This is a genomic window from Tritonibacter scottomollicae, assembly GCF_003003215.1.
GTDB classification, from domain to species: Bacteria; Pseudomonadota; Alphaproteobacteria; order Rhodobacterales; family Rhodobacteraceae; genus Epibacterium; species Epibacterium scottomollicae.
On the sequence record NZ_PVUF01000001.1, the window covers coordinates 166,985 to 390,715 of the forward strand.

The 223,731-nt window shown below is 63.0% G+C and carries 223 protein-coding genes, 1 pseudogene and 1 riboswitch (2 of these 225 only partly in view); of the genes and pseudogenes, 119 read left to right on the top strand and 105 right to left on the bottom strand.

The annotated features are described in order from the left end of the window. Both CLV89_RS00835 and ubiA read right to left on the bottom strand, forming a co-directional pair. Nucleotides 1-1,514, bottom strand: partial view of an OmpA family protein gene (locus tag CLV89_RS00835; RefSeq protein ID WP_106161583.1) — the 5' portion only. 409 nt of this gene lie to the left of the window's left edge; the window shows 1,514 of its 1,923 coding nt (coding positions 1-1,514); the start codon lies at nt 1,512-1,514; its stop codon lies off the left edge, out of view. Nucleotides 1,515-1,595: 81 nt separating this feature from the next. Continuing rightward, nucleotides 1,596-2,558 (bottom strand): 4-hydroxybenzoate octaprenyltransferase, encoded by a 963-nt coding sequence (gene ubiA, locus CLV89_RS00840; RefSeq protein ID WP_106161585.1) that lies wholly within the window; start codon nt 2,556-2,558, stop codon nt 1,596-1,598. 12 nt (nt 2,559-2,570) lie between these two features. On the opposite strand from ubiA, the gene CLV89_RS00845 reads away from it, so the two are divergent. The 5 genes from CLV89_RS00845 (at nt 2,571) to CLV89_RS00865 (ending at nt 6,653) form a co-directional block, all read left to right on the top strand. Then, complete coding sequence (locus CLV89_RS00845) at nt 2,571-3,296, top strand: 16S rRNA (uracil(1498)-N(3))-methyltransferase (RefSeq protein WP_106161587.1); 726 nt, start codon at nt 2,571-2,573, stop codon at nt 3,294-3,296. Between the two features lies 1 nt (nt 3,297). Beyond that, nucleotides 3,298-4,164: a GNAT family N-acetyltransferase gene (locus CLV89_RS00850; RefSeq protein WP_106161589.1), complete on the top strand. Its 867-nt coding sequence runs from the start codon at nt 3,298-3,300 to the stop codon at nt 4,162-4,164. Next, nucleotides 4,161-4,688: a hypothetical protein gene (locus CLV89_RS00855; protein ID WP_106161590.1), complete on the top strand. Its 528-nt coding sequence runs from the start codon at nt 4,161-4,163 to the stop codon at nt 4,686-4,688. Before CLV89_RS00850 ends, CLV89_RS00855 begins: the two co-directional genes overlap by 4 nt. A gap of 102 nt (nt 4,689-4,790) precedes the next feature. Beyond that, nucleotides 4,791-6,161 carry a glutamate--cysteine ligase gene (locus CLV89_RS00860; protein WP_106161592.1) on the top strand — a complete coding sequence of 457 codons (1,371 nt, stop codon included), beginning with the start codon at nt 4,791-4,793 and terminating at the stop codon, nt 6,159-6,161. A 237-nt stretch (nt 6,162-6,398) separates the two neighbouring features. Continuing rightward, entirely contained in the window at nt 6,399-6,653 is a 255-nt protein-coding gene (locus tag CLV89_RS00865) for a hypothetical protein (RefSeq protein WP_106161594.1), read from the top strand. Nucleotides 6,654-6,756: 103 nt separating this feature from the next. Here CLV89_RS00865 and CLV89_RS00870 read toward each other — a convergent pair whose 3' ends face one another. From CLV89_RS00870 to CLV89_RS00895, 6 genes are all read right to left on the bottom strand, one after another. Further along, nucleotides 6,757-7,230: a YHS domain-containing (seleno)protein gene (locus CLV89_RS00870; RefSeq protein ID WP_106161596.1), complete on the bottom strand. Its 474-nt coding sequence runs from the start codon at nt 7,228-7,230 to the stop codon at nt 6,757-6,759. Nucleotides 7,231-7,513: 283 nt separating this feature from the next. Further along, entirely contained in the window at nt 7,514-8,134 is a 621-nt protein-coding gene (gene plsY, locus CLV89_RS00875) for a glycerol-3-phosphate 1-O-acyltransferase PlsY (protein ID WP_423837288.1), read from the bottom strand. Then, complete coding sequence (gene pyrC, locus CLV89_RS00880; RefSeq protein WP_106161598.1) at nt 8,134-9,447, bottom strand: dihydroorotase; 1,314 nt, start codon at nt 9,445-9,447, stop codon at nt 8,134-8,136. The genes plsY and pyrC overlap by 1 nt, the downstream gene beginning before the upstream one ends. Next, nucleotides 9,448-9,999 carry an aspartate carbamoyltransferase catalytic subunit gene (locus tag CLV89_RS00885; RefSeq protein ID WP_106161600.1) on the bottom strand — a complete coding sequence of 184 codons (552 nt, stop codon included), beginning with the start codon at nt 9,997-9,999 and terminating at the stop codon, nt 9,448-9,450. A gap of 168 nt (nt 10,000-10,167) precedes the next feature. Further along, nucleotides 10,168-10,704 (bottom strand): hypothetical protein, encoded by a 537-nt coding sequence (locus CLV89_RS00890; RefSeq protein ID WP_106161602.1) that lies wholly within the window; start codon nt 10,702-10,704, stop codon nt 10,168-10,170. Nucleotides 10,705-10,707: 3 nt separating this feature from the next. Further along, on the bottom strand, nt 10,708-11,667 hold the full coding sequence (locus tag CLV89_RS00895; RefSeq protein WP_106161604.1) for an aspartate carbamoyltransferase catalytic subunit: 960 nt from the start codon (nt 11,665-11,667) through the stop codon (nt 10,708-10,710). Nucleotides 11,668-11,843: 176 nt separating this feature from the next. Here CLV89_RS00895 and CLV89_RS00900 point away from each other — a divergent pair, with 176 nt between their 5' ends. The 6 genes from CLV89_RS00900 to CLV89_RS00925 all read left to right on the top strand — a co-directional run bounded on the left by CLV89_RS00900 (nt 11,844) and on the right by CLV89_RS00925 (nt 19,464). Next, on the top strand, nt 11,844-12,611 hold the full coding sequence (locus CLV89_RS00900; RefSeq protein ID WP_106161606.1) for a uracil-DNA glycosylase: 768 nt from the start codon (nt 11,844-11,846) through the stop codon (nt 12,609-12,611). A 37-nt stretch (nt 12,612-12,648) separates the two neighbouring features. Continuing rightward, on the top strand, nt 12,649-13,248 hold the full coding sequence (locus CLV89_RS00905; protein WP_106161608.1) for a metallophosphoesterase family protein: 600 nt from the start codon (nt 12,649-12,651) through the stop codon (nt 13,246-13,248). Next, a complete protein-coding gene (locus CLV89_RS00910) occupies nt 13,245-13,868 on the top strand; it encodes a LysE family translocator (RefSeq protein WP_106161609.1) in 624 nt (207 codons plus the stop codon). The genes CLV89_RS00905 and CLV89_RS00910 overlap by 4 nt, the downstream gene beginning before the upstream one ends. 5 nt (nt 13,869-13,873) lie before the next feature. After that, a complete protein-coding gene (gene moaB, locus CLV89_RS00915) occupies nt 13,874-14,416 on the top strand; it encodes a molybdenum cofactor biosynthesis protein B (RefSeq protein ID WP_106161611.1) in 543 nt (180 codons plus the stop codon). 97 nt (nt 14,417-14,513) lie between these two features. Next, nucleotides 14,514-15,974 carry an efflux RND transporter periplasmic adaptor subunit gene (locus tag CLV89_RS00920; protein ID WP_106161613.1) on the top strand — a complete coding sequence of 487 codons (1,461 nt, stop codon included), beginning with the start codon at nt 14,514-14,516 and terminating at the stop codon, nt 15,972-15,974. A gap of 76 nt (nt 15,975-16,050) precedes the next feature. Beyond that, the gene (locus tag CLV89_RS00925; RefSeq protein ID WP_106161615.1) at nt 16,051-19,464 is read left to right on the top strand and encodes an efflux RND transporter permease subunit; all 3,414 of its coding nucleotides are present in this window, start codon (nt 16,051-16,053) and stop codon (nt 19,462-19,464) included. Here the strand turns inward: CLV89_RS00925 and CLV89_RS00930 are convergent. Beyond that, complete coding sequence (locus CLV89_RS00930) at nt 19,410-19,901, bottom strand: NUDIX hydrolase (RefSeq protein WP_106161617.1); 492 nt, start codon at nt 19,899-19,901, stop codon at nt 19,410-19,412. The two genes, CLV89_RS00925 and CLV89_RS00930, sit on opposite strands and share 55 nt — an antisense overlap. A gap of 76 nt (nt 19,902-19,977) precedes the next feature. Continuing rightward, on the bottom strand, nt 19,978-20,805 hold the full coding sequence (locus CLV89_RS00935; RefSeq protein ID WP_106161619.1) for a protein-disulfide reductase DsbD domain-containing protein: 828 nt from the start codon (nt 20,803-20,805) through the stop codon (nt 19,978-19,980). 178 nt (nt 20,806-20,983) lie between these two features. On the opposite strand from CLV89_RS00935, the gene CLV89_RS00940 reads away from it, so the two are divergent. Further along, a complete protein-coding gene (locus tag CLV89_RS00940) occupies nt 20,984-21,538 on the top strand; it encodes a YqgE/AlgH family protein (protein ID WP_165798070.1) in 555 nt (184 codons plus the stop codon). A gap of 204 nt (nt 21,539-21,742) precedes the next feature. Here CLV89_RS00940 and CLV89_RS00945 read toward each other — a convergent pair whose 3' ends face one another. After that, nucleotides 21,743-22,696 (bottom strand): L-threonylcarbamoyladenylate synthase, encoded by a 954-nt coding sequence (locus CLV89_RS00945; RefSeq protein ID WP_106162296.1) that lies wholly within the window; start codon nt 22,694-22,696, stop codon nt 21,743-21,745. A 207-nt stretch (nt 22,697-22,903) separates the two neighbouring features. Between CLV89_RS00945 and CLV89_RS00950 the strand changes: the two genes are divergently transcribed. From CLV89_RS00950 to CLV89_RS00970, 5 genes are all read left to right on the top strand, one after another. Further along, a complete protein-coding gene (locus tag CLV89_RS00950) occupies nt 22,904-24,616 on the top strand; it encodes an acyl-CoA dehydrogenase (RefSeq protein ID WP_106161621.1) in 1,713 nt (570 codons plus the stop codon). Nucleotides 24,617-24,620: 4 nt separating this feature from the next. Then, nucleotides 24,621-25,664: an MBL fold metallo-hydrolase gene (locus CLV89_RS00955; RefSeq protein WP_106161623.1), complete on the top strand. Its 1,044-nt coding sequence runs from the start codon at nt 24,621-24,623 to the stop codon at nt 25,662-25,664. A 44-nt stretch (nt 25,665-25,708) separates the two neighbouring features. After that, nucleotides 25,709-26,170 carry a DUF6173 family protein gene (locus CLV89_RS00960; RefSeq protein WP_106161626.1) on the top strand — a complete coding sequence of 154 codons (462 nt, stop codon included), beginning with the start codon at nt 25,709-25,711 and terminating at the stop codon, nt 26,168-26,170. Between the two features lie 250 nt (nt 26,171-26,420). Then, nucleotides 26,421-26,555, top strand: a complete 135-nt coding sequence (locus CLV89_RS00965; protein WP_106161627.1) for an aa3-type cytochrome c oxidase subunit IV — start codon at nt 26,421-26,423, stop codon at nt 26,553-26,555. Nucleotides 26,556-26,584: 29 nt separating this feature from the next. Further along, nucleotides 26,585-27,208, top strand: a complete 624-nt coding sequence (locus tag CLV89_RS00970) for a hypothetical protein (RefSeq protein WP_106161629.1) — start codon at nt 26,585-26,587, stop codon at nt 27,206-27,208. 155 nt (nt 27,209-27,363) lie between these two features. Here the strand turns inward: CLV89_RS00970 and CLV89_RS00975 are convergent, their stop codons facing one another. Both CLV89_RS00975 and CLV89_RS00980 read right to left on the bottom strand, forming a co-directional pair. Next, nucleotides 27,364-27,708: an AzlD domain-containing protein gene (locus tag CLV89_RS00975; RefSeq protein ID WP_106161631.1), complete on the bottom strand. Its 345-nt coding sequence runs from the start codon at nt 27,706-27,708 to the stop codon at nt 27,364-27,366. After that, nucleotides 27,705-28,436, bottom strand: a complete 732-nt coding sequence (locus CLV89_RS00980) for an AzlC family ABC transporter permease (RefSeq protein ID WP_106161633.1) — start codon at nt 28,434-28,436, stop codon at nt 27,705-27,707. The genes CLV89_RS00975 and CLV89_RS00980 overlap by 4 nt, the downstream gene beginning before the upstream one ends. A gap of 25 nt (nt 28,437-28,461) precedes the next feature. On the opposite strand from CLV89_RS00980, the gene CLV89_RS00985 reads away from it, so the two are divergent. The 6 genes from CLV89_RS00985 (at nt 28,462) to CLV89_RS01010 (ending at nt 33,266) form a co-directional block, all read left to right on the top strand. Then, entirely contained in the window at nt 28,462-29,373 is a 912-nt protein-coding gene (locus CLV89_RS00985; protein ID WP_207796863.1) for a formate dehydrogenase accessory sulfurtransferase FdhD, read from the top strand. Between the two features lie 105 nt (nt 29,374-29,478). After that, nucleotides 29,479-30,048, top strand: coding sequence for a YcxB family protein (locus CLV89_RS00990; RefSeq protein ID WP_106161636.1), 570 nt, complete (start codon nt 29,479-29,481; stop codon nt 30,046-30,048). Then, nucleotides 30,045-30,698, top strand: a complete 654-nt coding sequence (gene mobA / locus CLV89_RS00995; RefSeq protein WP_106161638.1) for a molybdenum cofactor guanylyltransferase MobA — start codon at nt 30,045-30,047, stop codon at nt 30,696-30,698. The genes CLV89_RS00990 and mobA overlap by 4 nt, the downstream gene beginning before the upstream one ends. Further along, a complete protein-coding gene (gene mobB, locus CLV89_RS01000) occupies nt 30,698-31,189 on the top strand; it encodes a molybdopterin-guanine dinucleotide biosynthesis protein B (RefSeq protein WP_106161640.1) in 492 nt (163 codons plus the stop codon). The genes mobA and mobB overlap by 1 nt, the downstream gene beginning before the upstream one ends. Before the next feature lie 20 nt (nt 31,190-31,209). Beyond that, nucleotides 31,210-32,010, top strand: coding sequence for a molybdopterin guanine dinucleotide synthesis (locus CLV89_RS01005; protein ID WP_207796864.1), 801 nt, complete (start codon nt 31,210-31,212; stop codon nt 32,008-32,010). After that, nucleotides 32,007-33,266: a molybdopterin-binding protein gene (locus CLV89_RS01010; protein WP_106161644.1), complete on the top strand. Its 1,260-nt coding sequence runs from the start codon at nt 32,007-32,009 to the stop codon at nt 33,264-33,266. Before CLV89_RS01005 ends, CLV89_RS01010 begins: the two co-directional genes overlap by 4 nt. A gap of 259 nt (nt 33,267-33,525) precedes the next feature. Here the strand turns inward: CLV89_RS01010 and CLV89_RS01015 are convergent, their stop codons facing one another. The 5 genes and pseudogenes from CLV89_RS01015 to CLV89_RS01030 form a co-directional block, all read right to left on the bottom strand. Continuing rightward, a complete protein-coding gene (locus tag CLV89_RS01015; protein ID WP_106161646.1) occupies nt 33,526-34,041 on the bottom strand; it encodes a GNAT family N-acetyltransferase in 516 nt (171 codons plus the stop codon). A 41-nt stretch (nt 34,042-34,082) separates the two neighbouring features. After that, nucleotides 34,083-35,114: a hypothetical protein gene (locus CLV89_RS01020; protein ID WP_106161648.1), complete on the bottom strand. Its 1,032-nt coding sequence runs from the start codon at nt 35,112-35,114 to the stop codon at nt 34,083-34,085. Between the two features lie 40 nt (nt 35,115-35,154). Continuing rightward, the gene (gene greA / locus CLV89_RS01025) at nt 35,155-35,625 is read right to left on the bottom strand and encodes a transcription elongation factor GreA (RefSeq protein ID WP_106161650.1); all 471 of its coding nucleotides are present in this window, start codon (nt 35,623-35,625) and stop codon (nt 35,155-35,157) included. A gap of 179 nt (nt 35,626-35,804) precedes the next feature. After that, nucleotides 35,805-35,960, bottom strand: a complete 156-nt coding sequence (locus tag CLV89_RS22535) for a hypothetical protein (protein ID WP_165798071.1) — start codon at nt 35,958-35,960, stop codon at nt 35,805-35,807. Beyond that, nucleotides 35,938-36,319 (bottom strand): annotated as a pseudogene (locus CLV89_RS01030) (VOC family protein). Before CLV89_RS01030 ends, CLV89_RS22535 begins: the two are co-directional and overlap by 23 nt. A gap of 155 nt (nt 36,320-36,474) precedes the next feature. Here CLV89_RS01030 and soxR point away from each other — a divergent pair. The 4 genes from soxR (at nt 36,475) to CLV89_RS01050 (ending at nt 41,469) form a co-directional block, all read left to right on the top strand. Continuing rightward, entirely contained in the window at nt 36,475-36,930 is a 456-nt protein-coding gene (gene soxR, locus CLV89_RS01035; RefSeq protein ID WP_106161652.1) for a redox-sensitive transcriptional activator SoxR, read from the top strand. Nucleotides 36,931-37,165: 235 nt separating this feature from the next. After that, complete coding sequence (locus tag CLV89_RS01040; RefSeq protein WP_106161654.1) at nt 37,166-38,815, top strand: electron transfer flavoprotein-ubiquinone oxidoreductase; 1,650 nt, start codon at nt 37,166-37,168, stop codon at nt 38,813-38,815. 124 nt (nt 38,816-38,939) lie between these two features. Next, the gene (locus CLV89_RS01045; protein WP_106161656.1) at nt 38,940-40,658 is read left to right on the top strand and encodes a tetratricopeptide repeat protein; all 1,719 of its coding nucleotides are present in this window, start codon (nt 38,940-38,942) and stop codon (nt 40,656-40,658) included. Further along, nucleotides 40,645-41,469 (top strand): 4-(cytidine 5'-diphospho)-2-C-methyl-D-erythritol kinase, encoded by an 825-nt coding sequence (locus CLV89_RS01050; protein ID WP_106161658.1) that lies wholly within the window; start codon nt 40,645-40,647, stop codon nt 41,467-41,469. Before CLV89_RS01045 ends, CLV89_RS01050 begins: the two co-directional genes overlap by 14 nt. Before the next feature lie 61 nt (nt 41,470-41,530). Here CLV89_RS01050 and CLV89_RS01055 read toward each other — a convergent pair whose 3' ends face one another. After that, nucleotides 41,531-42,529, bottom strand: coding sequence for a polyprenyl synthetase family protein (locus tag CLV89_RS01055; protein WP_106161659.1), 999 nt, complete (start codon nt 42,527-42,529; stop codon nt 41,531-41,533). Nucleotides 42,530-42,585: 56 nt separating this feature from the next. Here CLV89_RS01055 and CLV89_RS01060 point away from each other — a divergent pair, with 56 nt between their 5' ends. The 3 genes from CLV89_RS01060 (at nt 42,586) to CLV89_RS01070 (ending at nt 43,981) form a co-directional block, all read left to right on the top strand. Beyond that, a complete protein-coding gene (locus tag CLV89_RS01060) occupies nt 42,586-42,807 on the top strand; it encodes a putative signal transducing protein (protein ID WP_106161661.1) in 222 nt (73 codons plus the stop codon). Next, nucleotides 42,779-43,579 carry a tRNA1(Val) (adenine(37)-N6)-methyltransferase gene (locus CLV89_RS01065; RefSeq protein WP_106161663.1) on the top strand — a complete coding sequence of 267 codons (801 nt, stop codon included), beginning with the start codon at nt 42,779-42,781 and terminating at the stop codon, nt 43,577-43,579. Before CLV89_RS01060 ends, CLV89_RS01065 begins: the two co-directional genes overlap by 29 nt. A 234-nt stretch (nt 43,580-43,813) precedes the next feature. Next, nucleotides 43,814-43,981 carry a YdcH family protein gene (locus CLV89_RS01070; RefSeq protein WP_106161665.1) on the top strand — a complete coding sequence of 56 codons (168 nt, stop codon included), beginning with the start codon at nt 43,814-43,816 and terminating at the stop codon, nt 43,979-43,981. Nucleotides 43,982-44,153: 172 nt separating this feature from the next. On the opposite strand, the gene yddG is transcribed toward CLV89_RS01070, so the two are convergent. The 6 genes from yddG to CLV89_RS01100 all read right to left on the bottom strand — a co-directional run bounded on the left by yddG (nt 44,154) and on the right by CLV89_RS01100 (nt 50,370). Then, nucleotides 44,154-45,050, bottom strand: coding sequence for an aromatic amino acid exporter YddG (gene yddG / locus CLV89_RS01075; RefSeq protein ID WP_106161667.1), 897 nt, complete (start codon nt 45,048-45,050; stop codon nt 44,154-44,156). Between the two features lie 6 nt (nt 45,051-45,056). After that, complete coding sequence (locus CLV89_RS01080) at nt 45,057-45,995, bottom strand: transcriptional regulator GcvA (protein ID WP_106161669.1); 939 nt, start codon at nt 45,993-45,995, stop codon at nt 45,057-45,059. 359 nt (nt 45,996-46,354) lie between these two features. Beyond that, a complete protein-coding gene (gene phbB, locus CLV89_RS01085) occupies nt 46,355-47,077 on the bottom strand; it encodes an acetoacetyl-CoA reductase (protein ID WP_106161671.1) in 723 nt (240 codons plus the stop codon). Between the two features lie 231 nt (nt 47,078-47,308). Continuing rightward, nucleotides 47,309-48,484 carry an acetyl-CoA C-acetyltransferase gene (locus CLV89_RS01090; protein WP_106161673.1) on the bottom strand — a complete coding sequence of 392 codons (1,176 nt, stop codon included), beginning with the start codon at nt 48,482-48,484 and terminating at the stop codon, nt 47,309-47,311. A 326-nt stretch (nt 48,485-48,810) separates the two neighbouring features. Continuing rightward, nucleotides 48,811-49,650 (bottom strand): EAL domain-containing protein, encoded by an 840-nt coding sequence (locus tag CLV89_RS01095; protein WP_106162297.1) that lies wholly within the window; start codon nt 49,648-49,650, stop codon nt 48,811-48,813. 156 nt (nt 49,651-49,806) lie between these two features. Further along, on the bottom strand, nt 49,807-50,370 hold the full coding sequence (locus CLV89_RS01100; protein WP_106161675.1) for a TlpA family protein disulfide reductase: 564 nt from the start codon (nt 50,368-50,370) through the stop codon (nt 49,807-49,809). A 20-nt stretch (nt 50,371-50,390) separates the two neighbouring features. On the opposite strand from CLV89_RS01100, the gene argH reads away from it, so the two are divergent. The 5 genes from argH to CLV89_RS01115 all read left to right on the top strand — a co-directional run bounded on the left by argH (nt 50,391) and on the right by CLV89_RS01115 (nt 56,306). After that, nucleotides 50,391-51,782: an argininosuccinate lyase gene (argH, locus tag CLV89_RS01105; RefSeq protein WP_207796865.1), complete on the top strand. Its 1,392-nt coding sequence runs from the start codon at nt 50,391-50,393 to the stop codon at nt 51,780-51,782. A gap of 22 nt (nt 51,783-51,804) precedes the next feature. Further along, the gene (locus tag CLV89_RS22540; protein WP_165798072.1) at nt 51,805-51,981 is read left to right on the top strand and encodes a hypothetical protein; all 177 of its coding nucleotides are present in this window, start codon (nt 51,805-51,807) and stop codon (nt 51,979-51,981) included. Next, on the top strand, nt 51,978-52,124 hold the full coding sequence (locus tag CLV89_RS22545) for a hypothetical protein (RefSeq protein ID WP_165798073.1): 147 nt from the start codon (nt 51,978-51,980) through the stop codon (nt 52,122-52,124). Before CLV89_RS22540 ends, CLV89_RS22545 begins: the two co-directional genes overlap by 4 nt. A gap of 149 nt (nt 52,125-52,273) precedes the next feature. After that, the gene (gene lysA, locus CLV89_RS01110; protein WP_106161677.1) at nt 52,274-53,539 is read left to right on the top strand and encodes a diaminopimelate decarboxylase; all 1,266 of its coding nucleotides are present in this window, start codon (nt 52,274-52,276) and stop codon (nt 53,537-53,539) included. 118 nt (nt 53,540-53,657) lie between these two features. Further along, the gene (locus CLV89_RS01115) at nt 53,658-56,306 is read left to right on the top strand and encodes a TIGR02302 family protein (RefSeq protein ID WP_106161679.1); all 2,649 of its coding nucleotides are present in this window, start codon (nt 53,658-53,660) and stop codon (nt 56,304-56,306) included. Between the two features lie 73 nt (nt 56,307-56,379). Here CLV89_RS01115 and CLV89_RS01120 read toward each other — a convergent pair whose 3' ends face one another. After that, complete coding sequence (locus CLV89_RS01120) at nt 56,380-57,432, bottom strand: zinc-ribbon domain-containing protein (protein WP_106161681.1); 1,053 nt, start codon at nt 57,430-57,432, stop codon at nt 56,380-56,382. Between the two features lie 213 nt (nt 57,433-57,645). Between CLV89_RS01120 and CLV89_RS01125 the strand changes: the two genes are divergently transcribed. The 4 genes from CLV89_RS01125 to CLV89_RS01140 are packed head-to-tail and all read left to right on the top strand — an operon-like array spanning nt 57,646 to nt 60,542. Continuing rightward, the gene (locus CLV89_RS01125; RefSeq protein ID WP_106161683.1) at nt 57,646-58,323 is read left to right on the top strand and encodes a cell division ATP-binding protein FtsE; all 678 of its coding nucleotides are present in this window, start codon (nt 57,646-57,648) and stop codon (nt 58,321-58,323) included. Then, nucleotides 58,320-59,213 carry a cell division protein FtsX gene (locus tag CLV89_RS01130; protein WP_106161684.1) on the top strand — a complete coding sequence of 298 codons (894 nt, stop codon included), beginning with the start codon at nt 58,320-58,322 and terminating at the stop codon, nt 59,211-59,213. Before CLV89_RS01125 ends, CLV89_RS01130 begins: the two co-directional genes overlap by 4 nt. Next, nucleotides 59,210-59,959: a lysophospholipid acyltransferase family protein gene (locus CLV89_RS01135; protein WP_106161686.1), complete on the top strand. Its 750-nt coding sequence runs from the start codon at nt 59,210-59,212 to the stop codon at nt 59,957-59,959. The genes CLV89_RS01130 and CLV89_RS01135 overlap by 4 nt, the downstream gene beginning before the upstream one ends. Continuing rightward, nucleotides 59,937-60,542, top strand: coding sequence for a pyridoxamine 5'-phosphate oxidase family protein (locus CLV89_RS01140; protein WP_106161688.1), 606 nt, complete (start codon nt 59,937-59,939; stop codon nt 60,540-60,542). The genes CLV89_RS01135 and CLV89_RS01140 overlap by 23 nt, the downstream gene beginning before the upstream one ends. Nucleotides 60,543-60,765: 223 nt before the next feature. Here CLV89_RS01140 and CLV89_RS01145 read toward each other — a convergent pair whose 3' ends face one another. From CLV89_RS01145 to CLV89_RS01210, 14 genes are all read right to left on the bottom strand, one after another. Continuing rightward, nucleotides 60,766-61,080, bottom strand: a complete 315-nt coding sequence (locus CLV89_RS01145) for an EthD family reductase (protein WP_106161690.1) — start codon at nt 61,078-61,080, stop codon at nt 60,766-60,768. 88 nt (nt 61,081-61,168) lie between these two features. Continuing rightward, nucleotides 61,169-62,566, bottom strand: a complete 1,398-nt coding sequence (lpdA, locus tag CLV89_RS01150) for a dihydrolipoyl dehydrogenase (RefSeq protein ID WP_106161692.1) — start codon at nt 62,564-62,566, stop codon at nt 61,169-61,171. A gap of 137 nt (nt 62,567-62,703) precedes the next feature. Further along, on the bottom strand, nt 62,704-63,264 hold the full coding sequence (locus CLV89_RS01155; RefSeq protein ID WP_106161693.1) for a L,D-transpeptidase family protein: 561 nt from the start codon (nt 63,262-63,264) through the stop codon (nt 62,704-62,706). Continuing rightward, on the bottom strand, nt 63,261-63,671 hold the full coding sequence (locus CLV89_RS01160) for an MAPEG family protein (RefSeq protein WP_106161694.1): 411 nt from the start codon (nt 63,669-63,671) through the stop codon (nt 63,261-63,263). The genes CLV89_RS01155 and CLV89_RS01160 overlap by 4 nt, the downstream gene beginning before the upstream one ends. A gap of 151 nt (nt 63,672-63,822) precedes the next feature. Then, the gene (gene odhB, locus CLV89_RS01165) at nt 63,823-65,346 is read right to left on the bottom strand and encodes a 2-oxoglutarate dehydrogenase complex dihydrolipoyllysine-residue succinyltransferase (protein ID WP_106161695.1); all 1,524 of its coding nucleotides are present in this window, start codon (nt 65,344-65,346) and stop codon (nt 63,823-63,825) included. A gap of 14 nt (nt 65,347-65,360) precedes the next feature. After that, nucleotides 65,361-68,312 carry a 2-oxoglutarate dehydrogenase E1 component gene (locus tag CLV89_RS01170; RefSeq protein WP_106161696.1) on the bottom strand — a complete coding sequence of 984 codons (2,952 nt, stop codon included), beginning with the start codon at nt 68,310-68,312 and terminating at the stop codon, nt 65,361-65,363. Continuing rightward, nucleotides 68,309-69,223, bottom strand: a complete 915-nt coding sequence (locus tag CLV89_RS01175) for a hypothetical protein (protein WP_106161697.1) — start codon at nt 69,221-69,223, stop codon at nt 68,309-68,311. The genes CLV89_RS01170 and CLV89_RS01175 overlap by 4 nt, the downstream gene beginning before the upstream one ends. Beyond that, on the bottom strand, nt 69,223-70,110 hold the full coding sequence (gene sucD / locus CLV89_RS01180; protein WP_106161699.1) for a succinate--CoA ligase subunit alpha: 888 nt from the start codon (nt 70,108-70,110) through the stop codon (nt 69,223-69,225). Before sucD ends, CLV89_RS01175 begins: the two co-directional genes overlap by 1 nt. 18 nt (nt 70,111-70,128) lie before the next feature. After that, nucleotides 70,129-70,968, bottom strand: coding sequence for a glycosyltransferase family 25 protein (locus CLV89_RS01185; RefSeq protein WP_106161701.1), 840 nt, complete (start codon nt 70,966-70,968; stop codon nt 70,129-70,131). Nucleotides 70,969-71,097: 129 nt separating this feature from the next. Beyond that, nucleotides 71,098-71,376 (bottom strand): hypothetical protein, encoded by a 279-nt coding sequence (locus CLV89_RS01190; RefSeq protein ID WP_106161703.1) that lies wholly within the window; start codon nt 71,374-71,376, stop codon nt 71,098-71,100. A 1-nt stretch (nt 71,377) separates the two neighbouring features. Beyond that, the gene (sucC, locus tag CLV89_RS01195) at nt 71,378-72,571 is read right to left on the bottom strand and encodes an ADP-forming succinate--CoA ligase subunit beta (RefSeq protein ID WP_106161705.1); all 1,194 of its coding nucleotides are present in this window, start codon (nt 72,569-72,571) and stop codon (nt 71,378-71,380) included. Between the two features lie 381 nt (nt 72,572-72,952). Next, complete coding sequence (locus tag CLV89_RS01200) at nt 72,953-73,480, bottom strand: GNAT family N-acetyltransferase (RefSeq protein WP_106161707.1); 528 nt, start codon at nt 73,478-73,480, stop codon at nt 72,953-72,955. Nucleotides 73,481-73,629: 149 nt separating this feature from the next. After that, entirely contained in the window at nt 73,630-74,592 is a 963-nt protein-coding gene (mdh, locus tag CLV89_RS01205) for a malate dehydrogenase (protein WP_106161709.1), read from the bottom strand. A 415-nt stretch (nt 74,593-75,007) separates the two neighbouring features. Further along, nucleotides 75,008-75,319: a hypothetical protein gene (locus tag CLV89_RS01210; protein ID WP_106161711.1), complete on the bottom strand. Its 312-nt coding sequence runs from the start codon at nt 75,317-75,319 to the stop codon at nt 75,008-75,010. A gap of 355 nt (nt 75,320-75,674) precedes the next feature. Here CLV89_RS01210 and CLV89_RS01215 point away from each other — a divergent pair, with 355 nt between their 5' ends. The 14 genes from CLV89_RS01215 (at nt 75,675) to CLV89_RS01280 (ending at nt 87,452) form a co-directional block, all read left to right on the top strand. Continuing rightward, entirely contained in the window at nt 75,675-76,529 is an 855-nt protein-coding gene (locus CLV89_RS01215; protein ID WP_106161713.1) for an HpcH/HpaI aldolase/citrate lyase family protein, read from the top strand. A 38-nt stretch (nt 76,530-76,567) separates the two neighbouring features. Continuing rightward, nucleotides 76,568-77,116 carry an NnrU family protein gene (locus tag CLV89_RS01220; RefSeq protein ID WP_106161715.1) on the top strand — a complete coding sequence of 183 codons (549 nt, stop codon included), beginning with the start codon at nt 76,568-76,570 and terminating at the stop codon, nt 77,114-77,116. Between the two features lie 3 nt (nt 77,117-77,119). Next, complete coding sequence (locus tag CLV89_RS01225; protein ID WP_011537137.1) at nt 77,120-77,323, top strand: DUF1737 domain-containing protein; 204 nt, start codon at nt 77,120-77,122, stop codon at nt 77,321-77,323. Nucleotide 77,324: 1 nt separating this feature from the next. After that, a complete protein-coding gene (locus CLV89_RS01230) occupies nt 77,325-78,365 on the top strand; it encodes a MaoC family dehydratase (protein ID WP_106161717.1) in 1,041 nt (346 codons plus the stop codon). A gap of 118 nt (nt 78,366-78,483) precedes the next feature. Beyond that, the gene (locus CLV89_RS01235; protein WP_243394902.1) at nt 78,484-79,206 is read left to right on the top strand and encodes a DUF1194 domain-containing protein; all 723 of its coding nucleotides are present in this window, start codon (nt 78,484-78,486) and stop codon (nt 79,204-79,206) included. A 209-nt stretch (nt 79,207-79,415) separates the two neighbouring features. Continuing rightward, nucleotides 79,416-79,799, top strand: a complete 384-nt coding sequence (gene sdhC / locus CLV89_RS01240; RefSeq protein WP_106161721.1) for a succinate dehydrogenase, cytochrome b556 subunit — start codon at nt 79,416-79,418, stop codon at nt 79,797-79,799. Between the two features lie 11 nt (nt 79,800-79,810). Next, a complete protein-coding gene (locus CLV89_RS01245) occupies nt 79,811-80,182 on the top strand; it encodes a succinate dehydrogenase, hydrophobic membrane anchor protein (RefSeq protein ID WP_106161723.1) in 372 nt (123 codons plus the stop codon). 23 nt (nt 80,183-80,205) lie between these two features. Further along, nucleotides 80,206-82,014, top strand: a complete 1,809-nt coding sequence (sdhA, locus tag CLV89_RS01250; protein WP_106161725.1) for a succinate dehydrogenase flavoprotein subunit — start codon at nt 80,206-80,208, stop codon at nt 82,012-82,014. Further along, nucleotides 82,015-82,866 (top strand): hypothetical protein, encoded by an 852-nt coding sequence (locus CLV89_RS01255; protein ID WP_207796866.1) that lies wholly within the window; start codon nt 82,015-82,017, stop codon nt 82,864-82,866. 222 nt (nt 82,867-83,088) lie between these two features. Beyond that, nucleotides 83,089-83,868, top strand: a complete 780-nt coding sequence (locus tag CLV89_RS01260) for a succinate dehydrogenase iron-sulfur subunit (protein ID WP_106161727.1) — start codon at nt 83,089-83,091, stop codon at nt 83,866-83,868. Nucleotides 83,869-84,461: 593 nt separating this feature from the next. Continuing rightward, nucleotides 84,462-84,635: a hypothetical protein gene (locus CLV89_RS22550; protein ID WP_165798074.1), complete on the top strand. Its 174-nt coding sequence runs from the start codon at nt 84,462-84,464 to the stop codon at nt 84,633-84,635. A gap of 67 nt (nt 84,636-84,702) precedes the next feature. Further along, nucleotides 84,703-84,900, top strand: a complete 198-nt coding sequence (locus CLV89_RS01270) for a hypothetical protein (RefSeq protein WP_106162299.1) — start codon at nt 84,703-84,705, stop codon at nt 84,898-84,900. Nucleotides 84,901-85,111: 211 nt separating this feature from the next. Then, on the top strand, nt 85,112-86,329 hold the full coding sequence (locus tag CLV89_RS01275; protein ID WP_106161729.1) for a type III PLP-dependent enzyme: 1,218 nt from the start codon (nt 85,112-85,114) through the stop codon (nt 86,327-86,329). A 265-nt stretch (nt 86,330-86,594) separates the two neighbouring features. Next, nucleotides 86,595-87,452, top strand: a complete 858-nt coding sequence (locus CLV89_RS01280) for an urea carboxylase-associated family protein (RefSeq protein ID WP_106161731.1) — start codon at nt 86,595-86,597, stop codon at nt 87,450-87,452. Between the two features lie 87 nt (nt 87,453-87,539). On the opposite strand, the gene deoD is transcribed toward CLV89_RS01280, so the two are convergent. The 3 genes from deoD to CLV89_RS01295 form a co-directional block, all read right to left on the bottom strand. After that, a complete protein-coding gene (gene deoD, locus CLV89_RS01285; RefSeq protein ID WP_106161733.1) occupies nt 87,540-88,244 on the bottom strand; it encodes a purine-nucleoside phosphorylase in 705 nt (234 codons plus the stop codon). Nucleotides 88,245-88,260: 16 nt separating this feature from the next. Further along, nucleotides 88,261-88,581, bottom strand: a complete 321-nt coding sequence (locus CLV89_RS01290; protein WP_106161735.1) for an H-NS histone family protein — start codon at nt 88,579-88,581, stop codon at nt 88,261-88,263. A 129-nt stretch (nt 88,582-88,710) separates the two neighbouring features. Continuing rightward, nucleotides 88,711-90,696: a protein meaA gene (locus CLV89_RS01295; protein ID WP_106161737.1), complete on the bottom strand. Its 1,986-nt coding sequence runs from the start codon at nt 90,694-90,696 to the stop codon at nt 88,711-88,713. Between the two features lie 176 nt (nt 90,697-90,872). Between CLV89_RS01295 and CLV89_RS01300 the strand changes: the two genes are divergently transcribed. The 5 genes from CLV89_RS01300 to CLV89_RS01320 all read left to right on the top strand — a co-directional run bounded on the left by CLV89_RS01300 (nt 90,873) and on the right by CLV89_RS01320 (nt 97,272). Continuing rightward, on the top strand, nt 90,873-92,303 hold the full coding sequence (locus tag CLV89_RS01300) for a 1-acyl-sn-glycerol-3-phosphate acyltransferase (protein WP_106161739.1): 1,431 nt from the start codon (nt 90,873-90,875) through the stop codon (nt 92,301-92,303). A gap of 126 nt (nt 92,304-92,429) precedes the next feature. After that, nucleotides 92,430-93,710, top strand: a complete 1,281-nt coding sequence (ccrA, locus tag CLV89_RS01305; RefSeq protein ID WP_106161741.1) for a crotonyl-CoA carboxylase/reductase — start codon at nt 92,430-92,432, stop codon at nt 93,708-93,710. A gap of 445 nt (nt 93,711-94,155) precedes the next feature. Then, nucleotides 94,156-94,875: a helix-turn-helix transcriptional regulator gene (locus CLV89_RS01310; RefSeq protein ID WP_106161743.1), complete on the top strand. Its 720-nt coding sequence runs from the start codon at nt 94,156-94,158 to the stop codon at nt 94,873-94,875. A 106-nt stretch (nt 94,876-94,981) separates the two neighbouring features. Next, complete coding sequence (locus CLV89_RS01315; protein ID WP_106161745.1) at nt 94,982-96,538, top strand: ATP-dependent DNA helicase; 1,557 nt, start codon at nt 94,982-94,984, stop codon at nt 96,536-96,538. Next, on the top strand, nt 96,535-97,272 hold the full coding sequence (locus CLV89_RS01320) for an SDR family oxidoreductase (RefSeq protein ID WP_106161747.1): 738 nt from the start codon (nt 96,535-96,537) through the stop codon (nt 97,270-97,272). The genes CLV89_RS01315 and CLV89_RS01320 overlap by 4 nt, the downstream gene beginning before the upstream one ends. Before the next feature lie 68 nt (nt 97,273-97,340). On the opposite strand, the gene CLV89_RS01325 is transcribed toward CLV89_RS01320, so the two are convergent. The 18 genes from CLV89_RS01325 to paaA form a co-directional block, all read right to left on the bottom strand. Next, the gene (locus tag CLV89_RS01325; protein ID WP_106161749.1) at nt 97,341-98,108 is read right to left on the bottom strand and encodes a TIGR02186 family protein; all 768 of its coding nucleotides are present in this window, start codon (nt 98,106-98,108) and stop codon (nt 97,341-97,343) included. Next, nucleotides 98,108-99,025: a sulfite exporter TauE/SafE family protein gene (locus CLV89_RS01330; RefSeq protein WP_106161751.1), complete on the bottom strand. Its 918-nt coding sequence runs from the start codon at nt 99,023-99,025 to the stop codon at nt 98,108-98,110. Before CLV89_RS01330 ends, CLV89_RS01325 begins: the two co-directional genes overlap by 1 nt. A gap of 262 nt (nt 99,026-99,287) precedes the next feature. Next, nucleotides 99,288-100,295: an ABC transporter permease gene (locus CLV89_RS01335; RefSeq protein WP_106161753.1), complete on the bottom strand. Its 1,008-nt coding sequence runs from the start codon at nt 100,293-100,295 to the stop codon at nt 99,288-99,290. Then, nucleotides 100,295-101,389: an ABC transporter permease gene (locus tag CLV89_RS01340; RefSeq protein WP_106161755.1), complete on the bottom strand. Its 1,095-nt coding sequence runs from the start codon at nt 101,387-101,389 to the stop codon at nt 100,295-100,297. The genes CLV89_RS01335 and CLV89_RS01340 overlap by 1 nt, the downstream gene beginning before the upstream one ends. Beyond that, a complete protein-coding gene (locus tag CLV89_RS01345; RefSeq protein ID WP_106161757.1) occupies nt 101,390-102,919 on the bottom strand; it encodes an ABC transporter ATP-binding protein in 1,530 nt (509 codons plus the stop codon). Between the two features lie 199 nt (nt 102,920-103,118). Further along, on the bottom strand, nt 103,119-104,114 hold the full coding sequence (locus CLV89_RS01350; protein WP_106161759.1) for a BMP family lipoprotein: 996 nt from the start codon (nt 104,112-104,114) through the stop codon (nt 103,119-103,121). 4 nt (nt 104,115-104,118) lie between these two features. Next, nucleotides 104,119-104,244, bottom strand: a complete 126-nt coding sequence (locus CLV89_RS23130; RefSeq protein ID WP_279327821.1) for a hypothetical protein — start codon at nt 104,242-104,244, stop codon at nt 104,119-104,121. A 6-nt stretch (nt 104,245-104,250) separates the two neighbouring features. Beyond that, nucleotides 104,251-104,676, bottom strand: coding sequence for a GNAT family N-acetyltransferase (locus CLV89_RS01355; RefSeq protein ID WP_106161761.1), 426 nt, complete (start codon nt 104,674-104,676; stop codon nt 104,251-104,253). After that, on the bottom strand, nt 104,669-105,337 hold the full coding sequence (gene tsaB / locus CLV89_RS01360; RefSeq protein ID WP_106161763.1) for a tRNA (adenosine(37)-N6)-threonylcarbamoyltransferase complex dimerization subunit type 1 TsaB: 669 nt from the start codon (nt 105,335-105,337) through the stop codon (nt 104,669-104,671). The genes CLV89_RS01355 and tsaB overlap by 8 nt, the downstream gene beginning before the upstream one ends. Before the next feature lie 236 nt (nt 105,338-105,573). Further along, nucleotides 105,574-106,137 carry a NifU family protein gene (locus tag CLV89_RS01365; RefSeq protein ID WP_106161765.1) on the bottom strand — a complete coding sequence of 188 codons (564 nt, stop codon included), beginning with the start codon at nt 106,135-106,137 and terminating at the stop codon, nt 105,574-105,576. A gap of 258 nt (nt 106,138-106,395) precedes the next feature. Continuing rightward, on the bottom strand, nt 106,396-106,851 hold the full coding sequence (locus CLV89_RS01370; RefSeq protein WP_106161767.1) for a universal stress protein: 456 nt from the start codon (nt 106,849-106,851) through the stop codon (nt 106,396-106,398). Nucleotides 106,852-106,992: 141 nt separating this feature from the next. Then, complete coding sequence (locus CLV89_RS01375; RefSeq protein WP_106161769.1) at nt 106,993-107,856, bottom strand: branched-chain amino acid aminotransferase; 864 nt, start codon at nt 107,854-107,856, stop codon at nt 106,993-106,995. A 110-nt stretch (nt 107,857-107,966) separates the two neighbouring features. Then, the gene (gene paaE / locus CLV89_RS01380) at nt 107,967-109,049 is read right to left on the bottom strand and encodes a 1,2-phenylacetyl-CoA epoxidase subunit PaaE (RefSeq protein WP_106161771.1); all 1,083 of its coding nucleotides are present in this window, start codon (nt 109,047-109,049) and stop codon (nt 107,967-107,969) included. A gap of 12 nt (nt 109,050-109,061) precedes the next feature. Further along, on the bottom strand, nt 109,062-109,538 hold the full coding sequence (gene paaD / locus CLV89_RS01385) for a 1,2-phenylacetyl-CoA epoxidase subunit PaaD (RefSeq protein WP_106161773.1): 477 nt from the start codon (nt 109,536-109,538) through the stop codon (nt 109,062-109,064). Between the two features lie 151 nt (nt 109,539-109,689). Beyond that, the gene (gene paaC / locus CLV89_RS01390; protein ID WP_207796867.1) at nt 109,690-110,463 is read right to left on the bottom strand and encodes a 1,2-phenylacetyl-CoA epoxidase subunit PaaC; all 774 of its coding nucleotides are present in this window, start codon (nt 110,461-110,463) and stop codon (nt 109,690-109,692) included. Beyond that, a complete protein-coding gene (gene paaB / locus CLV89_RS01395; protein WP_106161775.1) occupies nt 110,463-110,747 on the bottom strand; it encodes a 1,2-phenylacetyl-CoA epoxidase subunit PaaB in 285 nt (94 codons plus the stop codon). Before paaB ends, paaC begins: the two co-directional genes overlap by 1 nt. A 43-nt stretch (nt 110,748-110,790) precedes the next feature. After that, nucleotides 110,791-111,270, bottom strand: a complete 480-nt coding sequence (locus CLV89_RS01400) for a DUF3291 domain-containing protein (protein ID WP_106161777.1) — start codon at nt 111,268-111,270, stop codon at nt 110,791-110,793. Then, nucleotides 111,267-112,259, bottom strand: coding sequence for a 1,2-phenylacetyl-CoA epoxidase subunit PaaA (gene paaA / locus CLV89_RS01405; RefSeq protein WP_106161779.1), 993 nt, complete (start codon nt 112,257-112,259; stop codon nt 111,267-111,269). Before paaA ends, CLV89_RS01400 begins: the two co-directional genes overlap by 4 nt. Before the next feature lie 316 nt (nt 112,260-112,575). On the opposite strand from paaA, the gene CLV89_RS01410 reads away from it, so the two are divergent. Then, a complete protein-coding gene (locus tag CLV89_RS01410) occupies nt 112,576-114,384 on the top strand; it encodes an acyclic terpene utilization AtuA family protein (protein WP_106161781.1) in 1,809 nt (602 codons plus the stop codon). 218 nt (nt 114,385-114,602) lie between these two features. Then, entirely contained in the window at nt 114,603-115,253 is a 651-nt protein-coding gene (locus CLV89_RS01415) for a GntR family transcriptional regulator (RefSeq protein WP_106161783.1), read from the top strand. On the opposite strand, the gene CLV89_RS01420 is transcribed toward CLV89_RS01415, so the two are convergent. Next, on the bottom strand, nt 115,250-115,960 hold the full coding sequence (locus CLV89_RS01420) for a type 1 glutamine amidotransferase (RefSeq protein WP_165798075.1): 711 nt from the start codon (nt 115,958-115,960) through the stop codon (nt 115,250-115,252). The genes CLV89_RS01415 and CLV89_RS01420 overlap by 4 nt on opposite strands. Before the next feature lie 73 nt (nt 115,961-116,033). Between CLV89_RS01420 and CLV89_RS01425 the strand changes: the two genes are divergently transcribed. The 3 genes from CLV89_RS01425 to CLV89_RS01435 all read left to right on the top strand — a co-directional run bounded on the left by CLV89_RS01425 (nt 116,034) and on the right by CLV89_RS01435 (nt 119,621). Continuing rightward, complete coding sequence (locus CLV89_RS01425) at nt 116,034-117,293, top strand: cytochrome P450 (RefSeq protein WP_106161787.1); 1,260 nt, start codon at nt 116,034-116,036, stop codon at nt 117,291-117,293. A gap of 166 nt (nt 117,294-117,459) precedes the next feature. After that, nucleotides 117,460-118,749, top strand: a complete 1,290-nt coding sequence (locus tag CLV89_RS01430) for a type I glutamate--ammonia ligase (RefSeq protein WP_106161788.1) — start codon at nt 117,460-117,462, stop codon at nt 118,747-118,749. A gap of 125 nt (nt 118,750-118,874) precedes the next feature. Further along, entirely contained in the window at nt 118,875-119,621 is a 747-nt protein-coding gene (locus tag CLV89_RS01435) for an FkbM family methyltransferase (RefSeq protein WP_106161790.1), read from the top strand. A 138-nt stretch (nt 119,622-119,759) separates the two neighbouring features. On the opposite strand, the gene CLV89_RS01440 is transcribed toward CLV89_RS01435, so the two are convergent. Continuing rightward, nucleotides 119,760-121,127 carry an aspartate aminotransferase family protein gene (locus CLV89_RS01440; protein ID WP_106161792.1) on the bottom strand — a complete coding sequence of 456 codons (1,368 nt, stop codon included), beginning with the start codon at nt 121,125-121,127 and terminating at the stop codon, nt 119,760-119,762. Between the two features lie 29 nt (nt 121,128-121,156). Next, nucleotides 121,157-121,936, bottom strand: a complete 780-nt coding sequence (locus CLV89_RS01445; protein WP_106161794.1) for an IclR family transcriptional regulator — start codon at nt 121,934-121,936, stop codon at nt 121,157-121,159. 228 nt (nt 121,937-122,164) lie between these two features. On the opposite strand from CLV89_RS01445, the gene CLV89_RS01450 reads away from it, so the two are divergent. The 6 genes from CLV89_RS01450 to CLV89_RS01475 all read left to right on the top strand — a co-directional run bounded on the left by CLV89_RS01450 (nt 122,165) and on the right by CLV89_RS01475 (nt 128,637). Continuing rightward, nucleotides 122,165-123,109 (top strand): tripartite tricarboxylate transporter substrate binding protein, encoded by a 945-nt coding sequence (locus CLV89_RS01450; RefSeq protein ID WP_106161796.1) that lies wholly within the window; start codon nt 122,165-122,167, stop codon nt 123,107-123,109. A gap of 104 nt (nt 123,110-123,213) precedes the next feature. Further along, nucleotides 123,214-123,744, top strand: coding sequence for a tripartite tricarboxylate transporter TctB family protein (locus tag CLV89_RS01455; protein ID WP_106161798.1), 531 nt, complete (start codon nt 123,214-123,216; stop codon nt 123,742-123,744). 27 nt (nt 123,745-123,771) lie between these two features. Beyond that, nucleotides 123,772-125,391, top strand: coding sequence for a tripartite tricarboxylate transporter permease (locus CLV89_RS01460; protein ID WP_106161800.1), 1,620 nt, complete (start codon nt 123,772-123,774; stop codon nt 125,389-125,391). Continuing rightward, nucleotides 125,298-126,740: an aldehyde dehydrogenase family protein gene (locus tag CLV89_RS01465; protein WP_106162301.1), complete on the top strand. Its 1,443-nt coding sequence runs from the start codon at nt 125,298-125,300 to the stop codon at nt 126,738-126,740. The genes CLV89_RS01460 and CLV89_RS01465 overlap by 94 nt, the downstream gene beginning before the upstream one ends. Nucleotides 126,741-126,841: 101 nt before the next feature. After that, complete coding sequence (locus CLV89_RS01470) at nt 126,842-128,074, top strand: Tm-1-like ATP-binding domain-containing protein (RefSeq protein ID WP_106162302.1); 1,233 nt, start codon at nt 126,842-126,844, stop codon at nt 128,072-128,074. A gap of 137 nt (nt 128,075-128,211) precedes the next feature. Then, the gene (locus CLV89_RS01475; RefSeq protein ID WP_106161802.1) at nt 128,212-128,637 is read left to right on the top strand and encodes a PaaI family thioesterase; all 426 of its coding nucleotides are present in this window, start codon (nt 128,212-128,214) and stop codon (nt 128,635-128,637) included. A 149-nt stretch (nt 128,638-128,786) separates the two neighbouring features. On the opposite strand, the gene rpe is transcribed toward CLV89_RS01475, so the two are convergent. Further along, the gene (gene rpe / locus CLV89_RS01480) at nt 128,787-129,470 is read right to left on the bottom strand and encodes a ribulose-phosphate 3-epimerase (RefSeq protein WP_106161804.1); all 684 of its coding nucleotides are present in this window, start codon (nt 129,468-129,470) and stop codon (nt 128,787-128,789) included. Nucleotides 129,471-129,771: 301 nt separating this feature from the next. On the opposite strand from rpe, the gene phnC reads away from it, so the two are divergent. From phnC to CLV89_RS01505, 5 genes are all read left to right on the top strand, one after another. After that, entirely contained in the window at nt 129,772-130,590 is an 819-nt protein-coding gene (gene phnC / locus CLV89_RS01485; protein WP_106162303.1) for a phosphonate ABC transporter ATP-binding protein, read from the top strand. Between the two features lie 68 nt (nt 130,591-130,658). Next, entirely contained in the window at nt 130,659-131,561 is a 903-nt protein-coding gene (gene phnD, locus CLV89_RS01490) for a phosphonate ABC transporter substrate-binding protein (protein ID WP_106161806.1), read from the top strand. A 126-nt stretch (nt 131,562-131,687) separates the two neighbouring features. Continuing rightward, nucleotides 131,688-132,572, top strand: a complete 885-nt coding sequence (phnE, locus tag CLV89_RS01495) for a phosphonate ABC transporter, permease protein PhnE (RefSeq protein WP_106161808.1) — start codon at nt 131,688-131,690, stop codon at nt 132,570-132,572. Continuing rightward, nucleotides 132,569-133,900, top strand: coding sequence for a phosphonate ABC transporter, permease protein PhnE (gene phnE / locus CLV89_RS01500; RefSeq protein WP_106161810.1), 1,332 nt, complete (start codon nt 132,569-132,571; stop codon nt 133,898-133,900). The genes phnE (CLV89_RS01495) and phnE (CLV89_RS01500) overlap by 4 nt, the downstream gene beginning before the upstream one ends. 211 nt (nt 133,901-134,111) lie before the next feature. Further along, entirely contained in the window at nt 134,112-134,726 is a 615-nt protein-coding gene (locus CLV89_RS01505; protein ID WP_106161812.1) for an LbetaH domain-containing protein, read from the top strand. Between the two features lie 191 nt (nt 134,727-134,917). Here CLV89_RS01505 and phnF read toward each other — a convergent pair whose 3' ends face one another. After that, complete coding sequence (gene phnF / locus CLV89_RS01510; RefSeq protein WP_106161814.1) at nt 134,918-135,640, bottom strand: phosphonate metabolism transcriptional regulator PhnF; 723 nt, start codon at nt 135,638-135,640, stop codon at nt 134,918-134,920. Between the two features lie 110 nt (nt 135,641-135,750). Here phnF and phnG point away from each other — a divergent pair, with 110 nt between their 5' ends. The 7 genes from phnG (at nt 135,751) to phnN (ending at nt 141,162) form a co-directional block, all read left to right on the top strand. Next, nucleotides 135,751-136,203: a phosphonate C-P lyase system protein PhnG gene (gene phnG / locus CLV89_RS01515; protein ID WP_106161816.1), complete on the top strand. Its 453-nt coding sequence runs from the start codon at nt 135,751-135,753 to the stop codon at nt 136,201-136,203. Further along, the gene (gene phnH / locus CLV89_RS01520) at nt 136,203-136,778 is read left to right on the top strand and encodes a phosphonate C-P lyase system protein PhnH (RefSeq protein WP_106161818.1); all 576 of its coding nucleotides are present in this window, start codon (nt 136,203-136,205) and stop codon (nt 136,776-136,778) included. The genes phnG and phnH overlap by 1 nt, the downstream gene beginning before the upstream one ends. Nucleotides 136,779-136,782: 4 nt before the next feature. Next, nucleotides 136,783-137,886 (top strand): carbon-phosphorus lyase complex subunit, encoded by a 1,104-nt coding sequence (locus tag CLV89_RS01525; RefSeq protein ID WP_106161820.1) that lies wholly within the window; start codon nt 136,783-136,785, stop codon nt 137,884-137,886. A gap of 276 nt (nt 137,887-138,162) precedes the next feature. Further along, nucleotides 138,163-139,044 (top strand): alpha-D-ribose 1-methylphosphonate 5-phosphate C-P-lyase PhnJ, encoded by an 882-nt coding sequence (locus CLV89_RS01530; RefSeq protein ID WP_106161822.1) that lies wholly within the window; start codon nt 138,163-138,165, stop codon nt 139,042-139,044. After that, nucleotides 139,044-139,814: a phosphonate C-P lyase system protein PhnK gene (phnK, locus tag CLV89_RS01535; RefSeq protein WP_106161824.1), complete on the top strand. Its 771-nt coding sequence runs from the start codon at nt 139,044-139,046 to the stop codon at nt 139,812-139,814. Before CLV89_RS01530 ends, phnK begins: the two co-directional genes overlap by 1 nt. Before the next feature lie 74 nt (nt 139,815-139,888). Further along, complete coding sequence (gene phnL / locus CLV89_RS01540; RefSeq protein WP_394804989.1) at nt 139,889-140,593, top strand: phosphonate C-P lyase system protein PhnL; 705 nt, start codon at nt 139,889-139,891, stop codon at nt 140,591-140,593. Then, entirely contained in the window at nt 140,590-141,162 is a 573-nt protein-coding gene (gene phnN / locus CLV89_RS01545) for a phosphonate metabolism protein/1,5-bisphosphokinase (PRPP-forming) PhnN (protein WP_106161828.1), read from the top strand. Before phnL ends, phnN begins: the two co-directional genes overlap by 4 nt. Here the strand turns inward: phnN and CLV89_RS01550 are convergent. Beyond that, entirely contained in the window at nt 141,144-141,827 is a 684-nt protein-coding gene (locus tag CLV89_RS01550; RefSeq protein ID WP_106161830.1) for a DUF1045 domain-containing protein, read from the bottom strand. The genes phnN and CLV89_RS01550 overlap by 19 nt on opposite strands. 52 nt (nt 141,828-141,879) lie before the next feature. Here CLV89_RS01550 and CLV89_RS01555 point away from each other — a divergent pair, with 52 nt between their 5' ends. Then, on the top strand, nt 141,880-143,022 hold the full coding sequence (locus tag CLV89_RS01555) for an alpha-D-ribose 1-methylphosphonate 5-triphosphate diphosphatase (RefSeq protein ID WP_106161832.1): 1,143 nt from the start codon (nt 141,880-141,882) through the stop codon (nt 143,020-143,022). A gap of 470 nt (nt 143,023-143,492) precedes the next feature. On the opposite strand, the gene CLV89_RS01560 is transcribed toward CLV89_RS01555, so the two are convergent. The 7 genes from CLV89_RS01560 to CLV89_RS01590 are packed head-to-tail and all read right to left on the bottom strand — an operon-like array spanning nt 143,493 to nt 150,031. Beyond that, nucleotides 143,493-143,972, bottom strand: a complete 480-nt coding sequence (locus CLV89_RS01560) for a class I SAM-dependent methyltransferase (protein WP_106161834.1) — start codon at nt 143,970-143,972, stop codon at nt 143,493-143,495. A 1-nt stretch (nt 143,973) separates the two neighbouring features. Next, nucleotides 143,974-144,732 (bottom strand): polysaccharide deacetylase family protein, encoded by a 759-nt coding sequence (locus CLV89_RS01565; RefSeq protein ID WP_106161836.1) that lies wholly within the window; start codon nt 144,730-144,732, stop codon nt 143,974-143,976. Between the two features lie 20 nt (nt 144,733-144,752). Continuing rightward, a complete protein-coding gene (locus CLV89_RS01570; protein ID WP_106161838.1) occupies nt 144,753-145,892 on the bottom strand; it encodes a glycosyltransferase family protein in 1,140 nt (379 codons plus the stop codon). Beyond that, nucleotides 145,889-146,473 carry a histidine phosphatase family protein gene (locus CLV89_RS01575; RefSeq protein ID WP_106161840.1) on the bottom strand — a complete coding sequence of 195 codons (585 nt, stop codon included), beginning with the start codon at nt 146,471-146,473 and terminating at the stop codon, nt 145,889-145,891. Before CLV89_RS01575 ends, CLV89_RS01570 begins: the two co-directional genes overlap by 4 nt. Next, nucleotides 146,470-147,573: a glycosyltransferase family 4 protein gene (locus CLV89_RS01580; RefSeq protein ID WP_106161842.1), complete on the bottom strand. Its 1,104-nt coding sequence runs from the start codon at nt 147,571-147,573 to the stop codon at nt 146,470-146,472. Before CLV89_RS01580 ends, CLV89_RS01575 begins: the two co-directional genes overlap by 4 nt. Beyond that, entirely contained in the window at nt 147,570-148,814 is a 1,245-nt protein-coding gene (locus CLV89_RS01585; protein WP_106161844.1) for a glycosyltransferase, read from the bottom strand. Before CLV89_RS01585 ends, CLV89_RS01580 begins: the two co-directional genes overlap by 4 nt. Further along, on the bottom strand, nt 148,811-150,031 hold the full coding sequence (locus tag CLV89_RS01590; RefSeq protein ID WP_106161846.1) for a glycosyltransferase family protein: 1,221 nt from the start codon (nt 150,029-150,031) through the stop codon (nt 148,811-148,813). Before CLV89_RS01590 ends, CLV89_RS01585 begins: the two co-directional genes overlap by 4 nt. A gap of 415 nt (nt 150,032-150,446) precedes the next feature. Between CLV89_RS01590 and CLV89_RS01595 the strand changes: the two genes are divergently transcribed. Next, nucleotides 150,447-152,783, top strand: a complete 2,337-nt coding sequence (locus CLV89_RS01595; RefSeq protein ID WP_106161848.1) for a mechanosensitive ion channel family protein — start codon at nt 150,447-150,449, stop codon at nt 152,781-152,783. Nucleotides 152,784-152,967: 184 nt separating this feature from the next. Here the strand turns inward: CLV89_RS01595 and CLV89_RS01600 are convergent, their stop codons facing one another. Genes CLV89_RS01600 through CLV89_RS01620 form a run of 5 tightly spaced genes read right to left on the bottom strand, consistent with a single transcriptional unit; the run spans nt 152,968 to nt 160,186 of the window. Then, nucleotides 152,968-154,320 carry a CoA transferase gene (locus tag CLV89_RS01600; RefSeq protein WP_106161850.1) on the bottom strand — a complete coding sequence of 451 codons (1,353 nt, stop codon included), beginning with the start codon at nt 154,318-154,320 and terminating at the stop codon, nt 152,968-152,970. Further along, a complete protein-coding gene (locus CLV89_RS01605) occupies nt 154,317-155,474 on the bottom strand; it encodes an ABC transporter permease (RefSeq protein ID WP_106161852.1) in 1,158 nt (385 codons plus the stop codon). The genes CLV89_RS01600 and CLV89_RS01605 overlap by 4 nt, the downstream gene beginning before the upstream one ends. Continuing rightward, complete coding sequence (locus CLV89_RS01610; RefSeq protein ID WP_106161854.1) at nt 155,471-156,499, bottom strand: ABC transporter permease; 1,029 nt, start codon at nt 156,497-156,499, stop codon at nt 155,471-155,473. Before CLV89_RS01610 ends, CLV89_RS01605 begins: the two co-directional genes overlap by 4 nt. Beyond that, nucleotides 156,499-158,421, bottom strand: a complete 1,923-nt coding sequence (locus CLV89_RS01615) for an ABC transporter substrate-binding protein (RefSeq protein WP_106161856.1) — start codon at nt 158,419-158,421, stop codon at nt 156,499-156,501. The genes CLV89_RS01610 and CLV89_RS01615 overlap by 1 nt, the downstream gene beginning before the upstream one ends. Beyond that, nucleotides 158,414-160,186: an ABC transporter ATP-binding protein gene (locus CLV89_RS01620; RefSeq protein WP_106161858.1), complete on the bottom strand. Its 1,773-nt coding sequence runs from the start codon at nt 160,184-160,186 to the stop codon at nt 158,414-158,416. The genes CLV89_RS01615 and CLV89_RS01620 overlap by 8 nt, the downstream gene beginning before the upstream one ends. A 392-nt stretch (nt 160,187-160,578) precedes the next feature. On the opposite strand from CLV89_RS01620, the gene CLV89_RS01625 reads away from it, so the two are divergent. Both CLV89_RS01625 and CLV89_RS01630 read left to right on the top strand, forming a co-directional pair. Further along, on the top strand, nt 160,579-161,208 hold the full coding sequence (locus tag CLV89_RS01625; protein ID WP_106161860.1) for a glutathione S-transferase family protein: 630 nt from the start codon (nt 160,579-160,581) through the stop codon (nt 161,206-161,208). Between the two features lie 93 nt (nt 161,209-161,301). Further along, a complete protein-coding gene (locus tag CLV89_RS01630; RefSeq protein WP_106161862.1) occupies nt 161,302-161,976 on the top strand; it encodes a TetR/AcrR family transcriptional regulator in 675 nt (224 codons plus the stop codon). A 117-nt stretch (nt 161,977-162,093) separates the two neighbouring features. Here CLV89_RS01630 and CLV89_RS01635 read toward each other — a convergent pair whose 3' ends face one another. Continuing rightward, nucleotides 162,094-165,510 (bottom strand): indolepyruvate ferredoxin oxidoreductase family protein, encoded by a 3,417-nt coding sequence (locus CLV89_RS01635; RefSeq protein WP_106161864.1) that lies wholly within the window; start codon nt 165,508-165,510, stop codon nt 162,094-162,096. A 160-nt stretch (nt 165,511-165,670) separates the two neighbouring features. On the opposite strand from CLV89_RS01635, the gene CLV89_RS01640 reads away from it, so the two are divergent. Together CLV89_RS01640 and CLV89_RS01645 are read left to right on the top strand one after the other, a co-directional pair. Then, on the top strand, nt 165,671-166,129 hold the full coding sequence (locus CLV89_RS01640) for an Lrp/AsnC family transcriptional regulator (protein WP_106162304.1): 459 nt from the start codon (nt 165,671-165,673) through the stop codon (nt 166,127-166,129). A gap of 111 nt (nt 166,130-166,240) precedes the next feature. Then, nucleotides 166,241-166,831 carry a type 1 glutamine amidotransferase family protein gene (locus CLV89_RS01645; RefSeq protein WP_106161866.1) on the top strand — a complete coding sequence of 197 codons (591 nt, stop codon included), beginning with the start codon at nt 166,241-166,243 and terminating at the stop codon, nt 166,829-166,831. A gap of 118 nt (nt 166,832-166,949) precedes the next feature. Here the strand turns inward: CLV89_RS01645 and CLV89_RS01650 are convergent, their stop codons facing one another. Continuing rightward, nucleotides 166,950-167,339 (bottom strand): DUF3307 domain-containing protein, encoded by a 390-nt coding sequence (locus CLV89_RS01650; protein WP_106161868.1) that lies wholly within the window; start codon nt 167,337-167,339, stop codon nt 166,950-166,952. 235 nt (nt 167,340-167,574) lie between these two features. Here CLV89_RS01650 and CLV89_RS01655 point away from each other — a divergent pair, with 235 nt between their 5' ends. Next, complete coding sequence (locus CLV89_RS01655; RefSeq protein ID WP_423837289.1) at nt 167,575-170,628, top strand: ABC transporter transmembrane domain-containing protein; 3,054 nt, start codon at nt 167,575-167,577, stop codon at nt 170,626-170,628. Nucleotides 170,629-170,707: 79 nt separating this feature from the next. Beyond that, nucleotides 170,708-171,556, top strand: coding sequence for a fumarylacetoacetate hydrolase family protein (locus CLV89_RS01660; RefSeq protein ID WP_106161870.1), 849 nt, complete (start codon nt 170,708-170,710; stop codon nt 171,554-171,556). 40 nt (nt 171,557-171,596) lie between these two features. Here CLV89_RS01660 and CLV89_RS01665 read toward each other — a convergent pair whose 3' ends face one another. From CLV89_RS01665 to CLV89_RS01700, 8 genes are all read right to left on the bottom strand, one after another. Continuing rightward, nucleotides 171,597-171,914 carry an ArsR/SmtB family transcription factor gene (locus CLV89_RS01665; protein ID WP_106161872.1) on the bottom strand — a complete coding sequence of 106 codons (318 nt, stop codon included), beginning with the start codon at nt 171,912-171,914 and terminating at the stop codon, nt 171,597-171,599. A 202-nt stretch (nt 171,915-172,116) separates the two neighbouring features. Next, nucleotides 172,117-173,349 carry a mandelate racemase/muconate lactonizing enzyme family protein gene (locus tag CLV89_RS01670; RefSeq protein WP_106161874.1) on the bottom strand — a complete coding sequence of 411 codons (1,233 nt, stop codon included), beginning with the start codon at nt 173,347-173,349 and terminating at the stop codon, nt 172,117-172,119. A 122-nt stretch (nt 173,350-173,471) separates the two neighbouring features. Beyond that, nucleotides 173,472-174,563 (bottom strand): zinc-binding dehydrogenase, encoded by a 1,092-nt coding sequence (locus CLV89_RS01675; protein ID WP_106161876.1) that lies wholly within the window; start codon nt 174,561-174,563, stop codon nt 173,472-173,474. Between the two features lie 193 nt (nt 174,564-174,756). Next, on the bottom strand, nt 174,757-175,467 hold the full coding sequence (locus tag CLV89_RS01680; protein ID WP_106161878.1) for an alpha/beta fold hydrolase: 711 nt from the start codon (nt 175,465-175,467) through the stop codon (nt 174,757-174,759). Next, entirely contained in the window at nt 175,460-176,251 is a 792-nt protein-coding gene (pcaD, locus tag CLV89_RS01685; RefSeq protein WP_106161880.1) for a 3-oxoadipate enol-lactonase, read from the bottom strand. The genes CLV89_RS01680 and pcaD overlap by 8 nt, the downstream gene beginning before the upstream one ends. Before the next feature lie 125 nt (nt 176,252-176,376). Next, nucleotides 176,377-177,354 carry a threonine ammonia-lyase gene (locus CLV89_RS01690; protein WP_106161882.1) on the bottom strand — a complete coding sequence of 326 codons (978 nt, stop codon included), beginning with the start codon at nt 177,352-177,354 and terminating at the stop codon, nt 176,377-176,379. Then, nucleotides 177,354-178,199 (bottom strand): alpha/beta fold hydrolase, encoded by an 846-nt coding sequence (locus tag CLV89_RS01695; RefSeq protein ID WP_106161884.1) that lies wholly within the window; start codon nt 178,197-178,199, stop codon nt 177,354-177,356. Before CLV89_RS01695 ends, CLV89_RS01690 begins: the two co-directional genes overlap by 1 nt. 37 nt (nt 178,200-178,236) lie before the next feature. Continuing rightward, the gene (locus tag CLV89_RS01700) at nt 178,237-178,926 is read right to left on the bottom strand and encodes a haloacid dehalogenase type II (protein WP_106161886.1); all 690 of its coding nucleotides are present in this window, start codon (nt 178,924-178,926) and stop codon (nt 178,237-178,239) included. Between the two features lie 167 nt (nt 178,927-179,093). On the opposite strand from CLV89_RS01700, the gene CLV89_RS01705 reads away from it, so the two are divergent. Both CLV89_RS01705 and CLV89_RS01710 read left to right on the top strand, forming a co-directional pair. After that, nucleotides 179,094-179,522, top strand: a complete 429-nt coding sequence (locus tag CLV89_RS01705; protein ID WP_106161888.1) for an FKBP-type peptidyl-prolyl cis-trans isomerase — start codon at nt 179,094-179,096, stop codon at nt 179,520-179,522. A 326-nt stretch (nt 179,523-179,848) separates the two neighbouring features. Continuing rightward, on the top strand, nt 179,849-180,922 hold the full coding sequence (locus tag CLV89_RS01710) for an ABC transporter substrate-binding protein (RefSeq protein ID WP_106161890.1): 1,074 nt from the start codon (nt 179,849-179,851) through the stop codon (nt 180,920-180,922). Between the two features lie 140 nt (nt 180,923-181,062). Here the strand turns inward: CLV89_RS01710 and CLV89_RS01715 are convergent, their stop codons facing one another. From CLV89_RS01715 to fabA, 5 genes are all read right to left on the bottom strand, one after another. Continuing rightward, nucleotides 181,063-181,683 carry a TetR/AcrR family transcriptional regulator gene (locus CLV89_RS01715; protein ID WP_106161892.1) on the bottom strand — a complete coding sequence of 207 codons (621 nt, stop codon included), beginning with the start codon at nt 181,681-181,683 and terminating at the stop codon, nt 181,063-181,065. Further along, a complete protein-coding gene (locus CLV89_RS01720) occupies nt 181,680-182,312 on the bottom strand; it encodes an HD domain-containing protein (protein ID WP_106161894.1) in 633 nt (210 codons plus the stop codon). The genes CLV89_RS01715 and CLV89_RS01720 overlap by 4 nt, the downstream gene beginning before the upstream one ends. A gap of 140 nt (nt 182,313-182,452) precedes the next feature. Beyond that, nucleotides 182,453-183,247 carry an enoyl-ACP reductase FabI gene (locus CLV89_RS01725; RefSeq protein ID WP_106161896.1) on the bottom strand — a complete coding sequence of 265 codons (795 nt, stop codon included), beginning with the start codon at nt 183,245-183,247 and terminating at the stop codon, nt 182,453-182,455. A gap of 4 nt (nt 183,248-183,251) precedes the next feature. After that, entirely contained in the window at nt 183,252-184,481 is a 1,230-nt protein-coding gene (fabB, locus tag CLV89_RS01730; protein WP_106161898.1) for a beta-ketoacyl-ACP synthase I, read from the bottom strand. Nucleotides 184,482-184,566: 85 nt separating this feature from the next. Continuing rightward, entirely contained in the window at nt 184,567-185,076 is a 510-nt protein-coding gene (fabA, locus tag CLV89_RS01735; protein WP_106161900.1) for a bifunctional 3-hydroxydecanoyl-ACP dehydratase/trans-2-decenoyl-ACP isomerase, read from the bottom strand. Nucleotides 185,077-185,304: 228 nt separating this feature from the next. On the opposite strand from fabA, the gene irrA reads away from it, so the two are divergent. Beyond that, nucleotides 185,305-185,721: an iron response transcriptional regulator IrrA gene (gene irrA / locus CLV89_RS01740; protein WP_106161902.1), complete on the top strand. Its 417-nt coding sequence runs from the start codon at nt 185,305-185,307 to the stop codon at nt 185,719-185,721. A gap of 5 nt (nt 185,722-185,726) precedes the next feature. Here the strand turns inward: irrA and CLV89_RS01745 are convergent, their stop codons facing one another. Beyond that, nucleotides 185,727-186,635, bottom strand: coding sequence for a LysR family transcriptional regulator (locus tag CLV89_RS01745; RefSeq protein ID WP_106161904.1), 909 nt, complete (start codon nt 186,633-186,635; stop codon nt 185,727-185,729). 94 nt (nt 186,636-186,729) lie between these two features. Here CLV89_RS01745 and CLV89_RS01750 point away from each other — a divergent pair, with 94 nt between their 5' ends. Continuing rightward, complete coding sequence (locus tag CLV89_RS01750) at nt 186,730-187,527, top strand: phytanoyl-CoA dioxygenase family protein (protein WP_106161906.1); 798 nt, start codon at nt 186,730-186,732, stop codon at nt 187,525-187,527. 156 nt (nt 187,528-187,683) lie between these two features. Here the strand turns inward: CLV89_RS01750 and CLV89_RS01755 are convergent, their stop codons facing one another. Further along, entirely contained in the window at nt 187,684-188,553 is an 870-nt protein-coding gene (locus CLV89_RS01755) for a hypothetical protein (protein ID WP_106161908.1), read from the bottom strand. A 163-nt stretch (nt 188,554-188,716) separates the two neighbouring features. Between CLV89_RS01755 and miaB the strand changes: the two genes are divergently transcribed. The 14 genes from miaB (at nt 188,717) to CLV89_RS01825 (ending at nt 202,617) form a co-directional block, all read left to right on the top strand. Beyond that, complete coding sequence (gene miaB, locus CLV89_RS01760) at nt 188,717-190,039, top strand: tRNA (N6-isopentenyl adenosine(37)-C2)-methylthiotransferase MiaB (protein ID WP_106161909.1); 1,323 nt, start codon at nt 188,717-188,719, stop codon at nt 190,037-190,039. A gap of 338 nt (nt 190,040-190,377) precedes the next feature. Beyond that, the gene (locus CLV89_RS01765) at nt 190,378-190,965 is read left to right on the top strand and encodes an OmpA family protein (protein ID WP_423837290.1); all 588 of its coding nucleotides are present in this window, start codon (nt 190,378-190,380) and stop codon (nt 190,963-190,965) included. 12 nt (nt 190,966-190,977) lie between these two features. Then, nucleotides 190,978-191,283, top strand: coding sequence for a hypothetical protein (locus tag CLV89_RS01770; RefSeq protein ID WP_106161910.1), 306 nt, complete (start codon nt 190,978-190,980; stop codon nt 191,281-191,283). Between the two features lie 195 nt (nt 191,284-191,478). Beyond that, nucleotides 191,479-192,498 (top strand): PhoH family protein, encoded by a 1,020-nt coding sequence (locus CLV89_RS01775; protein WP_106161911.1) that lies wholly within the window; start codon nt 191,479-191,481, stop codon nt 192,496-192,498. A 376-nt stretch (nt 192,499-192,874) separates the two neighbouring features. Further along, on the top strand, nt 192,875-193,387 hold the full coding sequence (gene ybeY, locus CLV89_RS01780) for an rRNA maturation RNase YbeY (protein ID WP_106161912.1): 513 nt from the start codon (nt 192,875-192,877) through the stop codon (nt 193,385-193,387). Between the two features lie 22 nt (nt 193,388-193,409). Next, nucleotides 193,410-194,312, top strand: coding sequence for a hemolysin family protein (locus tag CLV89_RS01785; RefSeq protein WP_106161913.1), 903 nt, complete (start codon nt 193,410-193,412; stop codon nt 194,310-194,312). Further along, complete coding sequence (gene lnt, locus CLV89_RS01790; protein WP_106161914.1) at nt 194,309-195,835, top strand: apolipoprotein N-acyltransferase; 1,527 nt, start codon at nt 194,309-194,311, stop codon at nt 195,833-195,835. The genes CLV89_RS01785 and lnt overlap by 4 nt, the downstream gene beginning before the upstream one ends. 54 nt (nt 195,836-195,889) lie before the next feature. Next, nucleotides 195,890-195,938, top strand: a riboswitch (SAM-SAH riboswitch). An 8-nt stretch (nt 195,939-195,946) separates the two neighbouring features. Continuing rightward, nucleotides 195,947-197,128 (top strand): methionine adenosyltransferase, encoded by a 1,182-nt coding sequence (gene metK, locus CLV89_RS01795; RefSeq protein ID WP_106161915.1) that lies wholly within the window; start codon nt 195,947-195,949, stop codon nt 197,126-197,128. A gap of 329 nt (nt 197,129-197,457) precedes the next feature. Further along, a complete protein-coding gene (locus tag CLV89_RS01800; RefSeq protein ID WP_243394903.1) occupies nt 197,458-198,129 on the top strand; it encodes a COG3904 family protein in 672 nt (223 codons plus the stop codon). A 62-nt stretch (nt 198,130-198,191) separates the two neighbouring features. Continuing rightward, nucleotides 198,192-198,569: a hypothetical protein gene (locus CLV89_RS01805; RefSeq protein ID WP_106161916.1), complete on the top strand. Its 378-nt coding sequence runs from the start codon at nt 198,192-198,194 to the stop codon at nt 198,567-198,569. 116 nt (nt 198,570-198,685) lie between these two features. Further along, complete coding sequence (gene trmB / locus CLV89_RS01810; protein ID WP_106161917.1) at nt 198,686-199,453, top strand: tRNA (guanine(46)-N(7))-methyltransferase TrmB; 768 nt, start codon at nt 198,686-198,688, stop codon at nt 199,451-199,453. Between the two features lie 275 nt (nt 199,454-199,728). Further along, nucleotides 199,729-201,081: a 3-phosphoshikimate 1-carboxyvinyltransferase gene (gene aroA / locus CLV89_RS01815; protein WP_106161918.1), complete on the top strand. Its 1,353-nt coding sequence runs from the start codon at nt 199,729-199,731 to the stop codon at nt 201,079-201,081. A 96-nt stretch (nt 201,082-201,177) separates the two neighbouring features. After that, complete coding sequence (gene cmk / locus CLV89_RS01820; protein WP_106161919.1) at nt 201,178-201,789, top strand: (d)CMP kinase; 612 nt, start codon at nt 201,178-201,180, stop codon at nt 201,787-201,789. A gap of 198 nt (nt 201,790-201,987) precedes the next feature. Further along, complete coding sequence (locus CLV89_RS01825; protein ID WP_106161920.1) at nt 201,988-202,617, top strand: nitroreductase family protein; 630 nt, start codon at nt 201,988-201,990, stop codon at nt 202,615-202,617. Nucleotides 202,618-202,705: 88 nt separating this feature from the next. Here CLV89_RS01825 and CLV89_RS01830 read toward each other — a convergent pair whose 3' ends face one another. Continuing rightward, nucleotides 202,706-203,326 carry a glutathione S-transferase family protein gene (locus CLV89_RS01830; protein ID WP_106161921.1) on the bottom strand — a complete coding sequence of 207 codons (621 nt, stop codon included), beginning with the start codon at nt 203,324-203,326 and terminating at the stop codon, nt 202,706-202,708. 77 nt (nt 203,327-203,403) lie between these two features. Here CLV89_RS01830 and CLV89_RS01835 point away from each other — a divergent pair, with 77 nt between their 5' ends. Then, nucleotides 203,404-204,114, top strand: a complete 711-nt coding sequence (locus tag CLV89_RS01835) for a helix-turn-helix transcriptional regulator (protein WP_106161922.1) — start codon at nt 203,404-203,406, stop codon at nt 204,112-204,114. 290 nt (nt 204,115-204,404) lie between these two features. After that, entirely contained in the window at nt 204,405-206,081 is a 1,677-nt protein-coding gene (gene rpsA / locus CLV89_RS01840) for a 30S ribosomal protein S1 (protein WP_106161923.1), read from the top strand. A 137-nt stretch (nt 206,082-206,218) separates the two neighbouring features. Here the strand turns inward: rpsA and CLV89_RS01845 are convergent, their stop codons facing one another. Both CLV89_RS01845 and CLV89_RS01850 read right to left on the bottom strand, forming a co-directional pair. Next, the gene (locus CLV89_RS01845) at nt 206,219-206,872 is read right to left on the bottom strand and encodes a metal-binding protein ZinT (RefSeq protein ID WP_106161924.1); all 654 of its coding nucleotides are present in this window, start codon (nt 206,870-206,872) and stop codon (nt 206,219-206,221) included. Nucleotides 206,873-206,971: 99 nt separating this feature from the next. Then, a complete protein-coding gene (locus CLV89_RS01850) occupies nt 206,972-207,883 on the bottom strand; it encodes a glutaminase (RefSeq protein WP_207796868.1) in 912 nt (303 codons plus the stop codon). A 213-nt stretch (nt 207,884-208,096) separates the two neighbouring features. On the opposite strand from CLV89_RS01850, the gene CLV89_RS01855 reads away from it, so the two are divergent. From CLV89_RS01855 to amt, 7 genes are all read left to right on the top strand, one after another. After that, nucleotides 208,097-208,369: a hypothetical protein gene (locus tag CLV89_RS01855; RefSeq protein ID WP_106161926.1), complete on the top strand. Its 273-nt coding sequence runs from the start codon at nt 208,097-208,099 to the stop codon at nt 208,367-208,369. A gap of 244 nt (nt 208,370-208,613) precedes the next feature. Continuing rightward, complete coding sequence (gene ihfB / locus CLV89_RS01860; RefSeq protein ID WP_106161927.1) at nt 208,614-208,901, top strand: integration host factor subunit beta; 288 nt, start codon at nt 208,614-208,616, stop codon at nt 208,899-208,901. Beyond that, nucleotides 208,902-209,252 (top strand): lipopolysaccharide assembly protein LapA domain-containing protein, encoded by a 351-nt coding sequence (locus CLV89_RS01865; protein WP_106161928.1) that lies wholly within the window; start codon nt 208,902-208,904, stop codon nt 209,250-209,252. It abuts the gene before it with no gap. A 1-nt stretch (nt 209,253) separates the two neighbouring features. After that, nucleotides 209,254-209,901: a phosphoribosylanthranilate isomerase gene (locus CLV89_RS01870; RefSeq protein ID WP_106161929.1), complete on the top strand. Its 648-nt coding sequence runs from the start codon at nt 209,254-209,256 to the stop codon at nt 209,899-209,901. A gap of 271 nt (nt 209,902-210,172) precedes the next feature. Next, the gene (locus tag CLV89_RS01875; protein WP_106161930.1) at nt 210,173-211,027 is read left to right on the top strand and encodes a LysR family transcriptional regulator; all 855 of its coding nucleotides are present in this window, start codon (nt 210,173-210,175) and stop codon (nt 211,025-211,027) included. A 277-nt stretch (nt 211,028-211,304) separates the two neighbouring features. After that, nucleotides 211,305-212,564: a tryptophan synthase subunit beta gene (trpB, locus tag CLV89_RS01880; RefSeq protein WP_106161931.1), complete on the top strand. Its 1,260-nt coding sequence runs from the start codon at nt 211,305-211,307 to the stop codon at nt 212,562-212,564. A 189-nt stretch (nt 212,565-212,753) separates the two neighbouring features. Beyond that, the gene (amt, locus tag CLV89_RS01885) at nt 212,754-215,183 is read left to right on the top strand and encodes an ammonium transporter (RefSeq protein ID WP_106161932.1); all 2,430 of its coding nucleotides are present in this window, start codon (nt 212,754-212,756) and stop codon (nt 215,181-215,183) included. A gap of 70 nt (nt 215,184-215,253) precedes the next feature. Here the strand turns inward: amt and hmuQ are convergent, their stop codons facing one another. Both hmuQ and pth read right to left on the bottom strand, forming a co-directional pair. Next, complete coding sequence (gene hmuQ / locus CLV89_RS01890; protein ID WP_106161933.1) at nt 215,254-215,574, bottom strand: heme-degrading protein HmuQ; 321 nt, start codon at nt 215,572-215,574, stop codon at nt 215,254-215,256. A gap of 156 nt (nt 215,575-215,730) precedes the next feature. Further along, entirely contained in the window at nt 215,731-216,474 is a 744-nt protein-coding gene (gene pth, locus CLV89_RS01895) for an aminoacyl-tRNA hydrolase (protein ID WP_106161934.1), read from the bottom strand. A 179-nt stretch (nt 216,475-216,653) separates the two neighbouring features. On the opposite strand from pth, the gene CLV89_RS01900 reads away from it, so the two are divergent. Next, nucleotides 216,654-217,133, top strand: a complete 480-nt coding sequence (locus CLV89_RS01900; protein WP_243394904.1) for a hypothetical protein — start codon at nt 216,654-216,656, stop codon at nt 217,131-217,133. 150 nt (nt 217,134-217,283) lie between these two features. Here the strand turns inward: CLV89_RS01900 and CLV89_RS01905 are convergent, their stop codons facing one another. Both CLV89_RS01905 and CLV89_RS01910 read right to left on the bottom strand, forming a co-directional pair. Continuing rightward, nucleotides 217,284-217,919, bottom strand: a complete 636-nt coding sequence (locus tag CLV89_RS01905; protein WP_106161935.1) for a 50S ribosomal protein L25/general stress protein Ctc — start codon at nt 217,917-217,919, stop codon at nt 217,284-217,286. 92 nt (nt 217,920-218,011) lie between these two features. Continuing rightward, nucleotides 218,012-218,650: a hypothetical protein gene (locus tag CLV89_RS01910; protein WP_243394905.1), complete on the bottom strand. Its 639-nt coding sequence runs from the start codon at nt 218,648-218,650 to the stop codon at nt 218,012-218,014. Between the two features lie 90 nt (nt 218,651-218,740). Here CLV89_RS01910 and CLV89_RS01915 point away from each other — a divergent pair, with 90 nt between their 5' ends. Next, nucleotides 218,741-219,907 carry an MFS transporter gene (locus CLV89_RS01915; protein WP_243394906.1) on the top strand — a complete coding sequence of 389 codons (1,167 nt, stop codon included), beginning with the start codon at nt 218,741-218,743 and terminating at the stop codon, nt 219,905-219,907. Between the two features lie 10 nt (nt 219,908-219,917). On the opposite strand, the gene CLV89_RS01920 is transcribed toward CLV89_RS01915, so the two are convergent. Next, nucleotides 219,918-221,081 (bottom strand): alpha-hydroxy acid oxidase, encoded by a 1,164-nt coding sequence (locus CLV89_RS01920; RefSeq protein WP_106161937.1) that lies wholly within the window; start codon nt 221,079-221,081, stop codon nt 219,918-219,920. Nucleotides 221,082-221,567: 486 nt separating this feature from the next. On the opposite strand from CLV89_RS01920, the gene CLV89_RS01925 reads away from it, so the two are divergent. Then, nucleotides 221,568-222,983, top strand: a complete 1,416-nt coding sequence (locus CLV89_RS01925) for an ATP-binding protein (protein ID WP_106161938.1) — start codon at nt 221,568-221,570, stop codon at nt 222,981-222,983. Between the two features lie 89 nt (nt 222,984-223,072). On the opposite strand, the gene trpA is transcribed toward CLV89_RS01925, so the two are convergent. After that, nucleotides 223,073-223,731: the 3' portion of a tryptophan synthase subunit alpha gene (trpA, locus tag CLV89_RS01930; protein ID WP_106161939.1), read on the bottom strand. 145 nt of this gene lie beyond the right edge of the window; only the last 659 of its 804 coding nucleotides appear in the window; its start codon lies beyond the right edge, outside the window — the gene reads right to left on this strand; it ends in the stop codon at nt 223,073-223,075.

The window sequence follows — 223,731 nt, forward strand, 5'->3', positions numbered from 1 at the left end:
GTGGCAGAGCCCGGTTCAAATGCGATCTTGTCCGCCCGCTGGATTGCGGCCAGTTCGGCCTCGCAGAGGGCGGGTGCCATCAACCGGTCTTCTGGCTCGGGAGGCGCCTCATAGGTGATGTCCAGCTCGTAATCCTCGGCCTCGCCCAGCTTGGCCGACAGCATGCGCGAAATCTCGGCGCTGGCGTTTTCCAGATGGGTCATGCCGCGCACGGTCACCAGATCCGGTGTGACGGTGACTGCGCCACGTTCCAGCTGTGCCAGCGCATCCAGTGCGGCCAGCACGCGGATCGGCCAGGCAGCTGGCAAATCGGGCACGTTGCGGGTGGCCAGATGGATTGCGCCGGTGCCAAACCGGGCCTTCGCGTAGCTGTCAACGGTGCGCCGCTGGGCATCATCGCTCAGTCGCCCGCGCAGCTGTACCTGTCCTTCCGGGCTGAGGGTGGCGGAAAACTCCGGGGTGGCATCGGATGTCTGTTCCTCGGGTTCCGGCAGCACGGCGTGCAGCACGAAGACCTGCGGCAATGCATTCTCCAGCTCGCCCACGACATGGTCGAACCTTGCTTGCGCCGTGCCTTGTGCAGCCACCAGCGTCACCTCGCCGTTGGAGTAGGTGATCGAGCCCTGACCTAGCTCTTTGAGTGCCGAAAGGCCGACCTCAACTGCACGAGACCAACTGGCCGACGGGACGCCAAGGCCAATGGTGCATTCTGTCTCCACCCGCAATTCGGCGTCTTTTGCGGCTTTCAGAATGCGGCGACGGCTGTCTTCGCTCTCGGCCGAACAGGCGTCAAAACGCCCCCCTTGCGGCCCCAGGACATAGCGCAGGGTGAACGGAGAGATGACCGGGCGCGGGGCGGCGATATCAAGTGTGACATGCACATTCGGTGGCAGCATGCGGTTCAGCTCGGTTTCCAGCTGTTTCTTTGCCTCTGGGCTGTCCGCAATGGCGGTGATGCGCACCGCGCCCGCCTCGACCGAGATCTTGGTCCGCGGCAAAAGCGCCAGTGCCTTCAATGCATAGGCCATCGCGTCGGCCCAGCCTTTGGGCATCGGATGGTCGGCTGTTTCGACAAAATCGGTGACCTGCGGCGTGCCGCGAATGGCGCTGAGGCGCTTGATCAGCGCGGCGTGATTGCTGGCGGCAGGGATCAGGCCGATGATTGAAATGCCTGCATCGTTGCGCAGGATTTCGGTCGAAAACCGGGGCGGCGCGATGCCCTTCGATGGGGTGATTTCCATCATGTCGATGATCCGCGTCGCGTCGACCACGGCACCCACACGCGAAATCGCAGTAAATCGCTTGGCCTCGTCCGGGGCCACGCCTGAAAGCTCTACCCGCAACCCATCCGCGACCACTTCGGCCCAGGACAGTCCGGCCTCGTCGAGAGTGCGGCGGACCACGATTTCCGAATTGTCCTCCAGTGCGGTCGCTGCAAACCCCGCCACCACCAGACTAAGACCGGCTGCACCGGCAAAAGCGGCGGTAGAGAGCAGAAGCGAAGATAAGCGCATGAGGTAAGGAATTCCGGCAGTTTTGATGTTAACGGTCTTACAAGGGCACCCGCGAGGGATCAATCAGAAGGCAGCGCGCAGTCAGGCAAACAGAGCCAGACCAAGGAATATGAGCGGAATCAAGCCGGTGTCACGGTTGAGGCGAAACAGGGAAAGCAACCTGTCGTTGTTTTCCGCATCAAAGGCGCGCAACTGCCACGTCATGTGCCAGCCCATCGCCCACGGGGCACAAAGTGCCAGCGCCAGCGCCAGAACCGATCCTGCGGGCTGCACCGCCATGAGGATTGCCAGTCCCATCAGGCTGACGGTGGCCACGATAAAGCGGCGCAGCCAGGTCGGAGAGCGCTCCCCAAACAGCCGCGCGGTGGATTTCACCCCGATCAACGCGTCGTCCTCGGTGTCTTGATGGGCATAAATGGTGTCATAAAACAGCGTCCACGCCATGCCCGCCACATACAGCACCACCGCAGGCCACTCCAGGCGACCACTATGGGCAACCCAAGTCAGCATCGCGCCCCAGTTGAAGGCCAGGCCGAGGAAGATCTGCGGCCACCAGGTAAAGCGCTTGGCAAAGGGGTAAATCGCCACCGGGAACAGCGCGAGGATGCCCATGGCAATGGCGGCCTGATTGAAGGTCAAAAGTATGCCGAAGGCCAGCAGACACTGCAGTGCCATCCAAGTCAGAGCGCCCTTTACGGAGACCTGGCCGGAGGGAATGGGGCGAGAGCGCGTGCGCTCCACCCCGCCATCGATGTCGCGGTCGGTGATGTCATTCCAGGTACAACCCGCACCGCGCATCAGCCACGCACCCAGGCCGCAGCCGACAAAGATCCACAAATCCTCCCAGCGCGGATTCTGTCCAGCGATCATGGCCAGCGCCAGCCCCCACCAACAGGGCAGCAACAACAGCCAGGTGCCGATGGGGCGGTCGGCGCGGCTCAGGCGCAGATAGGGGCGGGTCCACGCTGGGGCATAGATGTCGACCCAATTGTCTTTCACCGCATCCGCGACACGTCCATCTGGTGTTGGCGACTGGCCTTGCATATGTAGGACCTCATGAATGCTAAAGTCAGACTGTATGTAGATCACCCCTTAGGGGCAGGGCAAACGGTTCCTCTGGACCGCGATCAGGCGCATTATCTCTTTGGGGTGATGCGGCTGGCCGTTGGCGCGCGGGTGGCGCTGTTCAACGGGCGTGACGGGGAATGGCAGGCGGAGGTGGCCGAGGCGAGCAAGCGCAGCGGCGTGCTGAGCTGTGTGGAACAGTCCAATCCCTTGCAGATGCCGCCCGACCTCTGGCTGATCTTTGCGCCGATCAAGAAGGCACGCACGGATTTCATCGTCGAGAAGGCCGCCGAGATGGGGGCTGCGCGAATCTTGCCGGTGGGGACGGAGTTCACCAATTCCGAACGAATCCGCCAGGACCGCCTGCAGGCCCACGCGGTGGAGGCCGCGGAGCAATGCGGCGGCACCTATGTACCTGAGGTCGCGGAACTGCAGAAGCTCTCCGGCCTGCTGGATCACTGGCCCGCCGAACGTCAGCTGATGTTCTGTGACGAGGCCGAGGTGGGCCAGCAGTTGTTTCTGGATGTGACACAGGGCGAAGGTCAGGCCTGGGCGATTCTCATCGGCCCGGAGGGCGGGTTCTCGCCCGCAGAACGCAAGCGCCTGCACGGAATGGCACAATCGCATGTGGTCAGTCTCGGCCCGCGCATCCTGCGGGCGGATACCGCCGCAGTGGCCGCGATGACCCTGTGGCAACAGAAACTCGGAGACTGGTAAGATGTGGCGCGCCGCAGAGCCTTCTGACCTCGGTTGGATCGAGGCACTGCTGTTTGCCCATATCGAAGGGTCGATGTTCCTGATCGGCAACCTGCGCACCCACGGGTTTGCGTCGAGCCATCCCAATGGGCTGACCCTCTGGGCGCGGGAGGGGCGGGACGGGGTGTTTGGCATCACCAACGCAGGCTCGGTCCTGATGATGGCGCCGGGCTCTACGCCAGAAGATTGGCATGCTGCGGGCCAGCTATTGTGCGGGCGCGACGTGACGGGGGTGCTGGGCAATGCCGCGCAGGTGCGGGGTTTTCTGGCCGCCAATGGCCTGCAGGATCATCCACGCCAGCTGGACAGCGATGATCCGGGCTTTGTGCTCGACATGGAGGATCTGCAAGTCGAGGTCCGCGCCGGGGAAGACATCATCCCTCTGGGAGATGCGCCGCGCGCCCTGGTCGAGGAGTGGCGCACTGCCTATGAGATCGAGGCGCTGAACATGGCACCGGAGGCCGCCCGCAAAAAGGCCGCGAAAGATATCGCGACCTTCATTGCCAATGACAGCCACCGGGTGCTGCTGGCAGAAGGGCAGCCGGTGGCAATGAGTGGTTACAACACCGCGTTTGACGAGGCGGTGCAGGTGGGCGGGGTTTACACGCCGCCGGCGTTACGCGGAAAAGGCTACGCGCGCCGCGTCGTCGGTCGGCATATGACGCAGGTGCGCGCTCGCGGCGCGAGGCAAGCGGTGCTCTTTGCCGCCAGCGCAGCCGCCGCACGTGCCTATACCGCCGTTGGCTTCTGCCCGGCAGGGACATTTGCATTGGTTCTGTTTTCCAAGCCTGCGCAGATACGCGCAGCCTCTGTGGAGGGACGCACATGAATTTTATCCGACCGGAGGCGCGCGCTGCATTGTGGCGCTGGCGAGAACTTCTGGGAGCTTTGGCTCTGTTGGCGCTGGGGCTGCGCTGGGCGCTTGGTGGGGTTGGTTTTATCCAGATGACCGGCTGGGCCTGTGTCGCGCTAGCGGTGATTCTCGGCGTGGTCGGTGCGCAGAGGATGCGCTTCCGGCTCGGCTCAGGTGGGCCGGGGGTGGTGCAGGTCACCGAAGGCCAGATCAGCTATTTCGGGCCTCTTACTGGCGGTGCGGTCGCCCGTTCAGAGATCGAAACGCTACGGCTCGATCATACCGCACGGCCCTCGCACTGGGTGCTGGAGCAGCCCGGTCAGCCGCCGCTGGCAATCCCGGTCACGGCGACCGGAGCGGAGGCGCTGTTTGATGTCTTTGCCAGCCTGCCGGGGTTGAAAACAGAACGCATGCTGAGTGAACTACATCACAAAGGTCCTCACCAGGTCGTGATATGGCAGAGATCACCGGAGCCGCGCAGCCTGCACCGCCTGCATTGACACCGGGCGCGTTTCGCAGCACCAGTTTAACCTCGGGCTTCGGGCCCTTTGTCAGAAATGCCACGCCTGCCTTTGGCGGCGACCTACGAAGGGGGCCTACCCATGTCCATTCCCCAGTCCGGCGGCGGACCGATCAAAAGCCATGCGCAGCTGGCGGAATATATGGAAGCTGGCTGCAAGCCCAGCGATGACTGGCGCATCGGCACCGAGCACGAGAAATTCGGCTACTGCAAGGACACGCTGGCGCCGCTGCCCTATGCGGGGAAACGCTCCATCCAGGCCGTGCTGGAAGGCCTGCGCGACCGTCATGGCTGGGATCCGGTCACCGAGGGCGACAAGCTGATTGGCCTGACCAAGGGTATGGGCAATGTCAGCCTGGAGCCGGGTGGCGCGCTTGAACTGTCGGGCGCACCGCTGGAGACCATTCACGAGACCTGTGACGAGGTGAACACTCACCTGCGCGAGGTGAAGGACATCGCCGATGAGATCGGTGTCGGCTTCATCGGTCTGGGCGCGGCTCCGATCTGGCAGCATGACGAAATGCCGCTGATGCCCAAGGGGCGCTACAAGCTGATGAACGACTACATGGAGCGCGTCGGCACCATGGGGCGGTCGATGATGCGCCGCACCTGCACGGTGCAGGTGAACCTCGATTTCGCCTCCGAGGCGGACATGGTGCAGAAACTGCGCGTGGCGCTTGCGCTACAGCCGGTGGCCACGGCGCTCTTTGCCAATTCGCCTTTCTTCGAGGGCAAGCCCAACGGCATGAAATCCTGGCGCAGCCACATCTGGCGGCATCTGGATGATGCCCGCACCGGCATGCTGCCGTTTGTCTTTGAGGACGGCATGGGGTTCGAGCGCTACGCCGACTATGCGCTCGATGTGCCGATGTATTTTGTCTATCGCGATGGCAAATACATCGACGCGCTGGGCCAGTCCTTCCGCGATTTCCTGAAAGGCCAGCTGCCGGCGCTGCCGGGTGAAACCCCGACGCTGAGCGATTGGGCCGATCACCTGACCACCGCCTTTCCGGAGGCGCGGATCAAGAAATACATGGAGATGCGCGGCGCCGATGGTGGCCCCTGGCGCAGGCTCTGTGCGCTGCCGGCGTTCTGGGTCGGTCTGATGTATGACCAGAGCGCACTGGATGCGGCCTGGGATCTGGTCAAGGGCTGGGATGCGGAGACCCGCGAGGCGCTGCGCGTGCAGGCCGCCATCGGCGGGCTTCAGGCCGAGGTCGGCGATGTGAAAATGCACGACCTGGCCCGGGAGGTGCTCGCCATCGCAGAGGGCGGCCTCAAGGCGCGGGCCCGTCAGGGGGCCGGTGGACTGGTGCCGGACGAGACCCATTTCCTCAATGCGCTGAAGGAGAGTGTCGAGAGCGGCAAGGTCCCGGCGGACGAGCTGCTCGAGCGTTACAACGGTGACTGGAACGGCGATCTGAGCCGCATCTACGCCGACTACAGCTACTGAGGGACCGCGTCAGCCGGACCGCGCAGTCAGACCGAGAAGGGGGCGCCGCTGAGACGCCCCTTTTTGCTGCGCGCGGCGGATGTGCGGCGCCCGCGAGGCGTGTGGGCGCCGTGAGGCTGGCTGGCGCGCAGGTTGCGATCCTGATGCGCGCGGCGGATCTTTCCCCGCAGCCTGCGCTTGCCCGCTGTTCACCGGCGCCTTAAACGCGCGTCTTCACACGCTCCGAAAGGTACTGTCATGGGCAATTTCTTTATCTCTGCATTTGAAAAACTTGTTGGTCTTGTTGTTGTGCTGCTGCTGCTCGCGGTGGCGGTGGGCGCGGTTTTCGCCCTGTTGGAGCCGATGGGTGGTGGTCTGCTGCCGGCGCTTCTGGTGCTGGTCGGCGGCTCGCTCTACGTCATCCTGATCGGCGGTTCGCTGTATCTGGCGCTGGGGATCTACAACAACACCAAGCGCACGGCCGAAGCGGTCGAGCGTCTGGCCGCAAAGTAAGCCGCATCCCGCGCGGTGCGGCACCTGAGATCCAAACGACAAACCGGCGGCAGAAATCTCTGCCGCCGGTTTTTATTTGTGAGCCGTGAGTGGCGGGCAGCAATTACTGCAGCAGTTCGGCCGGTTCGGCACCTTCGATTTCGTCCCAGTTCACATCGGCCTTCTCGATGTAGCCCGGGATGTCGGTGACCCAGCGTTCCTGAATGTCCTTGGACAGGTTCAGATACAGCACGTCATCGACGATCTTCCACTGGTTCGGGTCGCCATCGAACTTGAAGCCCATCGCGGCACCAAAGGCGCAATAGCCGCCATAGGCCGGGACATAGGCCTCCGGGTTGGCCTCGAACAGCGCCTTGTTCTCTTCGGAGGCAAACCAATATGTGGCCTCGTCATGGGTGGTGGTCAACTTGTAGCTGCCCTTGTTTGCCTCGCCTTCGGTGAAATAGGCCACCGGGTCGTAGCCCTGCATCGCGAGGCCGGTGGAGGAGGCGTTGATCTCGACACCTGCTGCCAGTGCGGAGGTTGCCAGGGCAACGGAGAGGGCGATTCCGCCCAGGAAAGAAGTGGTCTTGGTCATCGGTTTGAACCTTTCAATCAGCCCGGGCGAAAATGCACCCGGTGTGGAGGGGGACTATGAACAGATGTTCGAAATCCGGACTTGGTGTGGTGGGTGAGTGCCGCCACGATGCTGATCTGGGGAGGCCGCGCATCACATGCAAAACAACTCCTTTTGTCTGTGCAGAAATGCGGAATACCCCTGCGCAGGTGCGGTGAAACGATCGCGTGAGCCAAATGTGAAACGCCCCGCCGGATGGGGCGGGGCGTTTGAATTCAACAGGTTGTTCGGGATTCGGGTCGCGCTACTTCTGACCGATCTTTGGCTCGGTGCCAGCGCGCAGCCGGGCGATATTGTCCTTGTGGCGCCACAGGATCACCGCCGCGAGAGCAACGGCGAGCAATATGACAGGCTGGTAGCCGAGCACCAGACACCACAGCGGAGCGCTCACCGCCGCTGTCAGCGCCGCCAGCGAGGACATCCGGCGCAGCAGCGCCATGGCCAGCCATGTCAAACAGCAGGCGATACCGACAGGCCAGGCCAGCGCCAGCATCAGCCCGAGGAAGGTCGCCACGCCCTTGCCGCCTTTGAATCCGAGCCAGACCGGAAAGCAATGGCCAACAAAGGCCAGAAGCCCGGCCAGCTGTGCCGCATCCTCGCCCGCCAGATCTCCGGCCAGCGCGCGCGCCAGCAGGACTGCCACGGCGCCCTTGCCGCCATCGAGGATCAGCGTTGCCGCCGCCGCTGCCTTGCTGCCGGTGCGCAGCACATTGGTGGTGCCAATATTGCCCGATCCGATCTCGCGCAGGTTGCCAAGCCCAAAGGCCTTGGTGACCACCATGCCAAAGGGGATGGAGCCGAGAAGATAGCCGAGGGCGCCCCATAGGAGCAGGAGCGGCAGGGCGGTCTCGATCACGGGCAGCATCAGTTGTCCTTTCGGTAGACGGGTTCACCCGCAACATAGGTCGCCAACACCCGCCCCTGCAGACGCTGGGTGTCAAAGGGCGTGTTCTTGGATTTCGACTGCAACTTGAACCGGTCCAGCACCAGCGGCGCGTCGGGGTCAAACAGCACCAGGTCCGCAGGCGCGCCGTCGCTCAGACGCCCGGAGGCAAGGCCAAGTCGCTTGGCCGGGTTCAGCGACATGGCGCGGAACAGGGTCGGCAGGTCCAAAAGCTCCGCATGATAGAGCCGCAGGGCCGCCGGCAGCAGCGTTTCCAGCGCCACCGCACCGGCGGCGGCTTCTTCAAACGGCAGGCGCTTGCTCTCTTCGTCCTGCGGCGTGTGCATCGAGGAGATCACATCGACCAATCCGGTGCGCACCGCCTCGACCACCGCAAGGCGGTCGTCTTCGGAGCGCAAGGGCGGCTTCACCTTGAAGAAGGTGCGGTAGTCGGCCACGTCCAGCTCGTTCAGGGTCAGATGGTGGATTGAGGTGCCAGCGGTGATGTCGAGCCCGTTGACCTTGGCCCGTTCCAGCGCGGGCAAGGCGCGGGCGGTGGTGATCTGGTCGGCATGGTAGGCGGCGCCGGTCATCTCCAGCAATGCGATGTCGCGGTCCAGCCCCATGCGTTCGGCCATCGGCGACACCGAGGGCAGCCCCCGGAGGGCGGCGAACTTGCCGGAGGTCGCGGCGGCGCCTGCCGACAGGCCCGGCTCCTGCGGGTGGGCCATGACCAGCGCGCCGAGGCTGCGCGCATAGGTCAGCGCGCGCGAGAACACCTTGGTGCTGGTCACCACATGATCGCAGTCGGTAAAGGCCACGGCACCTGCATCCATCAGCAGGCCGATCTCGGTCATCTCGCGCCCGTCGCGGCCCTTGGTCAGGGCGGCCATCGGCAGCACGTTCACCGGCGCGTCGACCTGAGCGCGGCGGGTGACGAACTCCAGCGTCTCGGGGCTGTCGATGCACGGGGTGGTGTCGGGACGGGTCACGATGGTGGTGACGCCGCCTGCCGCCGCCGCAAGCCCTGCGGATTTGTAGCTTTCCTTGTGCCGCTCGCCCGGCTCGCAGACCTTGACGCCAATATCGACGATCCCCGGTGCAAGGCACTTGCCGCCGCAGTCCACGACCTGCACATCAGCCGCCGCGAGGCCATGGGCGGCGAGGATCGTCTCCACACCCTCGTCGCCGTTGGTCCGGGCAACGATCTGGCCGTGCCGTGTGAGAAGGCTGCCAAGATCATCTGTCCCCGCCTCTGGATCGATCAGGCGCGCATTGATGAAGAGAGTGGACATCTATCGGTTTCTCCGTTGTCGCGGGTATTGAGCCTTCGCCTGAATATCGCACAAGAGCCGGTAGACCTTATGGCCGTCGGAAATGCGTTCAAACCCGATTTTAAACGATACCTCTTGACCATCGCGTCTATCGACCCCGGTGGCGAAGTACACTGTTTGCAGAGCGCCATCGACAAGCGCAATCTCGTTTTCCGTTGATATGGGGTACGTGTCCAGCCGTCTGTCCAAAAGCGGAACCGCGGTTGCGATCATGGCGCGTTTCTGGGTCAGCGTGTACCAAGTGTATTTTTGCAGATAGGGCGGCCAAACAGTCGCGCCCGCAATCATACTGAGCCCGGCAGCGAGGAAAGGCAGCCCGAGCATCCACAAAAGCACCTCGTCCATAGATACCATGATCGTGATCAGGAACCAGGCGCTGCCTGAGAAGACCAATCCAAAGACGAACATCGTGATGGTGCGCGCGGTCAGTGTGAAACCGGGCACCGGCTGTCCCTGCCAAAGAACGGTTTCGCCCGGCTCAAGAATGCCGTCCCATCCATCGCGCGCCGTCATCAAAAGCCTCCCCCAAAAGCCGCAAGGCGACCGATCAGGCGGGCCTGGAGCTGGGAGACACCAGTGCCCAGACGCCTCCGGGGGGGCGGCATTAGGTCTGAGAAAAATAACCGGCGATATATGATGGCATGGTCGCAGGAGGCCGAGCTGGTATCAGTCATCTCCGCCTCACCGAAGCAGAAGAAAAAGAACCAGCGCAAGCAACAGTCCCATCACGATTGCAAAAAGCGTACTGCCTATACGCCGGGCCCGGTTGCGGGCCTCACGCGGGGCGACGCGCAGCTTGGGTTGGGCGGCGTCACTTCGCAGCGACGTTCCTGCGCTCCAGTCGGTCCGGGATTCCCCAAGACGCGCCACCAGTGTCAGGCTGTCGGCCGGGGTCAGCCGGGTCTCCGCGCCATCAAACGCGCGAGCGCGCAGCACCAGCACCCAGCCCGTGATCCCGTCCAGGGCCATGCCATGCTCGGACAGATCCGCCTCGGGCACGCCGAGCCCCTCGCGCAGATATCCCAGCAATCCCAGCCCTTCGAGATCCTCAACCGGGAAGATTTCGGCCTGCTCCATGTCGACCTCCGCAAGGCCCAGCACCTGCGCCAGCGCACCGTCTTCTTCGCGCAGGAACCGGGCCTGCTCGGCGGGCATGTCGAGGGCAAAGACCAGCACCTGATCGCGCGCGCCTTTCGGGATTTCGATCACATCCACCATCGCTCAGGAGGCCTCCGCCTGCCGGGCACTGCGCAGGTTGCGGGCCAGCAGGTCCATCGCGGCCATGCGTACGGCGACGCCCATTTCCACCTGCTCTTGAATAACGGAGCGTTTGATGTCGTCGGCGATGGTGCCGTCGATCTCGACACCGCGATTCATCGGGCCGGGGTGCATGACGATAGCGTCGGGTTTGGCCTGTGCCAGCTTGTCGGCATCCAGACCGTAGCGGTAGAAATACTCGCGTTCCGACGGAATGAAGCCGCCGTCCATCCGTTCCTTTTGCAGGCGCAGCATCATGACCACATCGACGTCCTTCAGGCCCTCGTGCATGTCGTCGTAGATCTCCGCGCCGAATTCGGCAAATTGCTGCGGCACCAGCGTCGGCGGGCCGATCAGGCGGATGCGGTTCTCCATCTTGCCCAGCAGGATCAGGTTCGAGCGCGCCACACGGCTGTGCGCAATATCACCGCAGATGGCGATATTGAGCCGGTGCAGCCGCCCCTTGGCGCGCCGGATCGTCAGCGCATCCAGCAGGGCCTGGGTCGGGTGCTCATGGCGGCCATCGCCGGCGTTCAGTACCGCGCAGTTCACCTTCTGCGCCAACAGATCCACCGCGCCGGAATGCGGATGGCGCACCACCAGCAGATCCGGGTGCATCGCATTCAGCGTCATCGCCGTATCGATCAGCGTTTCGCCCTTTTTGATCGAGGAGGCCTGCATCGCCATGTTCATCACATCGGCGCCAAGACGTTTTCCCGCCAGCTCGAAACTGGCCTGCGTGCGGGTGGAGTTCTCGAAGAACATATTGACCTGGGTAAGCCCCGCCAGCGCATCAGAGTGCTTTTCCGTCTGGCGGTTCAGCGTCACGTAATCATCGGCCAGATCCAGAATGGCGGTGATCTCATGCGGGCGAAGCGGCTCTATCCCGAGGAGGTGGGGCTGGTCGAAAGAGGGGGGCTGCATGGGCGAACTCCGCGCTGTTTCGGCCCTTATAGGAGGGCGGCGCTTTTGGGGCAAGCGGTGGGCGCGCTCGCCGACCAGCGCGGAGTGTGGCAGAGGGCGGGATTTGGATATTTGCAGGAAGCTGAAAGCGTTAAAGGGGCGTTTTCCTTTGTGACGCAGGGGGCTACTGTAGCCGGATGGAATCGGAGCTGGATTATTGGGGCGCCAAGGCGCTTTTGGATTGGCAGGTGGAGCTTGGCGCTACCGAGGCCATGCTTGACGCGCCCATTGATCGCTACGGGTTGCAGGATCAAAAACCCAAGCCTGCGCGCGCCAGCGATGCGCCGCCCCCTCCGGTGCGGCCAAAGAAGATCGACCCGATTGCCGAGGCAACCAAGGCCGCGCGCGTCGCAGATGCGCTGCCCAGCCTGCGCGCGGCGATGGAGGCGTTCGAGCATTGCGACCTGAAGCGCGGCGCGCGCAATCTGGTGTTTGCGGACGGTCAGGCAGGCGCGCGGGTGATGATCATCGGCGAGGCGCCGGGGCGGGACGAGGATCTGGAGGGCAAGCCCTTCGTGGGAAGTGCCGGGCAGCTTTTGGACAAGATGCTGGCGGCCATCGACCTCAGCCGTGACAAGAACGTCTATATCACAAATGTGCTGCCCTGGCGGCCGCCGCAGAACCGCGACCCGCTGCCAGCGGAAATCGCCATGCTGGTGCCCTTCGTCGAGCGTCACGTGGCCTTGGCGCAGCCGGATGTGCTCGTTTTGATGGGCAATATCTCCTGTCAGGCAGTGCTGGGCAAACGTGGCATCACCCGTCTGCGCGGCACTTGGGCTGAGGCCTGGGGCAAGCCGGTGTTGCCGATGTTCCACCCCGCCTACCTGCTGCGGCAAGCACCGGCAAAGCGGCAGGCCTGGGCGGATCTGCTGGAGTTGCGCGCCCGTCTCAACAGTCTGAACTGATCCTTGCGGCCCTATCCCTAGAAAAGGACCCACGCCCATGAAAATCCTCGCGTTTTCCGACCTGCATCTGGTGGAGGAGCTGGCCGCCGATCTGGTCTCGGCCAGTGTCGAGGCTGATCTGGTGATCGGCGCCGGGGATTTTTGCAACACGCGGCAGGGGTTGCCACGTGCGATGGAGATGCTGGCTGGCATCGCCGCACCGATGGTGGTGGTGCCCGGCAATGCCGAAAGCGCCGAGGAGCTGCGCGGCTGTGCGCTGGCCTCGATGACCGTTCTGCACGGGCAGGGCGCCGAGTTGGAGGGGCTGCGGATCTTTGGCCTTGGTGGCGGTATTCCGGAAACGCCCTTTGGCGACTGGTCCTTTGATCTGTCGGACCGGGCGGCGGCGCGCGAACTGGCGCAGGCGGGCGAGATCGACCTGTTGGTGACCCACTCGCCGCCCAAAGGGGCGGGCGATACCACCTCTGCGGGGCTTTCGATCGGGTCCGACAGCATTCGCGCGGCCATCGAGACTCTGCAGCCCAAGCTGGCTGTCTATGGCCATGTGCACGACTGCTGGGGGTATCGCGGCCAGATCGGTGCCACGCAATGCGCCAACCTCGGCCCGACGCCGAACTGGTTCGAGGTTGCGCCATGATCGCGCTATCGACGCTGGTGGCTTTCGTCCCGGCGGCCCTCGCGCTCAATATTACCCCCGGCGCGGACATGATGTTCTGCCTGGGTCAGGGGTTGAAATCCGGCCCGCGCCCGGCCGTGGCCGCCAGTCTCGGCGTGGCGGCGGGCGGCATGGTGCATGTGGCGCTGGCGGGTCTTGGGGTGGCCGCCGTGGTCGCGACGCAACCGGGGTTGTTCGACATCATCCGCTGGGTCGGTGTGGCCTATCTTCTTTATCTGGCGTGGGGTGCGATCATGCATCCGGGTGGAGCCGAGACCCCGGGGCAGGCGGTGCCCGCCAGACGTGCATTCCGCGCCGGGTTGATGGTCAGCCTCACCAATCCGAAGGTGATCCTGTTTGTGCTGGCCTTCGTGCCGCAATTTATCCACCCCGAGGCCGGATCGGTTCTGGGGCAGTTTCTGATCTTCGGGGCCATCATCGGATCGGGCGGCGTGCTGATCAACGGCGGCGTGGGTGTCTTTGCCGGCCGCGCCCGCAGCCTGTTTTCTGGCGGTGGCGCTGCCGCGCGCTGGATGAGCCGCATCACCGGCGGCATATTTGCAGGCCTCGCCCTGAGGCTCGCGTTCTTGGAAAGGGCCTGACAGCCATGTCCCGTATCGACGACAGCAAGGACTTCATCCCGGTCCGTATTGCCATTCTCACCGTTTCCGACAGCCGCAGTCTTGACGAGGATCGCTCCGGTCAGGTGTTGGTGGACCGGCTGCAGGCAGCGGGCCACAGCCTTGCAGATCGCCAGATCCTGCCGGACGAGCGGGACGAGATCGCAGGCCAGCTGCGCGCTTGGTGCGCTGACCCGCAGGTTGATGTGGTGATATCCACCGGCGGCACCGGGCTGACAGGGCGCGATGTGACCGTGGAGGCGCACCGCGATGTCTATGAGAAGGAAATCGATGCCTTTGGCACCGTGTTCACCATCGTGTCGATGCAGAAAATCGGCACCTCGGCGGTGCAAAGCCGTGCCACGGGGGGCGTCTCACAGTGCACCTATCTCTTTGCGTTGCCCGGCAGCCCCGGCGCCTGCAAAGACGCCTGGGACGAGATCCTGCTCAAACAGCTCGATTTCCGTCACCGTCCCTGTAATTTCGTCGAAATAATGCCCAGGCTTGGCGAACATTTGCGACGGAAGTGATCCGGTGGCACGTATAAAGACGTAGTATAGACAAACCGTGCTATGGTCGCATGTGGCTCCGTGACCTCAGGCCAAGGCGAACGTAAGAGGATTTTCTATGCGATTTCTGCGACATAGCGTGATGGGATTGTTCCTGCTCGGCCTGGCGGCAGCGCTGGCGCTGTTCGCGGTGCAGATGATCACATCCGCCGTGCAGCAGAGCCTGTCCGAGGAACGCCGCGCACCGCCCGCGCGCGAGCGTGTTTTTGCGGTCAATGTGGTCACTGCGACATTGGGATCAGAACGTCCAGAGTTGGTGGGGTTTGGCCGTGTCGAAAGCCGCCGCACGCTGGAGCTGCGGTCGGCCGTGTCCGGTCGGGTGATCGGGCTGGCGGATGGGTTTCAAGACGGCGGCAGAGTGTCCGCAGGCGATATTCTGGTGGAAATCGACAAGGCGGATGCCCGTGCTGCGCTGGAGCGGGCCGAGGCGGACCGAATGGACGCACAGGCCGAAAGCCGAGATGCCGGGCGGGCCCTGGGCCTTGCGATGGACGAACTGGAAACAGCCCAGATGCAGGCGGAGCTGCAGCAGCGCGCCTATCAGCGTCAGGTAGACCTGAAAACCCGTGGCGTCGGGACCGAAGCGCTGGTGGAGGCGGCGGAGCTGACCGCCACGCAGGCCCGCCAATCCGTGTTGACTCGCCGCCAAGCCGTCAGCCAGGCCGAGGCGCGGGTGGATCAGGCCCAGACGTCGGTCGCACGCGCACAGATTGCGCTCGACGAGGCGCAGCGCGATTTCGAGGACACCACCGTCACCGCGCCGTTCACCGGAACTTTGCAATCTGTGACGCTGGTGGAGGGCCGTCTGGTCTCCGCCAACGAGATCCTGGCGCAGCTGGTGGACCCGGACCGGCTGGAGGTCGCCTTTCGCGTCTCCACCACTCAATACGCGCGGCTGCTGGATGAAGCGGGCGGTCTGATCCCGGCGGAGGTCACGGTAACGCTGGATGCGGCAGGTGCGGGGATCAGTGCAGAAGGCACGCTGGCGCGCGCCAGCGGGGCGGTCGGGGATGGTCAGTCCGGGCGGTTGATCTATGCCCGGATGGACAAGGCCGCCGGTTTCAAACCCGGCGATTTTGTTACCGTCACCGTGCGCGAACCGGCCATTCCCGGTCTTGCACGTCTGCCCGCCTCTGCGATGGATTCACGCCGGACGGTGCTGGCACTTGGCCCGGATGACCGGCTGGAAGAGCTGCAGGTGGAGCTGGTGCGCCGTCAGGGGGATGATGTCCTCGTGCGGGGCGAGGGTCTTGCGGGCAGGCAGGTGGTGACCGGGCGCACGCCGCTCCTGGGCGCGGGCATCAAGGTGCGGCCACTGTCCCAGGGTGCCGACAATGCCGCAATCACCGAGCCGACCCTGATCGAGTTGACCGAGGAACGCCGCGCCCGCCTGAAGGCCATGGTGACCGACAATGGCCGCATGCCTCGCGAAGTGAAAACCCGCATGCTGGCACAGCTCGACCAGTCCCGCGTCCCTGCGACGCTGGTGTCTCGCATCGAACAGAACAAGGGGGGCTGAGGCCCGGCCTTCGCCCCATTACATCGTCCCGCCCGCCGCGCTGAAGCTGCGGCGCGACAGCCACAGGTGATTTCTCATGGCGACGTCTCCGATCCAGAAGGCCAGCGGTATCCTGAGCTACTTCACCCGCCACCGCACGGCGGCGAACCTGCTGCTGATGCTGCTGCTGATCCTCGGCGCGGCGGCAATCCCCAACATGCGGGCACAGTTCTTTCCCGATGTGATCGTCGAATCCGTCGATGTCAGCGTGGTCTGGGAGGGCGCCGGTCCCGAGGATGTGGACAGCGCCATCGTGCAGGTACTGGAACCAGCGCTACTGGCCGTCGACGGGGTTGAGGAGACGCAATCCTCCTCCCGCGAGGGGCGCGCGGTGATCGACATCGACTTCGAGCCGGGCTGGGATATGGCCCGCGCCACCGATGACGTGCAGAACGCGGTCGATGCGGTCACCACCCTGCCCGAGGACGCCGAGGACCCGGAGGTTGAACGCGCAATCTGGCGTGACCGGGTTACCGATATTGTCATCACCGGCCCGGTTGGCGCGCAGCAACTGGGGCTTTTGGCGGACGAGCTGATCCTGCGGCTCTTTGAGGTGGGCGTCACCCGCACCACCATTCGTGGCGTTGCCGCGCCGCGCACCATCGTCGAGGTGCCCTCCAGCCAGCTCATTGCCCATGACATCACCATGGCCGAGATCGCATCAGTGATCGCCGCCGAGGTGGAGATCAATCCGGCGGGCGAGGTTGAGGGCGCCAATGCCCGCGTGCGCACCGGCACCCAGAAACGCACGCCCGAGGAACTGGAGGCGGTGGTGCTGCGCTCGGAGGCGGATGGCTCGGCACTGACCATTGGCGATGTGGCCTCGATCCGGGTTGAAGGCGTGGACCGTCAGCGCAGCTATTTCGTCGGCGAAAACCGCGCCATGTCGATCCGTGTGGACCGCTCAGACAAGGGCGACGCGATCAACATCCAACGCCAGGTCGAAGAGGTGGTGGCCGACATGAACCTGTCGCTACCGCAAGGGGTCGAGGTGTCCCTGATCCGCACCCGCGCCGAGGCAATCACCGGGCGGCTCGACATCCTTGTCGACAACGGGTTGATGGGGCTCGGGCTGGTGCTGATCCTGCTGTTCCTGTTTCTGAATGCGCGCATCGCCTTCTGGGTGGCGGCTGGTATTCCGGCGGCGATGTTTGCCGCCATTGCGCTGATGTATCTCGGCGGGCTGACGATCAACATGATCTCGCTCTTCGGTCTCATCATCACGCTGGGGATCGTGGTGGATGACGCCATCGTGGTGGGCGAACACGCCGATTTCCGCGCCCGCCGATTGGGCGAGCCGCCGATGGTCGCTGCGGAAAATGCCGCCCGGCGCATGGCAATGCCGGTGTTTGCCGCCACGCTGACCACCGTCATCGCGTTTTTTGGGCTGGTGTCGATCGGGGGGCGCTTTGGCGAGCTGATCGCCGACATTCCGTTCACCGTGATCGCGGTGCTGGCCGCGAGCCTGATGGAATGTTTCCTGATCCTGCCCCACCACATGGCCCACGCGCTGACCCACACGCAAGAGCAGCATTGGTACGACGCGCCGAACCGCGTGGTGAACCGGGGCTTTCGCTGGTGCCGCGACCGGCTGTTCCGCCCGCTGATGGTGGGGGTGGTGCGTGCCCGCTACGTGGTGGTTGCCGGGGCATTTGTGCTGCTGGCCAGCCAGATGGCGCTGTTCATCAAGGGCGATGTCACCTGGCGGTTCTTCAACGCGCCGGAACGCGCCTCTGTTTCGGGTAACTTTGCCATGGTCGAAGGGGCCACCCGCGCCGACACGCTGGCGCAAATGCGCGAGTTCCAGCGCGCGGTGGAGGAGCTGGGCGCCGAGTACGAGGAACGCCATGGCCGCAATCCGGTGGATTTTGTGATGGCGGAGGTCGGTGGCAACACCGGTCGCGGTCTTGCAGGCACCGATACCAAGGACCGTGACCTGCTGGGCGGCATTGCGATCGAACTGATCGACGCCGATCTGCGGCCCTATTCCAGCTTTGCCTTTGTGGGCGAGCTGCAGGAACGGGTGGTGCAACTGCCCCTGACCGAGGTGGTCTCCTTCCGCGGTTGGCGCTCCGGTCCCGGCGGCGATGCGCTCGATGTGCAGTTCTACGGCGCCGATGTCACCACGCTGAAGGCGGCGGCCGAGGATCTCAAGACCGCCATGACCCGCTATCCTGAGGTCTCGGCGGTGGAGGACAACCTCGCCTATGACAAGGAGGAGCTGGTGCTCGACCTGACCCCGCAGGGGCAGGCGCTGAACTTCACCATCGAAAGCCTCGGTCAGGCATTGCGTCGCCGGCTCAACGGGATCGAGGCCGCCACCTATCCCGACGGGCCGCGCTCCGCCCAGATCCGGGTGGAGCTGCCGGAGGGAGAGCTGACGGCGGATTTCCTCGGTCGCACGCAGATGCGCGCGCCCTCAGGCATCTATGTGCCGCTGGCCGATATCGTCACCGTCAGCCAGCGCACCGGGTTTTCGACCGTCAGGCGCGAAAACGGCGTGCGGCTGATCTCGGTGACCGGCGACATCTCCGAGGATGATCCGGTGCAGGCCGAGGCCATCATGACTGCTCTGCAAACCGAGATCCTGCCCAAGATCGCCGAGGAGCGGCAGGTCGAAACCCGTCTCTCCGGCCTCAGCGAACAGGAGGACGAGTTCCTCACCGATGCGCGCAACGGTTTCGTGCTTTGCATGGCAGGGATCTACCTGGTGCTGTGCTGGGTTTTCTCCAGCTGGACTCGGCCCGTGGTGGTGATGGCGATTATTCCCTTCGGCCTGGTCGGCACCATCTGGGGGCATCACCTGTGGGAGCTGCCGATGAGTATGTTCACGGTGGTGGGGCTGTTGGGCATGACCGGCATCATCATCAACGACTCGATCGTGCTGGTCTCCACCATCGACGAATACGCCACAGAACGCGGGCTGGTGCCCTCTATCATCGACGGCGCGGCGGACCGGCTGCGTCCCGTGATGCTCACCACCCTGACCACGGTATTGGGGCTGGCTCCCCTGATGTACGAATCCTCGCAACAGGCGCAGTTCCTGAAGCCTACGGTGATCACGCTGGTCTATGGCCTTGGCTTTGGCATGTTCCTGGTGCTGCTGGTGGTGCCGGCGTTGGTGGCGATCCAGGCGGATATCTCCCGCCCGATCCACTCGCTGAAAAGGGCGCTGGCGGCGGGGCAGCACGCGGGCGCGCGTCGTCTGCGGTTGCTGATGGGGCTGAGTGGCGTGGCGCATCTCGGCTGGCTGGCGGTGACGCTGGGCCAGACCATGGCCACCGGCATCCTGCCTGCAGCGTTCCGGCAGATGCTGCCGGACCTGGCCGATATGGAACCGGTCCGCGCGGCGCTCGTGCTCTGTCTGCTTGGTTTTGCGGTGCTGTCGATCTTGACCTATGTGATCGGTGCGATGGGGGCGCTGCGCGGCTCCTGGCGCCAGCGCGCCTGAGCCAGCCGCGCCAGTTCCGCCACCCGGTCCAGAAGGTCAAGACCAAGCGCCTCGATCCGCGCCACTGGCACCCAGCGGGCCTCCAGCGCGTCATCATCGGGCACCGGCTGGCCGGACACATAATGACACAGCGTTGCCACCAGGAAGTACTGCCCGCCAACCACACCATCCGCATCGCGTGGAATCACATCCAAGGTTATCAGCTGCGCGCCTGGCTCTGCGATCACGCCGGTTTCTTCCTGCAACTCCCGCGCCGCGGCCTCGGCGGCAGTCTCGCCCAGCTCCACATGGCCGCCGGGAAAGCCCCATGTACCTGCGTTTGGCGGGTTCCTGCGCTTCACGAGGATCACGCAATCCTCCCCCTCTACATGCGCACAAACCACCCCAAGGGCACCAAGGATCGGGCGACGTGGCGGGGCCGTGGGGGTTTTGGTCATCTGGACGAGGCCTTCTGTCGAGAATCTGTCGGAACAGGGGGCGGCGGCGACATCAATGCTGCATGAATTCAGACGCTTAGCCTGATGTGCAGCCCCGAATGTCCACAGCATGCGATGTTCCCAGCACCGTAAAGCGCAGAGCGGAGCGGTCAACCGCAACCGGGCCGTCACGTGCAGGCAAAAGCTCTGCCTCAGCCACCAATTCAGATCCTTCGCGCCAGGATTTGGTTTCGGTGGCCACCAGGGCTGCGCCCCCGCCCTCGATCACGGCGTATTCTTCCGCGCCGGCGGAGGGCATGGAAATCCGGGCCGATACCTTCATGCCATAGGGGGTCGGCGACAGGTGGCAGGTGACACCGCGCACCCTTGCCTCGGACGCGGAGTATGGTCGGGCCGCCAGCGCAGCGGCAATCGCCGGGTGGCGCCCGGCCGCAAGATCGGCACGGTGATCAAAGCGCAATTCGGAAGGAATGCAGACATCCTTGCACAGGCCCAGTTCCATGCGCCCCTTTAGGCGGATTGGCTTGCCGGGGCTCTTGGGCGTGATCTCGATCGGCAGCACCAACTCGTCGTGATAGCCAATGGTGCGCATGCCCGAGGTCAGGAAAACCTCCGGCGTTGGCCATGTAATGCGGAGATCGGCGACGTTCCGGGAGCCTTGCCAGTGGAATTGGGGCGGAATGCCCGCATCGCCCGGCGCGCGCCAATAGGTCTTCCACCCGTCTTCAAGCCGCAGATGCAACGCACCGAGATAGCGCCCGTCCGCAGTCGGGCCGCCATCCAACACGTTGATCGTCGCCACATTGTCCCAGTTGTTGCCGGCCATCGATGGCACGGCGCCAGAGGTCAAAGACGCCAGCGCCAGCGCGGCAGACGCCAGAAAAGATCGCAGATTTACACTCATGTCAAAGCTATCGCCGGAGGCTCCGTAAAAGCCAAGTCACATCCGGGCGAGGCTACCGTAATGTCACCGAAACGTGACAGGCGGCGACGGTGAAGGGGGGCAGGGCGGAGGGTTGCAACTGCTGTTTCCGCGCGTCATGCTGGGTGCAAAGGCCGCGCGCCGCAACAGAGGCAGTCACATGGAACTGACAGGTAAGTTGCTGATCGCAATGCCGGGAATCGGCGATCCCCGGTTTGACAACTCTGTGGTATTGCTGTGTTCGCACGGGGATGAGGGGGCGATGGGCTTGATCATCAACAAGCTCGCCCCGGGTGTTGTTCTGAAATCGCTGTTTGACCAGTTGGAGATAGAGACGCGGCCCGCCGCAGGAAATACGCCGGTCTATTTCGGCGGCCCGGTGGAAACCCAGCGCGGGTTCGTGCTGCATTCCGATGAATACATTTCCACGGTGAATTCGCTCCCGATTAAACCGGGGGTCTCGATGACCGCCACACTGGATGTGCTGGAGGAAATCGCCGAGGGGCGCGGCCCGGAGCAATATCTGGTGATGCTTGGTTATGCCGGTTGGGGGCCAGGGCAGCTGGAAGACGAGATTGCCCAGAACGGCTGGCTCACCGCAGATGCGCAGCCGGAGATGATCTTTACCGACACCGCCGATGACAAATGGGAGGCAGCCCTGGCCAGTATCGGCGTGACGCCGCTGAACCTGTCGATGGACGCGGGGCACGCCTGAGCAGGCCCTGACGCAAGACGGTAAATCTGAGGCGTGCAAGGCCGGGGCGCTCCCGCCCGTCGCATCTGCATTGAAAATGCAGACACTCCCGTTGGGCCGCGCGCCGCTGGCGCGGCGCGGGAGCCATCCTCCCCTTCATCTTTTCAGAAATATCTCGGAGCGCGAGGCAGAGCCTCGCATCAAAGAGCGGTTCCAGGTGCAACCCTACCGTGGGGCCGCCGCCCGTCGCAGCCGGTCGTTGATCGCAACGCCCAGGCCAACCTCTGGCACCGGCGCCACGGCGATCGGCATGCCCCGCGCATCCAGCGCATGCAGGTGACCAAAGAGGTTTGCCGCCGCCTCCGCAAGATCACCATTTTCAGAGAGGTTGAGATCAAAAATGCCGGGCCCAAAGCCCAAGGAGACCTCGCCCGGGTCGTACTCCGTCGCGTTCAGTCGCACGCTGGCATTTGGGGCATAATGCGACAGCAACTGTCCCGGTGCGGTCAGCGGGTCCATTGCATCGCGATCCGCGACGGGGTGGCCGAGCACCGAGCTGATGTCCTCCGCCGCCAGACCACCGGGGCGCAGCAGCACCGGCATATCGCCCGCCAGCCCAAGGATGGTGGATTCCACGCCGACAGCGCAGGGTCCATCATCCAGGATCGCGGCGATCTTGCCGCCCAGGCCGACCCGCACATGCTCGGCAGTGGTTGGACTGATCCGACCCGACGGATTGGCCGAAGGTGCGGCCACCGGACCATCCACTGCGGCCAGCAAGTCGCGTGCGCAGGCTTTGGCTGGCACCCGCACTGCCAGCGTCTGAAGCCCGGCAGTCACCAGAGGTGACACGTCATGGCCCTCCCGCAGGGGCAGCACCAGCGTCAGCGGACCGGGCCAGAAGGCCGCCGCCATCGCCTCGGCCCAATCATTCCATTGTACCAGCTTCTGCGCCGCCGCCACATCTGCCACATGGGCGATCAGCGGATTGAACGAGGGGCGCCCCTTGGTGGCATAGATCGCCGCCACGGCCGCGCCATTGCGCGCATCGGCGCCGAGCCCGTAGACCGTCTCTGTCGGAAACGCCACCAACTGACCGGCCCGCAGCAGTGCGGCGGCGTGATCAATGCCCGCACGCGAGGGCGTCAGCGCCTCGGTCTCTATTCTGGTCTCGCTCATCGGTGCATGTCCCGGCGTCATATTCCGTTTGGTCGCTCCGTCACATGGCTCCTGACGCGGCGTTCTGATTGCGCGGACACCGGAGCTGTTTACCTAAATGACCAAGGCACAGTAGATAACGGGTAGCGGACCGGATGCCAAGGTACTCCGCACCCCGTCGATGTGCTCCGTTTGAGACGCCCGCCCGATCACAAGAGGTCCCGCCCGATGAGCTACCGCGCCCCCGTTTCCGAATATCAGTTCCTGCTGCAGGATATCCTCGGTTACCAACAGATCACCGCCACCGACCGGTTTGCCGAGGCAGATTCCGATGTGGCCAGCGCCATCCTGACCGAAGCGGGCAAGATGTGTGACGAGGTGCTGGGCCCTTTGCAGCGCAACGGCGATCTGGAACCGGCACGGTTGGAAAACGGGGTGTTGCGGACCTCCTCCGGGTTTGGTGACGGCTACAAGGCCATTGCGAGTGGCGGCTGGGTCGGCATGAGCGCAGACCCCGAGTATGGTGGCATGGGGTTGCCGATGTCGCTGACCACTGCGGTTAACGAGATGATGTCCGGCGCCTGCCTGTCGCTGCAACTGGCGCCCCTGATGAGCCAGGGCCAGATCGAGGCGCTGGAACATCACGCCTCGGACGCGATGAAGGATGTCTATCTGCCGAAGCTGATTTCCGGCGAATGGACCGGAACCATGAACCTCACGGAGCCGCAGGCAGGGTCTGACGTGGGCGCGCTCTCGTCTAAGGCAGAGCCGAATGGTGACGGCACCTATGCGGTCAGCGGTCAGAAGATCTATATCTCCTGGGGTGACAACGACTTTGCCGAAAACGTCTGCCATCTGGTGCTGGCGCGATTGCCGGACGGGGTGGCGGGCACCAAGGGGATCTCGCTGTTCCTGGTGCCCAAGTACATTCCGGACGAGAACGGCAATCCCGGCAAGGCAAATGACCTCAAGGTGGTCAGCCTTGAGCACAAGATGGGCCTGCACGGCTCTCCCACCTGCGTGATGCAATATGATGGCGCCACCGGCTGGCTTGTGGGCAAGGAATACGGTGGCATGGCGGCGATGTTCACCATGATGAACAACGCCCGCCTCGGCGTGGGCGGGCAGGGCGTCGGCGCCGCCGAAGGGGCCTATCAGCACGCGCTGACCTATGCGTTGGACCGTAAACAGGGCAAGACGCCGGTCGAGGGCGGAACAGGTACCATTGTCGACCACGCCGATGTGCGCCGCATGCTGATGGAGATGAAGGCGGATGTTTATGCGTCGCGTGCCATCATGCTGGCCTGCGCCGGTGCCATCGACATGGGCACCGCAACCGGCGAGGCGGAGTGGAAGACCCGCGCCGCGTTCCTGACGCCGATCGCCAAGGCCTTTGGCACGGAAACCGGTATCCGTGTGGCGGAACAGGGGGTGCAGGTGCATGGCGGCATGGGGTTCATCGAGGAAACCGGCGCCGCGCAGTTCTACCGCGACGTCCGCGTGACAGCGATCTACGAGGGCACCAACGGCATTCAGGCCATGGATCTTGTGGCGCGCAAGATGATGGACGGCGGCGAGATGGCGCATCGGCTGATCGACGAGATCGAGGAACAGGCCGAACGGGCCCGCCCCACCCATCCCAATATGGCCGAGGCGGTCTGGCAGGCCTGCGAAACCCTGCGCGAAGCCACCGAATGGCTGGTCGAGGCGGACATGCAGGACCGCTTTGCCGGAGCGGTGCCCTATCTGATGGCCTTCGCGCGGGTTCTGGGCGGCCACTATCACCTGGCCGCAGCCCTCGCCGACAAGGGTGGCGCGCGCGAGAAACTGGCGCGCTTCTACATCAAGCGGATGCTGCCCCAGCACGCGGCCTATCTGGTGCATGCGCAAGAGGGCGCGGCAGGCGCCTTTGCCCTCACCGCCGAAGAACTGGCGGGCTGAGGATATGGCCTCTGTTCCCGAAGTCGCCCCGCGCACGCCCTGGCAAGAACCGCCCGCCAAAGGAGAGGCCATCGAGGTTGCCGAAGGTGTGCTGTGGATGCGGCTGCCGCTGCCGATGAAGCTCGACCACGTCAATGTCTATGCGCTGGATGAGGGCGATCATTGGACCGTGGTGGACACCGGCATGTCGTCAAAAACGACCCGCCGCATTTGGGAACAGCTGATGGCCGGTCCCTTGGGCGGCAAGCCGGTAGGGCGCGTGGTGGTGACCCATCATCACCCCGACCACATCGGCAATGCGGGCTGGTTCCAGTCCGAACATGGCGCGGAACTGGTGACCACCCGGACCGCCTGGCTGTTTGCGCGCATGCTGACGCTCGATGTGCAGGAGGAATGGCCCGAGGAGACTCTGGCCTATTACCGCAGCGCCGGCATGGACCCGGACACCTACGCCACGCGCAAGGCAGAACGACCCTTCAACTTCTCCGACACGGTCTACCCGATGCCGCTGGGCTTCACCCGGGTGCAGCAGGGCGATGTGTTCCGCATGGGTGGGCGTGACTGGGACGTGCATATGGGCAATGGCCACGCGCCCGAGCACGCAACATTCTGGAGCCGGGACGACAATCTGGTGCTGACTGGCGATCAGGTGCTGTCGTCCATCAGCCCCAACATTGGCGTCTATGCGACTGAGCCCGAGGCCGACCCTCTGGCCGAATGGCTGGAAGCCTGCGAGCGGCTGGCGGCGCTGGCGCGTCCCGACCATCTGGCGCTGGGCGGTCACAAGCTGCCCTTCACCCGACTGCCACTGCGGATGCGCCAGCTCATCGACAACCATCATGGTGCGCTGGAACGACTGCTCGACCACCTCGATACCCCCAAAAGCGCCGCGGAGTGTTTCCCGCCCTTGTTCAAACGCAAGATCGGCCCCGGCGAATACGGCCTCGCGCTGGTGGAGGCGGTGGCCCATGTGAATCACCTCTACCGCACCGGCCAGGTCTCGCGCACACGGCGCGATGATGAGGCTTGGGTTTACCAACGGCGTTAAGCCTGCCACCTTGGTTGAAACTTTGACGACCCGGGGATTTTCCAATGGATGACAAGATTTCAACCAGCGCCGAAGTGGCAGAAGCGGCGGCGCTGCCCTGCCATCGCGAGGTTCACACCGATCCGGATGCGCCCGAAGCGCTGAAGGATGTCCCCGCACCTATGCAGAAGGTGCCGTCTCCGGAGCAGAAGAGCCCGGCGCGTTGGGCCTATGAACGCATGATCCTTTATATCCAGAACTTCGAAAAGACGCTGGATGGCGAACACGAGGTCGCCATGGGCTTTGCCGGCGGTGATGCCGGCGTGCTGCGGATCGAAGGCATGGGGTATTTCGACCCGGATATCGTGACTTTCTACGGCAGCGATTCGCGGGGGGCCAAAACGCAGTTGGTGCAGCATGTGAGCCAGCTTAACGTGATCTTGCGGGCAATGCCCAAACCCAAACCGGAAGAGCCAGCCAAACGCATTGGCTTCCGTCTGGTGGCAGAACTGGAAGATGCGGCCTGACAACCGTTCCCAATGAGGTGCCACGAGACAAGGCATGCTCAAACGGCTCTGCTTTGTTGCGCATCGCGCGACGGGGCAGGGTCCGTTGCGGGCGGATGAGCGGCACCTGAACGAGAATTTGCAAAGCCTTGTCGTACCTATGGCCCGTTGCAGCCCCATTGCGTCTGTGGCGCGATAGGGGTGGTGACAGCGGTTTGGAAATCCAGTATCACCAGCTTCAAGTGAACAGATGCGAACAGGATCTCGAGAAATGGCTGAACACAAGCACGGCAGCATGGACTATAGCGTTCAGGAAAAAACCTATGCGGGTTTCATGACCTTTGTGACCCGCGTTACCATCGCTTTGGTGGTCTTCGCCCTGTTCCTGGCAGTTTTCGCCACCTGACCCGATCCATAGCACCGGAGCCTAGCTGCATGCGGACGCCGATCCTGATTCTTGCGCTCTGCGCAGCTCTCGCGGGGTGCGCGGCACCTCAGCGCCCGGATGCCGACCCGGACACAATTGCGCGCGTCGCTTATCGTGACGCGGGCAACCCGTCGATGTCGCTGGTCACGGTGGTCAACAACCGGACCGGGCAGGGCGGGCATACGGCGCTTATGGTCAATGCCTCCGAGCGGGTGATCTTTGATCCGGCCGGATCGTTTTATGCCGATGTGGTGCCGGAGCGTCAGGACGTGCTCTACGGTATCTCGCCGAGTGTCTTTCGGGCCTACCGCAGCGCCCACGCGCGCTCGACCTTCCATGTTGTTACACAGACTGTCGAGCTGACACCGGCGCAGGCCCAGACGGCCTATCAGTTGGTCACCACCAACGGGCGGGTGCCGGGGGCCTTCTGTGCCAATGCAACCTCTTCCATTCTGCGACAAATTCCGGGTTTCGAGGGCATCGACGTGACCTATTATCCGGTCAAGCTGCAGGAACAATTTGCACAGGTGCCCGGCGTGGTGACGGACAAATACTACGAAGATGACAGTGATGATCTGCAATCCGGCCTTGCGGCGGGGAATGTCACTTTGAATGCCGAAGCGGACTCGTGACGCATCTGACCTCACGGGTCTCAGGGTTGGCGTTGATCTGAGAGACCTGATTTTGTGATCCGGGCGCTGGCAACAGCGCCCTTTTCTATTGGCCGCGCGCTGATTTGAATGCCAGTCACTGAAATTGGCGTGACCGCAGAGGTTGGCCCAACCGTTTAGCCAAACAGATACATCAGCGACCAGAGGCTGCAGGCACCGGTGATCATGGCGAGCAGCACGTTCTTGGAAAACACGGCGACTGCAAAGGTCAGGGCCGCAGCGGCAAAGTGGATAAGGCTCGGTTCGCCACCCGTGGGCGCAGGCCAGACCACCAGCGGCGCTACCAGCGCGGGAATGATTGCAACGGCTGTATAGCGCAGGTGGCGCATCAGCCAGTCCGGCATCGCCTTGTTGCCCACCAAGCCGATGAAGGCAAATCGCAGCGCGTAAGAACCAATCGCCAGCCCGACGATCACGATCCAGAGTGTGCTGCGGTCAAATGTCATCTCTGTGCCGTTCATCCTTCGGCCTCCTCCGTGCGTGCCGTGCGACGCTCAAACCACAGCTCGGCCTGCGCACCCGCCATCATGCCTGCCAGCCCTGCGATGATCAGGCCCAGATTGTAGGGCATCAGGGCTGCCGGAAGTGAAACCGCGCAGGCGGTGAAACAGGCCACTACATGAGCTGGCGTGCGCAGCATCGGGCCGATCATCGCAAGGAAGGCGATCGGCAGGACAAAATCCAGTCCCAGGCTGTCGGGGATCGACGCGCCAACCAGCGCGCCGGTGATGGTGGCCGCCATCCAGGCAGGGGCCACCAGCCCGTTGGTGCCGAAGAAATAGGCCATGCGCTCGGATACGCCCCAATCCGCGCGACGCTCGAATTCGATCATCGACAGCGCATAGGCCTGATCCACCGTCAGATAGGCCGCACAAGCGCGTTGCCACAGTGGAGCGCCACCCAGATATGGCGTCAGCGAGGCCGAATACATTGCCACCCGAAGATTGACCGCGAGTGCAGAGACCAGCACGATCAGGGTCGGCGTCTGTTCCTGCATCAGTTGCAATGCGGTAAACTGCGCCGATCCGGCAAACACCGCCAACGAGAAAGACGTGGCCTCAAGCACGTTCAGGCCTGCCTCGGCGGCAAGGACGCCAAACAGCAGTCCAAAAGGCCCGGAGACCAGAACAAAGGGCGCGCTGTCGCGCATGCCCTTCCAGAAGGCGGATTTCACGGTGGAGATTGTCATGGCCGGGCCTTAGGTTACGTGACACATGGCTACGAGGGTTGGAGGAACTTGGCAATTGTCAAAGCTGCAAAAAAAGTCTGGGTACCTGATCGCCCCCGCCCCCGGCAACCCGCGGCTGACCCGTGCGGTGACCGGTACCGATCATCTGGGACAGCAAACCGAGATCGCGGTGGTCGAGGAGCGCCCGCTCACGATCTACCTCAATCGTCAGGAAATCGTCACCGCAATGACGATCGGTGACTACCCGGAGTATCTGGCGCTTGGGTTCCTGAAAAATCAGGGCATGCTGTTGCCTGACGATGTGGTGACCCGCGTCGATTACGACGAAGAAGTCGAAACAGTGGTTGTGCGCACCGAGATCGAAACCTCGCATGAGGAAAAGCTGCAGAAGAAGACCCGCACCTCGGGCTGCGCCGTGGGCACGGTCTTTGGTGACATGATGGCGGGACTTGAGAACGTGAGCCTGCCCGCGACCCCGGTCAAGACCTCCTGGCTTTATGCGCTGGCGCATGAGATCAACCGTACGCCCTCGCTCTATCTCGAGGCGGGGGCCATTCATGGCACGGTGCTGTGCCATCAGGATCGTCCGCTGGTTTATATGGAGGACGTGGGCCGCCACAACGCGGTGGACAAGATCGCCGGCTGGATGCTCTCCGAGCGCGTCGAGGCGGCGGACAAGATCCTCTATACCACCGGGCGGCTAACCTCGGAGATGGTGATCAAGACCGCGATGATGGGCATTCCGGTGCTGGCCTCGCGCTCAGGCTTCACCGCCTGGGGCGTGGAGATCGCGCGGCAGGTTGGATTGACGCTGATCGGCCGGATGCGCGGACAGCGGTTTGTCTGTCTGGCGGGCGAAGAGCGTCTGCTGCGCGACGTGGACCCAAGCGCCATGCCGGAGGAAGACAAAAAACACCGCCGCAAGAGCGCGGATTGACCGCGCGGGGGCAGCGCGCCTCAGGGCCATCGAGGCCCTTCGGCGCGCGTCGCGGCGGTGCCGCTCTGGGCGCAGTGCTGCGAGCGAATTTGAAAAACATGATTGATGAAAGAGAAAGATATTTTGCCCCATACGATTGAAGTCATCGGCCCGCTGGACCCGAAGGTATTGGCCCGTGCGATGCAAAAATGCCGACGCTTTGGTCCCAAAACCTCTACTTATTGGTTGAGTTATGTCGTTTCATTGTTGCTTGGGGGGATGGTCTGCACAGGGGGAATTGTCTTAGCATTTATCGTATTAAGACTTGGGGGCGCATCGCCTCACCAGCAAGGGGTTTGGGAACCTTTTCTCGGGACTGTTTTGGCTATAGCAGTTCTATACAGCGTCAAAATTCTGAGACGGCGTGACATGGCAGAGCAATTCCTGAGTACGCCGATTTTGCGTACTTTGCAGCGGTTTGATCTCTCGGCTAATGGGCTTGAGCTGGCGTCGCAATTGGGGCTGTCTCGCTTTGACTGGAGCGCTGTGGACCGGGTGCTTGAGGACCAAAGCTATCTCTTCTGTTTCCTTGGGCCGAGTGTGATTGTCATACCAACGGGCACTCTTTCTACTGACCAGCGCGCAATGCTTCTGAAGGATATCGCCGTATGGCGAAAACAGGAGGGTACAGCATGACCCAGCCACTCGGAGTGATCCTTGCAGGCGGCCTCGCTACCCGGATGGGCGGTGGTGACAAGGGGCTTTTGTCCCTTGGAGGCCGGAGTCTGCTCAGTCATGTGATTGATCGGCTGGCGCCGCAGGTTGCGGGGCTGGCGCTGAACGCCAATGGCGATGCGGCACGGTTCGAGGGTCTTGGCCTGCCGGTGATTGCCGACAGTATCGACGGTTTTGCCGGACCCTTGGCGGGGGTGCTTGCTGGCCTCGATTGGGCGGCGGAGGAGGGCGCGGATGCGATTGTCACAGCTGCAGCCGACACGCCGTTCTTTCCCACCGATCTGGTGGCGCGGCTGGTTGCGGCCTCAGACGGGCAGGCGCATCCGCTGGTGCTTGCCACCACCCCCAAGAGCGGCGCGGAGGTGTTGAAGTCCGGTGGCAAGGGCCGCGTGAACCGTCACCCCACCTTTGGCCTCTGGCCGGTGGCCTTGCGTGATGATCTGCGTGCGGCGCTGCAGGGCGGCCTGCGCAAGGTGGTTTTGTGGACCGATCAGCACAATGGCCGCGAGGCGTTGTTCGAGGCGGAGCCGTTCGATCCCTTCTTCAACGTCAACACGCCCGAGGATCTGGCTCAGGCCGAAAATCTGGCGCAGACAGGGGCGCGGTTGTGATGAAACTCTACGGTGTCACCGGCTGGAAGAACAACGGCAAGACCGGCTTGATGGAGCGGTTGGTGGCGGAGTTCACGGCGCGCGGCCTGACGGTTTCCACCCTCAAACACGCCCATCACGCCACGGATGTAGACCAGCCTGGCACCGACAGCTTTCGCCATCGCACGGCAGGCGCGGCGGAGGTGGTGCTGGCCTCGCCGAACCGCGTTGCCATCATGCAGGAGCTGCGCGGCGCGGCTGAGCCGTCGCTGACCGAGTTGCTGGCCCGCATGCGCCCGGTCGATCTGATCCTGATCGAAGGCTTCAAGCGCGAGCCCCACCCGAAGATCGAGGCGCATCGCACCGAGGCTGGAAAGCCGCTGATTGCGCCGGATGATCCGACCATCCGCGCGGTGGCCTCCGACACGCCGCTGACGCTGGATCGCCCAGTGTTTGATCTGGACGACACCAAGGGGGTTGCCGACTTCATCGCTGTGGAGCTGGGCCTCTGACTCCCTTTGACACCTTTGCCATGGTGGATTGGTCCGGCGGCAATGACACCGGCGCCCGCCCGCGCAAGGATGCGATCTGGGCCTGTGTGGTGCGGCAGGGCGTAGCAGAGGATCCGATCTATCTGCGCAATCGCGCCCGGGCCGAGGACTGGCTGGCGACGCTGACTGAGGGTGAGCTGACCGCCGGGCGCAGGCTGGCGCTGGGGTTTGATTTTCCCTTCGGGTATCCAGCGGGCTTTGCGGAGGAGTTGACCGGCAGACCGGAGCCGCTCGCCCTGTGGCGCTGGTTTGCAGAGCGTGTCGAGGATGCGCCAACCGGCAACAATCGCTTTGATATTGCAGGCATGCTGAATGAACGCTGGGGTGGCAACGGGCCATTCTGGGGGAACGGGCTGAAGCGCGACATAACCGGGTTGCCGCGTCGCAAGACCTTCTATCATAACCCTTTTCCTGATCGCCGGCAGGTGGAGCATCGCGCCAAGGGCAGTTTTACCTGCTGGCAGATGTCCGGTGCGGGCTCCGTCGGCGGGCAGGTGATGATGGGGCTGCCGGTGCTGCATCGCCTCCGCGCGCGGTTTGCGCCCCATATGGCGGCCTGGCCGTTCGAGCCACTGGACGCACCGGTGGCGCTGTTGGAGATCTGGCCGACACTGGTGGCAGGACCGGCACCGGAGGGCTGGATCAAGGATGCCTGGCAAGTGCACCGCGTCGCACTGGACCTCGCCTCCCGCCCTGTGGCAGACCTGAGGCAGATGTTGACCGTGACCGCCCCTATCGCATTGGAAGAGGGCTGGATTCTCGGCGTGGAGCCTGACCGATGACCCTAACCCCGCCCCCTCTCAGCAACGACTGCTTCGCCCTGCCGCAGGGGGTGGATTGGACGCCGGTCGATGACGCGCTGGCGTTGTTGCGCGACCGGCTGGGTCCGGTGACCGGGGCAGAGCGCGTGGCCTTGGCCGAGGCGCTGGGGCGGGTGCTGGCAGAAGACGCGGTGGCGCTGCGCTCCAACCCGCCGCAGCCGAATACGGCGGTGGATGGCTACGGGTTTGCCGGTGAGCGAGACGAAGGCGCACATATGCTGCCGTTGATCGCGGGACGCGCGGCGGCGGGGGGGCCGTTCGACGGTGTGGTGCCAGAGGGCCAGGCGATCCGTATCTTGACCGGCGCGGCCTTGCCCGAGGGGGTCGATACCGTGATCCTCGAGGAAGATGTGCGCACGGATGGGGAGCAGATCGCCTTCAACGGGCCGCTCAAACGGGGCGCCAATACGCGCAAGGCCGGCGAAGACGTGACGGCGGGCGATGTGATCCTACCCATGGGCCGGGTGGTGACGCCGGCGGATCTGGCGCTGGCCTCGGCCACCGGGCTGTCACAGCTTTTGGTGCGCAAACCCTTGTGTGTGGCCGTGGTGTCCACCGGAGATGAGCTGGTCGAGCCGGGGCAGCAGGCGGGGCTGGGTCAGATCTATGACGCCAACCGACCGATGCTGCTGGCACTGATGCGGCAGTTCGGGTTTGAGGCCGTCGACATGGGCCGCATCGCCGATGACCGCGAGGCCCTGCGCTCGGCGCTGGATGATGCGGCGTTGCGAGCGGATGTCATCCTGACCAGTGGCGGTGCCTCGGCGGGGGATGAGGATCATGTTTCGGCCCTGTTGCGGGATGCAGGCGCGATGCAGGAATGGCGTATCGCGCTCAAGCCGGGCCGTCCGCTGGCACTTGGCATGTGGGATGGCACGCCGGTCTTCGGCCTGCCGGGCAACCCGGTGGCCGCACTGGTCTGCACGCTGGTCTTTGCTCGCCCGGCGATGGGGCTGATGGCAGGTGCGGGCTGGGCTGCGCCGCAGGGCTTTGACGTGCCTGCCGGATTTGCCAAGCGCAAGAAGCCGGGGCGGCGTGAGTATCTGCGGGCGCGGATGCGGGACGGGCAGGCAGAGGTGTTCAAGTCCGAGGGCTCCGGCCGCATTTCAGGCCTCAGCTGGGCCGAGGGGCTGGTGGAATTGCCCGACGGTGCGGCAGAGATTGCTCCGGGTGACCCGGTGCGGTTCATCCCTTACGCAAGCTTTGGCATGGGCTGAGGCTTGGCCGCTGGGGCGGGGAGGCTCCCGCCGAGCGCGGCGGCATCACAGATGCCACCACCCCCGTTTGGGCCCGGCAGCGCGCCTTGCAGGCGCGCTGCGGGTGGTGAGACAGGCGAGGTTATCGATCACCTGTCCTGAGGTGTTTCACGCGCCCGAAGGGCGCGCGGCCCAACGGGAGGGACGGCATTTTCAATGCAGGTCCGACGGGCGGGAGCCCTCCCCCCTATCCGGGGTCCGAGTGCCCTCCACGGTGGGGTCACAAGCCGCGGGCAAACACGTCGTTCTGATAGGCTTGATCGTCGATGCGGAAATCACTTATCCCGATCCGGCTGAACCCTTGCGCCAGATAAAAGGCGATCGCCGGGGTGTTCTCGGAGTTGGTGCTCAGCCAAAGGGAGGAAGCGCCGTCCTCTCGTGCAGCCTCCACACCGGCGTGAAGCAACGCACGGCCAAGACCTCTGCCGTGGTGGCGCGGCTGGACGTAGAGCGTGGCGACCTCGGTCTGGTGATCTCCCGCCACCGGATCAGGACTGTCCCGCAAAAGACGGATGTAGCCGTCGATGCCCTCCCGGTTCTGCGACACGATCAGCGTCTGGCGCTCGTCCTTGATCCGGTCCAGCATGCGTGCAGCTGTGAAGTCCGCCAGCACATGGTCGGCAAAATGGGCCGAGATGCCCTGACGCAGGTAGGTGCCGATCCAGACCTCGAGCGACAGGGCCGCGAGGCTGGAGGCATCCGATGCCTTGGCCCGGCGCAGGCTGGGCTCCGTCACGGCGCATGCCTCTGAAGGGAAACCCCCAGCCACGGCCCGGTTCAGTCGAAGGTGCCCGCCACCCGGCCCAGCAGCATGAAGGCGCGGGCGGTGCGGGTGTCGCTCAGTGCAGAAATTTCCGCATCCGTGGCCTCGGCCTCGAAGCGGGTGAACATCTGGTCGAAGCAGCGCAGGAAGTGATGGGCACTGTCACGAAACAGTGGATCCTGCTTCATCCGCGCCGACGAAAGCGCCAGCGAGGAGCGGTCACGCACGCCTCCAAGGGCGGCGACCGCGCGACCACGGGCGCCATTGGCGAACTGGCGCCAGATATCGGGACGGGCCCGATCCGGGCGCAGGTCATCCATATAGATGCCCTCCTGGCTCAGCAGCGTCAGCACGTCCTGGGCCGCGCGGATTACCTGTGCGGTATTCCGGTCCTTCAGCGCCAGACGCAGCGACACAAACCCTTCTTCATCCTCCGCCGATTCCGGGAAGTTGAGGGCGCGCACAAAGTGCTCATTCGAGAGCGGCGGCGACAGGTCTTCGGCCGAGGTGCCCAATTCGAGCGAGCCCTGTTCCGTCACGGCCTCCATCGCCTTTGACGGGATGGCCAGGCGCGTCGGCGCGCCACGGGTGGACTGAAAGGTGGCCAGCACCGTTTCCGTCTTGCGTGCAGTTTCTGCGATCTCGTCCAGCTTTTTGGTGACCGAGGGTTCTGTCACGACCGCCGCGGCCTGCGTGTGTGCCAGATACATGTGGCGCAGACTTGAGATCGCCCCGTGCAGACGCTCGGTCTCCTCACGCATGCTCCGGGCAGAGCGCAGGGCAATGGCGGCCACCAGCAGCATCAGCACCGGCAACATCACCGCCAGAATGCGCACCAGTGGCGCATTCCACTCGGTCGCGAGAGCCATCTCCGGGGCCATGAGGTAGACGGCCCCGACCACCAGCAGCCACAATACGCCAAGCGCCATCGCAACAACTTCGGCCAGACCCAGCGACATGCGCGGGCTGCTTTCCAGTTCCGGCAATGCCAAACCGGACTGCCCGTTGGCGGCCGGCTGGTCCTTTTGACTGACGTCGCTGGTCATTGTCTGCCCGCTCTGTTGCTTTGGAATGCCTGGCGTTGTCTCAGGCGTAGTCGATCTTGAGGATTTCGTAGGACCGCACTCCGCCGGGCGTGCGCACATCCACACTGTCGCCTTCTTCCTTGCCGATCAAGGCGCGCGCGATGGGGGACTTCACGTTCAGCAGGCCGGCCTCGATGTTGGCTTCATGCTCGCCGACGATCTGCCAGGTCTTTTCCTCGTCGGTATCTTCATCGACCAAGGTGACGCTTGCGCCGAATTTGATCGCGCCGGACAGCTTGGCCGGGTTGATGACATCGGCGAGCGACAGCACGCCTTCAAGTTCCTTGATGCGGCCCTCGATGAAGGACTGCTTTTCGCGCGCGGAGTGATATTCGGCGTTTTCCGACAGATCCCCAAGTTCACGAGCTTCGGCAATGGCTTGGATGATAGCGGGGCGTTCCACGCTCTTGAGGGTTTTCAGCTCCGTTTCGAGGGCCTGAAAGCCCGCAGGCGTCATCGGGATCTTTTCCATGGTCTTGTCCGCTTTCGTGGTTCGTTCTTTTATTGTTTCATGTCTTATGAACGCCGCCGCCCCGCCGCAAGGAGCAGCGGGGCGAACCGTCGTGTTGGCAAATACCTGACCCAATCGCGGACGCAATTGCAAGGGGGGCTGCAATCCTTGTGCAGGGTTTTGCTGGCTGTTGCGGGTGTTTAACGCAGCCATGCCGCGCGCAAGGGCAGCGGGGCGGACAGGCTGGGCTGACGCGGGTGATGTGTACGATGGCGTCGACCGGGGCCGAAATCACGTAGCCCGCGTGGACCCTGGGCGGCCAGAAACAGCAGATCAATCATATTGAACGAGCTCATATTCCACCCCCTCCTCGTCGTGAAAGTAGAACCGCCGTCCCGGTTCGTAGTCGCCATGGTTCATGGGCGCATATCCAGCCTCCTTTACGGCGACCTCTGCGGCATCAAGATCATCGACGATCACGGCCAGATGGTTCAATGCGCCCTTGGTGGAATAGGGTCTTGGGGGGGGGCGTCAGCTCTTCGGCGGGGGAGTAAAGCGCGAGGTAGCTGGACTTTGATCCCACATGCACGGTGTAGCCGCCGTTCAGTGCCGGGCCCTGCCAGCGGATATGCCATCCGAAGATTTTCTCCATCCATGCGGCGGTCTTGTGCGGATCACTCACACAGAGATTCGCGTGTTCGAGCGTTGCGGTCATGGCTGTGGTTCCTTTCGATTTTGCTTGCCTGTGACCTTGGTAATTTCTAAACCTAACTTTAGCTCAAGATATTTTTTTGACCGACGCACAATTTTTTCCGCTCGGGTTTCGCTGCGCGGCGAGGGCGACACGACGCGACAAGACAGGAGGCACATATGCCCGCATCACATGGACTGTCGATCGGATATCTGGCGGAGCGCACCGGCCTCGCGGTCTCGGCGATCCGCTACTACGAGGCGCAGGGCCTGCTGGAACCCTGGCGCAATGCCGGCGGCCAGCGCCGGTTCCACCGCGCCGACATAAGGCGGCTGAGCTTCATCATGATCGCACAGAAATTCGGCTTCACCCTGCCGGAGATCCGCGAGCAGCTGCAGAGCCTGCCCAACAAGCGCACCCCGACCAAGGACGACTGGTCGCGTCTGTCGGCCGGGTTCCGCACCCATCTGGACGCGCGAATCGCAACCCTTGAGAAACTGCGGGATGATCTGGATGGTTGCATCGGCTGCGGTTGCCTGTCGCTGCCCACCTGCGCGCTCTACAATGCGGAGGATAAAGCCGCAAAAAACGGGCAGGGACCGCGTTATCTGATGGGGGATCGGCCCGAAACTTGACACTCCTGTCGATTAACGCCGTTATTTGCGCTTCGGGTGACGAAATCCGGCGCGCCCTATGTCGCATTTCCGGGTCTTTCAGGGATCCTACGTAGGGTATGGATTGACCTCTCCATGCTGCAACCGCTAAGCAACCGCGCAAGAATGTTGCGCCCAACCGCCAGCGCATGCCGCATGCGCCCACCAGCCAAGGACCAGACGCGCGGGTCCGTACGATAGCCAAGGAGCACCTCGAATGGCCGAGATTGAACGCGAAGCAATGGAATACGACGTTGTGATCGTCGGGGCCGGTCCCGCCGGTCTGTCGGCCGCGATCCGTCTAAAGCAACTCGACGCCGATCTGGACGTCGTGGTGCTGGAGAAGGGATCCGAGGTCGGCGCGCATATCCTGTCCGGCGCGGTTCTGGACCCCTGCGGTCTGGACGCGCTGATGCCCGACTGGAAGGAAAAGGGCGCGCCGCTGAATGTCGCCGTCAAGGACGACAATTTCTACATGCTGGGCGAAGCGGGCCAGATCCGCATCCCCAACGCGCCGATGCCGCCGTTGATGAACAACCACGGCAACTACATCGTCTCCATGGGCAATGTCTGCCGCTGGATGGCGGAACAGGCCGAGGAGCTGGGCGTCGAGATTTTCCCCGGCATGGCCTGCTCCGAGCTGGTCTATGGCGACAAGGGCGAAGTCAAAGGCGTGGTCGCCGGGGTCTTTGGCCTTGAGGAAGACGGCTCTTACGGCCCCAACACCGAGCCAGGCATGGAGCTGCACGGCAAATACGTCTTCCTGTCCGAGGGCGTGCGCGGGTCGCTCTCCAAGGAAGTGATCGCCAAATACGGTCTGGCCGATGGCAAGGAAGTGCAGAAATACGGCCTCGGCATGAAGGAAATCTGGGAGATCGATCCCGCCAAGCACAAGGAAGGCTCCGTCACCCACACCATGGGCTGGCCGCTGAATTCCAACGCGGGCGGTGGGTCCTTCATCTATCACCTTGATAACAATCAGGTCTATGTGGGCTTCGTGGTGCACCTCAACTACAAGAACCCGCATCTCTACCCCTACATGGAGTTCCAGCGCTTCAAACATCACCCGATGGTGGCGGAGCTTCTGAAGGGCGGCAAGCGGGTGGCCTACGGCGCCCGCGCCATCACCGAGGGCGGCTATCAGTCGATGCCGAAGCTGACCTTCCCGGGCGGCGCGCTGTTGGGCTGTGCTGCTGGCATGGTCAACGTGCCGCGCATCAAGGGCAATCACAACGCCATGCTCTCGGGCAAGGCGGCTGCGGAGTCCGCTTATGCGGCGATCCAGGCGGGCCGCGCCTCGGACGAGCTGACCGGCTACGAGGACGACGTGCGCGACGGCCCCATCGGCAAGGACCTGAAGATGGTTCGCAACGTCAAGCCGATGTGGTCCAAATGGGGCCTCACCGCCTCGCTGGCGCTGGGTGGCTTCGACATGTGGACCAACAACCTCTTTGGCCTGTCTCTCTTTGGCACCCTGGGTCATGGCAAGAACGATGCCGAGGCGACGGAACCGGCCGAGAAGCACAAGACCATCGACTACCCGAAACCGGATGGCGTGTTGTCCTTTGACCGGCTGACCAACGTGTCCTTCGCGGCGACCAACCACGAAGAAAGCCAGCCCTGCCACCTGCATCTGGGCAACAAGGACACGCCGATCTCCGTGAACCTGCCCAAATACGACGAACCGGCGCAGCGCTACTGCCCGGCGGGTGTCTATGAAGTGGTCGAAAAGGAGGGCAAGGCAGAGTTCGTGATTAACTTCCAGAACTGTGTCCACTGCAAGACCTGCGACATCAAGGATCCGAGCCAGAACATCAACTGGACCACGCCACAGGGTGGCGACGGGCCGAACTACCCGAATATGTGACGGGCAGATTTGCCATGATGATCGTTTTGATGGGGCGGCCTGCGGGTCGCCCCATTGCGCATTGAGAATCCGGGGTCTACGCTCGCCTCCAGTTTTCTTGTGATCATGCTGGGGAGGCCCCTTCGTGCCAGTATCCTATCTTCGTTCCCTGACCTGCGCAGCGGCGCTTCTTCTGACCACGGGCCCGATGGCCGTGGCGGACGGGCTGGCTGGGTCCTATCTGGCCGGGCGGGCGGCGACTTACGATAGCGACTTTGCCGCTTCGGCCAAATATTACACACGTGCGCTGGTCCGCGATCCGCAGAACGTCACGCTGATGGAAAACCTCGTCTACGCACAATTGGCGCTGGGGGATGTGAAATCCGCACTGCCGGTGGCGCAGCGGATGTGGGGCGCAGGCGTGCGCAGCCAGGTGGCCAATATCGTCATGGCGGGCAATCTCGCCCTGCAGGACGACTACGATGGGCTACTGGCCCGCGATTCCGAACAATTTGAAATCAGCCCGCTGGTCGATGGGCTGCTGGACGCATGGGCCTATATGGGCCAAGGGGCGGTTTCGCAGGCGCTGGAGCAGTTCGACGCGGTCGCAAAGCAAGATGGGCTGCGCTTCTTTGCCATGTATCACAAGGCCTTGGCGCTGGCCTCCGTCGGCGATTACGAGGGTGCGGAAGACCTCTTTGCTGCCAACGAGGGCCAACTGGGCCGGTCATCTCGCCGGGCCGCGATCGCGCGCGTGCAGGTGCTGTCGCAGCTGGGGCGCAGCGAACAGGCGCTGGAGGTGCTCGTCGAGAGTTTCGGCGAAGGGTTCGATCCGGCGCTGAGCGATCTGGCCGACCGATTGGCTGCCGGAGAGACTGCAGCGTTCTCCATCGCCCCAACACCGCGCGATGGTATGGCAGAGGTCTTCTTCAGCCTCGGTCAGGCCCTGTCGGGCGAGGCGGCCAATGACTACGTGCTGATGTATGCGCGGATGGCCGCGACCCTTAGCCCGGCGCATGTGGACGCCATTCTGCTCAGCGCCGGTCTGCTGGATCAGATGGGACGCTACGAGCTGTCCATTGCCACCTACAAACAGGTGCCGCGTGATCATCCCGATTTCCACGCCGCCGAACTGGGCCGTGCCGAGGCCCTGCGCCGATCCGCCAACCCGCAGGCCGCGGCCGAAGTGCTGGAGCAGCTGGTGCGCGACTTTCCGCAGCACATCGCGGTGCATATCGACCTCGGCGATCTGATGCGCCAGCAGGAAGATTATGCCGGTGCAGTCAAAGCATATGATCGTGCGCTGGAGCTTAGCCCGGAGGGGGCGAACAATCGCTGGTTCCTGCTCTATGCGCGCGCCATCTGCCACGAACGTCTCAAGAATTGGGATGCGGCAGAAGCCGACTTCCGCGCCGCGCTGGAGATCGACCCGGACCAGCCGCAGGTGCTCAATTACCTCGGCTATTCGCTGGTGGAGCGGCAGGAGAATCTCGACGAGGCGCTGTCGATGATCGAACGCGCCGTCGCCGCACGTCCAGATAGCGGCTACATCGTCGACAGTCTCGGGTGGGTGCTTTACCGGCTTGGCGACTATGAGGCGGCAGTTGGTCACCTGGAGCGCGCGGTGGAGCTGATGCCGGTGGACCCTGTGGTGAATGACCATTTGGGCGATGTCTATTGGGCCGTTGGGCGCAAGCTGGAGGCAGAGTTTCAGTGGAAGCGCGCGCTGTCCTTCGTCGACCCCGATGACGCGGATGCCGAGGCCGATCCAGAGCGCATCCGGCGCAAGCTGGATGTCGGTCTGGACGTGGTGCTGGCCGAAGAGGGGGCCAAGCCCCTGCAGGTCGCCAATGACGACAGCTGAGGTCTTTGCCCCGGCCAAGATCAACCTGACCCTGCATGTGACCGGTCGCCGCGCGGACGGGTATCATCTGCTCGACAGTCTTGTGGCATTTGCCAATGTCGGCGACCGGTTGCGGCTGACCTCCGGCGCGGATTTATCGCTGTCTGTCACCGGACTGTTTGCCAGGGGCGTGCCAGAAGACGGGCGCAATCTGGTCTGGCGTGCGGCTGAAGGGGCGGGTTGGCGCGGCCAGATTGATCTGGAGAAGAACCTGCCGCATGGGGCCGGAATTGGCGGCGGCTCATCCGATGCCGCGGCGCTGCTAACTGCGCTGCAGGAGCAGGGGGTGCCTGTGCCGCCAGACTTGCCGCTGTCTTTAGGCGCGGATGTGCCTGTGTGCATGGCAGCACGTGCTGCGCGCATGCAAGGCATCGGTGAGGAGATCACCCCCGTGCCCCTGCCGAAGCTGCCAGCATTGTTGGTCAATCCTGGTGTCGAGGTGCCGACAGGCGCTGTCTTCTCGGCGCTGGAAAAGCGTGAAAGTACCGCCATGCCCGCCGATATGCCGCTGTTCGACGGTGTCGAGGATTGCGCCGAATGGTTGGCGGCGCAGCGCAACGATCTGGAGCCTGCCGCCCTCATCGTCGCCCCGCTGATTGAGCGGGCCCTGGGGGATTTGCGCAGCTCGCGCGATGCGTTGATGGCGCGGATGTCGGGCTCTGGTGCGACCTGTTTCGCGCTCTACCCAAGCCTGAAGGCCGCGCATTTCGCTGCCTATGAGATCGGCGCAGAGCATCCCGACTGGTGGTGCGTGGCCACGGAGCTCGGATAATTTCCAACGACATCCCCTGCCGCACAGAGCGCGGGGATGTCTGGCTGATCGGCCGCTCGGATCAATGCAGCCGCGACACCACGTAATCGGCCAGATCAATCAGCATCGTGCGGATCGGGTGCTCTGGCAGGGCTGTCAGTGCGGTCTTTGCCTTTTCGGCCCAGGCGACGGCATCCACGCGAGTAGCCTCCAGCGTGGCATATTTCGCCATCAGCTCCAGCGCGTGTTCCAGGTCGCCGTCCTGCTGGCGTCCCTTGGCGATGGTGCGCTCCCAGAAGGCGCGCTCCTCATCCGTGGCCTGCGCGATCGCCTTGATCACCGGAAGGGTCAGCTTGCGCTCGCGGAAATCATCGCCGACATTCTTGCCAGTCTTCGCAGCATCACCCTGATAATCCAGCAGGTCATCGGCAATCTGGAAGGCGATCCCCAGCGCATCACCATAGTCGAACAGCGCCTGCACCTGCGGCTCGGGCGCGCCTGCGATGACACCGCCCACTTCGGTCGCGGCGGAGAACAGCGCCGCCGTCTTCCCACGCACCACCTGCAGATAGATGTCTTCGGTGGTGCCCAGATCGGTGGCCGCCGTCATCTGCAGCACTTCGCCCTCGGCAATCGTGGCCGAGGCATTGGCGAGGATATCCAGCACCCGCAACGATCCGGTATCCACCATCAGCTGGAAGCTGCGGGCAAAGAGGTAATCCCCAACCAGGACCGAGCTTTTGTTGTCCCACAGCAGGTTGGCGGTGGGCCGCCCCCGACGCTGCGCGCTCTCGTCGACCACATCATCATGCAGCAGCGTCGCGGTATGAATGAACTCGACCGTTGCTGCCAGTTTCAGATGGTGATCGCCCTCATAGCCACACATCCGCGCCGCCGCCAACGTCAGCATCGGGCGTAGACGCTTGCCGCCGGCCTCGACCAGATGCGCGGTCACCTCGGGGATGCGGGGCGCATGTTTCGACGCCATCCGCTCGCGGATCAGCAGGTTCACGGCGTCCAGCTCCTCGGCGAGGGTGGCTGCCAGCATTTCATGGGGTTTCTGCGTCATCACCTGGTTCATCACATTCCCGACTGATAGGCTCGACAAGACCCCGGTCTTGCCCTTAGATCCATGATATGAAGGAACTTTTGCGCAGCACAGACCCTACGGTCATCGCCTTTGCCTCCGCTCTTCTCGACGGAGAGGGTATAGACTGCTTTGAAATGGACGTAAATATGAGCGTGCTCGAGGGCGGCATAGGAATTTTCCCCCGCCGCCTGTTGGTGCATCCCGATGATTTGGAGGATGCGCAGGTGGTGATGCGCGACAATGATCTGCCGGTGTCCGACCGTGGCTGATGCGGTTGGGTTTACCGACGCGGAGCTGAGTACGGACGGTTTTCTCGGCGGAAAAATCACGCTTTTACAACCCCGATCCGGGTATCGCGCGGGGGTGGACCCGGTGTTTCTGGCCGCCGCGGTCAATGCCCGGGCAGGGCAGCGGGTTCTGGAGCTTGGCTGTGGCGCTGGTCAGGCGCTGCTGTGTCTGGGCGCGCGGGTGCCCGATCTGGCGCTCTGCGGGGTGGAGCTGCAGGCGCCTTATGCGGATCTTGCGCGTCGAAATGCCGCCGCCAACGCGGCGTCAGCCCGCATCTGGACCGCCGATCTGACTGCGCTTCCGGCAGAGCTGCGCCAGCAGAGCTTTGACCATGTGATTGCCAATCCGCCCTATTATCGCGCCGGGGCTCATAGCCCTGCCCAGGATGCAGGTCGGCGCACGGCACTTGGCGAAGGCACCCCGCTGGATCTCTGGTTCGAGACGGCGGCGCGGCGGCTGGCCCCCCGAGGGTACCTGCATATGATTCAGCGGGCAGATCGCCTGCCCGACATGATCGCGGCCGCGCGCGGGCGGCTTGGCTCCCTCGAGGTCTTGCCCTTGGCCCCGCGTGTCGGGCGCGCGGCTGAGTTGGTGATCCTGCGGGCCCGCAAGGGCGGACGAGGTGACTTCTGCCTCCATCCCCCGCTGATCCTGCATGAGGGTGCGGCGCATGAACGGGACGGCGAGGACTACAGTGCGCCGGTGCGCGCGATTCTACGCTCCGCAGCGGAGCTGCCTTGGCCCGGCAGCTGATACGGTGGCCGTGGAACAAGGTGGTCGTGACAATTTGCGCTGGTGTTGTGGTCGGCATGTGAGAATTCGGACAGGACCTGCCTAATCGCCCGCCGGTATAGGCGGGAACTAGCCAAAAGTTACAAATTGTCCAAAAGAACCATGCCGAATTGTGCGCCTGCAGCGTGACAGGTTGAAAGAAGCATGCTCCAATCCCCATGTAGATTACTCAAGCTTTGTAGAAGGAGGAATGACATGAGCCTCAGCTCGCATCTCAACCAACTGAAGAAGAAGCACGAGCATCTGAGCTTTGAAGTAGAACGAGCAGAGAAATCCCCGGCCACCGACCGAATGCACATCAAATCCCTTAAAAAGGAAAAGCTGCGCCTGAAGGATGAGATCGAACGCCTCCATCACGCCTGATGGCAAAAGCGGCGCGGGGGCGACTGCACGTCCAGCACCGTCCCCGGCGCCAAGTCCCGTAAGCCCTCCGTGGTTTAACGCGATCCAGGGGCAAAATCTGACCCCGAGACAGCCAAGGCCCTGCAATCCGCAGGGCCTTTATTTATTTCAAAAGTTGGAAACTGCTGCCGGCCTACCGCAATGTGCGATTTATCGGTGGCTTCACGCGCGCGGTGCCCGATGCGCGTGCGGCCAGCAATGCACCGCCGGTGATCAGCGCTGTTGCCAGTGCCAACCCCCATGAGGGGGGCGCGATCCCTGCAGCGACCAGAATCAAGGTCGACAAAAGAGGCGCCGCGTAGGAGCTGGTCCCCAACATTTGAATGTCCCCCTGCTTGACCCCGATGTCCCAGACATAAAACGCTAGGCCGACGGGGCCGAGGCCGAGCAACAAAGCAGAGGTCCAGCCAAGCGCGCCAATGGGCCATACGGTGTCTTCCAGCAGCAGGTGCAGCAGTCCGGAGGCGATCGCGCTCAGAAGGCAGAACACCGCGACAGATGCGGTCGGGGCGCTGCCCAGCAAGCGAGAGCCGACAGAATAGCTCGACCAAAACACCGCACAAAGCAAGGCGAGGCCGTAGCCTGGCAGGTGTTGCGCTTGAAAGCCGACGCCGCCGCCCGTGATGATGCAGGCCGCCCCGGCAAACCCCAATAGCGCGCCGACAGAATGCCCCAGGCGCAACCGCTCACCCGGAAGGAGGCCGGAAAACAGCACGATCAGCAGCGGCCAGAGATAGGCGATCAGACCGGCCTCCGCAGCCGGTGCCGCGCGCAGGGCAGAGAAGTAGAGCGCGTGGTACCCGAACACCCCGATGGAGCCAAAGGCATAGACCCGCAGTGGCACCCGGCGCAGCTGCGCCCAGCTGCCGGTCACTTGCACCCAGATCAACCCGATAACACCGCCAATGGTGAAACAGATCGTGTTCAGCAGCAGCGGTGGCGTCGGGCTGGACCCCACAGTCAACAGCGCCAGAAGCGCCCAGAGCAGGACGGCGACAAAGCCGATGGCGGTGGCGCGAGTGCGGGACATTTTAAGTCAGAGATCCTTGGCGGGGATGATGTCGAAATCGTCCCACATATGCGCAGTTTTCTCAATTTCTGCAAAGAACCATTCGCGAAAGGCTTTGATCTGTGGGCGGTCCTTGGTGCTTGGCAAACACAGGAAACGGAAACGCGCATCGGTTTCGATGGCGACCTTGAAGGGCGCCACGAGGCGACCTTCTTGTACGTCCTTGATGATCATCGGGCGTCGTCCCAGCGCCACGCCCAGACCGGCGCAGGCCGCATCAATGGCATGATCGGCGTTGGAAAAATGCGTGCCGGGGCCGGGGGTGAACTCCCATCCAACGGCGCGGAACCACGTCGGCCAATCGCAGGGCGGGGTGAGAAAACTGATGCTGTCATCGTAAATCAGCGGCGCGTTGCGCAGGCTGTCCGGGGTGGGGTATTGCGCAAAAAGCTCTGGCGTCATCACCGGCGTCAGCCATTCGGCGCGGGCCTCCTGCGAGACCAGTCCCTCGTCATCGCCATAGCCGAATCGAATTGCGACATCGACACTGTCACGCCGCAGATCGACCCTCCGCAGGCCGGCTGACAGGCGCAGGTCGATCTCCGGATGGCTTCGGGCAAATTCATAGAGCCGCGGTGCCAGCCATTTTGCCGTCAACGCAGGCCCCGCCGTCACCGTGAGCGAGGTGGTGTCCAGCACACGCCGGGCCTGCTGCCAGGCTGCGCCCAACGCCCGAAACCCCTCATCCGCGCCCGGCGCCAACGCGGTTCCGGCCTCCGTCAGCTCCACCGCGCGATTCAGGCGGCGAAACAAGGGCGCCCCCAAGTGCTCTTCCAGCGACTTGATCTGAAACGACAGGGCGGCCGGTGTGACATTCAATTCGTCCGCCGCCTTGGCAAAGGACATATGTCGCGCCGCAGCATCAAAGGCGCGCAAAGCGGTGAGTGGGGGCAGGTTGCTGGACATGTATCACTCAAGAATAGTTTAACTGAAGGTCTCAAAACTCTCGTTTGTCGTCAATGATGCAAATGCGCATATTGGTGTCACAACAGAGACGCTAAACCGAAAGGTGGCCAGGATGATTGAATATGCTGCAACAACCGAAGTGAAACAGGGCATGGCCCGGGCTCACGAAGCGCGTGCGCAGGTCCTGCGTGACGCGATCTCATGGATCTTTGCTCGCCGCCGGACTTCGGCCCCGGGCATCCGGGTTTCCCGCTGGGCCTGAGCGCGCGCGAGCTCAACGCAGGCACTTACGGGATGAGATAAGGGCCGGCTCGAGGTGAGCCGGCCCTTGTTGTACTTAGTTTCGTCAAAACCCGTCGTCAGGAGAAGAACTGACCGCCGTTCGCCGAGATGGTGGAGCCGTTGATGAACGATGCCTCGTCCGAGGCGAGGAAACCCACGCAGCGGGCGATTTCTTCGGGCTCACCCAGACGCCCGGTGGGGATCTGGCCGATGATCGCGTCGCGCACCTTTTCCGGCACCGCCATCACCATTTCGGTGGCGATATAGCCCGGGCAGACTGCATTGGCGGTGATGCCCTTGGCCGCACCTTCCTGTGCCAGCGATTTCACGATGCCGAGGTCCCCGGCCTTGGTTGCGGCATAGTTCACCTGTGCGAACTGGCCCTTCTGACCGTTGATGGATGAGATCACGATCACCCGGCCAAAGCCGCGCTCTCGCATCCCCGGCCAAACGGGATGTACGGTGTTGAATACCCCGGTCAGGTTGGTGTCGATCACCTGCTGCCATTGCTCGGGCTGCATCTTGTGAAACGGTGCGTCGCGGGTGATGCCTGCGTTGGCGACCACGATATCGATGGGGCCAAGATCGGCCTCGACCTGCTGAATCCCGGCCTTACTCTCCTCATAGCTGGCCACGTTCCACTTGTAGGTCTTGATTCCGGTTTCTTCGGTGAACTGCGCAGCCGCTGCGTCATTGCCGGCATAGGTCGCGGCAACATTGCAGCCCTGTGCCTTGAGCGCTTTGGAAATTGCGGCGCCGATACCGCGTGATCCGCCGGTAACAAGGGCAATACGAGCCATATGAGAGTTCCTCCAACTTCTTTACTTCACTTGTAATCTTATTGCACGCGAGGTGATTGCGCGGCAATAAAATTTCACCACCAACATGCTGCATCATCCTGATGCCGCACGCTGGCCGATGAGGTAACACTAAACCGGAGATTGTAACGTGAGAACGAAAAAGAAAAGGGCGCCCGAAAGCGCCCCAAGTCTTGCTGATATTCTAGTCACTTAATCTGCGTTGTCCCGGGTTCAGGGCCGTTCCACACACATAGCGACGCCCATGCCGCCACCGATGCAGAGCGTGGCAAGACCCTTCTTGGCGCCGCGGCGCTTCATCTCGAACAGCAGCGTGTTCAGTACGCGACACCCGGATGCGCCGATCGGGTGGCCGATGGCGATGGCGCCGCCGTTCACATTGACGATCTCGGGGTTCCAGCCCATGTCCTTGTTGACCGCACAGGCCTGCGCCGCGAAGGCCTCGTTGGCCTCGACCAGATCCAGATCATCCACGGACCAGCCGGCTTTATCCAGCGCCTTGCGGGAGGCGTAGATCGGCCCCACACCCATGATCGACGGGTCCAGGCCGGCGGTGGCATAAGAAGCGATACGGGCCAGCGGCTCGATGCCACGCTTTTCGGCCTCATCAGCGCTCATCAGCAGGGTGGCGGCGGCACCGTCGTTGAGGCCGGAGGCATTGGCTGCGGTCACCGAGCCGTCCTTGGTGAAGGCGGGGCGCAGTTTCTGCATTGCGGCCATGGTGGCGCCGTGGCGGATGTATTCGTCCTGATCCACGGTGATGTCGCCCTTGCGGTGCTTGACGACAAAGGCGGCGATCTCATCGGCGAATTTGCCGGCCTTCTGCGCCGCTTCGGCTTTGTTCTGCGAGGCCACGGCGAATTCATCCTGCATATCGCGGGAGATCTGCCATTTTGCGGCGACGTTCTCGGCGGTCTGGCCCATGTGGTAGCCGTTGAACGCATCCCACAAGCCGTCGCGGATCATCGTGTCGATATACTGCATGTCGCCCATCTTGTGACCGGCGCGCAGGTTGGCGGCATGGGGGCTGAGGGTCATGTTTTCCTGACCACCTGCGGCGACGATTGACGCATCACCAAGCTGGATGTGCTGGGCCCCGAGTGCGACGGCGCGCAGGCCGGAGCCGCAGACCTGGTTGATGCTCCAGGCGGCGCTTTCCTGCGGCAGGCCAGCGTTGATATGGGCCTGGCGGGCAGGGTTCTGCCCTTGGGCGGCAGTCAGCACCTGGCCGAGGATGGTTTCCGAGACCTCGGATTTGTCGATGCCGGCGCGGGCCACCACGGCCTCCAGCACGGCGGCGCCCAGATCGTGGGCGGGCGTGTTGGCGAACGCGCCGCCAAAGCTGCCGACGGCGGTGCGCGCGGCGGATGCGATTACTACGTTGGTCATTCGGTCAGTCCTCTGCATGTTCTGCGGAAACGCCGACGCGGTGGGGTGCTTAAGCGTCACCCGGCTTGTGCGACGTCTCCTCCCTTCCGCCATGGAATAGCCCAACCGTGCACTTGCAGCAACTGTTCCGAGTGCGGCTGCGTAACACCCGCGCAAAAAGGCGGCGTTGCACGGCATGGGCTGTGATGGTGCAGACACCGCCCCCAGACGGCACAGACAGCTGGTCGCATAGGGTGCAGATCAGGGACGCCTTAGACCCATCCTGAAAAACAGAATGGGTCTGACGCGTTCAGGGCAAGCGTCGCGAATCGGTGCTTCGGGTGACCTCAGGCGCGGGCGCGCGCGTCGTTTTCCGCCTGCCACGGTGGGGTGATCGACGGAGCACCATAGAGGAAGCCTTGCAAGCAATCGGCACCCGCCTCGATCAGGAATTCGGCGTCCTCTTGCCGTTCGACGGATTCGGCAACGATGAACATGTCGAACTGCTTGGCGATTGCGATCAGGGCGCGGATCACGGCCTGATTGTCGTGGTTTGCATGAACGCCCCGGACAAACTGCCCGTCGATCTTCACCGCATCGAAGAAGAACTCGCGAAAATGTCCGATTGCCGTGGTGCCGGCGCCAAAATTATCCAGTGCAAAGGCAATGCCGTGTTGCTGCATCTGGTCCATGAAGTCGATCACCAGCTCTGGTGCCGCCATTGCGGAGGCTTCGGAAATCTCCAGCACCAGCCGTTCGCCAAGGAATTCGCTGTTTTCGAGAAAGCGTTCCAGTACCTTGTTCCATTGGCTGTAGCCGATGGAACGGGCGGACATATTGACGGACATGCGCACGTTGGGATTGCGCTGCAGTACCCGGAGGCTCTGCTCCAGTGCCAGACAGTCGAGCTTGCGCCCCAACTCGCGCTCTTCGATCACGCTCATGAATTCCCGTGCCGGGATAATACGGCCCGTGGCGTCCATCACACGGATGTAGCCCTCGTAGAAGGCGATCATGTCTGTCGCGTGGCTTTGTACAATGGGCTGATAGGCCAGAAGGGTCTGGTCGTGTTTGACCGCCTCCGCCACCATGTCCACGACGTTGCGATCCCGGGCCACTACGGCTGCAGAGAGCGGGTTTTCCGCCCCTTCCGGGATGTCGGTTTTCCAGAAATGCCTTTTCTTCACCTTCAAAACCCCATCGGTTTGCGGCGACCGGGCGGTTGTGGACGCCGATCGAGTTGTCCAATGACCCTACAATCTTCCAAAAGAGTTGCATGGGGATTAAGAACGGCATTTTATCTAGCTGCCCTCCCGCAGGACGAGAGGGCAGGTCAGTTGCAGTCAGGAGCCTGCCACCAATGCACCGATCACGGCGCGGGCACTGTCGGAATTCCAGTCCGCTTCGCCCCGCAACCGGGCGATTTCATTCCCTTCTGGGTCCAGAATGACGGTGATCGGCAGGCCCAGCACCGCCATGTCGCGGGCTACGGCGCCCTTGGGGTCCTGATGGCGCGGCAGGTTGGTCACGCCGATCTCGTCAAAGAACTTCTTGATGCCGGCGGGATTGTTCCGACCCGTCGCCAGCGTCAGAACTTCGAAAGTGTCGCCGCCGAATTCGTCCTGCAGGGCCGAGAGCATCGGCATTTCCTTGCGACAGGGCGGGCACCAGGTGGCCCAGAAGTTCACCAGCACATATTTGCCTTCATAGTCAGACAGATGCGCCTGACCGGCATCATCTGCCAGCTCGAAAGCCGCATCAGAGGCCGGTTTGGCCTCACTGTGGAAAACCAATTTCTGCATGTCGCCCTCGCGCAGGGCCTCGACGGTGCTCAGATCGGCGGCGAAGGCGGCATTTGCACCGAGGGCAAGGGCCATATAAAGGGAAAGCTGACGAACAAGACGCATAGTATCTCCAGGGTTGGGCCATGACAGACAAGACCTCGAACCAGATGTGGGGCGGCCGCTTTGCCGCCGGACCGGACGCGATCATGGAGGCGATCAACGCCTCGATCGGGTTCGACCAGCGCATGGCAGCACAGGACATCGCGGGCTCTCGGGCTCATGCGGCGATGCTCGCCGCGGCCGGTGTGATTACGGATAATGATGCCGAGGCGATCCGTGAAGGCCTGCTCACCGTTTTGTCAGAGATTGAAAGCGGTCAGTTCCAGTTCTCCACCGCGCTGGAAGACATCCACATGAACGTGGAATCGCGCCTGAAGGAGATCATCGGCGAACCGGCGGGCCGTCTGCACACGGGCCGCTCGCGCAACGATCAGGTGGCGACTGACTTCAAACTCTGGGTGCGCGACCAGCTGGACGCCGCCGCCAAGGGGCTTGAGGCGCTGATCGCCGCGCTGGTCGACCAGGCCGAGGCGGGTGCCGACTGGGTGATGCCGGGCTTCACCCACCTGCAGGTTGCACAGCCGGTGACCTGGGGCCACCACATGATGGCTTATGTCGAGATGTTTGGCCGTGATCTGTCCCGTGTCCGCGATGCGCGCGCCCGGATGAACGAATCGCCGCTTGGCTCTGCCGCGCTCGCCGGGACCTCCTTTCCGATCGACCGCGACATGACCGCCAACGCCTTGGGCTTTGACCGCCCCACCGCCAACTCGCTGGATGCCGTGTCGGATCGCGATTTCGCGCTGGAGTTCCTGTCCGTCGCCTCGATTTGCGCCATGCACCTCAGCCGTTTTGCCGAGGAGCTGGTGATCTGGTCGTCGGCCCAGTTCCGTTTTGTGACCCTGTCGGACCGCTTCTCCACCGGTTCCTCGATCATGCCGCAGAAGAAGAACCCCGACGCCGCCGAGCTGATCCGCGCCAAGGTGGGCCGGATCTTTGGCGCAAACACCGCGCTGATGATGGTGATGAAGGGGCTGCCGCTGGCCTATTCCAAGGACATGCAGGAAGACAAGGAACAGGTCTTTGATGCCGCCGACAACTGGATGCTGGCGCTGGCGGCGATGCAGGGCATGGTCAAGGACATGAGCGCCAACCGCGACAGCCTCGCGGCGGCGGCTGGTTCCGGCTTCTCCACCGCCACCGATCTGGCGGATTGGATGGTGCGGGTGCTCAAGGTGCCGTTCCGCGATGCCCACCATGTGACCGGCGCGCTGGTGGCGATGGCCGAGTCGCGCGGCGTGGATCTGCCAGATCTCAGCCTTGAGGACATGAAAAGCGTGCATGACGGCATCACCGAGGATATCTTTACCGTGTTGGGTGTGGAGAATTCGGTGAATTCGCGCACGTCCTACGGGGGCACCGCGCCCATTGAAGTGCGCGCGCAGGTCGCCCGCTGGAAAGAGATCCTGGGCTGAGGCCCGCCTTTAGGAGACCCCTATGACCCGTGTTCTGATTGCTCTCGGTCTTGTTCTGTCGCTCACCGCCTGCGGTGTGGACGGCGAACCCGTGCGCCCGAGCCTGAATGCGGGTCTCGGGATCTCTGGCAGCGGCGTCCATCTGGGCGGCGCGGTGGGGGTCAGCAAAGGCCCCGTTTCCGTGAGTATCGGCCTATGACCCGCACTGCATTGATCCTGTGTCTGGCCGTTGTGGCGGGCTGCGATTACTCTGGCGCGCCCCTGAAAGAACGCTCAGAGCCAACAGAGCCGGGCATTCATATCTCGGGCGAAGCCCGCGTGGGCGTTGTTCTGGGCGACTGACATGGCCTGCCTCGCGTCCTGCCGGTAACGGTGAACCACCGCCACGCCTCTCGGTAAAACGGCAGGGACAGCCCGCGGCGGCTGCAAAGACTGTACCCGCACATTGGAATCATTTGCCCAAGGGTCTGTTTTTGCCCTAAACGCGGGCCATGGATCATTTTCTCTATCGCGATGGCGTTTTGCACGCCGAAGATGTCCCCGTAGCCGAGATTGCCGCTACGGTGGGCACGCCGTTCTACGTCTATTCCACCGCGACGTTGCTGCGCCATTTCCGCCTGTTCGATGAGGCATTGGAGGGCACCGACCATCTGGTCTGCTACGCGATGAAGGCGGCCTCCAATCAGGCCATCCTGAAGACGCTGGCCGAGGCGGGCGCGGGCATGGATGTGGTGAGCGAGGGCGAATATCGTCGCGCCAAAGCCGCAGGCGTGCCGGGCGACAAGATCGTCTTTTCCGGCGTTGGCAAGACTGCTGACGAAATCCGCTACGCGCTGAGCGGCGGCATCCGCCAGTTCAACGTCGAATCCGAGCCGGAGATGGAGGTGATCAACGCCGTCGCATTGGAGCTGGGAACGACCGCGCCGATCACCGTGCGGGTGAACCCGGATGTGGATGCCAAGACCCACGCCAAGATTGCGACCGGCAAGTCCGAGAACAAATTCGGCATCCCCATTGCGCGCGCCCGCGAGGTCTACGCCCATGCCGCCAGCCTGCCAGGGCTTGAGGTCATCGGGATCGACGTTCACATCGGCTCTCAGCTCACGGATCTCGACCCGTTCCGCCTTGCTTATCAAAAGGTTGCGGAGCTGACGCAGGCCTTGCGCGAGGATGGCCACGACATCCGCCGCCTCGATCTTGGGGGCGGGCTGGGCATTCCCTACACGCGATCAAATGAGGCCCCGCCGCTGCCGGTCGAATACGGCCAGATGATCAAGGAAGAGCTGGGCCATCTGAACTGCGAGATCGAAATCGAGCCGGGCCGGTTGATTGCCGGCAATGCGGGTTTGATGGTGTCCAAGGTGATCTACGTGAAACACGGCGAAGGTCGCGATTTCCTGATCCTCGACGGTGCGATGAATGACCTGATCCGCCCGGCGATGTACGAGGCCTACCACGATATCGTGCCCGTCACCGAAGCCACGCCCGGCGTTGAGCCGCAGCCCTATGATATCGTCGGTCCGGTCTGCGAAAGCGGCGACACCTTTGCCAAGGCGCGGCTTATGCCTCCATTGGAAGCGGGGGATATGGTCGCCTTTCGCAGTGCCGGGGCCTATGGCGCGGTGATGTCGAGCGAGTATAACTCCCGCCCGCTGATCCCCGAGGTTCTGGTGCATGGCGATCAATTTGCAGTCATTCGGCAACGCCCGACCTTTGACGACATGATAAATCGCGATACCATCCCGGAGTGGCTCTGACCGTCACGGCAGTCCCGACCGCGCATGTGAAGCCACACATGCGGTCGGGCCTCCGGGGGCAGTGGACACACGACAGGCGGCCCCGTCTTTGCCGGGCCGCGCGCGGAGGCAGAGCGGTATGACCGAGCACATCCCCCCCGACACAGCTGTCGAGGAGCACCCGACCCACAGCACGGCGGCGCTGGCACCGCTGCGCCGTGCATTGGCGTTTACGCGTCTGGGTATGGTGGCAGAGCGGATCTGGCGCGCCTTCTGGCCGCTGGCCACGATCCTGTTTCTGGCGCTTGGTCTGGTGCTGCTGGGGATACTCGACTGGATCCTGCTGGAGGCCGTCTGGACACTGGCTGTTCTGGTGGCAACAGGCGCCGTCGCCGCGCTGATCTGGGGAGCATGGCGTTTTCGCTGGCCGACTCGGCACGAGGCGCTGTTGCGACTGGACGAGACCCTTCCGGGCCGCCCGATTGCAGCGATTCTGGACACCCAGGCCTCCGGTGCGCGGGATCCCGCCTCCATCGCGCTGTGGCGCGCCCATCAGGATCGAATGGCAGCCCGCGCCGCGCAGGCCGAGGCGCCGGCGCCCAACCTGCGCATCGCGGATCGTGACCCCTATGCCCTGCGCTACGTGGCGCTTCTGGTGCTGGTGACCGGGGCGCTGTTCGGCACTGCGTGGCGCACCGGGTCGGTCGCGGATCTCATGCCGGGCAGCGGTACCGCGGGCCTCTCGGGGCCGACGTGGGAAGGCTGGGTGGAGCCGCCGCGCTATACCGGTCTGCCAACGCTCTACCTTGGTGACATGACGGACCCGTCGCTGCGCATTCCCGACAACAGCCAGATAACCCTGCGGTTTTATGGCGAGGTTGGCGATCTGACCCTGGCCGAGACCATCTCCGGCCGCACCGGAGAGCTTCCCTCTGCCTCCGAACCCGAGCAGAGCTTTGTGGTGACACAGGCGGGCAATCTGACCATCGACGGCCCCGGCGGGCGCGATTGGCAGATCGAGGTGATCGAGGATGAAGCCCCGCGCGTGTCCATCGCCGGGGAGCCGGACCTCTCCGCAGATGGCACCCTGACGCTGCCATTCAGCGCCTCTGATGATTACGGCGTGGTGGGGGGCAGTATCGTGATCACCCTTGATGAGGACGCGTTGGACCGCCGCCACGGCTTGGCCACCACGCCCGACCCCCGCGCGCCTGTCGAGCTGGCCTTGCCTCTGTCCCTGACAGGGGACCGCCGTCTGTTCAGCGAGGCGCTGGTCGAGGAGTTTTCGGCGCACCCTTGGGCGAATATGCCGGTAACCTACAGCTTCAGATCCGAGGATGCGGCCGCGCAGCAGAGCACGCCTGCAACCCTGTCCGCGCCGCTGACCGCCCGGCGTTTCTTCGACCCCATGGCGGCGGCCCTGATCGAACAGCGCCGCGATCTTCTCTGGGCGCGCGCCAATGGCCCACGCGTGGCGCAGATCCTGCGCACACTCACACATCGGCCCGAGGACGTCTTTCACGACATGGGCAACTATCTGCAACTGCGCACCATTCTGAAGCGGCTGGAAGGCTATACCACCGAGGCAGAGCTGAGCGCCGCGCATCAGGACGAGATTGCAGCGGCTCTCTGGGCTCTGGCGAACCAGCTTGAGGACGGCGATGTCGGCGACGCGCTGGCGCGCATGCAACAGGCTCAGGAACGTCTGAGCCAGGCAATGCGCGATGGCGCCAGTGACGAGGAAATCGCGCGCCTCATGCAGGAGCTGCGCGAGGCAACGCAGGATTACATGCGCCAATTGTCGCGTCAGGCCCAGTCCGAGGCAGAAGGGGAGGACGGGCGCGAGAGCCGGGACAACGCCATTCAGCTCAGCCAGTCGGATCTGCAGGCGATGATGGACCGCATTCAGGACCTCATGGAGCAGGGCCGCATGGCGGAGGCAGAGCAGGCGCTGCGCGAGTTCCAGCAGATGATGGAGAATATGCAGGTCACGCAGGGCGAGGCCGGAGAGGGCAGCAATCCCGGGCAGGAGGCGATGGAAGGGCTCGCGGATACATTGCGCGAACAGCAGGGCCTCTCCGATCAGGCATTCCGCGACCTGCAGGAACAGTTCAACCCCAATGCGCAACGTGGCCAGAGCCAAGGCAACGAAGGGCGCAATGGCGGCCTTGGTCGGGGCGACAGCCATGAGGGCGGCGGCGAAGGGGGCGAGGGCAGCGATGGCCAGTCACCCGGCCAGCAGCAGGGGCAACAGCAGGGCGAGGGTGGACAGGGATCCGCCGGTGGCAACAGCCCCGAGGATCTGGCGCAGCGTCAACAGACCCTGCGCAACGAACTGCAACGCCAACGTGACGGCCTGCCCTTGGGCGGCGCCGAGGGCGAGGCCGCACGCGACAGCCTGGATCAGGCCGGCCGGGCCATGGAGGGCGCCGAGGAGGCCCTGCGCGGGGGCGATTACGCCGAAGCCATCGACCGCCAGTCCGAAGCCATGGAGGCCATGCGCGACGGTATGCGAGCATTGGGCGAGGCCATGGCAGAGCAACAGCAGCAGGGCCAGCAACCCGGCACCCAGCAAGGGCAGGGCAATCGACAGGGCAACGCGCTCGACCCTCTGGGCCGGGATCGTGGGGGGCAGGGCGGTGATACCTTGCGCTCGGATACCATCGGCAACGGGCAGGCCTATCGCCGCGCTTGGGATCTGCTGGAGGAAATTCGTCGCCGCGCTGGCGAACGTGAGCGCAGCGAAGGCGAACGCAACTACCTGCAGCGGCTGCTCGACAAGTTTTGATGCAGAGATGCCGACGCAAAAGCCGCGCAACCCGGAAGGGGATGCGCGGCTTTGCTCTGTGGTCTTGATCGCGTTATTCTGCGGCCAGCGCCTTGGCTTGCGTATCCAGCCACAGCCGCCACTGATCCACCCAGGCCACGTAGCCGCTGATATAGGGATCGGCTTGCGGCAGCCGCTCGGCGATCAGCGGCGCATTCGTGTAGACGAGGATCGCCGCCACCATCAGAAGAATCACCAGCAGGAACCCCCGCGAAAACCCGCTCTTGCGCGGGGCGGGGCGCTCCGCGTCCACGGGCGGTGGCGCAGCTTTCGCCTCTCCGGGGCCGCTGGTGTTGATCTCTTCGATATCTGGCAACAGGCCACGGCGGGATGTGACCTCTGGCGCGGGACGGTCGGGCGGCGGTGACGGTTGTCCCTGCATCCGCGCCACGCGATCCTGTGCTTCACGGGTCCGCCGGGCGGTTTCATCTTCGGCTGGGGTCTCAAGACCCAGCTCCGTCTGGGTTTCAAGCCCCTCTCCACCAGACCGCAGGGCTTCCTCGCGCATCGCCTCTTCGCGCAACACGCGCGAAACCTCCGGATCGAGCCGCCGCCGTGGCGCCGCCTCTGCGGTTGCCGGAGGCGGGACCGCTATATGAGACGGCGCCTCTGCCGCGTCGTCCTCTTCGTCGTCGTCATCCGAACCGTCATCCGCGGCATTGGCGGGGCTGTCCGCAACCACGGAGGGCTCCTCCTCCTTAGGCGCCTCGGAGGGCGCAGTCTGCACCTCCGGCTCCGGCGTGGGCGGCCAGGGGTCTTCTGGTTCCGGCTCGGGCACTTCCTGCGGGGTGGGGGCTGGCTGTGGTTCAGGCTGTGGTTCAGGGATTGGCTGTGGTTCCGGGGCGGGCTGCTGCTCTGGCTCGGCTGGCGGAACAGGGTCCGGTTCACGTTCTGGCGCGGGAGAGGGCGCGGCCTGCACCGGGGCGCTGTCCTCTTCCGGGGCTGCCTCCGCCTGTGCCTGCATCTGAGCGGAGGGTTGGAACCAGGTATCGCCGCAATTGGAGCATTGCACATCGCGCCCGTCGTCCGGGATCACGTCCTCGGGCACCTCATACTGTGCGCCGCAATTGGGGCAAATGAGTCTCATCCGGTCTCCTTGGTGGGCCTTCTGACCGCGAAAAAGTGAATTCACCCGTAATCATAGTAACTTCCTGAAAGGCAAGAAAGAGCCAATCCCCCCGCAGATGGCAGTTTGAGCCCATCTGAGCGACCTGCGCACCATTGAAACTGCCGCAATGCTCGTGCAAAACATCGCGATGGAACGCGGGACGACCGCAATACACCGGGCTGGGATGCAATCGTGATCGAACTCGAAGATGTGGGCTATAACTATGGCGGGGGAGAGCTGTTCAGCAACCTCTCGGTACAGCTGGCGCCCGGCTCGTTCCACTTTCTGACCGGCCCCTCCGGCGCGGGCAAGACCACGTTGCTGAAGCTCTGCTACGGCTCCCTGACCCCCACCGCGGGCCGGGTGCGCGCCTTCAACATGGACGTGAAGGGGCTGGATCGCGACCAGATGGCCTATCTGCGCCGGCGTGTCGGTGTGGTGCATCAGGACTGCCGCTTTCTCGATCACCTGCCGGTGGTGGAAAACATCGCCCTGCCGCTGACGGTCTCGGGACGCGGGCTGACCGAAGAGCAGGCCAACCTGAAAGAGCTGATGAACTGGGTCGGCCTCTCCGAGAGGATGGACGCGCTGCCCCCGGAGCTTTCTGGCGGCGAGCGTCAGCGTGCGGCACTGGCCCGCGCGGTGATCCTCAGCCCCGATGTGATCATTGCCGATGAACCCACCGGCAACGTCGACTGGGAAATGTCGCAGCGCCTGCTGCGCCTGCTCGTCGAGCTCAACCATATGGGCAAGACGATCCTTGTGGCGACCCATGACCTGCCGCTCATTCGCGCCGCCAAGAACCAGGTGCAGGCGCGGGTGCTGCGATTGACGAACCGACAGATCGTCTCGGCGGGAGCGGACCTATGAACGCGCTGCGGGCCCTTATCATCGGCGATGCACAGGCGGACCGTGTGGTGCCGCCTTCGGGCTTTACCGCCCAGCTGACGCTGTTCGTCTCCGGCGCCATGGCGTTTCTCTGTGTTTTTGCGCTGGCCCTGTCGCTGGCCTCTGGCCGGGTGGCCACACGCTGGTCGGACGAGCTGGCCCGCGCCGCGACCCTGCGCATCAATGCCCCTGCCGAACAGCGCGTCGCCCAGACCGAGGCGGCACTGCAGATCCTGCGCCAGACGCCGGGCGTGGCCAAGGCCCGCGCCCTGACAACGGACGAACAGGCCGCGCTGCTGGCGCCCTGGTTCGGGGCTGGGATCCCGCTTGATACCCTGCCGGTGCCGCAGCTGATCGAGGTGACAGAAGACGACCCCGGCTATGATGCCCAAGGTCTGCGCCTGCGCCTGCAGGCCGAGGTGCCCGGCGCGGTGCTGGATGATCATGCCCGCTGGCGGCGCCCTCTGGTGGAGGCCGCGATTGCCCTGCGCCGTCTGGGCGTGGTGTCGATCTTGCTCATCGGGGGGGCCATGGGCGCGATGATCACGCTGGCCGCCAATGCCGCCCTGGCCGCCAATGCGCAGGTCATTGAGGTGCTGCGGCTGGTGGGCGCGCAGGACAGCTACATCGCCCAGGCCTTCGTGCGTCGCTTCACCCTGCGCGCCCTGACCGGGGCCGCCGCGGGGGTGGCTCTTGGCATGATCGGGGTATTCCTGATGCCCGAAGCCTCGGAGGAGGGCGGTTTCCTCACCGGGCTGGGCTTTCAGAGCTGGCGCTGGCTGCTGCCGCTCATCATTCCGCCTGTCGCGGCGACAGTGGCCTTTGTCGCCACCACCCGCGCGGCCCGCAAACGTCTCGGAGAACTCGCGTGACCCTTGGTTTTCAATATCTGCGCTCGCTGCTCTACATCTTTCAGATCTATGTGGCGATGCTGGTGCTGGGCATCGTCTTTGCGCCTTATGCGCTGCTGTCAAAGAACGGCGCGCGCCAAGCCTGCAAGACCTACGCCCGCTGGGCGATCTGGTCGGCGCGCTGGATGGTTGGCATCCGCTCCGAGGTGCGCGGGACCGTGCCCACGGGCGAGGTCATCATCGCCGCCAAGCATCAGAGCTTTCTCGATATCCTGATTATCTTTAACGCCCTGCCGCAGGCCAAGTTCATCATGAAACGAGAGCTGATGTGGACGCCAATCATCGGTGTCTATGCCAAGCGCCTCGGCTGCATCCCTGTTGATCGCGGCAAGCGCGGTGCAGCGATCACCCAGATGGTGCAGGATGTGGCGCGAGAGTTTTCCGAGCCCGGCCAGCTGGTGATCTACCCACAGGGCACCCGTGTCGCGCCGGGCGCACAGAAGTCCTACAAGGTCGGCAGCGGCGTGCTCTACGTCGGACTGAAGCAGCCTTGCGTGCCGGTGGCGACCAATGTGGGTCTGCTGTGGCCGCGCAGCGGCATTCTGCGCAAACCGGGCTTGGGCACGGTGGAGTTTCTCGACCCGATCCCGCCGGGAGAGCCGCGGGACGTCTTTATGACCGAGCTGGAAACACGCATTGAAGCCCGGTCAGATGCATTAATGGCAGAACTGGGATTTGACAAAGATGAACTTCGTCGCATCGATTGAGGACCTTGAGGCGCTCTACGGGACACCGGGAGCGCCTTCTTTACGAAAAGTGGCGCGGCAGATGACGCCGCTCTATCGCAAATGGATCATGGCCTCGCGCTTGTGCATGCTGGCCACGGTCGGCCCCGAGGGCACCGACGACAGCCCGCGCGGTGATGACGGTCCGGTGGTGCTGGAGCTTGACCCCGGCACGCTGGCGCTGCCGGATTGGTACGGCAACAACCGCATCGATTCCTTGCGCAATATCCTGCGCGACGGGCGGGTGTCGCTGATGTTTCTGGTGCCCGGGTCCAACAACGTAGTCCGTGTGAATGGCACTGCCAAAGTGACCGCCGACCCCGACATGCTGCAGCGGTTTGAGAAGGCGGGTAAGCTGCCGCGCACGGTCATCGTGATCTCGATCCGGGAAATCTACAGCCAATGCGCCCGCGCCCTGATGCGGTCTCGGCTCTGGACCTCTGGCGATGAAAGCGGCGATCTGCCTTCGATGGGGGACATCCTCGCCGAGCAGACGGCTGGCGAAGAAGGTGGTCACGCCTATGATGAGGAATGGGCGCCACGTGCGGCAAAGACCATGTGGTGAGGTGTCAATGTGTGGGCGGGCCTGATCGGGGCCCGATCACCTGACAAGCGCCGGACCACCCGCTTCGCGAATGATTTTGAAATTTTCCACCGCTGCGATGGAAACAACGCGCCCCGCGTTTGTTGCAGCAGTAAGCGTCTGAACCCGGCGCTTACTGTCCCACTCTCTTAGCCCGGTGCCTCCGGGCTGGGCCGATGGCTTGTCCCAGCCATCGGCCCGTTTTTCAACTCATCAACAACTCGCCCACAAGGATCTGCGGGCGGATGTTGGTGAAATTGGCCACATCATCAATGATCACGCCGCCCTTGTCCCCCATGGCCGTGTCGAGGGCCTCCTGATCGGGAAAGGTGATCGTGGCGATCAGCAGGTAAGGCGGAGGCACATCCGGGCCACCGGCCAGCCCGCGCGAGGCCTCGACCGTTTCCATCAGATCGCCCCAGTGTTCCTCGATCAGGGGCAGATGGGTCTCGGTGTAATAAACATAGTCAAACGTCGCCTCATCGGAGGCGGGGTAGAGCACTTGCAGGCTGATGGTCATGGCATGTCTCCTGAGTAGGACGCAAACGGCCCGCCAATAGGCGGGCCGCTGGTGATGGACGCGCCGGGGCGCGTTGCCCGAGTTGGGCTTAACTGTGGATCGCGCCGTCGCCGCAGGCAAGGGCGGCTTCGCGTACGGCCTCGGAATAGGTCGGGTGTGCGTGGCAGGTCAGGGCCAGATCCTCGGCGGAGGCGCCGAATTCCATCGCTACGCAGATCTCGTGGATCAGGTCGCCGGCGCCGGGGCCGATGATCGCTGCGCCCAGAATCCGGTCTGTTTCCTTGTCCGCGATCAGTTTGACAAAACCACCCTCGGCCTGATGCACGGCCTTGGCGCGCGCGTTGCCCATGAACATGAACTTGCCGGTCTTGATCTTGCGGCCTTCGGCTTTCAGCGCGTCCTCGGTGGCACCCACGGTGGCGACCTCAGGCGTGGTGTAGACCACACCCGGAATAACGCCATAGTTCACATGGCCATGCTTGCCCGCGATCACCTCGGCGACGGCCATGCCCTCGTCCTCGGCCTTATGCGCCAGCATCGGACCCTCGATGACGTCGCCGATGGCATAGACGCCTTTGATATTGGTGGCCCATTGCGCGTCGGTGGCGATCTGGCCGCGCTCGGTCATCTTCACACCCAGCGCATCAAGGCCGAGGCCCTCGGCATAGGGTTTGCGACCCGTGGCAACCAGCACCACATCAGCGTCGAGGGTCTCTTCCTCGCCGCCTTTTTTCAGCTGGTACTTGACCTTGCCCTTGGTCTTGGTGGTCTCGACGCCCTGGACCGCGGCGCCCATGATGAAGTTGAGACCCTGCTTTTCGAGGATGCGCTTGAAGCCGCGCTGGACGTCCTTGTCCATGCCGGGGCAGACCGCATCCATATATTCGACCACGGTGACCTCGGCGCCGAGGCGCGCGTAAACCGAGCCCAGCTCCAGACCGATGACGCCTGCGCCGATCACGACCATTTTCTTTGGCACCTTGGGCAACTCCAGCGCGCCGGTGCTGTCGACCACGATGCCCTTGGCGTTGTCCACCTCGACGCCCGGCAGGGCGGAAGGAACGGAGCCGGACGCGATCACGATGTTCTTGGCCTCATGGGTGTCGTCGCCGACCTTGACCTTGCCCGCCTCGGTGATCGAGGCCCAGCCTTTCAGCCAGTCGATCTTGTTCTTCTTCATGAGGAACTCAACGCCGCCGGTGTTCTGACCGATGACGTCATCCTTGTAGGATTTCATCTGATCCCAATCGACCGAGGGGCTTTTGCCCTTCAGGCCCATGGCGCCGAAATTGTGCTCCGCCTCATGCAGCATATGGGTCGCGTGCAACAGCGCCTTGGAGGGGATGCAGCCCACGTTGAGGCAGGTGCCGCCAAGGGTTTCGCGGCCTTCGACGATGGCGGTCTTCAGGCCCAGCTGGGCGCAGCGAATGGCGCTGACATAGCCGCCGGGGCCTGCACCGATGATGATGACGTCATAGGATGCCATGGGTCATGTGCTCCTTTGGAGTTGAGCGGGGAGGGGGCTCTGCCCCCGGCCCATATGGGCCTCCCCCGAGATATTTGTGAAAAGATGAAGATGCGCCCGATAATGTCCAGAGCGAATTTGTTCGATCTGAAGGATCATCACAGCGCCTCGACGATGGTGATTGGGGTTCCGTTTGGAACGAGGGACCAGATCTCGCGCATCTCGGTATTCGTGACCGCGATACAGCCGTCGGTCCAGTCCCGCATCAGGTGCAGTGCGCCTAAGGCCCCCCAGCCGTTGGGCAAGCCGTGGATCATGATGTTGCCGCCAGGATCGCGCGCGGCGGCTTTGGCTGCGGCCTGGTCTGCGGCATTGGGGTAGGAGATATGCAGGCTCAGATGCGCGACGGAGTTTGGATTGCGCCAGTCGATTTCATAGCGGCCTTCGGGCGTGCGTTCATCGCCCTCGGACTGTTTGTGACCTGCGGGTGCAGCGCCAAGCGAAATATCGTAGCTGCGGATGGTTTCGCCCGCACGGCGCAAGTGTAGCGCGCGGGCGGATTTGATCACAAGGATCTCATCTGCCTGTTCGTGGGCTTCGGCCATCGTCGGCGGTGTGCCCGAGCCCGCGCGCGCCATCAGCTTGGTATAGCCGAAGGTGGCCACGCCAAGCCCAAGAACGAGCACGGTCGCCCGCAGGATATGCCGGGCGAGTCTCACAGCAGGGCTGCCACCAGCAGGGCGGCTGTCGCCAGATACCCCGCCGCCCAGATGAAGCTGCGCCAGGGCACCCAGCCAAAGGCATAGGCCGGTATGTAGAGCACGCGCGCGCCGAGGTAGGCAAAGGCGCAGACGGCGGTGACCGGCGAGGAGGCTTCGGCCAGAGTGACCACCACGCAGGCAATCGAGAAGAGGATCAGCCCCTCAAAGTGGTTGTTCATCGCGCGATAAAGCCGTGCGGTGCGTTTGGAAACCTGATCCTGCAGATCGCCGCCAAGGCGGTCGCGGTCGCGCGGTGACAGGGTCTTGCCCTGGCCGAGTTCCAGGTTGGCCGGCACTGCCATCAGGGCGATCTGGATGACCTGCAGGAGTGCGGCGAGGGTGAGAGCAGTGAGTTCGGGGGTCATTTTACCTCGACATATCGCGAAATAGCTCTGTCAATTCTTGTGCAGTCACTTGCTGCTTTCCACTTGCCCGGCATCGCCGGGCAGCGCCCGACCCTCCCCACGGGAGGGCGCTTTCGCACCCACCCAGGCTCGGGCGCTGCCCTGATGTTGCTTACAGATCCATCAACAACCGGCGGGGATCTTCCAGCGCTTCTTTGACGCGCACGAGGAAGGTCACAGCGCCTTTGCCGTCGACGATGCGGTGGTCATAGGACAGCGCCAGATACATCATCGGGCGGATTTCCACCTTGCCGTTGATCGCCATCGGGCGGTCCTGGATCTTGTGCATGCCGAGGATGCCGGACTGCGGCGGGTTCAGGATCGGCGAGGACATCAGCGAGCCATAGACACCACCGTTGGAGATGGTGAAGGTGCCGCCCTGCATTTCCGCCATCGACAGCTTGCCGTCACGCGCGCGCGCGCCTTTCTCGGCGATCGCCTTTTCGATACCGGCAAAGGACATCGCATCGACGTCGCGGATCACTGGCACCACAAGGCCGGTTGGCGTGCCGGCGGCAATGCCCATATGCACGAAGTTCTTGTAGATGATGTCAGTGCCGTCAATCTCGGCGTTGACTTCCGGCACTTCCTTCAGGGCGTGCGCGCAGGCCTTGGTGAAGAAGGACATGAAGCCCAGTTTCACGCCGTGCTTCTTCAGGAACAGATCCTTGTACTCGTTGCGCAGTGCCATCACCTCGGTCATGTCGACCTCGTTATAGGTGGTCAGCATCGCGGCGGTGTTCTGGCTGTCCTTCAGGCGACGGGCGATGGTCTGGCGCAGACGGGTCATCTTCACCCGTTCTTCGCGCGAGGCATCATCGGCAGAGACCGGTGCGCGCGGCGCGGCCGGAGTCGAGGTGGTCGCAGCAGGTGCGGATTTGGCTGCGGAAATCGCGCTTGCGACGTCTTCTTTCATGATGCGGCCATCGCGGCCCGAACCCTTGACCTGATCCGCGGAGAGACCGGCTTCGGCCATCGCCTTTTCCGCCGATGGCGCATTTGCGACGTCCTTGGACGCGGCGGCAGGCGCTTCAGCTGCCGCAGGCGCAGCAGCCGGGGCCGTCGCTGCCGTTGCGCCAGCGCCTGCAGAGATCACGCCCAGCTTGGCGGACGCCTGCACGGTTGCGCCTTCTTCGGCGCTGATCTCGGTCAGGGTGCCTGCAGCGGGGGCGGGCACCTCGACAGAGACCTTGTCGGTTTCCAGCTCACACAGCATTTCGTCCTGCGCTACGGTGTCGCCGACCTTCTTGAACCAAGTGGAAACGGTCGCCTCAGAGACGCTTTCGCCCAGGGTGGGCACCATCACGTCAACGGCGGTCTCTTCACCGCCCGATGCGGCGGCAGCGGGAGCCTCCTTGCTCGCAGCCTTGGGTTCCGGTGTTTCCTGCCCGGCCTCGCCAGCGGCGGAGATATTGGCCAGCAGGGCATCAACGCCAACGGTTTCGCCTTCCTTGGCGACGATCTCGGCCAGGGTGCCGGCCGCCGGGGCGGGGACCTCGACCGTGACCTTGTCGGTTTCCAGCTCGCAGAGCATTTCGTCCTGCGCCACGGCATCGCCGGGCTTTTTGAACCAGGTGGCAACCGTTGCTTCGGTCACGGATTCGCCCAGGGTGGGCACGCGCACTTCGGTGGTCATGATTTCAATCTTCCTCAGATGCTCAGCGCTTCGTTCACAAGCGCCGCTTGTTGGGCTTTATGTTCGCTGGCCAGACCCGTTGCGGGCGAGGCCGAGGTGGCACGACCGACATAGGCCGGACGGGTATGTTTTGCTTTGATGCGGGTGAGAACCCATTCGATGTTGGGCTCGATAAAGGTCCAGGGACCCTGGTTCTTGGGTTCTTCCTGACACCAGACCATCTCCGCGTCCTTGAACCGCTCCAGCTCCTTCACCAGGCTGATCGCCGGGAAGGGATAGAACTGCTCGATGCGCATGATGTAGACATCGTCGATGCCGCGGGCGTCGCGCTCTTCCAGCAGATCGAAGTAGACCTTGCCGGAGCACAGCACGACCCGCTTGATCTTCTTGTCCTCGACCAGCTTGGTCTCGGACGCACCGGTTTCGGCGTCATCCCACAACACGCGGTGGAAGGAGGAGCCGGTGGTGAACTCATGCGCCTTGCTGACGGCCAGCTTGTGGCGCAACAGCGATTTCGGCGTCATCAGCACCAGCGGCTTGCGGAAGGTGCGGTGCAGCTGACGGCGCAGGATGTGGAAGTAGTTCGCGGGCGTCGTACAGTTTGCCACGATCCAGTTGTCCTGACCGCACATCTGCAGGAAGCGTTCCAGACGCGCGGAGGAGTGCTCCGGTCCCTGACCCTCAAAGCCATGCGGCAAGAGGCACACAAGCCCTGACATCCGCAGCCATTTGCTCTCGCCCGAGGAGACGAACTGGTCGAACATGATCTGCGCACCGTTGGCGAAATCGCCAAACTGCGCTTCCCAGAGCGTTAGCGCGTTGGGTTCCGCCAGCGAATAGCCATACTCAAAGCCCAGAACCGCATATTCAGACAGCGCCGAGTCGATGACCTCGTATTGCGACTGACCCTCACGGATGTTGTTCAGCGGGTAGTAGCGTTCCTCGGTGTCTTGATTGACGATGCCGGAGTGACGCTGCGAGAAGGTGCCGCGGGTGCTGTCCTGACCGGACAGGCGCACCGGATAGCCCTCGGAGAGCAGCGAGCCAAAGGCCAGCGCTTCACCGGTGGCCCAGTCAAAGCCTTCACCGCTGTCGAACATCTTTTTGCGCGCATCAAGGAAGCGACCGATGGTCTTATGCACCGGGTAGCCCTCGGGCAGGGTGGTCAGACCCTTGCCGACTTCCTCAAGCGTCTCGGGCTTGATGGCGGTTTCGCCACGCTGATAATCCTCGTCCTTGCGATCAAGATGCGACCAGCGCCCATCCAGCCAGTCGGCCTTGTTGGGCTTGTAGGTCTTGCCTGTTTCAAACTCCTCATTGAGGTGCGCCTGAAACGCGGCTTTCATATCCTCGATCTCGCCCTCGGGGATCAGACCGTCCTTCACCAGACGTTCGGTGTACAGGCTCAGGGTCGTCTTGTGGCCCTTGATCTTCTTGTACATCAACGGGTTGGTGAACATCGGCTCATCGCCTTCGTTATGACCAAACCGGCGGTAGCAGAAGATGTCGATGACCACGTCCTTGTGGAACTTCTGGCGGAACTCGGTTGCGACCTTGGCCGCATGCACCACCGCTTCCGGATCGTCGCCGTTGACGTGGAAGATTGGGGCTTCGACCACCAGCGCGTTGTCGGTGGGGTAGGGCGAGGAGCGCGAGAAATGCGGCGCCGTGGTGAAACCGATCTGGTTGTTCACAACGATATGCATGGTGCCGCCCGCGCGGTGTCCGCGCAGACCGGAGAGGGCGAAGCATTCGGCAACTACACCCTGACCCGCAAAGGCCGCATCGCCATGCAACAGGATCGGCATGACTGCCGTGCGGTCCTTGTCGTTGAGCTGGTCCTGCTTGGCGCGAACCTTGCCCAGAACAACCGGGTTCACCGCCTCTAGGTGCGAGGGGTTCGCGGTCAGCGACAGGTGGACCTTGTTGCCGTCGAACTCACGGTCTGAGGAGGCGCCGAGGTGATATTTCACATCGCCGGAGCCATCCACATCTTCAGGTTTGAAGCTGCCGCCCTGGAATTCGTTGAAGATCGCGCGATATGGCTTCTGCATCACATTGGCCAGAACCGACAGGCGGCCCCGGTGGGGCATGCCGATGACGATATCCTTGACGCCCAGACTGCCGCCACGCTTGATGATCTGCTCCATCGCGGGGATCAGGCTCTCACCGCCGTCCAGACCAAACCGCTTGGTGCCCATGTATTTGACGTGCAGGAACTTCTCAAAGCCCTCTGCCTCGACCATCTTGTTCAGGATCGCCTTGCGGCCCTCGCGGGTGAAGCGGATTTCCTTGTCATAGCCTTCGATGCGCTCTTTCAGCCATGCGGACTGCTCCGGGTTGGAGATATGCATGTACTGCAGCGCGAAGGTGCCACAATAGGTCCGCTTCACGATGTCCACGATCTGGCGCATCGGCGCGACCTGCAGGCCCAGCACGTTGTCGATGAAGATCGGGCGATCCATGTCGGCGTCGTTAAAGCCGTAGGTCTTCGGATCCAGCTCCGGATGCGCCGTCGCGGCGCGCATGCCCAGCGGATCCAGATCAGCGGCCAGATGGCCCCGGATGCGATATGCGCGGATCAGCATGATGGCGCGGATCGAGTCCAGCACCGCGCGCTGGATCGCCTCGTCAGAGACCTCAACGCCCTTTTCCTTCGCCTTGTCCGCGATCTTCTTGCCAGCCGCCTTGGCCTCGGCCGGGGCGGGCCATTCACCGGTCAGCGCCCCGGTCAGGTCGTCTTCCGGTGCGGGGGGCCAGTCCTTGCGCGCCCAGCTCGGGCCTGCGGCTTCGGCTTTGACATCCGGTTCAGCGTCGCCCATGGCGCGAAAGAACTCGGCCCATGCAGCATCCACCGCATTGGGGTCATTGGCGTATTGGGCATAAAGCTGCTCCAGATACTCCGCGTTGTGCCCCTGCATGAAGGAGGACGCATGGAAGATGTCGTTGGGGCTCTGTTCGGTCATTTGAGTGCCTCTGAGTTATCCTGGGCATGAACAAAGATCTGCCAGGGGGAAGCCCCCTCTCCAGATCCAAGGGTTTGGTGTTGACGGGCCATAAGGACGCGCACAGTGGCCGTCGCAACCAATTTCGTAATCTCTTGTTTGGTCGGGGCAGGGTGTCCTGCCTCTTTGTGCTGATCGACAATCGCCTTTGTCGCATCCGGTCCCAGCGGGATCAGCGTGGATGTGTATTCAAACAAGACACTCTTGCCGGTCTCATTGATCTCTCCCCGCAGGTTCTCCGCCAGGTCCCGGACCAAGTCATCCGGAACATTGTAGAGGACACAGGTGGGAACGGTCGTTGAAGAAACAAGACTCGCTTGCTGCGTCAGCCCAATCTGCTGCGCCTCTCCAACCCACCAGAACGACCGCTGTCGGCCATCATCGTCCGTGATCGTGGGGGAAAGGGAAAATGACGAGGGGGCAGAACGTGCCTCGCTGCGAACTCTTTCGTTGATCTGCGTCCTGCGCTTTGCGCGCAAAGTCTCATTGCGTACCAGTTCTTCCGTATCCAGACTTTCGTGCCGACCGGGTGACGTGATCATCCGCGTTACAAACTCGGCATTCGTCCAAGTCGGAATGCGATCCGAAAATGTTGCAGCATCGTCGCTCTCGACAGCAACAAGGGGAAGTTGTCGCCGAAGATCCGACCACGTTTTTGCGTCTTGGCTCAGCAGATCAGAAAACGGGGTGGCATTTTGAATGCAGGTCTCAACCACTGAGCGGATCGTCTTGGGTGTGCTGGCGGCATTCGCGGCACCGCCAGCAGCAAAATTCAGACAAGCCAACATCGCAAGGAGAGCCGGAACATGGCCCCCTTGATTTGCGCCCCGGTCAGGGCGCAAAATTTGATTTATGTTGGCCTGAAGTTGCATCAGCCGTTTGCGATCGCTTTCTGAACCGCTTCGCCCAGAGTGGCCGGGCTGTCGGCAACAACGATGCCTGCGGATTTCATTGCTTCGATCTTGTCATCTGCGCCGCCCTTGCCGCCGGCGACGATCGCGCCCGCGTGGCCCATGCGGCGGCCCGGAGGCGCCGTGCGGCCTGCGATGAAGCCTGCGATCGGCTTCCAACGGCCTTTTTTCTTCTGCTCGGCGATGAATTCCGCCGCTTCTTCTTCGGCAGAGCCACCGATCTCACCGATCATGATGATCGATTGGGTCTCAGGATCGTCGAGGAACATGTCCAGCACGTCGATATGCTCGGTGCCCTTGATCGGGTCGCCGCCGATACCCACAGCCGAAGACTGGCCGAGACCGATGTCAGAGGTCTGCTTCACGGCCTCATAAGTCAGGGTGCCGGAACGGGACACAACACCAACCGAGCCACGCTTGTGGATATGGCCGGGCATGATGCCGATCTTGCAGGCGTCGGGGGTGATGACGCCGGGGCAGTTGGGGCCGATCAGGCGCGACTTGGAGGATTCCAGCGCGCGCTTCACTTTCATCATGTCCAGAACCGGGATGCCTTCGGTGATGCAGACAATGAGTTCCATTTCGGCGTCGATCGCCTCAAGGATGGAATCAGCGGCAAACGGCGGCGGCACGTAGATCACGGAGGCATTGGCCTCGGTCACATGCTTGGCTTCATGCACGGAGTTGAAGACCGGCAGGTCGAGGTGGGTCTGACCACCTTTGCCGGGGGTCACGCCGCCAACCATCTTGGTGCCATAGGCGATGGCCTGCTCGGTGTGGAAGGTGCCCTGAGAGCCGGTGAGACCCTGACAGATAACTTTGGTGTTTTCGTCGATGAGGACTGCCATGATGTCCTTTCCTTTCGATTATGCGGTTTGTGCCTCGGCGGCACGCGCCGCGCTGTCGTCGGTGAGCGCCCGATCCGCAAAGGTGACCCGCACAAGCCGTGCGCGTCCCGAGATCAGGCGAAGGAGGTGCAGGGGCAGGGCGCGCAACTCGGCCATGCCCCGCAGGCGTTTTTGTTTACGGTAGAGTGTACCTTGGGGCTTGCGCTGCGCATGGCCCAGAAAAGTGCCCTCTTCAGGAGGGGTGTTGCCCTGTGTGACGAGGGCAGGCGTGATCTGATAAGGCCGAAGTGAATTGGCCAAAGGAGAGATGAGCGGATTGAACAACAGCTGATCGATCGAGACCGCAAATGGACGTGACGCCAGCAGCGCCTCGGCCCCCTTGCGCGTGACCAGATAGCCTGCAGATCCGGGGTTGCGCGACAACATCGGCGCCACCTGTCGTCCCAGATGCTGCGCGATGGATGTGCCCAGCATCACCTTGAGGCTCTCACTGCGCCAGAACTCCAAATTCACCAGCTCGCAGCCTTGCGGCCACCAGCTCAGATCTTCGGTCCATTGGCGCAACTCCGGCGAGATGAAGACGTCATCCTCAAAAATGAGGGCAACATCCGCATCCGACGCCAGAAACTGCTCCCAAACCTTGGCGTGGCTCAGGGTGCAGGCCATGTTGCCATGGGCAAACACCCCCCAGGGGCCAAAGCTCTTGCACTGCTGCAACAGCTCCGCTTCCGAGGTTTCGGCCAGATCCACGGCCTCGACAAACTCAGCCTCTATACCCGCCTCCGCCAGCGTCGCACGCATCTGCGCATGACGCCCTTTGGCACGGGTCAGAGAGATGATATAAGTCGAAAGTTTCATTGAGTTCAGTATCTCTGCTCAGATCACACTATGGCTGCCGGCCGACGACCATGAAATCTGCGGGCGGGTGAGGCCCTGACAGATGACTTTGGTGTTATGGTCGACGGGGACTGCCATCTTGGAAGTTTCCTACAAAGAATTGACTGCACTGGCTGCATGCCAACAAGTGAAGCAAAAGGCGGCGAGGGTGGCAAAGCGAAGCATCCAAACTTGAACCATCAGCATGTGCGGATGTTGTTTGATACGCTCCCAGTCACCCCAACCGTATTTGTCAGCAATATCTCGTTGTCCCTCCAGCAAGGTGCTTTCACCGTGTGTTTTCCTCATGGCTTCTGCTCCAAGCAGAATAAGCACCATGAATATGAACACGGCAAAGCCGACGCTTGCTATGGCAACGTGATTGACCAACTTAGCCCTTCACCGCTTTCACGATTTTCTCGGCGCCATCGCTCAGATCGTCGGCCGCGATCACGTTCAGGCCAGAGGTCGCGATGATCTCTTTGCCTTTCTCGACGTTGGTGCCTTCGAGACGCACAACCAGCGGCACCTCAAGGCCCACTTCCTTCACGGCTGCGATCACGCCTTCTGCGATCACGTCGCAGCGCATGATGCCGCCAAAGATGTTCACTAGGATGCCTTTGACGTTCTTGTCGGAGGTGATGATCTTGAACGCTTCGGTCACTTTCTCTTTGGTGGCGCCGCCGCCCACATCGAGGAAGTTCGCAGGCTCCGCGCCATACAGCTTGATGATGTCCATGGTGGCCATCGCCAGACCCGCGCCGTTCACCATGCAGCCGATCTCACCGTCGAGCGCGATGTAGTTCAGGTCGTACTTGGAGGCTTCGAGTTCCTTGGGGTCTTCTTCGGTCTCGTCGCGCAGGGCGGCGATGTCGGCGTGGCGGTAGATCGCGTTGCCGTCAAAACCGACCTTGGCGTCCAGCACCTTGAGGTCGCCCGCGTCGCTGACGATCAGCGGGTTGATCTCCAGCATCTCCATGTCCTTCTCGATGAAGGCTTGGTACAGCTGACCCATCAGCTTGACGCACTGCTTGACCTGCGCGCCCTCAAGGCCGAGCGAGAATGCAACGCGGCGGCCGTGGTAGGCCTGATAGCCGGTGGCCGGATCAACAGAGAAAGACAGGATCTTATCTGGCGTCTCGGCGGCGACCTCTTCGATGTCCATGCCGCCCTCGGTGGAGCACACGAACGACACGCGCGAGGTCACGCGGTCCACCAGCAGCGCCAGGTAAAGCTCGGTCTGAATGCCGGAGCCCGCCTCGATGTAGATGCGGTTCACTTTTTTGCCGGCCGGGCCGGTCTGGTGGGTCACAAGGGTGCGGCCCAGCATTTTCTTGGCTTCTTCGGCGGCTTCTTCGACCGATTTGGTCAGGCGCACGCCGCCTTTGTCACCGGCGTCGGCCTCGTTGAAAGAGCCCTTGCCGCGACCACCTGCGTGGATCTGGGCTTTCACGACCCAAAGCGGGCCGTCCAGCTCACCGGCTGCGGTTTTGGCTTCGTCGGCTTTCAGCACCACGCGCCCGTCGGAAACCGGAGCGCCGTAGCTGCGAAGGAGGGCCTTGGCCTGATATTCGTGGATGTTCATGAGAAACTGTCCCGTCTGGCTGCAATTGTCCCTTGCTAGTACGCCTATATCAAACAGGAGGTTAAAGGCTTTTCTGTTACGAGAGCGATAAATGATGAAGTTTTTCCGATTTTGTGATCACAGGGTTGAGGCGTGTGATCACATATCGAAAGCGACTAAATTTTAGCGATTCGCGCAATCCTTGGCGGCGCGTTTCGGCTTTGCTGCAGCGCGTCAAGAGCCTTCCAGCGACTGGAGGTCATTCTGTTTCATTCCGCATTCATGACCTTGTCCGAGGCTGAGCGGGCTGTCTTGGAGTGATCGGTAGCGGTGTGGGGGAGGCGCAAGTCTGACTATGGTCCACCGGGTGTGGGGCCGCTCTCACAAGGGGCCGATCCCGCCTTAGGTTTGCGGCAGGCGATAGACGTCGACCTCACGTTCGCAGGTCGGGTCGATTGTGCGGCGGTCAAACACCATGCCAAGCTTTTGCATGATACGTGCCGAGGCGCTGTTCCCGCGCTGAGTGATGCTCACGATATCTGTGAGCCCCAGTCTGTCCGTGCCAAAGGCCAATGCGGCCGCAGCCGCTTCGCTTGCGTAACCTTGCCCCCAGCTTGGTCTTGAGAACCGCCAGCCGATCTCGACGGCGGGCAAGACCTCCGGCAAGAAGTCGGGTCGCGAAAATCCGGTGAACCCGATCAGATCACCAGTTACCTTGGATTGAACAGCGAACAGTCCAAAGCCGCGCTCTGCCCATTGGGTCTGAAAGGATGTGATGTTGGCTGCCGCTTGGTCTGCCGTCCGGGTCGCGCCATTGCCGATGTAGCGCATGACCGCCGGATCACCGCAGATCGCTGCAAAAGGGGCGTGATCTTCGGGCGTCCAGCCTCGGAGCAGCAGGCGCGTTGTGTTGAGTTCGGGCGGTGTCATGGCGTGGTTTAAGCATGTAGAGCGACCGCAGCAAAGCGCGCAGTGCACACATGTCTTCAGGCGGGCGGTCTGGCGGCGCCGACATCTGCCATGAAACGAAAAAAGCGCCCCGTGTGGGACGCTTTTGGTTTTTGAAATATGTGCGGTGTTTACGCCAGCGAGCTGTCGATGCCCTTGCAGGCCTCGACGAGGCCTTTCACGGCTTTGACGGATGCATCGAACATTGTCTGTTCGTCCGCGTTCAGCTTGATGTCCACCACGCGCTCGATACCACCAGCACCGATCACGGTGGGCACGCCGACATACATGCCGTTGAGGCCCAGTGCACCGTCCACATATGCGGCGCAGGGCAGCACGCGCTTCTGGTCTTTCAGGTAGGCTTCGGCCATCTCGACCGCCGAGGTTGCCGGGGCGTAGAAGGCAGAGCCGGTTTTCAGCAGGCCAACGATTTCTGCGCCACCATCACGGGTGCGCTGCACGATGGCGTCCAGCTTGTCTTGTGTGGTCCAGCCCATCTGCACCAGGTCGGGGAGCGGGATGCCGGCGACGGTGGAGTAGCGCACCGACGGCACCATGGTATCGCCGTGACCGCCCAGAACAAATGCGGTGACGTCTTTCATGGAGACTTTGAATTCCTCGGCGAGGAAGTGACGGAAGCGTGCGGAATCCAGCACACCTGCCATGCCGCAGACTTTTTCATGCGGCAGGCCGGAGAATTCGCGCAGCGCCCAGACCATCGCATCGAGCGGGTTGGTGATGCAGATCACAAAGGCGTTCGGCGCGTTGTCGCGGATGCCTTCGCCGACGGATTTCATCACCTTGAGGTTGATGCCCAGCAGGTCGTCGCGGGACATGCCCGGCTTGCGCGGAACACCTGCGGTGACGATGCAAACGTCGGCGTCTGCGATATCTGCGTAGTCCTGCGTGCCCTTCAGGCTGGCGTCAAAGCCCTCGGAAGGACCGGATTCGGCAATGTCCAGCGCTTTGCCTTCAGGGGTACCTTCGGCAATGTCGAACAATACGACGTCGCCAAGTTCCTTGAGGGCTACGAGATGCGCGAGGGTGCCACCGATCTGACCTGCGCCGATAAGGGCGATTTTGGGTCGTGCCATGGGATAATCTCTCCGGTCCGGTTGATTTCTGACCAGATGCCTAAGACGTTCGGTTCCGCTTCGCAAGTGTTCTGCGTTGCAGCATCCGCGCGGTCTGAGCCTGTTTTACGTTCGTTTGCGACAATCCTTGCAGTTTTAGCGAAGGATGCTTTGGATATTGAACAGGCATGCACGTCTCGCACGCCGGTTCGGTATTGCCGTGACCGTGGCCTGCGGAGCGGATGTCAGCAGTCATTTCCTGCGGTTGCCGGTCCGGCAGAGACGTGGACCGGCGAATCAGATTGCGCGAACAGGGTGCGATGCTGTTTGCGGCGCAGGCCGGTGCATTTCGATGCCCGCCTTCAGCCAGCCTGGGCCCCGGATATCCAGGGGCCCGGATATGCGCCGGGTGTCCTGCGGGACGGGACGCGATAGATCAGGCGTCAGTGTCCATCACGGGCAGCGCTTCGGCCAGGATTTCGTAGGACTGTCCGGAGGCCACGAGGCAGGTCATGCCGTTCGGATTGGTGACAGTAATCGTCCAGGACCCCGTCTCGTCAGAGGCAAAGGTCTCCATGACCATGCCCTGTTGCCCCATGCCGATGCTCTGGCGGCTTTCGCCATACTTCTCGGCCAGGCGCTGAACGACCATATCGCGCGGTGCGCAATTCTGGCTTTGAGCGGCCGCCATCTGGGTGGTCAGCACAAGGGCGAGGCCCGCGGAGAGTTTCAACAGCGTCTTCTTCATAGGTTTTACCCCTTTCGGAACGGCGTCCCCAGCAGGGGGCCGAATGGGCACCCCGGTGACCTGGGGTGGACCGGTTTTGGTGACGAAATCATGACGACGAACCCAAGGTTCGCGGGGCGCCAGATGGTAACAGTCTTCGGAAAGAGGGCGCCGGTAGGACTCAGAGTGCCATAGAGGTCCAAAGAACTGGTTAATCGCGCGTTCTCTCGTGAAATCAAAGGTTTGAAAATGTGAATGATGGAGGGTGATGGATGATTTCTGCATTGCGGCGAGATATAGCTTGAAATCAAAAGCATGTGATTGTAGCGATTTGGGTAATATTATGTCCCACTCAATCCTCTTGGAGGCTGCCCCCATGGACCCGCGCTCCCGCCCCTGTCGTTCTGTTCTCTACATCCCCGGCTCCAAGCCGCGCGCGTTGGACAAGGCCCGTACTCTGCCCGTTGATGCGATCATCTTTGATCTCGAGGATGCGGTGTCGGTGGAGGAAAAAGACAATGCGCGTGCCACGCTGGCAGAGGCGCTGACGCAGGGTGGCTATGGGCCGCGGCTGAAGATCGTGCGGATCAACGGGCTCGACACCGCATGGGGGCGTGCGGATGCAGAGGCGGCGGCTCATATGGGATGTGACGCGATCCTCTTGCCGAAGGTGTCTTCGCCGGCTGATCTGGACGCGCTGGCAGAGATCACGGGTGACGTGCCGCTCTGGGCGATGATGGAAACGCCGCGCGGCATGCTGAACGCGGGCGCCATCGCCGCACACCCCAGGCTGCAGGGCATGGTGATGGGCACCAATGATCTGGCCAAGGACATGCAGACCCGGTACCGCGCCGACCGCCTGCCGCTGATGCCGGGCCTCGGGCTGTGCCTCCTGGCGGCCAAGGCCGAGGGCAAGGTGATCGTCGACGGGGTCTACAACGCCTTCAAGGATGACGCGGGGCTGGCGATTGAATGTGAGCAGGGCCGCGACATGGGCTTTGACGGCAAGACATTGATCCACCCGGCGCAGGTGGACGTTGCCAATGCCGCCTTTGCCCCCTCAGAAGCGGAACTGGATCTGGCTCGCCGTCAGATCGCCGCGTTCGAGGCCGCAGAGGCCGCGGGCCAAGGGGTCGCCGTGGTAGAGGGCAAGATCGTCGAGAACCTGCATGTGGTGACCGCACGTGAAATCATCGCGAAAGCGGATGCAATTGCCCGGATCTCCGGCTAGTCGTTGAGGCAAGCACCCGTCTGACGTTGGAGAAAGACATGGCACTTCTGATATTTGGCATCATCCTGTGGTGGGCCGCCCACCTGTTCAAACGCCTCGCCCCGGCGCAGCGCGAACGCCTCGGCACGAAGGGCAAGGGGCTGGTGGCGCTGGCTCTGCTGGCAAGCGTCGTGCTGATGGTGATCGGCTATCGCGGCACGGAGTACATCCACGTCTGGGCACCGCCGTCCTTCCTGGTGCATGTGAACAATTCCCTGATGGTGCTGGCGCTGTTCTTTACCAGCCCCGGACCGCGCAAGGGGCGGCTGTTTCGCAAGATGCGCCACCCGATGCTGTTCGGCTTCTCGCTCTGGGCGGTGGCACACCTGCTGGTCAACGGCGATCTGGCCTCTGTCATCCTGTTCGGCGGTCTGCTGGTCTGGGCCGGGGTCGAGGTTCTGGCGATCAATCGCGCCGAGCCCGAGTGGAAACCGGGCCCCAAGGGCACCACTGGCAAGGGGCTGATGTTCCTGGCGATTTCCATCCTGCTGGTCGGTGTGATCGGCTATATTCACGGGCTCATCGGGCCCTCACCATTTCCGGGGTAAGACATGAAACTTTATCGATTCCTGAGCGAGGATGACACGTCGGCCTTCTGTCACAAGGTGACGGATGCGTTGAACAAGGGCTGGGAGCTATACGGCAGCCCGACCCAGACCTTTGACCCGGTCAAGGGCATCATGCGCTGCGGCCAGTCGGTGGTGAAAGAGGTGGACGGCACCTACACCCCGGACACCAAACTGGGAGCGCACTGACATGGCCAAGACCAACCGCGGGCGTTTCTTCGAGGACTACAGGCTGGGTGAGGTGATCCGCCACGCGGTGCCACGCACCGTCTCGGGCGGCGAACGGGCGCTCTATCATGCGCTCTACCCGGCGCGGCATGCGCTCTATTCCTCGGATGAATTTGCCCGCGCGGTTGGTCTTGGTCACGACAAGGGCGCGCCGCTGGACGATCTGGCGGCGTTCCATATCGTCTTTGGCAAGACGGTACCGGATATCTCGCTCAATGCGGTGGCCAATCTGGGCTACGCCGAGGGGCGCTGGCATCTGCCGGTCTACGCAGGCGATACGCTGCGCGCCGAGAGCAAGGTGATCGGCCTCAAGCAGAACTCCAACGGCAAGACCGGGGTGGTCTGGGTGCGCACGCGGGGGCTCAACCAACACGATGACTGCGTGCTGGAGTATGTGCGCTGGGTCATGGTCCGTAAGGGCAACCCGGAGGCAGAGGCGCCCGAAACCCATGTGCCGGAGTTGCAGCCGGTGTTGACGGCGGATGACCTTGCCCTGCCTGCGGGGTTGGATTTTTCGACTTATGATTTTGAACTGGCGGGCGAGCCGCATCGCTGGGGCGACTATGCCATCGGCGAGCAGATCGACCACGTCGATGGCGTCACGGTAGAGGAGGCCGAGCATATGCTGGCCACCCGCCTGTGGCAGAACACCGCCAAGGTGCATTTCGACAGCACCGCGCGCCCTGATGGCACACGGCTGATCTATGGCGGTCATGTGATCTCCATGGCGCGGGCGCTGTCGTTTAACGGGCTGGCCAATGCGCAGATGATCGTCGGGCTCAATGGCGGCGCGCATGCAAACCCCTGCCTGTCGGGCACCACCATACGGGCCTGGTCCGAGGTGCTGGACAAGGCGCAGACCGCAGCGCCCGGGGTGGGGGCCATCCGGTTGCGGCTGGTGGCGACCTCGGGTGGCGCGCCGTTCCAGCTGAAGGGCGAGGACGGGAAATACCTGCCGGAGGTTCTGCTGGACCTCGATTACTGGGCCTTGATGCCCCTGTAGCCGGCGGGGCCGCCCCGTCCCTTCGGGGCGTTTGGCTCTCATCGCCGCATCTTGGTGGTTCAAGACTGCAAAGCTTGGGTCTGGCGTGGTGACATCTGCGCGAGGCTGCAGTCGCAGCATGGCTTTGATCTTGCCGGGAGGTCCGCGTCGCCGCAGTCTTTACCTCATGCGTCGCCTGTTAGTCACAGCTCTGTGTGGTCTTTGTAGCCTGATACCGGGTGGCCTGCGCGCGTGTGACCTGGCGCTGGTATTGGCCGTGGATGTGTCCGGATCCGTCGATCCAAAGGAATATCGGTTGCAGATGGACGGGCTGGCGCGCGCACTGCGGGATCCCCTGATCAGCGAAGCGCTGGTGCAGGCCCGTGCCGAAGTGGCCCTGGTGCAATGGAGCGGCACATCACGGCAGGTGGTGTCGGTGCCCTGGACCTCAATCCCTGATTTCGCCGCGCTGGATGCCTTTACGCAGGCGGTGGAGGACACCTCGCGTAAATGGCGCAATTACTCGACCGCGATCGGCGAGCTGTTGGGGTATGTTCTGCCAATGTTTGACGCGGTGCCGTCCTGTCAGCGTCGTGTGGTGGATGTTTCGGGCGATGGCCCGTCAAACGAGGGGATCAACCCGGAGACGCTGCGGTCGCGGCTGACTGCTGCTGGTGTCACCGTGAATGCCATCGCGATCGAGGCCAGCGAGGAGGATCTGGCCGCCTATTTCTTTGAGCATGTGATCCACGGTCCGGGCGCCTTTGTGGTCTATGCGGCGCGTTTCGAAGACTACCCGGAACAGATCCGCAAGAAGCTGCTGCGCGAAGTCGTGAAGCAGACAGCAACCCTTTCGCGCTAAAAGCACATGCGACTCACTGAGGGTTTGCGAGTTTGTTTCTGACTATTCCGCTAGGGATACAGTTTGTGATCACAGCGATCTGGCTTGTGATCACAAGGTGAAGAAATTGCAACAAACTGCGACGATAACAGGTGATTTTTACCACTCGTTTGCGTGACAGTGCGCAAAAATAAGCTAAAACGAGACCAGCTAACCGGAAAGGAGCCAACATGGCCGATGTCAATCGGGGCAATCGCCCGCTTTCGCCGCATTTGACCATCTACCGCCCGCAGCTCACCTCCCTGTCGTCAATCATGGTGCGTATCACCGGGATTGCGATGCTGGGGGCCTCGCTGCTCGTGGTGTGGTGGCTGCTTGCCGCTGCAACCTCCGAGAGCGCCTTTGCCTTCATCGACGGGCTGTTGCGCAGTGTGCTGGGCAATATCGTCCTGCTCGCGGCGACTTGGGCGATCTTCTATCACATGCTGGGCCGTCTGCGCCACGTGGTCTGGGACTTCGGCTACTGCCTCGAGGTCGCGATCTCGGAGAAGATGGGCATTGGCATGTTCGTCGGTGCAACCATCCTGACCGTCCTTGTGGCGATCGTGGTGTAAGGAGCAGAGACATGAATTATCTGACCGACCGCAAACGTGCCGAAGGGCTTGGTGCAGGACGTGCGGGCACGCATCATCACTGGCAGATGATGGTCAGCTCCATCCTTCTGGTGGTGCTGGTTCCGGCCTTCGTGATCACCTTTGGCCTTGGCCTCGGTGGCACCTACGAAGAGGTGCTGGCCTACTACGGACGCCCTGTCCCGGCGATCATCACCGGCCTGACCCTGGTCGTGGGCATTGTCCACCTGATGCGCGAAACATTGGTCGCGGTTGAGGACTACATGCACGGGCTCGCCGAAAAGCTGACGCTGATTGCAGTGTCGGCCTTTTCCTACACGATGATTGCCGCGGGGCTCTTTGCCCTCGTCAAACTCGCCCTGTGATCCGGCGGTAAGGAACAAAGACGATGACAGCAGCATATGAATATGAAACCCACGATTATGACGTGGTGGTTGTCGGTGCTGGTGGCGCAGGTCTGCGCGCCACGCTCGGCATGGCAGAACAAGGCCTGCGTACGGCCTGTGTGACCAAGGTGTTCCCGACCCGCTCGCACACGGTTGCGGCGCAGGGTGGTATCGCGGCGTCGCTGGGCAATATGGGCCCGGACAGCTGGCAGTGGCACATGTATGACACCGTCAAAGGCTCCGACTGGCTCGGTGATACCGACGCGATGGAATACCTCGCGCGCGAGGCCCCCAAGGCGGTCTACGAGCTGGAGCACTACGGCGTGCCGTTCTCGCGGACCGAAGAGGGTAAGATCTATCAGCGCCCCTTTGGCGGCCACACCACCGAGTTTGGCGACGGCCCGCCGGTGCAGCGCACCTGTGCCGCGGCTGACCGGACCGGCCACGCGATCCTGCATACGCTCTACGGTCAGAGCCTGAAGAACAACGCCGAATTCTACGTCGAGTATTTCGCCATCGACCTGATCATGTCCGACGATGGACAGTGTCAGGGTGTGGTGTGCTGGAAGCTTGATGACGGCACCATGCATGTGTTCAACGCCAAGATGGTGGTGCTGGCGACCGGCGGTTATGGCCGCGCCTATTTCTCCGCGACCTCCGCCCATACCTGCACCGGCGACGGTGGCGGCATGGTGGCGCGCGCAGGCCTGCCGCTGCAGGACATGGAATTCGTGCAGTTTCACCCCACCGGCATCTACGGTTCCGGCTGTCTGATTACCGAGGGCGCACGCGGCGAAGGCGGTTACCTGACCAACTCCGAAGGCGAGCGGTTCATGGAGCGCTATGCGCCCAACTACAAGGACCTCGCACCGCGCGACTATGTCTCGCGCTCGATGACCATGGAAATCCGCGAAGGCCGCGGTGTGGGCGCAGACGGCGATCACATCCACCTGAACCTCAGCCACCTGCCCGCCGAGGCACTGGCAGAGCGTTTGCCGGGGATTTCCGAGTCTGCAAAGATCTTTGCGGGCGTGGACGTCAATAAGGAGCCGATCCCGGTTCTGCCCACCGTGCACTACAACATGGGCGGCATTCCCACCAACTACTGGGGCGAAGTGCTGAACCCGACCGAAGACAACCCGACCGGCGTTGTTCCGGGCCTGATGGCCGTGGGCGAGGCGGGCTGTGCCTCTGTGCATGGTGCCAACCGTCTGGGCTCCAACTCGCTGATCGACCTGGTGGTCTTTGGCCGCGCGTCGGCTATTCGTGCGGGCAAGGTGGTGGACCCTGAGGCGCCGAACCCGGTGCTCAACCAGGCCTCCATCGACAAGGCGTTTGATCGCTTTGATGGTTTGCGCAACGCCAAGGGCGGCACGCCGACGGCGGAGCTGCGTCTGGAAATGCAGCGCACCATGCAGGCGGATGCCGCGGTGTTCCGCACCGACAAGACCTTGAAGGAAGGCGTCGAGAAAATGGGCGCGATTGCGGCCAAGCTCGACGATCTCCATGTCACCGATACCTCGCTGGTGTGGAACTCCGACCTGATGGAGACGCTGGAGCTGACCAACCTGATGCCCAATGCGCTGGCGACCATCGTCGGGGCCGAGGCCCGCAAGGAAAGCCGCGGCGCGCATGCGCATGAGGATTACTCCACTCGCGATGACGAGAACTGGCGCGTGCACACCGTGGCCCGTGTCGAGGGCAACGAGACCACGCTCAGCTTCCGTCCGGTCATCACCGATCCGCTGACCAGCGAAGGCGAGGGCGGTATCAGCCTGGAGACCATCGCGCCCAAGGCCCGGACCTTCTAAATGAGCTCTGCGCCTCCCCGGATCTTATGCGTCGGCACGCATCACAAGACGGGCACCGTCTGGATGCGGCGTGTCTGGCGTTTGATCGGGGAGGCGCTCGATATTCCTTTTGTGCCGGTGCATAACCCGGCGAAATGGGACAAAATTCCCGCAACCGGTCGGGTCATTGTGGTGAACTGGGCCAGTGCCTTTGCGCCGGACTTGTTCGAGCAGCCGGATGCACGGTTCTTGCATATCATTCGCGACCCGCGTGATGTTCTGCTGTCTGGTGCGCGCTATCATGAGAACAGCCCCGGTCGGCAGGAACGGTTTCTGCATGGCCCCCGCGACGATCTGGGCGGCAAGAGCTATCAGCAGCACCTGCAGGCCTTGCCCACGCAGGAGTCAAAGCTGGATTTCGAGATGCAGAACATGCATCTGCAGGTCGTGAAAGAAATGCTGGCCTGGCCCTATGGGCATGCCCGCGCCATGGACCTGCGCTACGAGGATCTGATCGAGGACCACGACTGCGCGCTGTTCATCGGCGTGCTGCGGTTCTTCGGCTTCGATCAGGCCGAGATCGAGGTGGCCCGGCAGATCTACTACGACAATTCGCTCTTTGGTGGCCTGTCCCCCGACGGCGGCACCGGGCGTACGGCAACGCATGTGTCCTCGGGCAAGGCGGAGCAATGGCCTGCGAAACTGCCGCGACACACCGCGGAGCGCTATCTGGAGCGTCACGGCGATGACCTCATCGCGCTGGGATATGAACGCGACACCTCCTGGTTGGCGCGCATTGCGCCTGCGGAGCAGACCACCAGCGATGATGGCGACGGCCTGACAGCACCACAGCAAAGCGAGAATGTCGCATGAGCGTTGCTGTTGCACTGATCTCTGCGCCGCGCCGATGTGGCCCTGCCGCGTTTCATCAGCCTGCCGGATTTCGACAGGGAGGCCTTGATGTGACCTCCCGTCCCAAACCTATGCGCAAGTCTTGCGCCAGAAATGACGCCCGGAGCATTCCGGGTCCAGCCCTCTACCCGTCCGTGCTGCCGCTGGCAGCGGCGTCGGGCAGCTAAGCAAGGAGACACGATCATGGTCGAATTCGCACTTCCGAAAAACTCCAGGATCACCACGGGTAAAACGTGGCCCAAGCCCGAAGGCGCGACCAATGTCCGCAAGTTCCAGATCTATCGCTGGAACCCGGATGACGGGAAGACGCCGCAGGTCGACACCTATTTCCTGGACATGGACAAATGCGGTCCCATGGTTCTGGACGCGCTGATCAAGATCAAGAACGAGATTGATCCGACGCTCACCTTCCGCCGGTCCTGCCGCGAGGGCATTTGTGGCTCCTGTGCGATGAACATCGACGGCATCAACACGCTGGCCTGTATCTATGGCCTCGATGAGGTGAAGGGCGATGTGAAGATCTACCCGCTGCCGCATATGTCGGTGGTGAAGGATCTGATCCCGGACCTTACGCATTTCTATGCCCAGCATGCCTCGATCATGCCGTGGCTGGAGACCAAGACCAACCGCCCCGCGAAGGAGTGGAAACAGTCGATCGAGGACCGCAAGAAGCTTGATGGTCTGTATGAATGCGTGATGTGCGCGTCCTGTTCGACCGCGTGCCCGAGCTACTGGTGGAACGGCGACCGCTACCTCGGCCCCGCAGCGCTGCTGCACGCCTACCGCTGGATCATCGACAGCCGTGACGAGGCCACGGGCGAGCGTCTCGATCAGCTGGAAGATCCGTTCAAGCTTTATCGCTGCCACACCATTATGAACTGCGCCAAGACCTGCCCGAAGGGTCTGAACCCCGCCAAGGCGATCGCGCATATCAAGGAAATGATGGTCGAGCGCACCGTTTGATCTGAACGGTTTGATCCGAACAGTTTGGTGTGTGCCGCAAGGCCACGTGATTCGCCCCGTAGCCGATTGGCTGCGGGGTTTTCTTTTGCGCTCTGATATGCAGAGCAACCGTCAGCGGCCCCCGTGTCTGGGGGGCGGTGTAGCCCCTCCTGTGGGGAGGGGCAGGGGGCTGTTCGGCCTGTCGGCCAAGCGGGGCCTCCTCGTCGATATCAAAAATAGGCGGCCGCCCATTGGGGCGGAGGATCGGATGGGGGATGAACCCCATGCCCGAAAATGAGCTCGGATCGGACCCAGCCTGCACCCAATGAGGGGGTGGTCTTTGGCGGGCCGGTCTCCTGTGGTCAGTGTGTCGCGACGGCAGCAGTCTCGCACAGTGACCTGAAATCACCGTCAACCACGCGCCCGCCGGGGGCGCAACATGGGCGTGATCGGCAAGGGCAGAGTGGCGGGTCGATCAAAGGGTTGAGACCTGCGATGGGTGCTTGCAGAAAGCGCATAGCGTCGTTGCAAAACTGTAGGATGCGGCAGTGCAGCATCGGGCATAGATTATGGCCCGAGGGAGGCGATGACACTGATATGATGAGACACATCCGATGACCGACCTGATTTCCATTCCGCAGATCCCCTCCGAAGCCGCCGTTGCCGCGCCTGTTGATGCGCTTGCCGTGCTGGACGAGGCCTGGGCCTACTACACCCCCGAAGCGCCCGTCGTGACCAGAGAGATCGAAGCCCAGGACGCTGTGTTCGCCTACTATGAGGCCGCCTGAGCGCGCGCCGACGAACTGATGCGGCGTTGCGCTTGAACCGCGCGACGCCACTGGATAGATGCAGGTCATGCCGGTTCTCCTGATCCTCCTGCTGCTGGGCACGCTGACCTACCTGTACTGGCAGCGAAAAACCACCACGCTGACCCGTGACTGCCGCTGGCGGCGCAACCGCAGTTCTGATGGCTGGCACTGTGCCTATTGCGGTGCGGTAGAGGCAGGCGAGGGCGCCCCAGTCGATTGCAAACGGGACCAGCCCCGCCGCTGACGCAGCCGGTTTGCAGGCGACAGGATTCGTGGGTTTTTGAATACGACCCTGTCCCTGATCTGCCATGCACAAAACAGATATCTTACTTGCAGAAATTGGTGCTTGATCGACTCGGGTTTTTGCCTGATACGCGCGCTCAAGACGCCAACGCACGCGCCTCTGTCGAAAGGGTTCAGATCCCTAGGGTTACGTAGCGACGGTAACGTCTCTGATGGAACTGAGCGGTCATATATGGCCGGGTCTTTTGGAGATGACCATGAATGTAAATGTGACCGGACCGGATGTCCGCGACGACGCGCACCCTGTCCCCCGCCACCTCACCTACATTGCCAACACCTGTTTTGAGCGCCCGACGCTGGTCATCGACAGCGAGTCGGTGGCGCGTCAGTACATGGGGCTTGCCCGTGGTCTGGGCCGTGCCCGCATCCACTACGCGGTGAAGGCCAACCCGGCGCCTGAGATCCTGCGCCGGCTGTGCGCGCTGGGCTCGAACTTTGATGCCGCCAGCCGCGCCGAGATCGAGATGTGCCGCGCCGCCGGGGCCGCCGCCCATCGCATCACATTCGGCAATACCATCAAGAAGCCCGCCGACATTGCCTTTGCCCATGGGCTGGGCATCACCCACTACGCTGCCGATGCGGTGGAAGAGCTGGAAAAGCTGGCCGAACATGCGCCCGGCGCCCATATCTGCATTCGCATTCTGGTCGAGAGCTCCTCTGCCGACTGGCCGCTGAGCCGCAAGTTTGGCTGCGCGCCGGAGATGGCGGTGGCGCTGATGGACCGCTGCGTGGCGTTGGGGCTGGTGCCGCATGGGCTGTCGTTCCATGTCGGCTCGCAGACTCGCCAGCCGGAGATGTGGGAGCCGATCCTCGATCAGGTGGCGGATGTCTGGCAGGGCGCGCGCGCGGCGGGGCATGATCTGAAGCTGTTGAACATCGGTGGCGGATTTCCGGCGGGCTACCGCAGCGCGGTGATGGCGCCACAGGACTATGCCGCCGCGGTGATGACACGCGTGAATGCGCGCTTTCCCGATGCCGCAGAGGTCATGGCAGAGCCGGGACGGGGGCTGGTGGCCGAGGCGGGTGCCATTGCCGCCGAGGTGATGCTGGTGTCGCGCAAGCACGACAGCGACCTGCACCGCTGGGTTTATCTCGATATCGGCAAGTTCTCCGGTCTGGCCGAAACCATGGACGAGGCGATCCGCTACAGGATCACCACCGACCGGGATCACGAGACGATGGGCGCCTGCGTGCTGGCTGGCCCCTCCTGCGACAGCGTCGATGTGCTCTATGAAAAGCAGCCGGTGCAGCTGCCGCTGGGACTGAAATCCGGGGACCGCGTGGTGATCCATTCCTGCGGAGCCTATACGTCGACCTATGCCACGGTCGGCTTCAACGGGTTTCCGCCGTTGGATGTGGTGGTGATCTGACCCAAGCAATTTGAATTGGCTTGAAAAAACCGCGTCGGGATCTCGTCCCGGCGCGGTTCATCTGTTTGACAGGGCAGGGTGACAGCAGGTTAATGGCCGCTGATGACCTCAGACGCTTTTTGGCTGAGGACAGCGCCCGACCGGGTGGGGCAAAGCCCCTGCCTTGGGGGCGAGCGGGGGCTGTCCGGTCTGTCGACCGGACACTGGGATTGCGTCTGATCCCATGGCCTTTTCCAGGACCGAAACGCAGGGAGACCACCAAAGAATGTCCGACGCCCATTTCCCCATTCCTCACGATGCAGAGGCCCGCCGTGCCGTACCACCGGTGATCTGCTACCCCAACGAGACTCTGCCGACACCGGACCTGGACCTTTTTCACAGCGCGCGGGTGGGCGCGGAAAAGATCGCCGAGGTCACCGTGCCCCCGCGCGAAGCCGCCACCTTCGAGGTCGCCGCTGGGCAGTTTTTCCGCATCTCCTCTATCGAGGGGCCGCAGGTGGGGGACCTGAACCTGTGGAACCGCAGTGATATTTCCGAGCGGTTTTTCTCCGGCAAGACCCGCGCCCTGCATGGCACCCATGTCACCACCGGCGAACGTTTGTGGTCGAACCTGCCGTCTATGCGGCCGATCGCGACGATCATTGCCGACACGCTGGAATGGTACGGGATCGACGCCTATGGCGGCTCCGTACATGACGTGATCGGCACGCGGTGCGATCCCTACACCGGCAACCTGTTGCAGAGCAGCCAGTACCATCACTGCTGCCATTCCAATCTGACACGGGCGCTGGCGGATCACCTCGGGGTGTCGCTGGCGGAGGCGGAGCCGCATGTGCATGATGTGCTCAACGTCTTCATGTGCACCGGCTTCACCCGGGACACTGGCCAGTATTTCATGAAAGCCAGCCCGGTGCGCCCCGGGGACTATCTGGAATTTTTTGCCGAAATTGACCTATTGGGCGCGATGAGTGCCTGTCCGGGGGGCGATTGCTCGGCAGAGCATTCCAGCGATAGCGCCGCGTGTCATCCGATGCTGGTGGAGGTCTTCGCCCCAACGGCGGGCGCGCTGGACGGTTGGCAGAGCCCACCGTTGAATGGCTATGACCGCAGTCACGGGCGCTGAGATGTGAAAAAGGGCCGCCCGGAGGGGCGGCCCTTTTGATTCTGTGTCCGGCAGGGGCTGGTGAGTGGAGCAGCCCCGGTCCGGCTATCAGGCAAAGGCGGCGGCGAGGGCGATTTCAACCATTTCGCCAAAGCTGCGTTCGCGGTCTTCGGACGGAAGCGCCTCGCCGGTCTGCAAGTGATCAGAAACGGTCAGCACGGCAAGCGCGCGACGTTGATACCGCGCAGCCAATGTGTAGAGCTCTGCCGCTTCCATTTCGACGCCGAGGATACCATGGCGAACCATCTGTTCGTTGAGGTCAGGTCGTTCGTCATAGAACACGTCGGAGGAGTAGATCCCGCCCACATGCGGGGTGAGACCCTGTGCCTCGGCGGCCTGCACCGCATTGCGCGTCAAAGACCAATCGGCTGTCGGCGCAAAGTTCACGTCCTTGAAAATGGTGCTGGAGGGCGTGTTCACGCTGGTTGCCGACATTGCGATAATGACATCGCGCACCTTTACGTGCGGTTGCATGCCCCCACAGGATCCGATGCGGATCAGGGTTTGTGCATCAAAATCCCGGATCAATTCGTTGGCGTAGATCGACAGGGACGGCATTCCCATGCCGCTGCCCTGTATCGAAACCCGATGTCCATTCCATGTCCCGGTAAACCCGAGCATGCCGCGGACTTCGTTGACAAGGCGCACATCGCTCAGAAACGTTTCCGCCGCCCATTTCGCGCGGTAAGGATCCCCGGGCATGAGGACGGTTTCGGCGAAATCGCCTTTCTCTGCTCCAATATGAACTGTCACTTATTAATACCTCGGATCAGATTTCGAGGTCGGAAATGTCGACACCATTTTTGAGTGCAGCGTGGACCCAATGCGGTTTGCGGCCACGGCCTGTCCATGTTTCGTCTGGATTTTCCGGATTACGGTATTTCGGACTTGCTTTGGATTTACGCACAGCACCCTTTGCCGGGTTGGCGAAAACTTCATCCAGAGAGAATCCGTATTCTGCGGCTGCTTGTTCCGCAGCTTTCAAGGCTTCGGTGCGTTCGCGCACTTCGGCATCTTTCAGTGCTTTTTCAACATCTTTATGCAGTTGAAGCAGCTCTTTTCGGGACATTTCGGTGAGGTCGATGGACATAGTGTTACTCCGTAGAATTCAGCCACGGCAAAAATTCCGGGCTGATGACCCTATTAGCCCGAAATTAGGATGCTGTTCAGCATCTATTTTTCATTAACTGTATTTTTTGGCGAAATTCAGCGTAGCGAATTAAACTGATGTGTCTGTTTTCGCAAGTTCAACGATATCCTGCATGATCGCGTTCAGCTCGAAGTTCTTTGGCGTGTAGACCCGCGCGACGCCCATCTGCAAAAGCATTTCTGCGTCAACATCCGGTATAATTCCCCCTACAATAACCGGGATATTTTCCAATCCGGCGTCGCGAAGTTGCGTCAGGGTGTCTTTCACCAGCGGCAAATGACTGCCGGACAGAATCGAAAGACCGACAACATGGGCCTCTTCCTGACGCGCAGACGCGACAAGCTCCTGCGGGGTGAGGCGAATGCCGTCATATGTAATGTCCATTCCGCAATCGCGGGCGCGAAACGCAATTTGCTCTGCGCCATTGGAATGACCGTCCAGGCCGGGCTTTCCAACCACGAATTTCAATCTGCGCCCCAATTGATCGGAGACCGCGTTGACCGCTTCGCGCAACTCGTCCAAGCCTTCGGTCTTGTTCGAGATCGAGGCTGAAACGCCGGTGGGGCCGCGATAGGTGCCATAGACCTTGCGCATCTCTTCCGCCCATTCGCCGGTGGTGACGCCCGCCTTGGCGGCCTGCACGGAGGCGGGCATGATGTTATCGCCGTCTCGCGCAGCTTGGCGCAGCGCCGCGAGGGCGGCGGCCACCTCTGCCGAGTCGCGGCTTGCGCGCCAGGCGTTCAGACGTGCGATCTGGTCGGCCTCGGCAGCGGGATCGGCGGTCATGATGCCGCCATCCTCGGTCTGCAGCGGCGAGGGCTCGCCCTCGGTCCATTTGTTGACGCCGACCACCACGGTCTCGTTGCGTTCGATCCGGTTCAGCCGTTCGGCGTTGGAGTCCACCAGCCGCGATTTCATGTATTCGATCGAGGCCACCGCGCCGCCCATGCTGTCGAGCGTCGCCAGTTCCGCACGGGCGCCCTCCTTCAGGGCTTCGACCTTGGCATCGACCACCGGGTTGCCATCAAAGAGGTCGCCGTATTCCAGGAGGTCGGTCTCATAGGCCAGGATCTGCTGCATGCGCATCGACCATTGCTGGTCCCAGGGGCGCGGCAGGCCGAGCGCCTCGTTCCAGGCCGGCAGCTGCACCGCGCGGGCGCGGGCGTTTTTCGACAGGGTTACGGCAAGCATCTCGATCAGGATGCGGTAGACGTTGTTTTCCGGCTGCTGCTCGGTGAGGCCCAGCGAGTTCACCTGCACGCCGTAGCGAAAGCGGCGGAACTTCGGATCCTCGACACCGTAGCGGGTGCGGCAGATCTCGTCCCAGAGGTCGACAAAGGCGCGCATCTTGCACATCTCGGTCACGAACCGGATGCCGGCATTGACGAAGAAGGAGATGCGGCCGACCAGCGCCGGGAAATCCTCCGCCGGGACACGGGGCTGCAGCTCGTCCAGCACCGCCTGCGCGGTGGCCAATGCAAAGGCCAACTCCTGCTCGGGCGTCGCGCCCGCCTCCTGCAGGTGGTAGGAACAGATGTTCATCGGGTTCCACTTTGGCACGTTCTCGTAGCAGTATTCCGCCACATCCGCGATCATCTTGAGGCTGGGGGCAGGGGGGCAGATATAGGTGCCGCGGCTGAGGTATTCCTTGATCAGGTCGTTTTGCACCGTACCCTGAAGTTTGGAGACGTCGGCGCCCTGTTCCTCGGCCACTGCAATATAAAGGCTCAGAAGCCAGGGCGCGGTGGCATTGATCGTCATCGAGGTGTTCATCTGTTCCAGCGGAATCTGATCGAACAGGCTGCGCATGTCGCCCAGATGGCCGACCGGCACGCCGACCTTGCCCACCTCGCCACGCGCCAGAACGTGGTCGCTGTCATAGCCGGTCTGGGTCGGCAGGTCGAAGGCCACCGACAGGCCGGTCTGCCCCTTGGCAAGGTTGGCGCGATAGAGCGCATTGGAGGCCGAGGCGGTGGAGTGGCCTGCGTAGGTGCGGATCAGCCAAGGCCGATCCCGGCTGGGAGCCTCTGGGCGATTGTTCTGCATCTGCGACATGGCGAGCCTCATGAATCACGTTTGAGTAATTTTGTTTCGTCATGTGGATGTAAACTGGAATTATGCAACCTTGTCAATTCGCCGCGTTGCGGCAATTTCTGCGCTGCGACTTTTGCACCTGCAGAAGGCGCGCAGTTCCAGTTGTGTCGCGGCGCGTGCAGGGTAAGACTGCGGGCATGACGCAGACCGTGGAACTTCCTCTTTGGGCCTTTGTGCTGATCCTGCTGTTCGCGGCGGTCACCTTTGCCTCGCATTTCCTGTTTCCCTCGGTGCGCTGGTTCTTCCGGCGGCGGTTGGAGCGGGCGGTGGCGCAGCTCAACCAGCGGCTGGAGCGGCCGATCGAACCGTTCAAGCTGGCGCGGCGTTACGACATGATCCAGAGGCTGATCTATGATCCGCAGGTGGCGCAGGCGGTGTCGGACCACGCGGCGGCGCACGGCATCCCGGAGAACGTCGCGTTCGAGGACGCCCGCCGTTATGCGCGCGAGATCGTGCCGTCGTTTTCCGCCTTCACCTATTTCAGCTTTGCCATCCGGGCGGCGCGGCTGTTGTCGAATGCGATCTATCGGGTGCGGCTGGGCAGCTATGACGAGGGTCTGCTGAAGGCGATCGACCGCGACGCCACCGTTGTGTTCGTGATGAACCACCGCTCCAACATGGACTACGTGCTGGTGACCTATCTGGTCGCCAAACGCTCGGCCCTGTCCTACGCGGTGGGGGAATGGGCGCGGGTCTGGCCGCTGAGCCTGTTGATCCGTGCGATGGGGGCCTATTTCATCCGTCGCAAATCGCAAAACGGGCTCTACCGGTCGGTGCTGGCGGCCTATGTGCGGCTGGCGACGCGGGCGGGGGTGACGCAGGCGATGTTCCCCGAAGGCGGCCTCAGCCTGACAGGCGCGCTGGCGCCACCGAAGCACGGGCTGTTGAAATATATCGTCGATGGCAGCGCCGAGGTGAGCAAGGATGTGGTCTTTGTGCCGGTGGCGCTGAACTACGACCGGGTGCTGGAGGACAAGATCCTGACCAAGGCCGCCCGCACAGGAGAGCGGCGCTTTCGGGCCCGGATCGGCGCGGTGATGCTGCGGCTCCTGCGCCATTTGTGGTTGTGGATGACCGGGCGCTACCAGCACGCCGGTCAGGCCGCGGTGAGCTTTGGCCGCCCGCTCAGCGTCAGCGAATTGCCTGCGGGCGAGGGGCAGGACCGGGCGCGGATACTCTCTGCCGAATTGATGCGCCGCATCGGCGAAGTTGTTCCCGTACTGCCGGTGCCGATGGTCAGCTACCTGTTGTTACAGCGGGGCGCGATGAGCGAGGCCGCGCTGGTGCAGGCGCTTGCGGAGACCGTGGCGCGGATGCCGCAGGCCTCCATCCATATGCCGGAGCATGCGCATGGGGCCGCGGTGCAGAGCGCGGTGATGCAAATGCGCCGCCGTGGGCTGATCCGCACCACGGGCGGCGTCATCACCCCGGAGCTGAGCCAGATCGACCTGTTGCGGTTCTACGCCAATTCCATCGCTCATCTGGTGCCCATCGCGCTGGAACCGCCATCGGATCCCGGCGAGAGTTCTGCGAGTGCGAAGGAAAATGCTGCATCCGCTGGGTCATAAAATTACAAATAGTACACAAATGGGGTTGCTATATTACTCAGTCGTTTTTACTCCTTAGGAGAGACGGCACGATTCTGCATCGCAGAATGCTTGCGCCGATATAGATCCAGACCAAGGGAGGCCGGCATGGCTTTGGACACGCAGGACGGCATCATGACCTACGACGCACCGCAGAAAGACCTCTATGAAATGGGGGAAATCCCCCCGATGGGCTATGTGCCTCAGAAGATGTACGCTTGGGCGATCCGCAAGGAACGCCATGGCGAGCCGGATACGGCGATGCAGCAGGAAGTGGTGGATGTGCCTGCGCTCGACAGCAACGACGTGCTGGTTCTGGTGATGGCGGCGGGCGTGAACTACAACGGCGTCTGGGCCGCGTTGGGTCAGCCGATCAGCCCCTTTGATGGCCACAAGGCCCCCTATCACATCGCTGGATCGGACGCCTCGGGCATCGTCTGGGCGGTGGGCGACAAGGTGAAACGCTGGAAGGTCGGCGATGAGGTGGTGATCCACTGCAACCAGGATGATGGCGATGACGAGGAATGCAACGGCGGCGACCCGATGTATTCCACCAGCCAGCGGATTTGGGGCTACGAGACGCCCGATGGGTCGTTCAGCCAGTTCACCCGGGTGCAGAGCCAGCAGCTGATGCCGCGGCCCAAGCATCTGACCTGGGAGGAAAGCGCCTGCTACACGCTGACGCTGGCCACCGCCTACCGGATGCTGTTCGGCCATGAACCGCATGACCTGAAGCCGGGCCAGAACGTGCTGGTCTGGGGCGCCTCCGGCGGGCTGGGCTCCTACGCGATCCAGCTGATCAACACCGCCGGGGCCAATGCCATCGGGGTGATCTCGGACGAAAGCAAACGCGAGTTTGTGATGTCGCTGGGCGCCAAGGGGGTGCTGAACCGCCGTGACTTTAACTGCTGGGGGCAATTGCCCACCGTGAACACCCCGGAATACGCCGAATGGTTCACCGAGGCGCGCAAGTTCGGCAAGGCGATCTGGGAAATCACCGGCAAGGGCAACAACGTCGACATGGTGTTCGAACACCCGGGCGAGGCAACCTTTCCGGTCTCCACCTTCGTGGTGAAGAAGGGCGGCATGGTGGTGATCTGCGCCGGCACCTCCGGGTTCAACTGCACCTTCGACGTGCGCTATATGTGGATGCATCAGAAGCGCCTGCAGGGGTCGCATTTTGCCCATCTGAAGCAAGCCTCGGCGGCCAACAAGCTGATGATCGAGCGGCGTCTGGATCCCTGCATGTCCGAGGTCTTCACCTGGAAGGACCTGCCGGCGGCCCATATGAAAATGCTGCGCAACGAGCACAAGCCCGGCAATATGTCGGTGTTGGTTCAGGCCCCGAAGACCGGGTTGCGCACGCTGGAAGAGGTCATCCACGGCTGAGACGCCACAGGTTTAAACGCAATTGCCTGCATGTCACTCGACCGCCTCGCGGTCGGGTGATTTGTGCTATCTTAATACGATCTGATTAGGCTGGTCGGAGCGTTCTGCATTGGGGCGCGCGGGCCTTGTGAATTGAAGTTGAGGGGAGGGCGTTCATGACGTGCTTAATAAGTCGGGAGAGATCCCGGTCCCTGCCTATTTGCAGTGGCGATCAATCTGCCCCGGTCACATGAGCGAGCATTGCGTTATCGCGCTTTATGGTTTGAAATCGAGGTGTTGACCCGTCTCTTGCCTGGTTTGAGGAGTTCAAGTGTTGCCGATTTGGCTGAATTTACCCGAGGATTCAATTTGAGTGACAGACAGCCGCTATTCTTCGACACGGCCAACGCAAAGATCCCGTGACGACGCGTCTGAGAGTATCTTTCGAGAGTGAGTGCAAGACTGAATGCCAAGACGTCAAAAGTTGAATGCAATTCTCGAAATGATCGAGAGTTCTGCCAATCTCGAAGAGATTGGCGCGGTGATGACACAGCTTCGAAATCTTCTCGAGGTCGATCATGTATTTTATCGTTGGGTGGATCGGTCCGACGGTATGAGTGGCTGCTCGACATTGCCGCGCGCCTGGCAGGATCGCTATTCGGAGATGGGGTATCATCGGGTCGATCCAGTTGTCATTGGCTGTTACAAAGCCGTTCATCCCGTGGATTGGCGGGATCTTGATTGGTCGTCGCGTTTGGCCGCGGCCTATCGTCGGGACGCTCTGGCCTTCGGTCTCGGCAATCAGGGCTTTAGCGTGCCAGTGCGCGGCCCATCGGGGCAATACGCCGTGTTCAGCATTACCAAGACCTGTGATGATGTGAGCTGGGACAAGTTCACGCGGCAGTACTGCCGGGACCTGATCCTGGTGGCGCATTATGTGAATCGGCGGGCGCTTGATTTCGAGGTCTCGTTCCGCGCGCTTCCAGAGCAGCCCCTGTCGATGCGCGAAACCGAAGCGTTGAGCTTGCTGGCGGAGGGGCATAGCCGCGCCCGCGCGGCCGAGACGCTGGAGATTTCCGAACATACCTTGCGGGTCTATATCGAAGGTGCGCGCGGCAAGCTGCAGGCGCAAAACACCACCCATGCGGTGGCCCGCGCAATCTCCATGGGGCTGATCGCGGGCTGAGTGCTGCGGCAGGCCTGCCACGGTGAGTGCGGCTGAGCGAAAGAACCGGGCAGCCAATGGGTCGATGCCACTGGTGCCCTCTGATCTGCGGATGTAATGTCGCGCCATGACACAGGCCACGACCCCGGCGCCCGCGCTGCAATTCTCCGATGATCAGGCGCAAGCCTTTGATGCACTGACCGAACAACTGCGCAAGGCGGGGGTCGATCTGGGCGAAGATCTGCTGCATCCGCCGCGTGGCGAGACCGGCGTCAGCGCCGTGATCGGCAAGGCGGGGTCCGGCAAGACACTGCTTCTGGCGGAGTTCTACAAGGCGCTGGCGGCCGCGGGGGTCGAGGTGGTCTCAGGCGATTATGAGAGCCGCAAGAAGAGCGAAGACAAGCGCACGCTGGCGATTCTCGCGCCCACCAACAAGGCGGCCAGCGTGCTGCGGCTGCGCGGGGTGCCCGCAACCACCATTCACCGCATTCTCTACACGCCGGTCTATGACCCGGAATATGAACGCATCGCCGACTGGCTGGCGGGCGAGGGCGAGCAGCCCGAGATCGAAGGCTTGCCCGAAGACGCGCTGGCGCGGGCTGCGGCATTTTACGCCAAGAACAAATCCATGCCCGGTGCGCTGGCGGCGGCGGGTCTGCGTGGCTCGGACTTCATCACCGGCTGGAAGCGGCGCGAGGAGCCGCTGGATATCGGCTTTGTCGATGAAGCCTCGATGCTGGACAACCGCCAGTTCGATGATCTGAAGGAGATTTTCCCGACGCTGGTGCTGTTTGGCGACCCGGCCCAGCTGGCGCCGGTCAATCAGTCCGGCTCCATGGTGTTCGAGGACCTGCCCGAAGACCGCCAGCTGATCCTCAACCGCATTCACCGGCAGGAGGCGGACAACCCGATCCTCGATCTGGCGCATGCGCTGGCCGACCCGCAGCTGGGGTTTGAGGATTTCGAACGCATGGTCGAGGACAAGGCCCGGCAGGACGATCGCGTGGTCTGGGGGCAGCGGGTGGAGGTCGACCTGATGGCGCGCTCGCCGGTGCTGGTCTGGCGCAACAACACCCGCATCCGGCTGATCAACGCCTTTCGCGCCGTGCATGGCGCGCCGGAGGATCAGCTCCTCGAAGGCGAACCGCTGATCTGCGACGGGTTGGAGCTGCCGTTGAAACACCGCAAGAAACGGCTGGATCTGGAGGCGCGCGGCCTCATCAAGGGCGCGCAGGTCATCTATCTCGGCCCCGGTCGCAAGCCCGGGTTTTCGCGCCTGCATGTGATGGGCGCAGAAGATCCGCAGGTCTCGGCCGCCTCGATCGTGAAGATCGAGAAACCCGATGAGGAAGAGCCGTTCATTCCCTTTGCCGCCCGCATGGGGGCGACCTTTCTGCATGGGGCGGCGGTGACGATCCACAAGGCGCAAGGCAGCCAATGGGACACCACGCAGGTCTTTGCCCCCGACATCTATGCCGCGGCCCGCATGGGACGGGTGGAGGCGGGGCAGCCCCTGTGGAAGCGTCTGGCCTATGTGGCGATCACCCGCGCGCAGGAGCGGCTGATCTGGGTGGTGCGCAACCGATTGGCCAAACCCACCGGCGCGCTGCGCGTCGATGATTTGCGTCAGGTGGCGGCCCCCACACTGACACTGGAAACCCAGGAAGAAGAGGCCCCGGTATGACAAAATCCATCCTCATCACCGGCGCCAGTTCTGGTATTGGCCGCGCAGTCGCGGAGCTGTTCCTCGCGGAGGGCTGGGTGGTCGGCCTGTTGGCACGGCGTGCGGAGGTGCTGGCGGAGATCGCCGCGAGGCATCGCCGTGCCGTGGTGCTGCCTGCGGATGTCACCGAGCCCGCGCAGGTCGAAGCGGCGTTTGATCGCTTTTGCGCGGAGGCCGGGTCTCTGGATGTGCTGTTCAACAACGCCGGTATATTTACACCGCCGGGCACCATCGACGAGATCGCGTTGGAGGATTGGTTCCGGGCGGTGAATGTGAACCTCAACGGCATGTTCCTCAGCGCCCGGGCGGCTTTTGCCCGGATGCGGGCGCAGCAGCCGCAGGGGGGCCGTATCATCAACAACGGCTCCATCGCGGCGCATGTGCCACGGCCCAACAGCGTGCCCTATGCGGCCACCAAGGCGGCGATCACCGGGCTGACAAAATCCCTGTCGCTGGATGGGCGCGCCTTTGACATCGCCTGCGGTCAGATCGACATCGGCAATGCCCGCACCCCGATGGTCGAAGACCTGGCGCGGCGGCAGGCAGAGGCCAATCCGGACGCGGCGCCAATGGACAGTTTTGACGTGGCCGATGCGGCGCGCTCGGTGCTGCATATGGCGAACTTGCCGCTGGAGGCCAACGTGCAGTTCATGACCGTGATGGCGACCAAGATGCCCTATATCGGGCGCGGCTGAATACTGGGTACGGCTGACGGGCGCGCGTTGGCTGCAAAAACGCGTTCGCAGCCACGTTGAGGCGCGTATCAGCTATTGCGCAAAAGCTGGAACCCGGCGGCGGCGCCCCAGCCGGAGATCGCGGCGATCAGCAGCGCCAGCAGGCCATAGATGGCGGGTTGTTCGCGCGAAAGGTTGAACAGGAACCGTTCCATCCCGACCTTGTTCACCTCGATCACCGTTTCATACTGCGAGACCACCTGACCCGCGCGGGTCAGGAAGATCCGGGTCTGATACTTGCCTTCGATCAGGTCTGCGGGCATGCGCAGCGCCGTGCGGAACAGGGTCTGTTCATCCAGGGCAACCGCGTTTTCCTGCAGCGTGTAGAACCCTTTGTTCTCGCGGATCCGCATCAGTGACTCGGTAAAGGCCTGCGACCCTTCGACCGTGGAGCCCACAGAGCGGATCGCGCGCTGGATGGAGACCTTGTGGCGCAGATCCTCGGTATCGCTTAGCGCCTCTTTGAACGGGGCGGAGGTTGCCACGGCGTAGAAACTGGGCGCGGAATCGACGACAACGCCTTCGGTATTGATCCAGATCCCCAGCTCGCGTTCCTTGCGCCGCACCATCACGGGTTCACTTGGGCCGGATACGGTGACCACCACCTCCAGCGGCGCCTGTGTCGGGATGGGGGTTTCGCGCTTCACCGCGCCAAAGATCAGGATCTCAGAGCCGTCGAAGGTGGCTGTGATGGCGACACGGTCCTGGCTGAGACCGAGCACGACCTCTTCGGCGCTGACATATGTCGCCAGGACGATGGACCAGAGCGATAGGAACAGCAGGCGCAGGGGGGACATCAGTTGGCCTCCCGGATCGGGTTCAACGAGTAGATCTCGCTGGGTTCCAGAAGAAGGTCCAGCGCCAGTTTGGCGCAGACCAGGATAACCAGGAGCGCCAGCAGGATGCGCAGCTGTTCTGCCTTCAGCAAGGTGCCGATGCGGGTGCCGAATTGCGCGCCGATGACGCCACCGACCAGCAGCAGCACCGCCAGTACGATGTCCACCGTCTGGTTGGTGATGGCGTGCATCATGGTTGTGGCTGCGGTCACGGTAATGATCTGGAACAGCGAGGTGCCGACCACGACCTTGGTCGGCATGCCCAGAAGGTAGATCATCGCCGGCACCATGATGAAGCCACCACCGACCCCCATGATCGCGGTCAGCATACCCACGAAGACCCCCACAGCCACCGGCGGAATGACAGAGATATAAAGACCCGAGGTACGGAACCGCATTTTGAAGGGCAGCGAATGCACCCAGCCGCGCTGCTTGCGTTTGGGCGGAGCGCCACGCTTGGACTTACGCAGGGCGTTGACGCTTTCGATGAACATCAAACCGCCGACGATCCCAAGGAATACCACGTAGCAGAGGGTGACGAACAGATCGACCTGTCCCAATGATTTCAGGTAGTTGAAAATCGCGATCCCGGCGATTGCGCCGATCAGCCCTCCGGCCTGCAACACAGCGCCCATCTTCAGGTCCACGGTGCGGCGACGCAGATGCGCCAGAACGCCAGAGACCGAGGAGGCCACGATCTGATTGGCCCCTGTCGCCACCGCCACTGCAGGCGGGATGCCGATGAAGAACAACAGCGGCGTCAGCAGGAAACCACCGCCCACCCCGAACATGCCCGACAGCACGCCAACCATGCCGCCCAGTCCCAGAATGAGGAACGCGTTCACGGCCACTTCGGCGATGGGGAGGTAAATGTTCATGGCCCTGAATAGTCTTTTATTGGCGGGTGAAACACTAGGATGCTGCTGTGCAGCGTTCACGAGGCTGGGTTTTCATGAAGTGTAGAACAGGGAGATTTTGAAAGCGACTGCCTGTGAAAGAAAAACGCCGTCGCGCACTGATCTGAGGCGAAGGCGCTACAGAAGGGCGGGGCGGACGGGCACAGATGCGGTGCAAACCAAAACGCCCGACCTATTGGCCGGGCGTTCCAGGTTTTCAATCGATGTCCCTCAGGCGCAGGTGTCAGCGTTCCTTGACGTAGGGCTGGCCACCGGCGCGCGGCGGGATCGCCTTGCCGACAAAACCTGCAAGGATCACCACGGTGAGGATATAGGGCAGGGCGTCCATCACCTGCACGGGGATCGACACGCCACCGAGCTGGATGCTCTGGAACCGCAGGGCCACCGCTTGCAGCAGGCCGAACAGCAGGCAGGCGCCAAGCGCGTGCCAAGGCCGCCACTTGGCAAAGATCAGCGCCGCCAGTGCGATATAGCCACGCCCGGAGGTCATCTCTTTGACGAAACCCGCCTGCAGGCCGGTGGCGAGATAGGCGCCGGCGATACCGCAGAGCACGCCCGCGATGCCGATTGCGGCAAAGCGCAGGCCACGCACGGAAACCCCGGCGGTGTCGACCGCGGCGGGGTTTTCGCCCACCGCCCGCAGGCGCAGGCCAAAGCGGGTGCGGAACAGGATCCACCAGGTCAGCGGCACCGCCAGAACGGCGACATAGACCAGGATGGAGTGACCGGAGATCAGCTCGGAGTAGAGTTGCTGGATCACGTTGGCTTCCTTGATCAGCTCGCTCAGGGGCCGGTCGGCGGCCTCGGCCTCGGAGGGGCCGATGGCGAAGGGCAGCTCGATCCCGTTGAAGCGCCCTTTGGTGAACAGCGATGGCGTGCGGCCGCCCTGCTGAAACCAGCTTTCGGCAATCAGCACCGTCAGACCGGAGGCGAGGAAGTTGAGCGCCACGCCGGAGATCAGCTGGTTGCCGCGGAAGGTGATCGAGGCCAGACCATGCAGGCCGGAGAGCAGCATGGAGGATCCGATCCCGGCCAAAAGGCCAAGCCAGACATTGCCGGTGACGGCGGCGACAGCGGCGGAAAAGAACGCCGCCATCAGCATCTTGCCCTCAAGGCCGATGTCGAAGATGCCCGCACGTTCCGAGAACAGACCGGCCAGACAGGCCAGCAGCAGCGGAGTCGCCATGCGCACGGTGCTGTCGAGCACCTGGATCAGGGTCAGGAAATCCATCAGGCGTTCTCCTTCCGGAAGGCGAGGAAGATCTTCTCGATCGGTATGCGCACCATATTGTCGAGCGCCCCGGTAAAGAGGATCACCAAGGCCTGAATGACCACGATCAGCTCGGACGGGATATTGGTCCAGAGCGCCAGCTCGGCGCCGCCCTGATAGAGGAACCCGAACAGGATCGCCGCGAGGAACACCCCAAACGGGTGGTTGCGGCCCATCAAGGCCACCGCGATCCCGATGAAGCCCGCGCCCTCGGTGGCGTTCAGCACCAGACGCTCGGCCTCGCCCATGACGTTGTTGGTGGCCATCAAGCCGCAGAGTGCGCCGGAGATCAGCATGGTGATCATCACCGTGCGCACCGGCGAGATGCCCGCGTAGACCGCGCCGCGCTCGGATTTGCCGAGGGCGCGGATCTCATGGCCCAGCGGCGTGTGCCAGATCAGACCCCAGATCACCACACAGGCGGCGAGGCCGACGAACAGCGTCACATTGGCCGGGGCGGATTTGGAGAACTCTATGCCCAGCGGCGCCAGGATCTCGTGCAGCGAGGGCAGCTGTGCGGTTTCGGGGAACTTCGCCGTGGCCGGGTCCATCGCGCCCTTGGGCTTCAGCACGCTGACAAGCATGTAGTTCAGCACCGCTGCTGCGATGAAGTTGAACATGATGGTGGTGATGACGATGTGGCTGCCGCGCTTGGCCTGCAGATAGGCCGGGATCGCCGCCCAGGCTGCCCCAAAGAGACCAGCCCCTACGGCTGCGACCAGCAATGCGATCGACCAATGCGGAAAGGGGATGTAGAGACAGACAATCGCCAGCCCGAGGCCGCCGATCATTGCCTGCCCTTCGCCGCCGATGTTGAACAGCCCGGCATGGGCCGCCACTGCCACCGCAAGGCCGGTGAACAGGAAGTTGGTGGCATAATAGAGCGTGTAGCCCCAGCCGTAGGTCGACCCCAGCGCGCCGGTGACCATCAGGTCCAGCGCCTCCATCGGGCTTTCGCCGATCAGCAGGATCACGATTGCGGAGATTATCGCGGCCAACAGCAGGCTGATCACCGGGATCAGCACCACATCGGCCCATTTAGGCATCTTTTCCATTTACGCGGCCTCCCCCGCGACGCCGGCCATCAACAGGCCGAGTTCTTTTTCATCGGTTTGATCCGCGGGGCGTTCGCCCATGATCTTACCGTCAAACATCACTGCAACCCGGTCGCTGAGCGACAGGATCTCTTCCAGCTCCACCGAAACCAGAAGGATCGCCTTGCCCTGGTCGCGCAGCGCCATGATCTGCTGGTGGATAAATTCGATGGCGCCGATATCGACGCCGCGAGTGGGCTGGCCGATCAGCAACAGGTCGGGGTTGCGCTCAATCTCTCGTGCCACCACGATTTTCTGCTGGTTGCCGCCGGAGAAGCTCTTGGCCGCCAGCCAGGGATTGGGCGGGCGCACGTCGAATTTTTCCATCTTGGCGGCGGTGTCGGCGCGCAGGGCGGCGTTGTCGAGGAACAGGCCCTTTTGGTATTCCGGTTCCCGGTGGTAGCCAAAGCCGACGTTTTCCCAGGCGTGGAAATCCATGATCAGGCCTTCACGCTGGCGGTCCTCCGGCACATGGGCGATGCCATCGTGACGCCGCGACCGCGCGTCGGAGCCGGCACCGGACAGGGGCAGCGGCTGGCCGTTGATGCGAATGGCACCGGTGCCCTCGCGCATGCCGCCGAGCACCTCCAGCAGTTCCGACTGGCCATTGCCGGCCACGCCCGCGATGCCGAGGATTTCGCCCGCGCGCACGGTGAGGTCGATGTCCTTCACGCGCTGTACCCCGGCGCTGTCCACCACGGAGAGCTTCTCGATCTCTAGGATCGGCTTGCCGGGGGTGGCGGGAACCTTGTCCACACGCAGCAGCACCTTGCGGCCCACCATCAGCTCTGCAAGCTGTTCCGGGCTGCTTTCGGCGGTCTTCACGGTGGCGGTCATCTGGCCGCGTCGCATCACCGAGACGGTGTCGGTATATTCCATGATCTCGCGCAGTTTATGCGTAATCAGGATGATGGTTTTCCCTTCCGAGCGTAGCCGGTCGAGAATGCGGAACAGCTGATCGGCCTCCGCCGGGGTCAGAACGCCGGTGGGCTCGTCGAGGATCAGGATCTCCGCCTTGCGGTAGAGCGCCTTGAGGATCTCGACCCGCTGCTGCATGCCAACGCCGATCTCGTCGATGCGTTTGTCGGGATCAACATATAGCTCGTATTCCTCCTCCAGCTCCTTCAGCTCCTTGCGAGCACGGGAGAGGGAGGGCATCAGCAGGCCGGAATCCTCGGCGCCGAGCACGATGTTTTCCAGAACAGTGAAGTTCTCGACCAGCTTGAAATGCTGGAACACCATGCCAATGCCGGCAGAGATGGCGGCGAGGCTGTCGGGGATTTCCGTGCGGGTCCCCTTGATCCAGATCTCGCCTTTGTCGGCCTTGTAGAACCCGTAGAGAATGCTCATCAGCGTGGATTTGCCCGCGCCGTTTTCACCGATGATCCCGTGGATGGTCCCGGGTTCAACGCTGATGGAAATGTCCTTGTTCGCCTGGACTGGGCCAAAGGCCTTTGAAATGCCTTTGAGTTCGATTGCTGGTGCCGTCATCGGGGCTCCCCTGTCACCTCATCGCCGGTTCATCCGGATGCAGCCCATTCAGACTGCATGTTATGATCTCATAAGAAGAGGACCGGGACGGGAAAAACCAAACCCGGAGGACACGCGCGGCGCGACCTCCGGGCCATATGCAAACGCCCCGCTCGCCGGGCTGGACTGCCATGGGCGAACGGGGCGCGAATCATGTCGATCAGAAGTTCAGAACCGGGCAGCTGTCGTCGCTGGCGTAGTTGTGTACTTCGATGTCACCGGCGATGATCTTGGCCTTTGCGTCTTCGACGGAGGCCTGCATCTCTTCGGTGATCAGATCGGCGTTGTTGTCATCCATCGCGTAGCCGACGCCGTTGTCAGCCAGGTCGAGAGTGATCTTGTCCACTTCGAGGTCCGCACCATCCTTGAGGATGTTGTAAACCGCGACGTCAACGCGCTTCAGCATGGAGGTCAGAACCTTGCCCGGGTGCAGGTGGTTCTGGTTGCTGTCGACGCCGATGGACAGGATGCCTTCATCCGCGGCGGTTTGCAGAACGCCCACGCCGGTGCCGCCAGCCGCGGCATAGATCACGTCCGCGCCCTGAGAGATTTGCGCCTTGGTCAGCTCGGAGCCCTTCACCGGGTCGTTCCAGGCCGCCGGGGTGGTGCCGGTCATGTTGGAAATGACGGTCGCATCCGGGTTCACGGCTTTGACGCCTTGCGCGTAGCCGCAGGCGAATTTGCGGATCAGCGGAACATCCATGCCACCGATGAAACCAACGGTGCCGGATTCGGACGCTTCGGCTGCCAGCATGCCCACAAGGAAGGAGCCTTCGTGCTCGGAGAAGCTGACCACATGCACGTTGGGGGCGTCGACCCAGCCGTCGATGGTGACGAATTTGGTGTCCGGATAGTCACCGGCCACATCGGCCAGCGGAGCGCTCATGGCAAAGCCGGTGGTGATGATCGGGTTGGCACCGGATTCGGCGAAGCGACGCAGCGCCTGCTCGCGCTGGGCTTCGGACTTCATTTCGATCTCGAGGTATTTGCCGCCGGTCTCATCCGCCCAACGCTTGGCGCCATTATAGGCGGCCTCGTTGAAGGATTTGTCGAACTTGCCGCCAAGGTCGAAAATAAGCGCCGGGTTGGCCAGAGCCGCGCCCGCTGTCAGCGCGACTGCTGCTGCCGCGCCCATGAGCGATTTCATCAGGGTCATTCAGTTACTCCCAGTTTTTCTTTTTCTGCCCCGCGTGGCGGGCGTGTCCGTTCGAAAAGGTGGAGCGATTTAGCCTCTTGCGCTCGGCCTGGGTCAACATTTTTTTGACCACCCGGTCGAAAAACAGCATCTTTCCTTAGGGAAACACGCGTTTCATGAGCAAAGCATCCGCCGCTGCCGCCTCTGGTCGCGGATAATAGGCCTTTCGAATCCCGACAAGGCCGAATCCGCAAGTAGAGTATAGCGCCTGAGCGGCGGTATTGTCTTGTGCGACCTCAAGAAAAGCATCCTCGACCCCACGTTCTGCTGCCTTGGCCATCCAGTCCGCCATCACCTGCCGGGCACGGCCTTGGCGCTGGTGATCCGGATGGGTGGCGATGGTCAGAAGCTCTGCCTCGCCTGCGACCTCGCGCACAACTGCAAAGGCCCGTGCATCCCCCGTGAGATAGGTGAAGCGGTCGGTCAGAAGGTCGGCGAATTCCTCGGCGGACCAAGGGCGTGACTGGGAAAAGGCCGCCGCATGGGTCGCGGCGAGCGCGTCGGGGCTGCGGCTCTCAGTCATCCAGAAGCGCGGGCGGCGTGTCCCGCGAGGGGGCGGCATCGGCCTCGCGCAGATAGAGCGGCGCCGGGGGCGGCACGTCAATCCGGCCAAGGCGGGTGGCGGCCACGCGGCTGATGGCCTCGGCCACCGGGTAGCGCGCTGTCGCGACAGTGCCGGCGCAAAGGGCCGCGATCTCGTTAGCGCGGTGGCCGAGGCAGGTCGGCTCTGTGCCTGCAGGAATATCTGATGGCAACGTGTCGAGTGTGCAGTGGCCGGGCTGTGATCCGGTTAGCGTTCCGAACACCTGCACATAAAGCCCCTCGCGTCGGGCATCGAGGCTGGAGACCACGACACCTGCGGTGCCAAAGGCCTGCGCCTCAAGGCTGGAGACGCCGATGGCAGGTACGCCCAGCCCCAGCGCCAGACCGCGCGCGGCAGAGACGGAAATGCGAATGCCGGTGAAATTGCCGGGGCCGATGCCCACGGCCACCGCGTCAAGGTCAGCCCAAGTGGCCCCGCCTTCGGCGAGTGTCTCTTCCAGCAGGGGCATCAGCCGTTCGGCCTGACCTCTGGCCATGTCCTCTTGATGCTGGATCAGGATCTCAGTCCCACGCAGCAAGGCCGCCGCGCAATGGGGGGCGGAGGTATCAAATCCCAGGATCAGGGGCGCGTCAGAGGACATTTCGGGTCAATCGCTATCGTCGGTGGCTGCGGGTAGGAAGTCTTTGGCAGAGCTTCCGGTCTGTGGCAAGCCACCGGGCAAATGCGCCGGGCGACGATCCGACAGGGGGTACAGGGGTATCGACCCGCGTGCCCGTGCGTCGTCAACGACTGCGCCAGATGCTTTGCGTGGCAGGGCGCGATACGTAAGCCGCGCCCCGCCACGCTGACGGAGGTCTGAACGGAGCGTGCGGTGCCTCAGACGGCGACCGGGCGCACCTCGGTCACTTCGGGGATGTAGTGGCGCAAGAGGTTCTCGATGCCCATCTTCAGCGTCAGTGTCGATGACGGGCAGCCAGCGCAGGCGCCCTGCATGTGCAGATAGACAACGCCGCGGTCAAAACCGTGGAAGGTGATGTCGCCGCCATCCTGAGCCACTGCGGGGCGCACGCGGCTGTCCAGCAGTTCCTTGATCTGATTGACGATTTCGCCGTCTTCGCCGGTGTGTTCGGCATGGCCGGAGGCCTGCTGGCCGCCTTCGTCGATCACCGGCTGGCCGGATTGGTAATGCTCCATCACCGCGCCAAGCACGGCGGGTTTGATGTGATCCCACTCAATCGAATCGTCTTTGGTGACGGTCACGAAGTCATTGCCAAAGAAGACGCCGGTGACGCCGCTCACGGCAAAGATACGCTGCGCCAGAGGCGACTTCGCGGCGGCTTCGGCTGAGGGGAAATCAGCGGTGCCAGCGTCCAGAACAGTCTGGCCGGGCAGGAATTTCAGGGTCGCCGGGTTCGGCGTGGATTCGGTCTGGATAAACATCTCGGTTCTCCGTCAGGCTGGCCTGGTGCGTGTGTAGTGCATATGCGCGCCCGACCGGGGTCTGTCAAGTTTTGGAATGATTCTAAATTAGCGACTGCGGTGCGAATTGCAAGGCATCCGCACCAGTTGGGCACGTCAGATCACGACGCAAGGGATGTAACAGGCGCAAACCTCTGGTGTTGCGCAGGTTTGCGATGTGGGGCTCTGGGTGACTGTCGCTGGTGGCAACAGGCTATGTTTGAAGCGCGCTGAAGGCCGTCAGGTGATGGCTTCCAGCTGTTCTTTCGACATGTCGCCGGGAACGATGGTGATCGGAAAGGGTAGGGAGCCCGCTGTCCGTGTCAGCTGGGTGACGATCGGGCCGGGCCCCTTGCGGTCGCTGGCGGCCCCAAGAACCAGAATGCCGACTTCGGGGTCCGTTTCGATTTGGGCCAGGATTTCGGGGACGACCTCGCCCTCGCGGATCACCAGCTCCGGATCAACGCCCTGCCGGTCGCGCATCCATTTGGCGAAGACCTCGAAATGGGCATGGATGCGTTCGCGGGCTTCCTCGCGCATCACTTCACCAACGCCGATCCAATGATTGAACTCATCCGGAGGAATGACCGAAAGAATGACCACGCCTCCCCCGGTGTTGGCGGCGCGCATAGCGGCAAAACGCATGGCGTTCAGACATTCGCGGCTGTCGTCGAGGACGACCAGGAACTTGCGCATTAAAACCTCTGCTGTCGTGTCCGAAGCATATTGGCCGATGCAACCACCCCGCGCAATAGATCTGTGGCGGGTGCGATGTGTCGCATCCGCACAGATGATCTGGCAGGGGCGCTGCTGTAGCTATGGTCGCGCGGCTGTGGGTCAGTGGCCGGATTTGGCCCAGTCCCAGTACATCTCGCGCACCCGGCGGGTGATGGGGCCGTGCTGATAGGTAACATCATCAAAGGCGGTGACCGGTGTGACCTTGGACATGTTGCCGGAGGTGAAGACTTCATCCGCCGCCTCAAAATGCGCATAGGTCAGCACGCATTCATGCACGGTGATTCCATCGGCGCGCAGGTTGCTGATGTGGCGCGCACGGGTGATGCCCGACAGAAAGGTGCCATTGGCGATCGGGGTGAAGACCTCACCGTCCTTGACCATAAAGATGTTGGCGGTGGCAGTTTCTGCCACATTGCCCATCACGTCGCAGGTCAGCGTGTTGGTGAACCCTTTGGCGCGGGCCTCGCGCAGCATGCGGGCATTGTTGGGATAAAGGCACCCTGCCTTGGCATTGACCACCGAGGATTCCAGCACTGGACGACAAAAGCTGGTCCGCGTGAGCGTGGCGGAAGCGGCTTCGGGGGGCATCGGGATTTCTTCGAGGCAGAGCGCGAATTGCGTGGCCTCCGGGGCGGGGGCAATCAGGGTCTGGTCGCCCTCGGTGGCCCAGTACATCGGGCGGATGTAGACCGCACTGTCGGCGGAGAACCCGGACAGGCCCTCGCGGGTGATCTCGACCATCTGATCGGCGGGAACCGTGGCGGCCATCATCAGCGCTTCGGCCGAGGCATTGGCGCGAGCGCAATGTTTGTCGAGGTCGGGGCTGACGCCATCGAACCAGCGCGCGCCGTCAAACACGGAGGACCCGAGCCAGGCGGCGTGGTCTGCGGCAGACATGATCGGCACATCGCCGTCGTGCCACTGGCCGTTGAAATAGGTGCGGATCGTTTTGCCGACAGCCATGGGAACCTCGGATCTGGGAATGCGGATTGGATACGATCGGGACGTTATGCGGCGGGCCCGGCAAGGTCCAGAGCCAATGCCGCGTCGTGTCCGTTCCGCTCCTGCGCGTGTTACTCGTCGTAGCTGACCACCAGATGATCCGTCAGCGGGTAGGACTGGCACGACAGCACAAAGCCCTTGGCGACCTCGTCATCCTCCAGCGCGTGGTTGGCGGCCATCTCGACCTCGCCTTCCAGCACCCGACAGCGGCAGGTGGAACAAACACCAGCGCGGCAGGACCAGGGCGCGTCCATGGCATTGTCCAGCGCGGCTTCCAGCACCGAGGTGTTGCGGTCGAGCGTGACGCTGCGCGTGGCCCCATCCAGCGTGATGGCAGCAGTGACCGGCGCGCTGGCGGCAGCGTCACTGCTGGCGGCTTTTTTCGCCGCCCGGCCCGGCTGGTTGGAGGCGAAGAGTTCAAACTTGATCTGCGCGTCCGAGAGGCCCGCGGTGCGCAGGGCCTCGGCAATGCCTAGCATCATCGGTTCCGGTCCGCATATGAAGGCGGTGTCGACGTTGTGGATCGGGATCCAGCGCTCGAACAGCTGGGCGCATTTTTCAGGTGTGACCAGGCCGGTGAACAGGTCGACCTCTTGCGCGTCGGCTTCCAGCACATGGATCACCGACAGGCGGCCCATGTAGCGGTTCTTCAGGTCCTCGATCTCCTCGCGGAACATGATCGAGTTGATGCCCCGGTTGGCATAGACCAGCGTGAAGCGGGACTGGGGTTCGGCCTGCAGTGTGGTTTTCAGGATCGACAGCACTGGCGTGATGCCGGAGCCAGCAGCAAAGCCGAGGTAGTGTTTTTCGGCAGCCGCGTCGAGATCGGTGAAGAACCGCCCCTGCGGTGGCATCGCCTCGACCGTGTCGCCCACCTTGAGGTCGGTATTGGCCCAGGTCGAGAAAGCGCCGCCATCGACCCGTTTGATGCCGACTTGCAAGACGCCATCTTCCTTGCCCGCACAGATCGAATAGCTGCGGCGCAGCTCGGTTCCGTCGAAATCGCGGCGAAAGGTCAGATACTGGCCTTGGGTGAAGTCGAACTCAGCCGCCGCGCCATTGGCGGGCTTCAGCGTGAGTACCACCGCGTCGCGGATGGTGTGCTTGATGTCGGTGACTTCGAGCGGGTGAAAGCGGGCCTGCGCGCGGGTCATCAGCGAGCCTCCTCAGATGCATTTAAAATAGTCGAAAGGTTCCAGGCACGCGGTACAGCGCCAATGGGCCTTGCAGGGGGTAGAGCCGAACTGGCTCACGCGGGTCACATCGGGGCTGCCGCAGCGCGGGCAGTGGTCGGGGCCGCCAGCGGGGGAGGGGGGTGCGATGCCGTATTCCTCCAGCCGGGCGCGGCCTTTGTCCGACAGCCAATCGGTGGTCCAGGGCGGGGCGATCTGGGTCTTGATCTCCACGCGCTCAATCCCGTGGGCGGCCAGCGCGGTTTCCACATCTAGACGAATGATCGAGGTCGCCGGGCAGCCGGAGTAGGTGGGCGTCAGGGTGACGATGAGGCCGTTATCGCTCCACTGCACATCGCGCACGATGCCGAGGTCGACGAGGGAGATAACCGGGATTTCCGGATCGGGCACCGCGTCGAGCCATTCCCAGATCTGCGCGAGAGAGGGCTGGTTGGATTGCGTGTCGGTCACGATGAACCTCCGGTCCGGCCGATAGGCCGGGCCACGCCCATGCCGGAGGCAGACTGCCAGTCTGCCCCGCCCCCCACGGGGCGGGCGTTCCCCGCCCACCCCGCCGGGCCGGACGTGGCCCTCTGGGCAAAAGGACAGGGCAGCAAAAACATCACCACGTCGCTCCCGGATAGGCGCGCTGCATCCATTGCATGGTGGTCAGCAGGTGCCCGAGGTGTTCGGTGTGCATCTTGCCATCACGGCCACCACCACGGGCGCGGCGAGCTTCGGGGAGTGTCAGAGTTGCCTCGCCCAAAACACGGGCCAGTGTTTCATCGAACTCCGCACGCAAACTCGCCGGATCGGGGGCAATGCCCGCCTCGACCAGCGTCGTATCCACCGCGTCGCTCAGGAACATCTCGCCCACATATGGGTAGAGGTAATCAAGCGCCGCCTGCATCCGGGCATGGCTTTCCTCGCTGCCGTCGCCCAGCGCCACCACCGTCTCGGCAGAGCGGTCCAGATGGTAGGTCGCTTCTTTCACCGATTTGGCGGCAATTGCGGCGACACGTTCATCGGTAGACTGAGTTAGCGCCCGCAGCTGCAGAACGTGCCACGCATCAAACAGGAACTGCCGCATCAGGGTCTGGCCAAAATCGCCGTTTGGCATTTCGACCAGCAGCAGATTGCGGAAGTCCCAAGCGTCGCGCAGGAAGGCCAGATCGTCTGCGGTCTTGCCCTCGCCCTGCACCTCTGCTGCGAGGCCGAGCCACATCTGGGTCTGACCGATCATGTCGAGCGCAGTATTGGCGAGCGCGATATCCTCTTCCAGCACCGGGGCATGGCCGCACCATTCGCTGACGCGGTGGCCGAGGATCAGCGTGTTGTCCCCCATACGCAGGAGAAACTCGTAGAAGGCCTCATCCCGTGACACGTCGCGCACCATTACATCGCCCCCACGTCATCAGGAATGTCGTAGAAGGACGGGTGGCGGTAGACCTTGCTTTCGGAGGGCTCGTAGAGCGGGCCTTTTTCCGAGGGCGAGGAGGCGGTAATCTGCTCTGCCTCGACCACCCAGATCGACACGCCCTCATTGCGGCGGGTGTAGACGTCGCGGGCGTTCTTGATCGCCATTTCCGCGTCGGGCGCATGCAGGCTGCCGACGTGACGGTGGCTGAGGCCATGCTGGCCGCGAATGAAGATTTCCCAAAGGGGCCATTCGGTTTTCATGTGGGGGGTCCTCCTGATCGGGGGCAAAATCTGCGGTCTTTTGCTATTCGGCGGCGACTGCGCTGCAACGCGCGCTGCGCCAACGGGTGGCGGCGGGCAGGTGGCTCCAGCCGAACGCATGGTCACTGTCGCCGTGGGTGTTCAGATGCTGCAACCGGGCCATGGCCTCATCGACGGTGGGGCGTCTGCCCGGCTCAACGTGCCACATGGCAAAATGCATGCTGTCCAAAACGTTGAACCATTCTTCGCGACGCTGGTAGAACTGGCGGTGCACCGTGCCCCAGACAAATGTCTCAAGCGCCTCTACCCCATCCCAGACCGAAACATTCACGATGACGCGCGGATCATTCATGACCCGTGTTTCGGTGGCATTGCCGCTCTCATCAATGTGGCGCCATTGAAAGCCTTTGCTGCGTTCGGCGATGCCGTTGACTAGATCGAGGGCGTTCATGAAGTCCGCAACGCGATCATCGTCAGCGTCATGTTTCAGTCGGGCAATGTTGATTTCTGCCAGATGCATCATTCAGCCGCCATCTTGCGGGCACGTTTCTTGGCGGCATGCGCCATCATGCCCTCGCGCACCCAGGCACCATCGTCCCAGGCCTTGTTGCGGGCCGCCAGACGGTCGGTGTTGCAGGGGCCGTTGCCCTTGATGACCTCAAAGAACTCCTCCCAATCGGGTTCGGAGAAATCGTAGCCGCCCTTTTCCTCGTTCCACTTGAGGTTTTCGTCCGGCACGGTCAGGCCAAGGTATTCCGCCTGCGGTACGGTCTGGTCGACGAACTTCTGACGCAGCTCGTCATTGGTGTTCATCTTGATCTTCCACGCCATAGACTGCGCTGAATGGACCGAGTCTTTGTCGGAGGGGCCGAACATCATCAGCGCCGGATACCAGAAGCGGTTGAGCGCATCCTGTGCCATCGCCTTCTGTTGAGTATTGCCCTGCGCCATCTTCATCATGATGTCGAAGCCCTGACGCTGGTGGAAGCTCTCTTCCTTGCAGACGCGGATCATGGCGCGGGAATAGGGGCCAAAGGACGTGCGCTGCAATGGCACCTGGTTCATGATGGCGGCGCCATCGACCAGCCAGCCCACCGCGCCCATATCGGCCCATGTCAGCGTCGGGTAGTTGAAGATCGACGAATACTTCATCCGCCCGTCCAGCAGCATCTCGGTCATCTCGTCGCGCGAGATGCCCAGCGTTTCCGCCGCGCAATAGAGGTAGAGCCCGTGGCCCGCCTCGTCCTGCACCTTGGCCAAGAGGATCGCCTTGCGTTCCAGCGTCGGTGCGCGGGTGATCCAGTTGCCCTCGGGCAGTTGGCCGACAATTTCGGAATGGGCGTGCTGGCCGATCTGGCGGATCAGCGTCTTGCGGTAGCCGTCGGGCATCCAGTCCTTCGGTTCGATCTTCTCGCCCGCGTCAATACGCTCCTGAAAGGCGCGGTCCTCAGGGCTCATCTCGTCAAGGGATTGCACTCCCGTGCCGGTCGATTTGACCATCTGCGCGTACATGGCTGGCTCCTCCGGTTGTAACCCGAATAACTTGGCAAAGGCCGGACCTGGATCTGTCCGTCTGTCCTTAATCTAGGCCTCCGGGCGATTCGGCTCAAGTTAAATGTAACCGAAATAGTCACATTTGTGAAAATGTGTAACGCATGCCTGGGTGGGCACGTCACCCGACCGCTATCACACCGTAAAAGCAGGAAATTTGCAGCGGTTTCGAGACTCGGCCGTGTCGTCTCGGCCATGATGGAAGACTGGGGGTGAGTCGCGAACGCGCCATGCCCTGTCTGCAATTCTGAGTGGAAGGGGCTGCAAGCTGGCTGAAATGGACAATATTCTGCGTATCGGAGGGGCTTGTGGCTACTGGGGAGACGACGCACAGGCCACGTCACAGGTGTTGGCGGCAGGTCATCTGGACGTTCTGGTCTATAATTACCTGGCTGAGCAAACGATGGCACATCTTGCCAAGGCGCGGGCGCGCGAGGCGAAGTCCGGCTATATCGCGGCGTTCATTCACGATGCTCTGACCCCGAACCTTGCGCAGATTGCCCGTCAGGGGGTGACGGTCATCGCCAACGCGGGTGGTATGAACCCGCAGGCGTGCGCGGTGGCGGCGGAGGCCGCGATAGACCGTGCCGGCCTCGCGCTCAGGGTGGCGGTGATCACCGGCGACGACCTGACAGCGCGGGCACAACAGATCGCAGCTGAGGCACCACGTGACATTCACACCGGCGCGCAGTTCCCCTCAACGAAGACCATCGCCAGCATCACCGCCTACCATGGCGCTCTGCCCATTGTCGCTGCGCTGGAAGAGGGCGCGGATATCATCATCACCGGCGGCTGCGCGGGCAGCAGCCTGACGTTGGCGGCAGCGATCCATCACTTCGGCTGGTCCAAGGGGGATCTGAACTACCTCGCGGGTGGCAGCCTCGCCGGGCATGTGCTGGAATGCGGCGTGCAGGCGACCGGCGGCACCTTCACCGATTGGGAAGAGGTCGCGGACGATATCGAAAGTCTGGGCTATCCGATTGCCGAGATCGCGGGCGACGGCAGCTTTGTCGTGACCAAGCCCGAGGGGACCGGCGGGCTTGTGAGTTGCGGCACGGTGGGCGAGCAGATCCTCTACCAGATCGGCAACCCCCGGGAGTATGTGTTGCCGGATGTGATCTGTGATTTCTCCGACGTGAGGCTGGAGCAGATCGGCCCTGACAGGGTGCAGGTGCTGGGCGCGCGTGGTCGGAGTGGACCGGGCACCTACAGGACCTGCGTGGCCTGGGCGAATGGGTTTCGCACCGGGGAGTATTTCACCTTTTACGGCGCGGATGCAGAGCGCAAGGCGGAGCGGTTTGCCGAGGCGACACTGGCCAGAGCCTCCGCCCAGCTTGCGGCGCGCGGCATGGCGCCCTTCACGCAGAGCAGTGTCGAGATCCTTGGCGCCGAGAGCCAGTTCGGCCTGTTGCGCAGCAATGAGTTTGCGCGCGAAGTGGTCGCCAAAGTGGCGGTGCGTCACCCGGACGCCGCCGGAGTTCTGGCCTTTCACAAGGCCGCCAACGGGCTTGGGATGGCTGCGCCGCCGGGCCTCAGCGGGTTTGTCGGGGGCGGTCCGCGCCCTGCGCCGGTGCTGTCGCTGTTTTCCTGCCTGACGCCAAAATCTGATGTGCCGCTGATGGTCCGGATCGGCACTCAGTTGGAGCGCAAGGTGTCGGTGCCTGCGACGGGGGTGGAGCAGCGCGACCAACTGCCCGCGCCGCATGCCGCGCCGAAACCGCCCTTGAAAAAGGGGCCGGTGGTGACGGTCCCATTGTCCCGGCTGGCCTTTGCGCGCAGTGGCGACAGGGGCGACATGGTCAATATCGGGGTGATCGCCCGCCGTCCTGAACAGTTGTCTTGGATCTGGGCGGGGCTGGATAGGAGGCATCTGGAGCGGGTGTTTGGTCACGTGTTGGCGAAGGGGCAGATCACGCGCTACGTTCTGCCCGGTATGTCGGCAATGAACATCACGCTTACCGGCGTGTTGGAGGGCGGGGCCGCGTCCTCCTTGCGCAATGATCCGCAGGGCAAGGGATTTGCGCAGCTGCTGCTTGCCGTCCCCATATTGGTAGACTGGTCGCTGCTGGGGGCCGGTGGCGCGTGACACGCGTTGGTTAGACCGAACGGGAGGCTAGAGACGCCGTCGTCCTGGCGCGTAACTGCCCGACCGATGCGTGTCTGTCCCGTAACTGATCGGTCCCACAATCAGGCCGTCGTGCCACGGTGTCCGCCTGCGCGGTCTTCTGGCCATCCCCTTGCGGCCTGAGTTGCCAAGCCTGTCCTTGCTGCCGTAAGCAGGCACACAGGCAACAGGAGACGGGCATGGCCGGGCAGACGGAGACGCTGATTGCAGCGATCCTCGAGGATATCGACGCCGGGCGGCTGGCGCCGGGACAGGAGATTGACGAGGCCGCGTTGGCCAGCCGCCATGGCGTGTCGCGCACGCCGATCCGCGAGGCCTATATCCAGCTCGAAGCCTTCGGCCTGATCCGCCGCCTGCCGCGCAAGGGGGCGGTGTTGTTCAAGCCGACGCTGGAGGAGTTCCTCGCCATCCAAGAGGTGCATGCGCAGCTGGAAGGGCAGGCGGCAGGGCTGGCGGCACGGCGCATTTCGCCTGAGTTGCGCGCCCGGCTGGAGGCGGCTGTGACCGCCTGCGAGGCGCATGCGGCGGCACAGGGCGACAGCGATCCCGACGGCTATTACCAGCTGAACCTTGTGTTTCACGAAACCGTGGCGCTGGGCGCGGCCAATCCGTTTCTGGTCGAAATGATCAAGACCAATGCCCGCAAGCTGATGGCCTATTATCGCGCCCGTTACCGCTATCCCGGCGCCATTGCGCAATCGGCGCAAGAGCACCGCGAGATCGCCACGCTGATCCTGTCGCATGACCGCGATCGTGCCGAGGCCGCGATGCAGGCGCATGTACTGTTTGATCAGGTCACGGTGATGGATCTGCTGGCAGCCCTGGGTTAGCCGGCGCGCGCAGCTTCGAAAAATCGTGCGATGGCTTCTGCCAGAGCCGGCTGGTCGACCTTCTGCTTCAAGCTCTCCTGTGCGCGGGCGTAGACCTCGGGACCCATGTCCTGCCGTAGCTCCTCGGTCAGCGCGCTTATAAACGCATGCGTCATTTCCGGGTGGTGTTGGGTGGTGGCGATATGGCGCCCCAGCGTAAAGCCGGTGCTGTGCCCGTCGCGGGTCATCAACGGATCGGCCCCTTTCGGCAATTCGTGCACATATTCCACGTGAGAGCCGTAGATTGAGACCACATCCGGCAGCTCAGCTGCCCACTCCGGGCGCGCGATCAGGTGATTCTCCGTGCGCCCGTGCACCCAACCGCCGGGCAGATCGTCGACGCGTCCGCCCAGGGCGAGGGCAATCGCCTGATGGCCAAAACAGGCTCCGAACAGCGGAATCTTGCGATCATGGATCTGCCGGATCAGCGCCAGCAGCCGGTCCACCCAGGGCGCGCCAGAGCGGGTGGAGGCGGGGCTGCCAGTGATCATCACTCCGTCATAACGGCTTATATCTTCGGGAAAAATATCGTCCTTCACCGCGAAGACATCACAGGACCAGTGGGGCCGCGCCATCTGCACCAGTGCGGTGAACTTTGCGCCATCCTTCGGGTGCCTGTGTGCAAAGGCGCTGTCGTCCGTATTGGTCATCAAAATCGCAATGCGCATGTTCAGGCTTCCCATATGCATATTTACAGTGCTTAATAGTATACATGTGAAGCAAGCCAAAGGAAGCCCCGCCATGACGATCTGGACCCCGACCGATGATGGATACGCGGACCTGTCGAGCCATGACGCCTTTGCCAGTGGCGCGCCGCATAACACCTTTGCCCGGCTCCGGCGTGATGACCCGCTGCATTGGACAGACTACCCGGACGGGCAGAATTTCTGGTCGGTGACCCGTTACGATGACATCACCAAGATGAACAAGAACACGGAGGTGTTTTCCTCGGCGCGTGGCATCCGCATGGAGGACCAGACCTACGAGGAATACCTCGCGCGGCGCACCTTTCAGGAAACCGACCCGCCTGACCATTCACAGGTGCGGATGAAACTGCTGAAGGCGTTCTCCAAGACCACCATGGCGCAATATGAGGACGACATCCGCGCCCTCTGCGCCGAAATTTTGGACGCGGCGCTGGCAAAGGGCACCTTTGACGCCACCAAGGAGATCGCCCGGCAATTGCCGATGCGGATGCTGGGGCGCGTGGTGGGGCTGCCGGATGCGGATCTGCCGTGGCTGGTGGAAAAGGGTGATGCGTTGATCGCCAATACCGACCCGGATTTCACCTCGCATGTGCTGGACAAGATGGACACGGATGAATTCCGCATGATGCCCTTCAACTCTCCGGCGGGGGCGGAATTATATATCTACGCCAAGGAGTTGATGGAGGCCAAGGATAAGGCGGGCGACACCTCGGGCGTGCTCAACATGATCCTGCAGCCGGCCCGCGACGGATCTGTCATTACCGAGACTGAGTTTCGCAATTTCTTCTGCCTGCTGGTGGCTGCGGGCAATGACACGACGCGTTACTCCATCGCAGCTGGCATTCAGGCGATGTGTCATCAGCCGGAGCTTCTGGCGCAGATGCAGGCGGGTGGCGAGGTCTGGGAGACGGCGGCGGACGAGATCATCCGTTGGGCGACGCCCGCGCTCTACTTCCGCCGCACGGCGACGCAGGATGTGGAGATGCACGGCAAGACCATCCGCGAGGGCGACAAGCTTCTGTATTGGTTCATCTCGGCCAACCGCGATGACAGCTATTTTGACGACCCGTTCCGGGTAAACCTGATGCGCAAACCCAACCGGCACCTGTCCTTTGGCCAGTTCGGCCCGCATGTCTGCCTTGGCATGTGGCTGGCGCGGCTGGAGGTCACGGTGTTGTTTCAGGAGCTTGCCAAGCGGATCAAGTCCATTGAGTCAGCCGGTGCGCATAAATTCCTGCGCTCGAATTTCGTCGGCGGCATCAAGGAATTGCCGGTTCGGGTGGAAGCCGCGTAGGCTCAACAGAAGACCCGTTCGGGCGGTCGCCCGGACAGCGCCCGACCTCCCCCACGGGAGGGCGCTTCGCACCCACCCGAGGTCGGCAACTGCCCTCTGTTGGGACCCAATCTGGGCCAAGACGCACGCCAAAGATGCGCAGGCCGCCAACAGGAAAGGAAGCCAAATGAAAACCCGCCTGCGTGCGCTTTTCTGCGACCATCTCAGTATCATGCGCGGAAAATACCTGCCGCATTCCAAGATCGGAGACGATGACACCCGGTTCTGCCGCTCCGTCTTTGGCACGCACTACGACCGCGATCTGCTGGATGCGCCGGGATCAATGGTGAAACAGGGCCTGCCGGATATGGAGCTGCGCTGGCGCGGCGAGGAGATCCGCGACAGCTGGCATGCCTCGACCAAGATCGTGCTGGGCGATCTGTATGACGATGCGGGCGAGCTGCTCACGCTGTGTCCGCGGGGCGCGTTGAAGCGCGCGGTGGCGGGCTGGCAGGCTAGGGGGCTCACTCCCAAGGTGGGGATCGAGCTGGAAGCCTTTGCCCTGCAGCCGGACGACTATGGCCGGTTGGTGCCCTATGATGCGCCGGGTGGCGTGGTCTATGGCACCGGGCCTTTTGCGGACCCGTTGCGGTTCAACGACCGCATCTGGGCGATGGCGGACGAGATGGGCTTCTCGCTCGATATGATCACCGCCGAGTTTGACAGCCCGCAGTTCGAATATACGCTGACCTTTGACGATGCGGTGAAGGCAGTGGATGACATCGTGTTGTTCCGTCTGATGGCGCGGGAGATTGCGCTGGAATATGGCATCGTGCTGACCTTCATGCCCAAGCCGGTGGCGCAGGCCGGTGGCTCCGGCATGCATGTGAACCTGTCATTCACAGATGAGGCTGGCGGCAATGCGCTGTCCTCCGGGCCGCGTGGTGGGCCGGAGCACATGAATGATCTGGCGCGCGGCTGCCTTGCCGGGTTTCTGCATCACCACAAGGCCTTGGCGGGTCTGATCGCACCCACCGCCAACAGCTACATGCGCTTGCAACCCGGCAGCCTGTCGGGCTTCTGGCAGAACTGGGGCGGCGATCATCGCAACGTCACCACGCGGATCAGCTCCGAAGGCGGCGCCAAGGCGCGGCTGGAGCACCGGATGGCGGATGCCTCGTCGAACCCCTACACCACGGTGGCCGCGCTGTTGCAGGCGGCGCTTCTTGGGGTGGAGCAGGGCTATGCGCTGGGGCCGATGGAGACTGGCGACGGGTTTGATCGCACGGATACCCGCGAAAGCACCGCAATGACGTTGAAGGGCGCGGTGGCGGACCTGGAAAAGGACGTCGCGCTGACACAGGCCGTGGGGCCTGATCTGATCGCCAACCACGTCTACATGAAACAGAAAGAGGTCCGCAAAACCCGCGATCTGGAAGGGGATGCGCTGCGCGATTTCTACGTGCATTTCGTCTGACGGATTGTCTGAACTGAGACACAGATAGTGGCTCTTGCGCAGGCCCGCTGTGGCCTGCGCTTGCTTTTTCTCGCGCGGCAGCGCCAGAGTGTCGGCACAATCAACTCAGGCGAAATGAGCAGAACATGTCTGATACAGAAGTGACGTCCACAGCGGTGACGTCAGATGCAGCCCCGCTGGTGACGCAGGAGGTCGCGGCGACCTGTCTTGGCGTGAAGGTGCCGCAGTCACCCTTCTTGACCGAGACGCGGATCGAACGGATCAACGCGGCGCGCTATGAGGGCCAGGAGATTGCCGGAGCCCTGCATGTGGTGCGTGAAGACGACCGGGTGCTGGAGGTCGGCGCGGGCCTTGGCGTGGTGGGTGCGGTGATCGCGATGAATGCCAGGCCCGAGAAAGTGCTGTCCTTCGAGGCCAATCCGGAGCTGGTGCCGGTGATCACGGCCCTGCACGAGATGAACGAGCTGGGCGGTCGGGTGGAGCTGCGCAATCAGGTGCTTTTTGCCGGGGCGGACCGCCCAGAGACGATGGAATTCCATCTGCGCAACAGCTTTCTCGGCTCCTCACTGCTGAACGAGGGGGGGCGGCCCTCGCGGGTGGTCGAGATCCCGACCGTGGATATGGCCGAGGTGGTGGCAGAGCTACAACCGACCGTGCTGGTGATGGATATCGAGGGCGGCGAGTTGGCGCTGCTGGAGGCGATGGACCTCAGCCCGTTCCGGGCCATTGTGATCGAATTCCACCCGGAGGCCTATGAGGTTGCGGGCATGCGACGCTGCAAGTCCATCCTGCGGGACGCCGGGTTCCTAAAGGTCGACGAGATCTCCACCCGCACCGTTTGGACCTGCACTCGCGAAGGCGCGCCGTCCTGAGCCGCATACGCAACCGCGCCGCGCCAGCGGCGCCACCGAAAGACGCGCGCCCGAAGCCAAAGGCTTCGGGCGCGCCATGGTATCTGGTGGCCTCCGTACCCCGATGGGGCACGGAGGCAGTGGCGCCCGGCCGCCATGTCAGCTCACCGCCGCAAAGCCTGCATCAAGCGCCGAGAGAATCTGGCTCACATCCGCTTCGGTCAGCACCAGAGGCGGCGACAGGATGATGTTGGGGCCCGAGACCCGCACCATGGCGCCGTTCTGATAGGCAACTTCCTGAACCGTATTGATCGTCTTCTTGTCGATGGCAGCCTTGGTGGCGCGATCACTGACAAGTTCCAGCGCATTCATCAGCCCATGACCGCCGCGCACGTCGCCGATCAGGCCATAGCGTTCTTGCAGTGCCGCCAGCCCCTCATGTACCTGTGCACCGCGCGCCGCCGCATTTGTGGGCACATCGAGCCGTTTGGTCTCCGCCAGACAGGCCAGCGCCGCCGCCGCCCCAACCGGGTGGCCGGAATAGGTGTAGCCATGGCCGATGGCGGCCTTGCCGGTCTCATCCTTTTCAAACACCTCGACCAGACGTTCGGAGATCATCAGCGCGCCAAAGGGGAAATAGCCGTTGGTAATCGCCTTTGCTGTGCACATCATGTCCGGCTGCACGCCCCAGTGTCGCGATCCGGTCCAGGAACCGCAGCGGCCAAAGGCGGTGATCACCTCGTCGGCGATCAGCAGGATGCCATGCTTGCGGCATATCTCGGCCACTCCGGGCATGAAACTTTCATGTGGCGGGATCACGCCCCCGGCGCCCAGGATCGGCTCCATGATGAAGGCCGCAATCGTGCCGGCGCCCTGAAAGGCGATCTCGTCCTCCAGCGCGGCCAGACAGAGCTGCGCCAGCCGCTCCGGGTCGGTTTCGTTGAACGGGTTGCGATAGGTATAGGGCGCCGGGATGTGGTGGCAGCCGGCCAGCAGGGGTTCATAAGCGGTGCGGAAATTGGCGTTGCCGTTGACCGATGCACCGCCAAAATGGGTGCCGTGATAGCCCTTCTTCAGGCTCAGGTATTTCACCCGGGACGGCTCCCCGCGGACCTTGTGATATTGCCGCGCCAGCCGCAGGGCGGTTTCGACCGAATCGGATCCGCCGGAGGTGAAGAACGCGCGGCTGAGACCGTCGGGGGCGAAAAAGTCTCGCAGCTCCTCGGCCAGCTGGATGACCTGATCGTTGGTGGTGCCGCGAAAGATCGAATAATAGGGCAGCACATCCAGCTGTGCGGCGATCGCGTCCTTCACTGGCTGGCAGGAAAACCCGAGGTTCACGTTCCACAGGCCGCCCACAGCGTCGACCACCTCATGCCCGTCCACATCCTTGATGCGCACGCCAGAGGCGCCGGTCACGATGGTCGGCGGATTGGCGAGGCTGTCGCCGGGATGGGCCATCGGATGCCACAAGCTTCGGGCATTGTGTTCTTTCAGGAAATTGGCGTCGGGCTGATGTGCGGTCATGGGGCGGACTCCTTGTCGCGGCGCGGCCCTCAGGCCGCGATGTCGGTGGGAAACTCGGGCGGGCAAGCGCCGCCGATACGTTCGGTAAGGGCCAGACCGGCCAGACGCAGGGCACGGGGAATGGCGGTTTTTTGATCGTCGCTCATGCGGGAGGTCGGCGCGGCCACCGCCAGCGCCCCCAGCACCACTTGGTCCGGGCCAAAAATCGGCACCGCGTGGGAATGCACCTCCGCCTCGTAGCCGCCGATGGATTGCGCCAGCCCGCTGCGCTGGACCGCTGCCAGTTCGGCGCGGATGGCGACCGGGTCGGTTTGGGTCTGGGCGGTGCGCGCCTCCAGGGGTTGCGCCAGCACGGCGTCGACAAAGCCCGGGTCGGCAAAGGCCAGCACCGCAAGGCCGGAGGCGGTGCCGTGGAAGGTCAGCACCTCGGCGTCCTCCATCATCACCTTGGTGGCATTGCGCGGCGCATAGGCGTGGCTGAGGGATGCGAGCTGGTCCCCCTGCAACAGCGACAGGTGGGTGGTCTCGCCGGTTTCCTCGGACAATTCCCGCAGCACCCGGCGCGACGCCGACAGGATCGGCACGCTGGCCTCGCGCAGTGCTGCCAGCCGCAACACCTGCGGGCCAAGGCGGTAGGCGCGGTCGCCATCGACCTGTTCGACGAATCCCGTCGCCTGCAATTCGCTCATCAGCCGATAGACCGTCGCCTTGTTCATGCCCGACAGGCGCGTGAGGTCGCTCAGCCCGATTACCAGCCGCCCGTGGTTGAAATGGGTCAGCAAATTCAGTGCTTTGGAGACGGTTCCCATGGGTGATCGTAATCCTGATCTGCCAGATTTCTCAGCGCCTCTGACCCCGAGTGGAGGGCGCTCCTTCATTTTTGTTGACAGATTGACCCCATGGCTGTCAATCTAAATTCAAACCATCGGTTCGAATAATGAACCGACAGCGGCGACTACAAGCGAAGATCAACCGAGCGGCGGACAACGTCGCCATTTGACCAACGGCAACTTGAATGGCGAACAGGGAGACAGCCAATGACCGTGACATCTGTACTCAAGGGATGTGTGGCCGCAGCGGGCCTTGCACTGACAGCGGGAGCCGCTCTGGCGGAGTATCCGGAGAAACCCGTGAACTTCATCGTGCCCTGGCCGCCCGGCGATCTTGAGGACGTGCTGACCCGGATGATCGCCGAGGATTTCCAGGAGGAATACGGCGTCGCTGCCGCGGTGGTGAACAAGCCCGGCGGCGGTGGTGGGCCTTTCCCCGGTGCCATCGAGGTCGCCAATGCGCCGGCTGACGGCTATACCGTGGGATCCTTCGTGATCGGGGTGCCGGTGATGGGCCACCAGATCGACATTCCGCCGCTGACGCCGGAGAAATTCGACCCGCTTGGCATTTTCCTGACCTATCCCTTCGTCATCGCGACCTCGGGCGATGCGCCCTATTCCTCGATGGAGGAGCTGGCAGCGCATGCGCAGGACAATGACGTGGTGCTGGGCCATTTCGGCGATGTGCTGACGCCGACGCAGGTCACCAAGGCCTATGCCAAATCCGCCGGGTTCGAGTGGGGCGCGGATGCTGCCTTTGACGCGCTGGACTGCAATACGCTGGCGTCGGGCGATGCGGATGTGATCAACACCACGCTGCAACTGATCCTGCCTTGTCTGGACGATGTGAAGGTGCTGGTCTCCATCACTGACAGCCGCATCCCGCTGGTGCCTGACGCGCCGACGATTGGCGAGCTGAACCCGGACCTGGACATCGCGCTTTGGAATGGCCTGTTCGTGACCAAGGACACACCGCAGGAGGTGCGCGACAAGATCGTCGCCGTGGCGCAGAAGACCGTGATGAGCGACCGCGCGCAGGCGGTGGCGGCGGAAACTGGCGCGCTGGTCTATTGGCAGGATGCGGACACCAGCACCGCCCGCGTGGCCAATGACATCGAGACGATGGCGCGGATCAGCACCGCGCTGGAGTAACCTCCCCGAGCCTTCCGCCGGTGCCATCCCGCATGGTCCGGCGGATTTTTCGGCCTCATCTTCTGCAGACCTCTGCCCTCACACCTTCCCAGCCAGAGACCCCAATGCAAAGCGAACGTGAACGCAGATTTGCCGGCCCGCGCCGGGGACAGCTCTTGTTTGTGCTGTCGTTCCTGACCCTGTCGGTGCTGCTGTTGTCCCAGATCACTCAGCAGACGGCTTGGGTGAACAAGACCGGCCTTTTTGCCCAGCCCCGCTTCTGGCCCGCGGTGGGTGTCGGCGGCATGGTCTTTTGCACCGCGCTGCACCTGTGGCGGCTGCCGTTCCGCCGTATCGAGCGCGCCGACCTGCGCGAGGCGCTGCGCTGGGTGGCCGCGTTGGAATACGCGCTGTGGTTCATGGTCTACGTAATGCTGGTGCCGCTGATCGGCTACCTTCCGATGACGCTGATCTTCGTGCCGCTGCTGGCCTGGCGGATGGGGTATCGCAGCCCGCAGATGATGGCGATCAGCGCCGGGTTCGCGGTGTTTATCGTGCTGTTCTTCAAGGGTGTTCTGGCGGTGCGTATCCCCGGGGCGGTGCTCTATGACTATCTGCCGGATGCCTTGCGCAGCTTTGCCATCCTCTATCTCTGAGACTTTTTCCAAGGAAGACGCGCGCGCATGGACCTGATCCTTTCTGCCCTCGACATCCTGATGCGCTGGGACGTGGCGCTTGCACTGCTGGCGGGGTCGGTCGGCGGCGTGCTGATCGGCGCCATCCCCGGGGTCGGCCCGGCGGTTGCCATCGCGATCCTGCTGCCCGCGACCTTCTCGCTTGATCCCATCGTCGGGCTGACGGTGCTGTTGGGCATCTATGGCTCGTCCATGTATGGCGGTGCGATCCCGGCGATCCTGATCAACACCCCCGGCACCGCCGTCAATGCGCTGACAACATATGACGGCTACCCTATGACCGCCCGGGGCGAACCGCGCCGCGCCCTCAGTCTGGCCTATTCCGCCAGCTTCTTTGGTGGCGTGTTCTCGGTGATCTGCCTGATCCTGTTTGCGCCCGTGCTGGCGAAAATCGCGCCGCTGTTTGGCGCGCGCGAGATCTTCCTCGCCGCGCTGTTGGGCTTGCTGCTGGTGGTGGTGGCGCACCGGGGACAGGCGCTGATTGCGGGGGCGCTGGCCTGTCTCGGGATCTTTCTCAACACCATCGGCATGGAGCCGGTAAAATACACCCAGCGCTACACATTCGGCACGGATGTGCTGGGCTCCGGCATCAACCTGATTGTGGTGGTGCTGGGGTTGTTTGCGATCTCGCAGGCCTTTGTTCTGCTGACCGATGAAGACGAGAAAATCCGCCTCACCAAACTGCGCGGGGGCATGTTCCAGGGTCTGCGCGAGCTGGCGCGCCACCCGCGCGTGGCGACGGTTTCGGCGGGCTTTGGCGTTGTCATGGGCATGATCCCCGGTGTGGGCGAATTCACCGCGCAGTTCATGTCCTACACCTACGCGCAGAAATCCTCGAAACGGCCGCAGGATTTCGGCAATGGCTCCTCCGAAGGGCTGATCGCCGCCGAGACCGCCAACAACGCCGTACCCGCCGCCGCCATGGTGCCGCTTCTGGCGCTTGGCATCCCGGGCGAGGCGCTGACGGCGATGATGCTGTCGGTGTTCTACGTGCACAACGTGGTGCCCGGGCCGGGGTTGTTTCAGAACCAGATGGATTTTGTTGTAGCCCTTTATCTGGCGCTGCTGATCCTCAACGTGCTGGTGCTGGTCTTCCTGCTTGGGGCGACAAAGTCGCTCATTCAGGTGGTGCGCATACCCAACCGTTTTCTCGGCGTGGGCATCCTGACCCTCAGTTTCGTCGGGGTCTATTCCCTGCGAAACTCTGCCACCGACTGTTTCATGGCGGCGGGGTTTGGCCTGTTTGGCTTCGTGCTGAAGCGCCTGCAGCTGCCTGCGGTGCCGATCATCCTCGGTATGGTGCTGGGCGGCATTATGGAGGTGAAGCTGCGCGCCGCCATGGCGCGGGTGAAGACGCCCTTTGATTTCATTGATCGCCCGGTGGCGTTCATCCTGTTTTCCATCATCATTATCGTGCTTGCGACGCATGTCCTGCGCATCCGCAGGGAAGCGCGCGAGCTGAAGGAGGCCGAATGGCAGACCAAGACCGCATCAACACGCTTCGGCGCACTGCTATTGCGCCGCAGAACCTCTTTCTTGAAGGAGCATGGACGGAAGGTGAGGGCGCGCCATGCGAAGCTGCTTCGCCGATTGACGGATCTGTTCTGACCACATTGGCCACGGCCACGGCAGCCGATGTGGATCGCGCCGTGGCCTCCGGGCGGCGGGCGTTCGAGGATGGTCGCTGGTCAGGGCTGCCTCCAGCGGCGCGCAAGAAGGTGCTGCACCGGATCGCCGACAGGATCGAGGCCGAGGCGCTGGCGCTCACCGTTCTGGGCGTGCGCGACAATGGCACCGAATTCAACATGGCACTGAAGGCCGAGGCCGGATCGGCGGCGGGAACCTTCCGCTATTACGCAGAAGCGCTGGACAAGGTGGCAGGCGAAGTGGCCCCCACTGCAGCGGATGTGCTGGGGCTGGTACAGCGCGCGCCCGTCGGTGTGGTGGGCGCGATTGTGCCATGGAACTTCCCGCTGATGATCGGCGCATGGAAACTGGCGCCCGCGCTCGCGATGGGCAATTCGGTGGTGTTGAAACCGGCCGAGACCGCGTCGCTGTCGCTGCTCCGGCTGGCCGAGATCTGTTCGGAGTGCGGCCTGCCCGATGGGGTGCTGAACGTGGTGACCGGCCCCGGTGCGGTGACCGGCGCGGCGCTGTCCGAGCATATGGATGTGGATGTGCTGGTCTTCACCGGCTCTGGTGCCACGGGGCGACGCTTGCTGGAGGCCTCGGCGCGTTCGAACCTGAAACGCTGCTATCTGGAGCTGGGGGGCAAATCGCCCAATATCGTCTTTGCCGATGCCAAGGATCTCGATCACGCGGCCAAGGTCTCGGCCATGGGGATCTTTCGCAACTCCGGCCAGGTCTGTGTGGCGGGCTCGCGCCTGCTGGTCGAGGCGTCGATCCACGATGAGTTTGTGGCGCGGATTGTCGAACATGCCGAGGCGCTGAAGGTTGGCGATCCGCTGGATCTGGGCAGTCAGATCGGGGCGGTGAATTCCGAAACCCAGCTGGCAGCGAACCTCGATCACGTGGCGCGCGCCGTGACCGAGGGCGGCGATGTGCGCTGTGGCGGCGGGCGTATCCTGGCGGAGACCGGCGGCACCTATATGGCGCCAACTGTGGTGACAGGCGTGCGCGAACAGTCGAGCCTGTTCCAACGCGAGGTTTTTGGGCCGGTTCTGTCGGTGACGGGTTTTGACGGCGAAGAGGAGGCGCTGCGGCTGGCCAATGCCACCGACTATGGGCTCGCCGCCGGGGTCTGGACCCAGGACCTGTCCCGGGCGCATCGCTGTGTTGCGGGCATTCGGGCGGGCGTGGTGCATGTGAACACCTATGGCGGGGCCGACAATACGGTGCCCTTGGGCGGGGTTGGTCAGTCCGGCAATGGGCACGACAAATCCCTGCATGCGCTGGACAAATACGTCGATTTGAAAACCGCTTGGATACAGCTGTGACGGGAGCGCGATCCTAGCTGCGCGAGGACCGCGCGGCCTCCGGCGGAGGTATTTGAAAAAAGATGAAGACGGGCGCGGGAGGCGCCCGAGGGGAGGATGAGATGAGCGGTGAAAAGACGATTCTTGTGGCCGGGACCTGGGACACCAAGGATGATGAGCTGTCCTATCTGTCGGAGGTGATCCGGGGGCAGGGCGGTCAAGTGCTCAGCATGGATGTGAGTGTTTTGGGCGACCCCAAGGCGCCCACGGATGTGTCAAAACATGAAGTGGCGGAGGCGGCGGGCAGCTCCATTCAGGTCGCCATTGACAGCGGGAATGAGAACACCGCGATGCAGATCATGGGGGCGGGCGCGGCCGGGCTGGCGTTCGATCTGTGGCGCGCGGGGCGCATCCATGGTGTGATCGTGCTGGGCGGTACCATGGGCACCGATCTGGCGCTGGACCTATGTGGTGCGCTGCCGTTGGGGGTGCCGAAATATGTGGTCTCGACGGTGGCGTTTTCACCGCTTTTGCCGCCGGAGCGCATTCCGGCCGATGTGCAGATGATCCTCTGGGCCGGGGGGCTTTATGGGCTCAACGATATTTGCAAGGCCTCGCTCAGTCAGGCGGCGGGTGCGGTGCTGGGCGCGGCGCGCGCGGTGGAGACGCCGCGGTTCGAGCGGCCGATGGTGGGGATGACGTCCTTTGGCAAGACGGTGCTGAACTACATGGTGACGCTGAAGCCGGCGCTGGAAGCGCGCGGCTTTGATGTGGCGGTGTTTCATGCCACCGGCATGGGCGGGCGGGCCTTCGAGAGCCTCGCGGGTGCGGGCGCCTTTGCTGCGGTGATGGATTTTGCACCGCAGGAAGTGAGCAATCATCTGTTTGGCGGTCTGTCGGCGGGCGAGGGGCGGATGACCCATGCGGGCAAGGCCAGCGTTCCGCAGATGGTGGCGCCGGGCTGCTATGATCTGGTGGATTTTGTCGGCTGGCAGGAGATGCCTGCTGCATTGCAGGGACGGGAGTGTCATGCGCACAACCGTTTGCTGACCGCCGCCATGCTGGAGGCGGGGGAGCGGCGCACGGTGGCGCGCGCGATCTGTGAAAAGCTGGCAGGTGCGACGGGGCCGGTTGCGTTTTTCCTGCCCACCGGGGGCTGCAACGAATGGGACCGGGCTGGCGGAGAGTTGCATGATGCGGAGGGGCTTGCCGCATTCTGTGACGAGATGCGCCGCGCTGTGCCGGAGTCGGTCGAGTTGCAGGAGCTGCCCTGCCACATCAATGACAGGGACTTTTGCGAGGCGGTGCTGGCGCAGTTCGACGCCTGGTTGGCGGCTGGCATGATCTCTCGGTAAGGGCCGGAGCGCCCGGACTGGCCATCGAGGCCACCCCGGGCGCGATGTCTTCCCATTGGGGAAGACATCAGGGGCTGGACCTTGCAGGCAGGCTGGGCAACAGTCCCGCCGTGTTTCCGCCATTGAAGGACGCCGTGATGGCATTTGATCCAGATCCGCAAGACCCCCGCCATCGTCTGATATCCGATCCCGGCTGCCAGCAGCTTGTGGGTTACGACACGCGGTTCGATGCCACCGGGGCCTGCAGGGTGACGCTGGAGGTGGGGGCACAGCATCTCAATCGCCATGGCATCCTGCATGGCGGTATGGTGGCGACGGTGATGGATGTGGTCTGCGGCAACTCTGCGGCGCAATATTTCGATCCTGAGGGGCACGCGGCAGTGGTGACGGTGGCGCTGAACCTCTCCTACATTGCGGCGACCGGGCCGGGCCCGGTGACCGCTACCGCCGAGGCGACAGGGGGCGGCAAAAGCACCGCCCATGTGACGGGAGAGCTGAAGGATGCCGAAGGGCAGTTGTTGGCAACGGCAACGGGGATCTTCCGCCGCATCCGCAAGCGCTGATGCGCCGGGCCGTATGGCCCGGCGCCCGGCCCAACGGGGCGGCAGGCATTTTTAATGCAGGCCGGACGGGCGGGAGCCTCCCCCCCCCGGCGGGTCAGGCTTGATTGGCCTTTCTCAGTCTGCGGTCAGGACGCAGTTTAGGACACAGTTCAGGATCCGGTCGCGGCGGCGCGGATGTTGCGGATGTTGTCGCCATAGACCTGCGGCGTGTCGACGGAGCCGCCGCGGAACACCGCAGAGCCCGCCACCAGCACATCTGCGCCCGCCTCGGCCACCAGCGGTGCCGTGGTAGTGTCGACGCCCCCGTCGATCTCGATATGCACCGGGCGGTCGCCAATCATCTGACGCAGGGCGCGCACCTTGCTGGTCATATCGATGAATTTCTGCCCGCCAAAGCCCGGGTTCACCGTCATCACGCAGATGAGGTCGGTGAGATCCAGCAGATGCGCCACTGCCTCGGCCGGGGTGCCGGGGTTAAGCGCCACGCCTGCCTTCATGCCGGCGCCGCGAATGGCTTGCAGGGTGCGGTGAATATGCGGGCCGGCCTCCACATGGGCGGTGAGCACATCTGCCCCTGCTTCGGCATAGGCATCGATATAGGGATCGACCGGCGCGATCATCAGGTGCACGTCCATCACGGTCTTCACATGCGGGCGGAACGCTTTCACCGCTGCCGGGCCAAAGGTGAGGTTGGGCACAAAATGCCCGTCCATCACATCCACATGTACCCAGTCGGCGCCCTGGGCCTCGATGGCTTGGATCTCCTGGCCGAAATTGGCGAAATCCGCCGACAGGATGGACGGGGCAATCTTGATGGAACGGTCAAAGGTCATCGGCGGGGATCCTTGGCAGGGGGCAGGGAGGTGTGAGTCTGTAAAGACTGCGCGCGGTATAGCGCCTAGGACCGCTGCTGCACAGGGTGAGTCTGCGCCCGCCCGAGCGGATGACCCAGAGCCCCGCGCCATCCACGCGATAGAAATGCGGAGCAATGGGGCCAGATGCGCGGATGCGGCTGTCGCCGAGATCTTACCGCTGTGTCACGAAAATCGGGGCAAGTTACAAAAGTTTTATATCGATGACACAAATGATTTGGTGATCATGCGTAGGCAGTCGCGGAACCAAAGGGGGCCGCACGTGCTGCGTATCAACAAACTGACCAAGAGATTCGGCGACAAAACGGCTGTGGACGCCGCGACGCTCGATATCGACAAACCCTGCATGCTGGGCATCATCGGACGCTCGGGTGCTGGCAAATCCACTCTGCTGCGGATGCTCAACCGTCTTGGCGATGCGACCGAAGGGTCGATCACTTTTGAAGGCCGCGACATCACCAGGCTGAAGGGCAAGGACAAGCGCGCCTGGCAGTCGGATTGCGCGATGATCTTTCAGCAGTTCAATCTGGTGCCGCGCATGGATGTGGTGTCGAACGTGTTGCACGGAACGTTGAACCACCGCTCCACGCTGGCGACCATGTTCAACCTCTATCCGATGTCGGACATCCACAAGGCGATCGATATTCTCGACCGTCTGGGCATCGCCGATCATGCACCGAAGCGGGCCGAGGCCCTGTCCGGCGGCCAGCAACAGCGCGTCGCCATTGCCCGCGCCCTGATGCAGGACCCCAAGATCATTCTTGCGGATGAACCCATCGCCTCGCTCGACCCGATGAACGCACAAACCGTGATGGAAGCCCTGCGCCGCATCCACGAGGAAGACGGCCGCACCGTGGTTGCAAACCTGCACACGCTGGATACCGCGCGGCGCTACTGCGACCGGGTCGTTGGCATGCGCGACGGTCGCATCGTCTTTGATGGCCTGCCGGAGCAGCTGACCACCGGCGTTGCCCGCGAAATCTACGGCGCGGGCGCGGATTTCTCCGAGGCCGCCACCTCCACCGCAATCGAAACCCTGGAGCAGACAGAGGCGGTTCGCACCGCCGAAGCCTACGTTTGACCCTGACCCCTTTCATCATCCCGGGGCCAGTATGGTGTCGGGCCAACCCACAACCGGAGTATTCCACGATGAAACACCTGATCCTTGCCGCACTGGCCTCCACCGCCCTGACCACACCCGTCATGGCTGACGACATCTCTGAATTCCGCATCGGCATCCTCGGCGGCGAGAACGCCCAGGACCGTCTGAACTCCAACGAATGCCTGCGCGCCAAGACCGAAGAACTGCTGGGCGTTGAAACCAAGCTGTTCGCCCCTGCCGACTACAACGGCGTGATCCAGGGTCTGCTGGGTGGCACCATCGACATGGCATGGCTGGGTGCATCCGGCTACGCAAAGACCTATCTCTCCGACCCCGAAGCGGTTGAGCCGGTTCTGGTCAAGGTCAACGTAGATGGCGGGTACGGCTACTACTCTGTTGGTTTCGCGCATAAAGACAGCGGCATCGAGGCACTGGAAGACGTCAAGGGCAAGGTCTTCGGCTTCGGTGATCCGAACTCCACCTCCGGCTACCTGATCCCCTCCATCGAGATCCCGCAGGCCACCGGCTCCACCATGCAGTCCGGCGACTACTTCGGCGAAGTGAAATTCACCGGCGGCCACGAGCAGACCATCGTTGCGGTTGCAAACGGCGACATCGACGCAGGCGTGACCTGGGCCGACGGTCTGGGCAACTGGGAAGATGGCTACAACTCCGGCGCGCTGCGCAAGGCGGTTGATGCCGGCCTGATCGACATGAACGATCTGGTCCAGATCTGGCAGTCCAAGCCGATCCCCGAAGGCCCGGTTGTGCTGCGCAAGGCGCTGCCCGAGGACGTCAAAGTCAAGATGACCGCGCTGATGGCCTCCATGCCGGCGATGGACTACGACTGCTACTATTCCGTGGCAGCGGGTGAATCCAAAGGCTTCCAGCCGATCTCCCACGACGCCTACGAAGTCATCATCGAAGCCCGCAAGCTGAAGTCCAACTAAGCGCGCGTTTCCATGTCTTCGCGGGGTTCGGATCACGATCCGGGCCCCGCATTTTTGGCCCCTGGTCTGCGGCTGTCCCGCAGCGGACCCGGAACAGGGCCACACCCATGACCCAGGACGAATTTAATGGCTGATCTGACCGCTCACGCCCCCAGAACGGTGGATGAGATCCGGACGCAATATGCCGATCTCACCCGACGCAAGCGCCTCTATGGCGGGGTGCTTCTGGCATTGTTTATCGCGCTGATGGTGGCGGGCTTCCGCACCGCCGATGACCGCAACGCCGGCTCTTTTGCCGACGGCTACCAGCGGATCTTCGACTACCCGGCCGAGGTGCTGTCCGAAGCGGCAGAAAAGGCGGCGGAACTGCCCGGCCATATGGTTCATTTCTTCCCCGCCCTGATCGAGACCCTGAACATTGCCGGGGCTGCAACACTGTTGGGGGCCATCTTTGGCATTCTGCTGTCACTGTTGTCGACACGCGGCATGGCACCCTGGCCGGCGCTGATCCCGCTGTTTCGCCGGATCATGGACATTTGCCGCGCCATTCCAGAAATCGTGATTGCGCTGGTGCTGATCTTTCTGCTGGGCGGTGGTCCGGTTCCTGCAATGATCGCCATCGCCGTTCACACCGCCGGCGCATTGGGAAAACTGTTTTCCGAGGTGAACGAGAACGCCTCCCTGAAACCCGTCGAGGGGCTCAGTTCTACCGGGGCCTCTTGGGCCCAACGCATGTGGCTCGGGGTGATCCCTCAGGTGGGTCCGAACTACGTGTCCTATGCGCTTTTGCGATTTGAAATCAACATTCGCGCCTCTGCGATCCTGGGCTTCGTGGGCGCCGGAGGCATCGGCTACGAGCTGAAGAACTCCATGTCCTGGGGGCAGGGCAAATACGACGAGGCAGCAGCGATTTTTGTTCTGCTCTTCGCAACCATTGTTGTTGTCGACCAGATCTCCGGTTCGGTGCGCGATCGCCTGACCCACGGCAACCGGAAAGGGGCCACCGCATGACCACCATGGACCTCAACACCGGCCCGCTGAAGGGGCAGATGGATAAGCTGTTCCTGAAGAAGAAGCTGATGAACTTCGGCCTGCCTGCGGTCGTGCTGGCCTATTTGACCTATGTTTTCTTTTCCTTCGATGTGCTGGGCCTGTGGGAACGTGCATCAATGGAGAACGCCCGCACCTTGGTATCCGACACCTACAGTTACAAAACCCATGTCACCCGCGACAATCGCACGGGCGACGTGACCTATGCGGTTGAGGGCGAGCGCAAGGGCGAATACCCGGAGGGCATGAGCCCGGACTGGGTGACCCCGGCGGCTGCGGCGGGCGATACTACGGTGATCGACCTGACCGGCGGCCATGTGGTGCGCTTTGGTCCCGAGACCATCGAATACGATATTCCCGGCTACGGTCTGGTCTCCGCCACCCCCTCGCGCAGTCAGGGCGTGCAGGCAGTGCTACCCGAGGGCGAGGTGCCCGACTGGATCAACCTCTCCAAGAACCGGCTGGCGATCACCACCGATGCGGGGCGTCTGTCGGTAACCCGGAATCGCTCTGAAGTGTTTCGCTATTTCCTGGGGTGGGAATTGTTTTTCTTCACCCTCGACAGCCCCTATCACGGAGTCGGCATCGGGGAGTTGGCCAGTCGCGCGGTTTCTGGGGAGGCGGGTGCAATCTGGAACGACTTCTGGACCAACAAGATGTGGCGGCACAGCGATGTGGCCTGGGCCATCGGCGAGACCATCCTGATGGCGTTCCTTGGGACGTTTGGCGCCGGTCTGGTGGCACTGCCGCTGGCATTCCTCGGTACGCGAAACTTCATGCCGATCCGGGTCATACGATTTGCGACGCGGCGGGTGTTTGATTTCGTGCGCGGCGTGGATTCGCTGATCTGGACCGTGGTGCTGGCGCGCGCATTTGGCCCCGGCCCGATGACCGGCGCGCTGGCGATCCTGATCACCGATACTGGCACCTTCGGCAAGATCTTCTCCGAGGCGCTGGAAAACGTCGATGAGAAACAGATCGAGGGTGTCGCCTCCACCGGTGCCAAGCCAATCCAGCGCTACCGTTTCGGAGTGATCCCGCAGATCACGCCAGTGCTTCTGTCGCAGCTGTTGTATTTCCTCGAATCCAACACGCGCTCGGCCACCATCATCGGTGCAATTACCGGCGGTGGCATCGGTCTGCTGCTGACCCAGGCGATCATCACCCAGAAGGACTGGGAAGAGGTGAGCTATTACATCGTGCTGATCATCCTGATGGTGATGATGATGGACTGGTTCTCCGGCTGGCTGCGCAAGCGGTTGATCAGCGGCAGTGAGGGCGGGCACTGATATGTCGGCCTGAGCTTAGGGCAGGGCTGACCCCTGTCGGATCAAGGCCCTCGCCCTTCCGGGTGGGGGCTTTTACGCCGTCCACAGGTGCGAAACCCATGGCCTGACGGGCGGCGGTAAATTATACTTTGTCTAGTTGTATATTGAATCTCGACAAGTTCCGCACGGGCCAGTCAGAGCCGGACCCTTGCGGACGGAAAGCAGGCAAGACATGGCAAAACTCTCTCCGACAGAGCCGGTGATCCACCCCGGTTGCGACGTGGCGCACAGCAGCTTCGGGGCCTATACGGAGATCGGCGCAGGCACCCGCGTGGCCAACAGTCATTTCGGCGACTACAGCTATTGCGACCGCAGCTGTGACATCGCCAATGCGGAGATCGGAAAATTCGCCAATATCGCCAGCTTCACCCGTATCGGCGCCACTGATCACCCGATGGAGAAGGCCTCTCTGCATCATTTCCTCTATCGCTCGGCCAGCTATTGGGAGGACGCGGAGGATGATGCGGAGTGGTTTGCGCACCGCAAGAGCCGCCGCTCAAGCATTGGGCACGACACATGGATCGGCCATGGCGCGATGATCAAGCCGGAGGTGACCATCGGTAACGGGGCCGTGGTGGCCTCGGGGTCCGTGGTGACCAAGGATGTGGCACCCTACACCATCGTGGGCGGCAACACAGCGCGGTTGATCCGGCGGCGCTACCCGGAACCGGTCGCGGAGCGGATGATGGCGCTGGCCTGGTGGGAGTGGGATCATGCGACCCTGCGAGCGACGCTGCCGGACTTTCGGGCGTTGCAGGCAGAGGCCTTTCTGGAGAAGTATGAATAACGGACAGCGCAACGCGGGGACGGGGGCGCTCCCGCCTCCGCAGGTGCCTTGCCGGCGGCAAGCCCCCTTGGCGGAGTTGGGCCCGGCCGCGCGTCCCCATTTGGGGGACGCGCGGCGCTGCCACGCCCAACGGGCGTGGATCGTGGCAGCGATCCGGCGCCGGGCGGGAGCAGCCCCGTCGTGCGGTCGCGTCAGTCGTCGCCCACCGTCAGCGTCACCCGGTCACCGGCAAACCAGGTGCGCCCGAATTCGATCGGCACACCCTGCAAATCGTCTGAGATCCCCGTGGTGCGCAGGATCGGCGCACCTTCCGATGTGCGCAGGTGCAGGGCTTGCGTTGCGGTGGCAAGCTTTGCGGTGATCCGGGTTTCGCGACGGGTATAGTCCTCGACGCCGCAGGCCTTCAGCGCGGCGGTAATAGACTCATGCGCCTCCAGCGCCTCCATGATGCCGGGCAAGCGGTCTGCCGGAAACACCGTCCGCGCCAATGCGACCGGATGGTCATCCGCGTAAGACAACCCCTCATAAACCACCACCGGCGCCCCGGGCTCCAGGTCCAGGGCATCGGCTTCGCGCCCATCGGCGGCCAGCACCTCCAGCCGCAGCACTTTCTTGCTTGGCGCGCGGCCCGCGCGGCGGATGTTCTGGTGAAAACGGATGCGCTTGCCAACCGGGTAGTCAGTGGGTTTCGCCGCCACAAACACGCCCGCACCCCGGCGCGCATGAACTAGACCCTGCTGCGCCATATCCGCCAGCGCCCGGCGCACCGTGTGGCGGTTGACGCCAAAACGCTCGGCCAGCTGTGCCTCTGCGGGCAGCTTGGTGCCGGTGTCGTAGCGCCCCTGGGCGATGTCATCGGTCAGGGTGATGGTGATCGACTTCCAGACCGGAGTGCGAGAGGGGGATTTTGCCATGTCATCAAACCTTCACGATCAGGTGGCTTGCGCCGCAGAGGGCGACTCATGTAGTATTTGTCTAGTTGTATAGGACATGTAGACAATCCTGCCAAGGGGCGACCAGAGACATGACACAAGAAATAGCGCCAGAGGCACGCAAAGGCTGGATGAGCCTTTTGGCCTCGGCAGCGGAGGGCCGCCTTGTCGCGCTCTTCGACACATTGGAGGCGCAGCCTGACCACGACTGGCTGCGCGCGCCGGAAACCGGCGGCGTGATGGTGCGGGGGCGGACCGGCGGCACCGGCGCGCCTTTCAACCTCGGGGAAATGACGGTGACTCGCTGCACGCTCAAGATTGCCGACGGCACCGTCGGGCATGGTTATGTGCAGGGCCGCAGCAAGCGGCAGGCGGAACTGGCCGCCAAGCTGGACGCGATGATGCAGACCGAAGCCGCGGCAGAGGTCGAGGACAAGATCCTGACGCCACTGCGCCAGGAGAAAGCTGCCGCCCGCGACGCCCGCGCCGCGAAGGCTGCCGCGACCAAGGTTGATTTCTTCACCATGGTGCGAGGAGAGGACTGATGACCCAACTCGATATCTATTCCGGCGGTTTTGCCGATCCCGCAGTGGCCGCGGCGCATGGCTTTCGGGCCGCGATGGACGTAATGGCGCGTCCGGGCGAGATCCGCACCCTGACCGGGGGCGAAGCGCCCGAGGGCCTCGGCATCGCGGCCGCCAGCCTGCTGCTGACCCTGTGTGATCCGGAAACCGGCATTTATCTGGCGACGGATGTGGACAGCGCGGGCTTGCGCGGCTGGCTGACCTTTCACACCGGCGCGCCGATTGTCCCCGCAGCGGAGGCGGATTTTGCCGTTGGTGGCTGGGCCGCACTGATGCCGATCGATCAATACCGCATCGGCACCTCGGAATACCCGGACCGCTCCGCCACGCTGGTGGTTGAGGGGGGCGATTTGGCCGCCCCGAATGCGCGTCTCACCGGGCCTGGCATCAAGGACAGCGCCCAGATGTACCTGCCCGACGTGGCCCTGATGCAGCGTAATTCCATGCTCTACCCGCTTGGGGTGGATTTCTTTTTCACATCCGGATCGCAAGTGGCTGCCCTGCCACGGTCGAGCCAGATCCAGTCGGAGGGCTAAGCGCATGTATGTAGCCGTAAAAGGTGGCGAACGCGCCATCGACAATGCCCATGCCTGGCTGGCGGAGGAGCGCCGTGGCGACACTTCCGTCGCCGAGCTGTCACTGGCCCAGATCCGCGAGCAGCTGAAGCTGGCGGTGAACCGCGTGATGGCCGAAGGCTCGCTCTATGATCCCGACCTTGCGGCGCTGGCGATCAAGCAGTCGCGTGGCGATCTGATCGAGGCGATCTTTCTCATGCGTGCTTATCGTACCACGCTGCCGCGCTTTGGCACCTCACAGCCCGTGGAGACCGCCGACATGGCCTGCGACCGTCGCGTCTCGGCCACCTTCAAGGACGTGCCCGGCGGGCAGGTGCTTGGCCCGACATTCGACTACACCCACCGGCTGCTGGATTTCAAACTGGCCGCCGAAGGAGAGCTGCCCGAGGCCCCCAGTGGCACACCACGCCGCGAGCCAACCCCGCATGTGACCAGCTTCCTGCGTGGCGAGGACATCATCGAGGATCAGCCCGCCAGCGATGCCACGCCTAAGGACATCACGCGCGAGCCGATGTCCTTCCCTGCGGATCGCACCACCCGGTTGCAGACTCTGACCCGGGGCGACGAGGGGTTCATCCTCGGCATGGCCTATTCCACCCAGCGCGGCTATGCGCGCAACCACGCCTTTGTGGGTGAGCTGCGCATCGGCTCGGTCGCGGTGGAGATGGACATCCCCGAGCTGGGCTTTGCCATCGAGATCGGCGAGGTGGAGCTGACGGAATGCGAGACGGTGAACCAGTTCAAGGGCTCCAAGACCGAGCCGCCGCAGTTCACCCGCGGCTATGGTCTGGTGTTTGGCCAGACCGAGCGCAAGGCGATTGCCATGGCGCTGGTGGACCGGGCGCTGCGCTGGCGCGAGCTGGGTGAGGACGACGTCGGCGCCGCCGCGCAGGACGAGGAATTTGTCCTCAGCCATTGCGACAACATCCAGGCGACCGGCTTTCTCGAACATATCAAGCTGCCGCATTACGTGGATTTCCAGTCCGAACTGGAACTGGTGCGCAAGCTGCGCCGTGAGGCCGAGGCCGCGCGCGTGGCGGCCCAGCAAGCGCGGGAGGCGGCGGAATGAGCTTAATCTTCCCCGTCTCTATGGATTGCACCACCTCCGTAATGTCCCGTGCCGACCGCTACATCGATTGGATCTATCGAATTATGCGCTTTCGTTTGATCGCCTTTGGCTGGGGCGCTGTCAAAATCTCCTCGGCGAAATCTAATCGCCAACCGAACGAGACAATAGATCAACAGGAAAAAACCTCCTCCAAATGCGAAAGCCAATTTTTGTTCAAAACTCATTTGGGATCGCCCTCAAATGCAGGTCACAGAAATCCGGTAAGGGGTCGTTAACATGTCTGACTACAACTTTGCATACCTTGACGAGCAGACCAAGCGGATGATCCGTCGCGCGATCCTCAAAGGTCTCGCTATCCCCGGTTATCAGGTGCCCTTTGCCAGTCGCGAAATGCCCATGCCCTATGGCTGGGGCACCGGCGGCGTGCAGGTCTCTGCGGCGGCGCTGACGCCGGATGATACCCTCAAGGTGATCGACCAGGGCGCGGATGACACCACCAACGCGGTCTCCATACGCAAGTTCTTTGAGCGCACCGCCGGTGTTGCCACCACCGAGGAAACCGAAAAAGCCTCGATCATCCAGACCCGTCACCGGATTCCGGAGGCCACCCTGCGCGAGGATCAGATCATCGTCTATCAGGTGCCGATCCCGGAGCCACTGCGCTTTCTGGAGCCGCGCGAGACCGAGACCCGCAAGATGCATGCGCTTGAAGAATACGGCCTCATGCATGTGAAGCTCTATGAGGACATCAGCCAACATGGCTCCATCGCCACCTCCTATGCCTATCCGGTGAAGGTGGAAGGGCGCTATGTCATGGATCCGTCTCCCATTCCGAAATTCGACAACCCCAAGATGGAAATGGCCGCGATCCAGCTCTTTGGTGCGGGGCGGGAGCAGCGGATCTACGCGGTTCCCCCCTACACCAAAGTGGTCTCCCTCGATTTCGAGGACTATCCGTTTGAAGCCACCAAGGCCGACCATGCCTGCGATCTCTGCGCCGCCGAGGACAGCTATCTCGACGAGGTCATCATGGATGATGCAGGGGGGCGGATGTTTGTCTGTTCCGACACTGATTATTGCCGCGCGCGGCGCGAGGCGGGCCATGTGGGCCGTCTCGGCTCCGACGCACCCCTCACCACCGGACCGGAGGCCGCGTGATGCAATCTCTTTTGCAAGTCAACAACATCCAGAAGATGTACGGCCACCGGATCGGCTGCACCGATGTCTCATTTGATCTCTATCCGGGCGAAGTCATGGGTATCGTGGGCGAATCCGGCTCCGGCAAATCCACGCTGCTGAACTGCCTTGCCGGGCATCTGGAGCCGGACGCGGGCGAGGTGATCTTTGACACCCGTGATCGCGGCCCGGTCGATACCGTCACCATGTCGGAGCCCGAGCGCCGCATGCTCAGCCGCACCGATTGGGCCTTTGTGCATCAGCACGCCCGCGACGGGTTGCGCATGTCGGTCTCGGCGGGTGGCAACATTGGTGAGCGTCTGATGGCCGTGGGTGACCGCCACTATGGTCAGATCCGCGACCGTGCCGTCGACTGGCTCGACCGGGTGGAGATCGAGGAGAGCCGGGTGGACGACCGCCCCACGGCGTTCTCCGGCGGCATGCAGCAGCGTCTGCAGATCGCCCGCAACCTGGTGACCGGCCCGCGTCTGGTGTTCATGGACGAACCCACCGGTGGGCTTGATGTCTCCGTACAGGCGCGACTGTTGGACCTGCTGCGCGGATTGGTGCGCGAAATGGGGCTGTCGGCGATCATCGTTACCCATGACCTCGCCGTGGTACGCCTGTTGGCGGATCGCCTGATGGTGATGAAATCCGGCCATGTGGTGGAAACCGGCCTCACGGATCAGGTGCTTGATGATCCGCAACACGCCTATACTCAGCTTCTGGTCTCGTCCGTGCTGCAGGTGTGAGCAATGTTCCCTGCCTGCGCGATGATACAAGTTGCACGCGACAGCATTCTCTTCTTCCGTTGGAAAGGCTGGCTATGACCGCTTCTCACACTCCCATGATCGACATTCAAAATGTCTGCAAAAGCTTCACCCTGCACAATCAGGGCAGCGCCACCATTCCGGTGATGGAGGGCGCGACGCTCTCTGTCAGCCCCGGCGAATGCGTTGGGCTGGTCGGCGCCTCGGGCGCGGGCAAATCGACCCTCATGCGGCTCATTTACGGCAATTACCTCGCGGCCTCCGGTCATATCCTGATCGGCGGGCTGGACGTGGCGCAGGCCGAGCCGCGTGAAATCCTGGAACTGCGCCGCAAGACGCTGGGCTACGTCAGTCAGTTCCTGCGGGTGGTGCCACGGGTCTCCACGCTGGATGTGGTGGCAGAGCCGCTGCTGTCCGTCGGCACCCCGGTGGAAAAGGCGCGCGACCGTGCCGCATCGCTGCTGGCGCAGCTCAATATCCCCGAGCGTCTGTGGAGCCTCAGCCCCACCACCTTCTCCGGCGGCGAGCAGCAGCGGGTGAACATCGCGCGCGGGTTTGCCTATGACTATCCGGCGATGCTCTTGGACGAGCCCACCGCCAGCCTCGATGCGCAGAACCGCGCCACTGTGCTGGGCCTGATCGAGACCGCCAAGGCACGCGGTGCGGCGATCATTGGCATCTTCCACGACGAGTCCGCGCGCGAACAGGTCTGTGATCGGTTCATTGATGTGTCGGCCTTCTCTCCCAAGGTCGCCGCATGAGCGTGTCTGCCGACATGAGCCCCGCCAAAGGACCGGTGATCGCGGTTGTCGGCCCTTCGGGTGTCGGCAAGGACAGCGTGATGAGCGGCCTTGCGGTCGCCGATCCACGCCTGCGCAGCATGCGCCGCGTCATCACCCGCGCGCCCGACGCGGGTGGTGAAGACTATCAACCGGTGTCCGAGACCGAATTCGAAGCGCTGGTGCAGGCGGATGTCTTTGCCTTGCACTGGCGCGCGCATGGGCTGCGGTACGGCATCCCGCGCGACATCGAGAAACTGCGCATCGGCGCGTCCGGCGTACTGGTGAACCTGTCGCGTGCGGTGCTTCTGCAGGCGCAGGAGGTGTTTGACGACTTTCGCGTGATCTCCGTCACCGCCGACCCGGAGGTGCTGGCGCAGCGCTTGGCCGGTCGCGGGCGCGAGGATGCCGAGGAGGTGCAGCGCCGTCTGGCCCGTGCCAGCCTCGCTCTGCCGGACGGGCTGCGACAGGTCTATGAGGTGGACAACAGTGGCGCGCTTTGTGCCGCCATTGTCCAGGCTCAGGCGATCATTCAGGCCGAGAGGGCATAGCGTTGGATCAGGTGAAAGCGCCCATCCTCTGCCTCGCCCATCAGTGCCAAGTCGTTGATCACGAAGGGCTGAGGCAAAAGCGGCGCCAGCTCGGATGCGAGGTAATCCTCGACCTCGGGAAGATCGCCCTTGGGCAATTTGCCGGTGAGGGTGATGTGAAAGCGGAACTGGTCCAGCACGTAGGGGTAGCCCCATTCGACAAGGTTTGTGTCCTGCTCGGCACTGAGGCCCGCCGTGCGGCGTTTCGCGACCTCGCCCTCCGGTGCCGGCGCGCGAAAGGCATCCAGTTCGGTCACGCAGGCCGCTGCCAGCGCGTTCAGGGCGGTGACGTCCCCAACCGGGCGCAGCGCCAAAAACCGGCCCAGCCGGTCGATCTGCAATCCGTCCAGCGTGACGGGCGCACGGGTGGCGGCCAGCGCGGCGCAGGCCGCGCGCAACTGCGCCTCATTGGTACCATCCGCCAGACGCATCGGCGGCTTCATGGTCGCATGCAGCCCGTATTTGCGCGGCGTCGCGGTGATTGCCGCCACATCCAATGCACCGGCCTCAGGGGGGGCGGCCTCACGGCCCGCTTCCATATCCCAACCGAGCCAGCCGGTTGCCCATTTGCTCCAACCCGCATCGGCGGGCGGAGCGAAGTAAATCGCGTATCGCGTAAATGTCACATTGGCCTCCTAAGACGTGGGCCTTCTCTAGCTCGAAAGACGTGAAATTCAGATGACACAAGAGTTGATCCTTGCCAATGCCACGCTGATCCTTGCCGGTGAAACCCGCAGGGGCAGTGTCAAAATCACCGACGGACTGATCGCCGAGATCGCCGATGGCAGCGCCGTGCCCACCGGGGCGATGGACCTGGAGGGGGATTACCTCAGCCCCGGCCTGATCGAGCTGCACACAGACAATCTGGAGCGCCATATCGAGCCGCGCCCCGGTGTCGACTGGTCCCATGCTGCTGCATTGGTGGCGCATGATGCGGAGCTGGCCTCCACGGGTATCACCACCGTATTTGATGCCATGCGCGTCGGGTCCATCCCGAGCGGCAAGGGGGCTTACGTGAAATATGCCCGCCAGTTGGCGACCGAGATGCTGGAGCTGCGCGCCAAGGACATGCTTAAGATCAGTCACTTCCTGCATTTGCGCGCCGAGGTCTGCTCGGAAACCCTGGCCGAGGAGCTGTCGGAATTCACCGCCGAGGATCGTGTTGGCCTGGTCAGCCTGATGGATCACACGCCAGGCCAGCGCCAGTTCCGCGACATCGGCAAGCTGGAGCAATATGTGAAGTCCAAGCGCGGCATGTCGGATGAGGAGTTCATCACCCATGTGGCCAACCTGAAGGACCTGCGCGCCCGTTTCGGCGATGCGCATGAGGCCGCCACCGTGGCCGAGGCCGCGCGCTTTGGTGCGGTTCTGGCCAGCCATGACGATACCACCGCCGAGCAGGTTGCCACCTCTGCCGGTCACGGCATTCGTCTGGCCGAGTTTCCCACCACGGTCGAGGCAGCGCGGGCCTGCCATGCCCACGGCATTTCGGTGATGATGGGCGCGCCGAACCTGATGCGGGGCGGGTCGCACTCCGGCAACGTCGCGGCGAAGGAGCTGGCGGAGCTGGAGCTGCTGGACATCGTGTCATCAGACTACATCCCGGCAGCGCAGCTGCAGGCAGCGGTGAAGCTGGGCGAAATCTGGGGGGATCTGGCCCGTGGCATGGCGACGGTGACCTCGGCTCCGGCGGCCGCGGTCGGGTTGACGGATCGCGGTGTGCTGGAGGTCGGCAAGCGCGCCGATCTGATCCGCTTTGCCATTGGCGACGGCACCCCGATGCCGCGCGCGGTACTGTCTCGCGGTCAACGCATCGCCTGATCCTGCGGGATCGGCGGGCTGCAAAGCGGAGCGCGTCCCCCCAAAGGGGCCGCGCGCAGTTTTCGTAGTTTGGAAAGCCGCCAGGCGACGCTTTGGTCGCGTATGAAGGGCCGTGTTGCGGTGACGCTAGATATCAGCGTGCGCAGGCTTGGCTACGCCCACAAAAAGTATCAGACATGCTGCCGCATTGTTTCGCGTGCGAAACATTGGGGCAGTCAGATTGACCTGTCTTGGGTGTTGCGTCTCGGCGCAGAGGGAGCACTCCCGCCCCTTTATGGTTGAGGCAGAGCCTCCCCCAAAAGCGTTGGGCCGAGCGGGGGCCGCGCCTGCGGCGCGGCCCCCGCTCGGCCGCGATTTGCAAAGCAAAGCGCAAAACCTGAGAGCCGCGTCAGCGGCTCTCCTTTGAGGTTGAAAGTGGGTGAGTTCGAAAATAGGCGAGTGCGAAGGTGGGCTTCGAAGGGCCGGTGCGTTTAGCCGGCGCAATAGAACATGTAGCGGCCTTCGGGAATGTCCGCCGGTCCGTCGACCTCGGTGAAGCCCACCAGCGGCTGGCCGGAGATGATCAGCCCGCCCGGCGCCATGACCTGAGAAAGCGCTGGCGACAGTTTCGCCGCCTCCGCCACGTCCTTCTCCTTGACGCCAAAGCCCAGATCGTAATGCGCCAGCGCCAGACGGTGTCCGCCCTCGGCCAGTCGGGCCAGCATCGGCTCCGCTTCGCCTTGCAGGAAATTCTCCTCCGGCGGCACGCAGGACGGATGGCATTGCAGCACCCGGTCGATGACCCAGATGCGCCGTTCGGACAGAACCTCGCGCAGGTGGTCATAGGTGCGCCCGTTGCCTAGTCCGAGGTCGAGCACATCACCGGCAACGTCGGAAATCGCCTCCGCAGCCCAATTGAGCCCGTCGCGTTGGGCGGTGAGGCGGCGCAGCATGCTGTCCAGTCGGCTCATCTCAGCTGATCCTTTCGTTGAAGCGCCAGGGATGCGCGGGACCGGCCAGCAGGCGGGTCAGGAGGGTTTCGCAGAACTCCCACACCTGATCGTCATGCACAAGGTGATGTGTCAGCAGGCCCAGCGGCTCTGCGCGATCCTGCGCACCGGCGCGCCGGGCCTCAAGGTTTGCCACCAGCCGCGCGAGGATCTCATCTTCGGCGGCCAGACCCCGGCTGCCCTTCCAGTCGATCGGGTCCACATGAGTGTTGATCTGCATCAGCCCCGGCGCAGCCTGCACCCGCTTGCGCGGCCCATAGGTGGAGAGCGCGGCAAAGCCGAGGCCCGCCAGCCAGGGCAGCATCGCGGGCGAGATCCGGTTCCAGGGCGGCACGAACATCGGCTGCAGGGAGGCTCCGAACAGCTGTTTCAGTCGCTCCATGCCGTCTTCGGCATCCGCAAGCGCCTGATCCACTGGCCGGGTGCTCGGAAATTCGCATTTCTTCTTATCGGCACCGGCGTGGTTTTGATGGGCCCAGCCATGCACCACCGGCACCAGATGGCTCGATTGCTGCACGGATGTCGCAAGATCCGCCACCGCGCCTTCGGGGATCACCGCAAGATGCACTGGCAGATCAAGCTGCGTGGCCAGGGCCTCCAGCCGGACCAGCGCGTCGCTGGGGGCAATCGCATCGTCATCCCGCCACCAGAGCGGCAGGCGCAAATCCTGCGCGGTCCAGTGTTCCAGCTCCGCGTCCAGCGCGTTCCAGCCGTGTGTCATCCGATCTCCCCCGTTTGCGCTCAAGCGCGCTGCCTCCCCAGCAGCGATGCCGCAATCTCCACGCTGCGGCGCGCCCCGTCAAATTCAAACCCGTCAAGGCTGCGTTGCGTGTCCTGCATGACTTGGTGCAGGGCGGCGCAGAGGCGATCCGGGGTGAGGGTGGAGGTGGGTTCGACCGCAAAGCCGGGCAGGGGAGCGAGGCTTCGGGCGCGCAGGGATTGCTCCACCTCCTTGCCCGCATCAAAGGGCACCAGCACCGCAGGGGTGCCCGATTGCAGCAGGTCGAGGGCGGTGTTGTACCCGCACATGCTGACCGAGGCCGCCGCATGGGGCAGCATGGCGCGGAAATCGGGGCGGGCCGGTTCCAGAAGAGCCGGCGAGGTCGGGTCCGAGAGCTGAGTGATGCGTGCCGCTGCATCTGATCCGCCGACCAGAATGCGCCAGATATGGTCCGGCATCGCCTTGGCCGCCTGCACCGCGCAGGCATAGAGCGCATCCCCCACGCCGCCGCCACCGGCGCTGACGAGAATCTCTCCCTTGCCGGCGCCCTCCGGATGGGGCCTGGCAGCCGGGGGCGCGACATAGCCGGTGTAGTGCAACTTGCCCGCCAGCAGGTCGGAAACCGGCCAGCTGGTGTCCAGCGTGGTGGCCTTCGGATCCGAATGCACCAGCACGCCGTCGTAGAATTCCGCGATCATGGCGTCTGCGTCCTCGGCCTTTTTCGGCTTTGAGGGCGGGGCAAGGATGTCGCGGATCGAGGACAGCACCAGGGGTCGGCGGGGCAGGTCCTTGGCGGCCTCCAGCAGGGCGCGGAATTCAGCGCGCAGGGAGCGGCGGCCGAAGGGATAGAGTTCGGTGATCAGCACATCCGGCTGCAACGATTGCAGCAGGGTATTCAGGTGATTGCGGCGAGCGCTGTGGTAGGCGTCATCGGCAACGGCGCCGTCCTTGTCCAGCAGGCGGGCGAAGTCCACGCCGTCAGAGCGCAGCGGCGGCAATTGTTCGAAGGCAAGCCCGTGGGTGGGGAGCTGCGGTGCAGGAAAGCCGCCAGAGGCGATGGTGACGTGATGGCCAGCCTCGACAAAGGCGCGCCCCAGCGTCAGCGCGCGGGACAGATGGCCGGTGCCCAACAGATGCGTGACAACGATCAGGACATTCATGGCGTGCGTTTTTCCAACCTGACAGGCTCGTGCCAAGGGGTCAGGGTGGCCCCGTCGACCTCGACCACAAACAACCGGTTGCGTTTGACCTGAAACGGCGCCGGGCCGTCGAAATTCCAGCTATGGGCGCGGGCGAGGATCATACGCATGATGCCGATATGACAGACCGCGACGCTGTCGCGCTCCAGGCTGTCGATCCAGGGGCGCAGACGGTCCCAGACCTCCGCCGGGGTTTCGCCGCCGGGGGGGCGATAGTCCCAGCCCCAGTGTTCGATGTCGCGAAAGCCGCTGCCTGGGTCGGCGCGCAGGCGGGTTCCGTGCTGGCCCTCCCAGTCGCCCCAGTTCATCTCGATCAGGGCGGGAGAGGTGCGCGGCGCACGGCCCGTGACCAGACATGCGGTCTCGTCCGCGCGCTGCAGCGGGCTGGACCAGAGGTCGGCCTCTTGCCAGTCCTCGGGCAGGGCCTGGGCGGCGAGTTCCGCGCGGGCAGTGTCATCCAGCGCGATGTCGCTGCGGCCCTGGATGCGCCCTGCGCGATTCCAGGCGGTATGGCCATGGCGCAGGAGGGCGAGTCGGATCATGCCGGATGATCCAGCAGCGGAGTCAGCGCTGACCATAGCGTGTCGCGTGCGGCGGGTCTGAGGTGGCGCGTGGCGATATGATCCCGCGCCCGCCGCCCCAGATCGGCGCGTTCTGCTGCGCTGTCGAGAAGGCGCGCAACCTCCTCCGCCAGCGCTGCCGCACCGGCGTGCGGGGCGGGGTAGGCGCCGGGCAGCAGCACATCGCGCAGGCCGGGGCGGTCTTGCGCGACCACCGGCAGCCCATGCGATTGCGCTTCGAGATAGACCATGCCGTAGGCCTCGTTGACACCGGGCCAGAGGAACAGCGAAGCGCTACTGTAGGCCTCTGCCATGGACGCGCCATCAAGCTGACCGAGGAAGCGCACGCGATCGCCAAAGGGGGCGACAAGCGCCTCGACCTCGGCGCGCGCGGGGCCGTCGCCCGCAATTTGGAGTTGCCAGTCGACCGCGCGCCCTGTTGATGCCTTGGAATCAAGTTGGCGCAGGGTCTCGGCGATAAGCGCATAAGAGGCCAGCTTGTCCCCCTGTCGCATCATCCCCGCCGCCAGCATCGGCCCGTCCAGCGTGCCGGGGGCCGGCAGATCGCTGCGGGACAGGAAGGGGCGCAGATGCACCAGCTGCTGATCCCCGGCGCGATCCCGTTCCAGCGTTTCGCGGTCCTGATCGGTCAGGTAGAAAATCACCGCCGCCTGATCCGCGGCCGCATGGGCGGCTTGGGCAAATTCCGCCCACGGCCCGATCAGCCGTTTGGCTGCGCGGGTGCTTTCGATCTGGACGTAAGGGATATCGCGGGCGGCGGCCACGGCGGGGCCGATCAGGTCGGGCGCCTTGTAGTAATTGTGATAGGTGACCCAGAGGTCGATCGGGGGCAGTTCCTCGACCAGGCGGCCCACCTCATCGGCGGCGCGCTGTTGCAGAATCTGCTGGTGGACCGGGTCGCCAAGCTTGTCGTGCAGGCGCAGGTCAGAGGCCAGCACGACCTCCGCGCCGCCCTCCTGCAGCAGCCCCATCAGGCTGCGGCCCATGGCCCGATCACCGGAGGGCGTGGCGTGGCTGGGGGCCTTCATCGGCGCGTAGAAGGCAACGCGGGGCTGTGTCATTCTGCGGTCCCGAGCATGGCCGACAGGCGCGTGTTCAGCTGCGCGATGCCGGGGGGCATGGTGAACTCTGCACGCAGGCGCGCCAATGCGGCATCCGCCATGCGGGTTGCCTCTTCCGGGGCGTGGGCAAAGCGCAGCATGGCATCGGCAAGGGCGGCGGGCGCGTCATCGGACAACAGCCCATGGGTGCCGCTTTCGATGAACTCCGGGATGGCGGAGACCGGGGTGGAGAGGATCGCCAGCCCCTGCGAGGCGGCCTCCATCAGCACGTTCGGCAGCCCGTCGCGGTCGCCATCGGCAGCCACGCGAGAGGGCAGCACAAAGAGATCGGCGGCGCGCATGGCGGCGATCACCTCGGGCTGGTCGCAGGCACCGCGCCAGGTGATGCGGTCCGCAACACCTGCATCCTCGGCCATGCCCTGCAACAGATCCCTCAGGCCGCCGCCACCGATATGGGTCCACTGCCAGTCCAGGTCTGCGGGCAGCAGCGCCAGCGCGGCGATCAGCCGGTCAAAGCCCTTTTTCTCCACCAGTCGGCCCACCGACATCATGTGAAACGGGGCGTCGGGCGTGCGCGGGATACGCTGCGGCGGCGCGGGAAAGCGGGACAGGTCGAGGCCGTGATAGATCAGATCCACCGGGGTGCCGTCGGAGAGGTCCTGCAGGTGTTTTGCACCAAACCCGGTGCAGGTGGCACCAAAGGCTGCGCCATGGGTCTCGGTCTTGAGCTTTTCGCGCAGCTCCCATTCGGGCGAGGTCCAGATGTCCTTGGCATGCGCGGCAAAGCTCCACGGCAGGCCGCGCATGATGGCGGCGTAGCGCGCCACGGAGGACGGCGTGTGCAGGAAATGCGCGTAAAGACCACGGACCTCGGCGGGCAGTTCGCAAGCCAGCACGCAGGCCTGACCAAAGCGGCGGATGCGGTTATGGCTGGGATCGCGCCTCAAATCCGCGCGCCAGACCGCGTAGGCGGTCGCATAGCCGGGCAGGGTGCGCGCAGTCTCGCGCGCGCGGGCGACGCGGGCGGGGTCATCGTGCAGATATTCCGGCAGGTAGTGTACCGGCGCCTGCAGGCGGTCGTGCAGCGGATGGGTCTTGGTGTCGGTGGGATGGCGCAACGACCAGATTTCAAAGGGTTGGCCAGCCTCTTCGAGCGCCACCAGCTCCTGGGCGATGAACGTCTCGGACAGGCGCGGCCAGCCCTTGACCAGCACGGCAAGCGCCGGGCGATGTGATGTCATTCTGCGGCCTCACGCGGCAATTGGTGCAAGAGAGTGTCGACGCGCCCGGTCACGTAGTCGAGCCCGTCCAGAAGCCCGTCGGAGATCGCCTGCGACGGGCGGGGTTGCCGCTCCAGCGCACGAATGGCACCGATCATGGCCTGCGGCGTCCAGCCGTCGCGGGTTTCGTCAAGCATGGTGACAAGTCCCAGTTCCTCGGCGCGGCTGGCGCGGATCCATTGTTCGAGACGCGGCGTTGTGCGCGGCACGATCACCGCCGGTTTGTCGAAGGACAGAACCTCGCAAAAGGTATTGTAGCCCCCCATGCAGATCACCCCCTGCGCACCGGCGAAGAGCGTTTCGATCTCGCTCTCGAAGCCGACGGCGGTGACGCGCCCGTCCAGTGCGGCCACACGATCCTCGAAGGCCGCGCGCGTCTCGCCGGACAGGAACGGCCCGTAGACCAGCACCGCGCGCGGCATCAGATCGGGGTCACGTTCGTAGGCGGAAATCGCAAGGTCCACCATCATGGCGCCATCGCCACCGCCGCCCGGAGTGATCAGGACATAAGGTCGCTCGGGCGGTTCGCCTACAGTGCCAAGATCGCGGCGCAGGTATCCGGTCCAGTGCATCCGCGCCTGAGCCGCCGCGCTCAGATCAAGCCCGGCGGTGGGGTCGTAGACATCGCGCAGCCCATACACCCAGATTTCATCGTAGAATTGTTCCGCCGCCGCCAGTGCGCCCTTGCGATCCCATTCGGCGCGGAGCACTTCGGGTTCGTCCAGCACGTCGCGCAGGCCGAGCACCAGCTTGGCCTTGCCCTGCTGTTGCAGCAGTTCAAGCGTGGGCAACAGCTCGCCGCGAAAGCCGCAGGGTTCCTTGTCCACGACAAGGATGTCCGGGGCAAACTGTTCGGCGGTGGAGCGGATCAGCCCGGCACGCAGTTCGGTGGTTTCCTCGATATTCATGCCCATGGTGCGGCTGGCGTAGGACCCATCGGAGCGTTTGATGACGCCGGGCAGACGCATGTGATCGACCCGGTTCGGGAAAGCAAAGCGCCCCGCCACCGGCGAGCCGGTCAGGATCATCGCAGAGGCGGTGCGATCCGCAGAGGTGATCGCGGCGGCCAGGGCACGAGAGCGGCGCAGATGTCCCAGCCCGAAGGTGTCGTGGCTGTAGAACAGGATGCGCGGTCCGCGTCCCGAGGGGCCCAAACGGGCGGGGGTGCTGGCGCTCATAGGGGGACTCGCTTGCAAGTGGGGGTCGGGCGTGGTGACGGGCGGTGTCCTCCTGCGGAGGTGGTCCCATGCCACGAGGCGGCGTGGCGCCGCGTCGGGAGGGATGTGCAGCACCCGGATTGGGTGATGCAGTGCGTCTTGGCCATATTCCGCCCCAACGTCATGCGGGCGCACTCCTGATCAGCGGCGGAGCGCGGCCGGATTTCCCATGCCTCTGCGCCGGGTCTGCTATGGCGCGGTGAACACGCAGCGCCGACAACCCGAGCAATTAAACACGGGTGATATAGCTTGGCTGGCGCGCTCATGCAATCAAACCAATGAGATCCGGGCGCCATCCGATACGCAAAAGCGATACTTGCCGCCCGTTTTTGCCTAATGTGGTGAGAAAATCACCCAAGGAAAGGGGACGCGACGCATGCCAAGCCTGATGATTGTTCTACGCGCGTGGCTGTTGACGGCCATGATGAGTCTGCTTGTCGTCGGGGCGGCGCAGGCGCAGGACAGTGTTGCCGTCGAGGGGGATGGACTGGCAGAGGCCATCCGCCAAGCCTCCGAGGCCGGGGTTGGTGTGGTGATCCTGGACGGTCGCGGGCGTCCGCTGAGCGAAGCCGCTGCGCGCGCGGACGCCGAAGCGGAGATGGCAACGGAGCCTGGCGTCATGGGCGGCGCATCGACGATGATGAAGGCCCAGACCGAAGTGCGTGATTTCCGGGCCAAGCTCAACGAGCGTCTGGCAGCGCTGCCCAATTCCTACAATGAGATGGCCTATATCCTGCGTGCCACCAGCCCCGACGGGCGCATCATGACCTTTGTCGAGGTGGTGATTGTTACCACGGTGCTGCTGCTGATCGGGCGCTGGCTGTCGACTGAAATCTACGGCAAGCGGCTGATCAAGCGCTTCGTGGTCAGCCGGATCGAAGACGCGCCAGAAGGCTACGCTGGCAAGATGCCCTTCCTGCTGATCCGCTTTGGCGCCGGTCTGGGCGCGACGCTGTTCGCGATGATCTTCGCGCTGCTGGTGACGCTGCTGGTCTTTGGAGCATCCGGTGATGTTTCGGTCGAGTTCACCTCGCTTGCGGTCTATCTGACCTTCTTTGCCGCGCGCACCCTCTCTGATCTGTGGCGCATGGTGCTGTCGCCTTATCTCAGCCAGTACCGTATCCCGTCGCTGGGGGACCGGGAGGCGCGGCGGCTTTATTTCTGGCTGTCGGGGTTGGCGACCTTTGATTTTGCCGCGGTCATGGTTGCAACCTGGGTGCAGGACTTCGGCCTCAACTACAACATTTACGCGCTGACCTATGCCATTCTGATGCTGGCGTCCTCGGTGCTGGCGATCCTGCTGGTGCTGTTCAATGCCCGGGCCATCTCCGGCGCGATCATGGGCTCCGGCCCGCGTGCTGCCGTGGCCTGGCCGATCCGCCTGTTGTGCTGGATCTGGGCGCCGCTGGTGATCCTGTATGTTGCCTTCGGCTGGCTGGCTCTGACCTTTGATCTGGTCCTGGAGAACCCAAGTCCTGTGCCGCCCACGATGGGGCTGTTCGCGGTGATGACCTCGATCTTGGTGGTCTATGGGCTCACCAATTATGTGATCGAGCAGTTCGGCACGCACCGTCGGGTTCTTGTAGCGGAGACGGCCTCCGATGACTGGGATGATCGCGTTGACGAGGGCGAGGCCGCTGCGCATGAACGACCAAAGCACCCGATCGCAACCTTTCGGGATCTTGCCCGCCGGGCGGCTGGCATATTGGCGTTTCTCGTCGGTGCGGTGTCGCTGATCTATGTCTGGGATCCCGAGTTCTCGCTGCAGGATGCTCCGCGGCTGGACCGGGTGATCGACGTGCTAGTGATCCTGTTCATCGGCTATCTGGTGTTCCATGTCGCGCGCATCTGGATCGACAGCAAGATCGAAGAGGAGACGCAGGATCAGCCGGAAGGGGAGCTGGGGGATGAAGGCGGTGGCAGCAGCGCCAGTCGGCTGGCGACCCTCTTGCCGCTGTTCCGTGGGGCTATCCTGGCCGTGGTGGTGGTGACCATCATCCTGATCGTGCTGATGGAGATCGGCATCAATGTCAGCCCGTTGTTCGCCGGCGCCGGTGTGGTGGGTCTGGCAGTTGGCTTTGGCTCGCAGACCCTGGTGCGCGATATCTTCTCGGGCGCTTTCTTCCTGATCGACGATGCCTTCCGGCGCGGCGAATACATCGACATCGGCAGCGTCAAGGGCACGGTGGAGAAGATTTCCGTGCGCTCGTTCCAGTTGCGCCATCACTTGGGCGCCCTGCACACCATCCCGTTTGGCGAGATCCAGGTGCTGACGAATTACTCCCGCGACTGGGTGATCATGAAGCTGCCGCTGCGGGTGACCTATGACACCGATGTGGAGAAGGTGCGCAAGCTGATCAAGACTCTCGGCAAGGAGCTGTTGCAGGATGAGGTGATCGGCCACAACTTCATCCAACCGCTGAAGTCGCAGGGCGTGATCGAGATGCAGGATTCGGCGATGATCATCCGGGTGAAGTTCATGACCAAACCGGGCGATCAGTGGCTGGTGCGCAAGAAGGTGTTCCAGGAGATCCGTGACCTGTTCGAGCGCGAAGGCATCAAGTTCGCGCACCGCGAGGTCACCGTGCGGGTGGTCGACGACAGTGGCGAGAAGGTCGCCCCGGCCAAGCGCGATGCAGCGCTTGGGGCGGCGCAGGCGGCGATCGAGGATGATCTGATGGATGCCAATGATGGCGGCGGCGACGACCGCTGACGCTGGCGCAGAAGGCATGCGGGGGCGCTCCCGCCTGCCATGCTGAATGCGCAGGTGCCCTGCGCCTCGCTGGCAGTTGGGCCAAGCGCCGCGCGCGCCCCGAATGGGGCGCGCGCGGCGCGGGTCGCTTCGGGCAAAGCCCGAAGCGAAACATCGCTTGATCCTTTGGGAAAGGTCGGAAGGCTCAGAAGTGGGGTGCGGGCCAGTCGGCGGCGTGGGTGCCGCTCGGGGTGGCGGGCAAGCTCCAACCCATGTGGCAGCCCGCGAGCGACAGCGGCGCGCGCAGGCGGCGGGCAGGCCCCCAGCCGCTGTCCTCATGATCGCCGTAATCAGCCTCATCGGCCGCCGCGATTTCCACCCCGGCCAGCGATTTGGGCAGGGTGACCAGTTCCTCGGCCATGCGGGCCAACGACAGGCGGGCCACGGCGGTCTCGGCGCCGCTGGCAGCTTGTCTGAGCGCAGTCAGTACAGCCGCTGCCATCATATATCCGGTGGCGTGGTCGAGGGCCTGCACCGGCAGTGGTGTGGGCTTGTCGGCTCCGGCCCAGACACGGCCCGCATCGGCAAGGCCCGAACTCATCTGCACCAGGCTGTCAAATCCGCGCCGTCCCGCCCAGGGGCCGGTCCAGCCATAAGCGTTCAGCGTCACCTCCACCCGGTTGGGGGCGATCGCGTCGCGGGTGGCGATGTCCAACCCCAGCGCATCCAGCGCACCGGGGCGGTAGCCATGCACCAGCACATCGGCGCTGGCCAGCAGCTCCTTCAGCCGTTCGCGGCCTGACGTCCCGCGCAGGTTCAGCTGTGCCATATGCTTGCCCAGGGTGATGTCCTGCAAGACGCCCGGCTCGTCCCAGCCCGGCGGGTCGATCCGCAGCACATCGGCGCCGAACCCGGCCAGCGTGCGGGTGCTGACCGGACCGGCCAGCACGCGCGTCAGATCGAGCACCCGCAGCCCTGCCAGCGGCCGGGCGAGACAGGCGGCGGGGCGGTCGCGCAGCACCACGCGGCGGGGTTTGATCCAATCCACCAGCGGCTCCTGCGCCACCGCCTTGCCTTGCGGATGCGCCATCCAGTCGGCGCGGCTGCGCATGGCAGCGGCGACACCGCCTGCCTCGACGACCGCGCGCTCCAGTGCATCGCCGTCCCAGCGTGCCACCGCAGCGGTCACCGCATCGCGATCCTCGGTGCAGCCCAGCACCGAGAGGGCGGCTGCGCGGTGGTGCGGCAGGTTGGTGTGCAGGCGGATCCAGCCATTGGCACAGGCATAATCCCCGGCGATCGGGTCCCAGAGCGCGGGCATCTCCCAGCCCTCGGGGCGAAAGGAATAGCCGAACCACAGTGACGCCAACCGCTGGTCCACCGTGACCTCCGGCGCTGTCGGCGCGAGGTTCAGCGCGGCGATCAGATCGGCCAGCGCCAGACCCACCGCGCCAAGCGCGGCATTGGCCAGTTCCGAGACCGCATAGACACTGGGGCGGTGGCCGGTGCCGGTGATGTGGTAGCGATCAGCAGCCGGGAGAGAGCTGAGAAACATCATTGCTGATAGGGATCCAGGCTGTCGCGCAAGCCGTCGCCGAGGAAGTTGAAGGCCAGCACCACCACGATGATCGGTAGCATCGGGATCGCGGTCCAGGGGTAGATCTCGATATTGGCGAGGTTCTGCGCGTCATTGAGCATCACGCCCCAGCTCACGGCGGGCGCGCGCAGTCCAAGCCCGAGAAACGACAGAGCCGTCTCGCCCAGGATCATAGCCGGGATCGACAGGGTGGCCGACGCGATGAGGTGGCTCATGAAGTTGGGCAACAGGTGCTTCTTGATCACCCGGCCGGATGAGGCCCCCATCATCTCGGCGGCGCGGACGTATTCCTCTTCACGCAAGCTGAGGAATTTGGCCCGTACCGAGCGCGCCAGCCCCGGCCAGTCCAATATGCCGAGGATGATCGAGATGATGAAGAACACTGCCACTGGCGACCATGTGGAGGGCACCGCGGCGGAAAGCGCCAGCCAGAGCGGCAGCTCCGGCAGGCTGCGCAGGATCTCGATCACCCGGTTGATGACCCAGTCGATCTTGCCGCCGAAATAGCCCGCAACCGAGCCGAAGAAAATGCCCAGCACAAAGGACACGGTGATGCCGATCAGACCCACCGTCAGCGACAGTTGCGCGCCAAACAGGATGCGGCTGAAGATGTCGCGGCCCAGCCGGTCAGAGCCCCAGAGGAACAGCGTAGCGCCCTCGGGGGCGCAGAACAGATGGGTATCGGCGCGGATCAGCCCGGCGAGGCGGTATTCAGCTCCCTCGCAGAAAAACTCGATCTGCCGGGGATTGTCATAATCGGGCTTCACCACCCATTGAAAGGTCTCAAGATCCGCCTCCGAGGTCAGCGGATAGATGAACGGGCCGAGGAATTCCCCCTCGTGAAACAGGTTCACCGATTGCGGCGGCGAATAGAGGTGTTCGGCATCGCGTTCGTTTGGTCCGTAGGGGGCGATGAAGCCGACAAAGGGCAGCATCACATAACAGAACAACAGGAAGACACCGGAGATCAGGCCCAGACGGTGAGTCTTGAACTTACGCCAGATCAGCACCCAGTTGGGGGCGTCGAGATCCTTGCGTTCCAGCTCGCGGATCGAGGCGTTTGCATCATAGGGCGCATCGTCGACGTAACGGCCATCGGGGTATTCCTGGCTCATGAATCGCGGCCCTCATAGCGGATGCGCGGATCCAGAAGAACCAGCAACACGTCGGAGATCATGGTACCGATCAAGGTTAGCAGCGCCACGAACATCAGCACAAAGCCCGACAGGAACATGTCCTGCGATTTCAGCGCCTGCAGCAAGACCGGGCCGATGGTCTGCAGACCCAGCACCACCGAGACCAGAACCGAGCCTGAGACCATTGCGGGCAGCAGGTTGCCGATATCGGCCACAAAGGGGTTGAAGGCCACCCGCAGCGGATATTTCGCCAGCATCCGCGAGGGGCGCATGCCCTTGGCCACGGCGGTCTCCACGTAAGGTTTGCCCAGCTCGTCGAGCATGTTGGCGCGCAGGCGTTGCATCATGGCCGAGGCCCCGGAGGTGCCGATCACGAAGGTCGGCACGATCAGGTGGATCAGGATCGATTTGACCTTGTCCCAACTCATCGGTTCACCCTCGAATTCCGGTGCCATCAGCCCACCGATGGGAAGGTCGAGGTATTGATGCCCGTAGTAGAACAGGATCAGCGCCAGCAGAAAATTCGGGGTGGCCAGACCGAGATAGCCGATGAAGGCAGCGGTATAGTCGATCATGGTGCGGGACTTGGCGGCCGCCAGCACGCCGAGCGGCAGCGCCACCATATAGACAAACAGCACCGCCGCGAGGTTCACCAGCACGGTGAGCCAGAGGCTGTCGCCCACGATCTCGGACACCGGGCGGTCGAATTCGAACGACCAGCCAAAGTTGCCCTGCAGCATGCCGGAAAACCCGTGCGGGCCGGGCAGCATGCCCATCCAGATGAAGTACTGCTGCCACAGCGGTTTATCCAAGGCGTATTCGCGGCGCAGGAATTCGGCCTTGGCGACGCCCGCCTCCTGACCGGTGGCGCGCAGCTCCGCGATCTGGTTCGACAGGAAATCCCCCGGTGGCAGGTTGATGATGAAGAACACCAGGACCGAAACCAGCAGCAGGGTCAGCAGCATGGTGCCGAACCGGTAGATCGCGTAGCGGAGGATTTGCATCAGCCTTCGCCATCCTCAAAGAAAAACTCATCCATCCGGTGCACGCCGAAATGCGCCCCCGGATCCCAGGCCCAGATCGCGGTCTTGGGCACGTTGCGCAACCGGTCGGAGACCACCACGGGCTGCGGCGCACCTGCGACCAGACCGATAGCAAAGACATTGTCAGCGTGAAGCTGCAGCATCTCGCGCCAGACCTCGGCGCGTTTGGTGGCATCCGTGGCGAGGTTCCAGTCGTGCAGCAGCTCCATCAGGCGCTCACCGGCGGGCAGATCGGGGGCTTCACCAACGGAGCCGCCCGTCTGGTAGAACTGACCCCATTTCGGCCAGGACAGGAACACCTGATCGGTGGGCGCGAGATAGGCGGGCGAGGTATAGCTTTGCGGCAGCCCGTTGTCCCAGCCGTACCAGACCGAGGCCATGGTGGTACCGGAAAACACCCGGTTGCGCAGGATGTCGCGGTCCAAGGGCCGCATCACCAGTTTCACGCCTACGTCGCGCCAATCATCGGTGATGATCTGTAGCGCGTTCTCCACCTCCTGGCGTTCGCCAGCGGTCTCGATCACCAGCTCCATCGGGCGGCCATCGGGCAGGCGGCGGATGCCGTAGCCGTCCCGTTCGACCAGCCCGGCCTCGTCCAGCAGCGTATTTGCCAGATCCGGGTCATATTGCGCCCAGGCATCGCGCAGGCTCTGGTCGAAGAATGGGCTTTGCTCCAGCACCGTCATGGCGCCGGGCTTGGCCAGTTTGAAATAGAGCGACTTGTTGATCGCGGCGCGGTTTATGGCCAACGACAAGGCCCGGCGCACGCGCACGTCGCGCAGGGTCTGGCGCCAGACCTCATCGCCGGAGTTGAGGTTGGGGTAGATGGCGATCTGCGAGGCGGTGCCGGAGGACCAGAGCTCGGTGCGATAGCCGCCATTGGCCTCGCCTTTGCGCAGGATCGGGATGTCACGGAAATCTAGGCCCCGCGCCTGCAGGTCGGCCTCGCCAGCGTTGGATTTGGCCGCAACCAGCCCGCCGGAGACGATCTCCATCTCGACGGTGTCGATATAGGGCAGCTGCAAACCGTTCTCGTCGATGCGGTGGTAATAGGGGTTGCGCACGAACTGATGGCGGATCTTTTTGCCGGCGGTGGCGTTGAGCCAGGGCTGCAGAGTGGGCAGGTCCGGGTTGTCAAACTTGTCCATATTGTCGCGCTTGTTGTGCAGTGCGGCCCAGCTCTTGACGCGCGCGTAGTCGATTTCCTCCTGCAGCGCTTCTGGCTCGGCAAAATCCTTGTGGAACTGCTTCAGATAGGCGGAGGGGCGATAGATGAAGGGCGGCGCGGCCTGCGCCAGAACCTGAAGAAAGCTGGGGTTCGGCCGGCTCCATTCCAAGACAACCGTGGAGGCGTCCGGGAATGTCACCTCTGGCAGCTCGTCTTCGACGCGGACGAAATCCGGCGGGCCGGTGGGGTTCAGCTCGGCGTTGTTGGCGATGTGTTTCCACCAGTATTCGAAATCGGCCGAGGTGAATGGATCGCCGGAGGACCACTTGTGCCCCTCACGCAGGTTCAGGGTGAAGATACGGTTGTTTTCGTTCTCGAAGCTTTCGAGGATGTCGGGCACCAGGTCATAGGCCTCATTGTAGCCCACCAGCCGGGCATAGCCGTAGACCACCATCTGGCGGATGTCTTTGGAGCGGGTGACCATGGTGTTGAGCGTGCCGCCCTGAACGCCGGGCGTGCGCCCCTTGGCGGCGACGTTCACCACCAGTGGTTCTGACGGGACACGCTCTGCCACGGGGGGCAGGTCACCGGCCTCGACTTCATGGCTCCAAAAGGCGCTTTCCTGCAGGGCGGGCTGGGCAAGGGCGGCAAGCGGCAGCGCCACGGCAAAGGCCAGCGCGGAGGTGAGGAAGAGCGGGGTTCGGGCGTTAAACATGGCAGCGCACCTTATGTCCGGGGTCCAGTGGCATCAGCGGCGGCGCGTCCTGTCCGACAAAGCGGAAGGCCTCCGGCCAGCTTTCGGGCGCACCGGCGCCCTGAGCCACGAGTTTGAGGTTGATGGGCCGGTCCACGTCCGGAACCGGCTGAGCGGCGATCAACGCCTTGGTGTAGGGGTGTTTGGGGTCATGAAACAGCACTTCCGGCGGGGCTTGCTCGACGATCAAACCCCGGCGCATCACTGCGACCTCGTCTGCGATGCGGGCGACCACGGCGAGGTCGTGACTGATGAAGAGATAGGACAGCTGGCGGGCGTCGCGGATGTCTTCCAGCAGGGTCAGGATCTGCTCCTGCACCGAGACATCCAGCGCCGAGGTCGGCTCGTCGCAGACCAGCAGCTTCGGGTCGAGCATCAGCGCCCGGGCGATCGACAGGCGCTGGCGCTGGCCGCCGGAAAACGCATGCGGAAAGCGTGTCAGCATATCCACGGGCAGGCCGACAAGACGCAGCATCTCGGCGGCGCGGGCCTTGTGCTCGGCGCGGTTGCCGATGCCGTGGATCTCCAGCGGTTCGGCCAGCGTGTCGAGGATACGCTGGCGGGGACTGAGCGAAGAATACGGGTCCTGAAACACCATCTGCGCCTGTTTCTGAAACAGGCCGCGGCGGGCGCGATCCATGTCATGGACCTTCAGCGGTGCAGCACCGGGCGCATTGCGAAACAGGATCTCGCCGCCGGGGTCCACCGTCTCGGCGCCAAGCGCGATGCGGGCGGCGGTGGTTTTGCCGGAGCCGCTTTCGCCGACGATGGCCAACGTCTTGCCGCGCGGCAGGGTCAGGTCCACGTTCTCGCAGGCGCGCACCAGCGTCGGTTTGCTCCAGCTCTTGCCGGATCGCATGGTGAAGGTTTTGGTGACGTTGCGCATCTCCAAGATCAGATCCTCGGTGCCGTCGCGCAGGGGGCAGATTGCCTCGGGGATCTTGGGGGCGGCGTTGAACAGATGCTGGGTGTAGGGATGGGCGGGCGCGCGCAGGATCGGCTCGGCGGGGCCGGCCTCCATCACGCGGCCCTTGTGCATCACCACCACCTGTTCGGCCATATTGGCCACCACGCCGAGATCATGGGTCACCAGAATCATCGCCATGCCGGTTTCCTGCTGCAGCTCCTTCATCAGCCCCAGAACCTGCGCCTGAGTGGTCACGTCGAGCGCGGTTGTCGGCTCGTCGGCGATCAGCAGGTCAGGCTTGGCGACCATGGCCATGGCGATCATCGCGCGCTGGCGCATGCCGCCCGAGAGTTCAAACGGATAGGAGCGCCAGGTGCGCTCCGGGTCGGGAAAGCCGACGCGCTCGAAGCACTCCAGCACCTCGCGCTTGGCGTCGGCCTCGGAGGTGGAGCGATGCAGGTGGATCACCTCCACCACCTGATTGCCGATCCGGTGCAGTGGCGACAGCGAACGCATCGGTTCCTGAAAGATCATCGCGATGCGGTTGCCGCGCACGTCGCGGCGCATCTGCCGTTCGCTGATACGCGCCAGATCAAGATCGCCGTCGCTGCCGCTCAAGATCATGCGGCCCGAGTGCAGGCGCGCGGTGCGCGGCAGAATGCGCAGCACGGCGCGACAGCTGATGGTCTTGCCAGAGCCGCTCTCGCCGACAAGCGCCAGCGTTTCGCCTGGGTTCACCGCGAAATTCACATTCCGGACAACCGGTGTGTCCTTCCCGAACCCAATGCTGAGATCTTCAACCGACAGAAGGGGGCGCATTCAGGTGCTCCCGTCATGCGGCCGCTGCGCAGGACTTGTGATGAGTGTTCTCCCTAGTTTTTCGCCATACCTTCGCGCGGGCAGGCCCTTGTAGTCAAATGTCATTTGCCCAACGGCCACCGTCTCAGAGTGAAATGTGACACTGCGGCCCATTCCCGCGGCGCAGCGGGGCGACGACACGGCTGATAGGGCGCGGTTGCAACACTAACGCGACAAACCGCGTGCCGGTTCCGCCGCGTCTGGCGCCCGGCGTGGGGCGCGACATGCGGTGTGGGCGCGGCGCCATGCCCGTTTTGCGCAGGCCCGTTTGGCTGGACGTGACGTTTCTTCTCTCCGACGGTGCTCATCCTGTAGCCTGTGGTCAGACTCAAACATATCAGCAGGAGATCCGCATGATCTTTTTCGATTGCTCCACCGCTCCCAATCCGCGTCGGGCGCGGATGGTGCTTGCCGAAAAGGGTCTCACCCCGGAGGTGCGTGAGATTTCCATCGCCAAGGGCGAACAGCTGAGTGCTGAGTTTCGCGCCATCAACCCGCAAGGCATGGTGCCAGCACTTGAGCTGGACGACGGCACGCTGTTGACCGAGAACCTCGGGATTGCGGCCTATGTGGAGGCGCTACAGCCAGAGCCGCCGCTGCTGGGCTGCGACGCGCGGGAAAAGGGCCTGGTGATGATGTGGAACGCCATTGTCGAGCAGCAGGGCGGCCTGCCCATCGCCGAGGCACTGCGCAACAGCCATCCGGCGTTTGAGAACCGCGCGGTGCCAGGCCCTGTGGACTGCCCTCAGATCCCGGCGCTGGCGGAGCGGGGCCGGGCGCGAGCAGAGGCGTTTTTGGGTTTATTGGAGGCGCGCTTGCAGCAGGTGCCCTATCTGGCGGGCGAGAGCTTCAGCTTTGCCGATATCACCGCCTTTGTCTTTGTCGATTTTGCTCGCGTTATCAAAATGCCGGTGCCGCAGTCGCATGAGGCGACGCTGGATTGGCGGGCCCGTATTGCGGCACGGCCCAGTGCGGCGCTTTGAGTGCCGGCGGCGGGCGGCGTGGCTTGCGCCGACGGACGGGGCGGGGCACTGTGCCTGCGCGCCGGACGTGCGCCTGATTGACCCGAGGGCCTGATGACACCGAAACCGCTGCTGCACCGTGATGATCCCGAGGCCGCGCCCCTGGTGGGCAATATCAAGGTCACCCGTGACGACTGGCTCAACATCGGTCTGGACGTGCTGATCCGCGACGGGGAGGAGCGGGTGAAGGTGCTGGCGCTGGCCGAGGCGATGGGGGTCTCGCGGTCGTCCTTCTATTGGTATTTCAAATCACGGCAGGACTTGCTGGATGCGCTGCTGACCCGCTGGGAAGAGACCAATACCGCCGGTCTGATCGCCCAGGCGGCGGTGCCAGCAGAGCGGATTACCGGCGCGGTTCTGAACATCTTTCGCTGTATCGCCAACCCGGCGCTGTTCAACACGGCGCTGGATTTTGCGGTGCGCGACTGGGCCCGCCGCTCGGATGCGGTACTGGCCCGGATGCGGGACGGGGATGCGGCGCGGGTGGCGGCGCTGACGGAGATGTTTGCCCGCTACGGCTGCGGCGAGCGGGAGGCGGTGACCCGGGCCAAGGTACTCTATTACATGCAGTTGGGCTATGACATGGCGGAACCGGAGGAGAGCCATGATTATCGTCTGGAGATGACGCCGGAGTATCTCAAGGTGTTCACCGGACAGGCCCCGACCGTAGATGAGTTGGCCGAGTTTTCCGACTACAGCCGACAGTTCTGGCAGGATCTGTCGCGCTGAGTGTCAACGTTGCCCAGTGGGCGCGCTGACGCGCGGCAGGTTTGAGCCTTGCCCCCTTTGGGGGGGGGCAAGGCGGTGGCCTCCGGCGGGAGGTATTTTCAAAAAAGGTGAAGGAGGTCAGCCGCGCAGGGCTTCGACCTCTGCCTTGACGGTTCGGGCGGCCTCTTCGCGCACCGGGCCGTAGCCGCGGATGTCCATCGGGGCGGCGAGGATTTGCGCCATTACGTCGGGGGCTTGGGCCGTCGGATGGGCGGCGATATCTTCGATGATGTCCATGAACCAGTCGCGCAGGTTGCGGTGCATCCGGGCCTCGCCGTGGTAGGCGAAGGGGTTGAGCGGTGTCTGCCGCAGGCTCTTTCCCTTGGCCAGCAGGGTCAGCAGTGGTGACATCCATGCCCCCAGCGCGCGTTTGGCGGGGCGGCCGCGCGCGTCGGTTTTGAAGTTCAGCAGCGGCGGCGCCATGTGGTATTTCACTGTGAAATCGCCGTCAAATTCGCGCTCCAGTTCGGCCTTGAAACTGTCGGTGCTCATCAGGCGGGCGACCTCGAATTCATCCTTGTAGGCCATCAGTTTGAACAGGCTGCGCGCCGCATGGGTCGTCAGGCTGTCGGCCTGATCGCGGGGCAGGGCGGCGTGCAGGCGAGCCAGCTGGTCGCGATAGTCCTGCGCGTAGGCGGCGTCCTGATACTGGGTGAGGAAGGCGGCGCGGCGGTCGATCAGCTGTTGCAGGGTTTCTTCTTCGGGCGTGTCCTCGGAGTATTGTGCGGCGAGCCGGTCCGGTGCGGCGGCCAGGGTGCGGCCGATGGCAAAGGCGAGCTGGTTTTTCTCGATGGCGACGCCGTTTAGCACGATGGCCTGCTGCAGCGCGCTGAGGCTGACGGGCACCAGTCCCTGCTGCCAGGAGAAGCCCAACATGATGACATTGGCCAACACCGCATCGCCCAGCAGCGTCTCGGCCACCGCATTGGCGTTGAGCGCGGCGACGTTCTCGGCCCCCACCACCGAGGCCACGGCGCGGGCGCGGGCGGGGATGTCGAGGCTGGCGTCGCGGCGCAGGACGATGTCGCCGGTTGGCATTTCGGCGAGGTTCAGGGCCACTTGAGCACCGGCGCGATAATGCGCCGAGGCCTTGGGCGCGGAGGACACCACCGCGTCACAGGCGATGACCGCATCCGCGGAGCCCTGATCGGTGCGCACCTGGTGCACGTCTTCGGGGGTCTTTGCCAGGCGGATGTAGCTGAGAACCGTGCCGAATTTCTGCGCAAAGCCGGTAAAGTCGAGCACCGAGGAGCCTTTGCCCTCCAGATGCGCAGCCATGGTGATCAGCGCGCCGACGGTGACAACCCCGGTGCCGCCCACCCCTGTGACCAGCAGGTCGAAGGGCTGTGCAAGTGTGGGCAGGTCGGGAGACGGTAGATCGGCTGTCAGGCGCTGGGCGTCCAGATCGGCGATCAGTTTCTTGCGGCGCGTGGCGCCTTCGACGGTTACGAAGCTGGGGCAGAAGCCATTGAGGCAGGAGAAATCCTTGTTGCAGCTGGAGAGGTTGATCTTGCGCTTGCGCCCGAAGGGGGTCTCCTTCGGCTCGACACTGAGGCAGTTGGATTCGACCGAACAGTCGCCGCAGCCCTCGCAGACCAGATCGTTGATCCAGGCAAAGCGCTTGGGGTCTTCCATGGTGCCGCGCTTGCGGCGGCGGCGTTTTTCGGTGGCGCAGGTTTGTTCATAGATCAAGAGGGTGACGCCCTTGACCTCGCGCAGCTCGCGCTGAACCAGATCGAGGTCTGCGCGATCATGGAACGAGGTGCCGGCGGGAAAGTCACTGCGGGTGAATTTGTCGATGTCATCCGAGATTAGCGCGATGCGGTCCACCCCTTCGGCGCGGCTGGTCTGGGCGATACCCGCAACCGAGACCGGACCGTCCACCGGCTGACCACCCGTCATGGCAACCGCGTCGTTATACAGCACCTTGAAGGTGATATTGGCCCCTGCCGCCACCGCCTGCCGGATGGCGAGCGAGCCGGAGTGATACCAGGTGCCTTCGCCCAGGTTCTGGAACACATGTTTGCCGCCGTTGTATTTCGACGCCACCAGATGCGGCACGCCCTCGCCGCCCATCTGGGCATAGCCTGCGGTGTCGCGGCCCATCCAAGAGGCCATGACGTGGCAGCCGATGCCGGAGTTGGCGGTGGAGCCGTCGGGGATCTTGGTCGAGGTGTTGTGCGGACAGCCCGAGCAGAAATAGGGCGTGCGGGTGGCGCCAGTGATGTTCAGCAGGTTCGGGGGCGTGTCGGTCAGGGCGCGGGCCTTGTCCAGCAGCTTCAGCTCGGGGAAGAACCGGTCCAGACGCTCTGCCACAAGGGGCACCAGCATCAGGGGGCTCAGCTCGCCGACCCAAGGGATCAGCGGTTCGCCCGCGGCGTGGTATTTGCCGACCATCTTCTTGGGCTTGTCGCCGGGCCAGTCGTAGAAATACTCCTTGAACTGGCTTTCTATGATGCCGCGTTTTTCCTCGACCACCAGCACCTCTTCCTTGCCGTTCACGAAACGCAGCGCCTCGGCGCGGGCCAGCGGCCAGACCATGCCGACCTTGTAGATGTCGATGCCAAGGTCGCGGCAGGTGGCCTCGTCCAGATCCAGCAGACGCAGGGCTTCCATCAGGTCGAGATGGCCCTTGCCGGTGGTGACAATGCCAAAGCGAGCCTCTGGCAGATCATAGATGCGACGGTCGATCGGATTCGCTTCGGTAAAGGCACGCACGGCCTGCAGTTTGGCGCGGATGCGGGTCTCGATCTCGGGCGAGGGCAGATCGGAGGAGCGAATGTGCAGCCCGCCGGGATAGTCAGGCAGGTCGGGCAGGGTGAACTGGCGGTCCTTTGGCAGCTCGACTGAGCGGCCACTTTCCACCGTTTCCGACACCGCCTTGAAGCCAACCCAGGTGCCGGAGTAGCGCGACAGTGCAAGGCCATATTCGCCAAACGTCAGGTATTCGCCCACATCCGCCGGGTTCAGCACCGGCATGAACCACGACATGAAGGCGACGTCTGACTGATGCGGCATCGAGGACGACACGCAGCCGTGGTCGTCACCTGCCACCACCAGCACGCCGCCCTTGGGCGCGGAACCGTAGGCGTTGCCGTGTTTCAGCGCGTCGCCAGAGCGGTCGACGCCGGGTCCCTTGCCGTACCACATGGAATAAACGCCCTCGACCTCGCAATCGGGGTCAAGAATGGCCTGCTGCGCGCCAAGCACGGCGGTGGCGCCAAGATCCTCGTTCACCGCGGGCATGAAGTCGATGCCGGCGTCCTTCATCCGGTCGCGGGCGCGCCAGAATTCCAGATCGACGCCGCCCAGGGGCGAACCACGATAGCCGGAGACAAATCCGGCGGTGTTGAGCCCGGCGGCGCGGTCGCGACGGGACTGGTCCAGCATGATCCGGGCCAGCGCCTGGGTGCCGGTGAGGAACACGCGGCCTTCGGTGCGGGCATAGCGGTCCTCCAGCTGGTAAGTCTGAAACGCATGGGACAGCTCGGTCATGATGGCTCCTTAAAGTGGCTATCGGTTGGGGAAATGGATGAAGTGGCTGAAAGTGTAATTCGAAAGATGTGAAAAATCTTGCCAGAGCATGCGAGAATTGGCAGTTATTCGGAAAACTGAACCAGATATTCCGGATTTTGAGGAGCGAGATTTCGACATGATGCAGTTGGATGAACGTGATCGCCGCATTCTGAAGCTGCTGCAGGAAGACTGTCGCATGTCCAACGCAGATCTCGCGGACGCCGTCAGCATGTCTGCATCGGCGTTGTGGCGCAGAGTGCGCGCGCTCGAGGAGGCTGGTGTCATCTCTCGCTACGGGGCCCGCGTGGTGCCAAAGGCCATGGGACTGAAGTTCGAGGCGCTGGTACAGGTCAACCTGACGCGTCACGCGCCCGAACACCTGACGGAATTCATCCGTGCGGTGGAGACCAATCCCCATGTTGTGGAATGTTATGCCACCACGGGGCAGGCGGATTATCATCTTCGTGTGCTCGCGCCGGATCTAGAAGCCTATAATCAGTTTCTCGAGGGTTTCCTGTTCCAGTTGGCGGGTGTTGCAAGTGCGCAGACCCATGTGATCCTGAAGACGGTGAAACGGGACACGCCGGTGGTGCCCTGAGCGGCTGCGCGGCCGCGATGGATTTTTGTCAGATCGGTGGAATTCTCGGTTGTTCGACTCGCGCGTTCACTTTATGTTCTTGCTTGAGTGGCGGCGAAGGAGAGGGGTGACATGACCAAAGTGGCGGTGCTGCTGACGCAGGGGTTTGCGGATTGGGAATACGGGGTGCTGTGTGGCCTCGGACAGGGTTATTTCGGGCTGGAGATCCGCTTTGTCACACCAGTGCCGGGCGAGGTGACCTCGATGGGTGGTCTGGTGGCGCGGGTGGTTGACGGGCTTGACCTGCTGGAGGCCTGGGCGCCGGATGCGCTGGTGGTGATCGGCGGCACGATCTGGGAACGCCCCGAAGCGCCGGATGTCGTCGATGTCCTGCGGGCAGCGCATCAGCGTGGTGCAGTTGTGGCGGGCATCTGTGGCGGCACCCTTGCGTTGGCCCGGGCCGGTCTGTTGAACGCGGTGCGGCATACCTCGAACGATGCGGCCTTCCTCGGCACCCATGCGGACAGCTATGCGGGCTCAGCAACGTATCTGGAGCAGCCTACGGCAGTCTCTGATGGACGCGTGGTGACGGCGGCGGGCACTGCGCCCGTCAGCTTTGCCGCCGAGGTCATGGCTGCGCTGGATGTACCGGCCGAAACGGTGCATCAGCTGAAATCAATGCTGGGTGGTGAGCATCGCGTCCCGCGCAGCGCTGCGGCCTAGCGCCCCCGCCGCGCGTCAGCGCGGCGCTGGGCCCAACGGGGGAGGGGGCATTTCAATGCAACCGACACGGGCGGGAGCCTCCCCGCCGCGGCGCTTTGGCAGACCGGCACGGTATGGATCAGAGAGAGACCATCGCCCAGGCGGCAGTCATGCCGATGTATGTCAGATGATGCAGCAGCTGATCGGTGCCCATGGCACGCCAGAACGCGCCCTGGGTCGGGTCCAGCTTGTTACACTCGGTATGATGCGCCTTCCAGTAGTCGATGTTGAAATGGATCAGCCATTCCGCGGCGCAGATCACCGCAATGAACCAGGGCGGGCTGCCGACGATGAACAGGACCACCACCGAGGCCATCGCATGCACGCCTGCATGCTGGGCGCGACCGGGATGAAAATACTGACAGCGGCCTGATAGCATCTTTTTGGTCTGCAGGTAGAAGTCGGCAAACATATGCTTGACCTCGAACAGGCAGATCAGCAGCAGGACGATACCGACATTCTCTGGCAAAACAGATGTTCCTCTTGCAGTTGCAACGTGCGGCGGGCAGGTCACTCGCGGACCTTACGGTGTTTTCTCTATATCGCAAATATCGCATTGGATTGTCTGTGACATAGCTCACAGACGTAACAGGGCCAGCTTTCTAGGCTGCGCCCACGTCATGTCTGCGTCATTGCCTGAGAAGGGCAAACCGCGCTAATCATGGGGAAATCACGTCAATTTCCTTGTTAAACCACGCGGGCCGGTGCCCAGCCGCAAGATCTTCGGAGTCCTTCCCATAGAACGCACGCTTTTCCAATTCATCTGGAAGTACTCCAAGCGTGACCAGCTGATTCTCCTGCTGGTCACCGCCTGCCTGTTTCCGCTGCTCTATCTGACGCTGGAGCTGCCCAAGCGCATCATCAATGACGCCATCGGTGCTCAGTCCTCCACCGTCGAGGTTTGGGGGCAGCAGTTCGACCAGCTCACCTATCTGTGGATCCTATGCGGCGCCTTCCTGCTGGCGGTGCTGGCGCATGGCCTGACCAAGATGCGCATCAATACCATGAAGGGCGTGCTGGCCGAGCGCATGTTGCGCCGTTTCCGCTACAGCCTGATCGCCCGTGTCCTGCGATTCCCGCAGCCCTATTTCGAGCGCACCAGCCAGGGCGAGCTTGTCTCGATGATCACCTCCGAATCCGAGCCCATGGGCGGGTTGATGGGGGATGCGGTCAGCCAACCGGTGCTGCAGGCGGGTCAGATGCTGACCATCCTCTATTTCTTGTTTGTCCAAAACCTGTGGTTCGGGCTGGCGGCGGTGGCGCTGATCCCGCTGCAGGGCTGGCTGATCCCAATGCTGCAGCGGCGCATCAACCTGCTCAACAAAAAGCGCATCCAGCAAGTGCGTGCATTGGCCTCCGAGATTGGCGAAAGCGCGGCGGGGGCATCGACCCTGCGCGTCAACGGCGGCTGGCGCTACCGCATGGCGCGGGTGACGGATCGGCTGGGGCATCTCTACGAGATCCGCTTCGACATCTACCAGAAGAAATTCTTCATGAAGTTCCTCAACAACTTCATCACCCAGCTGACGCCGTTCTTCTTCTATGCGGTGGGCGGTTATCTGGTGCTGGAGGGCAAGGTCTCGCTCGGCGCACTGGTGGCGGCGCTGGCGGCCTACAAAGATCTGGCCTCGCCTTGGAAGGAACTGCTGACCTATTACAACCAGACCCAGGACATGGGGCTGCGCTGGGAGGTGATCCTGGAGCGGTTCGCGCCGCCGGACATGGTGGACGAACGCCTGATGCAGGGCGAGCCGGAGGAGCTGCCGCATCTGGCCGGCGACATCGTACTGGACGGGGTCAGCGTGCGCGACGCCGACGGCAATCTGGTGCTGGAAGAATTGTCCGCGACCTTCCCCAAGGGCGAGCTGATCGGCATTGCCGCCCCGTCGGAAGAGGACCGCCGCGCCCTGGCCGAGGTGCTGACCCGCGAGGTGCTGCCCGCCTCCGGCACGGTGACACTGGCGGGCTACGGCATTCGTGACCTGCACCAGATGGTGCTTGCCACTCGCATCGGGCATGCGACTTCGCGCCCGGCGCTGTTTCAGGGGTCTTTCGGGGAAAACGTATTGATGCCGCTGCGCATCCGGCCGCTGGAAGATCCCACCGATCCACGGGCGCAGCGCGACGCGATCCGGGCGGGCAACAGCGCCGATCCGTTTGGGGTGAACTGGGTCGATCCGACGATCGCCGGTTTTGAAAAGTCGGACGAACTGCGCGAGTGGTGGCTGCGCATCGTCGAGGGCATTGGTTCGGACACCGCGCTTCTGCGGCGCGGCATGGATCAGGTTTTTGTGAGCAGTGAGCATCCACAACTGGCCAATGCGCTGGTCAAACTGCGCCCACAGGTGCAGCAGGCCCTGATGGACGCCGGGCTGGATGCCTTTGCCCATTTCAACAACCGTGAATATTACAACCCGACGCTGCCGGTGGTGGAAAACCTGCTTTATGCGACGCGCTCTGTGCCCATCACCTTTGAACTGCTGCGCGAACAGCATGACTTTTTGCAGACCGTGCGCCGCATTGGACTCGACACCGATCTGGTCAATCTGGCGCAGGACGTGCTGGAGATGCTCCGGCAGATCTTCGGCATGGATGGTACGGTGCATCCTCTCTTCCGCAAGCTGGGGCTGGAAGCATCGGATTATGAGGCGGCATTGCAGCTGTTGCAGAAGGTGAAATCCAAGGGCGCGGAGGCGCTGGACCCGGAAGAGCTGGCGCAGATGATGATCGTGCCTTTCTCGATCTCTGCCGAGGCGCTGGGACCGGCCTTCAGCACCGAGATCGAGGATCGCATCCTGTCCTTGCGTGACAGTCATGGGCGTGAATTGCTGGACACGCTTGATGACATCTTCGTGCCGCTCAGCAAGAGCGAATTTGCCCCCGGTTTCACGGTGTTGGAGAATGCCATCTTCGGCAAGATTTCCGACAGCGCCGGGGCGCGCGTCGAGGATCTGCGGCGCGCAGTCGCCGAGGTGATCGACAAGGCAGGCGTGCGCGAAATGGTGGTGGAGCTGATTTTCGAGCTGCCGGTCTCCGTTGGCGGCCAGGGGTTGGGGCAGAGCTTTGCCGAGCCGCTGGCCTTCTGCCGGGCCTCAATCAAACGCCCGGACATCCTGATCCTCGACAGTGCCTTGGCCAGCTTTGATCGCGACACCCGCCGGGCGATGCAGGACAACCTGCGGGACCTGCTGCCGGACACCACGCTGATTTTCCTCGAGCCTGCCTTTCGCGACCCCGACCGGTTCGATCACTACTTCGAGATGCGCCAGGGCCGCCTGAAGGACGAACGTGCCGATGTGCGTGAGGCTGTCGATGAGGACAGCGCCGCGGCGGCGGACCTGTCGCGCAAGCTGCGCGCCTTGGAGAGCACCGAACTTTTCTCCGGTCTCAATCGTCGTCAGCTGCGCCTGCTGGCCTTTGGGGCGCGTTGGTTCGAGGCCACGCCGGGCACGGCAGTGTTCCACAAGGATGATGCGGCCACCGACGGCGCTTATATGATCATCGAAGGGGAGGCGGGGCTCTACCTGCCCGCCGAAGACGAGGGCGCGGAGGGGCAACTGATTGCCAAGGTCGGCCCCGGCCGCCTGGTGGGCGAGTTGGGCCTGATCCGCAAGGAACCCCGTGCCCTGTCGATGATCGCCGAAAGCGACCTCACCTGCCTGCGGATCGGTGAGGAGGAATTCCTCGCAGTGGTGGAGAACGACGCCAACACGGCCTTCAAGCTGCTGCAGGTGGTTGCGGGCTACGTTTCCAGTTAGCCTGCCGGCAGGTGATCTGCCGATCCGACCGCGCCCGATGGTGCGGCGGATCGGCGCGATATTTTCAGGGAGAGAGCATATGAAATTGTTTCGGTACCGCACGGCGGACGGGGTGAAGCCGGGTCTGATGGATGAGTCGGGCGTGGCGCGGGATCTGTCGATCCACGTGGGGGATGTGACGCCGGAGACGCTGAACCCGTCGGTGTTGGCCGGGATCCGGGCGCTGGATGCCAGCGCCTTGCCGGAGCTGTCGGGCGAAATTGACTACGCCCCCTGCATCGGTTCGGTGGGCAAGTTCCTCTGCATTGGACTCAACTATTCCGATCATGCGGAAGAGGTGGGTGCAACCGCCCCCGAACACCCCATTCTTTTCATGAAAGCAAATTCATGCATCGTCGGGCCGAATGACGAGATCCGCATTCCAAGGGGGGCGACCAAGACAGACTGGGAAGTCGAGCTGGGCGTTGTGATCGGAACTGCGGCGAAATACGTCACTGTGGAAAGCGCGCTCGATCATGTTGCGGGGTACTGCGTCGTCAATGATGTCTCAGAACGGGATTTTCAGATGCAGCTGACCGGACAATGGACCAAGGGCAAGAGCTGCGACACCTTTGGCCCGATCGGGCCGTGGCTGGTGACGGCCGATGAGGTGGCTGATCCGCACGCGTTGGCTCTGTCCTGTGACGTGAATGGACAGCGGATGCAGACCGGAAACACCGACAAGATGATATTTTCGGTGGCCGAGGTCATCAGCCACCTGAGCCAGCTGATGACGCTGCACCCGGGCGATGTGATCGCAACAGGCACGCCTCCGGGTGTCGGGATGGGGCAAAAGCCCAATGCCATCTTCCTGCGTGATGGTGACGTGATAGAACTTGAAATTCAAGGGCTTGGGCGTCAGCGACAGCCTGTGCGCGCGGACGGCTGATCGCAGGAAAAGGCGAGGCCCGGTCGGTGTTTGCCGGGTCTCAGCGGCAATAGATCTCGTGAAGGCTCTCGAGGATTTTGGTCGCCGGTCCGTCGGCCAGCGAATAATAAACTGTCTTTCCAGAACGGCGTGCCACCACCAGGCGATCTTCGCGCAGGCGTGACAACAACTGGCTCACGGCGGCCTGCCGTTTGTCCAGCAGCTCTTCGAGGGCGCCGACCGAGAGTTCCTTTTCCCCGGCCAGATAGCACAGGATCATCAACCTCCCCTCATGCGCCAGGGCTTTCAGCAGTGCTGAGGCTTCCGATGCGTTATCCGCCATGGAGGCTACAGGCATGTCCAGTGTGTCAGTCATCATATAGGGTCTTCTTTCGCAGCCGTCTGGATTCCTGGGGAGCAGGAAGGAATGCATCAGAACAATCACTGACGCTTAATAGAGTAAGGCCACGGATCTCCGTGGCCTCGCAAGAGTTTCGATAAAAATTTATTCTTTTTAGCAAACCTTTGCTTACGCTTTTCTTCTCGCCCTCACTTTATATAGGGAGGCGGTTGGTGTGTTTTCAACCCTTGGCAGGTGGTGCGCCGCCCTCAAATGCATTGCCGTTCGCGTAATCACAGGGCGCTTCCTGCATGTTCAGATGCAGGTCATCCCCCGTGAAGGGGTGGGCGCGGGCCAGGTCCTCGTCGACGTCAATACCCAGGCCCGGCGCGTTGGGTGGGGTGATATAGCCATCCTCGACCGTGATGCTGCTCTTGATGAGCGCGCTGTGGAATGGGGTCTCGATACATTCGGCCATGAGGATGTTGGGGATCGAGGCGGCGAACTGGATGTTGGCGGCCCATTCCACCGGTCCGGCGTAAAGATGGGGCGCCATCTGCGCGTTGAAGACCTCTGCCATGGCGGCGACCTTCTTCATCTCCCAGATGCCACCGGCCCGGCCCAAGGCGGGTTGCAGGATCTCCGCGGCACCCGCGCGCAGGATGGCGCCAAATTCCGCCTTCGTCGCGAGCCGCTCTCCGGTGGCCACCGGGATGCGCACGCCACGGGCGACACGGGCCATGTCCTCGACCATGTCGGGAGGCGTGGGCTCTTCGAACCACAGGGGGCTGTAGGGCTCCAGCGCCTGGCCGAGGCGGATGGCACCGGCGGTGTTGAACTGGCCGTGGGTGCCAAACAGCAGGTCGGCGCGGTCTCCGACTGCCGCGCGGATGGCCTTGCAGAAGGCAACCGACTGGGAGATGTCGGACATTGCGGGCATATGGCCGCCGCGGATGGTATAGGGACCGGCGGGGTCGAATTTCACTGCCGTATAGCCGCGCGCGACCGCATCGGCGGCGGACTCCGCAGCCATTTCAGGCGAGGTCCAAAAGGCGCTGATGTCATGCTCGGGCAGCGGGTAGAGGTAGGTATAGGCGCGGATGCGATCGTTCATGCGGCCGCCGAGGAGCGCATGCACCGGGCGGTCCCGCTGCTTGCCGAGGATGTCCCAGCAGGCGATTTCCAGCCCCGAGAACGCGCCTATGACGGTGGGGTCGGGGCGCTGGGTGAAGCCTGAGGAATAGGCGCGGCGGAACATCAGCTCGATGTTTTCCGGGTTTTCACCCTGCATGTGGCGGCCAAAGACATCTTCGATCACGGCGGTCATGGCCTTGGGGCCGATGGTGGACGCGTAGCATTCGCCCCAGCCGGTGATGCCGGTGTCGGTGGTGACTTTGACGAGGATCCAGTAGCGCCCGCCCCAGCCGGGGGCCGGGGGCGCGGTGATGATGATGTCGAGGTCCTGGAGTTTCATGTCTCTCGGTCCTTTGAGGCTTGGCAATCGGGTGGAGGGGGAGCGCGCGCCGGGGCCATCGAGGCCCCGGCGCGCGCGGGTCCGGGCCAATGGGCCCGGATCCCGGCGTTTTGGGGCTGGTCTCAGCGGTTGAACAGGATCACATTGCGTTTGGCGCTGCCGGTCTTGGTGTCGGCGATGGCCTCGTTGATCTCCGCCAGCGACCAGCGGCCGGAGATCAGCTCGTCAAGCTTGAGGCGGCCCTGCTGGTAGAGGTCGACGATCCAGGGCACATCGCGCTGGATCACCACATCGCCCATCTTGGAGCCCTGCAGTCCCTGACCAAGGGCGGCCATGACCACAGGTTCATACTGCGCGGTCTGTCCGGAATGCGGCATGCCGATCATCACCGCGCGTCCACCAGGGCCAAGGTAGCGCGGCGCCTGGTCATAGGCGGGGATGGCGCCGACGGTGATCAGCACCACATCGGCGCCCTTGCCGCCAAGCGCCTTGTATGCGCCGCGCCAGGGTTTGGCCTCGGTCGCCAGCACCCCGTGGGTGGCGCCAAATTCGCGCGCAATTTCAAGCTTCTCCGGGCTCATGTCCACGGCCACAATGCGGCGGGCACCTGCGATGCGCGCGCCCTGAATGGCGTTGAGACCAACACCGCCGGCACCAATCACCACCACGTCCTCGCCGGCGCGCAGCTTGGCGGCGTTCACCGCGCCGCCGATGCCGGTGATGACGCCGCAGGAGATCAGCGCTGCCACCTCCTTGGGCAAATCGGCAGGGATCTTGACGATCTGGCGGGCGCTGACCACCACCTTTTCGGCAAAGGCGCCGCATGCCATGGCCTGAAGCAGGGGCTGGCCCGCTGCGGTGGACAGCGGCCCATCCAGGCCATCATAGGGCGTGGTGCAACTCACTGGCTGGCCACCGGCGCAGGTGGGGCAGCTGCCGCAGGCGCGGATCAGCGTGACGATGACGTCATCGCCGTGGTCGAACCCTTCCACTCCAGCGCCGATAGCGGAGATGCGCCCGGCGGCCTCGTGCCCGTAGACGGCAGGCAGGTGGCCACCCCAGGCGCCTTCGGCAAAGGAGATATCGCTGTGGCAGATGGCCACCGCATCCAGGGTGACTTCGACCTCGCCCTGTCCGGGAGGCGCGATCTGAATGTCATCGAGTGTCAGTGGTGCACCAAATGTGTGGCACACGGCGGCTTTGATGGTTTTCATGGTCGGTCTCCCCGTCGTTCTTGTTCAGGGTGACGTTGCCCACTGGGCACTGCAATGCGGAAAGCGGCGCGGATCTGTCGGTTTTACGCCACGGCATGTCAGGAGAGTGCAGCGGTGATGCATCGGGATTGCCGCTTTGGACACTCCGCCGGCTGTCTGTTGGGTGCCGGTTGCGGGGTGTGGCGTGACGGCGCTATCGGGTGAACTGAAGGGCAATTTGGTCGACCAGTTCTGCCAGTGGACCGGGCTGCGACAGGAATGGCGAATGCGAACTTTCGAGCATATGTACATCCTTCTGCGGCCAGTCGGCGCACATGCTGCTCTGATATTCCGGCGGGATGGTGCGGTCCTGAGTACAGCGGATATAGGCCTTGGGCAGCTCCGCCCAGGCCGACGGCACGGTAAGCGGCGTGGCCTGTGGCGGGATCGGCTGCGGGCAGAGGTGTTCCAGCGCGAAGGAGACCGCTTCGGGCGGGCAGTCATGATAGAACAGCTCCGGCGCGGCGTCCGGGCGGATCGTGTAGCTGTGGCCGTCGTCCGATTTCACCGCCGCATCGCCGATGGTCTGGCGTGGACCCGCCTTGCGCATGTCGATCAGGGAGAGGCCGGAGACTGGCACATAGGCGCAGAGGTAAATCAGGGCGCGCGGACGTGCGTATGCCACCGCGCCGGTGATTGGAAAGCCGGCCCAGGAATGGCCGAGGACAATGGTCTCGGGCGTGATGTGATCTGCGACGGCCCGGCAGGTCTCATCAAGCGTCACGGTTTCAGGCGCGCGGTCATCGCGGTGGCCGGGGAGGTCTATGGCGCGCACAAAATGACCACGGGCGGCCAGCGCCGGGGTCAGGTCGCGCCAACACCATGCTCCGTGACAGGAGCCGTGAACGAGAAGGATATCAGCCAATGTGTCCAACCTCTTGCAGGAATTGAGTGAGCCGCGCGCCGTAGGCTTCGGGCTGGTCGATGGGGGGCACGTGGCCGCTGCGCCGCAGCAGCGCAAACTGCGCGCCGGGGATCAGGTCGATGGTTTCACGCACCAGATCGGGCGGGGTGGAGCCATCCTCTGACCCGGCGATGCCAAGCGTGGGCAGGCGCAGGCCGGAGGTGGGCGTGTAGAAATCGGTGCCCGCCACCGCGGCGCAGCAGCCAAGGTAGCCTTCGACGCTGGTGCCTTCGACGATCGCCTGCGTCGGGGCATGGGCGCCGGACTTCAGATAGGCGCGGGGGAACCAGCGCTGCATGGTTTCGGCCCCGATGGCGGCGAGGCCATCGGCGCGGATCGCCGCCATCCGGCGCTGCCAGATCTCCGGCGTGCCGATCTTGGCGGCGGTGTTGGACAACACCAGCGCGCGGATCAGATCGAGCCGTTTCACCGCCAACCCCTGCGCGATCATGCCGCCGATGGACAGGCCGACAAACAGGCTGTCGCGGATCTCGCAGAACTCCATCAGCCGTTCCGCGTCGCGCACCAAAGCGCCCATCGAATAGGGGCCATCGGGCACCGAAGACCCGCCATGGCCGCGCAGGTCGAACGTCAGAATACGCAGGCGGTCGGGCAGCGTCGGGATCACCCGGTCCCAGATGCGCTGGTCGGTGCCAAGCGCATGCACAAGGACCACGGGCGGCGCCTTGGCCGGGCCATGCAGGGTGTAGTTCAACTGGACATCGCCAAGGTCTGCGAGGGGCATGGGCGGGCTCTTGCTATCTGTTGCCGCGCGACCATAAACAGATGCGTCGCGAGAGGCCAGCGATGGGCGAGGCGAAGGGGGCTTGCCCTTCGCGCTCGCCGGAATGTTGCCGGTTGAAGGACCACTCAGGAGAAGCGGCTGAGTGCCTCGACAAAGGTATCCCGGTCCACATTGCCGCCGGTGGCAACAGCGATCACCGCATCGCCTTCGATCTGGTCGCCATGGAACAGCGCGGCGGCGAGGGCGGCAGCACCACCGGGTTCCAGCACGATCTTCAGCCGTTGGAAGGCAAGCGCCATGGCGTGCTGGGCTTCGGTGTCGGTGATGGTGAGGCCGGGCCCGCAAAGGCGCGACAGGATCGGCCAGGTGATCTCGCCCGGGGCCGGGGTCAGGATGGCGTCGCAGATGGAGCCAGTGGGGGTGGCGTTACTCTCGATCCGGCCCGAGGCCTGCGAACGTGCCACATCGTCGAAGCCTTCTGGCTCTGCCGGGCGCACACGCAGCCCCGGCGCACGGTCCTGCAAGGTCAGCGCGATGCCCGAGGTCAGTCCGCCACCGCCGCAGCAGACCAGCACATCGCCTTGGGTGACGCCCTGTTCGGCGGCCTGTTCGGCGATCTCCAGCCCGGTGGTGCCCTGGCCCGCGATCACCTCGGGTTCGTCATAGGGTTTGATGAGGGTGAGGCCGCGGCTCTCGACCAGCGGCGCGGCGGCGGCTTCGCGGCTTTCTCCAGCTGCGCGATCATAGAGCACCACTTCGGCACCCAGGGCGCGGGTGTTGTCGATCTTGAGCCGGGGCGCATCAGCGGGCATCACGATCACCGCAGGCGCGCCATGGGCCTTGGCCGCCGCGGCGACACCCTGCGCGTGGTTGCCCGAGGAATAGGCGATGACACCGCGCTTGCGCAGGTCGGGGTCCAGAGCCGACAGCGCCGCCCAGCCGCCGCGGAACTTGAACGATCCGGTGTGCTGCAGGCATTCGGCCTTCACGAAGAGGCGCCGACCAGCGATCTCGTCAAGGAAGGGCGAGGAGAGGAGCGGCGTGCGGCGGGCGTGGCCCTTGAGGCGCGCGGCGGCGGCCTCGATCATGGCGAGCGTGGTCATTAGGCGTCTTTCAATACATCGTGGATGAGGGCGAGGGCGGCGGGTTCGTCAAGGAAGGGGATATGGCCGCGATCCGGCAGTTCCACGGCGCGCAGGGCGGGCAGGCGGCGCTGCATCTCGGCATAGGTCTCTGCCGACAGGATATCGGAGTGCGCGCCTCGGATGACCCCGGCGGGCAGCCCGTCGAGGGCGGCAAACCACGGCCAGAGGCTGGGCTTCTCCTCCATCTCGGCCAGGGCAGCGACCTGGGCCAGCATGGCATCGCGCAGGCGGGCGTCATAGCGTAGCTCCAGCCCGTCCGGCGTCTCTTTGTAGAAGGTCTGCGCCTCCTCCAGCCAGCGTTGCGACGGAACGCCGGGGAAGGCTGGCGCCATCACGGCCTCCAGCGTCTGGGCGGCCTCGGCATGGGTGTTCGCGGAAGGGCGGCGACCGAGGTAGTCGAAGATCCGGCCCAGACCCTCCTCGGCGATATCGGGGCCAACGTCGTTGAGGATCACCGCCGACAACCGGTCGCGGGCGGTGCCGGCGATCGCCATCGCCACCAGCCCGCCGCGCGAGGTGCCAAGCAGGGCCGCGCGAGCCAGCCCGAGGTGGTCCATCAAGGCGATCACATCCCCGGCCTCGGTCAGGATGTTGTAGCTGGACGGGTCTTCGGCATAATCCGACCGCCCGCGCCCGCGCAGATCCAGCGGGATGACGTGATAGGCAGAGAGATGCGGCAGCGCATAGCGGAAATCCTGCCCGTCGCGGGTCAGGCCGGGCAGGCAGATCAGCGGCAGCCCGTCGCGATTGCCGTGGGTCTCATAGTAGAGCGACAGCCCGTCTGGGGTGGTGAAACGGCTCATGAAGATGTCTTTCTCAGGTGGTGTAGCGGGCAGTGGTTCAGGCGGTGGCGGCGATGTCGGGGATCGGGGTCAGGTCGCTCAGGACATGCGCCGGGCGCCAAGGCAGGCGGTCCACCGGCTCATCCGCGCGATTGACCCATGCGGTGGTGAAGCCATAGCCGGTGGCGCAGCCCGCGTCCCAGCCGTTGGAGGAGACAAACAGCACCTCGGGCCGTTCATCGCCAAACCGTTGGCCGACCAGATCATAGACAGCCGCGGCGGGTTTGAAGATACCGACGCTTTCGACCGAGAGCACATCATCGAGCACGTCGCCAAGCCCGGCGGAGTCCACAGCCCCGGCCAGCATCTGCGGCGACCCGTTCGACAGGATGGCGGTCTGATAGCCCGCGTCCTTGAGCGCGCGCAGCATCGCGGGCACCTCCGGGTAGGCGGCCAGTTCCCAGTAAAGGTCCAGCAGCCGTTGGCGCAGGGCGGGCTGAGCATCAAGACCGGCGGCCTCCAGCGCCCAGTCAAGGCCGTCCTGCGTGACCTGCCAGAAATCCGTATGCGCCTCGGTGACGGCGCGCAGCCAGGTATATTGCAGCTGTTTCAGCCGCCAGGTTTGCGCCAGTGTCGCCCAATTGTCCGAAAGCTGCGGGAATTCCGGCTCTGCTGCGGCCTGTCGGGCGGCGGCGGCGACGTCGAACAGCGTGCCATAGGCGTCGAAAATGCAGGTCTTGATCGTCATTTGGAAGGCCTCCGTGTTGGCAGCGAAACTGCCACAAGCGGGGCCGGGCTCAATGGGCTAAATTGTGTTGGTACGGGTTTACTCTGCTGCCATGAGCGTTAGGGTGGCCTCTTATCATTCGGGCCCTCGGCCCAAAAACACACCTGAGAACCCGAAAGGGGGTCATCATGACCGCGGTAAAAAATGGCGACACGGTTCGCATCCACTACACCGGAAAGCTGACAGACGGCACCGTCTTTGACAGTTCCGAAGGGCGTGATCCGCTCGAATTCACTGTTGGCGCCGGCCATGTCATCAAGGGCATGGATGATGGCATGCTGGAGATGGCAGAGGGCGATTCAAAGACGCTGGAGATCGCTTGCGAGGACGCCTACGGGCCGATCAACCCCTCAGCCCGTCAGGCCGTGCCGCGCGAGGGTATTCCGGAGGACATTCCGCTGGAAATCGGCACCATGCTGCAGATGCAGACCCCCGAGGGTCAGGTGCTGCCGGTGACCGTGGTCGAAGTGGACGAGACCAATGTGACGCTTGATGCCAACCACCGTCTGGCGGGCCAGGATCTGGTCTTTGACGTGGAGCTGGTGGCGATCGCCTGAGGGCGGACCACGGCTGAAAACGCGGGCCGGCGGGGGAGATCTCCCGCCCGCTCGCAGACGCGAATACGCGTCCCTCCCGGTTGGGCCGGGCGCCGCGCCTGCGGCGCGGCGCGGTCCGTTGCGCCAGTGTTGGGGCCATTAGGGGGCCAAACTGTCATGTGATCGGGGCATCAAAACCACCCAAAACTTGTCTAAATTGCGCGACGCATTTTCGGGGCGACCTGAGGCGTCTTCATCTGGTGTTCATTTCTCCCGGCGACGTTTGCGCCAGCCCTGCTGCATCTTTGGGGCGGTGGGTGGAAAAGTTAAAACCGGAGTTTTGAAATATGCGTAATCTGCTTCTCAGCACTGTTCTGACCATGGGTGCCACCATGGCGCAAGCTACTGAATATTTGAATATTTTTACTTGGGATGGGTATGTTCAGCCGGATGAGGTTGCCGCGGTCAACGACATCCTTGCGTCCGAAGGCTATGATATTGAGGTCCGCGTGCTGGACACTCTGGCCGAAGGTCCGGAGCAGATGTTTGACGTGATCCGTTCAGGCGATGTGGATGTCTCTTTCCTGACGCTGAACTACATCAATATGGAAGGCTTTCCGTTCTCCAACCTGCTGCAGCCGATCGACACGTCCTCGCCCCGTCTGAGCAATGCCGAGGCACTTCTGCCGGAGCTGAGTGCGATCCCGATGGGCATGTCCGACGCCGGTCCGCTGTACCTGCCGTTTGGCGGTGGCTCCTACGGGATCTGGGCCAATGACGACGTGGTTGCAGAGCATCCGACCTCGGTTGCTGACCTGCTGAAGCCCGAGTGGAAGGGGCAGATCTCGCTGACCTCAGGCCAGGTGCAGCCGAATGTGGCATTGGCGTTGATGTCCATGGGGCAGTCGCCCTTTGCGGTGCAGGATGCCTCTGGTGACCGCAAGAAAATGGCGGCGCTACAGAAAGCAGATGGTGAGTTGCAGCAAACGATGAACGCGCTGCACGATCAGGTCGGCTTCTTCTGGAGTGCAGGCCCGGAATTCCGCGGCGACCTGGCCTTTGTGGCCTCCTACGGTCCCGGCGCAGCGGCTCATGTGGCCTCCGGTGGGAACTGGAGCATCGTGAACTTCGACGAGGGCAACACCGTCTGGCTCGACACCATCAACTTCTCGAAAAAGCTGAAGGGCAAAAAGCTGGAAGCGGCCGAGATCTTTGCCAACTACTTCATCGGCAAGGACGTGCAGGAGCGCATCGTGAACGGTCTTGGCATGGTGGCGGCGACCACGCAGGTGGATGCGAATCCGATGCTGGATGACAACCCGGAGTTCTTTGCTGAAGAGCTGTTCTGGCCGCCTTATACCAAGCTGGCCAACAACGTGATGAACATGTTGTCCAAGCGGGCGTCGGAAGCGGGTAGCTGACTGAAACCGCCAGTGTGAAAGCTAGAAGAGAGAGGGGCGCTGCGGCGCCCCTTTGTCGTGGTTGTGGACAGGGAGGCGAAACGCTGTCGCTGGCAACGTCGTCTGCACGGCCCGGAATGCGGCGGGAAATGCGCCGACCGTCAGCGCTGCAGCAGCAGTGAGATACTGCGGGCCGCGCGTTGCGCAAAACGGCTTAGATCCGCGGGATCTGTGCCCGCCCGCACCCGCAGGCCCAGCGAATGCAGTGTGGCAGCGGCCAGTTCAGCTGCGGCCTGACGGGTGTCCTCCGCCGTGTCCGGAGCCAGGTGGTTAAGCAGGCGACGGAACTGAGCGTCGGTCTGCGTGACCCGCTGCATCAGCCGGCTGCGGATCTCCGGATGCAGAGGGGCGGCGGCAACGGCGGTGGAGAACACGAGGCAACCACGCGCCTGCTCAAGGGGCTCGTCACGATAGATTGCAAGCATGGCCATATAGACGGCCCTTAGCGCCTCCTCCGGCGTGGCATCGCGCGGGATCTGCTGCGCCAGATCGCCCTGCACGCGGATGACAAAATCATCCATCGCGCGCAGGAACATCGCTTCCTTATTTCCAAAGGCGGCATAGAGGCTGGGGCGCACGAGGCCGGTGGCCTTAGAAAGGTCATCCAGCGAGGTCGCCGCATAGCCCTTCTGCCAGAAGGTCTCCATGATCGTCTGGCGCACCGCACGTTCATCGAACTTACGCGGGCGGCCCCGACCGCGTGTCTGCCCCGCCTTGCTCATTCGGGGAAGTCCGCCCCGTGTAGCACATCGCAGAAATGTGGCTGGTGAAAGCCGGGCACATGGCGATGGGCCACGTCTGCGCCAAAATTATGCATCGCGGTCATGGGCTTGGCTTTGTAGATCCGGGTGAGCGCTTGTTCCATTGCCTTTTTGAAGCCCAGACGGGGGTAGGCGTCAAGCACCTGTTCCATCACCTCCGGGGTGATCTGATCATGCGGGATGACGCCCACATCCAGACCGGCGCCGATCTGCACCAGCGCGGCCTCGGGTGATTTTTTCTGCGGGATCGAAAATGTGGTGTGCAGCGCAATCGCGTCCCAGACCCGGTCGATGCGCGATTGCTCGACGTTTTGCGCCGTTAGGAAGGTGGCGGCGGCTTCGGCAGCGTCCACCTCAAACCGGTCATCCGCCATATATTGCTCGGTCAGGCCGAGGTCATGCAGCATGGCAGCGATGTAAAACAGCTCCGGATCATATTGCATGCCTGTTGCCCGAGCGGTGAGGGCGCCAAAGACAAATGACCGGCTGACGTGGTTGTAGAGAAACGGATCGCTGGCCATTCGCGCCATTTCCTCGGCGGCGGTGCAGGGCGCGGTGTCGGGCGGGGGCACAAGGTCGGTGAGAAGCATCTGAGATATCCTGATTAAGACGGCTTCTCTTTTATTGTGCGATTCGGTATAAAATAAAAGCACCCAGGCTCAAAATGACCTGAGGCAAAAAGAAAAGGCGCCCCGAAGGGCGCCTTAACTGACTGATATGTAATATTAAATCAGAGGTGATCTTGCTGCGGCATGCCCAAGATATGAAAGCCGCCATCGACGCGGATGATCTCGCCGGTGGTGTAGGCGCCGGCGTCCGAAGCCAGATAGACCGCTGTGCCACCAACCGCTTCCAGCGTCGCATTGGACCGCAAGGGGGCGTTCTGCTCGGTGTGCTTATAGGTCTTGCGCGCGCCGCCGATGGCAGCACCGGCCAGCGTTTTCATCGGGCCTGGGGAGATCGCATTGACGCGGATGCCATCGGGGCCGAGGTCGTTGGCCAGATAGCGCGTGGTGCTTTCCAGCGCGGCCTTGGCCACGCCCATCACATTGTAGTTCGGGGTCACCCGGTTCGAGCCGCCATAGGTCAGCGTCAGCATGGTGCCACCGCCGTTTTCCTGCATCATCGGATAGGCACGACGGGCCACCTCGATGAAGGAATAGGCTGAGATATCCATCGAGTTCTTGAAGTTGGCGCGGCTGGTGTTGATGAACCGGCCGGTCAGCTCCGTTTTGTCGGAATAGGCGATGGCGTGGACGATGAAATCGATCGTCGGCCAGCGCGCGCCCAGCTGTTCGAACGCGGTGTCGAGCGACGCATCGTCGGTGACATCCACATCCACCATGAAATCGCTGTCGACTGAGGCCGCCAGCGGTTCCAGACGTTTGCCGAAGGCCTCGCCTTGATAGGTGAAGGCCAGCTCGGCCCCGGCCTCATGCATCGCCTTGGCGATCCCCCAGGCGATGGAGCGGTCATTTGCCACCCCCATGATCAGGCCCCGTTTGCCGGCCAATACTCCTGTCACGTTGTCAATCCTTGTACTTGCTGAGAACCATGGACCCATTGGTGCCGCCAAAGCCGAAGCTGTTGGTCATGACACTGTCGAGCCCTGCGTTTTCAACATATTGGGTCGCCACTTCGCCGTCCTCGATACCCTCTGCGAGGGTTTCGACGTTGATCGAAGGGGTGATGAAATCATTGTCCAGCATCAGGAGGCTGAAGATCGCCTCCAGCGCGCCTGCCGCACCCTGCGCGTGGCCGGTCATCGATTTGGTGGAGGAGATCGGCGGCACCTGACCGGCGCCAAAGACGCGGCGGGCGGCTTCGACCTCGCCCACGTCCCCAACCGGTGTCGAGGTGCCATGCGCGTTGATGTAGGAGACCTTGCGACCTTCGGGCAGGGTCTGCAGGGCCAGACGCATCGCGCGCTCGCCGCCCTCGCCGGAGGGGGCCACCATGTCGTGTCCGTCGGAGGTGGCGGCAAAGCCGGTCACTTCGGCATAGATCTTGGCACCACGCGCCAGCGCATGCTCCAGATCTTCCAGCACCACGATGCCGCCGCCGCCGGAGATCACAAAACCATCGCGGTCCTGATCGAAGGCGCGGGAGGCTTTTTCCGGTGTGTCGTTATACTTCGAGGACATCGCGCCCATGGCGTCAAACAGACAGGACAGGGTCCAGTCCAGTTCCTCGCCGCCACCGGCGAACATCACGTCCTGCTTGCCCATCATGATCTGCTCTGCGGCATTGCCGATGCAGTGCAGCGAGGTGGAGCAGGCAGAGGTGATCGAATAGTTGATGCCCTTGATCTTGAACGCGGTCGCCAGGTTGGCGGAGATCGTCGAGGACATGCATTTCGGCACCGCGAAGGGGCCGATGCGCTTGGTGGCGCCGGTCTTCAGCACGGTCTGATGCGCGGTCAGCATCGAGGAGGTGGACGGCCCGCCGGAGCCTGCGATCAGGCCGGTGCGTTCGTTCACTACCTGATCCTCGCCCAGGCCGGAATCGGTGATCGCCTGTTGCATGGCGATATGCGCATAGGCGGCGCCGGGGCCCATGAAGCGCAGGGTGCGCTTGTCCACGTGCTCGGCGGGGTTGATTTTCAGCGTGCCTGCAATCTGGCTGCGGAACCCGTGTTCCGCCATCTCTTCGCTGGCGGTGATGCCGGACTTGCCGGCCTTCAAGGAGGCAATGACCTCTTCGGCAGTGTTCCCGATGGAAGAGACGACTCCCAGACCGGTGACGACGACGCGACGCATGATGCGTACTCCTGTGTACTCGTGTGAAAGGGGGCTGGCCCCGTTCCTGTGCCCGTGTTCCTGTCGTGGCGACCCGCGGTGCGGATCAGCTCTCGGAGAGGGCCACTTTCATGTCCTTGACCTGATAGATCACCTCACCATCCGCTTCCACGATCCCGTCTGCGACGCCCATGGTCAAGCGGCGGGTTTGCAGGGCTTTGGTGAAATTGATGCGATAGGTCAGCATTTTACGCTCCGGGCGCACCATGCCGGTCAGTTTGACCTCACCAACGCCAAGCGCATAGCCGCGCCCCTGCCAGCCGCGCCAGCCGAGGTTGAAACCGGTGAGCTGCCACAGGCCATCAAGGCCGAGGCAACCGGGCATGATCGGGTTGCCGGGGAAATGGCACTCGAAGAACCACAGGTCCGGGGTGATGTCGAATTCCGCGATGATATGGCCTTTGCCATGCTCACCGCCGTCGCTGCTCACCTCGGTGATGCGGTCCATCATCAGCATCGGGGGCGCCGGCAACTGTGCATTGCCGGGTCCAAACAGCTCGCCTCTTGCGCATTTGAGCAGGTCTTCCTTGTCAAAGCTGCTGGGATATTGGGCCATGTGCGGGGCAACTCCTGCCTGTGGGTCTCAAAATAGGTTCAACGACCCCATTAGCATCGCGTTTACATGTCCTGCAAGGGCAGCGCGATGCTGCATGTGCGAGGGTGAGGTGAGGTTTTATCAGGTCTGTGCCGGAAGAACGGGCGGCTGTCTTTGCAAATCGGATTGAAAACGGGCAGTATTCTGCCATATAGAACGCCAGTGGATGTGAACAGTAGGAAGGTGATCATGACGCCGACCCATGAAGAGAACGCCAACAAGTGGCTGATGGAGGCGGGCCTGCGCCCGACCCGCCAGCGCGTGACGCTGGCCTCTCTGCTGGTGGGCGATGGCCAGCACCGTCACGTCACCGCCGAGAGCCTGTTTGATGCCGCCAAGGACGATGGCGCCGCCGTGTCGCTGGCGACGGTCTACAACACGCTACGTGCCTTTTGCGAGGCGGGCGTGCTGCAGGAGATCACGGTTGATGGCTCCAAGAGCTATTTCGACACCAATGTGCATGACCATCCGCATTATTACTGGGAAGGCGAGGGCCGCGTCAGTGATGCCCCGTCCGAGGAGTTGGTGATCCAGTCCGTGCCGCAGCCGCCCGAGGGGATGGAGATCGCCTCGGTCGATGTGGTCATCCGTCTGCGTAAGAAGTAAGCGCCTCAACTTTCTGAAGAATTTCCTGTCAGCGCCGAGGTGAGCGCCGTCATGGCCTGTGCGGTGGGCGACCCGTCCGCCGGTGTCGCATGGCAGGTCAGCACCACTGGTTCCCGGGCATGGGCATCGCGGATCGGACGCGCGACGAGCGGCATGCCGTCGTAGGTGAGGTCGCCGGGCGGAAGGCTGTAGGCCAGTCCGATCCCTTCGCCTCGGGCCGCCAGACTGCGCAGCAGCTCCAGCGATGCGGCCCGATGCGCCACCTCCGGCACCAGTCCCAGAGTTTTGAACAGCCGCATCATATGGGCGATCGACAGGCCCTCACGCGACAGGATCAGCGGCGCCCGGGCCAGTTCGGCAAGGCTGATGTCTTTTTGCGCCGCCAGCGGGTGATCTGGCGGCATCAGCGCCATAGGTGTGATGTGGTGCAGGTCCTGCCGGGTGAAACTCGAATCAAGTCCGAGGTCATAGGTCAGCGCGAGATCGCAGCTGCCCGCCCTGAGGGCCGTGATCAGATCCTCAAAGTGACCCTCAATGATATCGAGCCGGACCTGCGGCAGAGTGGCGCGCAGGGTGGCGAGGGCGCGTGGCAGCAGGAAGGGCGCGAGATCACTGAAACAGCCGATGGTCAGGTGCTGTGCGGCCTGCACGGCGGTGCCTGCGCGCTCCAGCTGGGTCGCCTGCACCAGCAGCGCCTCCGCCCCCGTGACAAAATCGCGCCCCTGCGGTGTCAGTTCCAGCGGCGCGCCCTTGCGACGCAGGAACAGCACCCGGCCCAGATGGGCTTCGATCCGCGACAGCGCCGCCGACAGTGCCGGCTGGCTGACATTCAGAGCGGTCGCCGCGCCCGACAGACTGCCGTGATGGGCAATGGCGGTGACATATTCGTAGTGGCGTAGTGTCAGGTATAACATCAGCTGAAGGCTATCTTAGAAAGATATGATTTGAAACTATGCGCGCCGCCTGAGACGGTCAGAAGAACAGATAGTCAGAGGGAGTAGGGACATCATGGTACATCCGTTGCTGAGCGAAGATCAGGTCGAGGCCTACCAACGCGACGGCGTGGTGATGATCAAGGGGCTGTTTCGCGATCAGGTGGAGCTGCTGCGCAAGGGGGTGGCGGCCAATATGGCGGAACCCGGTCCCTATGCCTCCAATAACGACAGGCAGGGCGAAAGCGGCCGTTTCTTCGATGACTATTGCAACTGGACCCGAATCCCGGAGTTTGCCGCCGCAATTGAGGCCTCACCGGTGGCGGAGGTGGCCGCGGATCTGATGGGTTCGGATTTGGTCCAGATGTTTCACGACCATGTGCTGGTCAAGGAGCCGGGCACCTCGATGGCGACCCCCTGGCATCAGGACGGACCCTATTATTTTGTCGAGGGTCAGCAGACCGTCAGCTTCTGGTCGCCGCTCGACCCGGTGCGGGAGGCGAGCCTGCGCTGCGTGGCCGGATCTCATCGCTGGGAGAAGGAAGTGCTGCCCACCCGCTGGGTCTCGCAAGAGGGGTTCTTTGCCGATGAAGGGCAGTACATGGCGGTGCCGGACCCGGACGCGGAGGGCATGCGGGTGATGGAGTGGGAGATGGAGCCCGGCGATGCGGTGGCGTTCCACTTTCGCACTCTGCATGGCGCGCGCGGCAATACCTCTGACATGCGCCGCCGGGCGTTCTCGTTGCGGCTGGTGGGGCAGGATGCGCGGTATGTGGAGCGTCCGGGTCCGACCTCGCCGCCGTTTCCGGGCCATGACATGACCCCGGGCCAGCGTCTGCGCGAGGATTGGTTTCCGTTGTTGTTGCAACGCTAGGGCGGGTCAGGGAGCGGGGCAGGGGGCTCTGCCCCCTCGGCGCCAGGGCGCCTCACCCCCGAGGTATTTGGGGAAAAGATGAAATTGACAGGCGCAGGGCCTGCATCGTTTTGTTCATAGCTCTGCCAGAGGTCATGTTTCGCGGGTGCGGGGCGTTCAGAACCACTGGCCGGGCTCCATCAGGCCGAGGTCGAGGAGCTGGCGCGAGTGCCATTCAAACGGCGTGGAGTTGTGCCATTTGAAGCTCCGGATTTCGAATGTGGAACCGGGGTTGCGCTTGAGCGCCTTGGCGGCGCGGAAGGAGCAGATCGCTGCGGTCAGGTTGTGGTGCCATGGGCAGGCGTAGGTATTGTATTCCTGTTCGTTGAACGTGTGATCTGCGCGCAACTGCAAGCCTTTCCTGGCGCGAAACAATGCGATGCGGTCGATCTTGCGGCTGGCGTCGGGGATGTGTTCCTCGTGTCGCCAGCGGATGCCACCGAAGAAATCCAGCTGCCGGTCGCGCGGATCACCGGTAATGGGGTCCTTGCGTCCCTGTGCGTAATAGCCGGAGCGATCAAGGCAGGCGCCCTCGATCGAGACCGCGTTGGGATAGGTCTCCAGATCGCCGGCATAGAGGTCGATCACATAGGTCAGCATCGCATCGCGCCGTTCCTCCGCGTGGAAGGTCAGCATCTCGGTTACTGTGCGCGACTCGCAAAACGGGTAGAAGAGGTATTCGGCGTTGTAGCAGTAATAGAGCCAGCAGCCCGGGCTGGCCGCCGCGATCACCCTGTTGACGCCTTCCACCACCGCCTCAGCCGGGCCGCAGTCAAAGGGCACGCGATGCACCCTTTCCGCCACGTCGCTGGGCAGGTCGAAAGCATCGGGCATCAACGCCACCACCGCCTTGAAGCCGCAGTCCAGGTGATGACGCAAGCTGGTGCCGATCTCCACCTCATCCTCGACGAAGATCAGCGCCACCGGTCCTTTGGCGAGCACCGATTTGCCGGTCTGCAGGAAATCCTCCAGCGAGGCATAGATCATCGGGCCTGTCCTTCTGCTCCGCCCCGGTTGTGCCCCGGTGCCTTGTCTGGTGTTCGCGGTTAAAATCGGGTAATTGCCTTGCCATTGCAAGCGGCCACAATTCGCGCTATGCGCTGCCGCTGTTCTTTCGCCTTGCTCCCCGTCGCTAGAAGGTAGCCCCGCCATGACCGCGCCCAAGAAGCTCTATATCAAGACCTACGGCTGTCAGATGAACGTCTATGACAGCGAACGCATGTCGGAGGCGCTGGGCGGTCAGGGCTATGTGGAAACGCAATCCCCCGACGACGCGGACATGATCCTGCTGAATACATGCCACATTCGCGAAAAGGCGGCCGAGAAGGTCTATTCCGAGCTGGGCCGCTTCAAGGGGCTGAAGGCTGATAAGCCGGATCTGAAGATTGGCGTGGCGGGCTGTGTCGCCCAAGCCGAGGGCGAGGAGATCATGCGCCGCCAGCCGCTGGTGGATCTGGTGGTTGGTCCGCAGAGCTATCACCGTCTGCCGGAAATGGAAGCCAAGGCGGGTGCGGGTGAAAAGGTGCTCGACACCGATTTCCCCGAGGAAGACAAGTTCGAGCAGCTGAAACGCCGCCCCAAGGCAAAGCGTGGCCCCACCGCATTTCTGACTGTGCAGGAGGGGTGTGACAAATTCTGTGCCTTCTGCGTGGTTCCTTATACCCGCGGGGCCGAGGTGTCCCGCCCGGCTGACCGCATCCTGCGCGAGGCGGAAGATCTGGTGGAACGCGGCGTGCGCGAGATCACCCTGCTTGGGCAGAACGTCAACGCCTATCACGGCGCGGGTGCCGACGGTGACACGACGCTGGCGCAGCTGATCTGGCAGCTCGACAAGATCGACGGGCTGGAGCGCATCCGCTTCACCACCTCGCACCCCAACGACATGATGGATGATCTGATCGAGGCGCATGGCACCTGTGCCAAGCTGATGCCCTATCTGCATCTGCCGGTGCAGGCGGGGTCGGACAAGATCCTGAAGCGGATGAACCGGGCTCATACCGCCGAGAGCTATTTGCGCCTGATCGAGCGCATTCGGGCCGCGCGGCCCGATATCTTGATTTCCGGCGATTTCATCGTCGGCTTTCCGGAAGAGACCGAAGCGGATTTCCAGGCAACGCTCGATCTGGTGGAAGAGGTGAAATACGGCACCGCCTATTCGTTCAAATACTCCACCCGTCCGGGCACACCGGCTGCAGAACGTGCGCAGGTGGACCCGAAGGAAGCCGACGACCGGTTGCAGCGGCTGCAGGCCCTGCTGACCCGCCAGCAGCGCGAGGTGCAGGACAGCATGGTGGGCCGCGAGGTTGGCGTGCTGTTCGAAAAGCCCGGGCGCTTTGCAGGCCAGATGGTGGGCAAGTCCGATTATCTGCACGCGGTTCATGTGGCTGACTGCGATGCCGCCGTGGGCGACCTGCGCCGGGTGCGGATCCTGTCCTCCGGGACCAACTCGCTGGCTGGCGAGCTGATCGGCTGAGCGCGATAGCGGCTGCGTCGGCGGACTAGGCGTCTGTTCGATGTGCAGCCACGCGCACAATTCAGGTGTTGAAGGCTGCGACCGCCAGAGCGCTGTGCGACTCGGTGGTGGCGGCTGGGCAGAGCTTACTTTCACATTCTGAAGGGCTGGCGGCCTCATTGATCGCGGTGCGTCAGCAATAAGTCGCCAAGTGCGGAACTGTTTCGCATGCGCGCTGTGAACGCCGCGAAATTCCCCATGGAGTGGCCTCATGTTCAGGGAAAATTAGTGTAAATTAGGGACATACATAAGACACGGAAGGTTCAGAAAGGATCATTCCCAAGTGGGCCAATTGAAGGATGCCTGTTGTGTTTAATCAAATATTAAGCAAAGCCTGTGCGCCTCTTGCCTGCGCCGCGACCGTCGTTTCGCTCGCTCTGGCCGCACCCATTGCCGCGCAAGAGACTGCCCCGCTGCGTGGCGAACGATATGTACCAACCATCTGGGTTGATCCAGACGGGTGTGAGCACTGGGTCATGGATGATGGTGCCGAGGGCTACATGACCACGCATATGACGCCGGACGGTAAACCTGTTTGCCGCCGAGGTCAGCTCTGCGGCATGATGCCGACCGATCAGTTCTTTGCCACCGACGGCAGCGCCATTAATGCCGCAGGGCGCAAGCGCCTTCAGGAGTGGTTTAAGTCCACGATGCCGGGGACCCGTTACTTTGTCGTCGCCGGTCATACCGACAGCCGTGCCTCGGATGAATACAATATGGCCCTCTCCAAGCGTCGCGCCGACGCGGTGGCGCAGGTTGGTCGTTCGGTCGGGGCGCGTATCAGGGACATCCGGGCCTATGGCGAACGCAGTCCGCGCGTGCCTAATCGTGGGGCTGCCAACAGGGCGCAGAATCGCCGAGTCGAAATTTACTGCGTAAGCCGCTGAGGGAGCTGGAGTATGAAGATTATCAAAGGGGTCTCAGTGATCACGCTCGGACTTGTGCTTGCGGCATGTGGCGATGTGTCTGACAAGACCCGCGATCAGAACTTTTTTGACGGTGGTGATGGCGACCTTGCCGGTCTGACTGCCGGCATATGGGTTGACCCGCAGGGGTGCGAACACTGGATCGTCGATGATGGAGTCGAGGGCTATCTGGATCCGCGTATGACCCCGGACGGCAAGCCGGTCTGCAACAGTGAGCTGCCGCGCAATGTTGCGGTCGGCCCCTTCAAGAGCGGGTCGTTGTTCACCGACCCGATTTGATCCGATTGCTTTGGCAGATGTCCAGGCGGTGCCTCACGGCGCCGCCTTTTTCGCGCTGGGCGGGTCTTTTGCGCGGTGCCTTGCCGGTCCAATGTAGCAGTTGCGTGAAATCCGGCGTTTCCCAGCGGGCTAGCCCTTGCGCGGGCGCGCGCGGAGATGCAGACTGAAGAGGCAATTTGACAACAGGAGAGCCGTTTGGCCACTAGTGTTCTGCCCCCGTCCTCCGAGCACGCCCCAGCACCCGAAGTGCTGCTGGAATTTCCTGACAACCGACTTCTGATTGAGCTGTGCGGCGAGTTTGACCGTCACCTCGCCGAGATCGAGCAACGCCTGGGCGTGCAGATCATCCGGCGCGGCAACCAGCTGATCGTGCATGGCGATCCCGAGCTGTGTCAGAAGGCTGCGGAGTTGCTGTCTTTGCTTTATGAACGCCTGGAAAGCGGGCGTCCGGTTGAGCGGGAAGACATTGATCGCGAGCTGCGTCTGGATCGCTCGGATGAGGAGGCTGCGGCCTCTGGTCCAGACAGCCAGATGGAGATGTTCACCGGTGGCAAGGTGGAGATCAAGACCCGCAAGAAACTGGTCGAGCCACGCACCGACGCGCAGAAGGCCTATGTGAAGAACCTCTATGAAAACGAGATGGCATTCGGCATCGGGCCCGCGGGCACCGGCAAGACCTATCTGGCAGTGGCCGTGGGCGTGTCGATGTTCATCCAGGGCCATGTGGACAAGATCATCCTCTGTCGGCCTGCTGTTGAGGCGGGCGAGCGGCTGGGCTTTTTGCCCGGTACGCAGGAGGAAAAGGTCGATCCCTACATGCAGCCGCTTTACGACGCGCTGAATGATTTTCTGCCGGGCAAGCAGCTTGCCAAGCTGAAGGAAGAAAAGACCATTGAGATCGCGCCGCTGGCCTTCATGCGCGGGCGCACGCTGTCGAATGCCTATGTGGTACTTGATGAAGCGCAGAACGCCACCACCATGCAGATGAAGATGTTCCTGACCCGTCTGGGTGAGGGCTCTCGCATGGTGATCACCGGCGACCGGACCCAGGTCGATCTGCCGCGTGGCGTGCAATCCGGGCTGCAGGATGCCGAGCGTTTGCTGGCGCCGATCCCGAAGATATCGTTCAATTATTTCACCGCCAAGGATGTGGTCCGCCACCCGCTCGTGGCCGCGATCATCGAGGCCTATGACAAGGACGAAATGACGGGGTGATCTGCCTGGTCTGACACTCGTCCTGTCGCCGGATTGGGTGGTAGGGGCCGACGCAGGAGCCTCCGGCGGAGGTATTTATGGAAAAGCTGAAGTTGGGCCAACGCGTAAGGTCGAGCGGCAGGGCAGTGCTTTCGGCATGCTGTGCTGCGCCGTCCAGTGGTCTTTGTTCAACGCCCCCCGGCGCACTTCGCGCCAGAGCAACCGCCCCTAGCACCGGCGGGACGGCGGATGTTCGCCGCCTGCGCTGCGCTTGCTCGTCACTGACTGCGGAATCGGTCAGGCGCAGCGGGCGGATGACGGTGCTGGCGGGATCTGTCAGTGCGGTGTCGCATCTTCGGTGCTTTCGTTCCGATTGAGGTCGAGGTAAGGCGGGGTGATGATACTGGATGTTGTGATCGAAGATGGCCGCTGGGAAACAGTGGGGCTGGAAAAACAGGCGGAGGTCGCGATCGCGGCCACGCTGAACTGTCTGGGTCTCGGGGACGAGGACTGGGAGGTCTCCATTCTCGGTTGTGATGACCCGCGCATCGCCGAGCTGAACGCGGACTTTCGTCAGAAGTCCAAAGCCACCAATGTCCTTAGCTGGCCGGCGCAAGAGCTGGCCGCCGAGGAGGCGGGCGCGACGCCGCGAGAGCCGGAGATGGATTTCATGGGAGATGCGGCGTTGGGCGACATCGCGATCTCATATGACACCTGCATGGCCGAGGCGGCCGCAGCGGGCAAAGATCCGCTGCATCATGTGCAACATTTGCTCGTTCACGGAACGTTGCATTTATTGGGCTATGATCACATTCGTGACAGCGACGCCACGGTCATGGAAACATTGGAGGTCAGGATACTTGGCAAACTGGGTATTCCTGACCCATATATCTTGGAGGACGGGCCGTGAGCGGCCACTTTGGAATGGAACAATGGGCGATATAGAAGGCAGTTCTAACGCAGCGCAGAGCGCGCTGCAGGACATTGAAGCGATGGAACCAACGTTGAACGGGGCGGAGACGCCCGGGTTCCTGAGTAAGATTTTCGGGAGTTTTTCCCAAACCACCGAGGATGACGCGCCGGAGCAAGATGGCGGTGAAATCCTCGCGGACCCTCCACCGGGCATGATGAACCTCCGCCGGCTGCGGGTCGAGGATGTCGCAATTCCGACCGCCGAGATTGATGCCGTGCCCGTGACGATCGCACGCGAAGAGCTGGTGCAGATGTTTCGTGACACTGGTTTCACCCGCGTTCCGGTCTACGAAGGCACACTCGACACGCCACTGGGATTTGTGCACCTCAAGGATTTTGCCCTGACCTATGGCTTCGATTGTGAGCGCGAAGGGTTTGATCTTGCCAATATGTTGCGGCCGCTGCTCTTCGTGCCGCCGTCCATGCCGATTGGTGTCTTGCTGACAAAGATGCAAGCCGAGCGCCGCCATATGGCACTGGTGATCGACGAATATGGTGGCGTCGACGGCCTGCTGACGATCGAAGACCTGATCGAGCAGGTGGTCGGCGAAATCGAGGATGAGCACGACAGCGGAGAGGATCAGACCTGGGTGCAGGAAAAGCCCGGCTGTTATGTTGCGCAGGCCCGTACACCGCTGGTCGAGTTCGAGAGTGAGATCGGCATTCCGTTGACCCGTCACGAAGATGTGGATGGCGAGGAAATCGATACCCTCGGCGGTCTGGTCTTCATGCTCTCGGGACGCGTGCCCGCGCGCGGCGAGGTGATCCAGCATCCAGAAGGTCCGGAGTTCGAGGTGGTCGACGCTGATCCCCGCCGGATCAAGCGCCTGCGTGTGCGCCTGCCCGGTATCGTCGCGGAATGAGTTTGCTGCCCGCGCTTGGTCGGTTTGGCCCCTATGGGCTGGCCTTTGGTGCGGGTGCGCTGATGGCGCAGGGATTGGCGCCTGTGTCTGCGGTCTGGACGACGCCGGTGGCATTGCTGATCGTTGCGCTCTTGTTTTTGCGCTCGGACCAGCCAAGTCGCGCAGGCGGGATAGGCTGGCTGTTTGGCTGCGGCTACTTCGGTTTTGGTCTCAGCTGGATCATGGAGCCGTTTCAGATTGACGCGGCCACATTTGGCTGGATGGCGCCCTTTGCGTTGGTGCTGATGGCGGCAGGTTTGGCATTGTTCTGGGCACTCGCCTTCTGGGCTGGCGCAAGGATGTCTCGCGGTGACTGGCGGGTGTTTGCGTTGGTGGCCACATGGAGTTTGGCAGAGCTGGCCCGTGCCTATGTTTTGACGGGCTTCCCGTGGGCGGGTTTTGCGCAGCTGGCATTTCCACGCGATCTGGTCTTGCGGGCGGTGCCCTGGGTTGGATCGCATGGGTTTGCGGTGCTGCTTTTGCTGGCGGTGCTGCCTTGCGTGCTGCTGGCGCGGCGTCCCCTGTTTGCAGTGCTGCCCACCGGCTTGATGGTGATTGCGTCAGGCTGGCTGCCCGATGGACGTCCGTTTGGTGGCAATCTGCCGCTGACCAGCCAGACCGTGCGTCTGGTGCAGCCCAATGCGCCACAGGCTGAAAAATGGCTGCCCGAGAAACGCTGGATGTTCGTGCAGCGGATGCTCGATTTTACCGCCGCCGCTCCGGCCCAAGCCGGAAGCGGACGTCCGGATCTGGTGATCTGGCCAGAGACGGCGATCCCCACCTTGCAAAACTACATCGACGAGGTGCGCCCGGCATTGGTCGAGGCCGCGCGAGGGGCAGAGGTGATCTATGGCATCCAGCGCGAGGAAAACGGGCGCTACATGAATTCTGCCGTGGTGATGAGCGCGGAAGGTGAGGCGCTCGACATCTATGACAAGGTGCATCTCGTGCCCTTCGGCGAATACATGCCGCTCCCGAAGCTATGGGAGAGGTTCGGCGTCTTCGGCCTCGCCTCCCGCGCTGCCGGTGGCTATGCGCCCGGGACGCAACGGCGGCTGCTGGACACGATCGCAGGCCGGGCGCTGCCGCTGATCTGCTACGAGGGCGTGTTTGCGCAGGATGTGAATGCCACGCCTTCTCGGCCGGATTATCTGGTTCTGATCACCAATGATGCGTGGTTCGGCAACTACTCTGGCCCTTATCAGCATCTCGTTCAGGCACAGTTGCGCGCCGCCGAGCAGGGTTTGCCGATGCTGCGGGCTGCAAATACCGGCGTCTCGGCGGTCATCGATCCCTATGGTCATGTCCGGGACAGTCTTGCGCTCAATACTGCAGGCTACCTTGACGCACGCTTGCCCCGCCCCTTGCCGCCGACGCTCTACAGTCGCAGTGGCGATTGGCCGGCGCTGTTCGTTTCCCTGCTGCTGCTTTGTGTCGTCAGTCTGCCACGGCTTGGCATGAACCGGCGGCGAACACTTGCTTAATCTGTTGAAGCTATAGATTGACCCAAGGAGTGAGCGCGCCTACTGCGTTCTACATCGCCGCCACAACGGCTTCCTGACGTGGCGGACTTCATTTAGCGGAGCACATCTCTTATGAGCCGAAACAATTACACCTTCACCTCGGAGTCCGTATCCGAGGGTCACCCGGATAAGGTCTGCGACCGGATTTCCGATGCCGTCCTCGACGCGCTGATCGCCGAAGAGCCGGAGGCGCGCGTTGCCGCGGAGACCTTCGCCACCACCAATCGTGTGGTGATCGGGGGTGAGGTTGGCCTGGCGGACCAGGACAAGCTGAAGGACTACATGGGCAAGATCGACGAGATCACCCGCGCCTGCATCAAGGACATCGGCTACGAGCAGGACAAGTTTCACCACGAAACGGTTGAGATCACCAATCTGCTGCACGAGCAATCCGCCCATATCGCACAGGGTGTCGACGCGGCTGGCGACAAGGACGAGGGGGCGGGCGACCAGGGCATCATGTTCGGCTTTGCCACCGATGAAACCGATGCGCTGATGCCTGCGCCGATCCAGTTCTCGCATGCAATTCTGCGTCGCCTTGCCGAAGTGCGCAAGAACGGCACCGAGCCGGCACTTGGTCCGGACGCCAAATCGCAGATCTCCGTGCGCTATGAAAACGGCCAACCGGTCGAGGTGTCGTCGCTGGTGCTGTCGACACAGCATCTGGACGAGACACTGACCTCTGCCGACATCCGTGCCATGGTAGAGCCGTATATTCGCGAGTCGCTGCCCGAGGGCTGGCTGACCAACAACACCGTCTGGCACGTGAACCCGACCGGAAAATTCGTGATCGGCGGTCCCGATGGTGATGCGGGCCTGACCGGGCGCAAGATCATCGTGGACACCTATGGTGGCGCCGCACCGCATGGCGGCGGCGCGTTCTCCGGCAAAGACCCGACCAAGGTGGACCGCTCTGCAGCCTATGCCGCGCGCTACCTGGCCAAGAACATTGTGGCTGCCGGTCTTGCGCATAAATGCACGCTGCAGCTTTCGTATGCGATTGGCGTGGCTGCGCCACTGTCGATCTATGTGAACACTCATGAGACCGGTGTCGTGCCGGACGAACAGATCGAGTTTGCCGTGCGCAAATGCATGGACCTGACACCGCGCGGCATCCGCACGCATCTGGGTCTCAATAAGCCGATCTATCAGCGCACCGCCGCATACGGCCACTTTGGTCGTGCACCGGAGGACGATGGTGGCTTCTCATGGGAGCGCACTGACCTGACCGGCGCGCTGAAGGGCGCGGTCTGAAGTCGGCGCTTCAATCACGTCACGCAGAATCACGGGCGGGGGAAACCCTCGCCCGTTTTTGTATCGGCCATCTGGAGCAGATCTCGCGCAGGTCCGCCGGACTGGCCAATGCAACTGACAGGTATTGCCTGCCGTTGCGCGAGGGCAGCCCGCGCTGTCTATGACAGGGAGGCCGCGCGAGCGGGGCCGCTCATATGCTCATCGTTGCCGGCGTGGTCTCGCAGGGCCTTTCTGTTGATCTCTTTTTCTTGAACTGCAGAACGGGTTTGCTCCCTATACCCTTCGCCCGCTATTCAAGGGGGCAAAGCAGATCGGGCAAGGGGGCCAATATGGCGATACTGGGATGCAAAACGGGGCCAGTCAGGGCGTTGCTGAGCCTCGCGGCCTTGATCTGGGCCGCGCCGGCATCGGCACTGGACGACGGGGCGGGCCGTCTGTTCGTGGATGGCAGCACGCTGTCCTTTGATACCGAGGCGGTTGCGGACGACCAACCCGGCGAGATCGTGATTTCCGATATCGACCTGTTCCGCAGCCTTCTGCAGGAACATCCGGACGTCAGCACGCTGCAGCTTAACTCCAGCGGTGGCAGCATTTACGCCAGTTCTGAAATCGCGTGGATCGTATCGGATTATGGTCTGAACACGCAGGTGGATGGTGAATGCGTCAGTGCCTGTGTCGACGTGTTCCTCGCAGGCGCGCGTCGCGAAATGACGCTGGGCTCGAAGATTGGATTTCATCGCCGTTCCTGGTCGCCGCAGGCGGTAGAAGGCTACTATGAAGATCTGCGCGAAAGCCGTGGCTGGGCCACACCGTTCGTCTTTGGATCCTGGATCTACACCGACACGCAGCGCGAAATGTTTGAATACCTCAGCTACATGGTCGACAACGGTGTAGAGCCGGGGTTTGCGATCCAGACGTTGCAGGTAGACTCGGGTGACGAATGGTATCCCACCCGCATGCAGCTGATCGAGGCAGGGGTGTTGCGTGACGAAGCGCCCTGAGCGCACCGATCGGGGCCATCTGCGCTGCCAGCCGCAGGCGGGGCAGGGGGGAGGCTATCGCAATGTATGAACAACGGCATGTGCCGCCGCTCTCGCGCCCTCGCTTTCTGCGCCGCCTGTGGTGGCATGTCCTGACTGCGGTCATGCTGCTGGCCGTTTCGGTCTTTGCAGGTGCCGTGGCGCTGATGCATCTTGAGACGCTGCCCTTGTCCGAGGCGGTCCTGCATGCAAGCACGCTGATCAGTGGGTTGGGACTGGCCGAGATGCCCCGGACGGGAGCGGGGCGTCTCTTCACCAGTCTGTTCGCGCTCTACAGCGGGTTCGTGGCTTTGGCTGTGTCCGGGATCATGATTGCGCCGGTGGCGCATCGTATGCTGCATTGTTTTCATTGGGACGGCGAGGATACCATGGGATCACGCCGCACCGGGCCGTCCGACTGAGCGTCGCCGGTGTCGCGCCGCTTGACCTTCGCGGCTTACTGCGGCAGAGGGGGGCGCCTTGCGTGGCCGTCGATGGCGCGTATTTCAGTGAGTTTACCAGAGGAAACCCGCCCCAGATGTCCGATGACAACGCCCGCACTGCTTTCACAGAGGTTGGAACCGGCCTTGATGCTGAGGGCAAACATGCCTCTGGTGCGCCTTGGCGGAACTTCTATGGCCGCTTCAAGGGCAAGCAGCTGAAGCCAAATCAGGTGCGCGACCTTGATGAGATGCTGCCCGGTCTGAGCCCGGGTGCGGTGGGGTGGGATGAAAACCCCGACCGGCTTCCGCTCGGTCTTGAGGCGCTGTTTGGCGGGCGTGACGTCTGGCTTGAGGTTGGCTTTGGCGGTGGCGAGCATCTGGTGCATCAGGCCACGGCAAATCCGGACGTGGGCATCATTGGCGCGGAGCCCTATGTGAACGGCATCGCCATGCTTCTGGGCAAGCTGCGCAAGTCATCGGTCGAAAATGTGCGTGTTCACCCGGGCGACGCGCGGGATCTGATGGATGTATTGCCCGCGCAGAGCCTGTCGCGTGCCTTCCTGCTCTATCCGGACCCTTGGCCAAAGGCGCGTCACCACCGGCGCCGGTTTGTGACCCAAGAGCATTTGGCGCCGCTGGCCCGTGCTCTGAAGCCCGGCGCGATCTTCCGCGTGGCGACGGATATTCCCGACTATGTGCGCCAGACGCTGGAAGAGGTGCCGCAGGCCGGATTCGAATGGCTGGCTGAGGGGCCGACCGACTGGCGCCAGCCATGGCAGGACTGGATTTCGACCCGCTACGAACAAAAGGCCCTGCGTGAGGGGCGCACGCCGCACTACCTCACCTTCCGCCGCACGGGGTGAGTGCGCGCCGTTCGAAACCGTTCGGCCATCGCCAACGGGAGAGCTGTGCCGCAAAGAGGGGAGCTTCCCGCACGTCTAATCTGCATTGGAAATGCAGCCTGGCCCCTTGGGCCCGGCAGGCCGCGCCAGAGGCGCGGCCTGCGTCACCGCACTCTACAAGGGCGCGTGCGCCCCTCAAGAGGCGGCCAGACGGTCGGGCAAGGCGCGCTTGGTGATGGACGACAGCGCCGTCTTGCGCTAACAGCCTTGCGACCGACTGAGAAGAGGAACCGCCCATGTCCGGACACGGCACGCCCATTCCGATGACCTCCCGCCGCGCCAGCCCGCTCAAGGGCGAGGCCCATGTGCCCGGCGACAAGTCGATCTCGCACCGTTCGTTGATCCTTGGTGCCATGGCCGTGGGCGAGACAAGAATTTCAGGCCTGCTCGAAGGCGAGGACGTGCTGGATACCGCCAAGGCGATGCAGGCCTTTGGTGCCGAGGTCACCAACCACGGCGGCGGCGAATGGTCCGTTTTCGGGGTTGGTGTCGGCGGCTTTGCCGAGCCGGAGAATGTCATCGACTGCGGCAACTCCGGCACCGGCGTGCGGCTGATCATGGGCGCCATGGCAACCTCGCCGATCACCGTGACCTTCACCGGCGATGCCTCGCTGAACAAGCGTCCTATGGCGCGAGTGACCGATCCGCTGGCGCTGTTCGGAACCCAATCCGTAGGCCGCGAAGGGGGTCGCCTGCCGATGACCATCGTCGGCGCCGCAGAGCCGGTGCCGGTGCGCTACGAGGTACCGGTGCCCTCGGCGCAGGTGAAATCGGCGGTGCTGCTCGCCGGGCTGAATGCACCGGGCAAGACCGTGGTGATCGAACGCGAGGCCACCCGCGATCACTCCGAACGTATGCTGGCGGGCTTTGGTGCCGAGATCACCACCGAGGACACCGACGAAGGTCGCGTCATCACCCTCACCGGTCAGCCCGAATTGCAGCCGCAGGTGATCGCTGTGCCGCGCGACCCCTCTTCCGCCGCCTTCCCGGTTTGCGCCGCGCTGGTCACCCCCGGCTCGGACGTGCTGGTGCCGGGCATCGGCCTCAACCCCACCCGCGCGGGCCTGTTTTACACGCTGCAGGATATGGGAGCGGATCTCACCTTCGAGAACCCACGTGAAGAAGGCGGCGAGCCGGTGGCCGATCTGCGGGCCAAATACTCCCCCGACATGACAGGCATCGACGTGCCGCCCGAGCGCGCGGCCTCGATGATCGACGAATATCCGGTGCTCTCCGTCGTGGCCTCTTTCGCAACCGGCACCACCATGATGGCGGGGGTGAAGGAATTGCGCGTCAAGGAAAGCGACCGCATCGACGCCATGGCCCGCGGGTTGCGCGCCAATGGCGTCACCGTCGAGGAGGGCGCGGACTGGTGGAGTGTCGAGGGCTGTGGCCCGGATGGCGTCAAGGGCGGCGCCACCTGCGAGAGCTTCCTCGACCACCGGATCGCCATGTCGTTCATGGTGATGGGCATGGGCGCGCAGGCGCCGGTCTCGGTGGACGATGGTGGCCCGATCGCCACATCCTTCCCGATCTTCGAACGCCTGATGGGCGATCTTGGCGCCCACATCAGCCGCGACAACACCTGAGCCCTTTCATCTTTTCAGAAATATCTCGGGGGTGAGCGCCTTTGGCGCGAGGGGGCAGCGCCCCCTGTGACCAGACCAGCCACAAGGAGAGACACCATGGCCTTTACCATTGCGATCGACGGTCCCGCGGCGGCGGGCAAGGGCACCATTTCCAAGGCGGTGTCGGATCATTTCGGCTATGGGCATCTGGACACCGGTCTGCTGTACCGCGTGGTCGGCGCGCGTATGCTGGACGGAGCGGAGCCGGTCGCGGCTGCCGAAGCTCTTGAGGTCGTGGATCTGGAGCGCGACGACCTGCGCACCGCCGAGGTGGCGCAAGCCGCATCCAAGGTGGCGGTGATCGCCGGGGTGCGTGCCGCTCTGGTGGACTTTCAGCGTGCCTTTGCCCGTCGCTCCGGCGGCGCGGTCATGGACGGGCGCGACATCGGCACGGTGATCTGCCCGGAGGCGGAGGTGAAGCTCTTCGTGACCGCCAGCGCCGAGGTGCGCGCCACGCGGCGGTTCCTGGAACTGACCGGCAAGGGCAGCATCATCACGCTCGAGGAGGTGCTGGCGGATGTCCGCGCCCGTGACGAGCGTGACATGAACCGCGCCGAGGCGCCCTTGAAGCCGGCAGAGGATGCCGTGACCATCGACACCAGCAGCCTGAGCATTGAAGAGGCCATCGGCCAGGCCGTTGCGGTTGTCGAAGCCCGTCAAAAAGGCTGATGTCCCGTAACGAATGGCATGAGGCCTGAGCGGCGTCCCAGGCGGGGCGCCGTTGTTTTTTCACGATCTGTAGGGGCAGGGGTTGCAGTCGTAGGCTTCGATGTCTACCTAAGTCTCGACGTCGAGATAAAATAACTTGAACGATCCGGTTCAGTTATTAAATGACTGCATGCGAGACACACTGAAAGGACCTTCCCGATGTTTCTGGATAAGCTGAACTGGCGCTATGCTGCCAAGAAGATGGACCCTGCCAAACCCGTGCCGGAAGACAAGGTCGCCCGGATCGTCGAGGCGATCCGCATGGCTCCCACCTCCAGCGGCGTGCAGCCGTTCGAGCTCTTCGTGATCCGCAACACCGCTCTGCGCGAGGCGATTCGGCCCGTGGCCTGGGATCAGGCGCAGATCACCGACGGCTCGCATCTGTTGGTCTTTGCCGCCTGGGACAATTACACCGAGGCGCGCATCGATGCGGTGGTCGAGCAGATGGTGGCAGAACGTGGCGATTCCGACATGCTGCAGGGCTATTTCGCCAACCTCAAGGAGATGCTGTTGCCGCGCTCGGCAGAGGTGAACCACGCCCATGCCTCCCATCAGGCCTATATCGCCTTGGGTTTCGCCCTGGCCGCAGCGGCGGAGCTTGGCGTCGACAGCACTCCGATGGAGGGGTTTGACCCCGACCAAGTGGACGAGATCCTCGACCTGAAAGCCAAGGGTCTGCGGTCCAAGGTTTTGCTGCCGCTGGGCACCCGCTCCGAAGACGGCGACTGGCTCTTGCCGATGCCGAAGGTCCGCAAATCCAAGGCGGCTCTGGTCACCGAGATCGACTGATCTGCGCAGTCAACGCGCGCTGATCTCAGGGCGGAGCCGAAAGGCTCCGCCCTTTCTTGTGGCTGGCAGTCTGTCACGCGACTTGCGTTCAACCGGCCTTGTTCTGGTCGAGTTGCTTTGTGTCGAACTCTGCCGAGCGCTGCGCCGAAGGGCGCGCTTCGCAGCGTTCGATCCAGGCCTTGATGGTGGGATGATCGGCGGCCTCATGACGGAACCAGATGAAGGGCGACACCATCAACAGATCGGCGCCGCTGAACGTGTCTCCCACAAGAAAGGGGGATTGCTCCAGCGCATTGACCAGACGGCTGGTCATATCCGGCACCCCCCGGAATGTGGCCTCCAGCACCGGATGCGACAACTCTGCAGCGCCGCAGACGAGGACCGGTTCGACCACATTGCCGTACCAGGCCAGCCAGCTGATATACCGCCCGCGCTGCGGATCGCCAGGGGCCGGCCCCATTCCGCCAGCGGGAAACAGGTCGGTGAGATAGAGGATGATCGCATTCGACTCCCAGATCTCGACTCCGTCATGGACAAGCAACGGCACCTTGCCTTCGGGATGCGGGTTCGCAGGGTCTTGCCCGCCCGACCCGTCCAGCCGTGCCACATCGACGATGCGAATGTCGATCTGGGACCAGATGTCCAACTCGTCGATCAGCCGGACAATGCGCGACGACCGCGAGCGGGGCGAGTGATAGAGGGTCAGCATGGTGGCGACTTCCTTGTTTGGTTTGAATCGGAAGTTCGATATACAAGCAACATACTGTCAGTTTCCGTCAGGAAGTCATGAGCCGACCCGAACGTCTTTTCCGCTTGATGAATGCCTTGCGCGTTTTGCCCAAACCTGTGACCGCAGCCCGGCTGGCACTTGAAACCGAAGTGTCGGAACGCACCCTCTATCGTGATATCGACAGCCTTCGGGCGAGTGGGGCCCTGATTGATGGCGCGCCGGGGCTTGGCTATACGCTGACCGAAGATCCGGCCTTGCCGCCGCAGACGTTTGACCGGATCGAGATGGAAGCGCTGGTGGTGGGCTTAAGCGACGTGCGCCAGCGCGGTGATGCGCAGCTGGCACAGGCAGCAGAATCCGCGCTTGCCAAGATCGCCGCGACCATGCCGGAGCGCTTGCAGCGTCAAATCGTTCACGCAACACATATGGTCTATCGCTATCAGGCGCCGACCACCGTGGCGCCGGATATGTCCCGGATAAGGACGGCATGCTGGGACGAATGCGCGCTCGACATTTGTTACCAAGATGCAGCTGGCGCGATCACGCATCGGCGGGTCTATCCGCTGGCGATCGTGTACATTGATCGGGGTGCCGCGCTACTGGCGTGGTGTTGTTTGCGGCAGGAGTTTCGAAAGTTCATGATGTGGCGGATGGAAACTGCCGAGCCGACCGACGAGAGCTTTCGGCCAAACCGGGTCAGGTTGTTGCGTGATTATATCTCCCAGATGTCGAAGGCATACTCCGAAGATGCGCCGCGCAAAGCGTGACACTGTTCGAGCGTGGAGAAATGCATTCGGGGTGCTTTGCCGCCCTGCACGATGCCGGGCACGAGCCCCCTTGCCAGCAAGGCCAAAACCGCCTATAAACCGCCCTGTCAACAGAGATGCGTAAACGCACCAGGACAGTCGGAGCAGGGTCGGGGCATACCTCGGCCCTTTGTGTTTGTTTGTTGCTCCCGCACTGTCAGCGATTCGCGTCCTGAACCGACCAACCCTGTTCAGACCGGTGGAGACAACCACACGGCCAGCAAAACTCTGTAAAGGAAACCTGAGACCACATGGCTCAAACAACATCGATGGAGGAATTCGAAGCCCTCCTGCAAGAAAGCTTCGAAATGGACACCCCCGAAGAGGGTTCCGTAGTCAAAGGCAAGATCATTGCCATTGAGGCCGGTCAGGCCATCATCGACGTCGGCTACAAGATGGAAGGTCGCGTCGAACTCAAAGAATTCGCAAATCCCGGCGAAGCGGCTGAAGTCACCGTTGGCGACGAAGTCGAAGTCTACCTGCGCGCGGCTGAAAACGCCCGTGGCGAAGCTGTCATCTCCCGCGAGATGGCGCGCCGCGAAGAAGCATGGGACCGCCTGGAAAAAGCATACGCAGACGATCAGCGCGTCGAAGGCGCGATCTTCGGCCGCGTCAAAGGCGGCTTCACTGTCGACCTCGGCGGCGCCGTGGCCTTCCTGCCCGGTTCGCAAGTCGACGTCCGCCCCGTGCGCGACGCAGGCCCGCTGATGGGTCTGAAGCAGCCGTTCCAGATCCTGAAAATGGACCGTCGTCGTGGCAACATCGTTGTGTCCCGTCGCGCAATCCTCGAAGAGTCCCGCGCCGAGCAGCGTGCCGAAGTCATCGGCAACCTGTCCGAAGGCCAGGCGGTCGAGGGTGTGGTCAAGAACATCACCGAATACGGTGCGTTCGTTGACCTCGGCGGTGTTGACGGGCTGCTGCACGTCACCGACATGGCATGGCGCCGTGTGAACCACCCCTCCGAGATCCTCGCCATCGGCGAGACCGTCAAGGTTCAGGTGATCAAGATCAACAAAGAGACCCACCGTATCTCCCTCGGCATGAAGCAGCTGCAGGACGATCCGTGGGATCTGGTTGGCGCCAAGTACCCGCTGGCCTCCGTGCACAAGGGTCGCGTCACCAACATCACCGATTACGGTGCATTTGTTGAGCTGGAGCCTGGTGTCGAAGGTCTGGTCCACGTCTCCGAGATGTCCTGGACCAAGAAGAACGTGCACCCCGGCAAGATCGTTTCCACCTCGCAGGAAGTGGACGTCATGGTGCTGGAAATCGACGGCGCCAAGCGTCGCGTTTCCCTTGGTCTCAAGCAGACCATGCGTAACCCGTGGGAAGTCTTCTCCGAGACCCACCCCGAGGGCACCGAAGTCGAAGGCGAAGTCAAGAACATCACCGAATTCGGTCTGTTCATCGGCCTCGAAGGCGACATCGACGGCATGGTTCACCTCTCCGACCTGTCCTGGGACGAGCGCGGCGAAGAAGCCATCCAGAACTACCGCAAAGGCGACATGGTTTCGGCCGTTGTCTCCGAAGTGGATGTCGAGAAGGAGCGCATCTCGCTCTCCATCAAGGCACTGGGCGGTGACAAGTTCGCAGACGCCATCGGCGGCGTGAAGCGTGGCTCCATCGTGACCGTGGAAGTGACCGCGATCGAAGACGGTGGCATCGAAGTGGAATATGAGGGCATGAAGTCCTTCATCCGCCGCTCCGACCTGTCCCGTGACCGTGCGGACCAGCGCCCCGAGCGCTTCTCCGTTGCGGACAAGATCGACGTGCGCGTCACCAACATCGACTCCAAGACCCGTCGTCTGGGTCTGTCGATCAAGGCACGCGAGATCGCAGAAGAGAAAGAGGCCGTCGAACAGTATGGTTCCTCCGACTCCGGCGCGTCCCTCGGCGATATCCTTGGCGCGGCACTGAAGAGCGAGTAATCTCTCTTTAGATCGACATTAAGAAGCCCCGCAGGAGCAATCCTGCGGGGCTTTTTTTGCGTTCGATGCCTTGGGTCGAGGGAGGTTCGAGGTGTGGCGCCTCGACCGGAGGCGCCACCAGGAGGTCCTAGGACGTCTTAGTGCGCCAGCATCTCGTGCAGGATGTCCTCGCCGCTGAGGTCGGCGGGGTAGTAGGTCGGCCAGTTGGTCAGCTCTTCCAGGACCTTGGCGCGGTCGTCACCCCAGTAAAGATGGTAGTGACCGACGGTTTCCGGCGCGATGTGGTGATCGCTGAACTGGATGAAGTCGGGGGCCGCATCATCGCCGCTGTCTTTCTTGAAGATATAGCGCACGCCACGGTTGCCCTTTTTGTAGTTCAGGATCTCGTAACCGTCGGACACATATTCGCCGCCATAGCTCTCGCCATTAGCGGTGAAGGTCACGGTCTGACCGTCAAAGCTGATCGCGTCCACATCGGTGGCGTAGCCGGTATTGTAGTAGGCGCGATATTCTTCAGCCGTCTTGTCGCCATGCTCGGCCTTATGCGCCATCACCGGATCCAGCGTGCCATCCGCAAGATAGGGGTAGACCGATTGCCAGTCGCCCTGCCAGTCGGCGAGGGTGCGGGGCTGGATCTGTGCGTCGTCGAAATAGCCCTTGTAGACCTGCTCGTCATGTTTGTGTGCGTGGTCATGATCGTGGTCGTGGTTGCTGCCAGCGGAAGCCGGGGCGGCGAGGCACAGGGTGGCGGAGGTCAAAAGCGCCAGCGCGCTGCGGGACAGGGATGTCATCTGAAAGGTCCTTTGATTCGGTATGTAATAACGTAACAGTTATTGAAGGTGGTGACGCGCCGCAAGAGGGGGCGGGCAGGCGGGCGGGTTCTCCGGCAGTTAGCCGAAGACCGACCAGCCGGTGGCTTGGGCAAACCGCTCCACCGCCAGCGTGCCGAGCTTGGAGTTGCCGTGCCGGTTCAGCCCCGGCGACCAGACGGCGATGGAGGCCCGCCCCGGCACGATCACCAGGATGCCGCCGCCCACGCCGCTCTTGCCTGGCAGGCCAACCCGATAGGCAAAATCGCCGGAGCCATCATAATGTCCGCAGGTCAGCATCAGCGCATTGATCCGCCGCACTCGGTCGCGCGAGATCATGCTGGGCAGATCCGGGGAGCCGACGAGGAAGCGCCCTGCCATCGCCAGCTGATGCGGGGTCATTTCGATGGCGCATTGGTGAAAATAGGTGCCGCATGTCAGCTCAGGGCTATTCTCGAAATTGCCATGGGCCGCCAGGAAATGCGACAGCGCCATATTGCGGTCGCCGTGCTCGGTCTCGGAACGGGCCACCGCATCGTCGATATGGATATCATCGTCGCCGGCAGCGGCGCGCACAAAGCGCAGGATCTCGCCCAGCACCTCGCGTGGGGCGTTGCCGGCGAGGATCGCATCGGTCACCACCAGGGCTCCGGCGTTGATGAAGGGATTGCGCGGAATGCCGTGTTCATGTTCGAGCTGCAGGATCGAGTTGAACGGCAGGCCCGAGGGTTCGCGCCCGACGCGACGCCAGAGATCCTCGCCCAGACGTCCCAGTGCGAGGGCGAGGGTGAAAACCTTGGACACCGACTGGATCGAAAAGCGCCTGTGCGAATCTCCCACCGCAAAGCTGCGCCCATCCGCCAGCGCCACCGCCATTCCAAACTGGTTCGTGTCGACGGAGGCAAGCTCCGGGATGTAGCCTGCGGCCGTTCCACGCTCCGTTTCCGCCTGCATGTCGGTTGCGATCTGCTGCAATATGCCTTCGAAATCCATGATACCTGCGTCCCGGTGCCTCATCCCATCCTTTGACCAGCCATAGGCCAGCCCGGAGGCGGAGGCAAAGTCTGTTTCCGCTCACACCCTGTTTACGTTGGCATGAGACAAAGGGCGGTGATGAAGCTCGGTGTCGCCTATAGCGGTGGACCTGTGCAAGGCACGCGCCCGAGGCGTTCAAGACCTGACCTGACCCGACCAGTGGAGAGACCGATGCGCTATATGATCCTGACCCTTGTGATGCTCTCAGTCGGAGCGTGTTCGGGGACCATTGATCGTGATCATATGGGCATGAACATGTCGCGACAGGGCGAGAATTACGCGATCTCCGGCCGCTATGGGCCAGGTTGGTCCGAGAGTGATATCCGCAGTGAGGCCGAGGCTGCCTGCCGCGCCCGGTCGATGCGGCTCAGCCGATTTGAAGGCCAGCCCTATTCCAAGGCACGTGGGACACAGTTTTCGGCGAAATGCAGCCCCAAGCATTGAGGCGCGGTCCTGTTAAGGCTTCCGAATCAATGACTTTGCTGCCGCAGCATTTCCCCGGTCGCGCCTGAAACTTGGGCAGGGCGGGACCAATGGACGCAGAAATGCGGTGTATTCTCTGCCCTATTTGCCCCTGACACGCGGATTTCAGCCATGAGTGCTTGCCTAACCTGTTTCCGCAGAACAACTTTCTTCCTATAGTTAATCTACCCTATGTGTCAGACACGGGCTTTGGGAGGGCCATTACATGATCCGTTCGGAACTGATCCAGAAGATTGCAGACGAGAACCCGCACCTGTATCAGCGGGATGTGGAGCGGATCGTCAACACGGTCTTTGAAGAGGTCACCACCGCCATGTCGCGTGGGGATCGGGTTGAACTTAGGGGGTTCGGCGCCTTCTCGGTGAAGAAGCGCGACTCGCGCGTGGGCCGCAACCCGCGCACCGGAGAGACGGTCCATGTGGAGGAGAAGCACGTGCCGTTCTTCAAGACGGGCAAGCTGCTCCGGGATCGATTGAACGGAAAAGAAGAGTAAATGCGTTACATCCGCTATGCAGTCTGGGGCGTTTTGGCCGTGGTTCTGGTCTCCGTGTGCCTCGCCAATCGCGGTCTCGTGAACCTGAAGCTGATGCCAGAGGCCCTCGCGGAGCTGGTGGGGTTCAACCCAGCGATCACATTGCCCTTGTTTGTTGTGGTTTTGGGCGGTCTGGCCCTTGGTGTGGCGCTAGGCTACGTGCTGGAATACCTGCGCGAGCACAAGCATCGCCGGGAAGCCCGCGTGAAACACGGTGAGGTGAAGAAACTGTCGCGCGAGGTGAAGCGCCTCAAGCGCCAGAAACACGAAGGCAAGGACGAGGTGCTGGCTCTTCTCGACGATGCGTCCTGACATGACCGCGATCCGGTCCAAGATCTGCGGCATGAAGACGCCCGAGGATATCGCGGCGGCGGCTGAGGCCGGCGCGGCCTATGTGGGGCTGAACTTCTTTGCCAAGTCCGCGCGTTCGGTCAGCATCGCCCAAGCGGCAGTGCTGGCATCGGGCGCGCCGGTGGGCTTGGCGAAGGTTGGCCTCGTGGTTAATCCGACAGACGCGGAGCTGGATGCGATCACCGGCGCGGTGCCGCTCGACATGATCCAGTTGCACGGCGCCGAAAGCCCCGAGCGCGTGGCCGAGGTAAAGGCCCGCTATGGCCTGCCAGTGATGAAGGTCATTGGCGTGGCAGAGGCGGCGGATCTCGACCCCATCGACATCTATTCCCAGGTCGCTGATCAGATTATGATCGACGCCAAGGCCCCCAAGGGAGCGGTGCTGCCGGGCGGCAATGGCGTGGCCTTCGACTGGCAGCTGCTGGCGGGGAAGAAATACTGGCAGGCGCCTTGGATGCTGGCCGGTGGGCTGACGCCGGACAATGTTGCCGAGGCGATCCGCAAGACCGGCACCCGTCAGGTTGATGTGGCTTCCGGCGTTGAAAGCGCGCCCGCGCAGAAGGACCCGCGGCTGATGCAGGCCTTTGTGGCGGCCACGCGCGATCTCTGACACGCGCCTCAGGCGTTTGGTCTCCCGCAATAGGACCCAATCCAGCGCAGCAGGCGCAACCAGCGCAGGCGGCGCTTGCGCCTGTGATAGGAGCGGAGCCGCCGGCGGGCGAGGTCGCGCTCCCGTTCCCAGCTGCTGGCGAGGGGCGGCGGAGAATGGGACTGCAGGTGGGCGCACATCCGATGACCTTTCATTTTTGCCAAGGTTCCTGCAGTCTCATGTACGAGGCCTGCCCCGTTAAGCGGGTGTTTTTGCAAGGGGGCTTTCATAAATGAAACATGCTCCGTCTCTGGATGATCTCGAGCTGTTTGCGCTGGTGGGGCAGGCAGGTGGGCTGGCGCCGGTGTCGCGGCAGCGCGGTGTGAGCGTGCCGACGCTGAGCCGTCGCATGCGGGCGCTGGAGGGGCAGCTCGGCTGGCAGCTGTTCGAGAGGGGGCCGCAGGGCTATAGACTGACGGCGCGCGGGCGCGCGCTGCTGGACGAGACCGAAGGCCTGCGGGCGGAGGCGCGGCGGGTGCGGCAGCTGGCGGCGGAGCCAGCACCGGTGGAGGTGCGGATCACCGCGGGCAGCTGGACCTCGGCCTATCTGGCGGCACAGCTGCCGCGGTTCTGGCAAGTGCAGGCGGGTTGGCGGCCCTCCTTCCTGGAGGCTTCGGCGCGACTCGACATTGCCCGGCGCGGTGCGGATATCGGCATCCGCAACCAGCGACCGCAGCAAAGCTGGCTGGCGGGACGGCGCACGGCACGGATCAGCTATGCGGAATACGCGCTGAGTGACAGCGTGCAGGGCTATGTGGCGTTGCGGGAAGGCGCGGTGGAGACGCCCAGCTCGGCCTGGGTGCGGGCGCAGCATGGCGAAGACATCACGGTGACCGCCAGCACGCCGCGGATGCTCGCGGATCTGGCCTGTACCGGAGCGGGGCGTGTGGTGCTGCCGAGGTTTGCAGCTCTGTTGTTCCCGGTGCTGCAGCAGGTGAGCCCGGAGATCGGCGCGCTGGCGCATGAGGAATGGCTGGTGAGCCACCACGAGGCGCGCCACGACCCGCCCCTGCGCGCCGCGCTGGACAGTCTGGCGGCGGTGTTGACGGATCCGGATCTGCGGAGGGGGCTTGTCGCGCCGGATTGAAGCGGACAGCAAGAGCGTGATGGGACAGGGCAAACGGGCCGGGCGGCTCCCGCCCGCTCTTGTGCTCCCTTGTGAGGGAGCCCGTCGATCCGTTGGGCCAGCCGCCGCGCGCGCCCAAAGGGCGCGCGCGGCGGGTCGCGTAAGGCTCTGCCTGACGCGAAAACCCTTCTCGAGCTGGGCTTTCGGCAGCATGTACTGTGAATTTACCGAGAAACCTGTTTCTCTTGCCCTAAATGCGCTTTAGAACCAGCGCATACGGAAGACGGAGATACCCCCCATGGCCGATGATCTCATCAACAGCTTCATGAACGGACCGGACGAGAATGGCCGTTTTGGCATCTTTGGCGGCCGCTTCGTCAGCGAAACGCTGATGCCGCTGATCCTGTCGCTCGAAGAGGAATATGAACGCGCCAAGGTGGACCCGGACTTCTGGGCCGAGATGGACGATCTGTGGAAGCACTACGTTGGCCGCCCCAGCCCGTTGTACCATGCGGAGCGTCTGACCGAGCATCTGGGCGGCGCCAAGGTCTACCTGAAGCGGGACGAGCTCAATCACACCGGCGCACACAAGGTGAACAATGTGCTGGGTCAGATCCTGCTGGCACGGCGCATGGGCAAGACACGCATCATTGCCGAGACCGGTGCCGGCCAGCACGGTGTGGCCACAGCCACCGTCTGCGCCAAGTTTGGTCTGAAATGCGTGGTCTACATGGGTGCGCATGACGTGCGTCGTCAGGCGCCCAACGTGTTCCGTATGCGTCTGCTGGGCGCAGAGGTGATCCCGGTGACCTCTGGTCGCGGCACGCTGAAGGACGCGATGAACGACGCCCTGCGCGACTGGGTGACCAATGTGCGCGACACGTTCTACTGCATCGGCACGGTGGCGGGTCCGCACCCCTATCCCGCCATGGTGCGTGACTTCCAGTCGGTGATCGGCAAGGAGGTGCGCTGGCAGCTGGCGGAGCAGGAAGGCGAAGGCCGTCTGCCCGACACGTTGATCGCGGCGATCGGTGGCGGCTCCAACGCCATGGGCCTGTTCCACCCGTTCCTAGATGATCCAAGCGTCAACATTATCGGCGTCGAGGCCGGCGGCAAGGGCGTGGACGAGAAGATGGAGCATTGCGCCTCTCTCACCGGCGGTCGTCCCGGCGTGCTGCATGGCAACCGCACCTACTTGCTGCAGGATGACGACGGGCAGATCCTCGAAGGTTTCTCGATCTCTGCGGGTCTCGATTATCCGGGCATCGGGCCGGAGCATTCCTGGCTGCATGAAACCGGGCGCGCAAAATATGTCTCCATCACCGACAAGGAGGCGCTGGAGGCGTTCCAGCTCTCCTGCGCGATGGAGGGGATCATTCCGGCGCTGGAACCGAGCCACGCGCTGGCCCATGTGACGAAGATCGCCCCCGAGCTGCCCCGCGACCATATCATCGTGATGAACATGTGCGGGCGCGGTGACAAGGACATCTTTACCGTGGCGCGTCACCTCGGATTTGACATGTCCGACACCGAGGAAGGCCGCGATCTGGAGGAGTGACCTCCGCGCAGCTGAGCGCCGACAATACACCAATAAAAAGGCGCGCCCCGTGGGGTGTGCCTTTTTTTATATGGCGATGCTCTAGTGCTGTGGAGCCCAGAACACTCGGCAAGGACCGCTTTCTTAACGGCATGTTATAGGCTCGCACCCCATTCTGAGGCTGTTTTTTAACTGGTTTCAGGTTTTCCCATGCAGGATACGACTTTGCAGGCCGTGCAGGAGCTGCAGCTTGCCGCTGATCATTTGTGGACGATCATCGCCGCGGCACTGGTGCTGATGATGCAACTGGGGTTTCTGCTCGTCGAGGCCGGGATGTCGCGGTCGAAAAACAGCATTAACGTCGCGCAGAAGAACATCACCGATTTTCTGGTCTCCGTCAGCGCATTCTATGTGCTTGGCTTTGGTCTGATGTTCGGCACGTCGCGGGCGGGTTGGTTTGGTACTGATACCTTCGCGATCAAGCAGGCGGACGACTGGCATTATACCTTTTTCGTCTTTCAGGCGGTATTCGCAGGTACGGCCGCGACAATCATGTCCGGGGCCGTCGCCGAGCGGATGCGCTATGGGGTCTATGTTGCCGCGGCGCTGTTCATCGGGTTGATTGTTTACCCGATCAGCGGCCACTGGGCTTGGGGCAACCTGTTGAACGGTGAGAACCCGGCCTATCTGGCGGACAAGGGCTTCATCGATTTTGCCGGCTCCACCGTGGTGCATTCGGTTGGCGCCTGGGTGGCGCTGGCTGGCATTGTGGTATTGGGTGCGCGGATCGGCAAGTTCAATGCGGACGGCAAACCCAACCTGCTGCACGGTCACAGCTATGTGTTGGCCACGGGGGGCGCGATCATCCTCTGGGTGGGGTGGATCGGGTTCAATGGGGGCTCCACCACCGCAGCCAGTCCAGACATTGCCCACATTGTGCTGAACACGTTGCTTGCGGCTTGTTTCGGCGGCGTGATGGGCATTTTGACAGGGCGGGTCATTGATCCCGTGAATATTCCGCACCGTCCGATCAATGGCAGCCTTGCAGGTTTGGTTGCGATCACTGCCGGGTGCGATGCTGTCACTGTGCAGGGGGCTGTGATCATCGGGGCAGGGGCTGGCATGCTGGTCGTGGCCTCGGAATGGGTGATGGAAAACATTCTGAAGCTGGACGATGTCGTGGGCGCAGTGTCTGTGCATGGCATTTGTGGTGCGTATGGGACGATTATTTTTGTCTTTTTTGCGCTGCCGGGCAAGCTTGCGCTCGATACGCCCGGCGCGCAGGCGCTGGTGCAATTGGAGGGCGTGGCGATCATCTTTGCTTGGGCTTTTGGTCTGAGCCTCGTGTTCTTCAAGGTGATTGATCTTTTGGCCGGAATTCGTGTGCCCGAAGAAGATGAGATCATCGGCCTGAACAGCACCGAACATGGCGCCACTCTGGGTACTGGGGCTCTGCAGAAGCAGCTGGAAGCGATGACGAGGAACGGAGTCGATCTGACGCGCCGATTTGATGAATCCGCTGGGGATGAGGCGGCGGAGCTGGCCGGCCTGTTCAATCCCTTCATCGATCAGATACACGCTCTGGTGTGTGATATCCGCGACAACGCCCGCAAGATGAAACAGTCCTCGTCCGGGCTGGAAACGCTGTCCAGTTCCTTTCGAGAGGGCGCGGCGCGGACGGGGGAGTTAACCGGAAGTGTCAGCGAAAGCTCAACCGAAGTGGTGGGGCAGGCGCGCAGTAACCGTGCGCTTGCAGAGAAAATTCTGGCGGAGATGACGACGATATCGACCAGCGCTGAGGGTATGTCGGGCGAGGTAACCGCCGTTTCGGACGCGATTTCGGATATGATGACGTCGATCAGTCACATTTCACAAAGCGCCAGCTCGACCAGTGGTGTGACCCATGAGGCCAACCAGCTGTCGGGCGACGCGGTCGAAACCATGCAAGCGTTGTCCAAAGCCTCCGAGGAAATCGAGGCTGTGGTCGGGCTTATTCAGAAGATAACCATGCAAACCAATATGTTGGCAATCAATGCGGCGATCGAGGCCTCGCGGGCTGGGGATGCGGGCAAAGGATTTGCCATCGTCGCGGCACAGGTGCGCAGCCTGGCGGCAGAAACCGATATGGCTGCCGAGGAAATCCGAAGCCGGATCTCCAATATGCGATTGCAGTCGGATGATGCCTCTTCTGTCATTTCCGGGATCAAGGAATTGATGAAGGCCATTCATGCCTCGGTCGAGGGCATCACCACCGAAGTCGACTCGCAGCGTCGTGTCGCGGGGCAGGTTTCCGAACGCATGGCCAACGCCTCCAGCAAGGCCAAGTCGGTTGCGCGATCCATCGAGGATGTGCGGCAACAGGCCGACAGTGTGCGCAGCAACGCAACACGCAATGAGGAGCGCCTGTCGCAGAACGCACACACCGCCACGATCCTGCAGAATGACGCCCGACAAAGCGCGGAGCAATCCGGCGTGCTGGCGCAGGAAGCCAATGCCATCAATACGTTGTCTGACAAGCTGAGCGCCTCTGTGGCGCAGTTCGATCTCGACAGCGCCGAAGACAGGCAGGATGCAGAGTGGTCGGCAGAAGAGCTGCGTCGATCCCCTGCCGCGCCTCCGGGGCACACCGAAGCGTCATAGGGCGAAGCAGACCACATTTCACCGAGGGGTCCGCCTGCGTGGCGCGGCCCCCTCGGTGAAAAAAGAGTGCTCAGCCTTCGTGCAGGACCGTCTCGAAGCCTTCGAACTGTGGGGCACCCAGAATGGGGCTTTCGCCGTCACGCTTTCCGGCGCCGCGGTGGGATGCGCGGAACTGGTCGGACTTGGTCCAGGCCTCAAAATCCGCGCGGGACTCCCAGATCACATGGCTGGAGTACAAGGTGTGATCGTCGTGCTCGGGGCCCTTGAGCAGGCGAAATTCACGAAACCCCGGCATCTCGCGCAGGCGGCTTTCGCGTTCTCTCCAGATGGTTTCGAAATCGGTTTCGCGGCCGGGGCGAATTTTGAATCGGTTCATGGCGATAAAGCTCATGTGGCAGTGTCCATTCTTGCAGATGTGTGTGGAGCAAAGCTGGCTGATGCAACGCAAGCGTTCGGCTGGCCGATGCCCTGACCTACGCCAATAGGGCGGCCGCCTTCAAGTCAAAGGCCGCTCAATCCGGGCTTGGCGGTAGCCAGGATCTGCGCGTTACTTGAATTTATCCAGCAGCTTCTGCATCGGCGAACGGGCGTCCTCGGCAGGGGCCGCTTCAGGGGCGGGCGGCGTTGCGGCCTTGGTCGCAGCCGCTTTTTCCGGCGCGGCTTGCGGGGACGACTGTGTCCGCTTGGCAGGTTTGCTGCCCTCGGTTCCGGTCGAGCTTCGCGGTGGTGCGACGCGCAGGGCGACCGCGTTCATGAACTTGCCGCTATCCCCAAGGGCGAGCGAGGGGGCGCCGTCGGCGATGCCGCGCAGGAGGTCGTCGAGCCAGTCCTGATCCGCTTTTGGGAAGTCGCGCAGCACGTAGCCTGCCACAGCGTCCTTATGCCCCGGATGGCCAACGCCCAGACGGACGCGCCCGTAGTCCGCCCCGATATGAGCATGGATCGAACGCAACCCGTTGTGACCGGCGTGGCCGCCGCCCTGTTTCACACGACATTTTCCTGGTGCCAGATCCAGCTCGTCATGGAACACCATCACATCGGCTGGTGTGAGTTTGAAGAACCGCAGTGCTTCGCCGACGGACTGGCCGGAGTTGTTCATGAATGTCTGAGGTTTCAGCAGAATGGCCTTTTCGCGACCTATGCTTCCCTCGCTCAGCTGTCCCTGAAACTTGACCTTCCACGGTGAAAACCCATGATCCGCCGCGATCTGGTCCAGCGCCATGAAGCCGATATTATGGCGGTTGCCCGCATATTTCGCGCCCGGATTGCCGAGGCCGACGAAGAGTTTCATGATGTGCTCCGCTGGTTCCTGTTGGTGCAGTGATGCCTGTTTTGTCGGCAAGAATCCAGTGTCGGCAGTCGGCTTCCTTTCGCGCGAGTTCTGCCACAAATTGGTCCAATACGTTTGTCAGATCTTGCGAAGGCTGTGCCGTTTGTGCGGTATGGTGTGGGGATTTAGGGGCAAGAATTATGTTTAAAGTACTTTTGAAACGGGACCAACGCGACTGCACGAATGGCTCTCGGGGTCGAGCGCGGGGCGTTGCGGCGTTCCTCATCGGCACAGTTGTGGCTGGCTGCGCGGTGGAGCCGGGGCCGTCGGTGCCCACTAAGACCGGAAGCTCCGTCTTTGAGGCGCGCCAGTCGTTGGCGTTTTGTGCGCCGCAGGGACCGAAGGGCGGAAAGGCGGCGGTGACGTCCAGCTATATCGCCTCGATGATCTTTCTCGGTATTTTGCCCGGCGCAATCGCTGCGGCGAGCGGAGAGGAACACACCCGACGTCATGGCGCGATTGATGCGGTGGATGATTGTCTGTCGGAACAGGGGTTTGAGCGTCGCGAGCTGACTGCGCAAGAGGCTGTCGCGATCAAACAGCGAGACCGCTACGCGCGCGATCAGCTTCTGACACATCTCGTCAACGGCGGTACATTGGCAACCTACGACGGCCCGTGAGGCGACCTCAGAAGGTGGCGAGCGGTCATGGGTCTGCCCGCCGCGTCGCCGCCACATGCAGCAGGTCTGACACCTGAATAGTAGGCACATAAAAACGGGCCCCGCGAGGGACCCGTTCTGTAAAATCGTCAGCCCGGAATGGGCGAGATCTTATTCTTCTGCAGCCGCTTCCGCTTCTTCGGCTTCGTCCTCGGCTTCATCGTCCGCGGATTTCAGGCCGGACGGGGCAGAGACATTCGCGATCACGAAGTCACGGTCGATGGTCGGCTTGGAGCCCTGGGGCAGGGTGACGTCGGAGATGTGGATCACATCGCCGATGGCCTTGCCTGCGAGGTCGACGGTCAGTTTTTCCGGAATGTCACCGGCGGTCACGACCAGTTCGACTTCGGCGCGGACAACGGTCAGGACACCGCCACGCTTGAGGCCAACACATTCTTCTTCGTTGATGAACTCAACGGGGATGAACAGGTTGATCTTCGAGGTGCGACGCAGACGCATCAGGTCGAAGTGGGTCGGCAGGTCTTTGACGATGTCACGCTGGACGTCGCGGCAGATCACGCGCACATCGTCGTGGCCTTCAACCTTGAGGTTGAACAGGGTCGACTTGAAGCGGCCGGCTTTCAGCTTTTTCAGCAGTTCGTTGTAGGGGATCTGAATCGCCAGCGGATCCACGTCACCACCAAATACAACTCCAGGAACCAGATGCGCACGGCGTGCAGCGCGAGCGGCGCCCTTGCCCGTCCCCGCGCGTTCCTGGCATACGAGATCAGGAATCTCATTCGCCATTTTTATTCTCCATATATAATCGGGGGTGCCTCCAAGGCTGTCACCCCGCGTGAAGCCGCTCTGTTAGACGGAAAAGCCCTGTTTGGAAAGCCCTAAACTGCCGCTTTTGCCTGTCTCGGCGCCAGTTTCCCGTCAGAGTCCATCAGACGTGCATGAAGGTCGAACTCTGCCGCGCGCGCCGCACGCAAGCGCGCACGAGTCTGCTCTGACAGATCCGTGGGCACCTGTGGTGATACGTTGCGTGGTTCGAAGGTGATTCTCTGCTTGAACCGGTCACTCAGAAAGGTTTCCAGTTGGTCCCAACGTTCGTAGGCGAACAAATGGTCAATCAAAAGCCGTCCGCCGCGCCCGCTGAGCATGCGAAGCTGGCTGCCGATCTGGGTGCAAGGGGGAGGGGTCTCGGAGAGGAGCGCCTCGACAAATTCCTCGAACGTCAGGTGGCCAGAATATTCCGGTTTGTCCCTGATCTCGTCACGCGTGCGATATTTATACCAGCTGCGGATCTGGTCCTCGGGCTCGCGCAGCACCGCAAAGCTCTCCAGGGCGACGTCGAAGGTTTCGCTGATGAACGGGCGGACCTTGCGGTGAAAGCGCTTGGTGGAAATATGCTTGCGGGCGCCGCGAAACACGATGTCCGCGTGCGGGCGCAACGCCTGCTCAATGGCGGTGGTCCCGGTTTTGGGAATCGCGACAAATGCGAGAGCTTGGGGCGTGAAGATCAGCATGTTCATTGGCATAGCCCTGCCGAGGCCGCTGGACCAGATCTGTAGCGGTACAATTTGCCGATTGTGGCGCCGTGCGCACTGTGCATCCTCACGCGCATGGAATTTTTTACGGATATGCGCACCAGCGCGGTGCATGGGCGGGCCTTTGCTGTCATGGGGTTCTGTGTCGGAGCCTTCGCAGCCTATGCGCCGCAACTGAAGTCACAGGCGGGATTGGGCGACGCCGAATTTGGTCTGGCACTTCTTGTCGGGGCCGTAGGGGCCGTTGGCGCGATGTGGTTGGCGCCGCGGGTGGATCGAAGGCTTGGTCCTGCAGCCATGGTGATTTGCGCTCTGATTTTGGCCGCAGCGTTTCTGTTGCCAGGGCTGGCGTACAGTTGGGTCACCTTCGCAGCGGCCATGTTCGTGGCCTCCGGAGCCGCTGGTCTGCTGGACGTGGTGATGAACGCGCGGCTCAGCGGGTTGGAAGCCCGCACGGGTCGGTCGCTGATGAACCTCAATCACGGTTTGTTTTCGCTGGCCTATGCGCTGGCCGCGCTGGTGGCCGGGCTGGTACGGGAGGCTGGTGTGCCGCCGATTTGGTGTTTTGCGGGAATTCTTGCGGTGTCGGCACTGCTGGCGCTTGGCATGCGCGATGCGGTGCCATCAGATCGCACCGGCGAAGAGGATGGCACACCACCTGCGGCGTTGCCGGGGCTGATGGTCGTTCTGGCAGGGGTGATCGTGTTGATCGCCTTCACTGCGGAACAGGCGACGGAAAACTGGTCTGCCCTACATCTGGAGCGCGCCTTTGGAGCCAGTGCCGCCGAAGGTGCGATCGGGCCGGCGATCCTTGGTCTGACTATGGGGATCGGGCGTTTGTCCGGACAGGAGGTGGTGCGCCGTATTGCCGAAGGCAAGCTGATGCAGATCGCGGCAGCACTCGCGGCTTTCGGGCTCTTGCTGGCCGCTTTCGCGCCGGTGCAGGGGCTGGCCTATGCAGGGTTTGCAATTCTTGGGCTGGGTGTGTCGGTCATTGGCCCAACTGCGTTGGCTTGGGTGGGGAAGACGATCCCATCCCGACTGCGCGGTGCCGCGATTTCGCGCATGGTGATGATTGGCTACTGCGGTTTTTTTATCGGCCCGCCGGTGATCGGTTTCATGGCGGAAGCTTTTGGATTGCGGCTGGCCTTGGCGATGATGGGCGGAATGCTCCTGTGCATCACCGCCATTCTGGTGCCCGCCCTGCGGGCCTCGGCGCGCAGGGCGGGTGTGGTGGCTTAGGTCTGGGCGTTCAGGCCCAGCGACCGGTGAAATCCTCTGGCACCATAAGATTGTGTCGTCCAAGATTGCTGACAGATTTCTCGCCGCAGAGTGCCATCGAGGTGTCCAGTTCCTTGTGGATGACCTCCAGCGCTCGGGTGACGCCCTGTTGCCCCATTGCGCCAAGCCCGTAGACAAAGGCGCGCCCGATCATCGTGCCGGTGGCGCCAAGCGCCAGCGCCTTCAGCACGTCCTGGCCGGAGCGGATGCCGCTGTCCAGGTGCACTTCTACCTGATCGCCGACCGCATCCATGATCCGGGGCAGCATGCGAATCGATGACAGTGCGCCATCCAGCTGGCGGCCACCGTGGTTGGACACTGTAATCGCATCCGCACCAACCTTGGCGGCCATCTTGGCATCTTCCTCATCGAGGATGCCCTTCAGGATCACCTTGCCGCCCCACATCTCCTTGAGCTTTTCGATTTTGCCCCAGTCGAGTGAGGGGTCGAATTGTTCGGCGGTCCAGGCACCGAGTGATGAGGCGTCGGAAATGCCTTCAACATGGCCGACAATATTGCCGAAATTGCGCCGCTTAGCGCCCAACATTTCGATCCCCCAGGCCCATTTGGTCATCAGGTTCGCGATGGTCCGCGGTGTCAGCTTCGGTGGTGCGGAGAGGCCGTTCTTCAGGTCCTTGTGGCGCTGGCCGAGGATCTGCAGGTCGAGGGTGATCACCAGGGCCGAGCAATTGGCGGCCTTGGCGCGCCCGATCAGGCGGCGCATATAGTCCTCGTCCTTCATAGTATAAAGCTGGAACCAGAAGGGCTTGGTCGTTGCCTCGGCCACCTCTTCGATGGAATTGATTGACATTGTCGACAGCGTGAAAGGCACGCCGAAGGCTTCTGCGGCACGGGCGGCCTTGATCTCGCCATCGGCGGATTGCATGCCGGTCAGCCCCACGGGTGCCAAGGCCACAGGCATGGCCACCTCCTGTCCGATCATTCGAGAGGCGGTGGTGCGGCCGGCCATGTCGACAGCCACGCGTTGACGCAGGCGAATTTGCTCGAAATCGTTGGTGTTGTCGCGAAAGGTCTGTTCGGTCCAGGAGCCACTCTCGGCATAATCGAAGAACATCTTTGGCACACGCCGCGCGTAGATGCGCTTCAGATCCTCTATATTGGTAATGACGGGCATGAATAAACTCCTCGACGTGCGCGCGACTGGTAATGTTTTCTTACCAATCTGACGCTGGCATGGCAAGCGAGGCCGTCGTAATCTTGCATTTACGGTTTTGTGCAAGTTTATTGACGGACACCTGCCGGAATCGCGATGTCATGATATGCGGACCGGACACCTGCGAAGCTTCTGGAGAATTGCCGGAGTTTCATGAGCTGACCAGTGCGCAGCTTTGAATTTATGCCGCCCCGCGTGCAGAGCGCTCGGGGTCGTTTCTTGATTTTAGACCTGATGCGTGTCCTGCCTGGAATTTATCCATGCAGACAGGGGCCTAACGGCTGCGGCATCTTCTGGAGGTAGAAGCAACGTGAAGGTTGTGTTCATATCGAATCTGGACGACGGGGATATTGCCGCCCTGGTTGTCCGTGCTCCGCGTGTGCCTTCGCATCGCGTGCCGAAGTGTCGTTGTCCACTGTGTCCCGAAGCCGCCCCTCAGAGACCGTCATGACACTGCGGCCCGAGGATCCATTGGTGCCCGAACGCGCGTCAGATGACCCGTCCTATCGTGACCTTCTCATCGAGTTGGAGCGGGAGAAGGAGCGGAGCGCGGAGCTGGAAACACAGCTGGAGCGCAAGTCCCAGTCGTTGCGCCGCGCCAATGGATCGCTAGTGGCATTGGCGCGACAAGTGGACCGGATGGTGAAGGAACGCACAGAGGACCTCGCACGTGATCGGGCCGAGGCAGAGGCGGAAAGCGCTGCCAAGACACAGTTTCTAGCCACCATGAGCCATGAGATCCGTACGCCTCTGAACGGGGTCCTGGGTATGGCTTCGGCTCTGGCGGATACCACGCTGGTCGAGGAGCAGGCGCAGATCCTTGATGTCCTGCGCGAGAGCGGGCGCCTGTTGCTCAGTATTGTTGATGACATCCTTGACCTGTCGAAGATTGAGGAGGGCAAGCTGGAGCTGGAGCGTCTGCCTATCGACGTGGTGGATCTTCTGGATGCGGTCTGTCGCCAGTTTCAGCCTCGAATGGAGGCGAAGGGGCTGGATTTCACCCGCCTTTATGGTGGTGCGCTTTCATCCGGCGGGACTTGGGTGAATATCGATCCGACCCGGTTTCAGCAGGTGCTGACAAATCTGCTGTCCAATGCGGCGAAGTTCACTGATCGTGGCGCGATCACCCTGACAGCTGATTTGACGGACCATCAGGACGGCACGCTGATCTTGTCGGTGACAGTGCGGGATACCGGTGTCGGCTTGTCGCAGGCGCAGGTCGAGAGATTGTTTCAGCCCTATGTGCAGGCCGATGCCAGCGTGCATCGCAACCATGGTGGAACCGGACTGGGCTTGGCGATCTCGCGCCAGATCTGTTTGCGTATGGGCGGTGAGCTGGAGTGCCGAAGTGCCAAGGGCGAGGGGAGCGAATTTTGCGCGACCTTCCGCGTGTCGCGTGCCACGCCGCTGGAAAAGACGCCTGAACCGGATCAGAAGGCGGATGTGGACGTGATCGCCCGGCGGCGCTGGCGGGTCCTCGTGGCAGAGGACAATCGCACCAATCGCATGGTGCTTCACCATATCCTGCGCCACCATGATCTCGATCTTCTTTGGGTCGAGAACGGCGAGCAAGCGGTGGAGGCCTGTCGTCGGGTCGAGCCCGATCTGGTGCTGATGGACGTGAATATGCCGTTGATGGATGGGGTGACTGCAGCCGGGCAGGTCCGGGCCGAGGAACGTGCACAGGATCGCACGCCGGTACCGATCATTGCTGTGTCGGCGAATGCGCTGGTGCATCAGGTCAGGCATTATCTTGAGAGCGGTATGAACTACCATGTGGCAAAGCCGATCCGTAAGGACCGCCTGCTTCGCGTGATGGCGCAGGCCTTGCTGGATGCTCCAATCGTCGAAGATAGCGCTTAAACTTCGTCCCCGGGCGACGCTCAGCAGCAGAAATAGAAAACGGCGGCCCGCTAGACCGCCGTTTAGCATTCTGTGTCAGGACGCCGGGGTCAGCCCGCGTGTGCGCCATCCGCAAGTGATTTCACGAAAGCGAGCACCTCGGACGCGGATTTTCCGGCACCAATTTCGGCAACGATGGCACTGCCGACGACGGCGCCGTCAGAGACCGACGCAATGGTCTGCGCGCGCTCCGGTGTTTTGATACCAAAGCCTACGATCACGGGGAGGTCGGTCGCCGCTTTGATGCGCGACACCTCTGGGCCAACATCCGATGCTTCGGCCTCTGCCGCACCGGTGATGCCGGTGATCGAAACATAATAAACAAATCCGGAGGTGTTTTGCAGCACGCGGGGCAGGCGGGCGTTGTCGGTGGTGGGGGTGGCCAGCCGGATGAAGTTAAGACCCGCTGCCTGGGCAGGCAGACACAACTCGCTGTCTTCCTCGGGCGGCAAATCTACCACGATCAGCCCGTCGATGCCTGCAGCCTTGGCATCGGCAAGGAATGTCTCCACACCGCGAGAATAGATCGGATTATAGTAGCCCATTAGCACGATCGGCGTTGTGTCGTCCTCTTTGCGGAAGTCGCGCGCCAACTGGAGCGTGCGCTCCAATGTCATGCCGCCTTCCAACGCACGTTGCCCGGCAAGCTGAATGGTCGGGCCGTCGGCCATCGGATCGGTGAAGGGCAGGCCGAGTTCGATGATGTCTA

Excerpts from the sequence above, each read along its gene's own strand:
- ubiA (WP_106161585.1), bottom strand. The coding sequence starts at position 2,558 with ATGCAAGGCCAGTCGCCAACACCAGATGGACGTGTCGCGGATGCGGTG.
- CLV89_RS00845 (WP_106161587.1), top strand. The coding sequence starts at position 2,571 with ATGAATGCTAAAGTCAGACTGTATGTAGATCACCCCTTAGGGGCAGGG.
- CLV89_RS00850 (WP_106161589.1), top strand. The coding sequence starts at position 3,298 with ATGTGGCGCGCCGCAGAGCCTTCTGACCTCGGTTGGATCGAGGCACTG.
- CLV89_RS00855 (WP_106161590.1), top strand. The coding sequence starts at position 4,161 with ATGAATTTTATCCGACCGGAGGCGCGCGCTGCATTGTGGCGCTGGCGA.
- CLV89_RS00860 (WP_106161592.1), top strand. The coding sequence starts at position 4,791 with ATGTCCATTCCCCAGTCCGGCGGCGGACCGATCAAAAGCCATGCGCAG.
- CLV89_RS00865 (WP_106161594.1), top strand. The coding sequence starts at position 6,399 with ATGGGCAATTTCTTTATCTCTGCATTTGAAAAACTTGTTGGTCTTGTT.
- CLV89_RS00870 (WP_106161596.1), bottom strand. The coding sequence starts at position 7,230 with ATGACCAAGACCACTTCTTTCCTGGGCGGAATCGCCCTCTCCGTTGCC.
- plsY (WP_423837288.1), bottom strand. The coding sequence starts at position 8,134 with ATGCTGCCCGTGATCGAGACCGCCCTGCCGCTCCTGCTCCTATGGGGC.
- pyrC (WP_106161598.1), bottom strand. The coding sequence starts at position 9,447 with ATGTCCACTCTCTTCATCAATGCGCGCCTGATCGATCCAGAGGCGGGG.
- CLV89_RS00885 (WP_106161600.1), bottom strand. The coding sequence starts at position 9,999 with ATGACGGCGCGCGATGGATGGGACGGCATTCTTGAGCCGGGCGAAACC.
- CLV89_RS00890 (WP_106161602.1), bottom strand. The coding sequence starts at position 10,704 with ATGGTGGATGTGATCGAAATCCCGAAAGGCGCGCGCGATCAGGTGCTG.
- CLV89_RS00895 (WP_106161604.1), bottom strand. The coding sequence starts at position 11,667 with ATGCAGCCCCCCTCTTTCGACCAGCCCCACCTCCTCGGGATAGAGCCG.
- CLV89_RS00900 (WP_106161606.1), top strand. The coding sequence starts at position 11,844 with ATGGAATCGGAGCTGGATTATTGGGGCGCCAAGGCGCTTTTGGATTGG.
- CLV89_RS00905 (WP_106161608.1), top strand. The coding sequence starts at position 12,649 with ATGAAAATCCTCGCGTTTTCCGACCTGCATCTGGTGGAGGAGCTGGCC.
- CLV89_RS00910 (WP_106161609.1), top strand. The coding sequence starts at position 13,245 with ATGATCGCGCTATCGACGCTGGTGGCTTTCGTCCCGGCGGCCCTCGCG.
- moaB (WP_106161611.1), top strand. The coding sequence starts at position 13,874 with ATGTCCCGTATCGACGACAGCAAGGACTTCATCCCGGTCCGTATTGCC.
- CLV89_RS00920 (WP_106161613.1), top strand. The coding sequence starts at position 14,514 with ATGCGATTTCTGCGACATAGCGTGATGGGATTGTTCCTGCTCGGCCTG.
- CLV89_RS00925 (WP_106161615.1), top strand. The coding sequence starts at position 16,051 with ATGGCGACGTCTCCGATCCAGAAGGCCAGCGGTATCCTGAGCTACTTC.
- CLV89_RS00930 (WP_106161617.1), bottom strand. The coding sequence starts at position 19,901 with ATGACCAAAACCCCCACGGCCCCGCCACGTCGCCCGATCCTTGGTGCC.
- CLV89_RS00935 (WP_106161619.1), bottom strand. The coding sequence starts at position 20,805 with ATGAGTGTAAATCTGCGATCTTTTCTGGCGTCTGCCGCGCTGGCGCTG.
- CLV89_RS00940 (WP_165798070.1), top strand. The coding sequence starts at position 20,984 with ATGGAACTGACAGGTAAGTTGCTGATCGCAATGCCGGGAATCGGCGAT.
- CLV89_RS00945 (WP_106162296.1), bottom strand. The coding sequence starts at position 22,696 with ATGAGCGAGACCAGAATAGAGACCGAGGCGCTGACGCCCTCGCGTGCG.
- CLV89_RS00950 (WP_106161621.1), top strand. The coding sequence starts at position 22,904 with ATGAGCTACCGCGCCCCCGTTTCCGAATATCAGTTCCTGCTGCAGGAT.
- CLV89_RS00955 (WP_106161623.1), top strand. The coding sequence starts at position 24,621 with ATGGCCTCTGTTCCCGAAGTCGCCCCGCGCACGCCCTGGCAAGAACCG.
- CLV89_RS00960 (WP_106161626.1), top strand. The coding sequence starts at position 25,709 with ATGGATGACAAGATTTCAACCAGCGCCGAAGTGGCAGAAGCGGCGGCG.
- CLV89_RS00965 (WP_106161627.1), top strand. The coding sequence starts at position 26,421 with ATGGCTGAACACAAGCACGGCAGCATGGACTATAGCGTTCAGGAAAAA.
- CLV89_RS00970 (WP_106161629.1), top strand. The coding sequence starts at position 26,585 with ATGCGGACGCCGATCCTGATTCTTGCGCTCTGCGCAGCTCTCGCGGGG.
- CLV89_RS00975 (WP_106161631.1), bottom strand. The coding sequence starts at position 27,708 with ATGAACGGCACAGAGATGACATTTGACCGCAGCACACTCTGGATCGTG.
- CLV89_RS00980 (WP_106161633.1), bottom strand. The coding sequence starts at position 28,436 with ATGACAATCTCCACCGTGAAATCCGCCTTCTGGAAGGGCATGCGCGAC.
- CLV89_RS00985 (WP_207796863.1), top strand. The coding sequence starts at position 28,462 with ATGGCTACGAGGGTTGGAGGAACTTGGCAATTGTCAAAGCTGCAAAAA.
- CLV89_RS00990 (WP_106161636.1), top strand. The coding sequence starts at position 29,479 with ATGAAAGAGAAAGATATTTTGCCCCATACGATTGAAGTCATCGGCCCG.
- mobA (WP_106161638.1), top strand. The coding sequence starts at position 30,045 with ATGACCCAGCCACTCGGAGTGATCCTTGCAGGCGGCCTCGCTACCCGG.
- mobB (WP_106161640.1), top strand. The coding sequence starts at position 30,698 with ATGAAACTCTACGGTGTCACCGGCTGGAAGAACAACGGCAAGACCGGC.
- CLV89_RS01005 (WP_207796864.1), top strand. The coding sequence starts at position 31,210 with ATGGTGGATTGGTCCGGCGGCAATGACACCGGCGCCCGCCCGCGCAAG.
- CLV89_RS01010 (WP_106161644.1), top strand. The coding sequence starts at position 32,007 with ATGACCCTAACCCCGCCCCCTCTCAGCAACGACTGCTTCGCCCTGCCG.
- CLV89_RS01020 (WP_106161648.1), bottom strand. The coding sequence starts at position 35,114 with ATGACCAGCGACGTCAGTCAAAAGGACCAGCCGGCCGCCAACGGGCAG.
- greA (WP_106161650.1), bottom strand. The coding sequence starts at position 35,625 with ATGGAAAAGATCCCGATGACGCCTGCGGGCTTTCAGGCCCTCGAAACG.
- CLV89_RS22535 (WP_165798071.1), bottom strand. The coding sequence starts at position 35,960 with ATGAGCTCGTTCAATATGATTGATCTGCTGTTTCTGGCCGCCCAGGGT.
- soxR (WP_106161652.1), top strand. The coding sequence starts at position 36,475 with ATGCCCGCATCACATGGACTGTCGATCGGATATCTGGCGGAGCGCACC.
- CLV89_RS01040 (WP_106161654.1), top strand. The coding sequence starts at position 37,166 with ATGGCCGAGATTGAACGCGAAGCAATGGAATACGACGTTGTGATCGTC.
- CLV89_RS01050 (WP_106161658.1), top strand. The coding sequence starts at position 40,645 with ATGACGACAGCTGAGGTCTTTGCCCCGGCCAAGATCAACCTGACCCTG.
- CLV89_RS01055 (WP_106161659.1), bottom strand. The coding sequence starts at position 42,529 with ATGAACCAGGTGATGACGCAGAAACCCCATGAAATGCTGGCAGCCACC.
- CLV89_RS01060 (WP_106161661.1), top strand. The coding sequence starts at position 42,586 with ATGAAGGAACTTTTGCGCAGCACAGACCCTACGGTCATCGCCTTTGCC.
- CLV89_RS01065 (WP_106161663.1), top strand. The coding sequence starts at position 42,779 with ATGATCTGCCGGTGTCCGACCGTGGCTGATGCGGTTGGGTTTACCGAC.
- CLV89_RS01070 (WP_106161665.1), top strand. The coding sequence starts at position 43,814 with ATGAGCCTCAGCTCGCATCTCAACCAACTGAAGAAGAAGCACGAGCAT.
- yddG (WP_106161667.1), bottom strand. The coding sequence starts at position 45,050 with ATGTCCCGCACTCGCGCCACCGCCATCGGCTTTGTCGCCGTCCTGCTC.
- CLV89_RS01080 (WP_106161669.1), bottom strand. The coding sequence starts at position 45,995 with ATGTCCAGCAACCTGCCCCCACTCACCGCTTTGCGCGCCTTTGATGCT.
- phbB (WP_106161671.1), bottom strand. The coding sequence starts at position 47,077 with ATGGCTCGTATTGCCCTTGTTACCGGCGGATCACGCGGTATCGGCGCC.
- CLV89_RS01090 (WP_106161673.1), bottom strand. The coding sequence starts at position 48,484 with ATGACCAACGTAGTAATCGCATCCGCCGCGCGCACCGCCGTCGGCAGC.
- CLV89_RS01100 (WP_106161675.1), bottom strand. The coding sequence starts at position 50,370 with ATGCGTCTTGTTCGTCAGCTTTCCCTTTATATGGCCCTTGCCCTCGGT.
- argH (WP_207796865.1), top strand. The coding sequence starts at position 50,391 with ATGACAGACAAGACCTCGAACCAGATGTGGGGCGGCCGCTTTGCCGCC.
- CLV89_RS22540 (WP_165798072.1), top strand. The coding sequence starts at position 51,805 with ATGACCCGTGTTCTGATTGCTCTCGGTCTTGTTCTGTCGCTCACCGCC.
- CLV89_RS22545 (WP_165798073.1), top strand. The coding sequence starts at position 51,978 with ATGACCCGCACTGCATTGATCCTGTGTCTGGCCGTTGTGGCGGGCTGC.
- lysA (WP_106161677.1), top strand. The coding sequence starts at position 52,274 with ATGGATCATTTTCTCTATCGCGATGGCGTTTTGCACGCCGAAGATGTC.
- CLV89_RS01115 (WP_106161679.1), top strand. The coding sequence starts at position 53,658 with ATGACCGAGCACATCCCCCCCGACACAGCTGTCGAGGAGCACCCGACC.
- CLV89_RS01120 (WP_106161681.1), bottom strand. The coding sequence starts at position 57,432 with ATGAGACTCATTTGCCCCAATTGCGGCGCACAGTATGAGGTGCCCGAG.
- CLV89_RS01130 (WP_106161684.1), top strand. The coding sequence starts at position 58,320 with ATGAACGCGCTGCGGGCCCTTATCATCGGCGATGCACAGGCGGACCGT.
- CLV89_RS01140 (WP_106161688.1), top strand. The coding sequence starts at position 59,937 with ATGAACTTCGTCGCATCGATTGAGGACCTTGAGGCGCTCTACGGGACA.
- CLV89_RS01145 (WP_106161690.1), bottom strand. The coding sequence starts at position 61,080 with ATGACCATCAGCCTGCAAGTGCTCTACCCCGCCTCCGATGAGGCGACG.
- lpdA (WP_106161692.1), bottom strand. The coding sequence starts at position 62,566 with ATGGCATCCTATGACGTCATCATCATCGGTGCAGGCCCCGGCGGCTAT.
- CLV89_RS01160 (WP_106161694.1), bottom strand. The coding sequence starts at position 63,671 with ATGACCCCCGAACTCACTGCTCTCACCCTCGCCGCACTCCTGCAGGTC.
- odhB (WP_106161695.1), bottom strand. The coding sequence starts at position 65,346 with ATGACCACCGAAGTGCGCGTGCCCACCCTGGGCGAATCCGTGACCGAA.
- CLV89_RS01170 (WP_106161696.1), bottom strand. The coding sequence starts at position 68,312 with ATGACCGAACAGAGCCCCAACGACATCTTCCATGCGTCCTCCTTCATG.
- CLV89_RS01175 (WP_106161697.1), bottom strand. The coding sequence starts at position 69,223 with ATGCAACTTCAGGCCAACATAAATCAAATTTTGCGCCCTGACCGGGGC.
- sucD (WP_106161699.1), bottom strand. The coding sequence starts at position 70,110 with ATGGCAGTCCTCATCGACGAAAACACCAAAGTTATCTGTCAGGGTCTC.
- CLV89_RS01185 (WP_106161701.1), bottom strand. The coding sequence starts at position 70,968 with ATGAAACTTTCGACTTATATCATCTCTCTGACCCGTGCCAAAGGGCGT.
- sucC (WP_106161705.1), bottom strand. The coding sequence starts at position 72,571 with ATGAACATCCACGAATATCAGGCCAAGGCCCTCCTTCGCAGCTACGGC.
- CLV89_RS01200 (WP_106161707.1), bottom strand. The coding sequence starts at position 73,480 with ATGACACCGCCCGAACTCAACACAACGCGCCTGCTGCTCCGAGGCTGG.
- mdh (WP_106161709.1), bottom strand. The coding sequence starts at position 74,592 with ATGGCACGACCCAAAATCGCCCTTATCGGCGCAGGTCAGATCGGTGGC.
- CLV89_RS01210 (WP_106161711.1), bottom strand. The coding sequence starts at position 75,319 with ATGAAGAAGACGCTGTTGAAACTCTCCGCGGGCCTCGCCCTTGTGCTG.
- CLV89_RS01215 (WP_106161713.1), top strand. The coding sequence starts at position 75,675 with ATGGACCCGCGCTCCCGCCCCTGTCGTTCTGTTCTCTACATCCCCGGC.
- CLV89_RS01220 (WP_106161715.1), top strand. The coding sequence starts at position 76,568 with ATGGCACTTCTGATATTTGGCATCATCCTGTGGTGGGCCGCCCACCTG.
- CLV89_RS01225 (WP_011537137.1), top strand. The coding sequence starts at position 77,120 with ATGAAACTTTATCGATTCCTGAGCGAGGATGACACGTCGGCCTTCTGT.
- CLV89_RS01230 (WP_106161717.1), top strand. The coding sequence starts at position 77,325 with ATGGCCAAGACCAACCGCGGGCGTTTCTTCGAGGACTACAGGCTGGGT.
- CLV89_RS01235 (WP_243394902.1), top strand. The coding sequence starts at position 78,484 with ATGGCTTTGATCTTGCCGGGAGGTCCGCGTCGCCGCAGTCTTTACCTC.
- sdhC (WP_106161721.1), top strand. The coding sequence starts at position 79,416 with ATGGCCGATGTCAATCGGGGCAATCGCCCGCTTTCGCCGCATTTGACC.
- CLV89_RS01245 (WP_106161723.1), top strand. The coding sequence starts at position 79,811 with ATGAATTATCTGACCGACCGCAAACGTGCCGAAGGGCTTGGTGCAGGA.
- sdhA (WP_106161725.1), top strand. The coding sequence starts at position 80,206 with ATGACAGCAGCATATGAATATGAAACCCACGATTATGACGTGGTGGTT.
- CLV89_RS01255 (WP_207796866.1), top strand. The coding sequence starts at position 82,015 with ATGAGCTCTGCGCCTCCCCGGATCTTATGCGTCGGCACGCATCACAAG.
- CLV89_RS01260 (WP_106161727.1), top strand. The coding sequence starts at position 83,089 with ATGGTCGAATTCGCACTTCCGAAAAACTCCAGGATCACCACGGGTAAA.
- CLV89_RS22550 (WP_165798074.1), top strand. The coding sequence starts at position 84,462 with ATGACCGACCTGATTTCCATTCCGCAGATCCCCTCCGAAGCCGCCGTT.
- CLV89_RS01270 (WP_106162299.1), top strand. The coding sequence starts at position 84,703 with ATGCCGGTTCTCCTGATCCTCCTGCTGCTGGGCACGCTGACCTACCTG.
- CLV89_RS01275 (WP_106161729.1), top strand. The coding sequence starts at position 85,112 with ATGGAACTGAGCGGTCATATATGGCCGGGTCTTTTGGAGATGACCATG.
- CLV89_RS01280 (WP_106161731.1), top strand. The coding sequence starts at position 86,595 with ATGTCCGACGCCCATTTCCCCATTCCTCACGATGCAGAGGCCCGCCGT.
- CLV89_RS01290 (WP_106161735.1), bottom strand. The coding sequence starts at position 88,581 with ATGTCCATCGACCTCACCGAAATGTCCCGAAAAGAGCTGCTTCAACTG.
- CLV89_RS01295 (WP_106161737.1), bottom strand. The coding sequence starts at position 90,696 with ATGTCGCAGATGCAGAACAATCGCCCAGAGGCTCCCAGCCGGGATCGG.
- CLV89_RS01300 (WP_106161739.1), top strand. The coding sequence starts at position 90,873 with ATGACGCAGACCGTGGAACTTCCTCTTTGGGCCTTTGTGCTGATCCTG.
- ccrA (WP_106161741.1), top strand. The coding sequence starts at position 92,430 with ATGGCTTTGGACACGCAGGACGGCATCATGACCTACGACGCACCGCAG.
- CLV89_RS01310 (WP_106161743.1), top strand. The coding sequence starts at position 94,156 with ATGCCAAGACGTCAAAAGTTGAATGCAATTCTCGAAATGATCGAGAGT.
- CLV89_RS01315 (WP_106161745.1), top strand. The coding sequence starts at position 94,982 with ATGACACAGGCCACGACCCCGGCGCCCGCGCTGCAATTCTCCGATGAT.
- CLV89_RS01320 (WP_106161747.1), top strand. The coding sequence starts at position 96,535 with ATGACAAAATCCATCCTCATCACCGGCGCCAGTTCTGGTATTGGCCGC.
- CLV89_RS01325 (WP_106161749.1), bottom strand. The coding sequence starts at position 98,108 with ATGTCCCCCCTGCGCCTGCTGTTCCTATCGCTCTGGTCCATCGTCCTG.
- CLV89_RS01330 (WP_106161751.1), bottom strand. The coding sequence starts at position 99,025 with ATGAACATTTACCTCCCCATCGCCGAAGTGGCCGTGAACGCGTTCCTC.
- CLV89_RS01335 (WP_106161753.1), bottom strand. The coding sequence starts at position 100,295 with ATGGATTTCCTGACCCTGATCCAGGTGCTCGACAGCACCGTGCGCATG.
- CLV89_RS01340 (WP_106161755.1), bottom strand. The coding sequence starts at position 101,389 with ATGGAAAAGATGCCTAAATGGGCCGATGTGGTGCTGATCCCGGTGATC.
- CLV89_RS01345 (WP_106161757.1), bottom strand. The coding sequence starts at position 102,919 with ATGACGGCACCAGCAATCGAACTCAAAGGCATTTCAAAGGCCTTTGGC.
- CLV89_RS01350 (WP_106161759.1), bottom strand. The coding sequence starts at position 104,114 with ATGACCCTGATGAAATCGCTCATGGGCGCGGCAGCAGCAGTCGCGCTG.
- CLV89_RS23130 (WP_279327821.1), bottom strand. The coding sequence starts at position 104,244 with ATGCTGTTTTTCGACCGGGTGGTCAAAAAAATGTTGACCCAGGCCGAG.
- CLV89_RS01355 (WP_106161761.1), bottom strand. The coding sequence starts at position 104,676 with ATGACTGAGAGCCGCAGCCCCGACGCGCTCGCCGCGACCCATGCGGCG.
- tsaB (WP_106161763.1), bottom strand. The coding sequence starts at position 105,337 with ATGTCCTCTGACGCGCCCCTGATCCTGGGATTTGATACCTCCGCCCCC.
- CLV89_RS01365 (WP_106161765.1), bottom strand. The coding sequence starts at position 106,137 with ATGTTTATCCAGACCGAATCCACGCCGAACCCGGCGACCCTGAAATTC.
- CLV89_RS01370 (WP_106161767.1), bottom strand. The coding sequence starts at position 106,851 with ATGCGCAAGTTCCTGGTCGTCCTCGACGACAGCCGCGAATGTCTGAAC.
- CLV89_RS01375 (WP_106161769.1), bottom strand. The coding sequence starts at position 107,856 with ATGGCTGTCGGCAAAACGATCCGCACCTATTTCAACGGCCAGTGGCAC.
- paaE (WP_106161771.1), bottom strand. The coding sequence starts at position 109,049 with ATGACCCGCGCGCAGGCCCGCTTTCACCCGCTCGAAGTCACCGACATC.
- paaC (WP_207796867.1), bottom strand. The coding sequence starts at position 110,463 with ATGGTGCGCGACGTGTCACGGGATGAGGCCTTCTACGAGTTTCTCCTG.
- paaB (WP_106161775.1), bottom strand. The coding sequence starts at position 110,747 with ATGAAAACCGAATGGCCCCTTTGGGAAATCTTCATTCGCGGCCAGCAT.
- CLV89_RS01400 (WP_106161777.1), bottom strand. The coding sequence starts at position 111,270 with ATGATGCATCTGGCAGAAATCAACATTGCCCGACTGAAACATGACGCT.
- paaA (WP_106161779.1), bottom strand. The coding sequence starts at position 112,259 with ATGTACGCGCAGATGGTCAAATCGACCGGCACGGGAGTGCAATCCCTT.
- CLV89_RS01410 (WP_106161781.1), top strand. The coding sequence starts at position 112,576 with ATGGACAATATTCTGCGTATCGGAGGGGCTTGTGGCTACTGGGGAGAC.
- CLV89_RS01415 (WP_106161783.1), top strand. The coding sequence starts at position 114,603 with ATGGCCGGGCAGACGGAGACGCTGATTGCAGCGATCCTCGAGGATATC.
- CLV89_RS01420 (WP_165798075.1), bottom strand. The coding sequence starts at position 115,960 with ATGCGCATTGCGATTTTGATGACCAATACGGACGACAGCGCCTTTGCA.
- CLV89_RS01425 (WP_106161787.1), top strand. The coding sequence starts at position 116,034 with ATGACGATCTGGACCCCGACCGATGATGGATACGCGGACCTGTCGAGC.
- CLV89_RS01430 (WP_106161788.1), top strand. The coding sequence starts at position 117,460 with ATGAAAACCCGCCTGCGTGCGCTTTTCTGCGACCATCTCAGTATCATG.
- CLV89_RS01435 (WP_106161790.1), top strand. The coding sequence starts at position 118,875 with ATGTCTGATACAGAAGTGACGTCCACAGCGGTGACGTCAGATGCAGCC.
- CLV89_RS01440 (WP_106161792.1), bottom strand. The coding sequence starts at position 121,127 with ATGACCGCACATCAGCCCGACGCCAATTTCCTGAAAGAACACAATGCC.
- CLV89_RS01445 (WP_106161794.1), bottom strand. The coding sequence starts at position 121,936 with ATGGGAACCGTCTCCAAAGCACTGAATTTGCTGACCCATTTCAACCAC.
- CLV89_RS01450 (WP_106161796.1), top strand. The coding sequence starts at position 122,165 with ATGACCGTGACATCTGTACTCAAGGGATGTGTGGCCGCAGCGGGCCTT.
- CLV89_RS01455 (WP_106161798.1), top strand. The coding sequence starts at position 123,214 with ATGCAAAGCGAACGTGAACGCAGATTTGCCGGCCCGCGCCGGGGACAG.
- CLV89_RS01460 (WP_106161800.1), top strand. The coding sequence starts at position 123,772 with ATGGACCTGATCCTTTCTGCCCTCGACATCCTGATGCGCTGGGACGTG.
- CLV89_RS01470 (WP_106162302.1), top strand. The coding sequence starts at position 126,842 with ATGAGCGGTGAAAAGACGATTCTTGTGGCCGGGACCTGGGACACCAAG.
- CLV89_RS01475 (WP_106161802.1), top strand. The coding sequence starts at position 128,212 with ATGGCATTTGATCCAGATCCGCAAGACCCCCGCCATCGTCTGATATCC.
- rpe (WP_106161804.1), bottom strand. The coding sequence starts at position 129,470 with ATGACCTTTGACCGTTCCATCAAGATTGCCCCGTCCATCCTGTCGGCG.
- phnD (WP_106161806.1), top strand. The coding sequence starts at position 130,659 with ATGAAACACCTGATCCTTGCCGCACTGGCCTCCACCGCCCTGACCACA.
- phnE (WP_106161808.1), top strand. The coding sequence starts at position 131,688 with ATGGCTGATCTGACCGCTCACGCCCCCAGAACGGTGGATGAGATCCGG.
- phnE (WP_106161810.1), top strand. The coding sequence starts at position 132,569 with ATGACCACCATGGACCTCAACACCGGCCCGCTGAAGGGGCAGATGGAT.
- CLV89_RS01505 (WP_106161812.1), top strand. The coding sequence starts at position 134,112 with ATGGCAAAACTCTCTCCGACAGAGCCGGTGATCCACCCCGGTTGCGAC.
- phnF (WP_106161814.1), bottom strand. The coding sequence starts at position 135,640 with ATGGCAAAATCCCCCTCTCGCACTCCGGTCTGGAAGTCGATCACCATC.
- phnG (WP_106161816.1), top strand. The coding sequence starts at position 135,751 with ATGACACAAGAAATAGCGCCAGAGGCACGCAAAGGCTGGATGAGCCTT.
- phnH (WP_106161818.1), top strand. The coding sequence starts at position 136,203 with ATGACCCAACTCGATATCTATTCCGGCGGTTTTGCCGATCCCGCAGTG.
- CLV89_RS01525 (WP_106161820.1), top strand. The coding sequence starts at position 136,783 with ATGTATGTAGCCGTAAAAGGTGGCGAACGCGCCATCGACAATGCCCAT.
- CLV89_RS01530 (WP_106161822.1), top strand. The coding sequence starts at position 138,163 with ATGTCTGACTACAACTTTGCATACCTTGACGAGCAGACCAAGCGGATG.
- phnK (WP_106161824.1), top strand. The coding sequence starts at position 139,044 with ATGCAATCTCTTTTGCAAGTCAACAACATCCAGAAGATGTACGGCCAC.
- phnL (WP_394804989.1), top strand. The coding sequence starts at position 139,889 with ATGACCGCTTCTCACACTCCCATGATCGACATTCAAAATGTCTGCAAA.
- phnN (WP_106161828.1), top strand. The coding sequence starts at position 140,590 with ATGAGCGTGTCTGCCGACATGAGCCCCGCCAAAGGACCGGTGATCGCG.
- CLV89_RS01555 (WP_106161832.1), top strand. The coding sequence starts at position 141,880 with ATGACACAAGAGTTGATCCTTGCCAATGCCACGCTGATCCTTGCCGGT.
- CLV89_RS01560 (WP_106161834.1), bottom strand. The coding sequence starts at position 143,972 with ATGAGCCGACTGGACAGCATGCTGCGCCGCCTCACCGCCCAACGCGAC.
- CLV89_RS01565 (WP_106161836.1), bottom strand. The coding sequence starts at position 144,732 with ATGACACACGGCTGGAACGCGCTGGACGCGGAGCTGGAACACTGGACC.
- CLV89_RS01570 (WP_106161838.1), bottom strand. The coding sequence starts at position 145,892 with ATGAATGTCCTGATCGTTGTCACGCATCTGTTGGGCACCGGCCATCTG.
- CLV89_RS01575 (WP_106161840.1), bottom strand. The coding sequence starts at position 146,473 with ATGATCCGACTCGCCCTCCTGCGCCATGGCCATACCGCCTGGAATCGC.
- CLV89_RS01580 (WP_106161842.1), bottom strand. The coding sequence starts at position 147,573 with ATGACACAGCCCCGCGTTGCCTTCTACGCGCCGATGAAGGCCCCCAGC.
- CLV89_RS01585 (WP_106161844.1), bottom strand. The coding sequence starts at position 148,814 with ATGACATCACATCGCCCGGCGCTTGCCGTGCTGGTCAAGGGCTGGCCG.
- CLV89_RS01590 (WP_106161846.1), bottom strand. The coding sequence starts at position 150,031 with ATGAGCGCCAGCACCCCCGCCCGTTTGGGCCCCTCGGGACGCGGACCG.
- CLV89_RS01595 (WP_106161848.1), top strand. The coding sequence starts at position 150,447 with ATGCCAAGCCTGATGATTGTTCTACGCGCGTGGCTGTTGACGGCCATG.
- CLV89_RS01600 (WP_106161850.1), bottom strand. The coding sequence starts at position 154,320 with ATGATGTTTCTCAGCTCTCTCCCGGCTGCTGATCGCTACCACATCACC.
- CLV89_RS01605 (WP_106161852.1), bottom strand. The coding sequence starts at position 155,474 with ATGAGCCAGGAATACCCCGATGGCCGTTACGTCGACGATGCGCCCTAT.
- CLV89_RS01610 (WP_106161854.1), bottom strand. The coding sequence starts at position 156,499 with ATGCAAATCCTCCGCTACGCGATCTACCGGTTCGGCACCATGCTGCTG.
- CLV89_RS01615 (WP_106161856.1), bottom strand. The coding sequence starts at position 158,421 with ATGTTTAACGCCCGAACCCCGCTCTTCCTCACCTCCGCGCTGGCCTTT.
- CLV89_RS01620 (WP_106161858.1), bottom strand. The coding sequence starts at position 160,186 with ATGCGCCCCCTTCTGTCGGTTGAAGATCTCAGCATTGGGTTCGGGAAG.
- CLV89_RS01625 (WP_106161860.1), top strand. The coding sequence starts at position 160,579 with ATGATCTTTTTCGATTGCTCCACCGCTCCCAATCCGCGTCGGGCGCGG.
- CLV89_RS01630 (WP_106161862.1), top strand. The coding sequence starts at position 161,302 with ATGACACCGAAACCGCTGCTGCACCGTGATGATCCCGAGGCCGCGCCC.
- CLV89_RS01635 (WP_106161864.1), bottom strand. The coding sequence starts at position 165,510 with ATGACCGAGCTGTCCCATGCGTTTCAGACTTACCAGCTGGAGGACCGC.
- CLV89_RS01640 (WP_106162304.1), top strand. The coding sequence starts at position 165,671 with ATGCAGTTGGATGAACGTGATCGCCGCATTCTGAAGCTGCTGCAGGAA.
- CLV89_RS01645 (WP_106161866.1), top strand. The coding sequence starts at position 166,241 with ATGACCAAAGTGGCGGTGCTGCTGACGCAGGGGTTTGCGGATTGGGAA.
- CLV89_RS01660 (WP_106161870.1), top strand. The coding sequence starts at position 170,708 with ATGAAATTGTTTCGGTACCGCACGGCGGACGGGGTGAAGCCGGGTCTG.
- CLV89_RS01665 (WP_106161872.1), bottom strand. The coding sequence starts at position 171,914 with ATGATGACTGACACACTGGACATGCCTGTAGCCTCCATGGCGGATAAC.
- CLV89_RS01670 (WP_106161874.1), bottom strand. The coding sequence starts at position 173,349 with ATGAAACTCCAGGACCTCGACATCATCATCACCGCGCCCCCGGCCCCC.
- CLV89_RS01675 (WP_106161876.1), bottom strand. The coding sequence starts at position 174,563 with ATGAAAACCATCAAAGCCGCCGTGTGCCACACATTTGGTGCACCACTG.
- pcaD (WP_106161880.1), bottom strand. The coding sequence starts at position 176,251 with ATGCCCCTCGCAGACCTTGGCGATGTCCAGTTGAACTACACCCTGCAT.
- CLV89_RS01690 (WP_106161882.1), bottom strand. The coding sequence starts at position 177,354 with ATGACCACGCTCGCCATGATCGAGGCCGCCGCCGCGCGCCTCAAGGGC.
- CLV89_RS01695 (WP_106161884.1), bottom strand. The coding sequence starts at position 178,199 with ATGAGCCGTTTCACCACCCCAGACGGGCTGTCGCTCTACTATGAGACC.
- CLV89_RS01700 (WP_106161886.1), bottom strand. The coding sequence starts at position 178,926 with ATGACGATCAAGACCTGCATTTTCGACGCCTATGGCACGCTGTTCGAC.
- CLV89_RS01705 (WP_106161888.1), top strand. The coding sequence starts at position 179,094 with ATGACCGCGGTAAAAAATGGCGACACGGTTCGCATCCACTACACCGGA.
- CLV89_RS01710 (WP_106161890.1), top strand. The coding sequence starts at position 179,849 with ATGCGTAATCTGCTTCTCAGCACTGTTCTGACCATGGGTGCCACCATG.
- CLV89_RS01715 (WP_106161892.1), bottom strand. The coding sequence starts at position 181,683 with ATGAGCAAGGCGGGGCAGACACGCGGTCGGGGCCGCCCGCGTAAGTTC.
- CLV89_RS01720 (WP_106161894.1), bottom strand. The coding sequence starts at position 182,312 with ATGCTTCTCACCGACCTTGTGCCCCCGCCCGACACCGCGCCCTGCACC.
- fabB (WP_106161898.1), bottom strand. The coding sequence starts at position 184,481 with ATGCGTCGCGTCGTCGTCACCGGTCTGGGAGTCGTCTCTTCCATCGGG.
- fabA (WP_106161900.1), bottom strand. The coding sequence starts at position 185,076 with ATGGCCCAATATCCCAGCAGCTTTGACAAGGAAGACCTGCTCAAATGC.
- irrA (WP_106161902.1), top strand. The coding sequence starts at position 185,305 with ATGACGCCGACCCATGAAGAGAACGCCAACAAGTGGCTGATGGAGGCG.
- CLV89_RS01745 (WP_106161904.1), bottom strand. The coding sequence starts at position 186,635 with ATGTTATACCTGACACTACGCCACTACGAATATGTCACCGCCATTGCC.
- CLV89_RS01750 (WP_106161906.1), top strand. The coding sequence starts at position 186,730 with ATGGTACATCCGTTGCTGAGCGAAGATCAGGTCGAGGCCTACCAACGC.
- CLV89_RS01755 (WP_106161908.1), bottom strand. The coding sequence starts at position 188,553 with ATGATCTATGCCTCGCTGGAGGATTTCCTGCAGACCGGCAAATCGGTG.
- miaB (WP_106161909.1), top strand. The coding sequence starts at position 188,717 with ATGACCGCGCCCAAGAAGCTCTATATCAAGACCTACGGCTGTCAGATG.
- CLV89_RS01765 (WP_423837290.1), top strand. The coding sequence starts at position 190,378 with ATGCCTGTTGTGTTTAATCAAATATTAAGCAAAGCCTGTGCGCCTCTT.
- CLV89_RS01770 (WP_106161910.1), top strand. The coding sequence starts at position 190,978 with ATGAAGATTATCAAAGGGGTCTCAGTGATCACGCTCGGACTTGTGCTT.
- ybeY (WP_106161912.1), top strand. The coding sequence starts at position 192,875 with ATGATACTGGATGTTGTGATCGAAGATGGCCGCTGGGAAACAGTGGGG.
- CLV89_RS01785 (WP_106161913.1), top strand. The coding sequence starts at position 193,410 with ATGGGCGATATAGAAGGCAGTTCTAACGCAGCGCAGAGCGCGCTGCAG.
- lnt (WP_106161914.1), top strand. The coding sequence starts at position 194,309 with ATGAGTTTGCTGCCCGCGCTTGGTCGGTTTGGCCCCTATGGGCTGGCC.
- metK (WP_106161915.1), top strand. The coding sequence starts at position 195,947 with ATGAGCCGAAACAATTACACCTTCACCTCGGAGTCCGTATCCGAGGGT.
- CLV89_RS01800 (WP_243394903.1), top strand. The coding sequence starts at position 197,458 with ATGGCGATACTGGGATGCAAAACGGGGCCAGTCAGGGCGTTGCTGAGC.
- CLV89_RS01805 (WP_106161916.1), top strand. The coding sequence starts at position 198,192 with ATGTATGAACAACGGCATGTGCCGCCGCTCTCGCGCCCTCGCTTTCTG.
- trmB (WP_106161917.1), top strand. The coding sequence starts at position 198,686 with ATGTCCGATGACAACGCCCGCACTGCTTTCACAGAGGTTGGAACCGGC.
- aroA (WP_106161918.1), top strand. The coding sequence starts at position 199,729 with ATGTCCGGACACGGCACGCCCATTCCGATGACCTCCCGCCGCGCCAGC.
- cmk (WP_106161919.1), top strand. The coding sequence starts at position 201,178 with ATGGCCTTTACCATTGCGATCGACGGTCCCGCGGCGGCGGGCAAGGGC.
- CLV89_RS01825 (WP_106161920.1), top strand. The coding sequence starts at position 201,988 with ATGTTTCTGGATAAGCTGAACTGGCGCTATGCTGCCAAGAAGATGGAC.
- CLV89_RS01830 (WP_106161921.1), bottom strand. The coding sequence starts at position 203,326 with ATGCTGACCCTCTATCACTCGCCCCGCTCGCGGTCGTCGCGCATTGTC.
- CLV89_RS01835 (WP_106161922.1), top strand. The coding sequence starts at position 203,404 with ATGAGCCGACCCGAACGTCTTTTCCGCTTGATGAATGCCTTGCGCGTT.
- rpsA (WP_106161923.1), top strand. The coding sequence starts at position 204,405 with ATGGCTCAAACAACATCGATGGAGGAATTCGAAGCCCTCCTGCAAGAA.
- CLV89_RS01845 (WP_106161924.1), bottom strand. The coding sequence starts at position 206,872 with ATGACATCCCTGTCCCGCAGCGCGCTGGCGCTTTTGACCTCCGCCACC.
- CLV89_RS01850 (WP_207796868.1), bottom strand. The coding sequence starts at position 207,883 with ATGGATTTCGAAGGCATATTGCAGCAGATCGCAACCGACATGCAGGCG.
- CLV89_RS01855 (WP_106161926.1), top strand. The coding sequence starts at position 208,097 with ATGCGCTATATGATCCTGACCCTTGTGATGCTCTCAGTCGGAGCGTGT.
- ihfB (WP_106161927.1), top strand. The coding sequence starts at position 208,614 with ATGATCCGTTCGGAACTGATCCAGAAGATTGCAGACGAGAACCCGCAC.
- CLV89_RS01865 (WP_106161928.1), top strand. The coding sequence starts at position 208,902 with ATGCGTTACATCCGCTATGCAGTCTGGGGCGTTTTGGCCGTGGTTCTG.
- CLV89_RS01870 (WP_106161929.1), top strand. The coding sequence starts at position 209,254 with ATGACCGCGATCCGGTCCAAGATCTGCGGCATGAAGACGCCCGAGGAT.
- CLV89_RS01875 (WP_106161930.1), top strand. The coding sequence starts at position 210,173 with ATGAAACATGCTCCGTCTCTGGATGATCTCGAGCTGTTTGCGCTGGTG.
- trpB (WP_106161931.1), top strand. The coding sequence starts at position 211,305 with ATGGCCGATGATCTCATCAACAGCTTCATGAACGGACCGGACGAGAAT.
- amt (WP_106161932.1), top strand. The coding sequence starts at position 212,754 with ATGCAGGATACGACTTTGCAGGCCGTGCAGGAGCTGCAGCTTGCCGCT.
- hmuQ (WP_106161933.1), bottom strand. The coding sequence starts at position 215,574 with ATGAGCTTTATCGCCATGAACCGATTCAAAATTCGCCCCGGCCGCGAA.
- pth (WP_106161934.1), bottom strand. The coding sequence starts at position 216,474 with ATGAAACTCTTCGTCGGCCTCGGCAATCCGGGCGCGAAATATGCGGGC.
- CLV89_RS01900 (WP_243394904.1), top strand. The coding sequence starts at position 216,654 with ATGTTTAAAGTACTTTTGAAACGGGACCAACGCGACTGCACGAATGGC.
- CLV89_RS01905 (WP_106161935.1), bottom strand. The coding sequence starts at position 217,919 with ATGGCGAATGAGATTCCTGATCTCGTATGCCAGGAACGCGCGGGGACG.
- CLV89_RS01910 (WP_243394905.1), bottom strand. The coding sequence starts at position 218,650 with ATGAACATGCTGATCTTCACGCCCCAAGCTCTCGCATTTGTCGCGATT.
- CLV89_RS01915 (WP_243394906.1), top strand. The coding sequence starts at position 218,741 with ATGGAATTTTTTACGGATATGCGCACCAGCGCGGTGCATGGGCGGGCC.
- CLV89_RS01920 (WP_106161937.1), bottom strand. The coding sequence starts at position 221,081 with ATGCCCGTCATTACCAATATAGAGGATCTGAAGCGCATCTACGCGCGG.
- CLV89_RS01925 (WP_106161938.1), top strand. The coding sequence starts at position 221,568 with ATGACACTGCGGCCCGAGGATCCATTGGTGCCCGAACGCGCGTCAGAT.